Origin of the sequence: Actinokineospora guangxiensis (assembly GCF_042657845.1) — a bacterium.
Classification (GTDB): Bacteria; Actinomycetota; Actinomycetes; order Mycobacteriales; family Pseudonocardiaceae; genus Actinokineospora; species Actinokineospora guangxiensis.
Genome location: NZ_JBHSKF010000018.1, coordinates 1 through 178,789, shown reverse-complemented (window position 1 = coordinate 178,789; position 178,789 = coordinate 1). Strand labels below are relative to the sequence as shown.

Annotated in this window: 190 protein-coding genes, 7 tRNA genes and 1 other RNA gene; 100 read left to right on the top strand and 98 right to left on the bottom strand. The window is 72.2% G+C overall.

The annotated features are described in order from the left end of the window. A partial coding sequence (locus tag ACFPM7_RS27495) for an AMP-binding enzyme (protein WP_417281767.1) occupies window positions 1-272 on the top strand: 272 nt, incomplete at its 5' end. A 48-nt stretch (window positions 273-320) separates the two neighbouring features. On the opposite strand, the gene ACFPM7_RS27490 is transcribed toward ACFPM7_RS27495, so the two are convergent. Continuing rightward, window positions 321-1,031 carry a lysophospholipid acyltransferase family protein gene (locus ACFPM7_RS27490; protein ID WP_378250699.1) on the bottom strand — a complete coding sequence of 237 codons (711 nt, stop codon included), beginning with the start codon at window positions 1,029-1,031 and terminating at the stop codon, window positions 321-323. Between the two features lie 75 nt (window positions 1,032-1,106). Here ACFPM7_RS27490 and ACFPM7_RS27485 point away from each other — a divergent pair, with 75 nt between their 5' ends. From ACFPM7_RS27485 to ACFPM7_RS27470, 4 genes are all read left to right on the top strand, one after another. Continuing rightward, window positions 1,107-1,835: a VIT1/CCC1 transporter family protein gene (locus ACFPM7_RS27485; RefSeq protein ID WP_378250697.1), complete on the top strand. Its 729-nt coding sequence runs from the start codon at window positions 1,107-1,109 to the stop codon at window positions 1,833-1,835. Between the two features lie 69 nt (window positions 1,836-1,904). Then, window positions 1,905-3,092, top strand: coding sequence for a Na+/H+ antiporter NhaA (gene nhaA, locus ACFPM7_RS27480; protein WP_378250696.1), 1,188 nt, complete (start codon window positions 1,905-1,907; stop codon window positions 3,090-3,092). 42 nt (window positions 3,093-3,134) lie between these two features. After that, window positions 3,135-3,620 (top strand): phage holin family protein, encoded by a 486-nt coding sequence (locus tag ACFPM7_RS27475; RefSeq protein WP_378250695.1) that lies wholly within the window; start codon window positions 3,135-3,137, stop codon window positions 3,618-3,620. 2 nt (window positions 3,621-3,622) lie between these two features. Continuing rightward, window positions 3,623-4,558: an alpha/beta fold hydrolase gene (locus ACFPM7_RS27470; protein WP_378250708.1), complete on the top strand. Its 936-nt coding sequence runs from the start codon at window positions 3,623-3,625 to the stop codon at window positions 4,556-4,558. On the opposite strand, the gene ACFPM7_RS27465 is transcribed toward ACFPM7_RS27470, so the two are convergent. Genes ACFPM7_RS27465 through nth form a run of 4 tightly spaced genes read right to left on the bottom strand, consistent with a single transcriptional unit; the run spans window position 4,555 to window position 7,734 of the window. Then, the gene (locus ACFPM7_RS27465) at window positions 4,555-5,742 is read right to left on the bottom strand and encodes a MarP family serine protease (protein WP_378250694.1); all 1,188 of its coding nucleotides are present in this window, start codon (window positions 5,740-5,742) and stop codon (window positions 4,555-4,557) included. The two genes, ACFPM7_RS27470 and ACFPM7_RS27465, sit on opposite strands and share 4 nt — an antisense overlap. After that, a complete protein-coding gene (locus ACFPM7_RS27460; RefSeq protein ID WP_378250693.1) occupies window positions 5,739-6,434 on the bottom strand; it encodes an NUDIX hydrolase in 696 nt (231 codons plus the stop codon). Before ACFPM7_RS27460 ends, ACFPM7_RS27465 begins: the two co-directional genes overlap by 4 nt. Further along, on the bottom strand, window positions 6,431-7,021 hold the full coding sequence (locus tag ACFPM7_RS27455) for a TlpA family protein disulfide reductase (protein WP_378250692.1): 591 nt from the start codon (window positions 7,019-7,021) through the stop codon (window positions 6,431-6,433). Before ACFPM7_RS27455 ends, ACFPM7_RS27460 begins: the two co-directional genes overlap by 4 nt. Then, window positions 7,018-7,734, bottom strand: a complete 717-nt coding sequence (gene nth / locus ACFPM7_RS27450; RefSeq protein WP_378250707.1) for an endonuclease III — start codon at window positions 7,732-7,734, stop codon at window positions 7,018-7,020. The genes ACFPM7_RS27455 and nth overlap by 4 nt, the downstream gene beginning before the upstream one ends. A 248-nt stretch (window positions 7,735-7,982) precedes the next feature. Here nth and ACFPM7_RS27445 point away from each other — a divergent pair, with 248 nt between their 5' ends. The 4 genes from ACFPM7_RS27445 to dnaN all read left to right on the top strand — a co-directional run bounded on the left by ACFPM7_RS27445 (window position 7,983) and on the right by dnaN (window position 11,931). Further along, window positions 7,983-8,234: a hypothetical protein gene (locus ACFPM7_RS27445; RefSeq protein ID WP_378250691.1), complete on the top strand. Its 252-nt coding sequence runs from the start codon at window positions 7,983-7,985 to the stop codon at window positions 8,232-8,234. A 152-nt stretch (window positions 8,235-8,386) separates the two neighbouring features. Beyond that, complete coding sequence (locus ACFPM7_RS27440; RefSeq protein WP_378250690.1) at window positions 8,387-9,061, top strand: Crp/Fnr family transcriptional regulator; 675 nt, start codon at window positions 8,387-8,389, stop codon at window positions 9,059-9,061. A 426-nt stretch (window positions 9,062-9,487) separates the two neighbouring features. Beyond that, entirely contained in the window at window positions 9,488-10,720 is a 1,233-nt protein-coding gene (locus ACFPM7_RS27435; RefSeq protein WP_378250689.1) for an MFS transporter, read from the top strand. Window positions 10,721-10,839: 119 nt separating this feature from the next. Next, window positions 10,840-11,931, top strand: coding sequence for a DNA polymerase III subunit beta (gene dnaN, locus ACFPM7_RS27430; protein WP_378250688.1), 1,092 nt, complete (start codon window positions 10,840-10,842; stop codon window positions 11,929-11,931). Between the two features lie 4 nt (window positions 11,932-11,935). Here the strand turns inward: dnaN and ACFPM7_RS27425 are convergent, their stop codons facing one another. Beyond that, window positions 11,936-12,733, bottom strand: coding sequence for an MBL fold metallo-hydrolase (locus ACFPM7_RS27425; protein WP_378250687.1), 798 nt, complete (start codon window positions 12,731-12,733; stop codon window positions 11,936-11,938). A 154-nt stretch (window positions 12,734-12,887) separates the two neighbouring features. Continuing rightward, entirely contained in the window at window positions 12,888-13,706 is an 819-nt protein-coding gene (locus ACFPM7_RS27420) for an NUDIX hydrolase (RefSeq protein ID WP_378250686.1), read from the bottom strand. Window positions 13,707-13,744: 38 nt separating this feature from the next. Here ACFPM7_RS27420 and ACFPM7_RS27415 point away from each other — a divergent pair, with 38 nt between their 5' ends. Continuing rightward, complete coding sequence (locus tag ACFPM7_RS27415; protein WP_378250685.1) at window positions 13,745-14,617, top strand: Gfo/Idh/MocA family protein; 873 nt, start codon at window positions 13,745-13,747, stop codon at window positions 14,615-14,617. A 31-nt stretch (window positions 14,618-14,648) separates the two neighbouring features. Here the strand turns inward: ACFPM7_RS27415 and ACFPM7_RS27410 are convergent, their stop codons facing one another. The 4 genes from ACFPM7_RS27410 to ACFPM7_RS27395 are packed head-to-tail and all read right to left on the bottom strand — an operon-like array spanning window position 14,649 to window position 16,967. Further along, window positions 14,649-15,707 (bottom strand): hypothetical protein, encoded by a 1,059-nt coding sequence (locus ACFPM7_RS27410; RefSeq protein WP_378250684.1) that lies wholly within the window; start codon window positions 15,705-15,707, stop codon window positions 14,649-14,651. Window positions 15,708-15,754: 47 nt separating this feature from the next. After that, a complete protein-coding gene (locus ACFPM7_RS27405; RefSeq protein ID WP_378250683.1) occupies window positions 15,755-16,357 on the bottom strand; it encodes a hypothetical protein in 603 nt (200 codons plus the stop codon). Continuing rightward, entirely contained in the window at window positions 16,354-16,809 is a 456-nt protein-coding gene (locus tag ACFPM7_RS27400; RefSeq protein ID WP_378250682.1) for a RidA family protein, read from the bottom strand. Before ACFPM7_RS27400 ends, ACFPM7_RS27405 begins: the two co-directional genes overlap by 4 nt. Beyond that, entirely contained in the window at window positions 16,809-16,967 is a 159-nt protein-coding gene (locus ACFPM7_RS27395; protein WP_378250681.1) for a DUF4177 domain-containing protein, read from the bottom strand. Before ACFPM7_RS27395 ends, ACFPM7_RS27400 begins: the two co-directional genes overlap by 1 nt. 49 nt (window positions 16,968-17,016) lie before the next feature. Here ACFPM7_RS27395 and ACFPM7_RS27390 point away from each other — a divergent pair, with 49 nt between their 5' ends. The 3 genes from ACFPM7_RS27390 to bagB are packed head-to-tail and all read left to right on the top strand — an operon-like array spanning window position 17,017 to window position 19,430. Further along, complete coding sequence (locus tag ACFPM7_RS27390; RefSeq protein ID WP_378250680.1) at window positions 17,017-17,265, top strand: hypothetical protein; 249 nt, start codon at window positions 17,017-17,019, stop codon at window positions 17,263-17,265. A gap of 44 nt (window positions 17,266-17,309) precedes the next feature. Next, window positions 17,310-18,314, top strand: coding sequence for an ATPase BagA (gene bagA, locus ACFPM7_RS27385; RefSeq protein WP_378250679.1), 1,005 nt, complete (start codon window positions 17,310-17,312; stop codon window positions 18,312-18,314). Continuing rightward, window positions 18,315-19,430, top strand: a complete 1,116-nt coding sequence (gene bagB, locus ACFPM7_RS27380; RefSeq protein ID WP_378250678.1) for an ATPase BagB — start codon at window positions 18,315-18,317, stop codon at window positions 19,428-19,430. Here the strand turns inward: bagB and ACFPM7_RS27375 are convergent. Then, window positions 19,416-19,727: a WhiB family transcriptional regulator gene (locus ACFPM7_RS27375; protein WP_378250677.1), complete on the bottom strand. Its 312-nt coding sequence runs from the start codon at window positions 19,725-19,727 to the stop codon at window positions 19,416-19,418. The genes bagB and ACFPM7_RS27375 overlap by 15 nt on opposite strands. A gap of 248 nt (window positions 19,728-19,975) precedes the next feature. On the opposite strand from ACFPM7_RS27375, the gene ACFPM7_RS27370 reads away from it, so the two are divergent. Then, entirely contained in the window at window positions 19,976-22,504 is a 2,529-nt protein-coding gene (locus ACFPM7_RS27370) for a transglycosylase domain-containing protein (protein WP_378250676.1), read from the top strand. Between the two features lie 54 nt (window positions 22,505-22,558). On the opposite strand, the gene ACFPM7_RS27365 is transcribed toward ACFPM7_RS27370, so the two are convergent. Then, entirely contained in the window at window positions 22,559-23,029 is a 471-nt protein-coding gene (locus tag ACFPM7_RS27365) for a GatB/YqeY domain-containing protein (protein WP_378250675.1), read from the bottom strand. Between the two features lie 59 nt (window positions 23,030-23,088). Between ACFPM7_RS27365 and ACFPM7_RS27360 the strand changes: the two genes are divergently transcribed. The 3 genes from ACFPM7_RS27360 (at window position 23,089) to ACFPM7_RS27350 (ending at window position 24,656) form a co-directional block, all read left to right on the top strand. Next, on the top strand, window positions 23,089-24,036 hold the full coding sequence (locus tag ACFPM7_RS27360; RefSeq protein ID WP_378250674.1) for a metallophosphoesterase: 948 nt from the start codon (window positions 23,089-23,091) through the stop codon (window positions 24,034-24,036). Between the two features lie 17 nt (window positions 24,037-24,053). Then, window positions 24,054-24,127, top strand: a tRNA-Pro gene (locus tag ACFPM7_RS27355). Between the two features lie 169 nt (window positions 24,128-24,296). After that, window positions 24,297-24,656: a 5-carboxymethyl-2-hydroxymuconate Delta-isomerase gene (locus ACFPM7_RS27350; protein ID WP_378250673.1), complete on the top strand. Its 360-nt coding sequence runs from the start codon at window positions 24,297-24,299 to the stop codon at window positions 24,654-24,656. A 48-nt stretch (window positions 24,657-24,704) separates the two neighbouring features. Here the strand turns inward: ACFPM7_RS27350 and ACFPM7_RS27345 are convergent, their stop codons facing one another. Continuing rightward, entirely contained in the window at window positions 24,705-25,313 is a 609-nt protein-coding gene (locus tag ACFPM7_RS27345; RefSeq protein WP_378250672.1) for a hypothetical protein, read from the bottom strand. 72 nt (window positions 25,314-25,385) lie between these two features. Further along, complete coding sequence (locus ACFPM7_RS27340; RefSeq protein ID WP_378250671.1) at window positions 25,386-25,595, bottom strand: ferredoxin; 210 nt, start codon at window positions 25,593-25,595, stop codon at window positions 25,386-25,388. 70 nt (window positions 25,596-25,665) lie between these two features. Between ACFPM7_RS27340 and ACFPM7_RS27335 the strand changes: the two genes are divergently transcribed. Further along, window positions 25,666-27,504 carry a S9 family peptidase gene (locus ACFPM7_RS27335; protein WP_378250670.1) on the top strand — a complete coding sequence of 613 codons (1,839 nt, stop codon included), beginning with the start codon at window positions 25,666-25,668 and terminating at the stop codon, window positions 27,502-27,504. Between the two features lie 24 nt (window positions 27,505-27,528). On the opposite strand, the gene ACFPM7_RS27330 is transcribed toward ACFPM7_RS27335, so the two are convergent. After that, entirely contained in the window at window positions 27,529-28,092 is a 564-nt protein-coding gene (locus ACFPM7_RS27330) for an NADPH-dependent FMN reductase (RefSeq protein WP_378250669.1), read from the bottom strand. Window positions 28,093-28,201: 109 nt separating this feature from the next. On the opposite strand from ACFPM7_RS27330, the gene ACFPM7_RS27325 reads away from it, so the two are divergent. Both ACFPM7_RS27325 and ACFPM7_RS27320 read left to right on the top strand, forming a co-directional pair. Continuing rightward, window positions 28,202-29,248 carry an alpha/beta hydrolase gene (locus ACFPM7_RS27325; RefSeq protein WP_378250668.1) on the top strand — a complete coding sequence of 349 codons (1,047 nt, stop codon included), beginning with the start codon at window positions 28,202-28,204 and terminating at the stop codon, window positions 29,246-29,248. 65 nt (window positions 29,249-29,313) lie between these two features. Beyond that, window positions 29,314-30,528 carry an MFS transporter gene (locus tag ACFPM7_RS27320; RefSeq protein WP_378250667.1) on the top strand — a complete coding sequence of 405 codons (1,215 nt, stop codon included), beginning with the start codon at window positions 29,314-29,316 and terminating at the stop codon, window positions 30,526-30,528. On the opposite strand, the gene ACFPM7_RS27315 is transcribed toward ACFPM7_RS27320, so the two are convergent. Together ACFPM7_RS27315 and ACFPM7_RS27310 are read right to left on the bottom strand one after the other, a co-directional pair. After that, complete coding sequence (locus tag ACFPM7_RS27315; protein ID WP_378250666.1) at window positions 30,525-31,577, bottom strand: aspartate-semialdehyde dehydrogenase; 1,053 nt, start codon at window positions 31,575-31,577, stop codon at window positions 30,525-30,527. The genes ACFPM7_RS27320 and ACFPM7_RS27315 overlap by 4 nt on opposite strands. Next, window positions 31,577-32,842, bottom strand: a complete 1,266-nt coding sequence (locus ACFPM7_RS27310) for an aspartate kinase (protein ID WP_378250665.1) — start codon at window positions 32,840-32,842, stop codon at window positions 31,577-31,579. Before ACFPM7_RS27310 ends, ACFPM7_RS27315 begins: the two co-directional genes overlap by 1 nt. A 192-nt stretch (window positions 32,843-33,034) precedes the next feature. Between ACFPM7_RS27310 and ACFPM7_RS27305 the strand changes: the two genes are divergently transcribed. Both ACFPM7_RS27305 and ACFPM7_RS27300 read left to right on the top strand, forming a co-directional pair. Beyond that, a complete protein-coding gene (locus ACFPM7_RS27305; protein ID WP_378250664.1) occupies window positions 33,035-34,219 on the top strand; it encodes a hypothetical protein in 1,185 nt (394 codons plus the stop codon). Further along, window positions 34,209-34,817 (top strand): nitroreductase family protein, encoded by a 609-nt coding sequence (locus tag ACFPM7_RS27300; protein ID WP_378250663.1) that lies wholly within the window; start codon window positions 34,209-34,211, stop codon window positions 34,815-34,817. The genes ACFPM7_RS27305 and ACFPM7_RS27300 overlap by 11 nt, the downstream gene beginning before the upstream one ends. Here the strand turns inward: ACFPM7_RS27300 and ACFPM7_RS27295 are convergent. After that, window positions 34,798-35,115, bottom strand: a complete 318-nt coding sequence (locus tag ACFPM7_RS27295; protein ID WP_378250662.1) for a hypothetical protein — start codon at window positions 35,113-35,115, stop codon at window positions 34,798-34,800. The two genes, ACFPM7_RS27300 and ACFPM7_RS27295, sit on opposite strands and share 20 nt — an antisense overlap. A gap of 16 nt (window positions 35,116-35,131) precedes the next feature. Then, the gene (locus tag ACFPM7_RS27290; RefSeq protein ID WP_378250661.1) at window positions 35,132-35,431 is read right to left on the bottom strand and encodes a hypothetical protein; all 300 of its coding nucleotides are present in this window, start codon (window positions 35,429-35,431) and stop codon (window positions 35,132-35,134) included. A 241-nt stretch (window positions 35,432-35,672) separates the two neighbouring features. On the opposite strand from ACFPM7_RS27290, the gene leuA reads away from it, so the two are divergent. Continuing rightward, complete coding sequence (gene leuA / locus ACFPM7_RS27285; RefSeq protein ID WP_378250660.1) at window positions 35,673-37,457, top strand: 2-isopropylmalate synthase; 1,785 nt, start codon at window positions 35,673-35,675, stop codon at window positions 37,455-37,457. A gap of 59 nt (window positions 37,458-37,516) precedes the next feature. On the opposite strand, the gene ACFPM7_RS27280 is transcribed toward leuA, so the two are convergent. From ACFPM7_RS27280 to ACFPM7_RS27245, 8 genes are all read right to left on the bottom strand, one after another. After that, window positions 37,517-38,542 (bottom strand): ABC transporter ATP-binding protein, encoded by a 1,026-nt coding sequence (locus ACFPM7_RS27280; RefSeq protein WP_378250705.1) that lies wholly within the window; start codon window positions 38,540-38,542, stop codon window positions 37,517-37,519. Between the two features lie 23 nt (window positions 38,543-38,565). Further along, window positions 38,566-39,591, bottom strand: coding sequence for an ABC transporter ATP-binding protein (locus tag ACFPM7_RS27275; RefSeq protein WP_378250659.1), 1,026 nt, complete (start codon window positions 39,589-39,591; stop codon window positions 38,566-38,568). Then, window positions 39,588-40,601 carry an ABC transporter permease gene (locus ACFPM7_RS27270; protein ID WP_378250658.1) on the bottom strand — a complete coding sequence of 338 codons (1,014 nt, stop codon included), beginning with the start codon at window positions 40,599-40,601 and terminating at the stop codon, window positions 39,588-39,590. Before ACFPM7_RS27270 ends, ACFPM7_RS27275 begins: the two co-directional genes overlap by 4 nt. A gap of 96 nt (window positions 40,602-40,697) precedes the next feature. Next, entirely contained in the window at window positions 40,698-42,407 is a 1,710-nt protein-coding gene (locus tag ACFPM7_RS27265) for an ABC transporter substrate-binding protein (RefSeq protein ID WP_378250657.1), read from the bottom strand. A 105-nt stretch (window positions 42,408-42,512) separates the two neighbouring features. Beyond that, complete coding sequence (locus ACFPM7_RS27260) at window positions 42,513-43,511, bottom strand: ABC transporter permease (protein WP_378250656.1); 999 nt, start codon at window positions 43,509-43,511, stop codon at window positions 42,513-42,515. Window positions 43,512-43,793: 282 nt separating this feature from the next. Further along, window positions 43,794-44,354 (bottom strand): uridine kinase family protein, encoded by a 561-nt coding sequence (locus tag ACFPM7_RS27255; protein ID WP_378250655.1) that lies wholly within the window; start codon window positions 44,352-44,354, stop codon window positions 43,794-43,796. Next, window positions 44,351-44,947, bottom strand: a complete 597-nt coding sequence (gene recR / locus ACFPM7_RS27250; protein ID WP_378250654.1) for a recombination mediator RecR — start codon at window positions 44,945-44,947, stop codon at window positions 44,351-44,353. The genes ACFPM7_RS27255 and recR overlap by 4 nt, the downstream gene beginning before the upstream one ends. A 2-nt stretch (window positions 44,948-44,949) precedes the next feature. Next, window positions 44,950-45,291, bottom strand: a complete 342-nt coding sequence (locus ACFPM7_RS27245) for a YbaB/EbfC family nucleoid-associated protein (RefSeq protein ID WP_378250653.1) — start codon at window positions 45,289-45,291, stop codon at window positions 44,950-44,952. Window positions 45,292-45,382: 91 nt separating this feature from the next. Between ACFPM7_RS27245 and ACFPM7_RS27240 the strand changes: the two genes are divergently transcribed. After that, window positions 45,383-46,258, top strand: coding sequence for a TolB family protein (locus ACFPM7_RS27240; protein WP_378250652.1), 876 nt, complete (start codon window positions 45,383-45,385; stop codon window positions 46,256-46,258). Here the strand turns inward: ACFPM7_RS27240 and ACFPM7_RS27235 are convergent. Then, the gene (locus ACFPM7_RS27235; protein ID WP_378250651.1) at window positions 46,255-48,357 is read right to left on the bottom strand and encodes a DNA polymerase III subunit gamma and tau; all 2,103 of its coding nucleotides are present in this window, start codon (window positions 48,355-48,357) and stop codon (window positions 46,255-46,257) included. The two genes, ACFPM7_RS27240 and ACFPM7_RS27235, sit on opposite strands and share 4 nt — an antisense overlap. Before the next feature lie 48 nt (window positions 48,358-48,405). Further along, entirely contained in the window at window positions 48,406-49,623 is a 1,218-nt protein-coding gene (locus ACFPM7_RS27230; protein ID WP_378250650.1) for a M20 metallopeptidase family protein, read from the bottom strand. 39 nt (window positions 49,624-49,662) lie between these two features. Between ACFPM7_RS27230 and ACFPM7_RS27225 the strand changes: the two genes are divergently transcribed. The 4 genes from ACFPM7_RS27225 (at window position 49,663) to ACFPM7_RS27210 (ending at window position 51,024) form a co-directional block, all read left to right on the top strand. Further along, entirely contained in the window at window positions 49,663-50,148 is a 486-nt protein-coding gene (locus tag ACFPM7_RS27225) for a tRNA adenosine deaminase-associated protein (RefSeq protein WP_378250648.1), read from the top strand. Continuing rightward, on the top strand, window positions 50,145-50,594 hold the full coding sequence (locus tag ACFPM7_RS27220; protein WP_378250647.1) for a nucleoside deaminase: 450 nt from the start codon (window positions 50,145-50,147) through the stop codon (window positions 50,592-50,594). Before ACFPM7_RS27225 ends, ACFPM7_RS27220 begins: the two co-directional genes overlap by 4 nt. A gap of 85 nt (window positions 50,595-50,679) precedes the next feature. Further along, window positions 50,680-50,889 carry a CsbD family protein gene (locus ACFPM7_RS27215; RefSeq protein WP_378250646.1) on the top strand — a complete coding sequence of 70 codons (210 nt, stop codon included), beginning with the start codon at window positions 50,680-50,682 and terminating at the stop codon, window positions 50,887-50,889. Window positions 50,890-50,933: 44 nt separating this feature from the next. Then, a tRNA-Ser gene (locus ACFPM7_RS27210) sits at window positions 50,934-51,024 on the top strand. Window positions 51,025-51,073: 49 nt separating this feature from the next. Here ACFPM7_RS27210 and ACFPM7_RS27205 read toward each other — a convergent pair. Both ACFPM7_RS27205 and ACFPM7_RS27200 read right to left on the bottom strand, forming a co-directional pair. Then, on the bottom strand, window positions 51,074-51,649 hold the full coding sequence (locus ACFPM7_RS27205; RefSeq protein WP_378250645.1) for a GrpB family protein: 576 nt from the start codon (window positions 51,647-51,649) through the stop codon (window positions 51,074-51,076). Between the two features lie 15 nt (window positions 51,650-51,664). Then, the gene (locus ACFPM7_RS27200) at window positions 51,665-52,147 is read right to left on the bottom strand and encodes an Rv3235 family protein (protein WP_378250644.1); all 483 of its coding nucleotides are present in this window, start codon (window positions 52,145-52,147) and stop codon (window positions 51,665-51,667) included. 172 nt (window positions 52,148-52,319) lie between these two features. Here ACFPM7_RS27200 and ACFPM7_RS27195 point away from each other — a divergent pair, with 172 nt between their 5' ends. The 3 genes from ACFPM7_RS27195 to ACFPM7_RS27185 all read left to right on the top strand — a co-directional run bounded on the left by ACFPM7_RS27195 (window position 52,320) and on the right by ACFPM7_RS27185 (window position 55,197). Continuing rightward, complete coding sequence (locus ACFPM7_RS27195) at window positions 52,320-53,735, top strand: aminopeptidase P family protein (protein ID WP_378250643.1); 1,416 nt, start codon at window positions 52,320-52,322, stop codon at window positions 53,733-53,735. 55 nt (window positions 53,736-53,790) lie between these two features. Continuing rightward, entirely contained in the window at window positions 53,791-53,916 is a 126-nt protein-coding gene (locus ACFPM7_RS27190) for a hypothetical protein (RefSeq protein WP_378250642.1), read from the top strand. Window positions 53,917-54,048: 132 nt separating this feature from the next. Next, on the top strand, window positions 54,049-55,197 hold the full coding sequence (locus ACFPM7_RS27185) for a DUF2786 domain-containing protein (RefSeq protein WP_378250641.1): 1,149 nt from the start codon (window positions 54,049-54,051) through the stop codon (window positions 55,195-55,197). A gap of 39 nt (window positions 55,198-55,236) precedes the next feature. On the opposite strand, the gene ACFPM7_RS27180 is transcribed toward ACFPM7_RS27185, so the two are convergent. Then, a tRNA-Ser gene (locus tag ACFPM7_RS27180) sits at window positions 55,237-55,326 on the bottom strand. Window positions 55,327-55,520: 194 nt separating this feature from the next. On the opposite strand from ACFPM7_RS27180, the gene ACFPM7_RS27175 reads away from it, so the two are divergent. Further along, the gene (locus ACFPM7_RS27175) at window positions 55,521-56,813 is read left to right on the top strand and encodes a cell wall-binding repeat-containing protein (RefSeq protein WP_378250640.1); all 1,293 of its coding nucleotides are present in this window, start codon (window positions 55,521-55,523) and stop codon (window positions 56,811-56,813) included. Window positions 56,814-56,919: 106 nt separating this feature from the next. After that, window positions 56,920-58,053, top strand: coding sequence for a cell wall-binding repeat-containing protein (locus ACFPM7_RS27170; RefSeq protein WP_378250639.1), 1,134 nt, complete (start codon window positions 56,920-56,922; stop codon window positions 58,051-58,053). 13 nt (window positions 58,054-58,066) lie between these two features. On the opposite strand, the gene ACFPM7_RS27165 is transcribed toward ACFPM7_RS27170, so the two are convergent. Together ACFPM7_RS27165 and ACFPM7_RS27160 are read right to left on the bottom strand one after the other, a co-directional pair. Beyond that, entirely contained in the window at window positions 58,067-58,552 is a 486-nt protein-coding gene (locus ACFPM7_RS27165) for an SRPBCC family protein (RefSeq protein WP_378250638.1), read from the bottom strand. Window positions 58,553-58,625: 73 nt separating this feature from the next. Then, window positions 58,626-59,822 (bottom strand): PucR family transcriptional regulator, encoded by a 1,197-nt coding sequence (locus tag ACFPM7_RS27160; protein WP_378250637.1) that lies wholly within the window; start codon window positions 59,820-59,822, stop codon window positions 58,626-58,628. Between the two features lie 94 nt (window positions 59,823-59,916). Between ACFPM7_RS27160 and ACFPM7_RS27155 the strand changes: the two genes are divergently transcribed. From ACFPM7_RS27155 to ffs, 4 genes are all read left to right on the top strand, one after another. Beyond that, window positions 59,917-60,825, top strand: coding sequence for an esterase/lipase family protein (locus ACFPM7_RS27155; protein ID WP_378250636.1), 909 nt, complete (start codon window positions 59,917-59,919; stop codon window positions 60,823-60,825). A gap of 112 nt (window positions 60,826-60,937) precedes the next feature. After that, the gene (locus tag ACFPM7_RS27150) at window positions 60,938-61,675 is read left to right on the top strand and encodes a lysophospholipid acyltransferase family protein (protein WP_378250635.1); all 738 of its coding nucleotides are present in this window, start codon (window positions 60,938-60,940) and stop codon (window positions 61,673-61,675) included. Between the two features lie 226 nt (window positions 61,676-61,901). After that, window positions 61,902-63,281: a glycoside hydrolase family 10 protein gene (locus tag ACFPM7_RS27145; RefSeq protein WP_378250634.1), complete on the top strand. Its 1,380-nt coding sequence runs from the start codon at window positions 61,902-61,904 to the stop codon at window positions 63,279-63,281. Between the two features lie 18 nt (window positions 63,282-63,299). Further along, an RNA gene (ffs, locus tag ACFPM7_RS27140) (signal recognition particle sRNA small type) lies at window positions 63,300-63,394 on the top strand. Window positions 63,395-63,405: 11 nt separating this feature from the next. Here the strand turns inward: ffs and ACFPM7_RS27135 are convergent. Then, the gene (locus tag ACFPM7_RS27135) at window positions 63,406-64,389 is read right to left on the bottom strand and encodes an LLM class flavin-dependent oxidoreductase (protein WP_378250633.1); all 984 of its coding nucleotides are present in this window, start codon (window positions 64,387-64,389) and stop codon (window positions 63,406-63,408) included. Window positions 64,390-64,451: 62 nt separating this feature from the next. Between ACFPM7_RS27135 and ACFPM7_RS27130 the strand changes: the two genes are divergently transcribed. Continuing rightward, complete coding sequence (locus ACFPM7_RS27130; protein ID WP_378250632.1) at window positions 64,452-65,417, top strand: prephenate dehydrogenase; 966 nt, start codon at window positions 64,452-64,454, stop codon at window positions 65,415-65,417. Window positions 65,418-65,484: 67 nt separating this feature from the next. After that, window positions 65,485-67,422: a phage tail protein gene (locus tag ACFPM7_RS27125; RefSeq protein ID WP_378250631.1), complete on the top strand. Its 1,938-nt coding sequence runs from the start codon at window positions 65,485-65,487 to the stop codon at window positions 67,420-67,422. A 19-nt stretch (window positions 67,423-67,441) separates the two neighbouring features. Here ACFPM7_RS27125 and ACFPM7_RS27120 read toward each other — a convergent pair whose 3' ends face one another. From ACFPM7_RS27120 to ACFPM7_RS27105, 4 genes are all read right to left on the bottom strand, one after another. Next, entirely contained in the window at window positions 67,442-68,074 is a 633-nt protein-coding gene (locus tag ACFPM7_RS27120; protein ID WP_378250630.1) for a putative glycolipid-binding domain-containing protein, read from the bottom strand. Next, window positions 68,071-68,328: an antitoxin gene (locus tag ACFPM7_RS27115; protein WP_378250629.1), complete on the bottom strand. Its 258-nt coding sequence runs from the start codon at window positions 68,326-68,328 to the stop codon at window positions 68,071-68,073. Before ACFPM7_RS27115 ends, ACFPM7_RS27120 begins: the two co-directional genes overlap by 4 nt. A gap of 93 nt (window positions 68,329-68,421) precedes the next feature. After that, on the bottom strand, window positions 68,422-70,311 hold the full coding sequence (locus tag ACFPM7_RS27110; RefSeq protein ID WP_378250628.1) for an FUSC family protein: 1,890 nt from the start codon (window positions 70,309-70,311) through the stop codon (window positions 68,422-68,424). Between the two features lie 98 nt (window positions 70,312-70,409). Further along, entirely contained in the window at window positions 70,410-71,594 is a 1,185-nt protein-coding gene (locus ACFPM7_RS27105) for a thioester domain-containing protein (protein ID WP_378250627.1), read from the bottom strand. A gap of 386 nt (window positions 71,595-71,980) precedes the next feature. Here ACFPM7_RS27105 and ACFPM7_RS27100 point away from each other — a divergent pair, with 386 nt between their 5' ends. Beyond that, on the top strand, window positions 71,981-72,682 hold the full coding sequence (locus ACFPM7_RS27100; RefSeq protein WP_378250626.1) for a DUF8017 domain-containing protein: 702 nt from the start codon (window positions 71,981-71,983) through the stop codon (window positions 72,680-72,682). A gap of 3 nt (window positions 72,683-72,685) precedes the next feature. Here the strand turns inward: ACFPM7_RS27100 and ACFPM7_RS27095 are convergent, their stop codons facing one another. Together ACFPM7_RS27095 and ACFPM7_RS27090 are read right to left on the bottom strand one after the other, a co-directional pair. Then, a complete protein-coding gene (locus ACFPM7_RS27095) occupies window positions 72,686-74,341 on the bottom strand; it encodes a DUF885 domain-containing protein (protein ID WP_378250625.1) in 1,656 nt (551 codons plus the stop codon). A gap of 34 nt (window positions 74,342-74,375) precedes the next feature. Beyond that, window positions 74,376-74,846 carry a GbsR/MarR family transcriptional regulator gene (locus ACFPM7_RS27090; protein WP_378250624.1) on the bottom strand — a complete coding sequence of 157 codons (471 nt, stop codon included), beginning with the start codon at window positions 74,844-74,846 and terminating at the stop codon, window positions 74,376-74,378. 75 nt (window positions 74,847-74,921) lie between these two features. Between ACFPM7_RS27090 and ACFPM7_RS27085 the strand changes: the two genes are divergently transcribed. The 5 genes from ACFPM7_RS27085 to ACFPM7_RS27065 all read left to right on the top strand — a co-directional run bounded on the left by ACFPM7_RS27085 (window position 74,922) and on the right by ACFPM7_RS27065 (window position 79,655). After that, a complete protein-coding gene (locus ACFPM7_RS27085) occupies window positions 74,922-75,815 on the top strand; it encodes an ABC transporter ATP-binding protein (protein ID WP_378250623.1) in 894 nt (297 codons plus the stop codon). Then, window positions 75,812-77,389, top strand: coding sequence for an ABC transporter permease (locus tag ACFPM7_RS27080; protein WP_378250622.1), 1,578 nt, complete (start codon window positions 75,812-75,814; stop codon window positions 77,387-77,389). Before ACFPM7_RS27085 ends, ACFPM7_RS27080 begins: the two co-directional genes overlap by 4 nt. Window positions 77,390-77,503: 114 nt before the next feature. Continuing rightward, entirely contained in the window at window positions 77,504-78,739 is a 1,236-nt protein-coding gene (locus tag ACFPM7_RS27075) for an MFS transporter (protein ID WP_378250621.1), read from the top strand. A gap of 147 nt (window positions 78,740-78,886) precedes the next feature. Continuing rightward, window positions 78,887-79,090: a hypothetical protein gene (locus ACFPM7_RS27070; protein ID WP_378250620.1), complete on the top strand. Its 204-nt coding sequence runs from the start codon at window positions 78,887-78,889 to the stop codon at window positions 79,088-79,090. A 73-nt stretch (window positions 79,091-79,163) separates the two neighbouring features. Beyond that, the gene (locus tag ACFPM7_RS27065) at window positions 79,164-79,655 is read left to right on the top strand and encodes a hypothetical protein (protein ID WP_378250619.1); all 492 of its coding nucleotides are present in this window, start codon (window positions 79,164-79,166) and stop codon (window positions 79,653-79,655) included. A 164-nt stretch (window positions 79,656-79,819) separates the two neighbouring features. Here ACFPM7_RS27065 and ACFPM7_RS27060 read toward each other — a convergent pair whose 3' ends face one another. After that, window positions 79,820-80,986, bottom strand: a complete 1,167-nt coding sequence (locus ACFPM7_RS27060) for an LLM class flavin-dependent oxidoreductase (protein ID WP_378250618.1) — start codon at window positions 80,984-80,986, stop codon at window positions 79,820-79,822. Between the two features lie 96 nt (window positions 80,987-81,082). Then, complete coding sequence (locus tag ACFPM7_RS27055) at window positions 81,083-82,270, bottom strand: alpha/beta hydrolase family protein (protein ID WP_378250617.1); 1,188 nt, start codon at window positions 82,268-82,270, stop codon at window positions 81,083-81,085. A gap of 214 nt (window positions 82,271-82,484) precedes the next feature. On the opposite strand from ACFPM7_RS27055, the gene ACFPM7_RS27050 reads away from it, so the two are divergent. Continuing rightward, complete coding sequence (locus ACFPM7_RS27050) at window positions 82,485-83,636, top strand: hypothetical protein (RefSeq protein ID WP_378250616.1); 1,152 nt, start codon at window positions 82,485-82,487, stop codon at window positions 83,634-83,636. A gap of 181 nt (window positions 83,637-83,817) precedes the next feature. Then, complete coding sequence (locus tag ACFPM7_RS27045) at window positions 83,818-84,000, top strand: hypothetical protein (RefSeq protein ID WP_378250615.1); 183 nt, start codon at window positions 83,818-83,820, stop codon at window positions 83,998-84,000. 51 nt (window positions 84,001-84,051) lie between these two features. Here the strand turns inward: ACFPM7_RS27045 and ACFPM7_RS27040 are convergent. After that, window positions 84,052-84,124 (bottom strand) — tRNA-Arg (locus ACFPM7_RS27040). A 35-nt stretch (window positions 84,125-84,159) separates the two neighbouring features. Next, window positions 84,160-84,249: transfer RNA gene (locus ACFPM7_RS27035), tRNA-Ser, on the bottom strand. A 191-nt stretch (window positions 84,250-84,440) separates the two neighbouring features. Between ACFPM7_RS27035 and ACFPM7_RS27030 the strand changes: the two genes are divergently transcribed. Together ACFPM7_RS27030 and ACFPM7_RS27025 are read left to right on the top strand one after the other, a co-directional pair. Continuing rightward, window positions 84,441-85,205 carry a CoA transferase subunit A gene (locus tag ACFPM7_RS27030; protein WP_378250614.1) on the top strand — a complete coding sequence of 255 codons (765 nt, stop codon included), beginning with the start codon at window positions 84,441-84,443 and terminating at the stop codon, window positions 85,203-85,205. A 3-nt stretch (window positions 85,206-85,208) separates the two neighbouring features. Continuing rightward, on the top strand, window positions 85,209-85,862 hold the full coding sequence (locus ACFPM7_RS27025; protein WP_378250613.1) for a CoA transferase subunit B: 654 nt from the start codon (window positions 85,209-85,211) through the stop codon (window positions 85,860-85,862). Window positions 85,863-85,889: 27 nt separating this feature from the next. Here the strand turns inward: ACFPM7_RS27025 and ACFPM7_RS27020 are convergent, their stop codons facing one another. Next, window positions 85,890-86,495, bottom strand: a complete 606-nt coding sequence (locus tag ACFPM7_RS27020) for a dienelactone hydrolase family protein (RefSeq protein ID WP_378250612.1) — start codon at window positions 86,493-86,495, stop codon at window positions 85,890-85,892. 133 nt (window positions 86,496-86,628) lie between these two features. Between ACFPM7_RS27020 and hisC the strand changes: the two genes are divergently transcribed. Then, entirely contained in the window at window positions 86,629-87,690 is a 1,062-nt protein-coding gene (gene hisC, locus ACFPM7_RS27015; RefSeq protein WP_378250611.1) for a histidinol-phosphate transaminase, read from the top strand. Window positions 87,691-87,731: 41 nt separating this feature from the next. On the opposite strand, the gene ACFPM7_RS27010 is transcribed toward hisC, so the two are convergent. After that, window positions 87,732-88,484, bottom strand: coding sequence for a sulfite exporter TauE/SafE family protein (locus tag ACFPM7_RS27010; protein WP_378250610.1), 753 nt, complete (start codon window positions 88,482-88,484; stop codon window positions 87,732-87,734). Window positions 88,485-88,521: 37 nt separating this feature from the next. Beyond that, window positions 88,522-89,190, bottom strand: coding sequence for a GntR family transcriptional regulator (locus ACFPM7_RS27005; RefSeq protein WP_378250609.1), 669 nt, complete (start codon window positions 89,188-89,190; stop codon window positions 88,522-88,524). Window positions 89,191-89,346: 156 nt separating this feature from the next. Here ACFPM7_RS27005 and ACFPM7_RS27000 point away from each other — a divergent pair, with 156 nt between their 5' ends. Genes ACFPM7_RS27000 through ACFPM7_RS26990 form a run of 3 tightly spaced genes read left to right on the top strand, consistent with a single transcriptional unit; the run spans window position 89,347 to window position 91,507 of the window. Further along, a complete protein-coding gene (locus ACFPM7_RS27000; protein ID WP_378250608.1) occupies window positions 89,347-90,597 on the top strand; it encodes an MFS transporter in 1,251 nt (416 codons plus the stop codon). Continuing rightward, complete coding sequence (locus tag ACFPM7_RS26995) at window positions 90,594-91,352, top strand: putative hydro-lyase (protein ID WP_378250607.1); 759 nt, start codon at window positions 90,594-90,596, stop codon at window positions 91,350-91,352. Before ACFPM7_RS27000 ends, ACFPM7_RS26995 begins: the two co-directional genes overlap by 4 nt. After that, window positions 91,349-91,507: a hypothetical protein gene (locus tag ACFPM7_RS26990; RefSeq protein ID WP_378250606.1), complete on the top strand. Its 159-nt coding sequence runs from the start codon at window positions 91,349-91,351 to the stop codon at window positions 91,505-91,507. Before ACFPM7_RS26995 ends, ACFPM7_RS26990 begins: the two co-directional genes overlap by 4 nt. Window positions 91,508-91,541: 34 nt before the next feature. Here the strand turns inward: ACFPM7_RS26990 and ACFPM7_RS26985 are convergent, their stop codons facing one another. The 8 genes from ACFPM7_RS26985 to ACFPM7_RS26950 form a co-directional block, all read right to left on the bottom strand. After that, window positions 91,542-92,387, bottom strand: coding sequence for a WXG100 family type VII secretion target (locus tag ACFPM7_RS26985; protein WP_378250605.1), 846 nt, complete (start codon window positions 92,385-92,387; stop codon window positions 91,542-91,544). Then, window positions 92,387-92,740 (bottom strand): type VII secretion target, encoded by a 354-nt coding sequence (locus ACFPM7_RS26980; protein ID WP_378250604.1) that lies wholly within the window; start codon window positions 92,738-92,740, stop codon window positions 92,387-92,389. Before ACFPM7_RS26980 ends, ACFPM7_RS26985 begins: the two co-directional genes overlap by 1 nt. A gap of 10 nt (window positions 92,741-92,750) precedes the next feature. Continuing rightward, the gene (locus tag ACFPM7_RS26975) at window positions 92,751-93,173 is read right to left on the bottom strand and encodes a YbaB/EbfC family nucleoid-associated protein (RefSeq protein ID WP_378250603.1); all 423 of its coding nucleotides are present in this window, start codon (window positions 93,171-93,173) and stop codon (window positions 92,751-92,753) included. Window positions 93,174-93,213: 40 nt separating this feature from the next. Then, window positions 93,214-94,005 (bottom strand): hypothetical protein, encoded by a 792-nt coding sequence (locus ACFPM7_RS26970; RefSeq protein WP_378250602.1) that lies wholly within the window; start codon window positions 94,003-94,005, stop codon window positions 93,214-93,216. Window positions 94,006-94,068: 63 nt separating this feature from the next. Then, window positions 94,069-95,010, bottom strand: a complete 942-nt coding sequence (locus ACFPM7_RS26965) for an HNH endonuclease (RefSeq protein ID WP_378250601.1) — start codon at window positions 95,008-95,010, stop codon at window positions 94,069-94,071. Window positions 95,011-95,084: 74 nt separating this feature from the next. After that, window positions 95,085-95,182, bottom strand: a tRNA-Ser gene (locus tag ACFPM7_RS26960). A 682-nt stretch (window positions 95,183-95,864) separates the two neighbouring features. Then, complete coding sequence (locus tag ACFPM7_RS26955) at window positions 95,865-96,713, bottom strand: hypothetical protein (protein WP_378250600.1); 849 nt, start codon at window positions 96,711-96,713, stop codon at window positions 95,865-95,867. Between the two features lie 131 nt (window positions 96,714-96,844). After that, window positions 96,845-97,270 (bottom strand): NUDIX hydrolase, encoded by a 426-nt coding sequence (locus tag ACFPM7_RS26950; RefSeq protein ID WP_378250599.1) that lies wholly within the window; start codon window positions 97,268-97,270, stop codon window positions 96,845-96,847. Window positions 97,271-97,338: 68 nt separating this feature from the next. Here ACFPM7_RS26950 and ACFPM7_RS26945 point away from each other — a divergent pair, with 68 nt between their 5' ends. The 11 genes from ACFPM7_RS26945 to ACFPM7_RS26895 all read left to right on the top strand — a co-directional run bounded on the left by ACFPM7_RS26945 (window position 97,339) and on the right by ACFPM7_RS26895 (window position 106,067). Continuing rightward, window positions 97,339-98,118: a GntR family transcriptional regulator gene (locus tag ACFPM7_RS26945; protein ID WP_378250598.1), complete on the top strand. Its 780-nt coding sequence runs from the start codon at window positions 97,339-97,341 to the stop codon at window positions 98,116-98,118. Window positions 98,119-98,240: 122 nt separating this feature from the next. Next, entirely contained in the window at window positions 98,241-98,711 is a 471-nt protein-coding gene (locus ACFPM7_RS26940) for a hypothetical protein (RefSeq protein WP_378250597.1), read from the top strand. Window positions 98,712-98,791: 80 nt separating this feature from the next. Beyond that, complete coding sequence (locus ACFPM7_RS26935; protein ID WP_378250596.1) at window positions 98,792-99,070, top strand: hypothetical protein; 279 nt, start codon at window positions 98,792-98,794, stop codon at window positions 99,068-99,070. Continuing rightward, window positions 99,067-99,369, top strand: coding sequence for an AMED_5909 family protein (locus tag ACFPM7_RS26930; RefSeq protein WP_378250595.1), 303 nt, complete (start codon window positions 99,067-99,069; stop codon window positions 99,367-99,369). The genes ACFPM7_RS26935 and ACFPM7_RS26930 overlap by 4 nt, the downstream gene beginning before the upstream one ends. Further along, entirely contained in the window at window positions 99,363-100,088 is a 726-nt protein-coding gene (locus ACFPM7_RS26925; protein ID WP_378250594.1) for a Scr1 family TA system antitoxin-like transcriptional regulator, read from the top strand. The genes ACFPM7_RS26930 and ACFPM7_RS26925 overlap by 7 nt, the downstream gene beginning before the upstream one ends. A 571-nt stretch (window positions 100,089-100,659) precedes the next feature. Next, a complete protein-coding gene (locus ACFPM7_RS26920) occupies window positions 100,660-101,952 on the top strand; it encodes an FtsK/SpoIIIE domain-containing protein (protein ID WP_378250704.1) in 1,293 nt (430 codons plus the stop codon). Then, window positions 101,949-102,365, top strand: a complete 417-nt coding sequence (locus tag ACFPM7_RS26915; RefSeq protein WP_378250593.1) for a hypothetical protein — start codon at window positions 101,949-101,951, stop codon at window positions 102,363-102,365. Before ACFPM7_RS26920 ends, ACFPM7_RS26915 begins: the two co-directional genes overlap by 4 nt. Beyond that, complete coding sequence (locus tag ACFPM7_RS26910; protein ID WP_378250592.1) at window positions 102,362-103,957, top strand: replication initiator; 1,596 nt, start codon at window positions 102,362-102,364, stop codon at window positions 103,955-103,957. The genes ACFPM7_RS26915 and ACFPM7_RS26910 overlap by 4 nt, the downstream gene beginning before the upstream one ends. Window positions 103,958-103,971: 14 nt before the next feature. After that, window positions 103,972-104,151, top strand: a complete 180-nt coding sequence (locus ACFPM7_RS26905) for a helix-turn-helix domain-containing protein (protein ID WP_378250590.1) — start codon at window positions 103,972-103,974, stop codon at window positions 104,149-104,151. Beyond that, window positions 104,151-105,425: a tyrosine-type recombinase/integrase gene (locus tag ACFPM7_RS26900; protein WP_378250589.1), complete on the top strand. Its 1,275-nt coding sequence runs from the start codon at window positions 104,151-104,153 to the stop codon at window positions 105,423-105,425. The genes ACFPM7_RS26905 and ACFPM7_RS26900 overlap by 1 nt, the downstream gene beginning before the upstream one ends. A gap of 18 nt (window positions 105,426-105,443) precedes the next feature. Continuing rightward, entirely contained in the window at window positions 105,444-106,067 is a 624-nt protein-coding gene (locus ACFPM7_RS26895; RefSeq protein ID WP_378250588.1) for a hypothetical protein, read from the top strand. A gap of 82 nt (window positions 106,068-106,149) precedes the next feature. On the opposite strand, the gene ACFPM7_RS26890 is transcribed toward ACFPM7_RS26895, so the two are convergent. The 3 genes from ACFPM7_RS26890 to ACFPM7_RS26880 all read right to left on the bottom strand — a co-directional run bounded on the left by ACFPM7_RS26890 (window position 106,150) and on the right by ACFPM7_RS26880 (window position 107,236). Next, a tRNA-Ser gene (locus ACFPM7_RS26890) sits at window positions 106,150-106,234 on the bottom strand. 28 nt (window positions 106,235-106,262) lie between these two features. Continuing rightward, on the bottom strand, window positions 106,263-106,733 hold the full coding sequence (locus ACFPM7_RS26885; protein WP_378250587.1) for a MarR family winged helix-turn-helix transcriptional regulator: 471 nt from the start codon (window positions 106,731-106,733) through the stop codon (window positions 106,263-106,265). After that, window positions 106,730-107,236: a MarR family winged helix-turn-helix transcriptional regulator gene (locus tag ACFPM7_RS26880; protein ID WP_378250586.1), complete on the bottom strand. Its 507-nt coding sequence runs from the start codon at window positions 107,234-107,236 to the stop codon at window positions 106,730-106,732. Before ACFPM7_RS26880 ends, ACFPM7_RS26885 begins: the two co-directional genes overlap by 4 nt. An 88-nt stretch (window positions 107,237-107,324) precedes the next feature. On the opposite strand from ACFPM7_RS26880, the gene ACFPM7_RS26875 reads away from it, so the two are divergent. Beyond that, window positions 107,325-108,227 (top strand): EamA family transporter, encoded by a 903-nt coding sequence (locus ACFPM7_RS26875; RefSeq protein WP_378250585.1) that lies wholly within the window; start codon window positions 107,325-107,327, stop codon window positions 108,225-108,227. A 599-nt stretch (window positions 108,228-108,826) separates the two neighbouring features. Here ACFPM7_RS26875 and ypfJ read toward each other — a convergent pair. The 3 genes from ypfJ to ACFPM7_RS26860 all read right to left on the bottom strand — a co-directional run bounded on the left by ypfJ (window position 108,827) and on the right by ACFPM7_RS26860 (window position 113,278). Next, entirely contained in the window at window positions 108,827-109,735 is a 909-nt protein-coding gene (gene ypfJ, locus ACFPM7_RS26870; RefSeq protein ID WP_378250584.1) for a KPN_02809 family neutral zinc metallopeptidase, read from the bottom strand. Between the two features lie 123 nt (window positions 109,736-109,858). Then, the gene (locus ACFPM7_RS26865; RefSeq protein WP_378250583.1) at window positions 109,859-111,475 is read right to left on the bottom strand and encodes a M28 family metallopeptidase; all 1,617 of its coding nucleotides are present in this window, start codon (window positions 111,473-111,475) and stop codon (window positions 109,859-109,861) included. 243 nt (window positions 111,476-111,718) lie between these two features. Beyond that, window positions 111,719-113,278: a M28 family metallopeptidase gene (locus ACFPM7_RS26860; protein ID WP_378250582.1), complete on the bottom strand. Its 1,560-nt coding sequence runs from the start codon at window positions 113,276-113,278 to the stop codon at window positions 111,719-111,721. Between the two features lie 151 nt (window positions 113,279-113,429). Here ACFPM7_RS26860 and ACFPM7_RS26855 point away from each other — a divergent pair, with 151 nt between their 5' ends. Beyond that, window positions 113,430-114,392: an NAD(P)H-quinone oxidoreductase gene (locus tag ACFPM7_RS26855; protein WP_378250581.1), complete on the top strand. Its 963-nt coding sequence runs from the start codon at window positions 113,430-113,432 to the stop codon at window positions 114,390-114,392. Here ACFPM7_RS26855 and ACFPM7_RS26850 read toward each other — a convergent pair. Then, entirely contained in the window at window positions 114,375-115,568 is a 1,194-nt protein-coding gene (locus ACFPM7_RS26850) for a cysteine desulfurase-like protein (RefSeq protein ID WP_378250580.1), read from the bottom strand. The genes ACFPM7_RS26855 and ACFPM7_RS26850 overlap by 18 nt on opposite strands. A gap of 68 nt (window positions 115,569-115,636) precedes the next feature. Here ACFPM7_RS26850 and ACFPM7_RS26845 point away from each other — a divergent pair, with 68 nt between their 5' ends. Further along, entirely contained in the window at window positions 115,637-116,170 is a 534-nt protein-coding gene (locus tag ACFPM7_RS26845) for a bacterial proteasome activator family protein (protein WP_378250579.1), read from the top strand. Window positions 116,171-116,196: 26 nt separating this feature from the next. Here ACFPM7_RS26845 and ACFPM7_RS26840 read toward each other — a convergent pair whose 3' ends face one another. Together ACFPM7_RS26840 and ACFPM7_RS26835 are read right to left on the bottom strand one after the other, a co-directional pair. Next, window positions 116,197-117,495 (bottom strand): GNAT family N-acetyltransferase, encoded by a 1,299-nt coding sequence (locus ACFPM7_RS26840; protein ID WP_378250578.1) that lies wholly within the window; start codon window positions 117,493-117,495, stop codon window positions 116,197-116,199. Then, complete coding sequence (locus tag ACFPM7_RS26835; protein WP_378250577.1) at window positions 117,492-118,211, bottom strand: cytidylyltransferase domain-containing protein; 720 nt, start codon at window positions 118,209-118,211, stop codon at window positions 117,492-117,494. Before ACFPM7_RS26835 ends, ACFPM7_RS26840 begins: the two co-directional genes overlap by 4 nt. 52 nt (window positions 118,212-118,263) lie before the next feature. Between ACFPM7_RS26835 and pseB the strand changes: the two genes are divergently transcribed. The 3 genes from pseB to ACFPM7_RS26820 all read left to right on the top strand — a co-directional run bounded on the left by pseB (window position 118,264) and on the right by ACFPM7_RS26820 (window position 120,580). Next, window positions 118,264-119,241: a UDP-N-acetylglucosamine 4,6-dehydratase (inverting) gene (gene pseB / locus ACFPM7_RS26830; protein WP_378250703.1), complete on the top strand. Its 978-nt coding sequence runs from the start codon at window positions 118,264-118,266 to the stop codon at window positions 119,239-119,241. After that, entirely contained in the window at window positions 119,234-120,355 is a 1,122-nt protein-coding gene (locus tag ACFPM7_RS26825) for a DegT/DnrJ/EryC1/StrS family aminotransferase (protein WP_378250576.1), read from the top strand. The genes pseB and ACFPM7_RS26825 overlap by 8 nt, the downstream gene beginning before the upstream one ends. 72 nt (window positions 120,356-120,427) lie before the next feature. Further along, window positions 120,428-120,580 carry an HD domain-containing protein gene (locus tag ACFPM7_RS26820; protein ID WP_378250575.1) on the top strand — a complete coding sequence of 51 codons (153 nt, stop codon included), beginning with the start codon at window positions 120,428-120,430 and terminating at the stop codon, window positions 120,578-120,580. A gap of 63 nt (window positions 120,581-120,643) precedes the next feature. On the opposite strand, the gene pseI is transcribed toward ACFPM7_RS26820, so the two are convergent. The 3 genes from pseI to ACFPM7_RS26805 are packed head-to-tail and all read right to left on the bottom strand — an operon-like array spanning window position 120,644 to window position 122,809. Continuing rightward, on the bottom strand, window positions 120,644-121,690 hold the full coding sequence (gene pseI / locus ACFPM7_RS26815) for a pseudaminic acid synthase (RefSeq protein ID WP_378250574.1): 1,047 nt from the start codon (window positions 121,688-121,690) through the stop codon (window positions 120,644-120,646). After that, window positions 121,687-122,127, bottom strand: coding sequence for a hypothetical protein (locus tag ACFPM7_RS26810; protein WP_378250573.1), 441 nt, complete (start codon window positions 122,125-122,127; stop codon window positions 121,687-121,689). Before ACFPM7_RS26810 ends, pseI begins: the two co-directional genes overlap by 4 nt. A gap of 22 nt (window positions 122,128-122,149) precedes the next feature. After that, window positions 122,150-122,809, bottom strand: a complete 660-nt coding sequence (locus ACFPM7_RS26805; RefSeq protein ID WP_378250572.1) for a hypothetical protein — start codon at window positions 122,807-122,809, stop codon at window positions 122,150-122,152. A 105-nt stretch (window positions 122,810-122,914) separates the two neighbouring features. Between ACFPM7_RS26805 and wzm the strand changes: the two genes are divergently transcribed. From wzm to ACFPM7_RS26785, 4 genes are all read left to right on the top strand, one after another. After that, entirely contained in the window at window positions 122,915-123,829 is a 915-nt protein-coding gene (gene wzm / locus ACFPM7_RS26800) for a galactan export ABC transporter permease subunit Wzm/RfbD (RefSeq protein ID WP_378250571.1), read from the top strand. 15 nt (window positions 123,830-123,844) lie between these two features. Then, window positions 123,845-124,636: a galactan export ABC transporter ATP-binding subunit Wzt/RfbE gene (gene wzt / locus ACFPM7_RS26795; RefSeq protein WP_378250702.1), complete on the top strand. Its 792-nt coding sequence runs from the start codon at window positions 123,845-123,847 to the stop codon at window positions 124,634-124,636. 20 nt (window positions 124,637-124,656) lie between these two features. Further along, the gene (glfT1, locus tag ACFPM7_RS26790; RefSeq protein ID WP_378250570.1) at window positions 124,657-125,550 is read left to right on the top strand and encodes a galactofuranosyltransferase GlfT1; all 894 of its coding nucleotides are present in this window, start codon (window positions 124,657-124,659) and stop codon (window positions 125,548-125,550) included. 90 nt (window positions 125,551-125,640) lie between these two features. Then, window positions 125,641-125,901, top strand: coding sequence for a hypothetical protein (locus ACFPM7_RS26785; RefSeq protein ID WP_378250569.1), 261 nt, complete (start codon window positions 125,641-125,643; stop codon window positions 125,899-125,901). Between the two features lie 26 nt (window positions 125,902-125,927). Here ACFPM7_RS26785 and ACFPM7_RS26780 read toward each other — a convergent pair whose 3' ends face one another. Beyond that, complete coding sequence (locus ACFPM7_RS26780) at window positions 125,928-126,347, bottom strand: GtrA family protein (protein WP_378250568.1); 420 nt, start codon at window positions 126,345-126,347, stop codon at window positions 125,928-125,930. 60 nt (window positions 126,348-126,407) lie between these two features. Here ACFPM7_RS26780 and ACFPM7_RS26775 point away from each other — a divergent pair, with 60 nt between their 5' ends. The 7 genes from ACFPM7_RS26775 (at window position 126,408) to ACFPM7_RS26745 (ending at window position 134,126) form a co-directional block, all read left to right on the top strand. After that, window positions 126,408-127,775: an FAD-binding protein gene (locus tag ACFPM7_RS26775; RefSeq protein ID WP_378250567.1), complete on the top strand. Its 1,368-nt coding sequence runs from the start codon at window positions 126,408-126,410 to the stop codon at window positions 127,773-127,775. Continuing rightward, window positions 127,772-128,527 (top strand): decaprenylphospho-beta-D-erythro-pentofuranosid-2-ulose 2-reductase, encoded by a 756-nt coding sequence (locus tag ACFPM7_RS26770; RefSeq protein WP_378250566.1) that lies wholly within the window; start codon window positions 127,772-127,774, stop codon window positions 128,525-128,527. Before ACFPM7_RS26775 ends, ACFPM7_RS26770 begins: the two co-directional genes overlap by 4 nt. A 37-nt stretch (window positions 128,528-128,564) precedes the next feature. After that, complete coding sequence (locus ACFPM7_RS26765) at window positions 128,565-129,062, top strand: YbaB/EbfC family nucleoid-associated protein (RefSeq protein WP_378250565.1); 498 nt, start codon at window positions 128,565-128,567, stop codon at window positions 129,060-129,062. Between the two features lie 2 nt (window positions 129,063-129,064). Further along, the gene (locus ACFPM7_RS26760; protein WP_378250564.1) at window positions 129,065-129,757 is read left to right on the top strand and encodes a hypothetical protein; all 693 of its coding nucleotides are present in this window, start codon (window positions 129,065-129,067) and stop codon (window positions 129,755-129,757) included. Then, a complete protein-coding gene (locus ACFPM7_RS26755; RefSeq protein ID WP_378250563.1) occupies window positions 129,748-130,368 on the top strand; it encodes a hypothetical protein in 621 nt (206 codons plus the stop codon). The genes ACFPM7_RS26760 and ACFPM7_RS26755 overlap by 10 nt, the downstream gene beginning before the upstream one ends. Window positions 130,369-130,428: 60 nt before the next feature. Further along, window positions 130,429-133,518, top strand: coding sequence for an AfsR/SARP family transcriptional regulator (locus tag ACFPM7_RS26750; RefSeq protein WP_378250562.1), 3,090 nt, complete (start codon window positions 130,429-130,431; stop codon window positions 133,516-133,518). A gap of 107 nt (window positions 133,519-133,625) precedes the next feature. Beyond that, window positions 133,626-134,126, top strand: coding sequence for an NlpC/P60 family protein (locus ACFPM7_RS26745; protein ID WP_378250561.1), 501 nt, complete (start codon window positions 133,626-133,628; stop codon window positions 134,124-134,126). On the opposite strand, the gene ACFPM7_RS26740 is transcribed toward ACFPM7_RS26745, so the two are convergent. The 4 genes from ACFPM7_RS26740 to ACFPM7_RS26725 all read right to left on the bottom strand — a co-directional run bounded on the left by ACFPM7_RS26740 (window position 134,123) and on the right by ACFPM7_RS26725 (window position 137,912). Continuing rightward, window positions 134,123-135,040, bottom strand: coding sequence for a decaprenyl-phosphate phosphoribosyltransferase (locus ACFPM7_RS26740; protein ID WP_378250560.1), 918 nt, complete (start codon window positions 135,038-135,040; stop codon window positions 134,123-134,125). The genes ACFPM7_RS26745 and ACFPM7_RS26740 overlap by 4 nt on opposite strands. Beyond that, the gene (locus ACFPM7_RS26735) at window positions 135,037-135,537 is read right to left on the bottom strand and encodes a phosphatase PAP2 family protein (protein ID WP_378250559.1); all 501 of its coding nucleotides are present in this window, start codon (window positions 135,535-135,537) and stop codon (window positions 135,037-135,039) included. The genes ACFPM7_RS26740 and ACFPM7_RS26735 overlap by 4 nt, the downstream gene beginning before the upstream one ends. A gap of 35 nt (window positions 135,538-135,572) precedes the next feature. After that, the gene (gene glf / locus ACFPM7_RS26730; RefSeq protein WP_378250558.1) at window positions 135,573-136,787 is read right to left on the bottom strand and encodes a UDP-galactopyranose mutase; all 1,215 of its coding nucleotides are present in this window, start codon (window positions 136,785-136,787) and stop codon (window positions 135,573-135,575) included. A gap of 213 nt (window positions 136,788-137,000) precedes the next feature. Further along, the gene (locus ACFPM7_RS26725; protein ID WP_378250557.1) at window positions 137,001-137,912 is read right to left on the bottom strand and encodes an LLM class flavin-dependent oxidoreductase; all 912 of its coding nucleotides are present in this window, start codon (window positions 137,910-137,912) and stop codon (window positions 137,001-137,003) included. A 42-nt stretch (window positions 137,913-137,954) separates the two neighbouring features. On the opposite strand from ACFPM7_RS26725, the gene ACFPM7_RS26720 reads away from it, so the two are divergent. Together ACFPM7_RS26720 and ACFPM7_RS26715 are read left to right on the top strand one after the other, a co-directional pair. Then, entirely contained in the window at window positions 137,955-138,764 is an 810-nt protein-coding gene (locus ACFPM7_RS26720; RefSeq protein ID WP_378250556.1) for an HAD family hydrolase, read from the top strand. 185 nt (window positions 138,765-138,949) lie between these two features. Next, the gene (locus ACFPM7_RS26715) at window positions 138,950-139,153 is read left to right on the top strand and encodes a cold-shock protein (RefSeq protein WP_378250555.1); all 204 of its coding nucleotides are present in this window, start codon (window positions 138,950-138,952) and stop codon (window positions 139,151-139,153) included. A 101-nt stretch (window positions 139,154-139,254) separates the two neighbouring features. Here ACFPM7_RS26715 and ACFPM7_RS26710 read toward each other — a convergent pair whose 3' ends face one another. Together ACFPM7_RS26710 and ACFPM7_RS26705 are read right to left on the bottom strand one after the other, a co-directional pair. Continuing rightward, complete coding sequence (locus ACFPM7_RS26710; RefSeq protein ID WP_378250554.1) at window positions 139,255-141,123, bottom strand: glycosyltransferase; 1,869 nt, start codon at window positions 141,121-141,123, stop codon at window positions 139,255-139,257. A gap of 50 nt (window positions 141,124-141,173) precedes the next feature. Next, complete coding sequence (locus tag ACFPM7_RS26705; protein WP_378250553.1) at window positions 141,174-143,060, bottom strand: glycosyltransferase; 1,887 nt, start codon at window positions 143,058-143,060, stop codon at window positions 141,174-141,176. 199 nt (window positions 143,061-143,259) lie between these two features. Here ACFPM7_RS26705 and ACFPM7_RS26700 point away from each other — a divergent pair, with 199 nt between their 5' ends. Both ACFPM7_RS26700 and ACFPM7_RS26695 read left to right on the top strand, forming a co-directional pair. Then, entirely contained in the window at window positions 143,260-143,970 is a 711-nt protein-coding gene (locus ACFPM7_RS26700; protein WP_378250552.1) for a glycosyltransferase family 2 protein, read from the top strand. 1 nt (window position 143,971) lies between these two features. Further along, window positions 143,972-144,319 (top strand): DUF2304 domain-containing protein, encoded by a 348-nt coding sequence (locus ACFPM7_RS26695; RefSeq protein WP_378250551.1) that lies wholly within the window; start codon window positions 143,972-143,974, stop codon window positions 144,317-144,319. A 4-nt stretch (window positions 144,320-144,323) separates the two neighbouring features. Here ACFPM7_RS26695 and ACFPM7_RS26690 read toward each other — a convergent pair whose 3' ends face one another. Both ACFPM7_RS26690 and ACFPM7_RS26685 read right to left on the bottom strand, forming a co-directional pair. After that, window positions 144,324-145,256: an NAD-dependent epimerase/dehydratase family protein gene (locus ACFPM7_RS26690; RefSeq protein WP_378250550.1), complete on the bottom strand. Its 933-nt coding sequence runs from the start codon at window positions 145,254-145,256 to the stop codon at window positions 144,324-144,326. Between the two features lie 17 nt (window positions 145,257-145,273). After that, on the bottom strand, window positions 145,274-146,431 hold the full coding sequence (locus ACFPM7_RS26685; protein ID WP_378250549.1) for a hypothetical protein: 1,158 nt from the start codon (window positions 146,429-146,431) through the stop codon (window positions 145,274-145,276). A gap of 153 nt (window positions 146,432-146,584) precedes the next feature. On the opposite strand from ACFPM7_RS26685, the gene lhgO reads away from it, so the two are divergent. Further along, entirely contained in the window at window positions 146,585-147,766 is a 1,182-nt protein-coding gene (lhgO, locus tag ACFPM7_RS26680; RefSeq protein WP_378250548.1) for an L-2-hydroxyglutarate oxidase, read from the top strand. A 1-nt stretch (window position 147,767) separates the two neighbouring features. Here lhgO and serS read toward each other — a convergent pair whose 3' ends face one another. From serS to ACFPM7_RS26660, 4 genes are all read right to left on the bottom strand, one after another. Then, window positions 147,768-149,024, bottom strand: a complete 1,257-nt coding sequence (gene serS / locus ACFPM7_RS26675) for a serine--tRNA ligase (protein WP_378250547.1) — start codon at window positions 149,022-149,024, stop codon at window positions 147,768-147,770. Window positions 149,025-149,108: 84 nt separating this feature from the next. After that, window positions 149,109-149,549 (bottom strand): DUF350 domain-containing protein, encoded by a 441-nt coding sequence (locus ACFPM7_RS26670; protein WP_378250701.1) that lies wholly within the window; start codon window positions 149,547-149,549, stop codon window positions 149,109-149,111. An 81-nt stretch (window positions 149,550-149,630) separates the two neighbouring features. Then, complete coding sequence (locus ACFPM7_RS26665; RefSeq protein WP_378250546.1) at window positions 149,631-150,797, bottom strand: glutathionylspermidine synthase family protein; 1,167 nt, start codon at window positions 150,795-150,797, stop codon at window positions 149,631-149,633. 1 nt (window position 150,798) lies between these two features. Then, on the bottom strand, window positions 150,799-151,404 hold the full coding sequence (locus tag ACFPM7_RS26660; protein ID WP_378250545.1) for a hypothetical protein: 606 nt from the start codon (window positions 151,402-151,404) through the stop codon (window positions 150,799-150,801). A gap of 133 nt (window positions 151,405-151,537) precedes the next feature. Here ACFPM7_RS26660 and ACFPM7_RS26655 point away from each other — a divergent pair, with 133 nt between their 5' ends. The 3 genes from ACFPM7_RS26655 (at window position 151,538) to ACFPM7_RS26645 (ending at window position 154,257) form a co-directional block, all read left to right on the top strand. Continuing rightward, window positions 151,538-152,512, top strand: coding sequence for a septum formation family protein (locus ACFPM7_RS26655; protein ID WP_378250544.1), 975 nt, complete (start codon window positions 151,538-151,540; stop codon window positions 152,510-152,512). Next, window positions 152,512-152,862, top strand: a complete 351-nt coding sequence (locus ACFPM7_RS26650) for a metallopeptidase family protein (protein ID WP_378250543.1) — start codon at window positions 152,512-152,514, stop codon at window positions 152,860-152,862. Before ACFPM7_RS26655 ends, ACFPM7_RS26650 begins: the two co-directional genes overlap by 1 nt. A gap of 123 nt (window positions 152,863-152,985) precedes the next feature. Beyond that, window positions 152,986-154,257 (top strand): restriction endonuclease, encoded by a 1,272-nt coding sequence (locus ACFPM7_RS26645; RefSeq protein WP_378250542.1) that lies wholly within the window; start codon window positions 152,986-152,988, stop codon window positions 154,255-154,257. 65 nt (window positions 154,258-154,322) lie between these two features. On the opposite strand, the gene ACFPM7_RS26640 is transcribed toward ACFPM7_RS26645, so the two are convergent. Continuing rightward, complete coding sequence (locus tag ACFPM7_RS26640) at window positions 154,323-155,501, bottom strand: RtcB family protein (RefSeq protein ID WP_378250541.1); 1,179 nt, start codon at window positions 155,499-155,501, stop codon at window positions 154,323-154,325. Window positions 155,502-155,545: 44 nt separating this feature from the next. Further along, complete coding sequence (locus tag ACFPM7_RS26635) at window positions 155,546-156,442, bottom strand: AurF N-oxygenase family protein (protein WP_378250540.1); 897 nt, start codon at window positions 156,440-156,442, stop codon at window positions 155,546-155,548. Between the two features lie 107 nt (window positions 156,443-156,549). Here ACFPM7_RS26635 and ACFPM7_RS26630 point away from each other — a divergent pair, with 107 nt between their 5' ends. The 4 genes from ACFPM7_RS26630 to shbA all read left to right on the top strand — a co-directional run bounded on the left by ACFPM7_RS26630 (window position 156,550) and on the right by shbA (window position 160,192). After that, entirely contained in the window at window positions 156,550-157,542 is a 993-nt protein-coding gene (locus tag ACFPM7_RS26630) for an SDR family NAD(P)-dependent oxidoreductase (RefSeq protein ID WP_378250539.1), read from the top strand. A 67-nt stretch (window positions 157,543-157,609) separates the two neighbouring features. Continuing rightward, window positions 157,610-158,785, top strand: coding sequence for an endonuclease/exonuclease/phosphatase family protein (locus tag ACFPM7_RS26625; protein WP_378250538.1), 1,176 nt, complete (start codon window positions 157,610-157,612; stop codon window positions 158,783-158,785). Between the two features lie 71 nt (window positions 158,786-158,856). Further along, on the top strand, window positions 158,857-159,453 hold the full coding sequence (locus tag ACFPM7_RS26620; protein WP_378250537.1) for a glucosaminidase domain-containing protein: 597 nt from the start codon (window positions 158,857-158,859) through the stop codon (window positions 159,451-159,453). 133 nt (window positions 159,454-159,586) lie between these two features. Continuing rightward, a complete protein-coding gene (gene shbA / locus ACFPM7_RS26615) occupies window positions 159,587-160,192 on the top strand; it encodes an RNA polymerase sigma factor ShbA (protein WP_378250536.1) in 606 nt (201 codons plus the stop codon). Here shbA and ACFPM7_RS26610 read toward each other — a convergent pair. From ACFPM7_RS26610 to ACFPM7_RS26595, 4 genes are read right to left on the bottom strand one after another with little or no spacing between them, the layout of a single operon-like run. Continuing rightward, complete coding sequence (locus tag ACFPM7_RS26610; RefSeq protein WP_378250535.1) at window positions 160,189-160,539, bottom strand: nucleotide pyrophosphohydrolase; 351 nt, start codon at window positions 160,537-160,539, stop codon at window positions 160,189-160,191. The genes shbA and ACFPM7_RS26610 overlap by 4 nt on opposite strands. Next, a complete protein-coding gene (locus ACFPM7_RS26605) occupies window positions 160,536-160,892 on the bottom strand; it encodes a PASTA domain-containing protein (protein ID WP_378250534.1) in 357 nt (118 codons plus the stop codon). Before ACFPM7_RS26605 ends, ACFPM7_RS26610 begins: the two co-directional genes overlap by 4 nt. Next, window positions 160,889-161,083, bottom strand: a complete 195-nt coding sequence (locus tag ACFPM7_RS26600) for a DUF397 domain-containing protein (RefSeq protein ID WP_378250533.1) — start codon at window positions 161,081-161,083, stop codon at window positions 160,889-160,891. The genes ACFPM7_RS26605 and ACFPM7_RS26600 overlap by 4 nt, the downstream gene beginning before the upstream one ends. Beyond that, the gene (locus ACFPM7_RS26595; protein WP_378250532.1) at window positions 161,080-161,415 is read right to left on the bottom strand and encodes a Scr1 family TA system antitoxin-like transcriptional regulator; all 336 of its coding nucleotides are present in this window, start codon (window positions 161,413-161,415) and stop codon (window positions 161,080-161,082) included. Before ACFPM7_RS26595 ends, ACFPM7_RS26600 begins: the two co-directional genes overlap by 4 nt. A gap of 291 nt (window positions 161,416-161,706) precedes the next feature. Here ACFPM7_RS26595 and ACFPM7_RS26590 point away from each other — a divergent pair, with 291 nt between their 5' ends. Beyond that, the gene (locus ACFPM7_RS26590) at window positions 161,707-161,838 is read left to right on the top strand and encodes a hypothetical protein (RefSeq protein ID WP_378250531.1); all 132 of its coding nucleotides are present in this window, start codon (window positions 161,707-161,709) and stop codon (window positions 161,836-161,838) included. On the opposite strand, the gene ACFPM7_RS26585 is transcribed toward ACFPM7_RS26590, so the two are convergent. Beyond that, a complete protein-coding gene (locus tag ACFPM7_RS26585; RefSeq protein ID WP_378250530.1) occupies window positions 161,828-161,980 on the bottom strand; it encodes a hypothetical protein in 153 nt (50 codons plus the stop codon). The genes ACFPM7_RS26590 and ACFPM7_RS26585 overlap by 11 nt on opposite strands. 192 nt (window positions 161,981-162,172) lie before the next feature. On the opposite strand from ACFPM7_RS26585, the gene ACFPM7_RS26580 reads away from it, so the two are divergent. Next, window positions 162,173-163,837 (top strand): sensor histidine kinase, encoded by a 1,665-nt coding sequence (locus ACFPM7_RS26580; RefSeq protein ID WP_378250529.1) that lies wholly within the window; start codon window positions 162,173-162,175, stop codon window positions 163,835-163,837. Then, entirely contained in the window at window positions 163,834-164,475 is a 642-nt protein-coding gene (locus tag ACFPM7_RS26575) for a response regulator (protein WP_378250528.1), read from the top strand. Before ACFPM7_RS26580 ends, ACFPM7_RS26575 begins: the two co-directional genes overlap by 4 nt. On the opposite strand, the gene ACFPM7_RS26570 is transcribed toward ACFPM7_RS26575, so the two are convergent. Further along, window positions 164,472-165,131: a DUF4232 domain-containing protein gene (locus tag ACFPM7_RS26570; RefSeq protein ID WP_378250527.1), complete on the bottom strand. Its 660-nt coding sequence runs from the start codon at window positions 165,129-165,131 to the stop codon at window positions 164,472-164,474. The genes ACFPM7_RS26575 and ACFPM7_RS26570 overlap by 4 nt on opposite strands. Window positions 165,132-165,358: 227 nt before the next feature. On the opposite strand from ACFPM7_RS26570, the gene ACFPM7_RS26565 reads away from it, so the two are divergent. Beyond that, on the top strand, window positions 165,359-166,594 hold the full coding sequence (locus ACFPM7_RS26565) for an MFS transporter (protein WP_378250526.1): 1,236 nt from the start codon (window positions 165,359-165,361) through the stop codon (window positions 166,592-166,594). Window position 166,595: 1 nt separating this feature from the next. Here ACFPM7_RS26565 and ACFPM7_RS26560 read toward each other — a convergent pair whose 3' ends face one another. From ACFPM7_RS26560 to pheA, 4 genes are read right to left on the bottom strand one after another with little or no spacing between them, the layout of a single operon-like run. Continuing rightward, window positions 166,596-167,402 carry an ABC transporter permease gene (locus ACFPM7_RS26560; protein ID WP_378250525.1) on the bottom strand — a complete coding sequence of 269 codons (807 nt, stop codon included), beginning with the start codon at window positions 167,400-167,402 and terminating at the stop codon, window positions 166,596-166,598. Beyond that, the gene (locus ACFPM7_RS26555) at window positions 167,402-168,382 is read right to left on the bottom strand and encodes an ATP-binding cassette domain-containing protein (RefSeq protein WP_378250524.1); all 981 of its coding nucleotides are present in this window, start codon (window positions 168,380-168,382) and stop codon (window positions 167,402-167,404) included. Before ACFPM7_RS26555 ends, ACFPM7_RS26560 begins: the two co-directional genes overlap by 1 nt. 58 nt (window positions 168,383-168,440) lie before the next feature. Continuing rightward, a complete protein-coding gene (locus ACFPM7_RS26550; RefSeq protein ID WP_378250523.1) occupies window positions 168,441-169,046 on the bottom strand; it encodes a histidine phosphatase family protein in 606 nt (201 codons plus the stop codon). Then, window positions 169,043-169,951, bottom strand: a complete 909-nt coding sequence (pheA, locus tag ACFPM7_RS26545; RefSeq protein WP_378250522.1) for a prephenate dehydratase — start codon at window positions 169,949-169,951, stop codon at window positions 169,043-169,045. The genes ACFPM7_RS26550 and pheA overlap by 4 nt, the downstream gene beginning before the upstream one ends. A 110-nt stretch (window positions 169,952-170,061) precedes the next feature. Here pheA and ACFPM7_RS26540 point away from each other — a divergent pair, with 110 nt between their 5' ends. The 3 genes from ACFPM7_RS26540 to ACFPM7_RS26530 all read left to right on the top strand — a co-directional run bounded on the left by ACFPM7_RS26540 (window position 170,062) and on the right by ACFPM7_RS26530 (window position 172,363). After that, window positions 170,062-170,631, top strand: a complete 570-nt coding sequence (locus ACFPM7_RS26540) for a macro domain-containing protein (protein ID WP_378250521.1) — start codon at window positions 170,062-170,064, stop codon at window positions 170,629-170,631. 141 nt (window positions 170,632-170,772) lie between these two features. Then, window positions 170,773-171,699 carry a type I pantothenate kinase gene (gene coaA, locus ACFPM7_RS26535; protein ID WP_378250520.1) on the top strand — a complete coding sequence of 309 codons (927 nt, stop codon included), beginning with the start codon at window positions 170,773-170,775 and terminating at the stop codon, window positions 171,697-171,699. A gap of 7 nt (window positions 171,700-171,706) precedes the next feature. Then, the gene (locus ACFPM7_RS26530) at window positions 171,707-172,363 is read left to right on the top strand and encodes a response regulator (protein WP_378250700.1); all 657 of its coding nucleotides are present in this window, start codon (window positions 171,707-171,709) and stop codon (window positions 172,361-172,363) included. Here ACFPM7_RS26530 and ACFPM7_RS26525 read toward each other — a convergent pair. The 4 genes from ACFPM7_RS26525 to ACFPM7_RS26510 all read right to left on the bottom strand — a co-directional run. Then, on the bottom strand, window positions 172,319-173,437 hold the full coding sequence (locus ACFPM7_RS26525) for a GAF domain-containing sensor histidine kinase (RefSeq protein ID WP_378250519.1): 1,119 nt from the start codon (window positions 173,435-173,437) through the stop codon (window positions 172,319-172,321). The genes ACFPM7_RS26530 and ACFPM7_RS26525 overlap by 45 nt on opposite strands. Before the next feature lie 13 nt (window positions 173,438-173,450). After that, on the bottom strand, window positions 173,451-176,714 hold the full coding sequence (gene cydD / locus ACFPM7_RS26520; protein WP_378250518.1) for a thiol reductant ABC exporter subunit CydD: 3,264 nt from the start codon (window positions 176,712-176,714) through the stop codon (window positions 173,451-173,453). Continuing rightward, complete coding sequence (cydB, locus tag ACFPM7_RS26515) at window positions 176,711-177,718, bottom strand: cytochrome d ubiquinol oxidase subunit II (RefSeq protein WP_378250517.1); 1,008 nt, start codon at window positions 177,716-177,718, stop codon at window positions 176,711-176,713. Before cydB ends, cydD begins: the two co-directional genes overlap by 4 nt. A gap of 11 nt (window positions 177,719-177,729) precedes the next feature. Further along, the coding region (locus ACFPM7_RS26510) for a cytochrome ubiquinol oxidase subunit I (protein ID WP_378250516.1) at window positions 177,730-178,789 on the bottom strand (1,060 nt) is incomplete at its 5' end.

Here is a 178,789-nt window from a genome sequence, read left to right as displayed (position 1 = left end):
TCATCCCACGCGGGAAAGCCGCCGAGGACCGCGACGAGCACATCAAGACCCTGCGCAACCACGTCGCCAGCGAGATCGGGGCCATCGCCAAACCGCGTCAGATCCTCATCGTTGACGAACTCCCCAAGACCCGATCCGGGAAGATCATGCGCAGGCTCCTGCGCGACATCGCCGAAAACCGCGAACTCGGCGACACCACCACCCTCGCCGACCAAACCGTCATGAACCTCATCACCAACGGCCTCACCAACCAGAAGTCCCAAGAGGACTGATCACACGCGGAAGGGCCCCGGGACACCGTTCCCGGGGCCCTTCGCGCGTCAGCGGACGGGGGGCTGCTCGCCCCTCAGCTCCGCCAGCAGCTCCGTGATCGCGTGCATGATCCGCTTGGTCGCCTCGTCCAGCGTCTCCCGGTCGAACCCGTCGAGGTCCGACAGGTCCACCGGCTCCCCCGCCACGATCCGCACCGTCCGGCGCGGGAACAGCCTCGGGAACCGCGATCCGGCAGGCAGCAGCTCGTGCGTCCCCCAGTTCACCACCGGGACCACCGGCGCGCCCGTCTCCAGCGCCACCCTGGCGACCCCGTTCTTGACCCGCGCCGACGGCCAGTGCGACTCGTCGTCGGAGAAGCCCGCCTCGGGGAAGAACATCACGCACTCCCCGCGCGTCACCGCGTCCACCGCGCCCGTGTAGGCCGAGCGCGCCGCCACGGTGTTGCGCAGCACCGGGATGTGCCCGCCGCCCTTGAGGACCTGCTTCACCACCGGCACGTTCCACAGGCTCGCCTTCGCCAGGTAGCGGGGAACGCGCCCGGCGGCGAGGGTGAAGGCGGTGACGGTCACCGGGTCGGCGTTGGACAGGTGGTTGGACGCCAGCAGCAGACCGCCGTCGCGCGGGAGCTTCCCGGCGAAGCGGAGACGGGCGGCGAGGGCCATCAAGGGCCAGATGAGGTCGATGGCGAGGCTGAACCAGAAGCCCCGGCCGCGCCGGGGCACGCGGAACATCAGGGTGAGAGCCCGCCAGGTGCTCATGGGTCGGTCGCTGTGCACACCCCATCTTCGCCGCACGGCCCCGCGAGGTGTGCCGAATGGCGGGACAATACCCCGATGAGCACGGACAGTGAGCGCACGGGCACGCATCCCGGCGAACCGCACCACGCCGGCCTGGGGGCGCGGCTCAACCGGCTGCGGGCCGGGGTCCTCGGCGCGAACGACGGGATCATCTCCACCGCCGGCCTGGTCGTCGGCGTCGCCGGGGCCACAACCGACCGCACCGCGATCCTGACCGCCGGGGTCGCCGGGCTGGTGGCGGGCGCGCTGTCGATGGCGGGCGGCGAGTACGCGTCGGTGAGCACGCAGCGCGACACCGAACGGGCCGCGCTGCGCAAGGAGGAGCGCGAACTCGCCGAGATGCCCGAGGCCGAGGAGCGCGAGCTGGCGGGCATCTACGAGGAGAAGGGCCTCTCCCCCGCGCTGGCCGCCCAGGTCGCCCACGAGCTGACCGAGGCCGACGCGCTCGCCGCGCACGCCGACGTCGAGCTGCAGATCGACCCGAACAGCCTGACCAGCCCGTGGCAGGCGGCGTGGGTGTCGCTGGTGTCGTTCGCGCTCGGCGCGCTGCTGCCGCTGGTGGCCATCGCGCTGCCTCCGGTCGACTGGCGTGTGTGGACGTGCGTGGCGGCGGTCGTCGTCGGGCTGGTGCTCACCGGGACGGTCGGCGCGCGGCTCGGCGGTGCGCCCGTCGGACGGGCTGTGGCGCGCAATGTGCTGGTCGGGACGCTGGCGATGGCTGTGACGTACTTCGTCGGAGTCCTGTTCGGCGTCACTGTCGGTTAGGGTGGAGCCAGGTGTGCCGGGAAGCCTGGTCGGCGTCCTAGGAGACGTCTACGCCGAGGAGCCCAGCCTGTGACTGAGCGTCGTCCACCCAAGCTGACCGAGTTCGCCCGCTACCTCCGCACGGAGACCACGGGTGGCATGGTGCTGCTGGCGGCCACCGCCATCGCCCTGATCTGGGTCAACTCGCCGGTGGGCGACAGCTACCGTGACCTGCGCGAAGCACGCGTCGGACCGGAGTTCCTCCACCTGAACCTCACCATCGGCGACTGGGCCAAGGACGGTCTGCTCGCGCTCTTCTTCTTCGTCGTCGGCTTGGAGCTGAAGCGCGAACTGGTCATCGGGGAGCTGTCCCGGCTCAAAGCGGCGCTACTGCCGGTGATCGCCGCCTTGGGCGGCATGATCGTGCCCGCCGCGCTGGCCTTCGCCATCGCCGCGGGCGACCCGAGGGCCGGGCAGATCTGGGCGATCCCGGTCGCCACCGACATCGCCTTCGCCCTGGGCGTGCTGGCGCTGACCGCCCGACACATGCCCAGCAGCGCCCGGGTGTTCCTGCTCAGCCTCGCCGTGGTCGACGACCTCGGCGCCATCGCGCTGATCGCGACCCTGTTCACCTCGACCTTCGATGTCATCGCCTTCGCCGCCGCGCTCGCGCTGCTGGCCCTGTACTGGTGGCTCCAGCGCAAGCGGGTCACCTCGGCCTGGCTGTACGTGCCGATCGCGGTCGCGGTGTGGGTGGCGGTGCACTCCAGCGGCATCCACGCCACCATCGCCGGGGTCGCGCTCGGCCTGCTGACCAGGGTCCGCAAGGACCCGCACGAGCGGGAGGCGCCCGCGCTGCGCCTCGAACACCGCCTCCAGCCCTGGTCGGCCGCCGTGGCCGTGCCGGTCTTCGCGCTGTTCGCCGCCGGGGTCCCGGTCAACGCCGACGCGCTCGGCGCGGTGTTCACCGAGCGCGTCGGGCTGGCGATCATGCTCGGGCTGGTGGTGGGCAAGCTGGTCGGCATCGTCGGGTTCTCCCTGGTGGCGGTCCGGTTCAAGATCGCGTCCATGCCGCCGGGGCTGACCTGGCGCGACATGGGCGCGGTCGCCATGCTCGGCGGCGTCGGATTCACCGTCAGCCTGCTCATCGCCGACCTGTCCCTGGACCCGGCCGACGCCGAGCTGGCCAAGGCCGCCGTGCTCATCGCCTCGGCGGTCGCGTCGCTGCTGGCCGCGGCGCTGCTCGTCCGGCGCAGCAAAGCGCACGCCGAGGACTGACCCGGGCAGGTTGCCGGGCCTGGCGGTGGCGGGCATGGCACCATGTCGCAGGTGACCAGCGCACACGGAAACGGACGACGCGACGGCTTGCCCCCAGTGCCGTCCATCCCCCTGGCCGACGACCGGACCATCGCCTCCGGCGAACAGTCCGTCGGGAACCTGGTCAAGGACGCGACCACGCACCTCTCGACGCTGCTGCGCGCCGAGATGGAGCTGGCCAAGTCCGAACTGGCCCGCGAGGTGAAGAAGGCCGTCTTCGGCAGCGTCGCGGCGATCGTCGCGCTGGCGCTGGTGCTCTACGGCTCCTTCTTCATCTTCTTCACCATCGCCGAGGGCCTGGCCGAGTGGTGGTACCGCTGGATCGCCTTCGGCGTGGTGACGCTGTTCATCTTCGTCGTCGCGGGCCTGCTCGCCTGGTTCGGCGTCAAGAAGTTCAAGACGATCAGCGCTCCGAAGCAGACGATCGACTCGGTGAAGGAGACCGCGGCCGCCCTGCGCCACCGCGACTCCGACGAGCACCGGGCCTGAGGCTGAGCCGCGCCCCGGACCCGGCCTCGGTCCGCATCGACGGACCGTGGACGCACCGCGACGTCCACGCCAACGGCATCCGGCTGCACACCGCCGAGACCGGCGACGGTCCGCTGGTGGTCCTGCTGCACGGGTTCGCGGGCTTCTGGTGGACCTGGCGCCACCAGCTCACCGCGCTCGGCGACGCCGGCTTCCGCGCCGTGGCCGTCGATCTGCGCGGCTACGGCGACTCCGACAAACCCCCGCGCGGCTACGACGCCTGGACGCTGGCCGGTGACGTCGCCGGCCTGGTGCGGGCGCTCGGCGCCCCCCGTGCGCACCTGGTCGGGTACGGCTGGGGCGGCCTGCTGGCCTGGTCGGCCGCCGCGCTGCACCCCCGCATCGCGCACACCGTCAGCGCGGTGTCCGCGCCGCACCCCATCGCCCTGCGCGACGAGGTCCGCCGCACCGTCCTGCGCGGACGCGGGCGCAACCAGGCCCGCGCGCTGAGCCCCATGCTGCGCGCCCAGGTGCCGATGGCCCCCGAGCGCTGGCTGCGCCGCGAGGAGACCATGCCCGCGCTGCTGCGCGCCTGGTCGGCGCCGCGCTGGCAGGCCACCCCGGACTTCGACGCCACCGTCGAGCGCTACGCCGAGGCCATGCTGATCCCCGGCGTCGCGCACTCGGCGCTGGAGTACTACCGGTGGGCGGTGCGCTCGCAGCTGCGCAGCGAGGGAAGGCGCTACGCCGAGGCCATGCGGCGGCGCATCCGCACGCCCGTCCTCCAGCTCTACGGGGCCGAGGACCCCTGCGTGCTCCCGCACACCCGCACCGCCTCGCGCCCGTGGCTCACGGGGCCCGCCGAGCACGTCGAGCTGCCCGGCGTCGGCAACCTGCCGCCAGAAGAGGACCCGGCCGCCACGAGCGCGGCGATCACGGCCTTCCTCAAGGCGCACTAGCCAGAGCAGCGGCCCGTCGACACCGGCTCGCTGAGCCCCGGCGCGGAGGCGACCTCGTCGCGCACCTCGGCGCCGGTCAGCGCGAAGCCGGTCTCCGAGTCGTCCACCGCCGCGCCGAAGATCACGCCGATGACGGCGCCGTCGGTGTCCACCAGCGGGCCGCCGGAGTTGCCGCTGAGCACCTTCGCCCGCAGCGTGAACACGTCGCGGTCGACCGGGTTGGGGCTGTCGTAGATGTCCGGGCCGCGCAGGGGGATGCGGTCGCGCACGCGCGCGGACTCGGCGGTGTACGGGCCGTCGAGGGGGTAGCCGAGGACGATGCCGTCCTGGCCGCTCTCGACCTCGTAGTCGGCGAAGCGCAGCGGCTCGGCGGCCAGGTTCGGCACGGCCAGCACGGCCAGGTCGGCGCGCGGGTCGTAGAGCACGACCTCGGCGGGCAGCGTCCTGTCGCCGGACTCGACGCTGACCTCCTCGGCGCCCGCGACGACGTGCGCGTTGGTCATCACCCGGAACGGCGAGATCACGAACCCGCTGCCCTCCAGCGCCCGCTCGCACGCGGTCGCCCTGGCGTTGATCTTCAGCACGCTGGGCCGCACCCGCTGCACGACCGCGCTGGCCTGCAAAGCCGGGTCCGGCGGGGCCACCTCGCGGTTGGGGGTGCGGTTGAACGGGTCGACCGCGGCCGGGAAGCCGGAGACGTCCAGCAGCTCGCGCAGCTCGTTGGGCAGCCCGCGCGCGGCCTGCGGCATGACCTCGTCCACGCCGCCGAGCACGACCGAGTTGTTGATCGCCGACGCCAGGCCCGGCAGGCCGCCGACGGTGGTCAGCGGCAGCGCGATCAGCCACGACACCAGGAACACGACCGCGCCCTGCACGACCGCCCCGAGGGCGCTGTCCACCCCGGCGAGCTTCGGCGAGTTGATCCGCTGGCGCAGCGTGCGCCCGGCCCACACACCGAGCGTCTCGCCCAGCGCCACCAGCAGCACGAAGATCGCCACGGCGAAGGCGACCCTGGTCGGCGTCGCGGAGATCCCGGCCACCACCAGCGGCGCCACCTTGATCCCCAGGATCGCCCCGACCAGCACGCCGAGGAAGGCGGGCAGCGCGGTGATCACGCCCTGGCGGGCGCCGGAGACGGCCGCGAGCACGGCCAGTGCGAGCACCAGCACGTCGACCCAGTTCACGCACGGACCTCCGGACCCTGTGGACGGACGGAGCGCCACGCTACGTCAAGATCGCGGACGTCGCCGGTGTCCCAGTCCCGGTGCCACCCGCCCGCGCCGATGATCATCGACAGCAGTCCGGCGGTGAAGCCCCAGATCAGCATGCCGGGCGCGGCGAAGGCGGGGCCGACGAAGCCGCTGAAGTGCCGGATCTGGAAGCGGTTCGCCGGGTCGGACAGGTGCGCGAGCGGCACCCTGGCCACCGCCTGGGACTCGCTCTGCGACACCGCCCATACCCGGCTCGGCCGCTCCCAGTGGGCCAGGACCGGGGTCACGTCGAAGCGCGAGACCGGGATGTGCAGGCCGGGCAGCAGCGCCACCGGCCGCACCCCGGACGGGTCGACGCCGGTCTCCTCCACCGCCTCGCGCAGCGCGGTGTCCACCGGACCGCGGTCCTGCGGCTCGACCGATCCGCCCGGGAAGCCGACCTGGTCGGCGTGCGCGTCACCGGTCGCGGCGCGCAGCTGCAACAGCACGTCGGGGCCGTGCTCGTCGTCCTCGCCGAAGAGGACCAGCACCGCGGCTTCGCGCGAGTCGCCGCCGACCGCGGCGAAGCGGGTGAACATGCCCGCCTCGATCGTCGCGGTCGCCTCGACCAGCCGCCGCAGCCAGCCGGGCACGGTCTCGGGGTCGACCAGCGGTCCGTGCGTCATGCGAGCCCCTCGGCGACGGCGGTGCGGATGTCCGCCACGGTCCGGAACAGCCTCGGCTCGCCAATGAACGACACCGTCCCGTCGGCCTTGAGCAGGTACGACGCGGGCAGCGCGTTGGGCACGCGCAGCGCGGCGGCGACCGAGCCGTCCTCATCGATCAGGGACTCCAGCCGCACGCCGAGCGCTCGCAGCAGGACCAGCGCGTCGCCCTGCCCGCTCTGCACGGCCAGGGTGACCACGTCGATCCCCTCGCCCGCGTCGTACTCGGCGAGCAGGGGCAGCTCCTCCTTGCACGGCTGGCACCAGGTCGCCCAGACGTTGAGCAGCACGTCGCGCCCGCCGAGCGCGGCGGCGGCGTCGACCGGACCGCCGGTGCCCAGGCAGGTCGTGGTGACCCCGCGCAGCTGCTGCGGGCCCTCCGCGGCGTCGGCGCAGCCGGGAAGTCCGGCCGCGGCGCGCGCGGCGGCGACGTCCGGGCCGGGCGGCGGGGTGCGCGGGGCGGGCTCGTCGCCGCGCGGCCACAGGGCGACGGCCGCGGCCAGCCCCAGGACCGCGACGACCACCAGCCAGCGCACCCTCGGGATCACCCGGCCGACCGTCCCGGCTTGTACCCGGCGGCGACCTTCTGGGCCAGCTCCAGCAGGTGCTCGGCCTCCTCGCCCTTGACCAGCTTCGCCGCGGCCTCGTACTCGGTCGGGCCGGTGCCGTAGGACGGGCAGTCCTTGGCCATGAAGCACGCGCCGCAGGCGGGTTTCTTGGCGTGGCAGACGCGCCTGCCGAGGAAGATCACATAGTGCGACAGCATCGTCCAGTCCTTGCGCGGGACGAGTGCGCCGATGGCGTGCTCGACCTTGACCGGGTCCTCCAGCTCGGTCCAGCCGAAGCGGCGCACGAGCCTGCCGAAGTGCGTGTCGACGGTGATGCCGGGGATGTCGAAGGCATTGCCGAGGATGACGTTCGCCGTCTTGCGGCCGATGCCGGGCAGGGTGACCAGGTCGTCGAGGGTGTTGGGCAGCACGCCGTCGAAGCGCTCGACCAGCTCCGCGCCCAGGCCCATCAGCGAGGTCGCCTTGTTGCGGTAGAAGCCGGTGGAGCGGATCAGCTCCTCCAGCTCGGCGCGGTCGGCTCCCGCGTAGTCCTGCGCCGTCTTGTAGCGGGCGAACACGGCGGGCGTGGTCAGGTTGACCCGCACGTCGGTGGACTGGGCGGACAGGATCGTGGCGACCGCCAGCTCCAGCGGGGTGGTGAAGTCCAGCTCGCAGTGCGCGTCCGGGAAACCCTCGGCGAGCGCCCTGGACATCCGGCGCACGCGGCGGGTCAGGGAGAGGCTGGATTCGCCGTCGGCCGCGGCGGCTGCCTGGGGCGGGCGTCGGGTGGTCTGCGGCACGCCGATAGCCTACGGGCCGACGAACAACCCGAGATGTGCCCCAGACGTCTTCCGGTGGTACGCCCTCAGGGACAGGGCGCACAGCCGGGGCAGAACTAAGCCGGGACAAGCACTGAAAGCCGGACCGGGCGGGTCGGGCTGGGAGCGAGGATCGACGACACATGGCTGTCTGGTTCGTGTTCGCGGTACCACTGGTGATCATGTTCTTCGCGCTCTTCATGGAGCGGGTGGAGACGCGCATCCGGCACGTAGCCGTGCAGGAGACCGACGTCGAGGAGTTCCTGGAGCAGGCCAGGCCCGACGAGGTCCGCGCCCTCTACGGCCACGGGATCGGCCGCGCGCTGGAGTTGTTCCGGCTGCGCAGGTTGGGTGGCCGCGCGGCCAAACTGCGCGGTCGCAGGACCCGTGACTAGGGGTTATGGTTCGGCGGTTCAGCCTCGTTGAAGGATCCACAACGGACCCGGACGGCGCGGCGTGCGGGTGTGGGGTGACCAGGCCCTACACTGTGATGCGGTGATCGGCCGCACAGCGTCTGTGCGGTTCGGGGTGGAAACGGAGGACCGAGGTGGATGAGACCCTCGCCCGCGCGGGCATTTTCCAAGGGGTCGAGCCGGCCGCGGCGGAGGCGCTCGCGCAGACGCTTGAGTCGCAGGAGTTCCCGCGAGGGCACGTGATCTTCGCGGAGGGTGAGCCCGGCGATCGGCTGTACATCATCCTGTCGGGCAAGGTGAAGCTGGGCCGCAAGTCCCCGGACGGCCGGGAGAACCTGCTGGGGATCTTCGGGCCGTCGGACATGTTCGGCGAGCTGTCGATCTTCGACCCGGGGCCGCGCACGTCCACCGCGACGACCGTCACCGAGGTCCGCGTGGTCACGATGGACCGGCCCGCGCTGCGCCAGTGGATCAACAACCGCCCGGAGATCGCCGAGCAGCTGCTGCGGGTGATCGCCCGCAGACTGCGCCGGACCAACGGCATGCTGGCCGACCTGATCTTCACCGACGTGCCCGGCCGCGTGGCCAAGGCGCTGCTGCAGCTCGCGCAGCGCTTCGGCAGCCAGGAGGCCGGTCTGCTGCGCGTCACCCACGACCTCACCCAGGAGGAGATCGCCCAGTACGTCGGCGCCTCCCGGGAGACGGTCAACAAGGCCCTCGCCGACTTCGCCCACCGCGGCTGGCTGCGCCTGGAGGGCAAGAGCGTGCTGATCCTGGACCCGGAGCGGCTCGCCCGCCGCGCGCGGTAACCACCTGATCTGCGATAAGAAGGCCCGGTCCTGGTGGACCGGGCCTTCTCGTCCTTACGCAACGGAAGACCGGGCGCCGCCCCCGACGCGGCGCACCGGCCTTCCGCCTGCGCGGACCATCCCCCGACGGACCGCGCTCCCCGCCCTCCGGCCGCAGGCCCCGACCCGTTCGCCGGAGGGAGCTTTGTACCTACATCGCACTCGGCCACCCAGGTGTGTCGGCCGACAGGGAAACCATCGCACGGAACCCCACCCGGATAACAAGCGCATTCACCCTCAAGGACTCGCAACCGCAGCTCACGTTGCGCGCCTTTACCGTGAATCCCACATTCCGTTATCCGACCGATACATACCACCGGGTGACGTGGGCGAAACCACCCCCTAATTAGTGGTACGGCCGTACCAGAGTGAGCCATACTGATACCCATGTCCCACTCTGCCCGCCTCTCCGACTACCGCACTGCCCTCACCGCCCCCGGCGCGCGCGGACCGGTCCTCGCCTCCCTCGTCGGCAGGCTCCCGATCGCCATGGTCGGCCTGTCGCTGCTGCTGTACGTGCAGCGCACGACCGGCTCCTTCGCCGTCGCGGGCTTGGTCTCGGCGGGCACGCTGGTGGGCGTGGCGATCGGCTCGGTCGCGCAGGGCAGGCTGATGGACCGGGTCGGCCCGTCACGGCCGCTGCTGAGCGTCGTCGGGCTGTTCGCGGTGTTCGTGACCCTGGGCATCGTCGCCGTCGAGTCCGGCGCCCCGACCCCGCTGCTCATCCTCCTCGGCCTGCTGATCGGCCTCACCGAGCCGATGATCGGCTCGGCCTCGCGCGCGATGTGGACCCGGCTGCTGCCGCCCGGCCCGGCGCGCACCGCCGCGTACTCCTACGAGGCGATCAGCATGGAGGTCTTCTTCATCGTCGGCCCCGCGCTCTCCGGCGTGCTGGTCGCGGCCCCGTGGGCGGGCACCGGCGTGGTCATCGGCGCGGCGTTCATGATCATCGGAGGCATCGCCTTCGCGCTGATGCCGACCATCCGCGAGCACCGGCCGACCGGCACCACCCGCGGCGGCGGCAGCCTGCTCGGCCCGCTGTCCTCGCCGGGCATGAAGACGGTGGCGATCGCCGCGTTCGGCTTCGGCGTGACCATCGGCTTCGTCGAGGTCGCGGTCCCGGCCGCGGCGACGAACGCGGGCCACGCTCCTGTCGGCGGTCTGCTGCTCGGGCTCTGGTCGGTCAGCTCGGTGATCTTCGGCGTCTACTACGGCACCCGGCCGTGGCCGCGGCCGATGCACCTGCGGCTGCCGGTGCTGCTGGCGGGCTTCGCCGTGCTGCTGGCGCTGCTGGCGATCCCGACGTCGCTGTTCGGCCTGGCGATCGCGCTGCTGGTGGTCGGCACCCTGGTCACCCCGCAGGCGACCGCGCACTCCGCCGCGTTGGAGACCGTCGCCCCGCCGGGCACCATCACCGAGGCGTTCGGCTGGGTGATCACCTCGGTGACGCTGGGGCTGGCGCTCGGGCAGTCGCTGAGCGGACAGCTGGTGGAGCACGTCGGCGTGTGGTCGTCCTACCTCGCCGCGTCGGCGGCCGGCCTGCTGATCGCGCTGGTCGTGTACCTGCGCAGGAACACGGTGAAGGCGACCACGCCGGGGCCGGTCGCCGCGCTCGTGTAGCACGTCGGACGGGTTGTCCACAGCACCTGTGCACAGACTTGTGGATAGAGCTGTGGGCAACCTGACGGCCTGTGGACAACTTTCCCGGCTTGTCGGCTCGCCCGGCTAGCGTCGCGGGCATGGACATCACCGCCTCCACCGCCGCCCTGGCCGCCGCGGCAGCCGACGTCGTGCGCCTCGTCCCCACCCGGCTCACCGACCCGCTGCTCAGCGGCATGCTGCTGCGCGCGGGCCCGGAGGGCGTGGTCCTCGCCGCCGGCGACAGGGAGCGCACGGCCCGCGTCACCTGCGACGCGGTCGCCCACACCGACGGTGCGGTGCTCGTGCCCGGGAAACCGCTGGCCGAGACGCTGCGCGCGCTCACCGTCGACACGGTCCGCCTGGTCGTGGAGGGCAGCAGGCTCGCCATCCGGGCCGACGGGGCGCGCTTCGCCCTCCCGCTGCTGGACGTCGCGCTGCACCCGGGTGTGCCGGAGCCGCCACCCGCGCGCGGGACGGTCCCCGGGCACCTGTTCGCCACCGCGCTGTCCACGGTGGCGGCCACGGCCTCGCGCGACGACACCCTGCCGGTCTTCGCCGGGGTCCGGCTGCGCGCCGAGGACGGCGGCCTGGTCCTGCGCGCGACGGACCGCTACCGCATGGCCATCGCGCGCGTCCCCGGCGAGGTGGCCGACCTCGACGTCCTGGTGCCCGCGCAGCTGCTGGCCGAGGTGGGCAAGCAGGTCGGCGCGGGCGAGGTGGTGCTGGGCATGGACGCCAACCGCTTCGCCCTGTCCTGGGGCTCGACAGCGGTGACCACGGCCGTGCTCGACGGCGTCTTCCTCTCCGAGTCGAGCCTGGTCCTCGACACCGCCGACACCTTCGTCGACCTCGACGCCGACGCCCTGACCGGCGCGGCCCGCCGCGTCGCGCTCTACACCGACGCCCGCGGCGTCCTGCAGATCGATGTCGGCGACCACGAGGTCCGCCTGCGCGGCGCCGACCCCCAGGCGGGCGAGGCGGAGGAGGCAGTCAAGGCGACCGTCGACGGCGGCCGCACCAGCCCGGCCGTCCAGTCCCGCTACCTGGTCGACGCGCTGCGCCCCTTCGCGGGCAAGCGCGTCCGCCTGGCGATCCAGCCCGGCATGCGCGCCACCGCGATCACCTCGCTCGATCCGGAGGAGATGGCGGTCAAGTACCTGATGATGCCGATGCTCCCGCCGAAGCAGTAACCGCTCACACCGATTCGCGCAGGTAGTCCAGCTGCGCCCGCACCGACCACTCCGCGGCCTCCCAGAGCGACCGGTCGACGTCGGCGTAGACGAGTTCGACCACCTGCCGGGCGGTGGCGTCCGCGCCGAGCCGGGCCAGCGCCGTGCGGATCTGGTCGAGGCGCTGGTGGCGGTGGGCCAGGTACCCGGCCGCGGTCTCCCGCAGGTCGGGCAGATCAGGGCCGTGACCGGGCAGCACGACCGTGCGCGGCTCGGCCTCGGCGAGCAGGCGCAGCGAGTCGAGGTACTGCCCGAGCCTGCCGTCCGGCGGAGCGATGACGGTTGTGCCCCGGCCGAGCACCGTGTCGCCGGTGAGCACGGCGGTGCGGCCGTCGTGCTCGGCGGTGAGGCAGATGGAGTCGGCGGTGTGCCCTGGGGTGTGCCGCACCAGCAGCTCCAGCCCCGCCGCGGCGACGACCTCGCCGTCGCGCAGCGGACCGGGTCCGCCCGCCGAGCACAGCGCCGGGTCGAACGCGCGGATCGGCGCGTCCGCGGCCTCGGCCAGCCAGGGCGCGCCTTGGACGTGGTCGTGGTGGTGGTGCGTGAGGAGGATGGCGGCGACCCGGCCCGCGGCGGCGAGCACCCGCCGCAGGTGCGGTTCGTCCTGCTCACCGGGGTCGACCACGACGCAGTCCTCGGCCCCGGGCGCGCGCAGCAGCCAGGTGTTGGTCCCCTCCAGGGACATGACTCCCGGGTTGTCCTCCAAGAGCACGGCGGCGAACGGTGTGACGGCGCGGACTTCGCCGTAGGCGGGGTGGGTCATGCGGAGCCTTCCTCCCGGGTCACGGCTCGACGGGTGGCCGGACCCGGTCGCGGCGCCGCACGGACCTCGCGGTGCGGTGCGCCGGGATCGCGGCGGAGCGCGGATCGGCGGGCGGGCTGCCGCGGCAGGAGCCGTCCCGAGGCCGTCGGCGCGGTCATCGGCTCTCCTCGTCGGGGAGGACGACACGCAGGGCGTCGCCGTCGCGGACGATCTTGGGGAGGATCTTGGCGAAGTGCGGGTCGGCGGCCATGGCGTCGGCGACGGTGGCGTGTTCGGCCAGGTCGGAGAGCATGACCCAGGTGGGGGGCATGAGCGCGCACCCGCCGCCGCGCCAGTCCGCCAGCGCGGCGGAGGGGCGCTGCCAGCTGGTCCGGTCGGCTTCGGTGGTCTCGCCGTCGGCGTGCTGACCGGTCGGCAGGGCGGCGAGGAAGAAGCGGGTGTCGAAGCGGCGCGGCTCAGGGGCGGGGGTGACCCAGTTGGCCCACGGGCGCAGCAGGTCGGCGCGCAGCACCAGACCCGCGTCGGCGAGGAACCCCGCGAAGGACACCTCGCGGGCCACCAGCGCGGCCCGCGCCGCGTGGTAGGGGCGCGCGTCGGCGACGACCGACCCGGCGGCCGACCCGGCGAGCAGCACCCCCGACTCCTCGAAGGTCTCCCGCACCGCCGCGCACACCAGCGCCCTGGCCAGCGCGGGCGAGCAGCCGAAGCGGTGCGCCCACCAGTCCGGGTCCGGTCCGTGCCAGGCGACGGTGGCGTCCACGTCGCGCTGGTCGACGCTGCCGCCGGGGAACACCGTCATCCCCCCGGCGAAGGGCATGCCGGAGACCCGGCGCTGCAGGAACACCTCCATCCCCACCGCGGAGTCGCGCACCAGCATCACCGTCGCCGCGTCCTTGGGGACGGCGGGCGGGCCGGGCGGGGCGTCGGGCACAGCGCCTGCGGGCAGGACCAGTTCAGCGGGCAGCTCACGCACACCGCGACCCTACGCAGCGGCCCGCTTTAATGTCGGCCATGGGTGACGCGCTGCGCTTCGGCCTGGTCGGCGCCGGACCGTGGGCGCGCCGCGTCCACGTCCCCGGTCTGCTCGACCATCCCGCCATCGACCTGGTCGGCGTCTGGACCCGCCGCCCCGAGGCCGCCGCCGACCTGCCCGTCCCCCACATCCCCGACTACCGCGACCTGCTGTCCCAGGTGGACGCCGTGGCCTTCGCCGTCCCCCCGGCCGCCCAGGCCGACCTGGCCGCCACCGCCGCCGCGGCGGGCAAGCACGTCCTGCTGGAAAAGCCCATCGCCGACACCCCGGCCCGAGCCCGGCACCTCACCGACGCCGTGGAAGCCGCGGGCGTGATCTCCCTGGTCAACCTGGTCCGCCGCTTCGCCCCGGAAACCGTCGCCTGGCTGGCCGAGCTCCACCGCGCGGGCACCTGGGCGGGCGCCTCGGCCCGCTGGCTCTCCGGCGCCCTCCTGGGCGGCGACTACGCCACCTCCACCTGGCGCCACGAAGGCGGCGCCTTGGCCGACATCGGCCCGCACGTCCTGGACCTGCTCGACGCCGCACTGGGCCCCGTCGACAAGGTCCTCTCCGCCCACCACCACACCCCCGACCTCTGGCACCTGGTCCTCGGCCACCACTCCGGCGCGACCAGCACAGCCACCCTCTCCATGCACCTGCCGATGCGCCCCACCATCACCGAGATCTCCGTCTACGGCACCCCCGGCTACCGCGAACTCACCGGCCGGGCCACCGCGCCCACCGACGCCTTCACCACGGCCCTGGACCTGTTCACCGCCCTCGTGGCCGAGAACACCCCAGCCCACCCCCTGGACGCACGCCGGGGCCTCATGCTCAGCCACCTGACCGCGGCCGTCCTCGCCGCCACCTGACCCACGCGCCGGTCAGGTGGCGGGGACGGGACTACGGGCGCTGGTCCGGCGGCTGAAGGGGCACGCCGTTGACCATGGTGTTGGCTTCGTGCCAGTCGAAGGGGTGGTTGGCGCCGGGGAGGTCGCCTTGCCAGGTGGTGGGCTGGGCGGTGCCGTCGGCTTCCTGTTCGCGGCGGGCCAGTTCTTCCTGGAGTTGGCGGAGCAGGTCGAGTTCGTGGTCGTTCAGGGAGTCGGGCGGGGGCTGGGAGGCGGCGGCCTCCTCCATCCACGACGGGCCTGCGGGGAGGTCCTCGTCGGCGGCCGGGGGTGGGGGCACCTCGGCGAGCGGGGTCGCATGGGAGGTGGGCGTCGAGCGCGGCTCAGTGATCGCGTGCGACGCGGAGGCCGAGTGCGACGGGGGCGTCGAGTGGGAGAGGACGCTCGACTGGGGAAGCGCGCTCGACGGGGAGAGCGCGGCGGCGTCGGTGTAGACCTCGGTGGCGTAGCGGACCGCCGTGTGGTGGTAGTCGCTGTGGTCGGCGCCCTCGCGGAGGACTTCCACCGAGGCGGTCAGGCCGGCGCGGCGCAGAGAGTGCTGGACGCGGTAGGCGGTGGCGGGGGCGAAGCCCGCCGGGCCGACGCCGATGAGCACGACGCGGTGCGGGACCGGGCCGGAGACGGCGCCCGCGGGAGTGGTGCGCCAGACGGCCCACACGGCGCGGATGTCCGGCAGGACGTCCAGCACCCTGGCCGCGGCCTCGCCGACGCCCTCGTCGGGGGCGACGCCGTCGACACGGCCCGCGACGAAGCGGTGGTGGGCGCCCGCAGTCTCCGAGACCGGCAGGCGGGCGGCGACGGCCGGGTCGCAGTGGGCGGCGACGAGCAGGTCGCTCAGTTCGGCGCGCTCGGCCGAGGTGACCTGGATCGGGCCCGCGACGAGGCAGCCGACGGTGAGTTCCAAGGCGCGGTCGACCTCGGTCGCGGCCAGGAGTTCCCGCGCCTGGGCCAGGGCGTCGTCGTCAAGCCTGCCCGCGAGCGCGAGCAGGATGTCGTGGACGCGGACCGGCAGCGCGGTGCGCTCCGACCCCTTGCCCGCCGTTGCCTGTGTCACCGTCGTCCTCCCTCACGTCGGACCGGGTCCGCGGGCCTGCCGCGGTGCTAGCTGTGGACCATGGCGAAGAGCGGCTCGGACGCGGCCGCCGCCTCGCGGTGGTACCGGGTCACGTCCCGGCCGCGGACGAGCACCTCGACCGCGGGTTCGTCGCTGCCCAGCGCGCGCAGCACCCGCTGCAGCTCGCCGGTCAGGCGGACCGCCGCGTCACCGCCGTCCTCGGCGACGGTGACCAGCACGATCCGGACGTCGCCGGAGCGCCCGCGGCGCCAGCTGGAGCGGGCCTCGACGACCTCGGGCCGCCCGCGCAGCAGCGCGCCCAGCACCACGGCCACCGAATCGCCGCCCCGGCTCACCCATTCAGGTGACTCCGGGGTGAATGTGTAGTCGAGATCGGGGACGTCGTCCACCCACGGGACCGCGTTGAGCCGCTCGGCGTCCGCCCCTGCGGGCACGAGCACGGCGCTCAGCAGGCGCGACTCCTCCGGGGTGATGCCGACGCGCTCGCGCAGCAGCATCAGCGGCAGCGCCCTGGCGACGGCGTCGACGGCCCCCGCCGAGACCCAGTCGCGCAGCCGCCACAGGTCGCGGTCGCCGATGCGGCCCGCGAAGCGCAGCAGCAGCTCGTGGCAGTCCTGCGGGGTGCTCATGCCACCTCCACGACCAGTTCGACCTCGACCGGCACGCCCAGGGGCAGCTCGGCGACGCCGACGGCGGAGCGGGCGTGCCTGCCCGCCTCGCCGAACACCTCGGCGAGGAAGTCCGAGGCGCCGTTGAGCACCGCGGGCTGCCCGGTGAAGCCGGGCGCCGAGGCGACGAACCCGACGACCTTGACCACCCGAACCACCGAGTCGATGCCGACGAGCGCATCGACGGCCGCCAGGGCGTTGAGCGCGCAGGTCCTGGCCAGCGCCGCCGCGTCCTCGGCGCTCACCTCGGCCCCGACCTTGCCGGTGGCGACGACCTTGCCGTCGACCAGCGGGATCTGGCCCGCGGTGTAGACGAGCGAGCCCGTCCGCACGGCGGGCAGGTAGGAGCCCGCGGGCGGGGCCACCGACGGCAGCTCGACGCCCAGCTCGCTCAGCCGCGCACGGGTGGACATCAGGCGGCCTTCGGGCGCTTCAGGTACGCGACGTGCTGCTCGCCGGTCGGGTTCGGCAGCACTGTGACCAGCTCCCACCCGTCCTCGCCCCACTGGTCGAGGATCTGCTTGGTGGCGTGGATGAGCAGCGGGATGGTGGCGTACTCCCAACGAGTCATGCGGGCAGCCTAGGGCAGCCGCGCGCGCCGCCGGCGCTACGGTGTCGACATGGAGGGCTGGCGGATCTTGGCCACCGCGCTGCTCGGCGCGGGCGGCCTGCTGCTCGTGCTGCTGACGATGGCGAAGGTGCGCGACCGCGCGGGCCGCTCCGGTCCGGTGGCGATGGCGGGCGCGGTGTCGGTCACGGTCCTGGCGCTGCTGTGCCTGTTCACGGCCACCGTGCTGGCCGCGCCGGTCGCCTGGGGCGCGGTCGTGGTGGTCTGCGGCGCGGCCGTCGTGCTCGCGCTCGTAGGGTGAAGCACACAGGGCGCGACCATTAACCGGGCATTTACCCTGGAATGGTGACCACTCCCGTCGTCGGCTGGACCGATGAGATCGCCCGGTCCCGCCTGCACGTGGTCAGCGGCAAGGGCGGCACCGGCAAGACCACCGTCGCCGCGGCGCTGGCGCTCGCGCTCGCCCACGGCGGGCGCAAGGTGCTGCTCGTGGAGGTGGAGGGCCGCCAGGGCGTCGCCCAGGTCTTCGACACCCAGCCGCTGCCGTACTCCGAGGAGAAGGTGGCCATCGCCCCCGGCGGCGGCGAGGTCAGGGCGCTGCACATCGACGTCGAGGCCGCGCTGATGGAGTACCTGGCGATGTTCTACAACCTGGGCTTCGCGGGCCGCACCCTGCGGCGCATGGGCGCTGTGGAGTTCGCCACCACGCTGGCCCCCGGTCTGCGCGACGTGCTGCTCACCGGCAAGATCAAGGAGTGCGTCCGGCGCACCGGCGACCGGGGCAGGCACGTCTACGACGCGGTGGTGGTCGACGCTCCGCCGACCGGCCGCATCGTCAAGTTCCTCGACGTCACCCGGGCCATGGCCGACCTGGCGAAGGTCGGGCCCATCCGCGGCCAGAGCGAGGGCGTGGTGAAGCTGCTGCACTCCGGGGACACCGCGGTGCACCTGGTGACGCTGCTGGAGGAGATGCCCGTGCGCGAGACCGTCGAGGCGGTCGCCGAACTGGACGGCGCCGACCTGCGGCCGGGGGCGATCCTGCTCAACCGGGTCCGCCCGCCGCGGCTGCCCGCCCGCTCGGTCACCCCCGCCGCCGACGGCCGCGTCGACGCCGGGCGCGTCCGCGACGGCCTGGCCGCCGCCGGGCTCGCCCTGGCCGACGACGTGCTGGACGGGCTGGTCGAGGAGACGGTGGAGCACGCGGTGCGGGTGCAGGCCGAGCAGCGGGCGCGCGCCGCGCTGGCCGAGGTCGACCTGCCCGCCGTCGAGCTGCCCGACCTGGTCGACGGCGTCGACACCGCGGCGCTCTACGAGCTGGCCGAGCTCCTCATCGAGCAGGGGGTGCGCTAGGTGCTCGACATCGACGCGCTGATAGACGACCCGGCGACCAGGGTGATCGTGTGCTGCGGCTCCGGCGGCGTCGGCAAGACGACGACGGCGGCGGCCATCGCGGTGCGCGCGGCCGAGCACGGCCGCAAGGCCGTCGTGCTGACCATCGACCCGGCGCGCAGGCTGGCCCAGTCGCTGGGCCTGCGCGAGCTGGACAACACCCCGCGCCAGGTCGAGGTGGACGGCTTCGAGCCCGCGGGCGAGCTCAGCGCCATGATGCTGGACATGCGCCGCACCTTCGACGACATGGTGCTGGCGCACGCCGGTGAGGAGCGGGCCGCCGAGATCCTGGCCAACCCGTTCTACAAGACGATCTCCACGTCGTTCTCCGGCACGCAGGAGTACATGGCGATGGAGAAGCTGGGCCAGCTGGCCGCCGAGGGCGCCTACGACCTGATCGTGGTCGACACCCCGCCCTCGCGCTCGGCCCTGGACTTCCTCGACGCCCCGCAGCGGCTCTCCACCGCCCTCGACGGCCGGATGATCAAGCTGCTGATGGGTTCGGCGCGGGCGGGCGGGCGTGGCCTGCGCAAGGTGGTCAGCGCCGGGTTCTCGCTGTTCGCCAAGGCCGTGTCGACGGTGCTGGGCGGTCAGCTGCTCAACGACGCCTCGGCGTTCGTGCAGGCCTTCGACGGCATGTTCGGCGGCTTCCGCGAGCGCGCCCGGCGGACCGCGGAGCTGCTGCGCTCCTCGGGCACGGCGTTCCTCGTCGTGGCCGCCCCGGAGCCCGACGCGCTGCGCGAGGCGAGCTACTTCGTGGAGCGGCTGGAGGCCGAGTCCATGCCGCTGGCCGGGCTGGTCGTCAACCGGACCCACCCGGTGCTGGCCAACCTGCCCGCGACCAAGGCGCTGGCCGCCGCCGAACAGCTGGAGGCGACGGGCCACGCGCCGCTGGCCGCGGCCGTGCTGCGCCTGCACGCCGACCGAGTCGCCCTCGACCAGCGCGAGCGCAGGCTCGTCGCCCGCTTCAGCAAGGCGCACCCGGGCGTCGCGCAGGCCGAGGTGCCAGCCATGCCCGCCGACGTGCACGACCTCGACGGGCTGCGGCTGATCGGCGAGCGGCTAGCCGACCTGTAGTTCTTCCTCGACGTCCTGGCGGGCGTCGCGGCGGGCGCTGTCGAGCAGCTCGCGCCAGGAGTCCACGTCGGGCCTCCTGCGCAGCAGCGCCCGGCGCTCCCGCTCGGTCATCCCGCCCCAGACCCCGAACTCGATCCGGTTGTCCAGAGCCTCGGCCAGGCACTCGGTGCGCACTGGACACGCCACGCACACCAGCTTGGCCTTGCGCTGCTCGGCACCGCGGACGAACAGCCCGTCCGGGTCCTCGTCGCGGCACGTAGCGCGAACCCGCCAGTCGACCTGTGCTTCGAGATACATGTATCCCCCACCCCTGTCGTCGTCGCGACCCATCAACCCGATACCCCCCGGTATCAGGTGCTTCCTGACCCTCCGCAGATACACGGAGCGACGAAGAAGCGCTGTCGTGAGACGTTGACGGACTCTAGCGACCTTCGGTTCCATCGAAAACACCCAGGCACACATGTGTTACCGAATGTCAATATCAACTGCGTAGTCACGGATGATCCATCCGGGTGACACCCACCGTGGCGCGTAGGCTGGCCCCCGTGCGTGTTGGAGACAGCCTGCTGAAGCTGATCGGCCTTTGCCTGCTCGCGGGCGTCCTCGTGGCGGGGATGCTCTTCCCCCTCGTGGGCGCGCTGGGGGTGATGTCCAACCGGGCCAGCGACACGATCGACAGCGTGTCCGCCGACCTGGTGGCCACCGACCCACCGCTGGTGACGAGGATCACCGACGCGCAGGGCAAGCAGATCGCGACGATCTACGACCAGTACCGGCTGCCGGTCGCCGCCGAGCAGATCTCGCCGACCATGACCGCCGCCCTGGTCGCCATCGAGGACCGCCGGTTCTACGAGCACCACGGCGTGGACTGGAAGGGCACCATCCGGGCCGCGATCTCCAACCAGACCGGCGGCGACGTGCAGGGCGCCTCGACGCTGACCCAGCAGTACGTCAAGAACTACCTGATCAACGTGGTCAACCGGGGCAACAAGAACGAGCAGAACAAGGCGCAGGAGCAGACCATCGCGCGCAAGCTGCGCGAGGCCCGCATCGCCATCCAGCTTGAGCAGAAGATGTCCAAGGAGGAGATCCTCACCGGGTACCTCAACGTGGTCGAGTTCGCCTACGAGGTCTACGGCATCGGCGCGGCGGCCAGCGCGTACTTCGGCACCACCCCGGCCAAGCTGACCGTCGCCCAGTCGGCGCTGCTGGCGGGCGCGGTGAACAACCCGGTCCTCTACAACCCGTGGCGCAACCCCGCGGGCACGCTGGCCAGGCGCAACCTGGTGCTCGACAAGATGGCCGAGACGCAGAAGCTCTCCCCCGAGGCGGCCGAGGAGGCCAAGAAGGCCCCGCTCGGCATCCTGCCCGAGGTGAAGAAGCCCCCGGCCAACTGCGTCGGCGCGGGTCCGGAGATCGGCTTCTTCTGCCAGTACGTGTGGGTCTACCTGCAGGAGATCGGCTTCACCCCGGACCAGATCACCACCGGCGGCTACACGATCAAGACCACCCTCGACCGGCGCGCCACCCAGCTGGCCAAGGACGCCGCCGAGGCCCAGGTCCCCAAGTCGACCCCCGGCGTGGCGAACACGATGGCCATCGTGCGGCCGGGCAAGAAGCGCCACGAGGTGGTCGCGCTCGTCTCCAACCGCGACTACGGCCTCAACGGCGACAAGGGCCAGACGACGATCCCCTACCCGTACGGGATCGAGAACAAGTTCGGCGCGGGCTCGGTCTACAAGATCTTCACGGCCGCCGGCTACCTGGAGAAGGGCGGCGGGATCAACAACCGGATCAAGACGCCCACGACCTACGTATCGAACAAGTTCACCGGCGGCAGCGAGAACACCTGCCCGCGCACCCCTAACCCGAACGATGGCAATACCCGGTGGTACTGCCTGAGCAACGCCACCAAGAACTACCCGGGCGAGATGACCCTTCAGGACGCGTTGGCGACGTCGCCGAACACTGGGTTCGTCATCCTGGAGGAGCGCGTCGGCATGGACACCGTGGTGGACATGGCGCAGCGGTTGGGCATGCGCAAGACCCTGGCGAGCAACACCAGTGGCCGGGCGCCGGACCCGAAGGCCAAGGGTGAGGCCAGCCAGTCGCAGGCGCAGTTCTACAAGCCGTCGGAGAGCAGCCCGTTCGGAAAGGCTTCGTTCACCCTGAGCCCGTCGCCGGTCAGCACGCTGGAGCTGGCCAACGTGGGCGCGACGATCATGAGCGGCGGTGTCTGGTGCCCGCCGACCCCGCTGGTCGAGGTCAAGGACCGCAACGGCAAGAAGCTCAACTACAACGAGCAGCCGTGCGAACAGGCCGTCGACCCGAAGCTGGCCAACACGCTCGCCCACGGCCTGAGCAAGGACGCCCACGGCAGCGGCACCGCGGCTGGCGCGGCCAGCCGCTACGGCTGGAACCGCAATTCCATCGGCAAGACCGGCACCACCCAGGCGTTCAAGTCCGCGGCCTTCCTCGGCGGCACCGCGCAGCTCACCGCCGCGGTCGTCGTCTCCAACGACAGCCCGCGCCCGCAGGGCATCTGCGACTACGGGCCGGGCCAGGTCCGGCTCTGCGGGGGCGGCGGCGAGATCTACGGCGGCCGCTCACCCGCGCGGACGTTCTTCCAGGCGATGGGCAAGATCCTGGAGGGCAAGCCCAACGTGCCCCTGCCCCCGGCTGACGAGCGCTATCTGGAAGGCGGCGATGACGTCCGGGTGCCGAACGTCATCGGCATGTCGCGTGAGCAGGCCACCGATCGCCTCAAGCAGGCCGGCTACGAGGTCAACGCCGTCGACCGCAACGACTCACGCGCCCGCGGCACCATCGTCAGCCAGTCCCCGCGCGGCGCCGCCCTCAAGGGCGAGACGGTGACGATCTACGTCAGCACCGGCTACGTCCCGCCCCCGCGCACCACCGAGCCGAGCAAGCCCCCGGGCGGCCCCGGCGACGGCGATCCCGGCGACGGCAACCCGGGCGGCCCCGGCAACGGCGGACCCGGCAACGGCGGACCCGGCAACGGCCGCCCCGGGGACGACGATCCGCCGATCACCATCGATCCGGTCGACCCATGACGCAGAGGAGCCGCGGTCCACGGACCGCGGCTCCTCTTGGTCTCGCGCCGGTGTTCAGCCCGTCAGGCGGGCTTTCACGGCTGCGGAGAGGCGCTTGCCGTCGGCGCGGCCCGCGGCCTTCGCGGTGGCGGCCTTCATGACCTGGCCCATCTGGCGGGGGCCGGGGGCCTCGCCCAGCTCGGCGGTCACCTCGGCGACGGCGGCGTCGACCAGGGTGGCGATCCCGGCGTCGTCGAGCTGCTTGGGCAGGTAGTCGGCGAGGACGTCGGCCTCGGCCAGTTCCAGGGCGGCCTGCTCGGCGCGGCCGGCGCCCGCGAAGGCCTCGGCGGCCTCCTTGCGCTTCTTGACCTCGCGGGTGAGGACCTTCTCGACCTCGGCGTCGGACAGCTCGCGGGCCGCCTCGCCCGCGACCTCCTCGGTGGTCACGGCGGCCAGCGCCATGCGGATGGTGCCCGTCCTGGTCTTGTCCCTGTCCTTCATCGCGGTGGTCAGGTCGGCCTGCAACCGCGCCTTGAGCTGTGCCATGTCACCAACGGTAGCGCCTGGTGCCCAGCGGATTACCCCGGCGACGTACCCTCGAAGGCGTGAGCCACCCCGTTCGGTCCCTCGTCCTCGGCACCGCCGCACTCGGCGCCGCCACCGTCGCCTACGCAGCCGGGTACGAGCGCACCCGGTGGACGCTGCGCGAGGCCACCATCCCGGTGCTGGCCGAGGGCGCCCGTCCGCTGCGCGTGCTGCACATCAGCGACCTGCACATGATGCCCGGGCAGAAGTCGAAGCAGAAGTGGGTCGCCGAGCTCGACCGGCTCGACCCCGACCTGGTGGTCAACACCGGCGACAACCTCGCCCACAAGCAGGCCGTGCCCGCGGTGGTGCGCGCGCTGGAGCCGCTGCTCAACCGCCCCGGCGTGTTCGTCTTCGGCAGCAACGACTACTTCGCCCCGCGCCCGAAGAACCCGCTGCGCTACCTGTTCCCCAGCGAGAAGCGCGTGCACGGCATCTCCCTGCCCTGGCGCGACCTGCGGGCGGCCTTCATCGAGCGCGGCTGGCACGACCTCACCCACACCCGCAGCCTGCTCACCGTCGACGGCCGCCCGATCGCCTTCGCCGGGGTCGACGACCCCCACCTGCGCCGCGACCGCTACAGCGACATCGCGGGCAAGCCCGACCGCAACGCCTCCCTGCGCATGGGCGTGACCCACTCCCCCGAGCCGCGCGTCCTCGACGCCTTCGCCGAGGACGGCTACGACCTCGTCCTGGCGGGCCACACCCACGGCGGCCAGCTGCGCATCCCCGGCTACGGCGCCATCGTCACCAACTGCGACCTCGACCGCGCCCGCGCCCGCGGCGCCTCCCGCTGGGGCGCCCACATGTGGCTGCACGTCTCCGCGGGCCTGGGCACCTCCCCCTACGCCCCGGTCCGCTTCGCCTGCCCGCCCGAGGCCAGCCTGCTGACCCTCGTCCCGCGGACGACGAGCAGCTCACGGGCATCGAGGGGTGCCCGATTCGGAGCCCGTGCGAGCGTCCGCTAGACTTCCTGACGTTCCACCGGGGTGTGGCGCAGTTTGGTAGCGTGCTTCGTTCGGGACGAAGAGGTCGCAGGTTCAAATCCTGTCACCCCGACACAGGTCAGGCCCTGTCCATTGAGGACAGGGCCTGACTCGTTCCTGCGGGTGCCTGACCAGCTGCCTGCCTAAGCCGGCGAGCCGGGGAAGATGCGCAGGCAGCGGCCGGCGAGAACGGCCCAAGAGGCCGTGGACACCAGTGTCGATCAACGGCCTAGGGTTGGGCCATGCCGCAGATCACCGTCGAGTACTCCGCCGAGATCGCCGATTCCTTCGACCGCAGGGGTTTCGCGCTCGCGCTGCACCCGGTGCTCGCCGAGGTGGCCGGGACGGGGGTCGCGGGGTTCAAGACGCGGTTCGTGCCGTTGGACGACGTGGTGATCGGGGACGGTGCGCCGGGGGTGGCGATGGTGCACGTCCGGATCGGGCTGCTGTCGGGGCGGACCGGGGAGACCAAGAAGGCGGTGAGCGACGTGGCGCAGGTGGTGTTGGGCAAGCACCTGTCGCCTGCGTCCGCCGTGCAGGTGTCGGTGGAGATCGTGGACATGGACAGCGGGAGCTACACCAAGCGGGTTGTCGGGGGATGAGGAATGGCCCTGTCCTCAGTGGACAGGGCCATCGGGTCGGGCGTCGGGTCAGGGGGCGGTGGCCTGGTGCTGGACGTAGGCGGCGGCCTGGGAGGCCAGCCAGGCGTCGAGTTTCACCAGGTTGGTCTGGGGCGGGATGCGGTAGGCCTTCGCGCGGCGGGCGTCCACCACGACCGGGGTGGCGCCGGGGAGCAGGTCGAGCAGGCAGACCTGCATGAGGCGGGCGGCGGCGACGGCGGCGTCGCGGGTCAGCTCGGCCTCCTTGAGGTGGAAGAGGGCCACCTCGGTGCCCGTCCGCGTGCGGTAGCCCAGGTGCGGGGTGACGTCGACGCGCAGGCCGCCGGTCTCCAGGACCGAGTCGCCGACCGGGACGATCTCGCCGCGGGCTCGGCGCCACCAGGTGAGCAGGCCCGCGCTGGCCTCGGCGTAGGCGCGCTCCTGGCCGCTGAGCTCCAGGCCCTGCGCGGCCACGGTCAGCACCGCGGCCGGGTCGCCCGAGCCGAGGGCGACCGGGATCGCCGCCAGCAGGGGCGCGTAGTACTGGGCGCCGACGTACTCGTCGACGGGTACGCGACGGGACGTGACGATCTCCCCGCGCCTGCTCCGCGAGCCGGTCGCGTACTCGGCGAAAGTGAGCGCACCCAACGTGGCCGTCATGCTCGTTCTCCCCTCGGAATTACCCGTTCACCTGGGGAAACACTATCGCCGGGGTACGACAGAAACTGATCGCTACGCCAGCAGGTCGCGGCCGTCCTCGGTGACGGTGATGGCCAGCGCCGGGCACGATTCGGCGGCTTCGAGGATCTCCTCGTCGGGTTCGACCTCGGTGGCGGTGGCGGTGGCGGCGTAGCCGTCGAGCACGAAGTGGTCAGGGGCGGTGGCGACGCACAGGCCCGAGGCCATGCAGCGGCCCGCGCTCACATCGATCTTCCAAGTCACCGTCCCACCGTACGGCGCTCGGGCGCACACGTCATCCGCCGCGGGGCCGACTCCTGGCAGGATCGCGGGTGTGACGCACACTCATCCCGCCGCCGAGGTCCCCGACCGGCTCTTCGCCGACGACGCCGCCGACGCCCGCTGGCGGGCCCGGTTCCACGCCGCCCGTGTGACGCTGCCGGAGTGGGCGCGCGGGGCCCCCGACCGCACGGTGTACGTCTCCAACGCCAGCGGCGTGTGGGAGGTCTACGCCTGGGACCGCTCGACCGACACCCACCGCCAGGTCACCGACCGGCCCAACGGCACCCTGCACGCCGTGGTCTCCCCCGACGGCGAGCACGTGTGGTGGTTCGACGACACCGACGGCGACGAGTTCGGCGCCTGGCGCCGCGAGCCGTTCGCCGGGCGGGCGGCGGGCACCGAGGCCTCGATCGGCCTGCCGGGGGTGCCGCGGGGCTACCCGGCGGGCCTGTCGCTGGGCTCGGAGGTCCGCGCGGCGGGCGTCTCCGACGACGACGGCACCACCGTCTACCTCGTGCGCGGCGACGGCGAGGCCGAGGTGGTCTACCGCGACGAGCACGACGGCGGCGTCGCTGCGCTCTCGGAGGACGAGACGCTGCTGGCGATCGCGCACTCCGAGCACGGCGACAACCGGCACCCGGCGCTGCGCGTGCTGTCGGTGGCCGACGCCTCGACCGTGGCCGAGAAGTGGGACGGCAAGGGCAAGGGGCTCGACGGGATCGCCTTCAGCCCGGTCGCGGGCGACCAGCGGCTGCTGGTGGCCCACGAGCGCCGCGGCCGCGAGGAGCTGCTGATCTGGGACGTCGCCGCCGACACCGAGACCGAGCTGGTCATCGACCTGCCGGGAGAGGTCTCGGCGGACTGGTACCTCGACGGCACCGCCCTGCTCATCGCGCACACCCACCAGGCCCGCAACACCCTGCACCGCTACGACATCGCCGCGGGCTCACTGACCACCCTGGACACTCCACCCGGGACGATCGGCGGGGCGCACACGCGACCCGACGACACCGTCGAGTACTCCTGGTCCTCCAGCGAGGAGGCCAGCGTCGTCCGTGCCCTGTTCACCGACGCCACCGACCGCGTCCTGCTCACCCCGCCGGGCGAGCGCGCGCCCCGCTCGCTGCCGCTGGCCGACCAGTTCGTCGACACCCCGCACGGCCGGGTGCACGCCCTCGTCGCCCGCCCCGAGGGCGACGGGCCGTTCCCGACCGTGTTCAGCCTGCACGGCGGCCCGCACGCCGCCGACGAGGACCGCTTCTCGGCCTACCGGGCGATGTGGCTGGACGCCGGTTTCGCGGTCGTGCACGTGAACTACCGCGGCTCGACCGGCTACGGCAGCGCCTGGCGCGACGCCATCGAGGGCAGGCCGGGCCTGACCGAGCTGGAGGACGTCGCCGCCGTCCACGACTGGGCGGTCTCCTCGGGCCTGGCCGACCCGGCCAAGTGCGTGGTCAACGGCGCCTCCTGGGGCGGCTACCTGACGCTGCTGGCCCTCGGCACCCAGCCCGAGCGCTGGGCCGCGGGCGTCGCCGGCGTCCCCGTGGCCGACTACCTGGCCGCCTACGAGGACGAGATGGAGCCCCTGCGCGCCTTCGACCGCGCCCTCTTCGGCGGCTCCCCCGACGACGTGCACGACCGCTACGTCGAGTGCTCCCCGCTGACCTACGTCGACAAGGTCAGCGCGCCCGTGCTGGTGCTGGCGGGCGAGAACGACCCGCGCTGCCCGATCCGCCAGATCGACAACTACCTGGACCGGCTGGCCGAGCGCGGTGTGCCTTACGAGATGTACCGCTACGACGCCGGGCACGGGTCGCTGGTGGTGGCCGAGACGATCAAGCAGTCGCTGATCGAGGTCCACTTCGCGCTGCGCGCGCTGGGCCTGCGGTAGGTGCGGTAGGGCGGCCTTCGCCCGTCAGGGGCCCTGGCGGGCGAAGGCGAACTCGGCGACCTGCGCGCCGATGGTGCGCAGCGCGGCGGTGACGTGGGGGTCCGAGCAGCCGCCCGCGGCGTCGAAGGCGACCTCGGCGCTGTTGATGGACGAGCCCAGCGGGGTCGGCCAGCCGCGCAGGGCGTGCACGATCGAGCGCAGCGCGGTGAGGGTGGTGACGCTGGCCTGCCAGCCCGCGGCGGTGGAGACGCAGCCGACGGCGCGGCCGTCGAGGTACGGGCGGGGATCGGCGCGCAGGTCCTCGACGTAGTCCAGGGCGTTCTTGACCAGGCCCGACACCGTGCCGTGGTAGCCGGGCGAGACCAGGATGACGCCGTCGGCGTCGCGCAGCTCGGCGACCAGGCGGCGGGCGGTGTCGGTGCGGTCGGGGAGCTTGGGGTCGTAGAAGGGCAGGACGAGGTCTTCGCCGGAGAGGACCGTCGTCTTCGCGCCGAGGTCCGCCGCGCCCGCGAGGGCGATGCGCAGCGCTCGTTCGGACTGGGAGTCCACGCGCAGGGACCCGCCGATGCCGACCACCGATACCGTCACCCGTCCATCCTTCCACCGGTCCCCCGCACCGTACGACCTCCACCACGGTGGAGGTCCAGTCGTGTGAGACGGCTTACCGGGGGTGCTACCTGCGGGTAGCGTGCGGGGCATGTCGACGCTGATGAGCCGTGTTCCCCTCCCTGTTCAGGCGGCGTTCGCGCGCGCGGTGTTCGGGCTGCCCGCGCCGGTGAAGCGGCTGATCGCGGGCAAGCCGGTGCGCCTCGACGGGCAGGAGCTGGCGCTGGACGCGCAGCTGCTGCTGGCCCTGGACCGCCTGGCCGACCACCAGCTGGTCAAGGGGACGCCGGAGCAGGCGCGGGCGAACCTGGCGCGGGCCAAGCAGCTGGTGGCCGGCGAGCCGATCGAGCCGGTGGCGGTGCGCGAGGTCGACCTCGGGGGCGTCCCGGCGCGGTTCTACGCCCCGGAGGAGGAGACCGACGCGCTGCTCGTCTACTACCACGGCGGCGGGTGGGTGCTGGGCACTCCGGACAGCCACGACGGGACCTGCCGCTACCTGGCCCGCGAGGCCGGGGTGAAGGTGCTCTCCGTCGACTACCGCCTGGCTCCCGAGCACCGCTTCCCGGCGGCGGTGGACGACGCGGTGGCCGCCTTCCGCCACGCCCACGCCAAGGCAGCGGACTTCGGCGTCGACCCGGCGCGCATCGCCGTCGGCGGCGACAGCGCGGGCGGCAACCTGGCGGCGGTGACCTCGCTGCTGACCACCCGCGACGGCGGCCCGGCCCCGGTGTTCCAGCTGCTGTTCTACCCGGGCACCGACAACACCGTCCGCCGCCCGTCGCGCGAGCTGTTCAAGACCGGTTTCTTCCTTACCAGCGCCGACATCGACTGGTTCTGTGACCACTACGTCCCCGACGTCGCGCAGCGCGCGGACCCGCGCTTCTCGGTGCTGCTCGCCGAGGACCTGAGCGGCCTGCCGCCCGCCTACGTGGCCACCGCGGGCTTCGACCCGCTGCGCGACGAGGGCGAGGCCTTCGGCGCGAAGCTGGCCGAGGCCGGGGTGCCCGTCACCGTCCGCCGCCACCGCGACCTGATCCACGGCTACGCGACCTTCCTCGGCATCGGCACCCGCTTCCGCGAGGCCACCGCCGAGGCCGCCGGGGCGCTGCGCACCGGGCTGGCCCTGGCCCGCCGGTAACCCCCGGGAGCACATCGGGCCGAAATCGGTTGCCACGGACCGGTGGCGCGGGGTGTCATCGGGGCATGCGGCAGTACCGGGCGATGCTTGCCCTCCCCGGCGTCCGCACCCTGATGGTGCTCATGTTCTTCGCGCGCCTGCCGATGACGGCGGGACCGATGGTGCTGACGCTGCACGTGGTCGAGGGTCTCGGCCGCGGCTACGGCGCCGCGGGCCTGGTCTGGTCGGCGGCCACGATCGGCATCGCCGTGGGTGCGCCGGTGATGGGCCGCGTCGTCGACCGCTGGGGGCTGCGGCCGATGCTGGTCGTGGTCACCGCGGGCGAGGTGCTGTTCTGGCTGACGGCCCGCTACCTGCCCTTCCCCGGCATGGTCGTGGCCGCGTTCGTCGGCGGGCTGGTCACGGTGCCGGTGCAGTCGATCGGGCGGCAGGCGATCGCCGCGCTCGTGCGGCGCGAGGACCTGCGCCGCAGCGCGTACTCGGTGGACTCCATCGCCGTCGAGCTGACCTACATGATCGGGCCCGCGGCGGCGGTGGCCGTGGTGACGCAGGTGTCGCCGTCGGCGGCCATGACCGCGCTCGCCGTCGGCATCGGCGCGGTCGGGCTCGCGCTGTTCGCGGCCAACCCGAGGACCCGCGCCGAGGACGAGGAGAATCTGCCCAAGGTGCCGCGGCGGCAGTGGCTCACCGGGCCGATGCTGGGCGTGCTGGCCATCGCGGGCGGCGCGGTGTTCGTGCTCGCGGGCACCGAGGTCACCGCGCTGGCGTGGCTGCGCGAGACCGGCCAGCTGGGGTGGACCGGCGCGGTCTACGCGGCCATCTGCCTGGCCTCGGCGATCGGCGGGCTGGTGCACGGCGCGGTCAGGCGGTCGCTGTCGCAGGTCACGCTGATGGTGCTGCTCAGCGCGCTGGTGATCCCGGCCGGTCTGCTCGCCGACACGTGGTGGGTGCTGGCCCTGGCCCTGGTGCCGACCAGCCTGGCGTGCGCGCCGACGATCGCCGCGACCGGCGAGGTGGTCGCCCGCCTCGCCCCGCCCGGCAGCCGCGGCGAGGCCACCGGGTTGCAGTCCTCGGCGTTCACCCTGGGCGCGGCGGCGGGTGCGCCGGTCGCCGGGTTCGCCGTCGACCAGGCCTCGCCCGCGATGGGCTTCGCCGTGTCCGGGCTCGGCGGGCTGCTGATCGCCTTGGTCGCCTACCTGCTGACGCGGGCGAAGACGAGCGCGGGCGCCCCCGTCGTGGGGACGCCCGCGAAAGCCGCGAAAACCGTCGTTCCGGACTAGCCGACCAGCGCCTCGGCGATCTCGTAGGTGTTCAGCGCCGCACCCTTGCGGAGGTTGTCGCCGCACACGAAGAAGTCGAGGGTGTTCGGGAAGTCCAGCGCCTGGCGGACCCGGCCGACATAGGTCGGGTCCGCGCCGACGACGTCCGCCGGCGTCGGGAACCGGCCCGCCGCCGGGTCGTCCACCAGGACCACCGACGGCTCGGCCTCGAAGATCTTGTGCGCCTCGGCCACCGTCACCGGCCGCTCGAAGGTCGCGTGCACCGTCAGCGAGTGGGTGGTGACCACGGGGACGCGCACGCAGGTCGCGGACACCTTCAGGTCCGGGATGCCCAGGATCTTGCGGGACTCGTTGCGGACCTTGAGCTCCTCGCTGGCCCAGCCGTCCTCCTTGAGCGAGCCCGCCCACGGCACGACGTTGAACACCAGCGGAGCCGGGAACGGCGAGTCCTCGCCCAGCCCGGCCGCGGTGATCGCCTGGCGGACGTCGCCTGCCACCTCGCCGACGGCCTTGCCCGCCACCGCGGCGGCCTCGGCGTAGAGCCGGTCGACGCCTTCCTGGCCCGCGCCGGAGGCCGCCTGGTAGGAGGCGACGACCAGCTCGCGCAGGCCGTACTGGTGGTGCAGGGCGCCGAGCGCGGCCATCATCGACAGCGTCGTGCAGTTCGGGTTGGCGATGATGCCGCGCGGCCGCTCGGCGATCTTGTCCCGGTTGACCTCGGGCACCACCAGCGGCACGTCGTCGTCCATCCGGAACGCGCCGGAGTTGTCGACGGCGACCGCGCCGCGCGCGGCGGCGATCGGGGCCCACTCGGCCGAGACTGCGTCGGGGACGTCGAACATCGCCACGTCCACCCCGTCGAAGACCTCGGGGGCCAGCGCGAGCACGGTCAGCTCCTCGCCGCGCACGGTGATCTTCTTGCCCGCCGAGCGCGGCGAGGCGATCAGCCGGACCTCGCCCCACGGCCAGGTCTCGCGGCTGTTCATGATGTCGACCATGACCGTGCCCACGGCGCCGGTCGCGCCCACCAGGGCCAGCGTGGGGGCCATCAGCGACCACTCCCCGCGTACACCACGGCCTCTTCGTCGCCACCGAGGTCGAAGGCGGTGTGGATCGCCTTCACCGCGTCGTCGAGCTGGGTGTCGCGGATCAGCACCGAGATGCGGATCTCCGAGGTGTTGATGATCTCGATGTTGACCCCGGCCTCGGCCAGCGCCTCGCAGAAGGTGGCCGTGACGCCCGGGTGCGAGCGCATGCCCGCCCCGACCAGCGACACCTTGCCGACGTGGTCGTCGTAGAGCACCGGGCCGAAGCCCAGCCCGCCGCGGATCTTCTCCAGCGAGGCGACGGCCGCCGGGCCGTTGCTCTTGGAGAGGGTGAAGGTGATGTCGGTCTTGCCGGAGTCGGTGCTGGAGACGTTCTGCAGCACCATGTCGATGTCGATCTCCGCGTCCGCGATGGTGCGGAAGATCCGCGCCGCCACGCCCGCCTGGTCGGGCACGCCCGTCACCGTGACCTTGGCCTCCGACCGGTCGTGCGCGACGCCGGTGATCATCGCCTGTTCCACGTTCAAGTCCTCCACTGAGCCGGACACGATGGTCCCTGGCTTGGTGCTGTACGACGAGCGGACGTGGATGCGCACGCCGTAGCGGCGGCCGTACTCCACGCAGCGCAGCATGAGCACCTTGGCCCCGCTGGCCGCCATCTCCAGCATCTCCTCGTAGGTGACGGCGTCGAGCTTGCGCGCGTCGGGCACGATCCGCGGATCGGCCGAGTAGACGCCGTCGACGTCGGTGTAGATCTCGCACACGTCGGCCTTGAGGGCCGCGGCCAGGGCCACCGCGGTGGTGTCCGAGCCGCCCCTGCCGAGCGTGGTGATGTCCTTGGTGTCCTGGCTGACGCCCTGGAACCCGGCGACGAGGACGATCTTGCCCTCGTCGAGGGCGGTCCGGACCCGGCCGGGCGTGACGTCGATGATGCGCGCGTTGCCGTGCGCCGACGTGGTGATCACGCCCGCCTGCGAGCCGGAGAACGACCGTGCCTCGGCGCCGAGCGCGCTGATCGCCATCGCCACCAGCGAATTGGAGATGCGCTCGCCGGCGGTGAGCAGCATGTCCATCTCGCGCTCGGGGGGAACCGGGTTGACCTGCTTGGCCAGGTCGAGCAGCTCGTCGGTCGTGTCGCCCATGGCGGAGCAGACGACGACGACGTCGTGCCCCGCTTTCCGGGTCGCCACGATCCGCTCGGCCACCCGTTTGATCCGATCGGCGTTCTCCAGCGAGGAACCACCGTACTTCTGGACGACGAGCGCCACTGGCTGCAACCTCCTCAAGCCGCGCGGGGCGGGAGGCAGCACGGTCCACGTGCGGGACGGCCGCCGTCCCTATCGAGGCAGAAGCGTACCGGTCACCGCGTCCGGCACCGCCGCGCTCTGTGGTGTCCGCCACTGCGTGAACTGCGATGATCGGAGCCACTAGGCTCAATGGCCGATCCAGGGAAGGGGCCCATGACCGCGACCGAGGTGGCACCGGCGCCGTCCGTCACCGCGGCGGAGGAGGCGCCGAGCCGCAGACGCCGGGTGCTGCGCGCGCTGCTGCCTGCCGCGCTGTTCCTCGGCGTGCGCCAGGTCGGGATCATCGTGCTGAACCTGATGGCCGCGACCAACGACACCACCGCGGGCGCGGCGCTGCGCTCCTGGGACGGGCAGTGGTTCCTGGCGATCGCCGCGGGCGGCTACGACGGTGTCCCGCCCGGACTGGTCGACGCCTTCGGCAACCGCACGGCCGAGACCCCGCTGGCGTTCTTCCCCGGCTACCCGACGGTCGTCGGCTGGCTCTACGACCTGGGCTTCCCGCTGGTCGCCTCGGCGATCGCGGTCACGATCGGGTGCGGTGTGCTGTGCTCCTACGGGCTGGTGCGCCTCGGCGCGCTGGTGCGCGGCGGGTCGCGGCGGACCGGGCTGGTGCTGGTGGTGCTCTTCGCCGCGGCGCCGATGTCGGTGGTGCTGTCCATGGCGTACTCGGAGGCGATGTTCTGCGCCGCGGCGGTGTGGGCGCTGGTGTTCGTGCTGGAGCGCGACTGGGTGGCCGCGGGCCTGGCCACGGCCGCGGCGGGCCTGGTCCGGCCGACGGCGGTGGCGCTGGTGCTGGCTGTCGGGCTGGCCGCGCTGGTCGCGGTGCTGAGCCGCCGCGACGGATGGCGGCCGTGGGTGGGCGGCGCGCTCGCCCCGGTCGGGCTCTTGGGCTACCTGGCCTGGGTGGGGTCGCGCACCGGCGAGTGGAACGGCTGGTTCACCCTGCAGAGCGAGGGCTGGGACTCGGAGTTCGACGGCGGCGCGGCCACCGTGAGGTTCAGCCTCCAGGTGCTCGGCGACGCCCGCTCGGTGCTGGAGGTGACCACCGTCGGGCTCATCCTCGGGGCGCTGGCGCTGCTGGTCGTGGCGTGGCGGCGGCGGCTGGAGTGGCCGCTGCTGGTGTACGCGGTCGGGGTGCTGGCGATGGACCTGTTCTCCAACGGGCTGATGAACTCCAAGGCCCGGCTCATGGTGCCCGCGATGACACTGCTGGTCCCGGTGGCCATCGCGCTGGCCCGCCGCAAGACCTCTACGGTGGTCGTCGTCCTCTGCGGACTCGCCCTGTTCAGCTCCTGGTTCGGGGCCTACTCGATCACTGCGTGGGGTTATGCGATCTGATCAGCCCGATCTTGCTTCCACCATCCCGCACCCGCTCATCGCCGAGCGGTGGAGCCCGCGGGCCTTCGACCCGGACGGCGCCGTCACCCCCGACGCGCTCGCCCGGATGGTGGAGGCCGCGCGCTGGGCTCCGTCCTACGGCAACACCCAGCCCGCCCGCTACCTCGTCGGCCCGCGCGGCACCGACACCTTCGACCGCGTCCTGGACCGGCTCAACGCCGGGAACCGGGTGTGGGCGCACCGGGCCGGTGCGCTGCTGGTGGCCTGCGCGCAGACCCGCAACGACAAGGGCGAGGTCCCCTACGCCGAGTACGGCGTCGGGCTGGCGACGGAGAACCTGGTGCTCCAGGCCGTCGCCGAAGGCCTGGTCGCCCACCAGATGGCCGGGTTCGACCGGGACGGGGTCAGCGCCGAGTTCGGGCTGCCGGAGAGCGTGCGTCCCCTGGTGGCCATCGCCGTCGGCGTGCTCGGCTCGCCGGAGCTGCTGGAGCCGGAGAAGCGCGAGCGGGAAACCGCGCCGAGGCGGCGGATCGCGGCCGAGGAGCTGGCCTTCACCGGGACCTGGGGGACGCCGTACCTCAGCCCAGGCGGCGGATGAGCTTCGCGGCCACAGAGGACACCACGAGCCAGAAGACGGCGGCGATGCTGTAGTTGATGAGCACCCCGAGCTTGACGTCCTCGGGGGTGAACAGGCTCTTGAACGCCAGCGACAGCGGCTCGGCCGCGCCGCGGAAGAACGCCGTGATCGCGTTGTCCGGGTTGGCGTTGCCCATGTAGAGCACCACGTGCACGACGAGCACGAGCGCGATGAGCAGGCCTACCCAGCGGACGATCCCGGCCAGGACGCCGACAGCGCGTGCGCGGACGGCATCCTGGCCGGAGTCGGTTCGAGCCATGCCCGAGAGTGTGTCACTAGCGGACAAGGCGCGCGATGAGGCCGGTGACCACGAGCCAGAACACCGCGGCCAGGCCGTAGTTGACCAGGACGTTCAGGCTGTCGTTGGCGATGGGGAAGAGACCGGGGAAGAACAGGGCGAGTGGCTTCGCGAGGGACGCCACGAACTGCACGAACGCGTTGCCGGCGTTCGCACCGAGGATGACCAGCAGGATGTAGACGACCTCGATCAGAGCGAAGAGGGCTCCGACGCCGGTGATGATCCGGGCGGCGGACGACCCTCGGCTCCGCGAGGCATACCAGCGAGTAGTAGCCATGCCGGGAAAGTGCCCCCGACCTGCGAAAGCCTAACTGCTCCGAACGGCGCAACCTTGATCGCGGGCCCACCATGTGGACGGCGTTTGGTGTTACCCGCGGGAACGTGGCTACCCTTGCGCCGTGGTTCGCACTCTCCTGCTTCGCTGCCGCGACGGGGCCTGACCCAGGCCGGCTCCCCGTCGCGGAGTTCGGCGTCGCCGCCGGTCGCCGTCCGTTGACCGACCGCAGGAGCCACCCCGAATGAGTGACAGCTTCACCCCCGCCACGAGCCGCATCCGCAAGCCCGCCAGGGTCGCGCCCGCCGATCAGGCCGCGTGGAACCGCCAGCGCGGCAGCGCGATGCCCCACCACCGCTACAAGCCCTTCCACGAGCTGGTGGAACCGGTATCCCTGCCTGACCGCACGTGGCCGGACAACCGCATCACCCGCGCGCCCCTGTGGTGCGCGGTGGACCTGCGCGACGGCAACCAGGCGCTGATCGACCCCATGTCGCCCGCCCGCAAGCGCCGCATGTTCGAGCTGCTGGTGCGCATGGGCTACAAGGAGATCGAGGTCGGCTTCCCCGCGGCCAGCCAGACCGACTTCGACTTCGTCCGCGAGATCATCACCGAGGACGCCGTCCCCGAGGACGTGCGCGTGCAGGTGCTGACCCAGGCCCGCCCCGAGCTGATCGAGCGGACCTTCGAGGCGCTGGAGGGCGCCCACAGCGCCGTCGTGCACCTCTACAACTCGACGTCGATCCTGCAGCGGCGGGTGGTGTTCCGCCAGGACCGCGCGGGCATCAAGAAGATCGCCACCGACGGCGCCGAGACCGTGCTGGCCTTCGCCGAGAAGCACGGCGACACCGACTTCCGCTTCGAGTACTCCCCCGAGTCCTACACCGGCACCGAGCTGTCCTACGCCGCCGAGGTGTGCAACGCCGTCACCGGCATCTGGAGCGCGTCAGCCGACCGGCCGGTGATCATCAACCTGCCCGCGACGGTCGAGATGGCCACGCCGAACGTCTACGCCGACTCCATCGAGTGGATGAGCCGCAACCTCGACAACCGCGAGGCCGTCATCCTGTCGCTGCACCCGCACAACGACCGCGGCACCGGCGTGGCCGCCGCCGAGCTGGGCTACCAGGCGGGCGCCGACCGCATCGAGGGCTGCCTGTTCGGCAACGGCGAGCGCACCGGCAACGTCGACCTGGTCACCCTGGGCATGAACCTGTTCAGCCAGGGCATCGACCCGCAGATCGACTTCTCCGACATCGACGAGATCCGCCGCACGGTCGAGTACTGCAACCAGCTGCCGGTCGCCGAGCGCCACCCGTGGGGCGGCGACCTGGTGTTCACCGCGTTCTCCGGCAGCCACCAGGACGCCATCAACAAGGGCTTCGACGCCCTGCGCGCCGCCGCGGCCGAGGCCGACGTGCCGGTGGACGAGTTCCCCTGGGAGGTCCCGTACCTGCCCATCGACCCCAAGGACGTCGGGCGCACCTACGAGGCCGTCATCCGGGTCAACTCGCAGTCCGGCAAGGGCGGCGTGGCCTACGTGATGAAGACCGAGCACCAGCTGGCCCTGCCGCGCCGGCTGCAGATCGAGTTCTCCCAGGTCGTGCAGGCGGTGACCGACAGCGAGGGCGGCGAGATCTCGCCGAAGGAGATGTGGGACATCTTCTCCGGCGAGTACCTCGACCGGGTGACCCCGCTGCGCCTGCGCCGCAACCGCGTCTCCGACGACGGCGAGGGCGTCGACCAGATCACCGCCCACGTCGACGTCGAGGGCGACCCGCACGAGGTCGTCGGCAGCGGCAACGGCCCGATCGCGGCGTTCGTGGACGGCCTGGCCAGCGTCGGCTACGACGTCCGCGTCCTGGACTACTCCGAGCACGCCCTCACCTCCGGCGACGACGCCCGCGCCGCGGCCTACGTCGAGTGCGCCATCGGCAACCAGATCCTGTGGGGGGTCGGCGTGGACAGCTCCATCGTCACCGCCTCCCTGCGGGCGGTGGTCTCCGCGGTGAACCGCGCGCACAAGTAACCCGGAACGCGAGAAGGCCCGGACCAGCTCGTGGTCCGGGCCTTCTCGCGGGCTGGGGCTCAGTCCACCGAGGACGCCGTGCCGGTGACGTCGATGGTGAGCTTGTCCTTGTTCTCCGGGAAGTGGCAGGCCGCCTGGTGGCCGGGGGCCAGCTCGGCGAGCGGGGGCTCCTCGGTCTTGCAGATGTCCTGCGCCTTCCAGCAGCGGGTGTGGAAGCGGCAGCCCTTGGGCGGGTTGATCGGCGAGGGCACGTCGCCCTGCAGGCGGATGCGCTCGCGCTTGCCCTTGCGGGCGGTGTCCGGGATGGGGACGGCCGAGAGGAGGGCGACGGTGTACGGGTGCATGGGGCGCTCGTACAGGGCGTTGCGGTCGGCGATCTCCATGATCTTGCCCAGGTACATCACCGCGACGCGGTCGGAGACGTGGCGCACGACCGAGAGGTCGTGGGCGATCATCACGTAGGTCAGGTCCAGCTCGTTCTGCAGGTCTTCGAGCAGGTTGATGACCTGGGCCTGGATGGAGACGTCCAGGGCGGACACCGGCTCGTCGGCCACGATCAGCTTCGGCTTGAGCGCCAGGGTCCTGGCGATGCCGATGCGCTGGCGCTGGCCGCCGGAGAACTCGTGCGGGTAGCGGTTGTAGTGCTCGGGGTTGAGGCCCACCAGCTCCAGCAGGTCCTGCACGGCCTTCTTGACGCCGTTGGGGGTCTGCACGTTCTGCAGCTTGAACGGCGCGCCGACGATGGTGCCGACGGTGTGGCGCGGGTTCAGCGACGAGTACGGGTCCTGGAAGATCATCTGGATGTCGCGGCGCAGCGGGCGCATCTTGGCGCCGGAGAGGTGCGTGACGTCGCGGCCCTCGAACACGATCTTGCCGGCGGTGGGCTCCAGGAGCCGGGTCAGCAGGCGGCCGGTCGTGGTCTTGCCGCAGCCGGACTCGCCGACCAGCGACAGGGTCTCGCCCCTGGTCACCGAGAAGCTCAGCCCGTCGACGGCCTGCACGGCGCCGACCTGGCGCTGGATGAGGCCGCGGCGGATCGGGAAGTGCTTCTGCAGGTCCGTGACGGACAGCAGCTCCTCGCCCATCGCGGGCACGGTCACGTCTTCAGTCACAGCTTCGGCCTGATCTCTTCCGACCAGATGCGGTTCCGGTCCTCTGCGGGCAGGTGGCAGGCGATGTGGTGGCCGCCGCCGATGTCGCGGAACTCCGGGCGCTCGGTGAAGCTGAGGTCGCCGTTGGTCCCGGCATAGGCGCAGCGCGGGTTGAACGGGCAGCCGTCGGGCACGTTGATGAGGCTGGGCGGTGTGCCCTTGATCGGCTGCAGCCGCTCGGAGCGCTCGCGGTCCAGGCGCGGCATCGAGCCGAGCAGGCCCCAGGTGTAGGGGTGCTGCGGGGAGTTGAAGATGTCGTCGGCCGTGGAGTACTCCACCGCGCGCCCGGCGTACATCACCATGATGTCGTCGGCCAGCTCGGCCACCACGCCGAGGTCGTGGGTGATGATGACGACCGCGGAGTTGAACTCCTCCTGCAGGTCCCTGATCAGGTCGAGGATCTGCGCCTGCACGGTCACGTCGAGCGCGGTGGTCGGCTCGTCGGCGATGAGCAGCTCGGGGTCGCAGGACAGCGCCATGGCGATCATCGCGCGCTGGCGCATGCCGCCGGAGAACTGGTGCGGGTAGTCGTCCACCCTGGACTTCGGGTTGGGGATGCCGACCCGGTCCAGCATGTCCACGGCGTGCTTGCGGGCGACCTGCTTGGAGACCGGGTTGTGCACCCGGTAGGCCTCCACGATCTGGTGGCCGACCGTGTAGTACGGGTGCATCGCCGACAGCGGGTCCTGGAAGATCATCGCCATCCGCTTGCCGCGCAGCTTGCGCACGTCCTCGGGGTCGGCGCCGACGAGGTTCTTGCCGTCGAGCAGGATCTCGCCGCTGATGTTCGCGGTGCCGCGCTTGTGCAGGCCCATGACCGACAGGCTCGTCACGCTCTTGCCCGAGCCGGACTCCCCGACGATGCCGAGGGTCTTGCCCCGGTCGACGGCGAAGCTCAGGTCGTCGACGGACTTGACCACACCGTCGTCGGTGGGGAAGTGCACGCGCAGGTTGCGCACCGTGAGGAACGATTCGCTGATCACTTCAGGCGCACCCTCGGGTCGACGACGGCGTACAGCAGGTCAACGATCAGATTGGCGATGACCACGAAGGTCGCGGCGACGAGCACCACGCCCATGACCTTGGGCAGGTCGTAGTTCTTGATGCCGTCGATCGCGTACTCGCCGAGGCCCTTGAGGGAGAAGGCGCTCTCGGTCAGCACCGCGCCGCCGAGCAGCAGGCCCACGTCCAAGCCGAAGATCGTCAGGATCGGGGTGAGCGCGCCGCGCAGGCCGTGCTTGACGACGACCGTGCGCTCCGGCAGGCCCTTGGCGCGCGCGGTGCGGATGAAGTCCTCGTTCATCGTCTCCAGCATGCCCGCGCGGGTGTGCCGCGCGTACTGGGCGGAGAAGAGGAACGCCAGGGTGATCCACGGCAGCAGCAGCGAGTAGGCCCATTCCAGCGGGTTCTCCGCGAAGGGCACGAACCGTCCACCCGGGACTGTCCAGCCGAGGGAGTAGCTGAAGATCGACAGCGACAGCAGGCCGGTGAAGAAGATGGGCAGGGACACGCCCGCCAGCGCGACGGTCATCGCCGCGCGGTCGAAGATCGTGCCCTTGCGCAGCGCGGAGATGGTGCCGACCAGGACGCCGCCGACCAGCCACAGGATCGCCGCACCGATGGCCAGCGACAGGGTGACCGGGATGCGGGTCAGCAGTTCCGGCCACACCGGCTGCTGGCTGCGGAAGGAGTAGCCCAGGCACGGGGCCGGGCAGTCGGCCAGGCGGGCGCCGGTGTCGTACTTGGCGCCGACGAAGATGCCGCGCACCCAGTCGAAGTACTGGGTGATGATCGGGTCGTAGAAGCCCAGCCGGTCGGCGACGAGCTTGACCGTCTCCGGGGTGGCCGTGCGGCCCGCGTAGCGCGTCGCCAGGGTCTCCGGGGTGGCCCCGAGGATCTTGGGGAACAGGAAGAAGATCGCGAACGTCACCGCGCTCACGATGAACAGCAGCAGGACTGCCGCGAGCAGCCGCCGGATGATGTATGTGATCACAGTGGCCGGCATCCGGCGGCGGGCCGGGGGATCACCCCGACCCGCCGCCGTCCTGCCTTCACCTGCCTATCGTGGTGGGAGCGGTGGAGGAACTGACTACTGGACGCCCATGGCGAGGTAGTCGTACATGCCGAACGCCTCGGAGACGAAGACGTTCGTCAGGCCCTTGCCGCGCAGGAGCAGGCTCTTGCCGTACACGCCCGGGAAGATGACCGCCTCCTCCATGACCTTCTTGTCGATCTGGCCCCAGATCGCCTCGCGCTTGGTGGCGTCGGTCTCGGCCAGCGCGGAGTCCAGCATCTGGTCGACCTCGGGGATGCGCACGGAGGTGTTGGAGGAACCACCGGTCTCGCGGATGACCCGCGAGTCCACGATCTGCGACAGGAAGCCGAAGCCGTCGTTCCAGTCCGCGCCCCAGCCGTTGATGACCAGGCCGAGGTTGTTCTGCACGACGTAGGGCGGGTTGCCCGCGAACTGCGAGAAGTAGTCGCCCTGCGGGAACGCCTTCAGGGTCAGCTTGATGCCGACGCGGCCCAGCGACTGCTGCAGCGACTCGGCGATCGCCTTCTCCTTCGGCCGCTCGGCGCGGTAGGAGATGTTGGTGGTGAAGCCGTCGGGCTGCCCGCAGGCCGCCAGGGCCTCCTTGGCCTTGTTCACGTCGCCCTTGTTGTCCGGGCCCGCCGGGTACAGGTCGAACTGCTGGTAGCCGGGGATGGCCGGGGGCAGCACCGTGCTGGCGATGTCGCCACCGGCGAACGCGCCGCCCATGGCGGTCTGGTAGCCGGTGCGGTCGATCGCGTAGTGCACGGCCTTGCGGCACTCGACGTTGTCGAACGGCTTCACCGTCGGGTTGACCGAGGTGTACCAGAGCCGGGCGATGGTCGGGTTGTCCGCCTGGTCCTTCAGCGCCGGGTCGCCCAGGATGCGGGCCAGCGAGTTCGGCTGCACACCGGTGCCCGCGATGTCGATGTGGACGTCACCGGAGATCAGCTGGTTGTCGATGTCGTCGGCGTTGACGTTCATCGTGACCTCGTACCGGTCCGGCAGCGCCTTGCGGATCGGGTCGGTGGCCTGGTCCCACTGGTCGTTGCGGACCAGCGCGAAGCTCTTGTCGGGCTGCAGGCCCTCGAACTTGTAGGGGCCGGTGGAGAGCACGGTGTTGCGGTACTCGGCGCCGGTGTCCTTGGCCTCGGGGACCGGGACGGTCTGCGGCAGCGTCGCCATGTAGTCGAAGCCGCCGAAGGGCTGCTTGAGCTTGAAGACGATCGTCTTGTCGTCCGGCGTCTCGATCGCCTGGTCGGTGTTGACGCCCTTGGACTTGTACGGGCCCTTGTAGTCCGCGGGCAGGTTCAGGAAGCCCTCGAAGTACGCCGGGCCGTTCGGGAACGTCGCCTTGTCGGTCGAGCGCAGGACGGCGTGCTTGACGTCCTTGGACGTGACGGGGGTGCCGTCCTCGTACTTGATGCCGTCGCGGATCTTGTAGGTCCAGACCTTGCCGCCCTCGCTGGGCGTGCCCAGGCCCTCGGCCAGGTCGGGCACCAGCTCGTTGCTGGCCTTGCCCGGAGCGGGCTTGAACATCACCAGCGAGCGGCCGTAGAGGCGCAGGAAGTTCCAGGAGTAGCCGTAGTACGTCTCGCCCGGGTCGAGCGAGTCCCAGGTGCCGCTGTTGGCGACCTTGATCGTCCCGCCCTTCTTGTCCGAGGCGTTGAAGACGTCGGTCAGCCCGGCGTTGAACGCGGGGGTCGAGCCGCCTCCGCCACCACCGTTGCCGTCGGTGGACGTGCCACCGCAGGCAGACAGCGCCATGACAGCCGCGGCTCCCGCGGCCACCAAAGGCACCAAGCGCTTGCTTTTCATCTTGGAGTGCACCCCTTCTTTCCAGGAGCAGATGGGACGGAAGCCGCCGACGGGCTACCGGGAACGCGGGTCCAACGCGTCCCGCAGGCCGTCGCCGAACAGGTTGAACGCCAGGACCGCGACGAAGATGAAGAGGCCCGGCCACAGCATGAAGTGCGGCTGTGAGTAGATCCTGGACGCCTCGGAGAGCATGCCGCCCCAGGTGGCGGTGGGCGCGTTGATGCCCACCCCGAGGAACGACAGCGCCGACTCGAACAGGATGTTCGTGGGGATGAGCAGCGTCGAGTACACCAGGATCGGTGCCACGAGGTTGGGCAGGATCTCCTTGAACAGGATGTACGGCCCGCGCGCGCCCATGCTGCGCGCCGCGTCGACGAACTCGCGCTCGCGCAGCGAGAGCGTCTGGCCGCGGACGATCCGGCCGATGTAGGGCCAGTTGAAGAACCCGATGATGAAGATCAGCATCGCGATCCGGGTGGCCTCGCCGGACAGGCCGAACGCCGAGTCCGGGATGACGCCCACCAGGGCCATGGCGAAGACCAGCAGCGGGAAGGCCAGGAAGACGTCCATGGCCCGGCTGATGATCGTGTCGGCCCAGCCGCCGAAGAACCCGGCGACGATGCCCAGCACGGTGCCGATCACCACCGAGAGCACGGTGGCGAGGAAGGCGATCAGCAGCGAGATCCAGGCGCCCGCGAAGACCCTGGCGAAGATGTCGCGGCCGTTGACCGGCTCGATGCCGAGCGGGTGCTCCCAGCTCATGCCGCCGAAGAAGCCCTTCGGGGCGAGGGTGCCGAACTCGGTGTCGATGAGGTCCTGGTGGAACTCGTTGGGCCCGACGACGTTGAGGAACCGGTCGAGGACGAGGCCCGCGACGGCGAAGAGGATCAGCAGGACGACGACGATGCCGCCGACCATGGCCACCTTGTCGCGCTTGAGGCGGGTCCAGGCGATCTTGCCGAGGGACTTGCCCTCGATCGCCTTCTTGGGCGCTCCCGCGACCACCGCCTCAGGAGTCGGGCCCGCACCGGCTGCCTGGGGTGGGGCGGTCATTCCGCCGACCACCCGGTTCCGGGCGCCCGCTCACCACGTCGATCCGCGCCCGGTAGGGCGCGGTGACAAGGCGGCGCGGATCGCTGGTGAGCCATCACGCACTCCTCGAAGTCTGTCCGGGATCACACCGTGTGGTGGCCGACCATAGCCGTTTCACTCGGCATCCCTGAACGACGTGAGGTCACGATCCGGCCAACTGACATACACGGAATTGGCGGTGCGCGACGAGCTCGCGACTGACGGTGAGTTAATCGCCATCAGTGTCCGACTACCGGACGATGCTCACCCGGACGGCGGTCGATGCGTCGATCGCTCGGCCGTGCGGTCGACGGCGTACCAGCCGGTTTCGACGTTCTGCCAGGTGACGAGCGCCGGGCGCGATGACTCCCCGTCGCGGGCCACGGCGCGCTCCAGCCGCTCGCCGGCGGGACACTCGACCCACAGCGAAGCGGACAAAAGATGACATACAGAACGCCGGCCCGCGGACACGCCTTCAACGATCAGAACCTCGGGTGTGGCGATGGTCACCCACGATCCGGGGTGGGGCTCGCCGCCGGTCCACTCGGTGCGCCGGTACCCGCCGGGGCGGCCGCGGGCCAGCGGCGCCAGCACGCCCTCGCGCAGCCGCGGCCACCACGCGAAGGGGTCGTCCCAGGTGGCGAAGTCGTCGGTGCTGACGAGCGCCACCGACGCGCCCGCCGCGGCGAACGCCTCGACCAGGGCGGCGGCGAGGGTGGACTTGCCCGAGCCCGACGGCCCGTCGACGGCCACCAGGCGCACCGCGCCCAGCCGCGGCGGCGCGGCGAGCACGTCGCGGGTCACGGCGGCGGCGAAGCCGCTCACATGGCGCGGCGGCCCGACAGCGCCCTGCCGAGGGTCAGCTCGTCGGCGAACTCCAGGTCCCCGCCCATCGGCAGGCCGGACGCCAGCCGGGTGACGGTGAGGCCGGGGAAGTCGCGCAGCATGCGGACCAGGTAGGTCGCGGTGGCCTCGCCCTCGGTGTTGGGGTCCATCGCGAGGATCACCTCGGTGATCTCCTCGCCGCCGATGCGGGTGAGCAGCTGGCGGATGCGCAGCTGGTCGGGCCCCACCCCCGACAGCGGGTCCAGCGCGCCGCCGAGCACGTGGTAGCGGCCCTTGAACTCGCGCGTGCGCTCGACGGCCAGGACGTCCTTGGGCTCCTCGACCACGCACACCACGCTCGGGTCGCGGCGCGCGTCGCGGCAGATGCGGCAGGTCTGCTCGGCGGAGACGTTGCCGCAGACGTCGCAGAAGACCACGCCCTCCTTGACCTTCTGCAGCGCCTCCTGCAGGCGGGTCACGTCGGCGGGCTCGGCGGCCAGCAGGTGGAAGGCGATGCGCTGCGCGCTCTTGGGACCGACGCCGGGCAGCCGCCCCAGCTCGTCGATCAGGTCCTGGACCGGGCCCTCGTACACCCCTACATCCCGGGCAGGCCGAGACCGCCGCCCAGGCCGCCGGTCAGCGGGCCCATGGTCTGCTCGGCCAGCCGCTGGGCGTTGGCGCCCGCGTCGCGCACCGCGGCGACCACGAGGTCGGAGAGGGTCTCCACGTCGTCGGGGTCGACCACCTTCGGGTCGATGGCCAGCGCCTTGAGCTCACCGGAGCCGGAGACCACCGCTTTGACGAGACCGCCGCCCGCGCTGCCCTCGACCTCGGCGTCGGCGAGCTGCTGCTGAGCGGCCAGGAGCTGCTCCTGCATCTTCTGCGCCTGCTGGAGGATCGCCTGCATGTCGGGGGCTCCGCCACCACCTGGGAACACTGCGACCCCTTCCAGGTCGGGAGCTGCTTGTGCGCCCAGCTTAGTCGGGCCGTACGCGGGACGTCGCGGGCGCTGTGACAGGGTGGAGATCATGTCCGGGAACCGGGTACTCGACGCCGCCGATCGCGTCCTCGTCGGCACCGACGGCGGCCTGATCGAGCTGGACGCGGCGGGCGCGGCGACGCCGCTGACCCCGGCCACCGGCGAGGCGCGCTACCTGCCCGGGACCACCGACGTCGTGCACCAGGACGGCGACGGCATCACCGTGCTCTCCCGGGGGTCGGGCCGCGGCTGGTCGCGCGGATCGGCCAAGGCGAAGTCCAGGCCGCTGCTGCGCGCCGACCACGCCGTGCAGTTGCTCGGCGTGCTGCCCGGCCGCGTCGTGTACCGGGCCAACCCCCGCCACCGCCTGCTGTGGGACGTGGTGATCCGCAACGTGTTCGTCGGCGAGGAACAGGCCGTCTACGACCGCGGCGGCGACGTCCGCGCCGCGGCGGTCAGCCCGAACAGCCGCTACATCGCGATCCGCCTGCCCCGCAAGCTCATCCTGGTCGACACCATGCCCCTCACCGAGGACGACCACGTCCGCCTGATCGGCCCCGAACCCGCCGACGGCGGCCACCGGCACCTGTCCTGGCTGCCGGACTCGGTCCGCCTGGTCGCCACGGCCGACGGGGCGGTCTCCCGCTACGACGTCGAGCGCGGCTCCTGGGAGCCCCTGGTCTCCGGCCTGGGTCCGAACGCCGTCGGCGTCATCGCGCCGGACGGGCGTCGACTGGCGATTGTGGACGGTGGTCGCGTCGCGTTCCACCACGCGGGCACCGGGGACTTCCTGCGCGCGGCCGAGATCGACGCGCACGGCTCTCCGGTGTGGACACCCGACTCGGCGACGGTGGCCGTGGCCACGGCGGACGGGGTCGCCACCGTGGTGGCGCAGTCGGCGTTCGTGAAGGCGGTCGCGCTCTAGCCCGTGCGGCCCTGCTGTTCGACGGGCTTGGCGCCCAGTTTGTCGGCGAGCAGTTGCAGCATCGCCTCTTCCGGGTCCGTGCGCGGGCCGCTGTCGGCGCCCTGGGTGCGGGCGGCCTCGGCGAGCAGTTCTTCCTCGTCCTCGGGCTCCGGGGGCAGGTCCGGCTCGGGTGGGGGCTCGGGGGGAAGGTCGGCGGCGGGGACGTAGCGGCGCTGCGGCGGGTCGGGGGTCGGGCGGGCGGGTGGGGTGGGCGCGGGGCGCGCGGGTGGGGGGGCGGCGGCCGGGGCGCCGCCCGCGGCGGCGTGCACGAGCCGGACCTGCCAGGAGCCGCCGACGACGGCGCCGATGGCCTGGGCGATGGCCTCGGCGTTGCGGGGTTCGGACAGGCGCACGGCCAGTGGGGCGGCGGGGTGGGCGACGGTGACGGTGGTGCCGTCGACCGAGTGCACGGTGGCGGGCAGCAGCATGGCGTGCGTGCTGCGGCTGGTCGCCGTCGTGCGCACGGCGGTCAGGACCTCCGGCCAGATGCGGCGGAAGGCGGCGGCGTCCATCGCGCCGGGAGGCTCGGGGGCGGCGGGCGAGGCGTCCGCGGTTCCCGGTGCGGGGGCGGCGGGTGCGGGGGCGGCGGCGCCGGAAGCCGGGGCGCCGGAGCGGGCCTCGGAGGTGGAGCGTGCGTCCGAGGCGGGGCGCGCCTCCGGGGCGGGGTGGGGGGTCGCCTGCCGGGGCGGGGACTGCTGGTGGGCGGGCTCGGCGGCGCGCTCGGACGGGCGGGTGAAGCGGGACGCCTGCTGCGGGCGGGCGGCCTGCCCAGAGGGACCGGCCTGCCCGGACCGCGCTGCCGGTTCCGCCGGGCGCGGGGCCGGCTCGGCCTGGCGCTGCGGGCGGGTGGCCTGCGTCGCGGGCGGGGCGGGTGCGCCGGTCTGGCCCGCGGCGACCCTGGTCTCCAGCTGCTCAAGGCGCTGGAGCACGGCGGCGTCGGCGACCGCGTCGGTCGGGACGGCGCCGGGCAGGAGCATGCGGGCGCACAGCAGTTCCAGCAGCAGCCGGGGCGCGGTCGCGCCGCGCATCTCGATCAGGCCGGTGTGGACGATCTCGGCGAAGCGGGTCAGCGCCGCGCCGCCGAGGCGCTCGGCCTGGCCGGCCATCTTCTCCAGCTGGTCGCCCGGCGCGCTGACCAGGCCGCGGCCGACGGCGTCGGGCACCGCCTTGATCAGGACCAGGTCGCGCAGGCGGTCGAGCAGGTCGGCGGCGAAGCGGCGGGGGTCGTGGCCCGCCTCGACCAAGGCGTCGACCGTGCCGTAGACGGCGGCGGCGTCGCCGGCGGCCAGCGCGTCGACCATCTCATCGATCAGGGCGGCGTCGGTGACGCCGAGCAGCGACACCGCGCGGTCGTAGGTCACGCCCTCGGGGCCCGCGCCCGCCATCAGCTGGTCCAGCACCGACTGGGTGTCGCGCGCCGAGCCGCCGCCCGCCCTGATGACCAGCGGCAGCACCGCGGGCTCCACGATCGCGCCCTCGGCCTCGCAGTTGCGCTCCAGCAGCTCGCGCATCGCGCCCGGCGGGATGAGGCGGAACGGGTAGTGGTGCGTGCGCGAGCGGATCGTCGGCAGCACCTTCTCCGGCTCGGTGGTGGCGAAGATGAAGACCAGGTGCTCCGGCGGCTCCTCCACGATCTTCAGCAGGGCGTTGAAGCCCTGCGTGGTGACCATGTGCGCCTCGTCGACGATGAACACCCGGTAGCGCGACTGCGCGGGCGCGTAGAACGCCCGGTCGCGCAGCTCGCGGGCGTCGTCCACACCGCCGTGGCTGGCCGCGTCCAGCTCCACGACGTCGACGTTGCCCGGCCCGTTGGGGGCCAGCGACACGCACGAGTCGCAGGTGCCGCACGGTTCGTCGGTCGGGCCCTGCTCGCAGTTGAGCGAGCGCGCCAGGATGCGCGCGCTGGAGGTCTTGCCGCAGCCGCGGGGGCCGGAGAACAGGTAGGCGTGGTTCACCCGGCCAGCCGCCAGCGCGGTGCGCAGCGGGACGGTCACGTGCTCCTGCCCGACGACCTCGGCGAAGGTCGCGGGCCGGTACTTGCGGTAGAGGGCGAGCGCCACGCCTGCGACCCTACCGGCCTGCGCGGGCCTCCGGCCCCCGGCTGGTGCTCAGCGCAGGGCGTCCAGGGCGAAGGCGGCGTACACCGCCACCCCGTTCGGGAAGGCGGCCTCGTCGAAGACCACCCGGTTGGAGTGGTTGGGGGCGGCGTCGGCCGGGGTCGTGCCCGGGGCGCACGCGCCGAGGAAGGCCATCGCGCCCGGCACCCGCTGCAGCACGTAGGACCAGTCCTCGGCGCCCATGATCGGGTTGGGCATCACCGAGGTGTGCTTGGGGCCCAGCACCGCCGAGGAGAGGTCGAGCACGCGGTCGGCGACGTCGTCGTCGTTGACCGTCACCGGGTAGCCGGGGGTGAAGTCGAAGGCGACCGTGCACCCGTGCGCGGCGCCGACGTGCTCGCAGACCCTGCGGATCTCCTCCAGCATCGTCTTGCGGGTCTCCTCCGACAGCGCCCGCAGCGTGCCCTCCAGCTCGGCGGTCTCCGGGATGATGTTGGAGGTCGTGCCCGCGGTGATCCTGGCGATGGTGAGCACCGCCGGCTCGAAGACGCTGATGCGCCGGGTCACCGCGGTCTGCAGCGCGCCGACCATGGCCGCGGCGGCGGGCACCGGGTCGCAGGCGTCCGATGGCATCGAGGCGTGCCCGCCGCGGCCGGTCACGGTGATGGTGAACATGTTCGCGCTGGCCATGATCGGCCCGCGGCGGCAGCGCAGGACCCCGGACTCCTCCTTGGAGGTGATGTGCAGGGCCAGCGCCTTCTCCACCGGCGCGTCCGCGGCCTCCAGCAGCCCCTCCTCCAGCATGAACCTGGCGCCGTGGTGGCCCTCCTCGCCTGGCTGGAACATGAAGACGACCTGCCCGGCCAGCTCGGCGCGGCGCTCGTGCAGCAGCCGGGCGGCCGAGGCCAGCATCGCGGTGTGCGTGTCGTGCCCGCACGCGTGCATGGTTCCGTCCACTTCGGAGGCGAACGCCAGGTCGGTGTCCTCCTGCAGCGGGAGCGCGTCCATGTCCCCGCGCAGCAGCACCGCGGGGCCGGGCTTGCCGCCGTCGAGCACGGCGACCACCGAGCCCAGCTCGCGGCCGGTGGTGATCCGCAGGTCGAGCCCGGCGAGGGCGTCGAGCACCGCGCGCTGGGTGCGCGGCAGCGCCAGGCCCTGCTCGGGGTGGCGGTGCAGGAGCCTGCGCAGCGCCACGGTGTTGGGCTGCAGGGCGTGGGCGGCTTCGCGCAGGCCGGTGAACCTGGGATCATCCGTCAGCGAGGTGGTCATCCCCCGATACTGGCACCGAACCCCCGGCCGGAATACCGTATGGGCATGGCCGAGCAGGTGTCGGGGTTCGGGGTGGCCGTGGTCCGCGAGGACGGCCGCTGGCGCTGCGCGGCGATGGACCCCGCCGCGCTCGGTGAGCTGGACGCGGCGATCACCGAGCTGCGCGGGACGAGGTCGACCGGGGCGGTGTTCGGGCTGCTCGCGGTGGACGACGAGTTCTTCGTCGTGCTGCGGCCCAGCCCCGGCGGGATCGCGCTGCTGCTCTCCGACGCCGCTGCCGCGCTGGACTACGACATCGCCGCCGACGCCCTCGACGTGCTGCGGGTCGAGCCGCCCGAGGACGTCGACGACGTGTGGCCGGAGGGCTCGCTCGACCTGCTCGCCGACCTGGGCCTGCCCGCGGCCGAGCTGCAGGTGATCGTGGACGAGGTCGACCTGTACCCGGACGAGCAGCTGCAGATGATCGCCCAGCGGCTCGGCTTCGCCGACGAGTACACCAAGCACCTCGACACGATCCTGCGGTGACCCCCGAGCAGCTGATCGAACTGGCCCTGGTCGCCGCGCGCCGAGCGCCGGAGACCGGCGACGTGCCGATCGGCGCGGTCGTGGTCGCCCCCGACGGCCGCGTCCTGGCCAGCGCCTGCAACGCCCGCGAGGCCACCGGCGACCCGACCGCGCACGCCGAGGTCCTGGCCCTGCGCGCCGCCGCGGCCGCCCATGGCGACGGCTGGCGGCTCGGCGGCTGCACCCTGGCGGTCACCGTCGAGCCGTGCACGATGTGCGCCGGGGCGATCGTGCTGTCCCGGGTCTCCCGGGTCGTCTTCGGCGCGTGGGAGCCCAAGACCGGCGCCGCGGGCTCGCTGTGGGACGTGGTCAGGGACCGCAGGCTGACCCACCGGCCCGAGGTCCAGGGCGGGGTCTTGGCCGAGCGGTGCGCGGCCCTGATGGTGGACTTCTTCGATGTGATCTGAGTCACTTTGACGGATGACTGGGCCGCTCGCCGGACACTCCTCTACTGCGAGGGGAGTAGCACCACACGCAGGGAGGAACGTCCAGATGAGCATGCTTGACAAGGCCAAGGACAAGGCGGAGCAGCTGGTCGGCCAGGCCAAGGAGAAGCTGGGCCAGGCCACCGACAACAAGGACCTGGAGAACTCCGGCAAGGCCGACCAGACCCGCGGCGAGGTCAAGGAGGCCGGCCACGACGTCCGCGACCGCGCGCAGGGCGCCGTCCAGGACATCAAGGACAAGTTCGACCGCCGGTAGACCCACCCCCCGGCCCCGGCACGCCGCTCTGTATTCTTCTTCGCGGTGGCGTGTCCGAGCGGCCGAAGGAGCGCGCCTCGAAAGCGCGTGACGGGCAACCCCCGTCCGTGGGTTCAAATCCCACCGCCACCGCCAGACCGAGAGAGCCGGTCGTCCCGCCAGGGGCGACCGGCTCTCTTCGTCTCTAGAGCATTCCGGCCGCGCGGAAGAGCCGGTCGTAGATCTCGCGGATGACGCCCTCTTTGGACTGGTTGTAGCCCGCGCCGCCCGCCGCGGCGGCCCGCTTGGCGTCCTCGTAGCGAGCGCGGTCGTCGGGATGGGCGCGCAGCCAGTCGCGGAACATGCGGTGGCGGATCACCTCGGGGCAGTCGGGGCCGAACACGTGCAGGTTGACCCTGGGGACCTCCAGCCGCAGGCACCGGTGCTCGTGCCAGGAGGGCTCGCGGATGTGCAGCACGTAGCCCAGGGGCGTGAGGGCCGGGACGTAGGCGTCCTCATCGCGCGGGTCGGCGACGACCAGGTCGATGTCGATGACGTCCTTGGCCGCCAGGCCCGCGACGGCGGTGGAGCCGACGTGCTCGATCTCCAGGACGGCGTCGCCGAGGACCGACCCGATCGCCTCGGCGAGAGCGGCGTAGCGGGCGGGCCAGCCCGGGTCGGCCGGGACCAGGACGGCGGCCTCCTTGATGGGGCCGACCACCCAGGGGTCGTCGTCGGGGTCCACGTCGTGGTGGCGGGTGATCTCCTCGAAGCTGGGCATGGGGAGCGACGGTAGCTAGCGGCCCACGACGTGCACAGCGGTTAGCCGCCAGCCCGCGGCGGTGTGCTCGGCGCGGGCGGCCAGGGCCTTGGCCCGCGGGCCCGCGGTGACGGTGGCGGCGATCTCGACGGTCCTGCGGTCCACTTGGCACAGGTGCACCGAGCGCACGCGCAGGTCGCGCGGCTGGCGCGGGAGCACGCGCAGGGCGTTCTGGACCGGGTAGGTCAGCAGCGGGGCGAGCTGGGCGTGCGGGCGGCGGCCGGCGAGGGCCTCGGCGAGCAGGACGACAAGGCGGGCGAGCTGGCGGCGGCCGGGGGTGCTGGTGGCGGGGAGCGGGGTGACGGGCGCGGAGTGGGCCGGGGTCGGCGCGGCCGTGGCCGTCGGGGTGGCTCGGGTCGGCGAGGTGGGGGGTGGGGTGGTCGGGGTCGGTGGTGCGGGGTGGGGCGTCGCGGGCTGCCGTGCGGCGGGGAACGGGGTGCTGGGCAGTGCGGCGGTCACGGGTCCTCCCTGGTGGAAACGGTTCGGGGAGGAAGGGCGGTTCGCCGGGCCAGCGGGGGCGGGTGAGGCACGATCCGGGGACAGGTGCGCGTTTGGCCCCGGTCGCGGGGCGGGTGGTGTACGGGGAGCGGACGCCTAGGCTGGTGGGGCACATCGAGGTGAAGGAGTGGGGATGAGCGACCGCCCGGCTCGGCGCGATCCGTCGAATTTGGTGGCAGCGCAGGGGTTCAGGGACTTCGTGCGCGAGGACTGGGGACCGGCCGACCGCGCGGTGCGCGTGGTCGACGGGGCGGCGGCGGCCGCGGCCGCACACCGCGATCGGCTGTCCAGGGCGTTCCCCGGCAAGCGGATCGCGATCGCGTCCGGTCTGGCCCCGGTGCGCTCCAACGACACCGACTACACCTTCCGCGCCGACAGCGACTTCGCCTGGCTGACCGGCTGCTACGCCGAGGGCGCTGTGCTGGTCATGCACCCGGCGGGCGACGGCCACGACGCCGTCCTGCACCTGCGCGAGCCCGCGGGCCCGGACGAGCCGGACTTCTTCGCCAACGCCCGCGACGGCGAGCTGTGGATCGGGCCTGCCCCGGGCCTGGGCGAGTGGTCGGCGGCGCTGGGCCTGGTGTGCCTGCCGCTGGAGGGCCTGGCCCGCTCGCTGCGCGGGCGGCTGCCGGAGGTGCTGGCCGTCAAGGGCGTCGACCCGTACCTCGACGCGCACGTCGGCGCGCACAGCGCCGAGCTGCGCACCGTGCTCGCCGAGCTGCGCCGCATCAAGGACGACTGGGAGATCGCCCAGCTCAAGGCGGCCGTCGACGCGACCGTCCTGGGCTTCGCCGACGTCGCGCGCGAGCTGGACACCGCGGTGCGCGGCGGCGGTGAGCGCTGGCTGCAGGGCACCTTCGACCGGCGGGCGCGCACGGCGGGCAACGGCCCCGGCTACGCCTCGATCGTCGCCGCCGGCCCGCACGCCCCGGTGCTGCACTGGACGCGCTGCGACGGTCAGGTCCCCGAGGACGGCCTGCTGCTGCTGGACGCGGGCGTCGAACTGGACACCCTCTACACCGCCGACGTGACCCGCACCTTCCCCGTCGGCGGCGAGTTCTCCCCCGCCCAGCGCAAGGTCTACGACCTCGTCCACGACGCCCATGTCCAGGCGATGGCCGAGGTCCGCCCCGGCGCGGACTACCGCGCCTTCCACAACACGGCGATGCGCGTGCTGGCCGAGGGCCTGCACGACTGGGGTCTGCTGCCCGGCTCGGTGGACAAGGCCCTGGACCCCGACGGCCAGCACCACCGCCGCTACATCGTCTGCGGCGTCGGCCACTTCCTCGGCCTGGACGTGCACGACTGCGCGTCCTCGCGCGCCGAGGCCTACCACGAGGCGAAGCTGGAACCGGGCATGGCCCTGACCGTCGAGCCCGGCCTCTACTTCCACCCCAACGACCTCACGGTCCCGCCGGAGCTGCGCGGCATCGGCGTCCGCATCGAGGACGACCTCGTCGTCACCGCCGACGGCCACGACGTGATCTCGGACGCACTTCCCATCACCCACGAGGGAATCAGCGATTGGGTCCGCACCCATCGCGGGTAGCCTCCGGCTGACCGGGCTCGGGGGAGCCCCGGCAGGAGTGTGTGGAGGAACGAAGGTGTCTGACGAGAAGCCCCAGGGCGGCAAACACCGCGCCCCCGAAGGCGCGGACGTGCACCCGCTGATCGACCTGTCCCGCGACCCCAACCCGGGCAAGCCGGACCACGCGGCCGACGAGGACTGACCCCCGGCGACGGCCCCGCCGCCCACCCGGGCGGCGGGGCCGTCGCCGTGTCACCAGCCGACCCGCCACCGAGCGGCACTTCCCTCGAACAGGTGGTCGAGAAACGTCGCCCCGCCCAGGCATGATGTCCGCATGCGAACACATGATCGAGCGGACCGGGTCTCCGCGGCGCTGCTGGCCGCCCGCCTGACCGAATCCGCCCAGGTCAGAGCCCGCGGTGGCGCACCCGACACCGCCGCACTAGCTGAGCACGGACCAACCGTGGTCGGCGCGGCGGCGACCGCCGCCCTGACCAGGGCCCTCGCCGATCTGTGGAACCGCGGCTGGACCCCGGCCGACGTCACCGCCGCCATCCCGAAGGCACTGGCCGACCTCGCCGCCGACGCGATCGCCGCCGACACCGCCCGCCACCCCGCGGCACACCTGCACCCGCGGTGGCAGGCGCAGGCGCGGGCAGCGGGCCCGGTGTGGTGGCGGCGCGGGGAGCCGCACCTGCCGCAGTGGGCGAACCGCGCCGGGGTGCCGCTGGCGGTCGCCGTCGAGCGCCTGATCGACGTGCTCGCCGAGTTTGCGGCCCTGCCCGCCCTGCCCGCGCTGCTCCCGCCACCGGGACGACCGGGGCCGATCCGCGAGCGCACTGTGGACGGCCGGGTCGTCGCCAGGGTGAAGGCGCTGCTGGCCAAGGCCGAGTCGACGGCGTTCCCGCAGGAAGCCGAGGCGCTCTCGGCCAAGGCGCAGGAGCTGATGGCCCGGCACGCCTTCGCCGAGGCCGCCGACGACACCGGGCCGCCGCGGGCCGCCGCCGACCGGATCTGGCTGGAGCAGCCGTACGTGCAGTCCAAGGCGCAACTGGTCGACGCGGTCGCCGAGGCCAACCGCTGCCGGGCGGTGTTCTACCCGAGGCTCGGCTGCGTCGTCCTGGTCGGCCACGAGCCGGACCTGGAGCTGGTCGCCCTGCTGTCGCGCTCGCTCGGCGTGCAGGCGACCCGGGCGCTGGCCGCGGCCCCCGGCCGCACCCGCGCCTACCGCAACGCTTTCCTCGCCGGGTACGCCCACCGCGTGCGCGGCCGCCTCGCCCTGGCCACCGCCGCGGCCACCGACGCCCGCGCGCTGCCGGTGCTGGCCCGCCGCGACCGCGTGGTCGAGCAGACCTGCGCCGCGCTGTTCCCCGACCTGCGCGCCCGCCGCGGCACCGTCAGCAGCCCGACCGGCTGGGGCGCGGGCCAAGCCGCCGCCGAACAGGCCGACCTGCTCCCGTCCCGCCGCCGCGTCGCGGGCTGACACGCGCGAAGGCGCCGGTCTGCTCGACCGGCGCCTTCGTGGCGGAGGATGCGGGATTTGAACCCGCGAGGGCTTTAACACCCAACACGATTTCCAATCGTGCGCACTAGGCCACTATGCGAATCCTCCGCCGGAGAGGCTACCGGACGCCCCGACACCCATCGGCGACGGGTCGGCGGGTCACGACTCGGCCAGGCAACGCCTGGATTTTCCGAATCCGCTTCTCTTCGGCCGCCCCGTCTTGCAGACTGGCCCCGGCTTTCACGGGGCGAGCGGACGGGGGCTGCTCGATCGCCCGTGAATCGACCTGGGGAAAGGAACCAGTGCACATCACCATCACCCGTCGGTCCCGCCTGCGCGCGAGCGCGCGTCTCGGGATCGCCGTGCTGACCGCCGCCGTCGCGACCGCCGGACTGGCCGCCGCGCCCGCCGCCGCCGACGAGACGCCGCGGGCCATCGCCAAGGCGAGCGCGGCCGAGGACTTCGCCACCGCGGTCCGCCCGTACGCCGACGCGCGCATCCAGAAGATCAACGCCCGGGCCGCCGTCGCCGCCGTCGACCCCACCTGCATGACCGGGAGGCAGAGCACCTCGGTGCTCATGACCCGGTTCGCGGGCGGGAACCGCTACCAGACCGCGGTGTGCAGCTCGCTCGGCGCGTGGGCCGACCACGACTCCACCGACCCGTCGGCGATGAAGGCCAAGGCCGTCGTCCTCGCCAGGGGCGACGAGTTCCCCGACGCCCTCGCGGGCGGCCCGCTGGCGGGCTACGTCGACGGTCCGCTGCTGCTGAGCCCCTCGAACGCGCTGCCCGCCGAGGTGCGCGCCGAGATCGACCGCGTGCTCGGCGGCTCCGGCACCGTGTACCTGCTGGGCGGGACGCTGTCCTCGTCGATCAACAACGCGCTGCGCTCGGCCGGGTACCAGACCAAGCGGCTCGCGGGCGCCAACCGATTCGACACCGCGATCGCCATCGCGCGCGAGATGCGCTCGACCAACCTGTTCTTCGTCACCACCGGCATGGACTACCCGGACGCGCTGGCGGCGGGCGCCTTCGCGGCCTCCTACACCAGCTGGGCGACCTGGCACCCGGACGCCGCCGACGACCGGCGCCCGTACGCGCTGCTGTTCACCAACAACGCCAGGATGCCCTCGGCCACCGCCAACTTCATCGTCGAGCGGGCCAATCAGTTCCCCGAGCCGGGCACCGGCTACCCCACCGTGCTGCTGAGCACGGCGGGTGCGCAGGGCGACCGCGCGGTGCGCTCGGCCTTCAACCCCGAGGTGATCGACTCCTACGTCGGCGCCAACCGCTTCGCCACCGCGACGATCATCGCCGACCAGCTGTTCACCTCCGGCGGTGAGCTGACCGGCGCGGGCGTCGGCCTGGCCAACGGGATGAACTTCCCCGACGCGCTGGCGGGCACCAGCACGCTGATGAACTTCGGCCAGCCGCTGCTGCTGACCACCCCGACCACCCTGCAGACGACGACCCGCTCGTTCCTGGTCTCCCACCGCGGCGACGTGCCGGACCAGGCGTGGCTGGACCTGTTCGGCGGCACCGGGGTCATCTCCACCCCGGTTGCCAACGCGGCGTTCACCGCGTTCGGCGGCTGAGTAACCGGATCGGGCCCAGGTCCGATCAGCAGTACGGAAAGACGTTCGCGAGGGGCGGGCCGCTTCGGCCCGCCCCTCGCGACCACCGAGAGGAACGACGCACACCATGACCCGACGCTCCCGGGGCGCGGCCGCGCTCGCGGCGTTCGCCATCGCCATCGGCACCCTGCTCACCGGCGCGGGTGCCGCGGCGGCGCAGACCGACAGCTGCCGGGTCGACGGCAAGGGCGATCCCGTGCAGTGGCTGCGCTACCCGGGAAGCGACCGCTACCAGACGGCGATGTGCGTCTCCGCCACGACGTGGGCCGACCACGGCGCGGACGAGAAGCCCGAGTTCAAGGCCGCCGCCGTCGTGCTCGCCAGGGGCGACGAGTTCCCCGACGCGCTCGCGGGCGGTCCGCTGGCCGCCCACCTCGGCGCGCCGCTGCTGCTGACCACCCCGACGACGCTGCGCCCCGAGGTCCGCCTGGAGCTGCAGCGGGTGCTGGCCACCGGCCGGACCGTGTACCTGCTCGGCGGCACCGGTTCGCTGTCGGCGGGCGTGGAGAGCCAGGTCAGGGCGCTGGGCTACCAGACCAAGCGGCTCGCCGGGGCCAACCGGTTCGACACCGCCATCAAGGTCGCCGAGGAACTGCCTGCCACCAGCAAGTTCTTCGTCACCACCGGGATGGACTTCCCCGATGCGCTCGCCGCGGGCAACGCCGCCGCGATGCTCAACCGCGGCGGGGAGACCTGGGCGCTGATGTTCACCAACAACGGCACCATGCCCGCGGCGACGTCCGCCTTCATCCGGCAGCGCCGCGCCCAGTTCGGCGGGCAGGGCTCGCTGGTGACCACCGGCCTGGCCGACCGGGCCGCCGCGTCGGCCTTCGGCGCGGCCAACCTCACCCACCGCTTCGTCGGCCGCAACCGCTACGAGACCGCGACGCTGATCGCCGCGGAGTACTTCGTCGCCGAGGACGGCTCGCTGATCGGCGAGGGCGTCGGCCTGTCGGCGGGCAACACCTTCCCCGACGCGCTGGCGGGCACCGCGAAGCTGGCCCTCTACGGCGAGCCGCTGCTGCTCACCGGCCCGTCCCTGCCCGCCGAGACCCGGCAGTTCCTGCAGGGCGTCGCGGGCAAGGTCCCCGGCGAGGACGGCGACCCGGCCACCGCGACCGTCGACGTCTTCGGCGGCACCGGCGTGGTCTCCGACGCCGTCACCCAGGCCGCGGTGCGGGCGCTGGCCCCGGCGTCCTGATTCCCGAACGCACTCAGGCGGCGGCCCGCGCCTCGGCGTGGGCCTTCACCGCGGCGAGGGTGTGCTCGATGGACTTGGCGTTGAATCCGGGCCGGTCGGCCTGCCCGGTGACCTGCGGTCCCATGACCGTGCGGATGAACCGGTTGCCGACCCGGTACCAGTGCTCGGCCAGCAGGCAGCCCTCGGCGGTCGGGGTGACCTCGTAGGCCCAGCGCGAGACCCGCATGCCGAACGGGGTGCGCGCGTCGAAGGCGAAGCGGCCCGGCGAGCCGCGGCCGGGCGGGGCGAACTCCACCACCCGCACCCGCGTCCACCACTCGCGCTCGCCGTTGCGGTTGGTGCCGCGGAAGCGCGCGCCGAGCGCCGGGCCACCGTCGAGCCACACGCCGCCGACGTTCTCCGGGCTGAACCGCGCCATCCCGGGCAGGTCGGTGACCAGCGACCAGACCAGGTCGGCGTCGGCGGCCACCGGGGTGGCGCGGGTGATCGTCGGGTCCACCCGGCAACGGTCCCCCGCCGAGGCCGCACCGGCAACTCCCAGCGCGTCGTGCCGCACGGTGGGAGAAGCCGGCCTAGCCGGTCAGCGCCAGCGCCGCGGTGATCAGCGCGAGGTGCGACGGCGTCGACGGGTCGAGTCCGGTGAGGGCGGCGACCCGGCGCAGCCGGTTGTCCACGGTGTTCGGGTGCACGTGCAGCAGACCGGCGGTGCGCCTGCGGTTGAGCTCGGTGGACAGGTGCGCGCGCAGGGTGCGGATCAGCTCGCCGTCGAGCGGGGCCAGCAGGCCCGCCAGTTCCCGGGTGGCCGGGGTGTCCCTGGTGAGCTGGTAGTCCAGCAGCACGTCGCGCAGCCGGTAGAGGCCGGGCGGGCGCCCGGTCCGCCGGACGACGCCCAGCACTTCCCGCGCCTGCTCGGCGGCGCCCGCCACGCCGTCGGGTCCGGCGTGCGCCGCCGCCGCGGTCACCGCCACCCCCGCCGCCCTGCCCAGCGCCGCCACCAGGTCCTCGGCGTCCCGGCAGTGCCCGGAGTCGCCGGTGTCCGCGGGCAGCAGCACCGTCCCGCCCGCGGTGTCCACCATGGACAGAGCGCGGCCGTGCCTGGTGAGTTCGGCGCGCATCCTGCGCACCTTGCGCCTTCCGGCCACCACCGGGTCGACACCGGAGGTCTCCTCGTCCGGGTGCGGCTCGACGTGCAGCACCAGCACCGTGAACGCGGCGGGCAGGCGCACCCCGGCCCGGCGCGCGGCGTCCTCGGCCGACGCCCCGCCCAGCAGCGCCGCCAGCAGCGAGTGCCGCTCGCTCTGCTCGTGCCCGGACAGGGTTCTCAGTTCGTCCACATAGGCCGAGGACACCGTGGACACCACGGCCCGCAGGTACTCGATCAGCAGGTCGGTGGTGGCCCGCACGGACGCGAAGTCGTCCGGCCCGGCCACTCCCGTCACCGTCTTCCACGCCGTGTGCGCGCCGATGTGGTAGGCGCTGAGCACCGACTCCAGCGGCACCCCCTCCTCGGCCCGCCGCCGCGCGGAGGCCCCCAGCCTGGCCAGGTCCGGCATCCGACGCTCGCGCAGCATCGCGGCCACCATCCGCAGGTTCTCCTCCACGACGGCGGTGATCTCGCCGCCGATCTCCTCATCGGGCAGCGACCGGTAGATGCCCACCTCGGCCAGGACCGCCCTGATCACCTCGGCCACCAGCTCGGGCATCCGGGAGGCGAGCAGCCCGGACAGCGGGATGCCGCCGACAGCGAGGACGTCGGTGTGATCGGTCACAACCAGGCAGGGTAAACACTGGGTCAACTCCCAGCTCATCTGGATCGGTCGCGTTGCCAACATGTGAACGAGACCAAGACAAGGATGGTGGGACATGCGTCGGTGGATTGCGGTTCTCGCGGCGGCCGCTGGGCTGGTCGCCGTGCCGGGCGTGGCACAGGCCGAGTTGCCGGTGCCGTACTCGCTGGTCGGCGGCTTCTTCGCCAACCCGGCGGCGGCCATCGACCCGAACAAGGCCCCGCCCGGCGCCAACCGCTGGTCGTGCGAGCCCGACGCGGCCCACCCGCGCCCGGTGGTGCTGCTGCACGGCCTGGGCGCCAACCAGGGCCTCAACTGGTCCACGATGTCGCCGGTGCTGGCCAACGCGGGCCACTGCGTCTTCTCCCTGACCTACGGCGCGCAGTGGTGGCTGCCGTCGGTGGGCGGCATGCGCCCGATGAAGGAGAGCGCCGCCACCCTCTCCCGCTTCGTCGACCGCGTGCTGGCCGAGACCGGCGCCGCCGAGGTCGATCTGGTCGGCCACTCCGAGGGCTCGACCGTCGCCGCCTACTACCTCAAGCGCCTCGGCGGCGCGGACAAGGTCGGCACGCTGGTGGGCCTGTCCCCCAACTACGCGGGCACCTCCCTCTACGGCCTGACCTTCCTCGCCGACAACCTGCCCCCGCTGCTCAGCGCCGTGCTGACAAGCGTCTGCGCCGCGCGCAAGGACTTCTACCCCGGCTCGGCGTTCATGAAGGACCTCAACGCGGGCGGGTCGGCGGCCGTGCCCGGCGTCCGCTACGTCAACGTGCAGGGCGCGCTGGAGCAGGTGGTCCTGCCCAACTCCAGCGGCACCCTCCCCGGCGCGGAGAACGTCCGGGTCAACACCGGCTGCGCCCAGGACCTCAGCGACCACATCTCCATCGTCTCCAGCAGGCGCGCCGCGCAGATGATGCTCAACGCCCTCACCCCTGCCGAGGCCAAGCCGCTGCCCTGCGCGTTCAACCCGCCGTTCCTGTCCTGACCCGCCGCGACGCGCCGCGACGTGGCGGGGCGGGGTGATGACGCCCCCCACGTTGCGGCCCGGTGATGACCTGGTGGACAGTTCGGACACAGCCGACCCGAGTGGAGTGCCCGTGGCCGAACTGGTCTACCCGCCCATCGTCTTCGCCACCAAGACCGCGTTCCGCCTCCTGGACCTCAAGCTCGACGTGCGCGGCGCGGAGAACATCCCCGCCACCGGGGGCGCGGTGATCGCCTGCAACCACGTCAGCTACCTGGACTTCATGTTCTGCGGTTTCGGCGCGCAGCCCGCCAAGCGCCTGGTGCGGTTCATGGCCAAGCGGCAGATCTTCGACAACCGGATCGCCGGTCCGCTCATGCGGGGCATGCACCACATCTCCGTCGACCGGGCGGCGGGGGCGCAGTCCTACCAGGCGGCGCTGGACGCGCTGCGGGCGGGCGAGATCGTCGGGGTGTTCCCCGAGGCCACGATCAGCCGGTCGTTCACCGTCAAGGAGATCAAGTCCGGCGCGGTGCGGATGGCCGCCGAGGCCGGGGTGCCGCTGATCCCGATGGCGCTGTGGGGGACCCAGCGGCTCTGGACCAAGGGGCGCAAGCGCGACCTGCTCCAGCGGCACGTGCCGGTCACGATCCTGACCGGCGAGCCGACCCGGCCGGGCCCGGACGACGACGTCGACAAGCTCACCGGCGAGCTGCGCACCACGATGGCCGGCCTGCTCGACACCATCCAGCGCGACTACCCCGACCAGCCCGCGTCCGAGGCCGAGCGGTGGTGGCTGCCCGCGCACCTCGGCGGGTCAGCGCCCACCCCGCAGGCCGCCGCCGAAGCCGACCGGCGGGCCCCCGAGTAACCGCCCGACCGCATTCGCGCCCCCCCCGCCCGCGCTTGTCGACCGCTTCCGGTAGCGCTCCCAGTCCGTTATTATCCCGATGGTTTCGACAATTCGAGCAGAGTTATCGAAACTGTGGGATGGGACCAGCCGACCAGGGCGATGGGCGGCTCCACGCTCCGCTGACAATGTCGTTCGTGCGGAACAGGAGAAACCTGTGGCTCTTCGCAAGTTATTCGACAGGCGCGTGGCGGTCGGGGCGGGCGTGCTCAGCATCGCCGCCGCGGCCACGCTGGCCGTGACCGCGCCGGGCACCAGCTCAGCGGCCTCTGGCCTGGGCGGCGTCGCCGAGGCGTCCGGCCGGTACGTCGGCACCGCCGTCGACCCCGGCCGGGTCAACGACGGCAGCTACGGCACCATTCTCGACACCGAATTCAACTCGGTGACCGCCGAGAACGCGATGAAGTGGGACGCGCTCCAGCCCTCGCAGGGCCAGTACAACTGGACCAATGCCGACACGGTAATGCGCCGCGCGGAAGCGAACGGCCAAATGGTGCGCGGGCACACGCTGGTCTGGCACAGCCAGACCCCGCAATGGGTGCAGAACCTCAGCACGACCCAGCTCCGTCAGGCCATGGTCGACCACATCACCACGGTCATGACCCGCTACAAGGGCCGCATCGCGCACTGGGACGTCGTCAACGAGGCGTTCAACGACGACGGGTCGCGCAGGCAGTCCTTCTGGCAGCAGAAGCTCGGCGACTCCTACATCGCCGACGCCTTCCGCGCCGCCCGCGCCGCCGACCCGAGCGCCAAGCTCTACATCAACGACTACAGCACCGACGCGATCAACTCCAAGAGCACCGCGATCTACAACCTGGTCAGCCAGTTCAAGCAGCAGGGCGTGCCGATCGACGGCGTCGGCTTCCAGGCGCACCTGATCATCAACCAGGTGCCGTCGAACTTCCAGCAGAACCTGCAGCGCTTCGCCGACCTCGGCCTCGACGTGGCGATCACCGAGCTGGACATCCGCATGCAGACGCCGCCGGACGCCGCGAAGCTGGCCACCCAGAAGAGCGACTACCAGAAGTCCTTCGCCGCGTGCTGGGCCGTCACCCGCTGCAAGGGCGTGACGATCTGGGGCATCACCGACAAGTTCTCCTGGATTCCCGACGTCTTCCCCGGCCAGGGCGCGGCGCTGCTGTGGAACGAGAGCTACCAGAAGAAGTCCGCCTACGACGGCTCGGTCGCAGGCATGGGCGGCACCGTCCCGCCGCCCACCACCACGACCACCACAACCACGACCACCACCAGCGGCAATCCCCCGGTCCCCGGCGCCTGTGCGGCCACCTACCGGGTGACCAACCAGTGGCAGGGCGGCTTCCAGGCCGAGGTTCGGGTCACCGCGGGCTCCAGCGCGATCACCGGCTGGGCGGTCAGCTGGACCTTCGGCAACGGCGAGCGGATCACCCAGATTTGGAACGCCACCGCGGCCTCCACCTCCGGCGCGGTCACCGCCCGCAACGCGGCCTACAACGGCAGGCTGGGCGCCGGCGCGAGCACCACGTTCGGCTTCACCGGCTCCGGCACACCGGGCACGCCGACCGCCACCTGCGCCACCGCGTAGCGAGCCCGGTACACTTGAGGCGGACCCCGCGCGGTGCGCATCCCATGAACCTCCCCAGGGCCGGAAGGCAGCAAGGATAAGTGGGCTCTGGCAGGTGCGCGGGGTCCCCTTTCGTCTCCGGGCCCTAGAGGCCCGCGACCAGCTCGTAGCTGCGCAGCCGGTCCTTCGGGTCGAACACGTTCGTGGTGATCATCAGCTCGTCCGCGGCCGTGCGCTCCAGCAGCTCGGCGATGCCCGCGCGGACGGTGTCCGGCGCGCCGATGATCTGGGTGGACATCCGGTCGTCGAGGAAGGCGCGGTCGATGTCGGTGTACGGGTACGCCGCGGTCTCGGCCGGGGTGGGGACCCGGCCCGGCGCGCCCTTGCGCAGCTGGAGGAACTGCAGGGCGGCCGGCCGGGCCAGCTCGGCGGCGGTCGCGTCGTCGTCGGCGCACAGCACGGACGCCGCGACCATGGCGTAGGGCCGCGCCAGCACCGACGACGGCCGGAAGCTCTGCCGGTAGAGGGCCAGCGCGGGCAGCGTGTTCTCGGCGCTGAAGTGGTGGGCGAAGGCGAACGGCAGCCCCAGCAGGCCCGCGACCTGCGCGCTGTAGCCGCTGGAGCCCAGCAGCCACACCGCGGGCTGGTTGCCGCGCGCCGGGACGGCGACGATGTCGGCTGCGCCGGTGAAGTAGTCGACCAGCTCGCGCAGCTGGTCGGGGAAGTCGTCGGCCGACAGCGGGCCGGTGGTGCGGCGCAGGGCGCGGGCGGTCTTCTGGTCGGTGCCGGGCGCCCGCCCGATGCCCAGGTCGACGCGGCCGGGGTGCAGCGCCTCCAGCATCCCGAACTGCTCGGCGACGACCAGCGGCGCGTGGTTCGGCAGCATCACGCCACCCGAGCCGATCCGCAGCGTCGAGGTGGCCATCGCGATGTGCGCCAGCAGCACCGCGGGCGCGGAACTGGCGATCCCCGGCATGTTGTGGTGCTCGGCCACCCAGTAGCGGTGGTAGCCCAGCTCCTCGGTCCGCCTGGCCAGCTCCAGGCTGGCGCGCAGCGCCACGGTCTCGGAGGAGCCGCTGGCGACGGGGGCGAGGTCGAGCACGGACAGGGGGATGTCGAAGGAGGCCACGTCAGGGTCAACGCCACGGGGTCGGGCATCCTTCCCGCGCGCGGGTGCGGGAAGATCCAGTGATGCGCGCGGTGTGTGTGGTCGGGCTCGGGCTCATCGGCGGATCGCTGCTGCGGGCGGCGGCGGCGAGCGGGCGGCGGGTGTGGGGGACGACGTCCTCGGCCGCCGACGCCGCGGCGGCCGCCGAGGACGGGTTCGCCACCGCCGATCTGGACGCGGCGCTGCGCCAGGCCGCCGACGAGAACGCCCTCATCGTGCTGGCGGTGCCGCTGCCCGCCGTCGAGCCGGTCGTCAGGAAGATCGCCGAGCTGGCCCCCGGCTGCCCGCTCACCGACGTGACCAGCGTCAAGGGCCCGGTCGCCGAGACCGTCGCCCAGCACGCGCCGAACCCGTTCGTCGGCGGGCACCCGATGGCGGGCCGCTCGGCGTCGGGCTGGTCGGCCGGCGACGCCGAGCTGTTCCGGGGCGCGGCCTGGGTCGTCACCGCCGACGACGGCACCGACCCCGCGCTGTGGCGCGAGGTCGCCGAGCTGGCGCTGGACTGCGGCGCGCACGTCGTGCCGACCAGCGCCGCCGCCCACGACGACGCCGTCGCGCGGATCTCGCACCTGCCGCACCTGCTGGCCGCCGTGCTCGCCGCCTGCGGCGCCGACGGCGGGCCGCTGGCCATGGCGCTGGCCGCGGGCAGCTTCACCGACGGCACCAGGGTGGCGGGCACCCGCCCCGAGCTGGTGCTGGCGATGTGCGAGGGCAACCGGGCGGCGCTGCTCGACGCCGTCGACGACGCGCTGGGCCGCCTCGGCGCCGCCCGCGGCGCGCTCGCCTCCACCGGCGGCCTGCGCGCCACCGTCACCGCCGGGCACGCCGGGCGCGCGGGCCTCGACGCCCACCGCGCCCACCCCACCTGCCCGGTCACCGTCGACCTCGCCGACGACGAGGCGCTCGCCGACCTGCGCGACCTCGGCGGCGCGGGCGGGCGGATCACCCGTGTCGATGCGGGCGCCGCATACGGCGAAATGCCCGACTGAGCACCGCACAGATTGCGGCTCGGCAACGAAACCGTGACCTAAGCCGCACGGCATTTACCTTGGCCCGGTGGATCTCCCGCCGTCCCCGCCCGGGCCCAGCCCGGTCCGGCGCGCCGCGATCGCCGCCGCCTCGCTGGTGGCCATCGGCGCGGCGGTGGTGGTGCTGCGCGAGCCGCAGAGCGCCGACAGCGGCCCACGGCCGGTGCCACCGCCGCAGACCACGGTCGCCGAGTACGCGGGCGAGGGCGTCGTCGTGCCCGCCCCGGCAGGCATCCCGCCGCAGCCCGGCCGCATCGATGTCGTGGCGGGCCCCGGCAGGCTGGCGCTGACCTGGCCGCCCGTCGCCGAGGCCGCCGGGTACGAGGTGCGGTGGGGCGAGAACCGGACGCGGCTGGTCGCCCAGCCCGCTGTGCAGCTCGACGGGCTCGCCGACGGGCAGCCCACCGGGGTCGAGGTGCGCAGCGTCGGCACCCGGGGCGAGCGCTCCCCCGCCGCGGCCGCGGTCGGCACGCCCGCCCCGTCGGCCGATGCTGGCTGGTCCTTCGCCGAGGAGTTCGACGGCCCGCTGGACCCGGCCCGCTGGCGCTTCAGCAGCACCGGCTCCTGCGGAGCGGCGGGCCCCGGCATGGCCGACGACGCCCGAAGGCTGGTCGTCACCGCCCAGTGCGGCAGCGAGCCCGTGGCCCTGTCCTCCCGGACGCCGCTGCGCCTGGCCGACGGCCCCGAGCTGGGCCGCGTGGTCGTCGACACCGATCAGCCCGGACTCACCGGCGACCTGCTCATCGACCTCGTCCCGGGCGTCGCCGCGCAGATCGGCGCCAACCCGGGCGCGGTCAAGGCGGGCAACCCCGGTGTCGCCATCGAGGACCCGGCGCTGCCGCCGGGCGCGATCCGGGTCCGGGTGGCCGCCCGGCCGGGCGCGCCCACCGCGGCGCGGGTGCTCGTCGCTCCCGGCACCCCGCGCCGGGGCAGCGGCGCCGCGGTGTCCCCCGTCCCCTCGGCGGCGATCGGGGTGACCGTGCGCTGGGAGGTCGTGCTGCGCGCCGACGGCGTGCGCGTGCTGCGCGACGGCGTCGTGGTGGCCGCGGGCGACGTGGTGCCCGACTGGCGGGAGGCGACCGCGGTCATCGGCCTCGCCGGAGGCCGCACGGGCGTGCGCGCCGCGGTGGACTTCGCCGGGTTCCGCGGCGCGCCCACCCGGACCCCGCCGCTGGCGCCCGCGCCGCCGCTGGACCCCGGCCAGGTCGTGACCACCCAGGGCGGGGCCGCGCGGACCCCGTCCGGCGGGGCCAGGGTCACCGGCGTCGAGCGGGCCGTGCTGCTGCTGACGCTGCTGCCGCAGAACGGCGATCCCGAGCCCGCCGACACCTTCAGCGTGGAGATCGGCGGCAAGCGCTTCCCGGCCAAGCCCGCGGTCGCGGGACAGCCGATGCGCCGCGGCGTGCGCTACCCGGTCGCCGCCGAGGTGGCCCCCGACGCGCTGGTGCTGCGCGCCGACGGCAAGACGCTGCCGCTGCTCGTGCACGGGCCGGCGCACCAGGGCCGCGCCCAGACCAGGGTCGCGGCGGCGCACCTGGAGCTGACCCCGCGCGATGGCGCCCCGCCGCCGCCGGTCTACCAGGAGCTGCCCGGCCCCCAGGAGCGCACCCGGCCCGCGCTGGCCAGGCCGGGCGCTGTCCTGCTGGACGCCTCGGGCCGGGCGCTGACCGAGGGCGGCCGGGCCCCGCGCGGGCGGCTGGTGCTGGAGCTGAGCGCCGACGCGCTCGGCGGGCAGCAGCTCGGCGGCGAGCTGGCCGGGCTGGCGGGCCTGGAGGTGCGGCTGGACCGCACCAAGCTCGCGGGCATCCCCACGGTCGTGGACGGGCCCGGCGTCGGCGGCACCTGGCGGATCGCGATCGACACCTCAGGGCTGCCGCCGGGCAGGCACAGCGTCGAGGTGCGCGCGGTCGGCGTGGACACCCGCTCGGCCTTCGCCGTGGCCTACGCGCCGTTCGTGCTGGAGTAGGGCCCCGGCTGGAGCCGGACTAGAGCTTGGTCACCACGCCGGGGAAGTCCACGACCACGCCGTCGCGGTCCACCCGCAGCGTCAGGGTGGCCCCGCCCCTGGTCAGCTCGATCGTCGCGCCCTCGTCGTGCAGGTCGACGGTGCGGTAGGTGTGCCGGACGAGGGTGATGGCCAGGTCGGGCAGCGACACCGACACGACCGGGATCTCGTGCTCGCCCGCGACCCGGTGCAGGTCGAGGTGGCGCACCGCCAGCGAGGTGAAGGTGACCCCGCCGACGACGTCGACCACGACCGCGCCGTCGAAGTTCGCGCGCTCGGAGTCGTCGCCGCGGTCGACCAGCCAGACGCCCTCCTCGCTGCGGTTGATGGCCACTTGGCGCTCGTCCTCGGCGGTGGTGGTGCGCAGCAGCACGTGGCCTTCCTTGGCCACCGAGTCGAACCCTGCCTCGAAGGAGACGCTGTAGGGCTCGCTGCCGACCTGCGGGTCGGCGACGGCGATGAGCCTGCCGGAGGCCCGGAAGCGGGTCTCGTTGACCAGCACGCGCACGGATTCCAGCCGGGCGGGGTCGGTGCCCTGCCAGGTGTGGACGGCGGGTTTGCGGGAACGGGCGGCCTCGGCCGCCCGTTCCACCGCGACGGGGTCGGAGGTCACGCCTGGTTGCCCGGCTGTGTGCCCGGCTGCGCGCCGGGCTGGGTCTCGGGGGTCGCCTGCGGCTGGACGCCCGGCTGCGGCTTGTCCGGGATCATGTCCTGGATCTTGTCGACGACCTGGTCGACCTTGTCCGCGTGGCCGAACTTGCCCTTGACGAACTCGCCCGCCTTCTCGACGCCGTCCTCGATCTTGTCGCCGTGCTGCTCGACGATGCCTTCGGCCTTCTTCTTCAGCTCGTTGAAGTCAATGCCCATCGATAACTCCTCCGCACTCCGGCGAACCCCTGGGCAGGGTACCCAACGGATCTCGCCTCCCACAGCCGCGATCACGGCCGAGTGCACCATTCCTCACTCGCCCGCCGCGCGCGAGTCGGACAGGCCGGGCCCGCGCAGCACCCCGCGCACCGCCGCGACCTCGGCCGACACCCGTTCGAGCGGCGCGTCGGCGGGCAGGGCGAGTTCCCGCGGGGCCCGTCCGGCGCGCACGGCGCCCGCGGTGTCGCGGACGGCGGCGGCGAGCGCGGCGACGTCCTCGGCGGTCGCCGGGCCGACCCTGGCCTGGGCCAGCACGGCGCCGGTGATCGCGTCGGTGAGCCGTTCCATGGTCATGATGACCGGCCACCACGCGGCGGCCTGCCTGCCCGCGCGGAAGGGCTCGACCAGCGAGCGCTGGAACGAGGTGCGCAGGTCGGTGAGCGCGCGGTAGGCCGACCTGCGCAGATCCGAGCGGCGGTCGGGCGCGGGGCCGAGCGCGTCGGCGAGGTAGTCGGCGAGCAGGTCGATGGTGTCGGCCAGCTCGGCGCCGACCCTGGGCCCGCGCGCGCCGGGCCACAGCGCGAAGCCGAACACCAGGACGATGGCGCAGCCGATGGCGGTGTCCAGCAGGCGCACGCCGACCAGCGACCAGTCGCCCGCGTTGGCCAGGTCCAGCTGGATGATGACCAGCGGGGTGACGAAGGTGCTGAGCATGCCGTAGTTGCGCACCTGCCCGATCGGCACGAGCAGCGCCACCGCGGCGACCAGCACCACCAGCAGCCACGGCCGGGGGTCGACGGCGAGCACGGCCGCGCCGAGCAGCACGCCCGCCGCGGTGCCGAGCCCGCGCAGCACGGCCCGGCCGAACACCGATCCGAAGTCCGGTTTGAGGACGATCGCGACGGTCAGCGCCACCCAGTAGGGCTGCTCCAGGTCCAGCAGTTCGCCCGCGAGCACCGCCAAGCCGACGCAGAACGCCAGCCGCGCCACGTGCCCCCAGGTGAGCGCGCCGAGGGCCACCTCGTCCCACCACCCGCGCAGCCGCTGCCCCAGCGGCGGCTCGTCCTCGCGGCGGTCGGTGCTGGAGACCCCCTGCCGGAAGTCGGCGACCGAGCGCAGCGCGGCGTGCATCTGCCGCAGCGCGGGGCCCGCGTCCTCCGGCGGTTCGGGCACCTCGGCCAGCGGGGAGCGCAGCCGGATGCGCAGCGCGGCGTCGAACAGGTAGGTGACCGTGGCGGGCGGTGCGGGCCTGCCCGCGTTGACCAGCGCGACGGCGGCCTCCACGACCGGCGTGGTCTCGGTGAGCACCACGAACAGCCTGCGGTAGGACCAGTCGCGGCCCGCCAGGCGCGAGCGGGCCTGCAACAGCGCGTCGTAGGCCCGGTTCATCGACGCGGTGAGCCTGCGCCGGGCCTCGCGGGCCTGGTCGCTGCCGCTGGCGGCCAGCATCGCCGCCAGGTCCTCGTAGACCTCGGCGACGGCCGCCCGCTCGACCGCGGCCCCCCGCACCGGCCAGGCCGCCAGCGCGAGCACGACGGCCAGCAGCGCGCCCCCGGCGAAGCAGACCGTGGCCAGCCAGGGCTCGGCGGTCTGCCCGGTGCCCACGCACGCGAACACGAGCATCTGGAGCCCGGCCATGGAGACGGTGCTGCCGGTGGCGCTGATGAACGCCGAGAGGGCCGCGACGAGCACCAGCCAGCCGGGGTGCACGAGCGTGCCGACGCAGTAGCCCGCGGTGCCCAGCAGCGCGGCCAGGCCCATCCGCTCGGCGCGCTGGGCGTAGGGCCCGTCGGTGTCGGCGAAGGTGACGCACAGCGCGCCGATCGAGACCAGCATGCCGATGTCGCCGCGGCCGAGGGCCAGACCGACGGCGATGGGCCCGGCGAGCGCGAGCGCCGAGCGCGCGGCGCGCTTGTAGGGGATCGGGACCGGGTTCTGGCTCAGCAGCTCCCTGAGCCAGTGCGGTGCGGGCACGTCGGTCACGGGTGAACCGTAGGACACCGGCGCCGCGGGGCCGCCGAACGCGACATCCCCGCCCCGGGAAAGTCCCGGGGCGGGGATGTCGGTGGTTCGGAGCGGTGTTAGGCGGTCTTGCGGCGGCGCTGCCAGATCAGCGCGCCCGCGCCCGCGCCCAGCAGGCCGAGGCCCACGAGGACGGGGACCAGGATGTTGGCGCCGGTGTCGGGCAGGTCGTCACCGGGGGCCGGGGGCGTGGTGGCGGGCGGCGTGGTCGGCACCGGGGCGGTGGTCGTCGTGGTCTCGACCGGCGGCGCGGTGGTGGTCGTGGTGACCGGCGGGGTGGTCACCGGCGTGGTCCAGGTGCCCTTGGCGCCCGCCTCGGCCTTGGTCTCGTTCGACTCGGCGACGATCAGCGACTGGGCCGGGCCCTGGTGCTTGCCGTTGTCGTGGTAGCCGTCGACCACGAACAGGCGGCCGATGTCCACCTTCGCCACGGTGCGCAGGGCGAACTCGACGGTGGCGGGCTCGGTGCCCGCGGCGACGTTCAGGAACAGCTTGGTGCCGTCGGCGATCTCCTCGGCGGAGAGGGCCTTCTTGTTCTCGTCGACCAGCTCGACGCCCTCGGGCAGCTCGGCGACGACCTCGGTGATCTTGCCGTTGGTCTTGACGGTGAACGGCCCGAGCAGGCCGCCGGACTCGCCGGTGACCTCGGCGGGGTTGATCTCCAGGACGGGCTTGGGCTGCTCGGCCAGGTCCTGGGCGTTCTTCACCAGGTGGTTGTAGAGCGCCTTGATGTCCTGGTTGGCGTCCTCGCGGTCGGAGGCGTTGTCCTGGTTGAGGTTCACGCCGTCGCTGAAGTGCCAGATCGCGGCCTGGGTGGCCGAGATCGCCTCGTGCTGCTCCAGGCCGTCGGCGGCGTAGCCCAGCTCAAGGGCGTTGAGGTCGGCGAGGGACTTGAACGGGAAGCCGTTGTGCAGCACCCAGTTGATCTTGCCGCGGTTCTGGTGGAACGGGGACTCCGCGTTCGGGTACTCGTCCCACGGGTTCTCGACCATGTCGCGCTTCTCGGTCGCGCCGACCTTGATCTCGACGCAGTAGACCTTCAGCAGCGCGCCGCTGTCGAGCTTCAGGTGCAGCAGCGACGCCTGGTAGGTCTTGTCGCTGCCGACCATCCGCACGCCGACACCCTCGTCCTTGGCGCCGGTCAGCCGCCCGCGGGCGGCTTCGGCGGCCGCGGGGAGCGCGGCGGTGCCAACGAGGACCGCGGTGACCGCGAACGCGGCTCCGACCCGACCCAGCTTGCCCATGAACTGTCCTCTCGGTGCTCGGAACGCCGATCGACCCGCCTTTGTGATCAACTCACCCGATAGGGGAATGATCAGCCAATCTGGCGATGGCGCACTCTACTGAGCGAAGAAATCGCGGGTTCCTGGGGGGAGGCTTTGCACAGAATACGATCTCGATGGTCACTCATTCGGACTACAAGACATCAGGGGTGCACTTTGCGCCACACCCCGCCGACCTGCGTCTGTCCGGATAGGGTGCGCGGGTGGACCCCTGGCAGCAGGAGCCGGAACCGCCCGCCTGGCACCAAGAAGCGGACGCGCGGGATCGAGACCGAACCGTGACGGAAAGGCCGTCCCGGCTTCCCGCCGCCCTGAGCATCGCGACCATAGTCGCGGTGGTCGCGGCCGTGATCGCCATTTCCGTCCTCTATGGCGGCGGCGGTGGTGCCGTCAAAGGGGAGGCAGTTCCCGCGCCCGGACAGCCCACGACGTCCGGCCAACCGGCCACCACGACGACCACGACCGGGGCCGCGCCGACCACCACGGGCGCGCCGGACCCCGATTCCGTCGAGATCGCCAACCCCGACGCGCCGCTGACCTACCGCGTGCCGCGCACCTGGGCGCCCGACCCGGCCGCGCGGACGGAGGTGCTCGGCGTCGAGTTCGCCGGGGCCGCCACCTTCGCGCAGTACGAGTGCGGCGGCGAGCGCTACAGCCGGGCCTTCGCCGTCAGCGCCGCCGTGCAGAGCACCGGCGAGGAGGACCTCGACCCCAAGGCCACCGCGGAGAAGTTCGCCGCCGAGTTCGGTGCCCGCTACTTCGCGGGCGGCGAAGCGGGCGAGCCCCAGGCGGGCGAGGCCGAGGTGGCCGGGCGCGCGGCCGTCCTGGTCGTCGCGCCGGTCGCCGTCACCGGCCAGGACCCGGAGTGCCTGGCCACCGCGGGCATCGTGACCGTGCTCGCCGTCGACCTCGACAACGGCGCGGGGACCGGCAAGCGCGGGGTCGCCCTGCTGGTGATCGTCGCCGACGTGCGGGGCGGGCCCACCGAGCCCGCCCCACCGTCGCAGCAGGACCTGCGCGAGGTCATCGCAGGCGTGCGGATCAAGTAGCCCTCAGGGCGTCCAGGCCCGGACGACCTCGTCCAGGATCGACAGCGGCAGCGCGCCGTTGCCCAGCACGACGTCGTGGAAGCCGCGGATGTCGAAGCGCCCGCCGAGGCGCTGCTCGGCCGCGGTCCTGATCCGCTGGATCTCCAGGCGCCCCACCATGTAGGACAGCGCCTGCCCTGGATAGGCGATGTAGCGGTCGACCTCGGAGGTGATGTCGACGGTGGACAGCGGCGTGTTCTCCCGCATGTAGGCCAGCGCCCGCTCGCGGCTCCAGCCCTTGGCGTGCACGCCGGTGTCGACCACGAGCCTGCTCGCGCGCAGCGAGTCCATGGCGAGCATGCCGAGGCGGGCCACGTCGTCGGTGTAGAGGCCCATCTCCTCGGCGAGCCGCTCGGTGTAGAGGCCCCAGCCCTCTGAGTAGGCGTTGACGTCGGCGATGCGGCGCAGCAGCGGCAGGTCCAGCTCCTGGGCGATGGTGAGCTGGAAGTGGTGGCCGGGCACGGCCTCGTGGAACGCGGTCACCTGGGAGAGGAACCGGTCGCGCTTGTGCGCCTCGTGGGTGTTGGCGAAGTAGACGCCCGGCCGCAGCCCGTCCAGCGAGGGCTGCATGTAGTACGCCGCGGGCGCGCCCGCGGCCTCGGTGGCGGGCACCGGCTCGACCTGGCAGCGCTGGCCCGGCAGCCTGCCGAACCAGTCGGGGGCGACGGCCTCGGCGCGCTCGATGCAGGCGCGGGCGTCGCCCAGCAGCTCCTCGGCGTCGCGCCAGCGCATGGCCGGGTCCTCGATCAGCCTGGCGAACACCTCGGCCTGGTCGCGGGTGCCGAAGACCCGCTCCCCCAGCTCGGCGTACTCCTCGCGCAGCGAATCGATGACGTCCAGGCCGGTCTGGTGCAGTTCCTCGGGCGTGCGGTCGGTGGTGGTGTGCACCCGCGAGACCCGGGCGTAGGCGTCCTCGCCCTCGGGCAACGCGCACAGCCCGGAGTGCTCGTCGTCGCGGCCGTGCTGGGCGATCTCCTCGGCGAGCACCTGGCGGTAGCGGGCGAAGGCGGGGCGCACGATCTCGGCGACGACGCGCTCGCGCTCGGCGGCGAAGCCGTCATCTTCGCCCGCGAGCGCCGGGGACAGCAGCGGGTCGGCCTCGCTCGCGAGGTAGCGGTCCAGGTGCGCGACCGCGTTGTCCACCCCGCGGCGCACCGGGACGCGGCCCGCGGCGACGCCGTCGCGGTGGCGCTGGGCGTAGGCCTGCAGGTGCTCGGGGATCGCGCGCAGCCTGGCCAGGTAGGAGGTGGCGCGCTCGGCGTCGGGCAGCACGATCATCGGCAGGAACGACAGCACGCTCGCCGCGGGCCCGACGAACAGGTCGGTGACGGTGTGCTCGGTCAGCCGCGCGTCGATCTGGTCGATCACCGACTCCGCCTGCTGGGCGACGACCTTGACGGTGACGGCGTCCTGGCCGCTCGCGCCGGTCACGGCGGCGGCCCGCTTGGCGATGTCGAGCGCGGCGGCGCGCACCCGGGCCTCGCCCTCGGCGGAGGGGTCGCCCAGCCGCTCGTCGTGCCCGGGGACGCCGAGGAGGGTGGCGAACACCGGGGAGTTCTCGAACAGGAGGGTGGTCAGCTCGTCGGCCAGGGTGGCGGCCGAGTCCGCGGGGGTGGTCATGTCCGCGACCCTACGTAACCGGGCGTCACAGGGTCTACCGGTTGGCCTCGTGGGCACGCCAGCGCTCCATCATGCCCTCCAGCTCCCCCTGCACGAAGTGGAAGAAGCGCCGGGTCGAGTCCAGCCGCGCGGCGGCGGGAGTGCCGGGGCCGAGCGCGTCGATGCCCTCGGTGAGCGCGGCCGTCCAGTTCTCCAGGAGCTTGTCGCGGTTGGTGAACGCCTCGATCCAGGCCGCGTCGGAGACGGTGTAGTGGTCGCGGCGCTCGCCCGGCTCACGGCCCTTGGAGATCAGGGTGACCTGGAGCAGGTAGCGCACCGCGCCGGAGATCGCCGCCGGGCTGACCCGCAGCGCCTCGGCGAGCTCGGGGGCGGTGAGGCTGCCGGTGTCGGTCGCCATCAGGCAGGCGAAGACGCGCGCGGGCATCCTCGGCACGCCACCCTCGGCCAGCAGCAGGCCGAACCGCTCGACGAAGCGGGCCACGGCCTGCGGGTCCTTCTCGGTCACCGAACACCTCCGGCGGAGATCGTAGCGCGTTCCTAACGTTCACAACTTAGTGAAAGTAGAGTATGTTCTGAAGGCATGAGTACGGCAATCTCGGTGTCCGGCCTGGTGAAGACCTTCGGCCGCACCCGCGCGCTCGACGGGCTCTACCTGGAGGTGGCGACCGGGGAGGTGCACGGCTTCCTCGGCCCGAACGGCTCCGGCAAGTCCACGACCATCCGCGTGCTGCTCGGGCTGCTGCGCGCCGACTCCGGACGCGCCGTCCTGCTCGGCGGCGACCCGTGGCGCGACGCGACGGACCTGCACCGCAGGCTGGCCTACGTGCCTGGCGACGTGTCGCTGTGGCCGACCCTCTCCGGCGGCGAGGTCATCGATCTGCTCGGCCGCCTGCGCGGCGGCCTCGACAAGACCCGCCGCGACGAGCTGCTGGAGCGCTTCGACCTGGACCCGCGCAAGAAGGGGCGCACCTACTCCAAGGGCAACCGGCAGAAGGTGGCGCTGGTCGCCGCGCTGGCCTCCGACGTCGAGCTGCTGGTCATGGACGAGCCGACCTCCGGGCTGGACCCGCTGATGGAGGCGGTGTTCCAGGAGTGCGTCGCCGAGGAGCGCGACCGCGGGCGCACGGTGCTGCTGTCCAGCCACATCCTCGCCGAGGTCGAGACCCTGTGCGACCGAGTGAGCATCATCCGCCAGGGCCGCACGGTGGAGACCGGCACGCTCGCCGACCTGCGGCACCTGACCAGGACCACTATCAGCGCCGAGCTGACCGCGCCGCCGGACGGGCTGGCCGAGCTGGCGGGCGTGCACGACCTGCTGGTCCGCGGCACGCACGTCTCCTTCGATGTCGACACCGCCGAGCTGGACGGCGCCCTGCGCGCGCTGACCCGCACCGGCGTCCGCTCGCTGACCAGCCAGCCGCCCACGCTGGAGGAGCTGTTCCTGCGCCACTACCAGGACGGGGTGGCCCGGTGACCGGCACGTGGGCGCTGGTCCGCCTGGCGCTGCGCCGCGACCGGGTCATCCTGCCGCTGTGGCTGCTGCTGCTCGGGTTCCTGCCCGCGGCGGGCATCCCGGCCTACGAGGAGCTGTTCCCGGACGCGGCCTCGCGCGCCGCGCTGGCGGCCGGGGCGGGCAGCAACCCCTCGATCGCCGTCCTCTTCGGACCGGCCTACGACCTCTCGACCGCGGGCGGGTTCACCGCGTGGCGCTTCGGCATGTTCACCGCGCTGTTCACCGCGCTCATGGCGGTCTTCACCGTCACCCGCCACACCAGGGCCGAGGAGGACAGCGGCAGGCTGGAGCTGCTGGGCTCGGCGGTCGTCGGCAGGCACGCGGCGCTCGCGGCCGGGGTGATCACGGCCGGGGCGACGTCGGTCGGCGCGGGGCTGCTGATCGCGGCGGCGCTGCTGGGGATGGGTCTGGCGGGCGGCGGGGCACTGCTGTTCGGGCTGGCGATCGCGGGCACCGGCCTGGTGTTCACCGCGGTCGCGGCGACGACGGCCCAGCTGACCGAGTACTCCCGCTCGGCCAACGGCATGGCGACCGCGGTCATCGGCCTGACCTTCCTGCTGCGCGGGGTCGGCGACTCGACGGCGACGGCGACCTGGCTGTCATGGCTGTCCCCGCTGGCCTGGCCGCAGCTGGCCAAGCCGTTCCTGCAGGACCGGTGGTGGGTGCTGCTGCTGCCGCTGGGCGCGGCGCTGGCGATCGGCGCGCTCGCCTTCTTCCTCGCCCCCCGGCGCGACCTCGGCGCGGGCTTCCTGCCGCAACGGCCCGGCCCGGCCGACGCGGCACCGTCGCTGGCGGGTCCGCGCGGGCTGGCCTGGCGGCTGCAGCGCGGCGCGCTGATCGGCTGGGCCGCCGGGTTCGGCGTCGTCGGCGCGATCTTCGGGTCGCTGGCCGACGGGGTGGCCGACCTGTTCGGCTCCAGCGTCGAGATGACCGAGATCCTGACCCGCATGGGCGGGGCCAACGCGCTGGTCGACGCCTTCCTGACCTCGATGGCAGGCCTGTTCGGCATGCTCGCGGCCGTCTACGGCGTGCAGGCGGTGCTGCGCACGCGCGCCGAGGAGTCCGCCGGGCGGGCCGAACCGGTGCTGACCGCCGGGGCGGGCAGGCTCGCCTGGCTGGGCGCGGGCCTGGCGTACGCGCTGGCCGGACCGGCCGTGCTGCTGCTGGTCTCCGGACTCGCGATGGGCGCCGGGCACGGGCTGCGCACCGGCGACCTCGGCGGGGCGAGCGGGCAGGCGCTGGAGATCTCGCTGGCACAGCTGCCCGCGGTGTGGGTCGTCGCGGGCGCGGCGGCGCTGCTGTTCGGGCTGCTGCCGCGGCTGGCGGTGGCGGGCTCGTGGGCGGTGGTCGCGGTCGTGGTGCTGGTGACGCTGTTCGGGCCGGTCGTGCGGGTGGAGCAGTGGGTCATGAACGTCTCGCCGTTCAGCCACGTGCACGGCGACTTCGCGGCCGGGCCGCTGCTGGCGCTGGCCGGGATCGCCGCGGCGCTGCTGGCCGCCGGGCTGGCGGGATTCCGGCGGCGCGACATCGGATAGGGCCCAGGAATGTTCGGTGGACGACGACGGTTGACCCGATCGGGTGGTCGCGGCTTATAGTTAGCGCAGCTAATGATGTCGTCGTCGGGGGGCCTCCGGGTGAGCGTGTCCGCTATGTCCAAATCGGAGACGCTGCCTCGCGAAGTCTGGGTCATCATCGCCGCCAACTTCGTCATCGCCATCGGGTTCGGCCTCGTCGCCCCCGCCCTGCCCACCTTCGCCCGCGGCTTCGACGTCAGCGTGACGGCGGCCTCGATCATCATCAGCGCTTTCGCCGTCGCGCGGCTGGTCTTCGCGCCCGTCGCGGGCAAGCTGGTGACCAGGCTCGGCGAGCGCTGGGTCTACCTGGTCGGCCTGCTCATCGTCGCCGTGTCCACCGGCGCGTGCGCCTTCGTCGGCGAGTACTGGCAGCTGCTGGCGCTGCGCACGGTGGCGGGCATCGGCTCGACGATGTTCACCGTCTCCGGCATCGCGCTGATGGTCCGGCTGACCCCGCCGCTGCTGCGCGGGCGCGCCTCGGGCCTGTGGGGCACCAGCTTCCTGCTCGGCAACGTCGCGGGCCCGCTCGTCGGCGGCGGGCTGATCGCGATCTCGCTGCGCGCGCCGTTCCTGGTCTACGCCGCCTCGCTGCTGCTGGCGGTGTTCCTGGTGTGGTTCTCGCTGCGCCACTCGGTGCTGATGGCGCCCGCCAAGGACAGCTCGGTGCGCGAGATGCCGCTGCGGGAGGCGCTGCGCGACAGCGGCTACCGCGCGGCCCTGGGCGCGAGCTTCGCCAACGGCTGGGCGGTCTTCGGCGTGCGCACCGCGCTGATCCCGCTGTTCATCACCGAGGTCCTGCGCCGCGACGAGTCCTTCGCCGGGACCGCGCTGGCGCTGTTCGCGGCGGGCAACGTGGTGATGCTGATGGTGTCCGGGCGGCTCTCCGACCGGATCGGCCGCAGGCCCCTGCTCATCGTCGGGCTGTTCGTCGCGGGCGCGGCGACGGCGTGGGTGGGCTTCGCCGACTCGGTGCTGGAGTTCATCGTCGTCACGATCGTCGCCGGGCTCGGGACCGGCGTGTACGCGCCGTCGCAGCAGGCGGCGGTGGCCGACGTGCTCGGCGGCGCGCGCGGCGGGCAGGTCCTCGCGGTGTTCCAGATGTCGGCCGACGTCGGCGCGATCCTCGGGCCGATCGTCACCGGCCTGCTGGCCGACAAGCTGTCCTTCGGCGCGGCCTTCGGCGTGACCGGCGCGCTGCTGCTCGTCGCCGCGCTGGTGTGGCTCCCGGCCAGGGAGACCCTGCCCCGGCCGTCGGATGGTCCGCACCCGGCCCCGGGGCGGGCCGAGATGTCAGTCAAGCCTGCTGAATAGCACTCTCGGTGCAATGCATTAGGCCATTCGTGCATTCACGGAGGCAACATCGGGTTACTGCGCAAGAAATGGCTGCGGCGCGGTGAATGGAATGAGAACCTTCGTGGTACCTGCATGGGACGGCAGCGTGCGTAGGTGGTGACTCGGATGACGAGCACGGTGTTCTGGATAGCGGCGGCGGCCATCGTGGTGCTGTTCGCCGCGTGGCGGCTTCGCCGTGCCAACCACACGCTCACCACCATCCTGCGCGAAGAGCGCGACCACACCGATCTGGAGCCTGCCCCAGGCGCCTACGACACCGCGGACGAGCCCGTTTCCCACAAACCCGGTCGGCACCGCAAGCGCCACTGACCCGGCTGTGGATGAATCCAGGGCCTGTGGACAACTTCCGCGCCCGCGGCCCGCGCGCTTCTAGCGTGGTGTCATGGCATTCACCTTGGAACACAGCGCGACCCACCGGAGCGCCACCTACACCCTCAGCCTCACCGCCCACGACGACGGCCAGGTCACCCTGGACCTGCGCGGCCGGTCAGCCGATGGCGCCGTCGAGGCCGACGGGGCACTGCGCGTCCCGCAGGCCGCCGCCGCCGAGGTCGCCCGCCTGCTCACCCGCGCGCTGACAGCGGCGGGCGCGCTCGGCGGAGCCGCCCGCAGGCGCGGCGCCGCGCCGAACTCGCACGCTCCCTGGACATCGGAGCTGGACTCGGCGCTGCGCGCGCAATGGCTGGCCCTGGGCGAAAGCACGCCCGCGGGCGCCGCCATCCGCGAGCTGGCCGCGGCACGGCAGCGATCACCGGGGTCGATCCGGGCGCGGCTGTCCAGGATCGGCTGCGACCCCGACGTTCCCGGGCGGTCGCTGAGCGCCGAGACGGCGGAGCTGATCGGCAAACCGCTGACAGCGGAGAAGGCCGCCTGAGGAGTTGTCCCCAGGTGATCCACAGGAACCTGTGGATCACCTGGGGACAGCGGGCTTACTGCACCCATTGGGAGGAAGGAGAACTCACAGCACCACTAACCAGCCGGCGCCGCTGTCACACGTCCGGCGGTTGACGGTCCTCTGTAGACGAGTCTGCCGCCGGGTCAGGACCGGTCGAACTCCGGGATCAGCTCGCCGGTCAGCCGGATGCTGGTCATGACCTCCTCGTGGCCGAGGCCGCCGATCTGCTGCAGGCACATGAGGCGGTCGATGCCCAGGTCGGCGTAGGCGCGCAGCTTCTTGCGGCAGGTCTCCGGCGAGCCCACGATCAGCGACTGCTGCTCGCTGAGGATGGCGAACAGCTCGTCGTCGGGGATGTCCTCGCCCTGCAGGATGCGGCCGATCAGCAGCTGGCCCGGGGTGGGGCCCGCGCCCTCCTCGGCGCGGTGGAACTCACCCGCGAGCCCGCCGCCGTCGGACTGCGCCATCAGCTCCTTCTGGCGCTCCAGGCCGTTGACGAAGTCCTGGCCGGCCTCGAAGAAGTTGAGCGCGGTCACCGTGTACCAGGCGGCGGCCGCGGCGGCGCCGTTGCGCATGGCCTGCTCGTCGGTCTCGGCGCAGTGCACGAAGGTGAAGAAGCCGACCTGGTCGTTGACGAAGCGGCCGACCGGCTCGGTGCACGCGGCGGCGGCCTCGCGGTAGAGGCGCACCATCCGCTCGACGCGCTCGATCGACTCCCAGAAGGTCGTGCCGAGCACACCGACGCCGCGGCGGCCCGCCTCCTCGAAGGAGGCCGGGCTGGCCGCGGCCTGCCACAGCGGCGGGTGCGGGCCCTGCACGGGCTTGGGCACGGCGCTGACGCCGTCGAGGCGGTAGGTGTCGCTGTCGTGGGTGACGGAGTCCTCGGTCCACAGCCTCGGCACCAGCTCGAACGCCTCGGCGGTCTGCGGGCGCACGTCGGCGGGGTCGATGTTGAACAGCCGCCACTCGGGGATGGTGGAGCGGGTCATGCCCAGCTCGACCCGCCCGCCGCTGAGGTGGTCGAGGGTGGCGGCGCGCTCGGCCACCCGCACGGCGTGGTTGAACCGCGCAGGCGCGAGCACCGCGGCGTGCCCGAGCCGGATGCGCGAGGTGACCTGCGAGAGCGCGGCCAGGAACAGCTCGGGAGCCGACGAGAGGCTGAACTCGCCCGCGCCGTGGTGCTCGACCTGCCACCAGCAGCCGTAGCCGAGTTCGTCGGCGAGCTTGGCCTGCTCCAGCGCCTGCGCGAAGCGCGGCCCGGCGGGCCCGCCCCCGCGGTTCTGGATCTCGTTGAACACGTCGATCTTCATCCAGCGTCCCGTCACCCGGTTGACCCGGGCTCTCCGGATCAACCGGGAGGTCACCCTGGGTGCCGTCGGCGTTACACGGCAACCGGATGAAACCCGTCAGGGGATGAAGCGCACGTCCGGGTAGCGGTGCGGGTCGCGGTCGAACAGGCCGCGGTCGCGGCCTTTGAGGTGCAGGTCGAAGAAGCCGGCCAGGAAGTCGTGCTGGGCGGCCAGCGACTGCCGGGGCTCGATCGTGCCGACGACCAAGGCGTACTGCTCCGGGGTCAGCAGCCCGCGCAGCCTCGGCACGGCGAACTGCAGGTCGGTGAAGGCGTAGTGGGTGCCGCCGTGCACGTGCAGGTCGCGCTTCCAGCCGCGCTGGTTCCGCCAGAACCGCGCCCACGTCGGGTCCAGCGCGGTGTCGCGGTGCGAGTGCTCCAGGACGGCCCCGGTGCCCGGGTCCACGAAGTCGGCTCCGACCAGCAGGAACGGCCGGTCCAGGCCGTGCTCGACCGCGCCGCTGGGGACCCCGGGCGCGCCCATCGCCCCGTCGAGGTTGATCCCGGCGGCGAAGCGGCGGTCGAGGTGCATCGCCTCGGCGGCGGTGAACCCGCCGTAGGAGTGCCCGGCGATGCCGACCCTGCCGGTGTCCAGCGCCCGGCGCAGCCCGCGCGGCAGCGGCAGGTCCCCGCCGGTCAGCGCGCTCAGGGCGAAGCGGCTGTCGGCGACGCGGACGTCGATGGCGGTCCGGCGCTCGGCCGGGTCGGCCATGTCCGAGACCGCGGTCGCCACCCGGCCGTCGGGGAACTCGACCGCGGTGGCCTCGTGGGTGTGCGAGAGCGACAGCACCACGTAGCCGCGGCTGGCGAGGTCGTCGACCAGCCCGGCGGTGACCTCCCGCAGCGACCCGAGCCCGTGGGAGAACACCACCACCGGCCACTTCCCGAACGCCGGCGCCGCCGTGCGCGCGTGCCGCCGGGTCTGCGCCCAGGCGACCGACCCCGCCGGGATGCCCAGCTCACCGGGCCCGGCGACCCGGTCGACCACGTCGGCCACCCCGTCGCCCATCCAGCCCGCGCGCTCGCCGACCGGCGACGCCGGGTAGCTCACCGTGGCCATCAGCTCCCGCGCTCCCCCGACCCACGGGTCGGCCCGGCCGCGGTCGATCAGGTGCACCTCCGCGGTCCCCACCGGGTAGGGCCCGGACAGCACGGGCATCGCGATCCGGACCGGCGCGTCGGCCGCCGCCGGAACGATCAGCCCGGCCGTGAGCGCGCTCACGGCCAGCACGGTCTTGGTGATCACCGCATCTCCCCCTCACCATCTCCCTGCGCAGGTCTCCCCCTCGGAAACCGTTGTCCCCCCGATGGTGTCGGTCCGCGTGCCGCCCGTGCGTCCTCCCGCGGACTGACCCGCGGCTCCCCCCGCCGGTGGACCGCGCCCGCGTCGTTCCGCGCCCCGGCACGGTGGCTGTGCGATGCTGTTCGCCATTCCGTGGCCGCTGAGCACGAGCGAAGACATGACGACGACCGATCTCGCGCCCCGGGCCCCCGACGACGCAGGCCCCCCGCCGCCCCGCACCTGGCTGACCCAGACCGCCGCCGCTGCGGTCGCGGGCTATCTGCTGGTCAGGGTCATCGGCGTGCTGTTCCTGTGGCTGTGGGCCGACGACCAGGGCCAGAACGTCCTGACGCTGCTGGGCTACAAGTACGACTCTGTGCACTACCTCGACATCGTCGAGAACGGCTACGACCGCGCCGAGGCGCCCAAGAGCACCATGGCGTTCTTCCCGCTCTACCCGATGCTGGTGGCGGGCTTGGCCGCCATCACCCCGCTGTCGGCGATGGGCGCGGGCATCGCCGTCGCGTGGCTGGCAGGCGTCGCCGCGGCCTGGGGCGTCTACACCGTCGGCAGGCACCTGCGCGACCACCGCACCGGCGTCCTGCTCGCCGTGCTCTGGGGCGTCCTCCCGCACGCGATCGTCGAGTCGATGGCGTACACGGAAAGCCTCTTCACCGCCCTCGCCGCCTGGTCGCTGTACGCCGTGCTCACCCAGCGCTGGCTGACCGCGGGCGTCCTGTGCCTGTTCGCCGGCCTGACCCGCCCCACCGCCACCGCCCTGATCGCCGCCGTCGGCCTGGCCGCCCTCATCACGGTCTTCCAACGCCCCACGAACTGGCGCGCCTGGCTGGCAGGCCTACTGGCCCCCCTCGGCTGGCTCGGCTACCTCACCTGGGTCGCGATCCGCACCGGCCGCCCCGACGGCTGGTTCTGGATCGAGCACGAGGGCTGGTTCACCGGCTGGGACGGCGGCACCTACACCTGGCGCTTCGTGACCAAGGTCCTCTCCACCCCGTCGCACGTGACGTTCTACGTGGTCACCCTGGTCATGCTGATCTCCCTGGCCCTCTTCACCCACACCGTGGCCGACCGCCTCCCCTGGCCCCTCCTGCTGTTCTCCGCCATCCTCCTGATCACCACCATCGGCGGCGACGGCATGTACAACGCCAAAGCCCGCTTCCTCTTGGTCGCCTTTCCACTCCTGATACCGATAGCCGTCGCCCTGGCCCGAGCCCGCCCGACGAACACCTGGATCACCCTCACCACCCTGACCACGGTCTCCGCCTACTTCGGCGGCCACCTGCTCATGGTCTGGCACATCTCCCCGTAATCACGCTTACGGGTAAACCTCCCTACCCGCAGCTGAAATCCCCCACCCCACACCCGCGCCCCCTCATAGCCTCACCACACCAACACCACCGAACCACGTCACCCACAAACGTCCCGCCCACCAACTTCCCGCCACCAACCCGCCGCCGCCCCCACCGGCCCGCGCCCTCGGAAAGGCCCCCGTGAGGCAAGACCCACCCCACACGACAACCTTCCCGGCCTTCCTGGCCCACGCCATCAGCTCCTGGGGAACAACCACCCGCCTCATCGCGGTCCTGATCGTCTGCACCACCCTCCTCCTCGGCGGCGCCCACCTCCTCGACCTCACCGTCACCGCGGGCCCCGTCGAAGTGGCTCCCCGCTAATCACCACAAAACAAAACCGCAGCGGATGACATCCGCTGCGGTTTCGCATTGCGCGCCCGAAGGGATTCGAACCCCTAACCTTCTGATCCGTAGTCAGATGCTCTATCCGTTGAGCTACGGGCGCATGTTCAGTTGTCACCTGGCGGGCCAGGTGTCCAGCGGAGGCTCCGGGATTTGAACCCGGGAGGGGCTTTGAACCCCAACCGCATTAGCAGTGCGGCGCCATAGACCAGACTAGGCGAAGCCTCCCGGGGCCCCAGGCCGCTGCGGCAAGACTACACAGGCCCCCTCCCGAGGAGCAAAACGCCCCCCTCCTTCGTGCAACGCCGCAGGTGGTGGCCCATATGAGGCGGCTGGGTGTTATGGGGATGACGAACACCCCGACAACCCCTCCGACGGCACTAGAGTCGCGACTGCCACACCCAGAAGGAGGGGCATCGATGGACAAAGTCGTCCGCAGCGCCGCTGATGCGGTCGCCGACGTCGGGGACAACGCGAGCCTGGCGGTCGGTGGGTTCGGGTTGTGCGGGATACCCAGTGTGCTGATCCAGGCGCTGCTCGACAAAGGGGTCAGCGGGTTGGACGTGACGTCCAACAACTGCGGGGTCGACGAGTGGGGGCTGGGGTTGCTCCTGCGCGAGCGGCGGATCACCCGGATGACCTCGTCCTACGTCGGGGAGAACAAGGAGTTCGCGCGGCAGTACCTCTCCGGGGAGCTGGAGGTCGAGCTGACGCCGCAGGGGACGCTGGCCGAGCGGCTGCGGGCGGGCGGGACCGGCATCCCGGCGTTCTTCACCAGGACCGGCGTGGGCACGCAGGTGGCCGACGGCGGGGTGCCGTGGAAGTACGACGCCGAGGGGAACGTGGCGGTCGCCTCGCCGCCGAAGGAGGTGCGCGAGTTCGACGGGCTGGACTACGTCCTGGAGCGGGCGATCGTGTGCGACTTCGGGCTGGTGCGGGCGTGGAAGGGCGACCGGCACGGCAACCTCGTGTTCCGGGAGTCGGCGCGCAACTTCAACCCGCTGTGCGCGATGTCGGGGCGGGTCACCGTCGCCGAGGTCGAGGAGCTGGTGGAGCCCGGTGACCTCGCGCCGGACGAGGTGCACCTGCCGGGGATCTTCGTGCAGCGGGTGGTCCCGCTGACGGCCGAGCAGGCAGCCGACAAGCGCATCGAGCGGCGGACCGTCCGCCAGAAGGGGGCCTGAGCCGTGGCGCTGACCCGCGAGGAGATGGCGGCCCGCGCCGCCAGGGAGCTGCACGACGGCTCCTACGTCAACCTCGGCATCGGCCTGCCGACGCTGGTCCCCAACTACGTGCCCGACGACGTGGAGATCGTCCTGCAGTCCGAGAACGGCATCCTGGGCGTGGGCGCCTACCCGTGGGACGGCGAGGAGAAGGCCGACCTGATCAACGCGGGCAAGGAGACCGTCACCGTGCGCCGCGGCGCGTCGTTCTTCGACTCCGCCCTGTCCTTCGCGATGATCCGCGGCGGCAAGGTGGACGCGGCGATCCTGGGCGCCATGCAGGTGTCCAAGGACGGCGACATCGCCAACTGGATGATCCCCGGAAAGATGATCAAGGGGATGGGCGGCGCCATGGACCTGGTGCATGGCGCGAAGAAGGTCATCGTGCTGATGGAGCACGTCGCCAAGGACGGCTCGTACAAGATCGTCGACGAGTGCTCGCTGCCCTACACCGGCAAGCGGGTGGCGCAGCGGATCATCACCGACCTCGCTGTGATCGACATCACCGACGCCGGGCTGGTGCTGCGCGAGCTGGCCCCCGGGGTCACCGAGGACGAGGTGCGGGCGAAGACCGAGCCCGCGCTGGTCACCGAGGGCGCGGTCGCGTCCATGGTCTGACGGGAGGGGGCGGGCCCGGCCCGCCCCTCACCGCAGGTGCGCGTCGAACCAGTTGAGCGCGCGCTGCCACGCCTCGGAGGTGCCCGCCTCGTAGCGGACCAGGTCGGTGGCGACCGGGGCCGAGCCCGCGGCGTCGCGCAGCTTCTCGACCTCCTCGGCCGTCGGGTTCTCCGCCCGATAGAGCCCCAGCCACGGCACGCGCAGCTCGGCGGCGATCTCGACCAGGGCGGGCAGCCCGTCGACGGCGGGCTCCAGGATGCCGACCCCGGCCACGGTCACCGCGGCGCCGATGTCGCGCCGCGCACCGACGACCAGGGCGACCGACCCGCCCAGCCCCACCCCGACGACGCCGATCCGGTCGACCGACACCGTGCGGGCGGCCAGCCAGGCGAACCCGATGTCGGTGGCGGCCAGCGCGGAGGCCTCGGTCAGCTCGGCGGGCAGGTGCGGGACGACGACCAGCCAGCCCTCCCCCGCCAGGCCGCGGACGACCTCGGACACCGCCTCGGTGATCCCCGCAGCCTCGTGCAGCACGACCAGCCCGCCGCGCACGACCCCGTCGGGCTCGGCGTGGGACAGCCGCAGCTCCCGGCCGTCGGCGAGCCGGAAGTCAGCCGTCTGGATCTCAACCATGCCCCACCTTCCCACGGTGTGGTGAACAGCAGTCAACGTGATCGCCCGCTCACCTGGGGTCGAGTACTAGGTTGCGGGGTGTGGCGCCACCACGATGAACACCATCGCGCCGCACACCGAAGGAGCTGACGCAATGAGCGTGCGAACCCGCGCTGACTTGGCCGCGCTGCCGGGCTACGTGCCCGGCCGCACCGTGCCCGGGGCGGTCAAACTGGCCAGCAACGAGGTCTCGCTCGGCCCGCTGCCCAGCGTCGTGGCCGCCGTCGCCGAAGCGGCGGGCCGCATCAACCGCTACCCCGACAGCGGGGCGGGCGAGCTGGTCGCGCGGCTGGCGGCGAAGCTGGGCGTGTCCGAGGCGCAGGTCTCCACCGGGTGCGGCTCGGTGACCCTGTGCCAGCAGCTGGTGCAGGCGACCTGCACCGCAGAGGACGAGGTCCTCTTCCCCTGGCGGTCCTTCGAGGCCTACCCGATCATCACCCAGGTCGTCGGCGCGAGCCAGACCCGCGTCCCGCTGACCCCCGGCCAGGCCCTCGACCTGGACGCGATGGTCGCGGCCGTGACCGACCGGACCCGCCTGGCCTTCGTCTGCACCCCGAACAACCCGACCGGCACCGCGCTGACCAAGCCGCAGCTGGACGGCTTCATCGACGCCCTCCCCGACGACGTCCTCGTGGTCATCGACGAGGCGTACCGGGAGTTCGTCGACGACCCGTCGGTGCCCGACGGCGTCGAGGTCGCCAAGGAGCAGTGGGCCCGCGGGCGCGACAACGTCGCGGTCCTGCGCACCTTCTCCAAGGCCTACGGCCTGGCGGGCCTGCGCGTGGGCTACCTGGTCGCCCCGGAGGCGGTGACCGAGGCCGTCCGCAAGGTCTTCATCCCGTTCGGGGTGAACGCGCTGGCCCAGGTGGCGGCCCTGGCGTCGCTGGACGCCGAGGACGAACTCCTGGCCCGCTGCCGCGACATCGTCGCCGAGCGCGCCCGCGTCCGCGCCGCCCTGCTGGAGGCGGGCTTCACCGTGCCGGAGTCGCAGGCGAACTTCGTGTGGCTGCCCTTGGGCGAGCGCACGGACGCCTTCAACGAGCACTGCCTGGCGCACAAGGTCGTCGTCCGCGCCTTCTCCGGCGACGGCGCCCGAGTCACCATCGGCACCCCCGAGGAGAACGACCTCTTCCTCACCGCCGCCCGCTCGTTCTGACCACGGGTGGGCGCGTCCTGTGTGGACGCGCCCACCCGCGCTCAGGCCAGCAGTTGGACGATCGCGACGACGCCGACCACGACGATCACCCCGCGCAGCACCGTCGGCGACAGCTTGCGCCCGACGCGGGCGCCGATGAGGCCGCCGACGACGGCGCCCACCGCGATCAGGCCGACGGCGAGCCAGTCCACTTCGGCCACGAAGATGAAGACGATGCCCGAGGCCGCGTTCACGATCGCGGCGAGCACGTTCTTGATGGCGTTGACGCGCTGCAGGCTCTCGTTGAGCAGGATGCCCATGAAGCCCATCAGCAGGATTCCCTGGGCCGCGCCGAAGTAGCCGCCGTAGACGCCGGTGGCGAAGATCGCGGCGAAGACGCCGACGGTGCCGTGCATCGAGCCCTCGGTGCGCCGGGCGCCGAGCTTGCGCGAGAGCCACGGTTGCAGGACGACGAGCACGAGGGCCAGGGCGATGAGGACGGGCACGATCGTCTCGAACGCCTCGGCGGGCAGCACGAGCAGCAGGAACGCGCCGCCGATGCCGCCCAGCAGCGAGGCGATGCCGAAGCGGATGAGCCGGTCGCGCTGGCCGACGAGTTCGTCGCGGTAGCCGATGGCGCCGGTGATCGATCCGGGCACCAGGCCGAGGGAGTTCGACACGTTCGCCACCACCGGCGGGTAGCCCACCGCCAGCAGCACGGGGAAGGTGACCAGGGTGCCGGAGCCGACGACGGTGTTGATGCCGCCCGCGAACACCCCGGCGAGGACGACGGCGACCGCTTCCCAGCCCGTCACGGGTTTCGTCCGATCATCGGGGCGATGCTAGGCGCGCTCAGCGGCCCATGGCCCGGAACGCGACGAGCATCTCTTCCTCGGCGTCGTCGAGGTAGGCGCGGAGCTGGCGGTCGGCCTCGTCGGGCTCGTCGCGGGTGAGGGCGTTGACGATCTCGCCGTTGCGGCCGAGGTAGGGCATGTGGAAGTCGCGCGGGTTGCCCATCTCCAGGAAGCCCAGACGCAGCTCGGCGACGACCTGGCGCATCAGCTCGTCCATGCGCGCGCTGCCTGCCTGGGCGACGATCGCCTGGTGGAAGCGGATGTTGGCGGTGCCGACGTCGGCCCAGTCGCCCTGCTCGGCCGCGGCGAGGCCGGTCTGCACGGCGCGGTCCATCAGCTCGACGCCCTCGGCGGTGGCGCGGGAGAGCGCTGAGCACTCGATGACGCGGCGTACGCGGAAAAGGTCGGCGACGTCGTCCACCGACAGGGTGCGCACGAAGACGCCGCGGTTGAGCCGGTGGACCAGGAGCTTCTCGTGGTGCAGCAGGCGGAACGCCTCGCGCAGGGTGTTGCGGGAGACGTCGAGCACGCCGATGAAGTCGGACTCGTTGACGCGCGCGCCCGGCCTCAGCCTGCCGGTCATGATCAGCTCCCGGAGCGCGCCCGCGGTCGCCTCGGCGGCGCTCTCCCGCTCCGGCAGCCGCACCAGCTCAGCCAGATCCTTCACCACTGGGCCTCCCCGTCGAGTGCCGCGTCACGAGCGGCGGTGTGCCGCCCAGCCTAATCGTCTGATTGAGGGATTGTCATATTGGTGACTTGTAGAATCGTTGAACGATCGGCCATGCTGTGAGCGACAGCACACCAGGCTCAATCGAATGGGGTGATGGTGATGAGCACGCAGACCACGGCGGGGTTCGCCTGGTACCGGGAGCTGCCCGCGCGGGGGCGCCGGGCGTTCGCGGGGGCGTTCGGCGGGTACGGCCTCGACTCCTACGACTACTGGGTCCTGCCGCTGAGCCTCGGCGCGGTGGCCGCGACGTTCGGCCTGAGCAAGGCCGAGACCGGGCTGCTGTCGACCACCACCCTCGTCGCCTCCGCCGTCGGCGGCGTCCTGGCCGGGGTGCTGGCCGACCGCATCGGCCGGGTGCGCACCCTGATGATCACCGTGCTGGTCTACGCCGTGTTCACCGCGCTGTGCGGCATCGCGCCGAACTACGAGACGCTGCTGGTCTTCCGCGGTCTGCAGGGGCTCGGCTTCGGCGGTGAGTGGGCGACGGGGGCGATCCTGGTGGCCGAGTACTGCTCGGCGCGCCACCGCGGGCGGGTCATCGCGGTGGTCCAGAGTTCGTGGGCGGTCGGCATGGCGCTGGCCGTCGCGGTCTACGGGATCGTGTTCACCGTCTTCGACGAGCAGTGGGCCTGGCGCGTGCTGTTCCTGACCGGCGCGCTGCCCGCGGTGCTCGTGGTGTGGGTGCGCAAGCGGGTCGAGGACGCGCCGGTGTTCACCGGGCTGCGGGAGCGCTCGCGCAACTCCCTGGGCGAGATCTTCACGCCCGGCCTGCTGCGCACGACGCTGTTCGCCTCGCTGCTGGCGACCGGCTGCCAGGGCGGCTACTACACGCTGGCCACCTGGCTGCCCTCATACCTGAAGGAGGACCGCGGACTGACCGTCGTCGGCACGGCCGGGTACCTGGCGGTGTTCGCCGCGGGTGCGTTCGCCGGCTACCTGACGGCCGGGGTGTTCGTGGACAAGCTGGGCCGCAAGAACACCTTCCGGCTGTTCGCGGCGCTGAGCGCGGCGCTGATCCTGCTCTACACACTGGTCCCCGCCGACTCCGGCGCGCTGGTGCTGTGGCTGACCGCGCCACTGGGCTTCTGCTCATCGGCCATCTTCAGCGGCTTCGGCGCCTACCTCGCCGAGCTGTACCCGACGCGGGTGCGCGGCGCGGGCCCCGGCTTCACCTACAACTTCGGCCGTGGCGTCGGCGCCCTCTTCCCCGCCGCGATCGGCTTCCTGGCCGCCCAGTACGGGCTCGGCGGCGCGCTGGCCTTCGGCGCGGCGGCCTACGGCCTGGCCTTCGTGGCGCTGTTCGGCCTGCCGGAGACCCGCGACGTCGAACTGGTGGACCGGTGACCCCCGCGCAGGCCCGCGCGGCCTTCCGCGCCGGACGCGTCATGACGACCTCCGGCGTCGCCCCCGGGTACGCCCAGGCGAACCTGATCGCCGTCCCCCGCGCCGACGCCTACGACGTGCTCCTCTTCGCCCAGCGCAACCCGAAGCCCTGCCCGGTGCTCGACGTGACCGACCCGGGCTCCTGGACCACCCGGCTCGCCGCCGGCGATCTGCGCACCGACCTGCCGAAGTACCGGATCTGGGAGCACGGTGAGCTGGTGGCCGAGCCGACATCGGCGCAGCGGTGGTGGCGCCCCGACCTCGTCGCGTTCCTCATCGGGTGCAGCTTCACCTTCGAGCACGCCCTGGCCGGGGCGGGGATCCCGCTGCGGCACGTCGAGCTGGGCACGACGGTGCCGATGTACCGGACCTCACGCGCCTGCCGCCCGGCGGGACCGCTGTCGGGGCCGCTGGTGGTGACCATGCGCCCGGTGCCCGCCGACCTGGTCGCCACGGCCGTCAAGGTCACCGCCGCGGTGCCCGCGGTGCACGGCGCGCCGGTCCACATCGGAGCACCCGAGGCACTGGGGGTGGACCTCGACAAGCCCGACTGGGGCGACCCGGTCGAGGTCCGGCCGGGCGAGGTCCCGGTGTTCTGGGCGTGCGGGGTCACCCCGCAGGCCGCCCTCTCCGCCCTGCCGTTCGCCATCACCCACGCGCCGGGCCACATGCTGATCACCGATGTCCCGGAGTCGACGTACCGGTCGGAGGGATGACCATGCACCCGCACGCGATCGCCCTGCTCGTCCTCGCCGCCAGCCTCCTGGCGATCTGGGCGCTCAGCCGGGCCGAACTGGTCGGCCCCACGGCCGTCGTCGGCTTCGTCCTCGGCGCGACGTCGGCGGTCTCCGTCGTCGCGCTGATCTCCTGAGGCGACCCCAGCTGTCCACTGCGGACAGCTGGGTTCAGCCGCCGCGCAGGGCGTTCTGCTGGCGGATCAGTCCGTCGAGGATGTCGCGGATGGCGACCAGGAGGGTGATCGCCGCGCTGAGGGCGGTCTCCAGCTTGAACAGGATCTGGGCGACCTTGCTGAGCACCCTGGCGATCGCCGCGCTGGCCTGGGCGGCGACCAGCGGCGCGGCCGTGCCCAGCGACGCCGCGAGCTCGATGGCCCAGCTGACCAGCGAACCCGCGATCGCGGCGAGGATGTCGCGCACGGCGGTGCGCACGCCGTTGACGACCTCGGCCATGCCGAGGGTGAGCGTGGCGATGCCGTGCGCGGCGCCCGCCACCCCACCGCAGATCCCGGCGATCTCGGCGGCGCGGTCGCGGTAGGCAGTGGCGGCCTGGCCCGTCCACGAGGGGGCCTCGGACCGCGCGGCGGCGCCGAACTCCTGGCTGACGGCGAGCATCTCCTGCTCGATGTTGGTCCAGGACTGCGCGTACGCCTTCACCATGTCGGGGTTGCCGGACAGGGCGTGCAGCGCGGCCCTGGCGGGCTCGATGTGCTCCAGCATCCAGGAGAACAGCTGGCCCGCCACGTAGGCGATGGGGTCGAGCGCGGCGCCCGCGACGTCGAGGCCGCCGGCGATGAGCCCGCTGACGGCGAGCTTCCAGTCGCCCTTGTCGATGCCCTCGGCGATCGCCCAGCCCGCCTCGAAGGCGGTGATGCCCGCCATGAACCCCGGCCCGCCGTCGGCGCTGGGCGCGCCCATGTTCTCGAACGGGTTGAGGTCTTGGGCGTAGTTGTTGCGCAGGTCGGTGCCGTCTTCGACCAGCGGGTTGTCGGTCTTGTTGTCGATGTCGACCATCAGCGGCCACCCACCGTCGGGATGCCGCGCGCGGCCAGGTCGAGCTGCTTGGCCAGCGCCTCCAGCACAGCGGCGATCTTCTCCTCCACCTGCTCGTAGGCCTCGGCCGAGGCGGTGAGCTGCTGGGAGAGCTGGTGCAGCCCGTCGGCCGAGCCGCGCAGCGCGTCGGTGCCGCGCTGCTGCGGCTCGACCAGCATCTCGCCGAAGCTCTGGCAGAGCAGGCCGTAGGCGTCGTTGAGCGAGGTCAGGTGCGCGCCCGCCTGGGTGGCGACGTCGGCACGGCCGGCGAAGCCCTCGGTGGCGCCTGCGTGGTCGCGGACCTCACGGGGGTCCACGGTGAATCCGTCGGGCATGGGTGTCCCCTCAGTCGTCGAACTCGGTGAAGCGGTAGCCTGGCTGCCTGCCCGGCGGCGGCGCGGCGGGCTCGGGGTCGGGGAAGCGCTGCGCGTACTGCGCGAGGATCGCCGCACCCGCCTCGTCGTCGCCGACGGACTCCCTGGTCGCCGCCTCCACCCGAGCCCGCAGCTCGGCCTGGGCGCGGCGCAGGGTGGCCATCAGCTCAGCGGAGAGCCGCTCGGGGTCCATGCCCCGGCTGCGCTCGGTGAGGGTCAGCTCGGTCGGCAGCCCGTTGCCGTCGACGGCCACCCGCACCGCCCCGTCGGCCGACGTCTCGGTCACCACCAGCGCGGACATGGCGGTGTGCAGCTCGGTGAACCGCCGCGACCGCTCCTGCATGCGCTCGGCCATCTGCTGCATCTGCCGTGCGGCCTTGCCCGGATTGTCCACAGTCCGTACCTCCCTGACGTTGCTACGTTCGTACCAGAGTTCACCGCGCGGTATGGGCGAAACGGACACGCCGGTGCAGCAGCTCGGCGAGGACGGTGGCGTCGTCGGTCGGGATCAGGAGGTCCCCGTGCGGTCCCTCGACGGCGACGGCGGGGCCTGGGGTGGTGAGCAGGTCGGTGCCGTCGGAGAGGGTGAACCAGGGGCCGGAGCTGTGCAGCAGCACGACCCGCACGGCCCGGACGGCGGTCAGGGGGATCGACATCTGCCCCTGGGTGAGGCCCCGCCCCAGCGGTGCGTGCCTTCGGGCGTGGACGGTCAGGTGCTGCCCGCCGACGGTCACCCCGAGCACGATCGAATCCGCGGTGCGCACGGCGTAGCGGGCTCCCACGCGGATCTCCAGGGGCGTGTCACCGAGCGCGGGGATCAGCGGTGTTCCAAGCGTGCGATAGGCACTGTGCGCCAGACCGATCCCCACGGCGAACACCACCCAGAACAGACCGAACAACAGCGGAACGACCCCGTCCCCGCCTCCCACCGCGTAGGAGGGCAACACCCCGAGCAGGAACTGCCCGGCCCCCAGCGCCACCACCGCCCCCACCCACCGCGGCGGCGACACCGCGACGAGACCCCCCACCACCACCGGCCCGAGCGCCCCCAGGACAGGCAGCCCCACCCACCACTCGAACCGCCCGCCGACCGCGACCATGCCCGCGCAGAGCACGGCGACGAATCCCGGCAGACCGATGAGCGCCCAACCCAGCCTGACCCTCGCGCGCCGCCAGCGTTGGCCCAGCGCCGGGTCGACCACGGTGACGGCGGGAAGCGAACGCACGAGACCCCCAGATGTCCGGTTCGCCCCGACCCTAGCCGTCCGCCGCGGGTGGCGCGGTTGATCCTATGTGGATGGTCCGCGGTAGGTGTCCCAGTGCTTGCGCAGCCAGGAGCGGTGCTGGGGCCTCAGCTTGCCTTGTGAGACTCGCACCTGCTGACCGTGCAGGGCGGCATAGTCGGGGTACCGCCGGATTTCGGACCTCACGTCGATGAGCATGCTGTCCGGGTTCACCGCGATGTGACCGAGATCGAAGAGGCGGTGGATGTCCCGGCGCATCATCAGCCCGCCGTTGTCGTGGTGCCTGCCGTCCGCGGCGTAGCTGTAGAGGTGCGCGCCTTCCAGGACGTCCCGCGGAGCAGGCCCGGTGAAGGCACAAACATCCCCAAACTCCTGCAACAGGCGCTTCCGGAAAGCCGCCTGCCCGATGCGCGCGAGCACGAACGCCTGCCGGTGCCCGCCCATCACCGAGGCCATCGCCGCCTCGATCGGGGTCGCGGGCAGCACCCCGCCAGCGGTCATGGCCAGGTGGAAGCGGTCGAGGTCCAGCACCCTGATGCTGTTCTGCGACTTCTCCTTCACGCACATCTTGTTCACCTCTTTCGCGGTGAGCAGCGCATGCATGTCGACCCAGGCGACGTCGTGCTTGGACCGGTAGGTGCGAACAGAGATCGTCTCTGCGATGGGCTCTACGAACGTGCCCTTGCAGTTCTTGTTCTGACAGACGTAGGGCGGAAGCTTCTTTCTCCGGCGTTTGATACTGGCGTGGTTGCAGGACGGGCATCGCCAGCGCTGCTTGGTCGCCGCACCGGTCTCGATCGCACCGATCACCGAGGCGCCGAGGAGGTGCTCGGTGTCCCGAAGCACGATCACGTCGCCGACCTGCGGCTTTGCGCAGTTGGGAACGGTGCTGTCCCAGCTGTAGTGCTCCGACGGCAGGTCGTCGTACCCGTCGTTGCCTGCGTGCTCCCGGTTGTCCCCCGCCGCGAGCATCAGCCATGCCGCCACCGGCTCCCCTTTCACCCAGTGAAAGGGGACTCTGCCAGATCTGGGTACCGCCAGGGTGGATCTTGATCGAACTGTGCGGAGGCGGAGGGATTTGAACCCCCGGACGGTTGCCCGTCTTCCGCTTTCAAGGCTGCGCTGACCAGCGTGTTCGGGTTCGCGGTAGTACGTCCGCGCTGGTTGGCGGGCCGAACGGGTCCGGTGACGTCCAGGGTCGTTGCTACACCGGTAGCTACACCTCGGCGGCGGCCCATGAGCGTGTCCGCCACCCGGCGCGGCCGGACCTTCGGCGGCCTGGTCGAGCGGGCGCGACGGGGCTTCGCGGGCTCCTCGTAGGTGCTCCGGACCTCGGTGAGGATGTACCTGGTCCAGATCACCAGTTGGTTCGGGTCTGGGTGCTGATCGCGCCGACGCATAGCGGACTCCCAACGTGAGCCGACCGGTTGAGGTGCGAACCGCGGGGCTTGCTCTCCCCCGCTTCTTCGCACAGGCCGCTCCTAGCGCTGGGAGTGCGGTGTCAAGGGTGGCGTCAGCCATCGCGTAGCGACGCCGCAGGCGCTCTTGATGCCGTGCTCACGGCGTTAGACGATCGCGGCGACGTGGAAGCGCCTCACCTGCTGTACGGCTCGTGCACCGTGTCGCCTGCGCGGTGCGGCGCGCCCGGGACCGGGCACGCAGGCCGTGCCGCGCGTCCGCGCGGGCGGAGCGAAGCGGGAGCCCGCGCCGTGGCGCGATGGATACGGACCACGCTGCCAACGGGACAGGCCCACCGCGCCGCGCCGCGCAGGCGGCACGGCCTTGATCCCATAGAGCTAAGTTCGGCAGCTATCACCATTGCCGCTGAGGTCGGCCCGTTACTAGTCAACGTCGCCATCCCGCCCCTTAATCGCCCCCCGAAGTCTCCCCGATCGTAAACGCACCCCAAAGGCACTGCTTAGAACGATTCCCAACGTACGCAGGAGCTCATGAATTGTCTCAAAGTTCTCCTTGTTCGGCTCCCGCTCCGCTACACTTAGCCTGCGACGAACCTCGTGCAGAAGGAATTCAATCTCTCGACTGTCGACCACATCCACACGACTAGCCAAGAGTCCGATCTCGCGGAGATAGTCCCTCGGGAGCAGCACTTCAGGCCTAGAGATCAACTTTTGTTGCGACCGCACCAACTCAAGCACTTCGTCAAGCACATCCTCCACAGACCGCTTATCTTCTGCCTCTGTTGATGCTACCGTCGCCGTGAGTGTCGACTTGAGCCGCTCCTCCAATCGTGGCCACCAAACCTCGAAAACCATTTCGAGGCGACTAGGCTCGAGCGGCGCATCAGAAGTCGCATTGATGGATCGAATCAGCTTCAGTATGTCGTCGTGCTCGAAGACGGTCGACTGAAACTGAAGCAATGGCCCTGTCACGTCAGGACGATCGACCCCAAACAAGAATGGCGATACACGACTAGTCTCGAACAGTTTCGAGAGCGCACCCGCCTCAAAGTTCAACCAAGGAGCCGAAAGATTGTCTTTCGTAACACAGAGGATTCCGAAGTTTGAACCCTCTAGTTCGCTTGCAATGTCGGAACTCCATCGAGCACCCTTATCGATGTCCTCAGAAGACACATAGGGGTCGACAGATTGAAGTACCGACGGTATCCATTCGCGGAGAATCTCGGCAACTTTCCTACTAAGACTCCCTGACCAACTGATAAAGACCTTCATTGCGACCCACTCCGCATCTAGTCCGCAGCGCTGTGAGTAGGTAGTCGCGCTCAGGCACCGTCCTGTTACACAGCGCAGCACCCTAGTTGGGCCTCAGCCCTTCCCGTGGAGACCATGCGACTTTGTATCGTCTACGCCCCAAGGACGTTGATGCCGTCATGGACGCGCACGTTGACCCCTGGGGTTAGCGCATCAGTAATGCGCACATGGTATGCAGGTGCCATAACGGCACGGGCCTGCTCTACGGTCATCCATTGGACCTGAACGGCCTCAGAGGTAACGGGCGCAGGCTTATTGCCACCTCGGCAGTAAAACACAAGCGCCACAATTCCCCGCTCCATGTTCTTGTAGACACCGGTCAGTCGATCAACTGTGACCGCGACGCCAGTCTCCTCGTAGACTTCACGGCGAACGCCATCCTCGAAGGCCTCGCTCAGCTCTAGCACACCACCCGGCGGTTCCCAGTGGCGATTGTCGCGCCGTTGAATAAGGAGCACACGGCCATCCTCGTTAACAACGATCCCGGCAACGCTTACGGAATGTTTGGGTGTGGACATCTTGGACTTTCGTTCCGGCGGCGGGTGTGTAAGGATGAAACTCCTCTAGTCGTCTACAGGAGTGGCCCATGCTTGACCTAGGTTCGATCGACAGGGCCGACGACAGGCCACCTTATCGCCAGATCGCGGCGTCGTTGCGACGGCTCATCTCGACCGGGCGGCTGCCTCCCGGGGAGAAGTTGCCCTCGGAGGCGGAGTTGATCGCGCACTACGGCGTAGCCCGGATGACGGTCCGCCAAGCGCTTCAGGAGCTGCGGGGCGAAGGTCTGGTGGTAGCCGAGCACGGCAAGGGTGTCTTCGTGCGGTCCACTCCCCCGGTGCGGCGGCTGGCGTCGGATCGGTTTGCTCGGGCGCATCGGAAGCAAGGTAAGGCGGCGTTCCTGGCTGAGGCTGAGGTCAGCGGGCACAAGCCGGGGGTAGACCAGATCTCGGTGACGACGGAGCAGGCCCCGGCGGAGATCGCTGAGCGGCTTCGGTTGCCGGAGGGGGCGCGGGTGGTCATGCGGTCCCGGCGCTACTTGGCCAACGGCACCCCGGTGGAGACGGCCGTCTCGTACATCCCCGAGTCGATCGCGGCGGGGACCGCGATCGTCAGCACCGACACCGGCCCTGGTGGCATCTATGCGCGGATCGAGGAGCAGGGGCACCAGCTCGGCCGGTTCACCGAGCAGGTCACGGCTCGGATGCCAACGCCTGAGGAGCGGCGGGCCTTGCAGATCGGGGCTGGGGTTCCGGTGATCACGCTGACCCGGACTGCGTTTGACCTGGATGACCTGCCGGTTGAGGTGTGCGAGACGGTCAAGGTCTCGCATGCGTTCGTGCTTGAGTACGACTTCCCCGCACGCTAGGAAGCTTCGCTAAAGCGAAGGATCATGTTGCTCGATTGAACTCCTCTAGACGACTATGTAGCTTCGAACTTGTCTAGAGGAGATGATGGCTCGGTGGAGCCACGACACGGAGAGGCACACAAGTGGCGATCAGCAAGGGACACCGGTTCCCGATCAACTTCGATGAGGCGTTCCCGCATGGGCTGGTGATGACGGGTGAGGTCATGCCGGACACGGAGTTTCAGAGCAGGGAGGACAAGGCGCGCAACCGGCCGGTGCGGCAGCGGATGGATGAGGCCACGGGGCTGCGGCAGTGGAAGGCGGTGATGACTGACCCGGGTGAGCCGAACGCCAAGCGGGCCTCGTTCGAGGTGACGTTCTTGGCTGAGGTTCAGCCGGTGCCGACCACGGTGGAGGCGTTGCCGGGTATGCGGCCGGTCGAGCTGGACGGGCTGACGGCTGAGCCGCGCATCGCCGGGAACGGCGAGTTCAAGTACCTGACGTACGTCTTCCGCGCGACGGGGTTCCGGGCGGCGGTCTCGACGGCTGGTGGTGGGTCGCCTCGTCGGGGCGGCGGGGACAAGGTCGACAACTCCGAGAAGACGGCGGCGTAGGCCGTGGTCGTGATGGTGGGCGGGGACTCGTCTGGCCGCTGGGTCTGGGCGGGTTCTCGCCTGCCCGAAAGGGGGCGGCCGTGATTCCGCTGGATGCTCAACGCGCGTGGGAGTCGGCCTACCGGCTGTACGCCGAAGCGAGCGAGACGGCTCGGGGGGCGGACGTGGACCCGCTGCATGTGGGCCAGATGATTGCCTCGACGTCGTGGGAGGTCGCCGAGTCGTGGCGGGCGATGGCGACCACGGCGGGGCTGCCCTGGTGTGTGGTGGCGGCGCTGCACGCGGCTGCGGCGGCGTTCGAGGACCAGGCGCATGAGTGGAGCAGGGTTGACCGGTACCGGGGTGGTGGTCCGCGGTGACCAAGCAGCGGACGACGAAGCTGCCAGCGCTGGCCGTCGGCACCGGCAAAGATGAGATCGCCACGCTCGCGCAGGCGCATGACGCGCTGACGCGGGTCCGGCCGTCATCGGGAGCCTCGGCGGCGCAGTGGGAGGCGTTCCACCGCCTGGCCGCGCAGGTCTACGAAGCGGTCTCGGACGTCGATCGCGGGCACCACCACGAAGCGCGCGGCTACTGGGCTGTGCGGGAGCGTCGCCGTGCCGAGCACATCGCGGCGACCGGGGAAGTTCCTAGCTCGTCGTGGGAGGCGTCGTGGTGACGTCGGTGCGGCCGTGGCTGACTCCGACAGTTGCTCGTCGGCTGCTCTCCTATGAGCTGACTCGGATGGTGTCGGCGGCCGGGATCACGCACGCAGCGATGGGTGAGCGCCTGCAAGTGTCGCGGGCTTCGTTCAGTCAGCTCCTCGCGGGCAAGAGCCTGCCCAGTCGGGCTGTGCTGGAAGTGGTGCTCGGCCACCTGGATGCGCTGTCGGAGCTTCCGCGTCTGGCTGACCTGCTCCGGCTGGCGCGGTCCGGCCCGCAGACGCCTTCGCTCGGCGATCGTGACCTGTTGTGCGGTCTGGAGTCCTACGCGCACCGGATCGAGGTCTATGACCCGCTGATGATCTCGCCTCTGTTCGGCGGTGGGCGTCGTGGGCTTCTGCTCGACGCCGAGCAGGCACCTGCGGTGACGTGGGTGGTGGAGGAACACGCGCTGCGTCGGAGTCAGTCCGGCGCACATGGCGAACGGCTGCGCGCCCTGCGGGACACCGTGACAGTGCAGGTGCTTCCGTGGTCGCGGGGCGCTCATGCCGGGCTGCGCGGCGGGTTCGAGGTGGTGCACGGCGCTAGTCACACCGTCGTGTGCGAGGAAACCCGACGGGTGAACCTCTACCACGATCACCCGGCCGTCGTCGCCGAATACACGAGGCTGTTCGCCACGCTCCGAGAACTCGCGCTCGACCCGGAAAGGTCAAAGGTGATGCTCGCCAAGCGATAGCCCGACAACCACATAGGACAGTCAAACAGGATCACGTGAGACGCGCGTGCTCTCGTCATCCTGTGCGCCCGAAAGTCTTGTAATAAAACAGAAGTAGGTGGGAGCGGCCGGGATTGGTTGGTCGCCGGTTGGCCGCTCCGCCTGCCCGATCCGGAAGTGAATCAGACATGGCCAGCGTAGGACACAAGGGGGTGCGCTCCGCAAGTGGGGCCGCCCGATCAGGAAACACCCGCTGTGCGCAATGCAAGCGGTTCGCTCGACTGCTCCCAGGTGACGACACCTGCGCGCGCTGCTCGGGCGCTCTGGGACTGGAGTTCGGCACGATCGCCACGCCATCGGACTCGACAGTTCGGGATGGTTGGTGATGGGCGCGGCGAAGCCGAGCCGGTGGGTCGACCCGGCCCCGCTTGAGGTGGCACGGCCGCGTCTCCCGTGGTGGACGCTGCTGCCGTGGAAGGCCAAGCTGCTGCTCTCCCCCGTCGCGTTGGCCTGGGTGCTCGTCTGGGCGACGGGCAAGGCGGTGCGGTTGGCCTGGTACTACCCGACCTCGACAGTGCTGGGCGTGATCCTGATGCTCGTCGGAATCCCGCTTCACGGCCTCGGCGGGTGGTGGCTGGTCGGCGGCCTGACGCTCGCCGTCGTCGTGGTCGGGTTCTGGCTGTGGCGGCGTGACCCCGAAGTCTTCCTTACTCGGGTCCGCTGGTCCCGCACCGAGCTGCGACGGGCCTACGTGTACGCGGGCCACTGGCGCACCGTGACCCGGCTGTCCGGGCTGAGCGGCGACGCCAAGGGCCGCGAGTACCGGCCCAAGCTCATGCGCACCCGGTCGGAATGGTGGCGCGACCGGGTGCGGGTGAAGATGATCCCCGGGCAGGCACCGGAGCAGTGGGAGCTGCGCGCTTCGGGCCTGGCGCACTCGTTCGGGGCGCGGTCGTGCCGGGTGCGGGTGGTCAAGCCGAGCGTGATCGAGCTGGACTTCGTGCACGCTGACCCGCTGGCCCGGCCGCTGCCGGTCCCGGAAATGGCCGCTCCCGGCCCGTCGGTGAACCTGAAGCGAGTCCAGATCGGGCGCACGGAGACAGGCAAGCCCTGGACGCTCAAGCTCCTCGGCGGCCAGTACCTCGCCGTCGGTGTGCAGGGCGCGGGCAAGGCGTCCATTCTCTGGGCGGTCCTGCGGGCACTCGCCCCGGCGCTGCGCTCGGGCCTCGTGCGGGTCTACGGCATCGATCCCAAGGGCGGCATGGAACTCGGGCAGGCACCTGAGCTGTTCGAGGGCGGTCCGGTCTACTCCAACGGCGCGGAAGCGGTCGAGTTGCTCGAATCGCTGGCCAACGAGGTGCGGGAGCGGTCCGCTCGGTTCCGGGGCATCCTTCGGGGCTGGTCACCGCAGTGCGGGGAACCGTTCCTGCTCCTGGTGGTGGATGAACTCGCGGACGTCATCGCCTATCAGACGGACAAGCGGCTTAAGGAACGCGCCACGGCCGCGCTCCAGACGATCACGTCGCAAGGCCGTGCGCCCGGCGTCGCTGTCTTGGGCCTGGTGCAGGACCCGCGTAAGGAGATCGTGCCGTTTCGGAACCTGTTCACCACGCGCATCGCGATGCGGCTGGATGAGGCGATCCAGGTGGACATGGTGCTCGGGGACGGTGTGCGGGCTCGCGGCGGGAACGCGCACGAGATTCCGGAGAGCACACCGGGCGTGGCCTGGGTCAAGGAGGACGGCAAGCGCGATCCGGTCCGGGCTCGGGCGTTCCACGTGACCGACACCAACATCACCGAACTCCAGCACTACGTGACCGGCACCTCGGCAACCGTCTTCGCGTTCCCGGAAACCACGATCACGAACGGAGACACGGCAGCATGACCACCACTGACGCGATGAACGCCACCGCGCTCTCCGGCCTGGTGGACATTCTCGACTCGGTTCGGGAGCACCTGAGCGTCTTCGGCGGCTTGGCTGTGCCGGTTCAGGTGTCGCTGGCACCGAAGACGCTGGGCACGGTCGTCTCAGCTCAACTGAGCGGCGGCGGTGAGCTGACACGGCTGGCGGCGCTGCTGCTCGACTGGGCCGACACGCTCACCGACGTCACGGTCCGGGCCTGGTACCCCTCGGCGGGCACCCTGCACGTCTACGTGCTCGGACGACTCACCGACGGCCTGCCGGTCCAGGTCTGGGGCGGCGCGGACCTGGCCGACGGGCAGCGTCCGGTGACGGGCTGCGAGACCTGGCGCGATGAGATCGACCCCGGGCACCTGCTGCGGTGGGCGGTGGCATGACCACGGCATCCCGAACCACGAAGGTGCGCGCTCCGCTCGCGCTGGAAGTCGTCACCGCGACCGCCGAGAAGCACGGCGTCTGCGTCCGGCCGTTCACGATGGAAGTCGGTGACCCCGACACCGGAGAGCTGCGGCACGTCGGCGTCCCCTGCGGCTCCACGGTCGAGAGCGTCTGCGGCCCCTGCGCGCGCAAAGTCAGGGCGCTGCGTATGGCCCAGTGCCGCGAAGGCTGGCACATGACGGAGGAACCGGCCGACACCCGCCGAGCACCCTCGGCCGACGAGACGGCCCTGCTCGAACTCCGGGCCGACCTCGTCGCGGCCTACCGACGGGCCGACGCTGCCGGCGACGTGGAAGCCGACCAACTGCGAGACGACATCCGCGCCGTAGATGAGGAGCTGCGGGCCTCAGGCGTGGCGGGCAGACTCCCCAACCCCGACGGTCCAGGACGCAAAGCAGCACCCGCACGCTCCACTCGACGGCGGCAAGACGCCCCGAACCTCCCTCGGCGGCGGGTGGAGAAGCGCACCGTCGGACGGGAGTACGCGGGCGGCTACCGGCCCTCCATGTTCATCACCCTCACCTGCGACACCTACGGCCCAGTCCTGCCCGACGGCACACCTCGCGACCCCGACGCCTACGACTACCGGAGAGCTGCCCGCGACGCGGTGCACTTCGCCTCGCTGGTGGACCGGTGGTGGCAGAACCTGCGCCGCGTCGTCGGCTGGGACGTGCAGTACTTCGCCACGGTCGAACCGCAGAAGCGAACGGCACCTCACCTGCACGCGGCAATCCGCGGTTCCATCCCGCACGAGCTGCTGCGACAGGTCACCGCGGCTACCTACCTCCAGGTCTGGTGGCCCGAGCACGACCATCCCGTCTACAGCGACGACACGCTCCCGGTCTGGGCCGACGGCGGCTTCGTAGACCCAGACACCAGGCGCCCACTGACGGCCTGGGCTGACGCGCTCGCACAGGTCGAACACCCCGCACACGTGGCCACCTTCGGACCGCAGGTCCACTCCAAGGGCATCCTCGGCGGCTCCGAAGATGCCGGGCGGCACATCGGCTACCTGACCAAGTACCTCACCAAGTCCACGGGCGAAGTCGTCACCGCCGACACCCACCGCCAACGAGACCACCACGACCGGCTCCATGCCGAGCTCGCCAAGACGCCCTGCTCGCCCCGCTGCGCGGTCTGGCTCCTCTACGGCGTCCAACCCCAGGGAGCCACCTCGAAGACCACCCCAGGACGGTGCAAGGGCCGCGCCCACCGGCGCTCCACCCTCGGCCTGCCTGGGCGGCGGGTTCTGGTCTCCCGCAAGTGGTCCGGCAAGACGCTCGCCGAACACAAAGCCGATCGACGCGCCTTCGTCCTCGGCCTGCTCGCTGACGTCGGCATCACCCCGCCCGAGCGGGACAGCTCACCCCTGATCTGGCGCAAGCTCGCCCCCGGCGACACCAACGCACCACCCCGCGCCCACCTGCTCCTACACGCCATCTCCGAACGCATCCGATGGCGGGCCGAGTACGACAGAGCGCTACTCGCGGCTGGTCCAGATGTTTCAGCAATCCAACCACTAGCGGCTTGAACTGGGGGAATGTGATGAGCAGCGAACTGTACCGAGTCGAAGAGGTCGCCCGAATCCTCCGGATCGGTCGTACCAAGGTCTTCGATCTGATGCGTTCCGGGGCGTTGGCGTCGGTGAAGATCGGCGGCAGTCGGCGGGTTCCGGCACGGTCGGTGGCCGAGTACGTTTCGCGTCTCCTTGGGGAGGCTGCCTGATGGCTCGAAGCAAGCGCGCCAACGGAGAAGGCTCCGTTTATCAGCGGTCGGATGGCCTGTGGGTCGGAGCGGCGTACGTGTTGACCACGACCGGGCACCGGAAGCGGATCACGGTCTCGGCGAAGGATCAAGAGACGGCGGCCAATCGTCTGCGGCGCAAGATGGCGGACTCAGACGCGGGTATCCCGGTGGCTGCCGAGTCCTGGACGGTGGGTCGGTTCCTGCGGTACTGGCTTACGCACGTAGCCCGGGAGAAGCAGCCGCGCACAGTGGAGGGCTATGCCGTCGTGGTGAACCGTCACTTGGTGCCCGCGCTCGGTCAGAAGAAGCTGGACCGGCTGTCGGCGGCGGACGTCCGCACGTTCATGCAACAGGTGCGCAACCGGTGCCGGTGCTGCTCGGATGGCCTCGACGCTAAGCGGCCGGAGAAGGCTCGACGGTGTTGCGCGGTCGGCAAGTGCTGCGGTCGGACACCGACGGATCGGACAGTGCAACAGATTCACGCGGTTCTGCGGAACGCGCTTCAACACGCGATGCGGGAGGAGCTGATTCCTCGGAACGTGGCGAAGCTGGTGCAGATTCGGACGCCTCGCTACGGGGTGAACCGTGGTCTGTCCTTCGAGCAGTCGCGGACGCTGCTTGAAGCCGCTGAGGGTGACCGGTTGAGCGCCTTGTACGTGCTGGCGCTCTACATGGGTCTTCGGCGCGGTGAGCTGCTGGGCCTGCGGTGGTCGGATATTGACTGGGACGGCTGGGATAAGCCCTGCCCTGACCACGCTGAGGACTTCTGCGAGGACTGCAGCGACCGGTTCTCGCCGAGCTTTCAGATTCGCCAGACCCTTCAGCGGGTAGGTGCCGAGCTGCGGTTCCTGCCGCCGAAGACGGAGCGCTCGGAGCGGGTCTATCCGTTGATCCGGGTGTGCGCGGAAGCGCTGCTCGACCACTGGGACGCGCAGGACGACGAACGCGACGCGGCCGAGCACTGGGGGGACTCCGGGTTGGTGTTCACCACGCCGACAGGCGGACCACTCGACCCGTCGAACCTGCGATCGAGCTGGCACCCACTGCGCAAGCGGGCGGGCCTCGATGGCGTCCGGCTGCACGACCTGCGGCACTCGTGCGTGACGCTGCTCCTGCGACTAGGCGTGCCGCCACACATCGTGCGGGACATCGTCGGGCACTCCGACATCGACGTGACCATGACCATCTATGCTTCCGTCTCCCTTGATGACAAGAGGCAAGCGCTCTCCCGGCTGGCCAAGGAACTCGGTTAGCGAGGAACCATGTGGCAAGTGATCCTCGACCTCGTGAAGAGCCTCGGCCTAGGCTCACTCATCGGCGTGTTCATTGGTTCACGAATAACGGCAAGACAGAGGAGCGGCGAGCTACTTCGAAACATCGAATCCGCCAATTACCGGGAAACTGTGGGCGCATACAGGGAGCTACGCGAAACTCTCCAAAAAGTGCGTAGCCTGGCGAGCACTATCAGCGTCTACGCCTCCGCCTTGCAGCACACCGACAAAGAGGTAGACCCCAGGATTGAAAGCTACCTAAAGAGCGACATCAAGGACGCTTTGACCGAACTGCGAGAGCTGCACAAGAACGCACTTTCACGGCAGGTAGCCGACTTCGGCCTGCACTTCGACGGCCGCGTTCAGCGCAATGCAATGTTCATCGAAGTGGCAGCGCGAATGATAATCGTGAACGGCGAGATTCACCTCAGCGATCCGAACCTCGTTCCCATCGATATCATCGCCTCGGATGCAGCTAAGCTGGATGAAGCAATCAAAGCACTTTCGACAATATGGGGACAATGGAAGAAGGAGATGGAGCCAAAGCTCGCAGGGGTAGTCAATCGACCTCGTGTTTGGCGACGCATCGCCTTCGGTCGCACCGCGAACGGGAAGCAGGCCTAGGTTGCTGGCCGTTGCTACACCCGTAGCTACACCAGAGGGGTGTCAATCCTCCACAGTGGATGATTGACACCCCTTTGACCTGCGGAGGCGGAGGGATTTGAACCCCCGGACGGTTGCCCGTCTTCCGCTTTCAAGGCGGATGCATTCGGCCGCTCTGCCACGCCTCCCGGTGCCCGCCCAGCCTAGAGGGCCGGGTCAGGTCAGGTCGAGGTGGGAGATCACGCGTTCGAAGAGGGCGGCGACGACTAGCTGTTCGTCTTCGGTCATGAGTTCGACCAGGTGTTCTCGGACGCCTTCGACGTGGGTCGGGGCGGCGGCGCGGAGGGTTTCCTGGCCGCGGGGGGTGATCTCGGCGATGACGCCCCGGGCGTCGTCGGGGCAGTTCTCGCGGGTGACGAGGCCCGCCTTCTCCATGCGGGCGATCTGGTGGGAGAGGCGACTCTTGGAGGAGGCGACCTGGCCCGCCAGGTGGCTCATGCGCATGCTGCCGCCGGGGCTCTCGGACAGGCGGACCAGGACCTCGTAGTCGGCGAGGGCGATCTGGTGGCGGTCCTGGAGTTCGCGGTTGAGCTGTTGGCGGAGGAGTTCGCTGCCGATCACGTAGGCGCGCCAGGCTCGCATCTCGGTCGGGGTCAGCCAGCGCGGCTCGGTGCTCACGGAGGTCACCGGACCAGGTTACGTGCTCGGGAGACCGAGACGAGGAGTTCGCGCAGGAGGTCGGCGAGGGCGTCGCGGCGGTCGGGGGGCAGGTCGGCCAGGAGGGCGTGTTCCAGGGCGACGTGGGTGGGGACGGCTTCGTCGACGAGGGTGCGGCCTGCGGGGGTGAGCTGGACCAGGACGCCGCGGCGGTCGGCGGGGTCGGGGGTTCGGATGACGAAGCCCTGCTGTTCGAGGCGGTCGACGCGGTGGGTGGTGGTGCCCGAGCTGATCATCATGGTGGCCTGGAGGCGTCCGACGGTGAGCGTGAACGGCGGGCCTGATCTGCGCAGGGTGGCGAGGACGTCGAAGTCGGGGCGGGTGAGGCCGTGGCGGGCGAAGTTGGCCTCCAGCTCCTTGGAGATCAGGGCGGTGACGCGGGAGAGCCTGCCGATGACGCCCATGGGGCTGGGGTCGAGGTCGGGGCGTTCGCGGCGCCACTGGTCGAGGATGTCGTCCACCTGGTCTCGCATCCGACCAGTGTGCCATTTCACTTGACGTCGAGATACCCGCCGCTGTTATCTTGATGTCGAGCTACTTCACGTCAAGGGGGATGCGGTCATGGTGTTCAGGACAGCTCTGGCCCCGCTGCTGTGGGGCACGACCTACCTCGTCACGACCGAGTTCCTGCCGCCCTCGCCCCTGTGGATCGCCGCGCTGCGGGCACTGCCCGCCGGGCTGCTGCTGCTGGCGGTGCGGCCGGGCGTGCCGGGGCGGGCGTGGGCCGGGCGGCTGCTGGTGCTGGGCACCCTCAACATCGGGGCGTTCTTCGCGCTGCTGTTCATCGCCGCGACCCGGCTGCCGGGCGGGGTCGCGGCGACGCTCGGGGCGACGCAGGTCGTGGTGGTGCTCGGGCTGGCCGCGCTGCTGCTCGGTGAGCGGATCACCGCGCGCTCGGCCGCCGTGGCCGCGGCGGGGGTGACCGGGGTCGCGCTGCTGGTGCTGCGGGGGGCCACCGCGCTCGACCCGGTCGGGGTGCTGGCCGGGCTGGGCACGTCGGTCTCCCTCGGCCTCGGCCTCGTGCTGACCCGCCGGTGGGGCGCCCCGACCTCGGCCGACGGCACTGCGCTGCCGGCGCTGACGGCCACCGCCTGGCAGTTGCTCGGCGGGTCCGCGCTGCTGCTGCCGCTCGCCGTCATCACCGAGGGTGCGCCCCCGTCGCTCGACTGGGCGTCGCTCGCCGGGTTCGTCTGGCTGACCGGGGTCGGCACGGCACTGGCCTACGTGCTGTGGTTCGCGGGGCTGCGCGCGCTGCCCGCGACCCAGGTGTCACTGCTGGGGCTGGCGAGCCCGGTGACCGCCGCGCTGGTCGGATGGGTCGCGCTCGGGGAATCGCTGACGCCGGGGCAGCTGGCGGGAGCGGCGCTGGTGCTGGCATCCGTTGTCATCGGGCAACGAAAGCCGTCCACTCCAGACGGTAGCCGCGAGGTTCACCGGTTCAGGACGCCGCAAAGGGTTGTGTGATCAGGATTACAGGCGCACTATAGGTAGTGGCTGGCCGGAGTGGACACGAGCGCACCAGCTGCGAGCGCCCACCCGCCTGGACCAGCCGAGAGAGGTCAGGTGGTGCCGTGCCGGATCGAGAGACACACCTTTGAGTAGTGGCACATCGGCCGCTGCCATCCCGCGGGCGGAACGAACCGCATCGGGCCGACCGCGATCGCGAGCAGCGGACGAACCGGTCGTCAGGACGACGCCCCGCGTGTGGCTGCGCGAGGCCCGCCCACCCGACGCCGTTGAGCCTGGTACGTCCGAGGCGACCTCCGCGCCGTCCGGCCAGGGCTCCGCGCCAGACCGGCGAGCTGCCACTGCGTGATTGTGGGAAACCTGGGCGCGATCCCCCCGACGGCGGGGATCGCGCCCAGACTCGTGTCACGGCTGGGACATCCGGCCCCCCGCCGCCAGGTTATCGAGGTGGCGGGAGGTGTGGACAGGGTGCGTTTGCCGGCTGTGGACAGCTGGAGGCCGGTGATCGGGCGGGCAAGGCGGGAGCCGCCGGTGGGGTGCTGGGTGCAGAGGGGGTACCTGGAACTTGGGTGGGCGGAAGCTGGGTGTGGGGTGGGTCAGCCGAGGTCGCGGGCGGCGAAGGTGTCGCACTGGGTGGGCTGGCCGGTGTTGATGCCGGCGAGGAACCACTTCTCCCGCTGGGCCGATGACCCGTGGCTGAACTTGGACTCGTCGACCTGGCCGCCGCCCAGGTTCTCCTGGATGAAGTCGTCGCCGATGCGTTCGGCGACGTCGACGGCGCGGTTGATGTCGTCCTGGGTGATGTTCTTGATCAGGGGCTGCCCGCCGGGGCCCGCGGTGGTGGTGGCGTGGTTGGCCCAGACGCCGGCGTAGCAGTCGGCTTGGAGTTCCAGGCGGACGCTGCCGGAGGTGGGGCCGGTCTCGCGGCCGACGCGGGAGGAGGTGCCCAGCAGGTTCTGCACGTGGTGGCCGTACTCGTGGGCCAGCACGTAGGCCTCGGCGAAGGTGCCGCCCTGGGCGCCGAAGCGGGTCTTGAGCTCCTCGAAGAACGTCAGGTCGACGTAGATGCCCTGGTCGGCGGGGCAGTAGAACGGCCCGACGTCGGAGGAGGCGCTGCCGCAGGCGGTGTTGACGCCGCCGCGGAAGAAGGTGGTGTCGGCGGGCTGGTAGGTGCTGCCGGAGCGGGCGAACTCGTCGGCCCAGTAGGCCTGGATGGAGTTGATGATGGCCACCCTGGCGCAGTCGGGCTTGGTGTTGGCGTCGCGGCCGGTGCGGCACTCGTTCTGCAGGTCGGTGTTGTCGACCGACTGGCCCGCCCCGACGTCGCCGGTGCTCAGCGGGATGTTGGCGGGGACGCCTCCCAGCTGGGAGAGGACGAAATAGATCAGCACGCCGACGATGCCGAGGCCGCCGCCGCCGAGGGCGACCCGGCCGCCGACGCCGCCGCTCCCCCTGGCGTCCTGCACCTGCGAGGTGTCGAGCGATGCGTCGTCGTTGAACTCCACGGTCCACTCCGAATGGGGCGTCGGTCCAGGTGATCGAACCTTAGCCGCCGCGCTGGTCGCACGCGGATCAGGACAGCCGGGAGCCCCCGCGGAACAGCGTCCGCGGGGGCTCCCGGGTGACTGCTAGGCGATGTCCTGGTTGGCGTGGATGCAGCCGACGCCTGCGTTGCCCGCGGCGGCGGAGATCCGAGCGTCGTCCTGGGCCATCTGCACGCGCATGGTCTTCTCCTGCGCGACGCGGGCGTTGGCCTGCTTGGCCTTCGCCGTGCTCAGCTGCTTGGCGTTGGTCTTGGCCGGGATGCCGTTGATGTCCTCGGTGCTGATGCCGTAGGACGCGGTCACCCACGCCATGGCATCGGCGTTGCGGTCCAGGGCGACGCGGTCGACGTTGCCCAGGTTGTCGCACTTCAGGTGGTAGCACGGGTCGTAGGCCACGCCCGCCTGGCCGCCCCACTTGTCGGCCTGGGCCTGGGTCTTGATGCCCTCCGCGCCGGTGAACAGGCCGCCTGCCGGGATGCCCTGGGCGATGAACTCGCCGTAGTCCGAGCGCCCGGTGAAGTCCGAGCCCTCGGTGGGCGTGCCGGTGGTCTCCAGGAAGTCCACGAACGCCGCCTCGATCTGACCCGAGCCGTACGGGCCGGGGCCCGCCCCGACCGCGTCGGAGTCGTCGCCGTCGTAGACGAAGTGCGCGGCGTTCGGCGAGCCGATCATGTCGAAGTTCAGGTACAGCGCGATGTCGAGCTGCTGCTCGAACGACAGCGACCGCACGTAGTGCGTCGAGCCGACCAGGCCGAACTCCTCAGCACCCCACCACGCGAAGCGGACGGCGTTGTTGACCTTCGGGGAGCCGCCCAGCTGCAGCGCGGTCTCCAGCAGCGCGGCGCTGCCGGTGCCGTTGTCGTTGATGCCGGGACCCGCGGTGACGCTGTCGAGGTGCGCGCCCGCCATCACGACGTTGTTCTTGCGGCCGGTGGTGGTCTCGGCGAAGAGGTTCCAGGTGGTGCGGTCCTCGCGCAGCGCGCGCAGCTCCACGGTCACCGTGCCGCCCGCGGCGGCCAGCGCGCGGCCGTCGGCCTGGGTGATGCCACCGGTCGGGACGCGGCCGGCAGCCGGGTCGCCGAGGGTGCCGTTGACCGGTCCGTCGGCGTTGTTGTAGACGATCACGGCCACGGCGCCCGCGTCCGCGGCGACCTGGTTCTTCACCGCGAAGGTGCAGGAGCCGCGCGAGACGACGGCGATCTTGCCCGTGACGTCGAGGCCGGCGTAGTCGGCGGCCTCGCAGCCCGGGGTCGCGTCCTCGGGAACCCCCACGACCGGGGCGGTGATGCCGCCGACCGGGGTGGACGGGCTGTAGGTCATGATCGTGATCGGGATCGAGGTCGACCCCTTCTTCAGCGTCTGCGCCAGGGTCTGGGTGAAGGTGAACGGGAACTCCTCCCGCGTCACCTCGAACCCGGCCGCCGCCAGGTGGCTCTGGACGTAGTCGACCGACGCGCCGTAGCCGGGGTTGCCGGAGGCGCGGTTGCCCCCGTTGCGGTCGGCGATGCGCTGCAGGGCGATCAGGTGGCGGTTGATCCCCGACACCGTGACCTTCTTGACCAGGTTCCTCGCCAGGGCGGGGCCATCCGGCAGCGCGGCGGTCGCGGTCGGCGCCGCCACGGACGGAATGGTGGAGAACGCGAGCGCGCCAGCGGCGACGATCACGGCCGCGCTGACGCGAAGCGTCTGGGGTTTGGGCATGCAGAGTCCCCTATCTGAGATGAATGCCTTCCGGTGACCGCCCCGACGCAGCCCGTTGTCCGGCGAAGGCCACCCTCATGCCTCGGTGATCGCCGGTCAAGAGGCAGCTATTACCAGCTGCGGGCCCGAGGCACTCCCCGCCGCCGATACCGGCAGCGACGAGGAACTCCGCGCCGCCGGGGTGGCGACGCGGAGTCCTGGTCTGCTATCGCGCGCGGGTGACCGGCGCTGGACGCGGGGTGCTTACTTCACCGCGGCGTGCGAGTGCCCGCCGTCGTGGTTGTGCGCCTCGCTCTTGATCACCGCGAGCCGCATGGCGGCGCGGGTGTCGGTGGCCGCCTTGGCCTGCTTGGCGTTCTTCGGCGGGACACCGTTGATGTCCTCGGTGCTGATGCCGTAGGACGCGGTCACCCACGCCATGGCATCGGCGTTGCGGTCCATGGCGACGCGGTCGACGTTGCCCAGGTTGTCGCAGCGGGTGTGGTAGCAGGGGTCGTAGGCCTGCCCCGCCACGCCACCCCACTTCGCGGCCTGCGCCTCGGTCTTGACACCCTCGGCCCCGGTGAACAGGCCACCGGCCGGGATGCCCTGGGCGATGAACTCGCCGTAGTCGGAACGGCCGGAGAAGTCGGTGCCCTCGGTCGGGGTGCCGGTGGTCTCCAGGAAGTCGACGAACGCGGCCTCGATCTGCGCCGAGCCGTACGGGCCCTCGCCCGCGCCCTCGCCGTCGGAGTCGTCGCCGTCGTAGACGAAGTACGCCGCGTTCGGCGAGCCGATCATGTCGAAGTTCAGGTACAGCGCAATGTCGAGCTGCTGCTCGAAGGTCAGGCTCTGGACGTACTTGGTCGAACCGATCAGGCCCAGCTCCTCAGCGCCCCACCAGGCGAAGCGGACCGCGTTGTTGACCTTCGGCGAGCCGCCCATCTGCAGCGCGGTCTCCAGCAGCGCCGCGCTGCCGGTGCCGTTGTCGTTGATACCCGCGCCGGTCTCGGTGCTGTCGAGGTGCGCACCGGCCATGACGACGTTGTTCTTCCGGCCGGTCTTGGTCTCGGCGATGATGTTGACCGAGGGGCGCTCCTCGATGTGGAAGCGCATGTCCACCGTCGCGGTCTGGCCCTCCAGGGCGAACAGCGCGGTGCCGTCGGCCTGGCTGATGCCGCCGGTCGGGACGACGCCGTCGGTCACCGTGACATTGGTCAGCGGACCGGCGGTGTTGTTGGCGATCAGCACGCCGACCGCGCCCGCGGCATGGGCGTTCTTCGCCTTGGACTCGAAGGTGCAGGAGCCACGGCGGATGAGCGCGATCGCCCCGGTGAAGTCCTTGCCCGCGAAGTCGGATGCCTCGCAGCCCGGGGTCGCGTCCCCAGGGGCGTCGGCGGTGGTCACCAGCTTGCCGGTGACGCCCCCGACGGGGGTCTGCGGCGACTCCTCCATCGGGATGGCCTCGACGGACGTCGAGCCGACCGTCGCGGTCTTGGCGTCGTAGACCTGCACCGGGTAGGTGAACTCAGGAGTGGAGACGTCGTAACCCGCGTTGCGCAGCAGACCCGCCACGTACTGCACGCTGGCGTCGTAGCCGGGGGTGCCTGCCGCCCGGTTGCCGCCATTGCGGTCGGCCAGGCGCTGGAAGGCGATGAGGTGGCGGTTGATGCCGCTGACAGTGACCTTCTTGACCAGGTTGCGCGCGAGCGCGGGCCCGTCGGGCAGCTGGGTCTGCGCGGTCGCCGGGACCGTGCTGAGCCCCAGGCCGACGCAGGCCGCGAGCAGGGCGACGCCCGCTCTGACCGGAGTCCGGGTGGACATAGCTGAACTTCCCTTCGTGGGGGTGGATCACGCCGGTCGCGTCCCCGAAGCGCGGCAATTCCGGCGAGCGTGACTCTCGCTTGTCAACCCGCCCGGGTCAAGTGTTCATCTGCGACTGTGACACGACTGCTTTCCGATTACGGTGGTCGTTATGCAGGCGATAATCGTTACCGAGCCCGGCGGTCCCGATGCGCTGGTCCCCTCGGCGGTCCCCGATCCGGCACCCGGCCCCGGCGAGGTGCTGGTGCGGGTCGCAGCCACCGCGGTCAACCGGGCCGACCTCTTGCAGCGGAAGGGTTTCTACCCCCCGCCCGGGGGAGCCAGCGGCATCGTCGGCCTGGAGTGCTCGGGCACGGTGGCGGAACTGGGCGACGGCGTCACAGGGTGGTCCGTCGGTGACCCGGTGTGCGCGCTGCTCGCCGGCGGCGGATACGCCGAGCTGGTGGCGGTCCCGGCCGCGCAGCTCATGCCCGTACCGTCCGGTGTGGACCTGGTGACCGCGGCGGCGCTGCCGGAGGTGGCGTGCACGGTCTGGTCCAACGTGGTCATGACAGCGCGGCTCGGCGTCGGCGAGACGCTGCTGGTGCACGGCGGCGCGGGCGGGGTGGGCACGCACGCCATCCAGGTGGGCAAGGCGCTGGGGGCGACGGTGGCCGTCACCGCCGGTTCTGCCGAACGGCTCACGCGCTGCGCCGAATTGGGGGCCGACGTCACGCTGGATTACCGCACGGCGGAATTCGAGAAAGAGATCTCCGCCGACGTCATCCTCGACAACATGGGCGCGAAATACCTCGCCCGCAACATCGCCGCGCTGGCCCGCGGCGGGCGGCTCGTGGTGATCGGAATGCAGGGCGGAACACGCGCCGAGCTGGACATCGGCGCGGTGCTGGCCAAGAACGCGACGGTCACCGCGACCGGCCTGCGATACCGGCCGGTCGAGGAGAAGGGCGCGATCTGCGCCGCGGTCGCCGAGCACGTGTGGCCGCTGGTCGCCGACGGCGCGGTGCGCCCGGTCGTGCACGAGGTGCTGCCGCTGGCGCGCGCCGCCGACGCCCACCGGATGCTGGAGGCGGGCGGGGTGTTCGGGAAGCTGGTGCTAGCGGTCGAGGGCTGAGACGAGCTGGTCGACCTCGACGGCGGTCGTGTAGTGGGCCAGGCCCACGCGCACCGCGCCGCCGACCTCGCCGACGCCCAGGGTGGCGAACACGCCGCTGGGGGTGTCGTCGGCGAAGGCGCAGATGCCGTGCTCGGCGAGGTGCTCGACCACCTCGGCCGCCTTGCGGTCGGCGACGGTGAAGGCGAGCGCGGGGACGCGGCGCATCGCGTCGCCGATGACCATGACGTGGCGCAGCAGCCGCAGGTCGCCGATCAGCCGGGAGAGCAGCCCGGCCTGGTAGCTCTTGGCCGAGCTGATCGAGACCGCGAGGCGCTCGCGGCGGGTGCCCGCGGCGGCGTCGTCGAGGTCGGCGAGGTAGTCCACCGAGGCGACCAGGCCCGCCAGCAGCGGGTAGGCGTGCCCGCCCAGCTCCAGCCTGCGCGGGCCGACCGCCCTCGGGTCCAGCGAGCTGGCCGGGAGCCGGTCGAGCGCGGCCGGGTCGGCGAAGGCGAGCGCGGCGACCGCGGGGCCGCCCCACGCGCTCGCCGACACCGCGACGACGTCGGCGCCGAGCGCGGCGATGTCCAGCGGCACCGACGGCGCGGCAGCGCACGCGTCGACCACGACGAACGCACCGTGCGCCTTCGCCTGGGCGACGATCTTGGCGAGGTCGGGCCGGGTGCCGACGGCCCCGGAGGCCGCGGTCACCGCGACGACCTTGGTCCGGTGCGAGATCAGGTTCTCGTACTGCCAGGCGGGCAGCTCGCAGGTCTCGATGTCGATCTCGGCCCAGCGCACGGTCACGCCCGCCCGCTGCGCCACCCGCAGCCAGGGCGCGGTGTTGGCCTGGTGGTCCAGCCGGGAGAGCACCACCTCGTCGCCCGCGAGCCAGCGCTCGCCGACCGCCTCGGCCAGCCGGTCGAGCAGCACCGCGGGGTTGGGCCCGAGCACCACCCCGGCGGCGTCGGCGCCCACCAGGTCGGCGACGGCGCGGCGGGCGGCGTCCTCGATCGCCTCGGCGCGCTGGGAGGCCGGGAAGGAGCCGCCGGGACCGGAGACCGGCGCGCGCAGGGCCGTCGACACCGCTGTGGCCACCTGTTCGGGGACTTGCATGCCCGCCGGGGTGTCCAGGTGCACCCAGCCATCACCCAGCGCGGGGAAGAGCCCGCGAATTCGAGCGACGTCGAAGGCCATGCGCCACACCGTACGCACGCCCGAGATCGATCGTTTCGCGGGTCCGCGCGGCGGCTACCCTCGCAGTCATGAGCGACCCGGAGAGCCAGGACCAGTCCCAGCACGTGATGGTGGTGGGCCCCGACGGCACCCCGCTGGGCGCCGCCCGCATCGGCGACGACGGCGCCGAGAGCGAGTCCGTCGGCGACATGGTCGAGCAGCCCGCCAAGGTCATGCGCATCGGCACCATGATCAAGCAGCTGCTGGAGGAGGTGCGCGCCGCTCCCCTGGACGAGGCCAGCCGCAACCGCTTGCGCGAGATCCACACCCGCTCCATCAAGGAGCTGGAGGACGGCCTCGCCCCCGAGCTGCGCGAGGAGCTGGAGCGGCTGTCGCTGCCCTTCACCGAGGAGAACGCGCCCTCGGACGCGGAGCTGCGGATCGCGCAGGCGCAGCTGGTCGGGTGGCTGGAGGGCCTTTTCCACGGCATCCAGACGGCGCTGTTCGCCCAGCAGATGGCGGCGCGCGTGCAGCTGGAGCAGATGCGGCGCGGGCTGCCCGCCGGGCAGGGGCCCGCGATGCCGGAGGGTCCGCACATCCGCGGCACCGGGCAGTACCTGTAGTCCGCACCGGGCAGTACCTGTAGTCCTCAGGGCTCCCGGACGGTGACCTCGAAGGGGCCGTCCGGGGGCAGGCCCGCCGGGCGGTAGCCGGCGGCGGCGAAGAGGCGGCGGGACACGTGGTTGTCCCGGTGGATCAGGGCCAGGAACCGGACGCCGGGGAGTTCGTCGTGGGCCGCCTCCAGGACCGGCCTGGCCAGGGAGCGGCCTCGGGCGGTGGGGGCGAGGGTGATGCTGACCTCGGCTTCGCCCGGGGCTCGGGGGTCGAAGCGGACGGTGCCGACGGGGGTGCCGCGCTCCTCGGCGACGAGCAGGACCCGGTCGGTGAGGGCTTTCGCCAGCCAGCGGCGGTGGTCCTCGACGGGGACGGGGTCCTGGGTGAGCGACCAGCGGCGGGTCGTCGGGTCGTTGCGCCAGGTGAGCAGCAGGTCGGAGTCGGCGGGGGTGGCCCGGCGCAGGGTGATGCCCGCGACGGCGTTGAGGAGGCGGCGGGCGCCGTGGCCGTCGACGGCGCGGCGGGCGGCGGCGGCCGTGCGGGCGCGGGCGGCGGGGTCGGCGAGCAGGGCGGGCAGGTCGGGGAGGCCGACGGCGACGCCTCGGTCCAGGGCGGCGGTGTAGCCGGGGCGCTGGTTCTCGGCGATGACCACCAGGGCCGTGGGGACGCCGATGCAGCACAGCTCCAGCAGCGTGACGCCCGCGGCGCTCACCACCAGGTCGGCGTCGGCGAGCAGGGCGGGCAGGTCGGTGCGGGGGCCGGAGTACTCCACGCCGGGCCGGGCGGAGATGGCCTGGGCGGAGATGGCGAGGACGTCGGCGGGGACGCCGGTCGAGAGGATCGCGGCCACCGCGGCCTCGACGTGCTCGGCCGCCGCGCCGCCGCCCATCGACACGACCACCCTGGGCCGCTCGCGCGCGGGCCTGGGCAGGCCGCGCGCGGCGCGGACCGCCGAGCGCAGCGGCGCGTACACCGGGCCGCGCAGGACGAGCGGGGTGCCGTCGTCCGGGCGGTCCGACCGGGCCAGGTTGGCGTCGACGGCGATGTCGGCGCGGCGGCGGCCGAACGGCCCGTCCTCCATCGACACCACCAGCGAGGGCGATGGGGTGATCTCGCCGTAGTGGTCGATGTGGACCACGTCGGCGGGCGCCCAGTCGGGGCGGACCTCGACGCCGGGCAGCTGGGCGAGCAGCCAGTCCGCGCCGGTGAACGTCCCGGCGAGGGTGACGTCCCAGCCGCGGGCGAGCGCCTCCTCGGCGACGGCGGCGCAGCGCGCCAGGTGGCCGACGCCGACGCCCGGTCCCGCGTCGGCGCGCAGCAGCAGCGAGGTCACGGGCGCACCTGCTCGACCTCGGCGTTGAGCGCCGCCAGCTCGGGGTGGGCCCGCAGGTGGGCGACGACCTCGCGCCAGCCCGCGCGCCCGATGGCGGCGACCACGCCCGCGATGACGGCGGCGTCCTGCTCGGTGTCGAGGGTCACGCGCAGGTCGTCGGCGGGCGGGGCGGCGACCACGCCGGCGCAGCGGTGCGCCGGGTCGGTGTAGACCCCGGAGGTGACGTGCTCGCGGTGCGGGCCGCGCGGCACGCGGGCCTGCTCGCGCAGCACGTCGGTGCGCACGACCTCGGCGTCGTAGCCGCGCGGCAGCGTGCGCACCAGCGTCGTGCTCGCGTAGTGCAGCGCCGGGTCGGCCAGCCACAGGCCGACGACCTGGTCCAGGAGCACGGGGTCGTGCAGGGGGCAGTCGGCGGTGATCCTCAGCACGGCGTCGCACGGGTGGGCGTCCACGGCGAGCAGGAAGCGGGCCAGCACGTCGTCGAGAGGGCCGCGCACGACGTGCGCGCCGAAGCCCGCGGCGGCCTCGGCGACCGGGTCGTCGGAGGCGTCGTCCGAGGTGGCGACGACGACCTCGCCGACCGAGGCCGCCTCGCGCACGGCCCGCACGACCCAGCCCAGCACCGGCAGGCCGCCCAGGTCGCGCAGGACCTTGCCGGGCAGGCGGGTCGAGGACATCCGAGCCTGGATGACGGCGTTCACGCGCACGGGTGCCATGATGGCCCACCGCGCCGGGTGCACCGGCAGTGCGTACGAGCGGGAGGGCGCGATGCTCAAGGGGTCCAGCATTCTGCTGACCGGGGGGACCGGCTCCTTCGGCAAGGCGTTCATCAGCCACGCCCTCGCCGAGCTGGACCCCGCGAAGGTGATCGTGCTCAGCCGCGACGAGCTGAAGCAGTACGAGGCGCGCAAGGAGTTCGGCGACGACCCGCGGCTGCGCTGGTTCATCGGCGACATCCGCGACCGGCGCAGGCTGGAGCGCGCGATGCGCGGGGTGGACTACGTCGTGCACGCCGCGGCGCTCAAGCAGGTCGACACGGGCGAGTACAACGCCTTCGAGTTCGTGCAGACCAACGTGCACGGCTCGCAGAACGTCATCGAGGCCGCCATCGACTGCGGGGTCAAGCGCGTGGTCGCGCTGTCCACCGACAAGGCGTCGAGCCCGATCAACCTCTACGGCGCGACCAAGCTGTGCGCCGACCGGATGTTCATCAGCGCCAACCACTACGCCGCCGGGCACCCGACCCGCTTCTGCGTGGTGCGCTACGGCAATGTGATGGGCTCGCGCGGCAGCGTCATCCCGTTCTTCCGGGCGCTGGCCGAGCGCGGCGAGGCGCTGCCGATCACCGACATGCGGATGACCCGGTTCTGGATCACGCTGCCGCAGGCGGTGCGGTTCGTGGTGGACAGCTTCGAGCAGATGAACGGCGGCGAGCTGTACGTGCCGCGCATCCCCAGCATGCGGCTGGTCGATCTGGCCAGGGTGATCGCGCCGGGCAGCCCGATGAAGGAGATCGGCGTGCGGCCGGGCGAGAAGCTGCACGAGGAGATGATCGCCCCCGACGACGCGCGCCGGACCCTGCTGCACGGCGACCGCTACATCGTCATGCCGCACATCGCGGGCTGGGGCTACGAGCCGCCCGCCGAGGGCGTCGCGGTGCCCGAGGGCTTCGCCTACCGCTCCGACACCAACGACCTGTGGCTGAACGACGAGGACCTGCGCGCCCTGGTCGAACAGCATGGGTGAGGCGCTGCCCTACGGCCGCCAGTCGGTCGACGAGTCCGACATCGCCGCCGTCGCGGCCGTGCTGCGCGGGGACTGGCTGACCACCGGCCCCGCGGTGACCCGGTTCGAGGCGGACCTCGCCGCGTGGGCGGGCGCGCCCGCGGTGGCCGTCACCTCGGGCACGGCGGCGCTGCATGTGGCCTACGCGGCCGCGGGCGTCGGACCGGGCGACGAGGTGGTGTGCGCGCCGATGACGTTCGTGGCGACCGCGGCGACGGCGGCGCTGCACGGCGCCACCGTGGTCTTTGCCGACGTCGAGGACGAGCACCTGACCCTGGACCCGGCCGCCGCTGCCGCCGCCGTCACCTCCCGCACGAGGGTGGTCTCGGCGGTCGACTACGCCGGCCACCCCGCCGACTACGACGCCTTGCGCCCCGCCGACGCCCTGCTGCTGGCCGACGCCGCGCACTCCGTCGGCGGGACCTGGCGCGGCCGCCCGGTCGGCTCCCTGGCCGACGTGACCACGTTCTCCTTCTTCCCCACCAAGAACCTCACCACCGGCGAGGGCGGCGCGGTCACCGCCGCCGACCCCGCCCTGCTGGAGCGCGCCCGCCGCTTCCGCAACCACGGCCTGGTCCGCGACCGCGCCGAGCAGCGGCACCCGGACGAGGGCGGCTGGCACCAGGAGGTCCACGAGTTCGGCCTCAACTACCGCCTGCCGGACGTGCTGTGCGCGCTCGGCAGCAGCCAACTGGCCCGCCTCGCCGCCTTCAAGTCCCGCCGCGCCGCGATCGTCGCGCGCTACGGCGACGGCCTCGCCGACATCGCGGGCCTGCGTCTGCCGACCCGCCACCCCGACGCCGACCCGATGTGGCACCTGTACGCGGTGCGCGTGCTGGAGGGGCGCAGGCGGGCGCTGTACGAGCACCTGCGGGCTTCGGGGGTGCTGGTGCAGGTCAACTACATCCCGGCGTACTGGCACCCGGTGTTCGAGGACCTGGGCTACCAGCGCGGCCAGTGCCCGGTGGCCGAGCGCTTCTACGCCGAGCAGCTCTCCCTGCCCCTGTTCCCGGACATGTCCGACGCCGACACCGACCGCGTCATCGCGGCCACGCGGGCGTTCTTCGGGGTCTGAGGAAGTTCGAGGCACCCGAGTTCGGTCGCGACCAGCACTCCTCCGCATCCGCGGGCGGCCTGTTGATCCGCGGTGGGAACCAGCATCGACCATTTCCACGAGAAGCTGCTACTGCTCAGGGACCGCGTGAACACCGACCACGGTCGCAGGCTGGCCGAGGCGAGGCACCAGGTCATGGTCGGCTTCCTGCGCCAGTTCGACGCGGAATGCGACGGATCGGCCTGAATGCCATCCCGGGATTCCGCACTCGTGCCGGTCTCGCGGCCCAGGCCGAAGTCCTAGGTCCTCTCAGACCAGGTCCCAGCTCATCGGTGTGCCCTTGGCCGCGTCCGCGCGGAAGGTGCGGCCGAGGAGGTCCTCCAGCATCGCCGTGGGCAGGCCGCCCGCCGGGCGGATCGAGCGGACGTTCTCCCTGGTCACCGGGTCGCCCTGGTGGACGTCGGCGACGACGTACAGGGAGCGGCGCAGGCGCAGGCCCTCGCGTTCGCTGGGCTTGGCGCCGATGCGGGCCTGGCCGAGGGCCGACCACGCGCGCTCGCTCTCCACGACCAGCGACGCCAGTTCGGCGGGCTCCAGGGAGAAGGCGCTGTCGACGCCACCGTCCTCACGCGACAGCGTGACGTGCTTCTCGATGACGCACGCGCCGAGGGCCACCGCGGCCAGCGGGGCGCCGATGCCCGGGGTGTGGTCGGACAGGCCGACCAGGGTGCCGGTCGCGCCCGCCAGCAGGGGCAGGCCGCGCAGGTCGCTCTCGGCGGGGTCGGCGGGGTAGGAGGCCGTGCAGCCGAGCACGACGATCTGGTCGTTGCCCGCGGCGCGGGCGGTGTCCACCGCGGCGGTGATCTCCGACACCGAGCCCATGCCGGTGGAGATGATCAGCGGCTTGCCGGTGCGGGCGCAGCGCTCGACCAGGGGCAGGTCGACCAGCTCCGATGAGGCGATCTTGTACGCCGGGGCGCCGAGCAGCTCCAGCAGTTCCACCGCGGTCGGGTCGAACGGGCTGGAGAAGGCCACCAGGCCGTGCGAGCGGGCCCGCTCGAAGATCGGTTCGTGCCAGCCCCAGGGGGTGTGGGCGCGCTGGTAGAGCGAGTACAGCGTCTCCCCGCCCCACAGCTCGTGGCCGTCGGAGACGCGGAAGGCCGGGGTGTCGACGTCGATGGTGATCGTGTCGGGGGTGTAGGTCTGCAGCTTGAGCGCCTGCGCGCCCGACGCCGCGACCGCGTCCACGATCTCCAGGGCGCGGTCGAGGGAGCCGTTGTGGTTGCCCGACATCTCCGCGATGACGAACGGGCGGTGCTCGGGTCCGATCGCGTGCCCGCCGATGCGCACGCTCACGCCTGCCTCTCCTCCAGCCTGCCGAGCCGCTCCTCGTACTGGGCGACGCCGGTCAGCCGGACCCGGATCTGGGCGTGCTCGCGGCGGATCTCCTCGATGAGCGAGCGGGCCTGGGCGACCTGCTCGGCGTCGCCCGCGGGCACGGCGGCCAGCAGGTCCTCGATCGCGGCGAGGCGGGTCTCGAAGCTGGCGACCTGCGGGATCACCCGCTCCAGCTCGTTGGCGCTCCACTCCTGCAGCCGCTGGGTGTGCTCCAGGCGGTGGCCGTGCTCGTCCACCCGGCCGCCGATGTCGCCGAGCCTGCGGTCGTGGTCGGCCAGGCGGTGCTCGGTGGCCAGGCCGATCCGGAAGTCGATGAGCCGGGCGACACGGTCGCTGAGCTTGCCGCGCAGACCGGCGACGGCGGCGTTGACATTGTCTCGGACGGTGTCTCGCACGGTGTCTCGCATTGTTCCCACTTCAGCGAAGCAGCCGGGTGCGGCTGGTCTTGGTCCACGAGTCGAGCAGCCGCCCCTCCGCGGCGATGCGGTGCTCTGGCCCCACGATGCACGAGTCACCGGACGCGTGCTCCCACGAGGTCTGGTGGGGATCATCGATGAAGGAGAACCCGGTGAGCAAGAGCTCGGCCTCGGGGAAGCAGGTGCGCGCGATCCAGGCGGCCATCGTGCCGGTGGTCGACCACGCCGCGTCCTCGCGCGAGTTGATGCCGACGGCGTCGGACAGCGGCAGCGTCACGTCGCGGTTGGAGACCGGCACCAGGCCCAGGTCCGGCGGCCACCAGCCGGGCAGCAGGTCCGGCTCCCAGTGCAGCCTGCCGGGCTCGACCATCAGGTAGAGCCTGCGCCGGTAGTCCCGGAACAGCCACGGGGTGGCGCGCACGGCCCGGTTGAACACCACGACGTGGCAGCGGGTGCCGACGGCGGGCGGGGCGCCCGGCTCGTCCTGCACGAAACCGTTGACCCGGATCACCAGGTCGCAGGCGTCGACGGCTTTGGCCCGGTCGGCATCGGGCTCCAACGGCATGTTGCCGACGACCGCGACCGAGCGCGGGCCGGGGTGTTCTGCGTAGGCGTCGAGCAGCTGCTTGAGCAGGCTCGGCCCACCGGTGACGGGGACCACAGGCGGACGCTACCCCACTGGACAAGCCGCCCTTCGGAGTACAACCACGGCTCGCGGACCCCACCCGCACATGTGGGTGACATCCCGCCGGTAGTCTCGTCCCCCGTGCAAGCAACCAGCGTGGTGGAGGAGCCGCCGGTGACCGTGGTCCACGCCGGGCGCAACTTCCCGGCGGCACTCTCCGACATCCGGCGCGGGTTCGCCCAGCGCGAGCTGTGGGCCTATCTGGGCTGGCAGGACATCAAGCAGCGCTACCGCAGGTCGGTGATCGGCCCGCTGTGGATCACGCTGAGCATGGCCGTCACCGCGGCGGGCCTCGGCCTGCTCTACTCGCAGCTGTTCCAGATCCCGGTCGGCACGTTCCTGCCGTACCTGACGGTCGGGTTCATCGTCTGGAACTTCATGCTCGGCTGCATGGTCGAGGGCTCGGACACGTTCATCTCGAACGAGGGCCTGATCAAGCACCTGCCCGCCCCGTTGACGGTCTACGCGCTGCGCACGGTGTGGCGGCTCACCCTGATGTTCGCCCACAACCTGCTCGTCTACCTGGTCGTGGTGGCCATCTTCTTCGGCGACCTCACCCAGGACGGCTACGCGCTGACCCCCGGCGGAGCCCCCCAGCCCGGACTGGACTGGACCTTTGTGCTGGCCTTCCCGGCGTTCGCGCTGATCGCCGTCAACGGCACCTGGGTGGCGCTGCTGTTCGGCATCATCAGCACCCGCTACCGCGACATCCCGCAGGTCATCTCCGCGCTGACGCAGCTGCTGTTCTTCGTCACGCCGATCGTCTGGCCGGTCGACATCCTGACCCAGAAGTTCGAGCAGACCGGCAGCTGGCAGGTGCTCGTGGCCGAGCTGAACCCGCTCTACCACTTCATCCAGATCCTGCGCGCGCCGCTGATCGGCAGCGAGCAGAGCTGGCACCACTGGGCGGTCGTGCTCGGCATCACCGTCGTGGGCTGGGCACTGGCGCTGCTCGCGATGCGGAACTACCGTGCCCGTGTTTCCTACTGGGTCTGAGTGAGGCTCCCCGACATGGTCAACATCGAGGTCGCCAACGCCTCAGTGGACTTCCCGATCTTCGACGCCAAGACGCGGTCGCTGAAGAAGGCCGTCCTGGGCAAGGTCGGCGGCAAGATCGGCACCGAGGCCAAGGTCCCGATCATCGAGGCCCTGCACGACATCAGCCTGACCCTCAAGGAGGGCGACCGGGTCGCCCTGGTCGGCCACAACGGCGCGGGCAAGTCCACGCTGCTGCGGCTGCTCTCGGGCATCTACGAGCCCACCAGGGGCACCGCCAGGATCAACGGCAAGATCGCGCCGGTGTTCGACCTCGCGGTCGGCATGGACCCGGAGATCTCCGGCCTGGAGAACATCATGATCCGGGGCCTGTTCCTGGGCATGAACCGCAAGGAGATGGAGGCGCGGGTCGAGGACATCTCCCAGTTCACCGAGCTGGGCGACTACCTGCACCTGCCGCTGCGCACCTACTCCACCGGCATGCGGGTGCGCCTGGCGCTGGGCGTGGTCACCTCCATCGACCCGGAGATCCTGCTGCTGGACGAGGGCATCGGCGCCGTCGACGCGGCGTTCATGGCCAAGGCCAGGGACCGCCTCGTCGACCTCGTGCGCCGCTCCGGCATGCTGGTGTTCGCCTCGCATTCCGACGACCTGCTGTTCGAGCTGTGCGACAGCGCCATCTGGATGGACGAGGGCCGGATCAAGATGCACGGCTCGCTGCGCGAGGTGCTCACGGCCTACAAGGGCCGCGACCCCTTCGAGCACATGAGCGCGGAGACCCTGGAAAGGCTCGGCCACACCGGATGAACAGCGCCAGTGGTGCGGATGTGCGGCTCCCGGCCGGTTCGGTCGTGGCCGTCGTGGTCACCAGGCACCGGCGGGCGCTGCTCGCGGAGTCGCTGAAGATGGTGGCCGCCCAGACCCGGCCGCCGGAGCACCTCATCGTGGTCGACAACGGCCCCGACGACCCGGCCCGCGACATCGTGGAGTCGTGCGGGGTGCCCGCCACCTACCTGGCCTCGCACCGCAACCTGGGGGGCGCGGGCGGCTTCGCCCTGGGCATGCTGCACGCGCTGGCCATGGGCGCGGAGTGGGTGTGGCTGGCCGACGACGACGGCCGCCCCGCCGACGACTCGGTGCTCAAGGTGCTGCTGGAGGTCGCCGAGAGGCGCGGCCTGGCCGCGGTCTCGCCGGTGGTGACCAACATCGACACCCCGGAGAAGCTGGCCTTCCCGCTGCGCCGGGGCCTGACCTGGAAGCGCACGACCGGCGAGCTGGGCGCGGACTTCCTGCCCGGGATCGCCTCGCTGTTCAACGGCGCGCTGTTCCGGGCGAGCACGCTGGACGTGGTCGGCGTGCCCGACTACCGGCTGTTCTTCCGCGGCGACGAGGTCGAGGTGCACCGGCGGCTGGTGCGCTCCGGGCTGCCGTTCGGCACCTGCCTGAAGGTCGCCTACCTGCACCCGGACGGCTCGGATGAGTTCAAGCCGATGCTGTTCGGCAAGCTGCACGCCCAAGACCCGGAGAACGAGGTCAAGCGGTACTACACCTACCGCAACCGCGGCTACCTGATGGCGCAGCCGGGCATGCGCAAGATCGGGCTGCTGGAGGTCGTCCGCTTCGGGCTATACTTCATCGGCACCAAGCGCGACCCGAAGGCGTTCCTCGACTGGCTGAAGCTGGTCCGCAAGGGGCGCAAGGAGCAGTTCTTCCGCATCTGACCCGTCACCGCCGCGGGTTCCGCCGTCGGCTGATCCGCTCACGGCTGAACCGCCTTGCCGCGCGCGGGCGGGCGTGGTCGAGTCGTGTCCATGAGCAACCACGCGCTGATCCTGCACCTGGCCGGCCGCGCCGAGCCGCTGGTGTTCGCCCTGTCCGAGAAGTCCGCCAAGAGCCTGGTGTCCCGTCTGCCCGTCCTTATGGGGTCGGCGGGCGTGGACAGCCCCGAACTGGCCGACGGCCGCACCGTGGCCATCAACTTCGGGCAGGTGGCCACCGCCCACATCGACGAGCTGCCCCGCAACCACGACGCGTACGGCATCCCCCGGCGCGGGACCGGCTTCGGCGGCTAGCGGCTCTGCGAGCCGGGCCTTGAAAACTAGGCCTTGAAAACGACAGTGCGCAGCATCACGAAGTTGATCGCGGTCGCCAGGCCCTGGGCGACGGCCCAGGCGACGGCGTACTCCAGGGTGAACTCCGGGAGCAGGGCCAGCATCAGCGCGTTCGTGCCCACGTTCACGAAGAATGTGGTCGTGTAGAGGATCGCGAACCCGCCGACCTGGGTGGCCCGGCCGGTGCTCGCGTCGGTGAAGGTGAAGCGGCGGTTGAGGAAGTACGCCGTGGTGGTGCCCGCGATGAAGCTCACCGCCTTGGCCGCGTGCACCCACAGGCCGGTCTCCAGCAGCAGCCAGTAGATGCCGAAGTCCACCAGGGCGCAGAACCCGCCGACCAGGACGAATCGGACGAGCTGCTGGACGAGACCGGGTTTCGCGTGGACCCCGCCCACTTCTGCCGCCACCGTGGCCCCCTCTCCGACGCGGCCCCAGTGTAGGCGGGGGCCTTGGCTACCCTTGGGGCGGTGGACAGCTTCGAGACCCGCACGCTGACCGGCTGGGGGCGCACGGCGCCCTCGGCGTCGCTGGTGGCCGCGCCCACGACCGCGGAGGCAGTGGTCGCCGCCGTCACCGCCGCCGCCCGCGCCGACGGCCGCGGTGTCATCGCCCGCGGGCTCGGCCGCTCCTACGGCGACCCGGCACAGAACGCGGGCGGCCTGGTGGTCGACATGACGGGCCTGCGCCGCATCCACTCCATCGACGCCGACACCGGCCTGGCCGTGCTGGACGCCGGCGTCGACCTCGACCAGCTGATGCGCGCCGCGCTGCCCTTCGGGCTGTGGGTGCCGGTGCTGCCGGGCACCCGGCAGGTCACCGTCGGCGGGGCGATCGGCAGCGACATCCACGGCAAGAACCACCACTCCACGGGCAGCTTCGGCAACCACGTCGCCGCGATGGACCTGCTCACCGCCGACGGGCGGGTGCGCACGCTGACCCCGGACAGCGAGCCGGAGCTGTTCTGGGCGACCGTCGGCGGCATGGGCCTGACCGGGATCATCCTGCGCGCGACGCTGCACCTGAAGCGGGTCGAGAGCGCCTACTTCGTGGTCGACACCGACCGCACGTCCGATTTGGACGAGACGCTGGCGCTGTTCAGCGACGGCTCGGACAACGACTACGACTACTCGATGGCCTGGTTCGACTCCATCTCCACCGACGGGCGCCTTGGCCGCGCGGTGTTCTCCAGGGGATCGCTGGCCACTGTGGACCAGCTGCCCGCGAAGAAGCGCCGGGCGCCGCTGCGCTTCGACGCCCCGCAGCTGCTCACCCTGCCCGACGTGTTCCCCAACGGCCTGGCCAACAAGCTCACCTTCCGCACCCTCGGCGAGCTCTGGTACCGCAAGGCCCCGAGGAAGGGCCGCGGCCAGATCCAGAACCTGACGGCCTTCTACCACCCGCTGGACATGTTCGGCGAGTGGAACCGCGCCTACGGCTCGCACGGCTTCCTGCAGTACCAGTTCATCATCCCGTTCGCCGAGCACGCCGCGCTGCGCGCGATCATCCGCCGGATCGCCGAGTCCGGGCACGTGTCGTTCCTCAATGTGCTCAAGCGCATGGGCGATGCCAACCCGGCCCCGCTGTCCTTCCCGCGTCCCGGGTGGACGATCACCGTCGACTTCCCCATCAAGGCCGGGCTGCGGGAGTTCTGCGACGAGCTGGACCAGGAGGTGCTGCGCGTCGGCGGGCGGCTCTACCTGGCCAAGGAGTCGCGCACCGCGCCGGAGACCTTCCACAGCATGTACCCGCGGCTCGACGAGTGGCGCAAGGTCCGCGCCGCCGTTGACCCCGACGGCCTCTTCACCTCCGACCAATCGCGAAGGCTGGGACTTTGATCAACGCAGTGGGCACCCCGCAGTCGATGCTGCTGCTCGGCGGCACCTCCGAGATCGGTCTGGCGATCGCGAAGCGCTACCTGGCCGACGCGCCGCTGACGGTCGTGCTGGCGGCGCGGCCGTCCGCGCGGCTGGACGCCGCCGCCGACGAGCTGCGCGGCCTGGGCGCGACGGTGCGCACCGTCGCCTTCGACGCGCTCGACACCGCCGCGCACCCGAAGGTGATCGACGAGGCGTTCGCCGACGGGGACATCGACCTCACGGTGGTCGCCTTCGGCCTGCTCGGCGACCCGGAGAAGGCCTGGCAGGACCACGCCACCGGCGTCGAGCTGGCCACGGTGAACTACACCGCGCCGGTCTCGGTCGGCATCGCGCTGGCCGAGCGGCTCTCGAAGCAGGGACACGGCGCGGTCGTGGCGCTGTCGTCGGTGGCGGGCGAGCGGGTGCGCCGCTCGAACTTCGTCTACGGCTCCACCAAGGCCGGCTTCGACGGCTTCTACCTGGGCCTCGGCGAGGCGCTGCGCCCGCACGGGGTCACCGTGACCGTGGTCCGGCCCGGGTTCGTGCACTCCAAGATGACCGAGGGCCTCAAGCCCGCGCCGATGGCGACCACGCCGGACAAGGTCGCCGAGGTCGTCGCCGCCGCCGTCCGCGGGCGCAAGGACCTGGTGTGGGCCCCGGCACCCTGGCGGGTGGTCATGTCGGCGCTGCGGCATGTTCCCCGCCCGATCTTCCGCAAGCTGCCCATCTGACTGGCTAGCATCCGAGCCGACGGGGAAGGGAGCCACGATGGCCGCTGAGGAAGCGCTCAACCGCATGATGCGCCGCTTCGAGGAGCAGGCGGCGCGCGCCTCGGCGCTGCGCGAGAACATCGCCAACCTCAAGGGCAGCGCCCGCAACCCCGACGGCTCGGTGACGGTGACCGTCGCGCCCTCCGGCGCGGTGCTCGGCCTGAACCTGACGCCCGCCGCGGTGAACAAGTCCCACACGCAGCTGGCCCAGGAGATCCTGGCCACCATCCGGGCGGCCACCCAGCAGGCCGCGCAGGCGATGGAGGACACCGTCCGGCCCGCGCTCGGCGAGCAGCAGTACCAGCAGTTCCAGGACGCGCTGCGGGCCCACGCCCCGCAGGTCGACGGCCTCGGCCCGACCACCCCGCCGCCCTCGTCGGCGCTGCCGCAGCCGGGCAACCCGGCCACCGAGCGCCCGGCGGCCCCGCCGCGGCGGCCCGCGCCCGCCGAGGACCCCGGCGACGACGACTTCGGCGGCTCCATCTACCGGCGCTAGCCGTGCTGATCGCCCAGCAGGCCGGACCGCTCGCGCACGCCCGCCGCGCGCTCGGCGGCGAGCCGGTGCTGTGGGCGGCCTTCGCCGCCTCCCTCGTCCACGACCGGCGCGGACTCGGCGAGCGCGCCAAGGACATGGCCGTGGGCGCGCTGGACACCGTCGTCGACGCGATCGCCGACTCCGGGCCCGGGCAGGACGGTCCGCGCGGCCCCGGCAAGCCCGACGTCGTGGTGTGGGGGCGCGGCGGCGCCGCGCACCGGATCGCCGCCGCCCTGCCCCCGCCCGGCGACACCGGCCCGTACCTGTGGGCGCTCACCCCGCACCGGGTGCACATCGCCCAGCGGCTCGACACCGAGACACCACCGCAGGACCCGGCAGGCGCCGGTGGTTCGGGTGGCGCGGTGGGCAAGGCGGGCGGCCTGCTGCGCGGCATCGCGGGGGCGTTCGCGGGCCAGGAGCGCAGGCCCGTCGAGCTGCGAGCGCTGCGACCGGTGCTGGACATCGCGCGCGCCCAGATCGCCGGGTTCTCCCCCGCCGTCCGCGGCGAGCAGTCCTGCCTGCGCCTGGCGCTGACCGACGGCACCGGCTTCGACCTGCTGTTCCTCGGCTCGGCCCGGTTCGGCGCCGACGGCGAGGCCGACCAGTACGAGCGGCTGGCCGCGCTGAGCGCCGGGAGGGCCGACCCGTGGGTCTGACCGAGTGGCTGCGGCCCGGCGAGCTGCCGCGGATCGCCGTCCACGCCCGGCTGCGCGAGGTCGGCTCCCGCGTCGGCGGGCTGGTGCGGGTGCCGCATCCCGCGCCGCCGGACGCGCCCGCCACCGTCGACATCAAGCAGGACCGCTGCCCGCTGCCCGCGCCGTGGACGGCGGCCGGGGAGTTCGCCGGGTTCGACTGGGTCGAGGACGACGCGGTCGGCTGGTGGGCCGAGGCGGCCGACCCCCGCCAGGCCGCGGTGCGCATGGCCGACTTCCTGACCGTCGGCAGAGGCCAGGCCGGGGTCTTCGGCAGCGACCGTCGCCTCGCGGTGGTGCTGCCGAAGAAGCTGCTCTCGACCGGCGCCCCGCGCAAGGGCCTGCTCGGCAAGGTCGGCGGCCTGCTGGAGAACACGAACTGGGAGTTGGCCGACGAGGTCGTGACCCTGTGGGAGACCGACGTGCGGGCGCTGCGCGGTGTCGCGGTGGTGCTGGCGGGCCGGGGCTTCCCGTTCGCCAGGCTCGTGCGCTTCGATTTCGCCGACGGCTCCGTGCTCCTGGGCCGGACCCTGGTCGGCGACATCCTCCCCCGACGCCCCGCCGGTAGCGTCTGACCTGCGACTATCGTCCGCGACACACCGCGGCGGGGCTCGCCGGTGTGAAAGAATCGCGGCGTGCAGATCCTGGTGCTCGGGCCGCTGGCGGTGCTCGCCGACGGGACCGAGGCCAACCTCGGCGGGCCCAAGCCGAAGGCCCTGCTGGCCGCGCTGCTGCAGCACGCCGGCCGGGTCGTGCCCACCGCGGGCATCATCGACCTGATCTGGGACGACGCGCCGCCGCAGTCGGCCACCGCGCTGGTGCACACCTACGTCTCGCTGCTGCGCCGCGGCCTGGCCTCGGCCGGGCGCTCCGAGGCGCTCGTCACCCGCGCGCCGGGCTACGCGCTGCGCGTCGAGCCCGCCGACAGCGACCTCGGCCGCTTCGAGCAGCTGCTCGGCGACGCCCGCGACGCCGAGCGCGAGGGCGCTGCCGAGACCGCCGAGCGCACCTACGGCGCGGCCCTGGCGCTCTGGCGCGGACCGGCGTTCGGCGGGGTGGAGGCCGGGTTCGCCGAGCGCTGGCGGCGCTCGCTGGCCGACGACCGGCTCAGCGCCGAGGACGGCCTAGCCCGCTCGCTGCTGGCGCTGGGCCGCGCCGACGAGGCCGCCGCCCGGCTGGGCAGGCTGGTGGCCGCGCACCCGCTGCGCGAGGACACCAGGGCCCTGCTGATGCGGGCGCTGGCCGAGTCCGGCAGGCAGGCCGACGCGCTGGAGGTCTACCGGGCCGGGCGCAGGCTGCTGCTGGACGAGCTGGGCATCGAGCCCGGCGAGCGGCTGCGCGCTCTGCACGCGGCGATCCTGGACGGCTCGCGGGCCGGTCCCGCCCCCGCGTCGGTCCCGGCTGCTGGGCGGGCCGCCGTGCCGAGGATGCTGCCGCCGGACATCGGCGACTTCACCGGCCGCGCCGAGTCGCTGGCCACCGTGCTCGCACTGGCCGGGCGCGGCGGCGGCACCGCCCCGCCGACGGCCGTGGTGTCCGGCTTCGGCGGGGCGGGCAAGTCGGCGCTGGCCGTGCACGCCGCGCACCTGCTGCGCAAGCGCTACCCCGACGGCCAGCTCTTCGCCGACCTGCGCGGCGCCGAGCGCGACCTGGACGCCTTCGAGGTGCTGGGCCGCTTCCTCACCGCGCTCGGGGCCGCGGAGTCCCCCGCCGACCTGCCGACGGCCCTGGACGAGCGGGTCGAGCGCTACCGGCAGCTGGTGGCCGGGCGGCGGCTGGTCGTCGTGCTCGACAACGCCCGGGGCGAGCACCAGGTACGGCCGCTGCTGCCCGGCGCCCCCGAGTGCCTGGTGCTGATCACCAGCCGCTCGCGGCTCTCCGGACTCGGCGCGAGCACCGCGATCGAGCTGGACTTCCTCGACGCGGGCAGCGCGGTGGAGATGCTCGGCAAGGTCGTCGGGCCCGCGCGGGTGGCCGCGCAGCCGGAGCAGGCGGCGCGGATCGCGGCGCTGTGCGGGGGCGTGCCGCTGGCCATCCGGGCCGCCGGGGCCAAGCTGGCCGCCCGGCCGCACTGGCCGCTGAAGTCGCTGGCCGACCGGCTCTCCGACGAGCGGCGCAGGCTCGACGAGCTCTCCGTCGGCGACCTGGCGATCCGCTCGTCGCTGGCGGTGAACTACGCCGACCTCGACCCCCTGGCCCGCCGCGCCTACCACCTGCTGTGCCTGCTGGACCTGCCCGAGTTCGGCTGGTGGGTGGCGGCCCCGCTGCTGGGCGTCGACCCCGACGACGCCGAGGACGTGGTCGAGCGGCTGGTCGACCTGCGGCTGCTGGACGTGGCGGGCGTGGACGCGATCGGCCGGGTCCGCTACCGCTTCCACGACCTCGTGCAGCTCTACGGCGCCGAGCAGGCCGCCCAGGAGCCGCGCGCCGTGGTGGCCGAGGCGCTCACCAGGACGCTGAGCACGTGGATGGCGCTGATCGAGGCGGGCGCGCGCAAGCTGCCCAGGGTGACCCTGGGCCTGCGCCCGCCGGGCACCGGCGCGCGGATCGCCGTGGACCCCCGGCTCATCGCCGAGGCCGAGGAGAACCCCGGCGAGTGGCTCAAGTCCGAGACCGCCGCGGTGGTGCGCTCGGTCGAGCGCGGCCACGAGCTGGGCATCGACGGGGTGACCACGCTGCTGATCACCTCGCTGCTGTCCTCGCCGTTCGCCGTGCGCAACGAGTTCGACGGCTGGCAGCGCACCCACGAGGTCGCGCTGAGCGCGGCCCGCGCGGGCGGGGACCGCCGCGCCGAGGCGGTCGTGCTGACCGGCCTCGGGCAGCTGCACTACGAGAAGGACGAGTTCGCCGCCGCGCAGGCGCACTTCCGGATGGCGCACGAACGGGCCACCGCCATCGGCGACGACCCGGTCACCGCGGTCTCGCTGGTCGGGCTCGGCACGGTCGCCCGCGACACCGGCGACTTCGCCGCCGCCAAGGCCGACCTGGAGGCCGCCGTCGCCCTCGGCGGCAGAGCCGACTGCGGGGCCGACTGCGGGGCCGACTGCGGGGCCGACTGCGGGGCCGACGACGGGGTGGTGGCCGCCGCCCGCTACGGGCTCGGCGCCATCGAGCGCGACCACGGCGACATGGCGGCCTCGGTCGAGCACTTCGCCGCGGCGGCCGAGCGCTACCGCGCCACCGGCGACCAGCGCGGCGAGGCGCTGGCGCTGCGCGGGCTGAGCCTGTGCCACCGCGCGCTGGGCGAGCACGCCCCGGCCGCGGCGCTGAGCGCGGACGCCGCGGCGATCCTGCTCGCCGCAGGCGACGACCTCGGCGCGACCTACGCCCACCAGTCGTGGGCGAAGGCGAGCACCCGCCTGGGCGTGGTGGACGGCGTCGCCGAGGCGCTGGCGGGCTGCCTGGAGGTGTGCGCCCGCCGCCGGGACCGCTTCGGCATGGCGCTGATGACCCGCACGCTCGGCGAGTACCACCTGGCCACCGGCGACCTGGCCACCGCCCGCGGCCTGCTCGTCGACGCGCTGGCCCGCTGGAGCGAGCTGGGCCTGCGGCTCTGGCAGGCCCGCACGCTGCGCGACCTCGCCGCCGCCGACCCGGACGCCGCCGACGGGCACTGGTCGCGGGCGACCGAGCTGTTCACCGCGACGCCCACCCGCGAGCTGGCCGAGCTGGCGGCGACGAGCCCGGCGGACTGGCGTGCCGCCGTGCAGGCTCCCTACGCCTGAGCTGCCCTTATAGGCGGTCTATAGGTGTGGGCCGCAGGCTTGGAGGGCCGCTGTAGCGCGACCCGGCACTGTGGGACCTGTCAGGGAGGAACAGGGAGGTGCGGGGGATGTCCGCTCAGCGCCCCGACCTCGGCCCGGAGATCAGCCGGGGCGAGATCGTGGAGCGGGCGGAGAGCTGGCTCCGACCGTCGGTGCCCTTCGGGTGCCACCGGTTCCACCAGAACGAGTACGGGATCTACCGGACCGACTGCTCGGGCTATGTCTCGATGGCGTGGGGCCTGCCGGGAGTGCCGCCTTCCCGGCACGGCGGGCTCGACACCGCGGGGTTGGCCGAGGTCAGCGTCCCGATCGCCAAGGGGGAGCTGCGCGCGGGGGACGCGCTGCTCGCGGTCGGCGGCGCGGGCTCGGTCATCTTCCACGAGTGGGCGGATGTCGAGCGGGAACGCTACTGGGGGTTCGAGCAGTCGGCCGGGGGGACGGCGCACCGGGTGGTCCCGTACTCGGGGGAGGGGTTCCGGCCGAGCCGCTACATCCGGCTCGTCACCCCGCGGGGGTGCGGGGAGGGCCTGCTCGGGGCAGGCCCTCCCCGCACCGACCAGCGTGATTAGAGGAAGACCGACAGCGCCAGGCAGCCGACCCAGCTGACGCCGAGCACCTGCAGGACCCGGTCCTTGAGCGCGATCTCCTCCGGCTCGCCCGCGTTGCCCTGGTCGACGTCGACGGCGTAGCGCAGCACCGCGATGACGAACGGCACGATCGAGATGACCGCCCACACCGAGTTGGACTCGCTGCCCGCGCGCAGCTCGAAGGCCCACAGCGAGTACGCGGTGATCATGATGGCGGCCGAGGTGGCCCACACGAACCGCAGGTAGCTGGCGCTGTACTTGCGCAGCGACGCGCGGATCTCCGCGCCGGTCTTCTCGAACAGCTCGACCTCGGCGTAGCGCTTGCCCGCCACCATGAACAGCGAGCCGAACGCGGCCACGAGCAGGAACCACTGCGAGAGCCGGATGTCGGCGGCGACACCGCCTGCCATCGCCCGCAGCAGGAAGCCGGAGGCGACGATGCACAGGTCGATCACCGGCTGGTGCTTGAGGCCGAAGCAGTAGCCCAGCTGCACCGCGGCGTAGACGCCGAGCACGACCAGCAGCTGCCAGCCCGCCAGCAGCCCCACGCCGAGCGAGGCCAGGAACAGCACCGCGGCGCCGGCGTAGGCCACCGGCACCGGCACGATCCCGGCGGCGATGGGCCGCCTGCGCTTGGTCGGGTGCGCCCGGTCGGCCTCGACGTCGATGGCGTCGTTGACCAGGTACACCGCCGAGGACACCAGGCAGAACGCGGCGAAGGCGATGGCCGCGTCGATGAGCACGGCGCTCTCGAAGATCCGGCCCGCGGCGAACGGGGCGGCCAGCACCAGGACGTTCTTGACCCACTGCCGAGGCCGCGCCGTCTTGACCAGGCCGCCGACGAGCCCGCCGCGCACGGTCACCGCGGGCGGGTTCGCCGGGCCCGCCGCGCTCACCGCCTGCCCCGCAGCCGCCGCCGCACCACGCCGCCGATCGCCGCGCCCAGCGCCGAGCCGACGAGGACGTCGCTGGGGTAGTGCACGCCCAGCACGAGGCGGGAGACGAGCATCGGCGGCACCAGCACGGGGACCAGCGGCTTGCCGGTCAGCCCCGAGTAGAGCACCGCCGCCGCCGTGGTCGACGTGGCGTGCGACGACGGGAAGCTGAGCCTGCTCGGCGTGTCCACCAGCACCCTGACCCTCGGGTCCTCCGGCCGCCGCCTGCGCACGACGCGCTTGACGGCGATGGAGGCGGCGTGCGCGCCGACCACGGCGGCCGACGCGGTCAGCCAGTCGCGGCGGCGATCGCGGTCCAGCGCCGCCCCGACCAGCCCCAGGGCGAACCAGCCCGCGCTGTGCTCGCCGAAGTGGGACAGGCCGCGGGCGGCCTTGACCACGGCCGGGCGCGCGATGGCGCCCTGCACGCGGCTCAGCGCCGCGGTCTCGCGGGACACGCTGCCTCCTGGAGGGGTGCGGTGCGCCCTGGGGTCTAGTCCAGGGAGCCGTCGAGGGGGGCGCCCCCGGTCAGGTGCGGGGCGACCTTGTTGTCGAAGACCGACAGCGCCGAGCCGATCGCCATGTGCATGTCCAGGTACTGGTAGGTGCCGAGGCGACCGCCGAAGAGCACGTTGCGCTCGGCGGCCTCCTTCTTCGCCAGTTCCCGGTAGCGGGCGACCTTGTCGCGGTCCTCGGGGGTGTTGATCGGGTAGTACGGCTCGTCGCCGGACTCCGCCGAGCGCGAGAACTCGCGCACGATGACCGTCTTGTCGCTCGGGTAGTTCGTGCGCTCGGGGTGGAAGTGCCGGAACTCGTGGATGCGGGTGAAGGGCACGTCCTGGTCGTTGTAGTTCATCACCGAGGTGCCCTGGAAGTCCCCGGTCGCCACGACCTCCATCTCGAAGTCCAGCGTGCGCCAGCCCAGCTCGCCCTCGCTGTAGTCGAAGTAGCGGTCCAGCGGTCCGGTGTAGACGGTCGGGGTGCCCTCCGGGATGCGGTCGCGCACGTCGAAGTAGTCGACGTCGAGCCGGACGTCGATGTTCGGGTGGTCGGCCATCTTCTCCAGCCACGCGGTGTAGCCCTCGACGGGCAGGCCCTCGTAGGTGTCGTTGAAGTACCGGTTGTCGAAGGTGTAGCGCACGGGCAGGCGGGTGATGATCGCCGCGCCCAGCTCCTTCGGGTCGGTCTGCCACTGCTTGGCCGTGTAGCCCTTGATGAACGCCTCGTAGAGGGGGCGCCCGACCAGCGAGATCGCCTTCTCCTCCAGGTTCTGGGCGTTCGCGGTGTCGATCTCGGAGGCCTGCTCGGCGATGAGCGCGCGCGCCTCGTCCGGGGAGTGCGACTTGCCGAAGAACTGGTTGATCAGGCCCAGGTTCATCGGGAACGAGTAGACCTGGTCCTGCACGCGGGCGAACACCCGGTGCTGGTAGCCGGTGAACTCGGTGAACTGGGTGACGTAGTCCCACACCCGCTTGTTGGAGGTGTGGAAGAGGTGCGCGCCGTACTTGTGGACCTCGATGCCGGTCTCGGGCTCGGGCTCGGAGTAGGCGTTGCCGCCGATGTGGGAGCGCCGTTCCAGGATGAGCACCCGCTTGTCCAGCTGGCTCGCGGTGCGCTCGGCGATCGTCAGGCCGAAGAATCCGGAGCCGACGATGACCAGGTCGTAGCCGTCGTAGGAAGTGCTGTCAGAGCTGTTCGTGTCTGCCACCGCGTTCACGGTGGGTCAGGCTACCGGCGGCGGCGGCAGGCCCTGGCGGAGGGCTATGGCGGAGGGCTCTGACGAAGGGCTCTGCCTCGGGCCGGACGCGAAGCGGGCCCGGAGATCGCTCCCCCGCGATCGTCCGGGCCCGTGTCCCCCTCGGTTCCCCTCCGGCATCTCTGCCGTCACCCTCCAAGACGTACGACCGCGGCGGGGGTTGCGCTATTCCCCGCTCTTTTTCCCGGCCCGCCCGCCGAGCGCCGGGAGCACCTCGGCGGCGACCCGCTCCAGCACCGTCTCCCGACCCGCGTACACACCCTCCGACCTGGGCCAATGGGTCACGACGTCGGTGAAGCCCAGCTCGGCGGCGCGGCCCACCTGGTCGGTGAAGGCGGCGACGCCGCTCATCGAGTACAGCGGCGCGGAGTCCAGGCTGAGGTAGCGGTCGACGGTGGCCCGGTCGCGGCCGGAGGCCGCGAGCACCTCGTCGAAGCGGGCCGCGAGCGCCGCGACGCCGCGCCACCACTCGGCGAGGTCGTCGGCGGCGGGCCCGGTGGTCACCCAGCCCTGGCCGAAGCGGGCGGCGACCCGCATCGTCCGCGGGCCGTTGGCGGCGACCAGGAACGGCACCCTCGGGCGCTGCACGCAGCCGGGGGCGCTGCGCGCGGCCACGGCGGTGTAGTACTGCCCGGCGAAGTCGGTCTTCGGGCGCACCAGCAGCGCGTCGGTCAGCTCCACGAACTCGGCGAAGCGGTCGGCGGTCTGGCGCGGGGTCAGCGCGGTCGCGCCGGTGACGGCCACGTCGTAGGCGCCCGGCGTCACCGTGCCCGCGCCGAGGCCCAGGCAGAACCGGCCGTCGGAGATGTCGTCCACGGCCAGCACCTGGCGGGCGAAAGGCACCGGCTGCCGCACGTGCGGCGAGGCCACCAGCGTGCCGATCCGCAGCTCGGTGGTCACCCCCGCGGCCGCGGTCAGGGTGGTCATCGCGTCGAACCACGGGCCGTCGACCAGGCTGCGCCAGCCGGTGTGGTCGTAGGTCCAGGCGTGGTCGAAGCCGTACTCCTCGGCCGCCCGCCACTTCGGCTCAGCGGCCCACCAGCGGTATTCGGGCAGGATCACAATGCCAACGCGCACTCACCCGAGACTACCCACAGGGCGCTCGGGGAGGATGGGCGTGTGGACAAGCCCCAGCTCATCGCCTCCGACGTCGACGGGACCCTGCTCGACCCGCGCGAGCGCGTCACCGACCGCACTGCGGCCGTGATCGGCCGCGTGCTGGCACAGGACATCCCGTTCGTGCTGGTCAGCGGCCGACCGCCGCGCTGGATACCGCCGGTGGCCGAGATGGCCGGGCTGACCGGGTACGCGGTGTGCGCCAACGGCGCGGTGGTCTACGACATCGCCACCCAGCGCGTGCTCTCGGTCCTCGGCCTCGACCCGGTGACCCTGTCGGACGCCACCCACGCGCTGGAGAAGGCCGTGCCCGGGATCAGGGTCGCCACCGAGCGCGCCGAGGTGGGCCCCGACCTGGGCGAGCTGGCCTTCGCCGTCGAGCCGGGCTACTCCAACCCGTGGGGCGACGCGGAGAACATCGTCCGCCCCCGCGCCGAGGTGCTCGGCCACCCGGCCATCAAGCTGCTGGTCCGCCACCAGGGCATGACCAGCGCCGAACTGGCCCTGGCCGCCACCGAGCTGCTCGGCGACGCCGTCGACGTGACCTTCTCCACCAACCGGGGCCTCATCGAGATCTCCGCCCCCGGCGTCACCAAGGCCGTCGGCCTCGCCGACGTGGCCGCGCGGGTGGGCGCCGAGCAGGGCCGCGTCGTGGCCTTCGGGGACATGCCCAATGACATCGAGATGCTGCGCTGGGCAGGCCACGGCGTGGCGATGGCCAATGCCCACGACGAGGTCATCGCCGCCGCCGACGAGGTCACCGCGCCCAACTCCGAGGACGGCGTCGCGCTGGTTCTCGACCGGTGGTTCTAAAGCGGCGGACCCTCCCTCTCAACCGCTTGGTGTGGTTGACTTACGGGCGGTCGCAGTTTCTTGAGTACGTGTTTCACACGCTCGCAAGAGAGTGTTGCGGGCGCGCGGTATCCCCGGCGTCTGGAACCCGGCCAGGGTGTACGCGCCCCGCGTGCGCCCTAGTAGTACGTGTCGAGGAGAACGACGTGGCACAGGGCACAGTGAAGTGGTTCAACTCCGAGAAGGGTTACGGGTTCATCACCCCGGACGGCAGCTCGTCCGACCTTTTCGTGCACTACTCGGAGATCCAGACCAACGGCTTCCGGACGCTGGAGGAGAACCAGCGCGTGGAGTTCGAGGTCGGCCAGGGCCAGAAGGGCCCGCAGGCCACCGCGGTCCGCGTGGTCTGACCCCCAGGCCGGAACGACAGCCTGGATAGCACCGAGAAGGCCCGCCCCCGTGCCGGGGGGCGGGCCTTCTCGCTGTCTGCGTTCCTGCCGGTCTCGGGCGCCTACTGGGCCTCGAAGACCTTGCGCCAGGACTCCGTCGAGGTCAGGTCCGGGAAGGCGGCCCGGTACTGCTCCTTGAGGCGGGGCCACTCGGCGATCAGGCGCTTGTAGGTGGCCGCGGCCTGCTTGGACAGGGCGCGGAACTGGGCCGGGTCGCGGCGGCGGAAGGCGACGCCGCTGCCGTCGGGGTTGGAGACGGTGGCGCTGTCGAGGTTGCCCAGCAGGAACCACAGCGCCTTGCCCGCGGGCACGTTGACCTGCGGGCGCTCGGCGGCGTCGGAGGCCGGGGGGCGCATGTTGTGCAGCAGCGCCTTGGACGCCTGGGCGGCGATCTTCACCGGGTGCACCGGGGGCTGGAGCATCCCCTCGGCGCGGATGGCGTCCAGGGTGGGCGGCGGGAAGGCGCTGGCCGATGGCTCGGTGCGGGCGTCGGCGTAGCGCTTGCGCAGGGCCTGGATCTCCGGGAGCGTCGTGGCGAGGCTCTCGAAGAGGCGGTCGGGCCCGGCGATGAAGTCCTCGACGGCCTTGAGCTCGACGGCGACGGTGGAGTACTCCATCGACAGCAGCCTGCGGATGGTGGCGCGCAGGCCCTGCTTGAGCAGCGTCTTGCGCAGGTCGTGGTCGGTGTAGAGCGCGGCGACCACGAGCCGGTTGCGCAGGTGGTAGTACGCCGTCCAGTCCGAGGTGTCGTTCTTGTCCGTCCACGGCATGTGCCAGACGCCGGAGCCGGGCAGGGTGACCGTCGGGATGCCCTTGTCCAGGGCGCGCATCGAGTACTCGGCGTCGTCCCACTTGATGAACAGCGGCAGCGGCAGGCCGTTGCGCTCGATCACCTCGCGCGGGAACAGGCACATCCACCAGCCGTTGTAGGAGGACTCGATGCGCCGGTGCAGGTCGCGGGTCTCGCGCAGGGACTCGGCGCCGAAGTCGTGGTCGGTGCGCGCGCCGGGCGCGGCCCGCCAGACGACCGCGCCGCGGTCGATGACCTCGCCCATGCTGTGCAGCCGGGCCTTGGCCTGCAGGTTGAGCATCTGGCTGCCGACGATGAGCGGGTTGGCCGCGGCGGCGGCGAAGGCGCTGGCCCGCAGGATCGAGTCCGGCTCCAGGGCGATGTCGTCGTCCATGAGCATGATCTGGTCGACGTCGGTGTTCTCCAGCGACTCGAACATGCCGCGGCTGAACCCGCCGGAGCCGCCCAGGTTGCCCTGCTCGATCAGCTCCAGGCGCCCGCCGAGCACCCGCTTGGCCTCGGCGAAGCGCGGGTGGTCCTTGACCCGCTTGGTCCCCTGGTCGGCGACGAAGACCTTGGCGACCAGGTCGAGCACCTTCTGGTCCTCGGCGAGGGCGAACAGCGAGGCGACCAGGTCGTCGACCCGGTTGAAGGTGGTGGTGCCGATGGAGAGCGTGCGCTCGGGCAGGGCCAGCCCGGTGGTCCACGCCGCGTCGGCGATCTCCAGCGCGGTGTCGTCGGTGAAGGCGTCGAACCAGATCCAGCCGCCGTCCTCGAACGGGGCGAGGTCGACCGGCAGCGCCAGCTCCACCCACTCCGAGCCGGAGCGCACCGACTCGCCGCGCACGTGCACCTGGTCGCCGTTGGGCTTGGAGCGGTACACGTCCACCCGGCCGCCGCCGCGCACCCGCAGCCGCAGGCTGACCTCGGTGACCTTGGTCCAGCGCTTCCAGTAGCTGGCCGGGAAGGCGTTGAAGTAGCTGGCGAAGGACACCCGCGCCGAGGCGGGCACGGTGACCGCGAACCGGGACTCGACGTGGCTGTGCACGTTGTTCGGCTCGTCCAGGTACAGCGGGCGCACGTCGAGCGGGTCGGTGTCCCTGGGCATGATCACCCGCTGCAGCACGCTGTGCTGGTCCATTAGTGCTCTTCCTCCGGGGGCGGGCTGTCAGTCGGGTGGGCGGGCCGTCGCTACAGGCCGTAGAGCCTGCGCCAGTTCTCGCGGCTGGTGACCTCGGGCACGGCGGCGCGGTAGCGGGCGCGCAGGGCCGGGGTCTCCCGGACCAGCGCCTTGGCCACCTTCGCCGCGCGCTTGGCCAGCGCGATCGTCATGGCGCGGTCGCGGGTGCGCACGCGCACGCCCTCCTGGGAGGCGTCGGTGACGACGACCTTGTCGAACTGCGAGGTGTGCCACCACGCCGAGTCCGCGGCCGGGACGATGCCCTCGGCGTAGGCGCTGCGGCCCAGCGCCAGGTGCACCAGGCGCTTGACCAGCACGAGCCTGGTCATGCTGGGCGAGCCCGCCGAGCGGATCATCGGCAGGGTGCCCGCGACGTCAGCGGGCTTGTGCAGGACCGTGTCCGGGTACTCGGCGCGCTCCTTGCGGATGGCCGCCGCGGCCGCCGCGCCGCCGTCGGCGAAGATCTCCGGGCCGCGCAGGAAGTCCTCGGCGCCGCGGATGACCGTCGCGGCCAGGCCGTACTGCATGCCCACCAGGTAGCGCACGACCCTGGCGATCAGGGTGCGGGCGACGACCTTGGGGTCGGTCTCGGAGTGCAGCGAGGACACGACCATGGCGTTGCGGACGGCGAAGTACTCGTTCCACTTGTCCGCGTCCTTCCAGTCGAAGTCCGCGTGCCACACCGCCGCGCCGGGCAGGGTGACCGTGGGGATGCCCGCCGCCCTGGCCCGGTAGCCGAACTCGACGTCGTCCCACTGGAAGAACAGCGGCAGCGGCAGGCCGAGGCGGCGCACGACCTCAGCCGGGATCAGGCACGACCACCAGGCGTTGTAGTCGGCGTCGACGCGGACGTCGCCGCGGTTGGGCTTGCCCAGCGGCAGGCCGTCCTCGTCCTCGGCCTCGGCGAGCAGGTCGACGTCGTCCAGTCCGTCCTTGACGACCTGGCCGGGGACCAGGCCGGCGAAGTCGGCGTACTCGGCGCCCGCGAGCAGCCGGGTCGGGTGCAGCAGGCGCAGCATCTGCCCGCCGACGATGGTGGGCGAGGCGGTGCGGGCGGCGAAGGCCGTCATCCGCACCACGATCTCCGGCTCGCACAGGATGTCGTCGTCCATCAGGAAGACGTTGGCCTCGGAGCCGGATTCGGTGATCTCGTACATGCCGCGGCCGAAGCCGCCCGCGCCGCCCAGGTTCGGCTGGCGCAGGTAGCGCAGCCGTCCGTCGAGCGCCTTCTCGATGTCGGCGAACTGCGGGCGGGACTCGACGGTGTCGGTGCCCTGGTCGACGACGTAGACGTTCTCCAGGTGGTCCAGCGCCGCCTGGTCCGAGGCCAGCGCGCCGAGGGTGGCCACGCAGTCGTCGGCGCGGTTGAACGTGCAGATCACGATGGAGGTCAGCGGCACGCTCGCGGGCGCGGCGACGGTCCAGTTCAGCTCGTCCACGGCCAGCGTGGCGTCCTCGGTGGCCAGGTCGACCCAGAGGAAGCCGCCGTCGAGGAACGCGGTGAGCTTGCCGACCAGGCGCACGGTCTCGCCGTCGGCGCCGGTGACGACCTCGGCGGCCACGGTGCGGGTCTGCCCGTCCATGTCGGAGGCGACCAGCGACACCTTGCCCGAGCCGGTGACGCGCAGCTCGGCGACGACCTCGTCCACCACGCTCCAGCGCTGCCAGTAGCTGGCCGGGAAGCGCCCGAAGTAGGAGTCGGTGGTGGCCTGCGAGTGCGGGCTCAGCGTGAGCCGGGTCCGCGACCGGGCGGCCGAACCGGCGACGACCTCGGCGTAGAGCTCGTCGGGCACCACCGCCGACGGTCCGCCGAACAGGCCGCGCTGGGCGGTCAGCCTGCCCGCCTTGGCCTTCTTCTCCGCGGTCTCGCTGGTGGCTGCCGAGGGGCTAACGGGCATGGAATTCACAGTCCTCCGCCGAATCACGAGTGGCCAGAACAGGCTACCCGTCGGTCCCACCGGCCGCCGCCTGCCCGGGACGGGCAGGCGAATCCGCAGGTCGCGCCCAGGCGAGGGCCCCGCGGCCGGTGCGGTTACCCTCAACCGGAGAAGTCCGGCCGCCGAAGCCCTGGTGCGGCCACCACCACGCGGAGGAATCGTGACCGACTGGTCCGACGTCTGGCTGGTCGTCCCCGTCTACAACGAGGGGCAGGTCATCGCCGACGTCGTGCGGCACGCCCAGCAGACGTTCCCGAACGTCGTGTGCGTGGACGACGGCAGCGCCGACGACTCCGCGGCCCGCATCCGCACGACCGGCGCGCACCTGGTGCGCCACCCGGTCAACCTCGGCCAGGGCGCGGCGATCCAGACCGGCGTCGAGTACGCCAGGGCGCAGCCGGGCGCGGAGTACTTCGTCACCTTCGACGCCGACGGCCAGCACCAGGTCGAGGACGTGGTCCGGATGCTCGAGCGGCTGCGATCGGAGGAGGTGGGCGGCCGGCGGATCGACATCGTCGTCGGGACGCGGTTCAAGACCGGCGCCGACACCAGCCACATCCCGTGGATCAAGCGGCTGGTGCTCAAGACCGTCGTCATGCTCAGCCCGCGCACCCGCCGCCTGGGCCTGTCCGACGCGCACAACGGGCTGCGGGCGTTCAACCGCACCGTCGCCGAGCAGATGAGCATCAAGCTCAACGGGATGGGCCACGCCTCGGAGATCGTCGAGATGATCGACCGCTGGAAGTGGCGGGTCGCCGAGGAGCCGGTGACCATTCTCTACACCGAGTACTCCATGTCGAAGGGCCAGTCGCTGATCAACGGCGTCAACATCCTCTTCGACTCCGCACTCCGCACCGGTTCGAGGCGCTGACATGGTCATCCAGATCCTGCTCATCGTGGCCGTCATCGGCCTGCTGCTGAGCTTCCTGCGCCACCACGGCAAGAGCCGCACCGCGGCCAGCGTGAAGATCGGCTTCGCGCTGTTCATGGTGTTCGGCGTGCTCGCGGTGCTGGTGCCCTCGGCGACCAGCGCCCTGGCGAACTTCGTGGGCGTCGGCCGAGGCACCGACCTGCTGCTCTACGGCACGGTGGTGGCCTTCGGCTTCGCCACCATCAACACCTACCTGCGCTTCAAGGAGCTGGAGCACCGCTACGCCAAGCTGGTGCGGGCGATGGCGATCCAGAGCGTCGAGCGGCCGGAGGACCGGCCCGCGGCCTGAGCCGCTAGCCGCGGAAGTACTCGACGGTCCTGCGCACGCCCTCGGCGATGTCGACCTCGGGCTTCCAGCCCAGCTCGCGGCGCGCGGCCGAGGAGTCCAGCGCGGAGGCGCGCAGGTCGCCCAGGCGCGCCGGGGCGTGCTCGGGGGTGTCGGGGGCGCCCGCCGCCCGCGCGACCAGGGTGTGCAGCTCGCGGTCGGAGACCTGCACGCCGGTGCCGATGTTGTAGCGGGTCGCCCCGCCCGCCTCGCCGGCGGCGGCCAGGAAGGCGGCCACCACGTCGTCCACGTAGACGTAGTCGCGGGTGTTGCCGCCGTCGCCGAAGACCCTCGTCGCCCCGCCCGCGAGCAGCGCCTTGGCGAAGATCGCCACCACGCCCGCCTCGCCGTCGGGGTCCTGGCGGGGGCCGTAGACGTTGGCCAGCGCCAGGTGGGTGCAGTCCATGCCGTAGAGCTGGCGGTAGGTGTTGAGGAAGATCTCGCCGCTGACCTTGCTGGCCGCGTACGGCGACTTCGGGTTGACCGGCACGTCCTCGGCGACCGGCAGCACGTCCGGGGTGCCGTAGATGGAGCCGCCGGAGGAGGCGAAGACCACCTTGCGCACCCCGGCGGAGCGGGCGGCTTCGGCGAGGTTGACCGTGCCCAGCACGTTCTGCGTGACGTCGAGCACGGGCTCGGCGACGCTGACCCGCACGTCGATCTGCGCGGCGAGGTGGAAGACCACCTCGGGGGCGGTTTCGGCGAGCACGGCGGCCAGCTCGGGGGAGGTCACGTCGGTCTCGTGCACGGTGACGCGCCCACCGGCCAGCGCGCCCGCCAGGTTCTCCCGGCGGCCCCTGGCGAAGGTGTCGACCACGGCGACCTCGTGGCCGTCGGCGACGAGCCGGTCGACCAGGGTGGACCCGATGAAGCCGGCACCGCCGGTCACGAGAGCGCGCATGCGCCCATCTTGCCCGCTCAGGCCCCCGAGCCCCGGAAGTACCCCAGCAGGTCCACGGCGACGTGGGTGCGCCCGGCGCTGTTGTAGACGGTGACCAGGTCAGCGGGGCGCACGCCGAGGGCGAGGGTGCCCGAGACCGTGCGCCCGGTGGGCGCGCTCAGCGCGATCACGTCGGGGCGGGGCGCGCGGGCGTCGGCCCAGAGGGTGAGGGCGGTGTGGTCGGTGGGGGCGATGGCGGTGACGCCCAGCACCACGCCGGTGGCGTCGGCGGGGATCGAGCCAGCGACCGAGAACGCCGCCCGCGAGCGCGGCGGGATGGGCAGGCCGGGCAGGCCGCTGGGGTAGTCGTCGCGGCTGTCGTACTCGCGGAGCGGGGTGCGCGCCACGTAGGCCGACCCGCCCGCGGCGGTGTAGAAGCCGACGATGTCCACCACGGCGTCGACGGTGCCGGTGTGCTGGTAGAGCGAGACAGATCGGTCGGCGCCGAGTCCGACGACGGCGAAGTGGGTCCTCGGCTCGTCCGCCGACAGCGGCAGGCCGCCGATGCTCGGCCGGGCCGCGCCCTTGGGGAAGGCGGTCAGGTGGGTGGCCGCGGTGCCCTCCGCGGTGATCGACACCGCGACCGCGACCGCGTCGGGGGGCACGTGCTCGGCGAAGCCGACATGGCGGGTGCCCTTGGCGGGGATCGTGGTGCTCGCGGCCCGCACGGGGGTGATCCCGTGGAAGCCCGCGCCGGTGTCCGGCTGGTAGTAGCCCGCGAGGTCGGCGATGACGTTGACCTGGCCCGCGCTGTTGTGCACGTCGACCGCCCGCGTCCCGGCGAGGCCGATGGTGACCTGGGCGGAGCGGCCCTCGCCCGCGCGCAGGTGCAGCTGCGGGCCGGAGCGGGGGGTGCCCACCGCGTACGGGGTGACGGTGGTGCCGGTGCCCGCGCTGACGGTCAGGGTGAGGACGACGGCGGTCGCGTCGGCGGGCACCCGGTCGCCGAGGACGATCCGGGTGGTGGCGCCGGGGCCGACCGGGGTGGCCGAGCGGGTGTCGTGCAGGCGGACCGGGGTCGCCGCGGTGAAGCGGCCCGGCCGGTACTCCGGCCCGGTGGCCGCGGCGGCGGTCACCGGGAGCGCCCCGGCCACCACCACCGCGGTGACAGCGATTCCGCAGGTCAGTGCGCGCATGTGGCTAGCTCCTGTGACCGGGCCGGCGAGTGCGTGAACGATATCCCGGCGTCCACTGTTCGGGAACCGTTTCGGCGCATTCGGGCTCACCCCGGGGCCAGTAGCATCGCCGGTGGCCGCGGATCGCCCGCGGGGGGAACGGCGGTGGGGCGCGTGGCGCGGGTCGTGGTGGTCGGCGGCGGCATCCTGGGGCTGGCGACGGCCTGGGAGCTGACCTCGCGGGGGCACCGGGTGACGGTGCTGGAGAAGGAGACCGGCTGGGCGCGGCACCAGACCGGCCACAACTCCAACGTCGTGCACGCTGGCCTGTACTACAAGCCGGGCTCGTTCAAGGCCAGGATGTCGGTGGCGGGCAACCGGTCCATTGTGGAGTTCGCGGAGGCCAACGGCGTCCCGGTGTCGGTGTGCGGCAAGCTGGTCGTGGCGACCTCGGAGGACGAACTGCCGGGCCTGCGCGAGCTGGCCGCGCGCGCCGAGGCCAACGGCGTCCCCGCGAAGATGATCTCCCCCGAGGAGGCCCGCGAGCACGAGCCCGAGGTGGCGTGCGTGGCAGCGCTGCGGGTGCGGAGCACCGGGATCATCTCCTTCCCCGGCGTGTGCGCGGCGCTGGTCCGGCTGCTCACCGAGGCGGGCGCCGAGCTGCTGCTGGGCACCGAGGTGCTGGGCATCCGGCAGGCGGGTGCCGGGGTCGAGGTGGCCACCGGCTCGGCGGTGCTGCGCGCGGACGCGCTGGTCAACTGCGCCGGGCTGCACAGCGACCGGGTCGCGCGGCTGGCGGGGCTGCGCCCGGCGGCCAGGATCGTGCCGTTCCGCGGGGAGTACTACGAGCTGCGCCCGTCGGCGGCGGGCCTGGTGCGCGGGCTGATCTACCCGGTGCCGGACCCGACGCTGCCGTTCCTGGGCGTGCACCTGACCCGCATGCTCGACGGCTCGGTGCACGCCGGTCCGAACGCGGTGCTGGCGCTGAGCCGCGAGGGCTACCGCTGGCGCGACGTCTCCGCCCGGGACCTGGCCGAGGTGCTGGGCTTCCCGGGGACGTGGAAGCTCGCGCGCGAGTACGCCTTCCCCGTCGGCTATGACGAGGTGCGCCGCTCGCTGAGCCGCAAGCGCTTCGCCGCGAGCCTGGCCAAGCTGGTCCCCGCGGTCACCGCCGAGGACATCGTCGCGGCGGGCTCGGGCGTGCGGGCGCAGGCGATGCTGCCCGACGGCACCCTGCTGCAGGACTTCCTGATCGAGTCCGCGCCGCACCAGGTGCACGTGCTCAACGCGCCGTCCCCGGCGGCCACGTGCGCCCTGGAGATCGGGCGGCACGTGGCCGACCAGGTCGGCGTGTAGGTCAGACCGGGCGCAGGACTTCCAGGCCGAGGAACGGGCGCAGCGCCTCGGGCACCACGACCGAGCCGTCGGCCTGCTGGTGGTTCTCCAGGATCGCCACGATCCAGCGGGTCGTGGCCAGCGTGCCGTTGAGGGTGGCGGCGACCTGCGGCTTGTTGTTCTCGTCGCGGTAGCGCACCGACAGGCGGCGGGCCTGGAAGGTCGTGCAGTTCGATGTGGACGTCAGCTCGCGGTAGGCGCCCTGCGTCGGCACCCAGGCCTCGCAGTCGAACTTGCGCGCCGCGCTGGAGCCGAGGTCGCCGGTCGCGGTGTCGATGATCCGGTACGGCACGTCGATCTTGGCGAGCATCTCCTTCTCCCAGTCCAGCAGCCGCTGGTGCTCGGCCTCGGCGTCCTCGGGCCTGCAGTAGGAGAACATCTCGATCTTGTCGAACTGGTGCACGCGGATGATGCCGCGGGTGTCCTTGCCGTAGGAGCCCGCCTCGCGGCGGAAGCAGGTCGACCAGCCCGCGTAGCGCTTGGGCTCGCGCAGGTCGATGATCTCGTCGGCGTGGTAGCCGGCGAGCGCGACCTCGGAGGTGCCGACCAGGTAGAGGTCGTCCTCCTCCAGCCGGTAGATCTCGCTGGCGTGCGCGCCGAGGAAGCCGGTGCCCGCCATGATCTCCGGGCGCACCAGCACCGGCGGCACCATGAGCGTGAAGCCCGCCGCGGTCGCCTGGGCGGCGGCCATGTTCAGCAGCGCGAGCTGTAGCTGCGCGCCGACCCCGGTGAGGAAGTAGAACCGCGAGCCCGACACCTTCGCGCCGCGCTCCATGTCGAGCGCGCCGAGGCGCAGACCGAGGTCGAGGTGGTCCAGCGGGGTGAAGTCGAACTCCCGCGGCTGCCCGACCGTCTCCAGCACGGTGTAGTCGTCCTCGCCGCCGACGGGCGCGGCCGGGTGCACGACGTTGGACAGGGCGCGGTGGCCCGCCTCGAACGCCGTCTCGGCCTCGCCCTGCTCGGCCTCGGCGGCCTTGACCTCGGCGGCCAGTTCCTTGCCCTTGACGATGAGCGCCTCGCGCTCCTCGCCCCTGGCCTTGCCGACGAGCTTGCCGAACTGGCGCTGCTCGGCCCGCAGGGTGTCCGCGCGGGAGATCGCGGAGCGGCGCCGCTCGTCGGCCGACAGCAGGGCGTCGACGGCCGCCGGGTCGTCGCCGCGGGCGCGCTGCGAGGCGCGCACGGTCTCCGGGTCTTCGCGCAGAACCTTGAGGTCAATCACAGTGGGTGAGGGTAGTCCCCTGTGCTGACAGCTGTCCTACGAGATAGCCGTCCTACGAGATAGGCGTCCTGTGGGGGCCGGCGTCTAGGAGATGGCGACCGCGACGATCAGACCGAGCGCGATGTGCACGGCGGCGACCACGACGCTGGCCGGGGCGAAGCGGTCGTCCTCCATGGTGCTGCCGACGTCGAGCTTGGTCACCCACTCCAGGGTCCGCACGGCCAGCACCTGCACGATGATGCCCAGCAGGCCGAAGACGACCGAGGTGATCAGGCCCGCGGTGAGGTCGCTGGCCGAGAAGAAGATCGCCACGACGATGATCAGCGCCATGCTGACCATGCCGGAGGCGGTCACGATCACCGCGTTCGGCTTGCCGGAGCGCACCAGCTCGGACAGCTTGCCCGGGGTGGTCCAGTCGATGGCGTAGAAGCCGATCAGCATGAGGACCAGGCCGACGATGGCGTACAGCACGATCGCGCCGATGCCGCGGGCCAGGTCCGCGCCGAAGTTCTCGGGCAGCGCCATCACGGTCGCCGCGGCGAGGTTGCTGGTCACAGGGGTCCTCCGTGCTACTCGGGTACTACAGGGTTCGCGGGGAAGCGGGGTCTAGCCGCTGGTGATTCTGTGCGGGACGAAGGCCGCGCCGTCGTCGGTGACCAGGCCGGCGGTCTCCCGGATGCCCAGACCCGCGGCGTGGTCGCCGACAATCCACGCCCCCAGCGCGGGGCGGTAGCCGTCGAACTCGGGCAGCGGGTCGAAGGCCTGGTAGATGAAGCCCTCCTCGCCGTAGACACCGCCCGTGCTGGTCTCGTAGCCCGGGGCGACGATCTGCACGTTGGCGCCCTCGCGGCCGAGCTTGGGCTTGCGGACGTACTCGGTGAGGATGCCCGGCTGGTCGAGGAAGGCGGGCAGCAGATTCGGGTGGCCGGGGTACATCTCCCACAGCACGGCCAGGATCGCCTTGTTGGACAGCAGCATCTTCCACAGCGGCTCGACCCACAGCGTCGCGGGCAGCGACTCGACCACCTTGCGGCCGAAGTCGTCGCCGACGGCCCACTCCCACGGGTAGAGCTTGACCACGGTGGACATCATCGAGTCGGACAGGTCGACGAAGCGCTCCAGCTCGGTGTCCCAGCCGATCTCCTCGATGGCCAGGCCGATGGTGTCCAGGCCCGCCTCGGCGGCGGTCTCCTGCAGGTAGGCGGTGGTGATGTGGTCCTCGCCGCTGGGGTCGGCGCCCGACCAGGTGAAGTGCACCTCGCGGGAGGCCAGCTGACCGGCCACCTCGGTCCAGCGCTCGACCAGCTTCTCGTGCAGCGAGTTCCACTGGTCGTCGTCGGGGAAGACCTCGGTCTTCCAGAACCACTGCACGACCGCGGCCTCCAGCAGCGAGGTCGGCGTGTCGGCGTTGTACTCCAGCAGCTTGGCCGGGCCGGAGCCGTCGTAGCGCAGGTCGAAGCGGCCGTAGACGTGCGGGTCGTGGCGCTTCCACGACTCGGCGATGTGCGGCCAGGCCCACTCGGGGATGCCGAAGTCGCGGTAGCGCTCCATCAGGATGACGTTCTCGACGGCGTCCAGGCACATCGAGTGCAGCAGCTCCACATCGGCCTCGATGGACAGGATCTCGTCCATCTCGAACACATAGTGGACGGACTCGTCCCAGTACGGCCGCGAGCCGCCGTCGCCGTAGCGCGCGGGCAGGCCGAAGACCAGCCCCTGCGACTCGACCTTGGCGCGCCAGTCCGGCCTGGGCCGGGACCGCTCACGACGCACGTCAGCTGCCCCCGCTCTTCCCGCTGCCGCCGACGCCTAGCCCGCCGCGCTGGACGGTCTTGCCGCTGTTGGTCTTGACGGTGGTGTCCGAGGACGGCTTGGCGTAGGAGCCGCCGCTCACCCGCTGGCCGACGGTGCCGGAGCCGCCGTAGTTGTAGCGGTAGGACGTCCCGCCGATGAAGATGAAGCCGCCGCTGGTGTAGCCGCCGTTGCTGCGCGCGTAGCTGTCGTCGCAGTAGTCGTCGTCAACGATCACGCCGCTCTCGTCGACGCACTGGGCTGTGACTTCGTCGGGCTGCGATGCGGCGTACATCACGGCGATGAGAGCCACCACACCGACGGTGACGCCGGTGCCGATGAGGATGCGCTTGCGCTTCTTGGCCTTCTCCTCGGCCTCGGCGGCGGCGCGGTACTCGGCGTCGCGGGCCCGGCGCTGGGCCTCCTGCCGGGCCCGGCGCTCGGCCAGGCTCGGCTCGCGGCGGGCCGTGGAGCTGGGGTCCTGGTAGTTGATGGACCCCGGCCTGCGGGCAGGCGCGTCGGCGGGCGGGCTGTTGCCGTCGTCGGGCTCGGGCGCCTGGTACGGCGGCGGCCTGTCGTTGTCAGTCATGAACCACTCCCAAGCGCGCACACTAGTCGAGACCAGCACCGACGTCGCGGGATTGGCCCGATCGCAATCAACGTGGCGACCATTTCACTCCCGCGGGCCGCTGCCCGTCGCCGGACACGGCATCATGGAGTAGATGTCTGGACGCGGTGGCTGGTTTCGCCTGGCCGAGAAAATGCGCACCCGGCTGCTGATGATCGCAGTCTGCGCCGGGGCGGTCTTCGTGCTGCTCACCAGCATGGCGCTGTCCTGGCCGGTGACCCCCGGCGGCGGCCGGGCCGAAGCCGGCCCCACCCCGGATGACCTGCGCGAACAGGCTCTGGACTCACCCGCGGGCAGCTGCCTGACCTGGACGGCCCCGGACGGCTCGGACATGCGCAGGGTGGACTGCGCCGAGCCGCACCTGTTCGAGGTCACCAGCAACATCGACATCACCGCCGAGTTCGGCGAGGACGCCCCGCCGCCCGAGGTCGCCCGCTGGCAGGAACTCGCCGTGCAGAAGTGCACACCCGGCGTCACCGACTACCTCGGCGGCACCCTCGACCCGCACGGCCGCTACAAGGCCAACGCCCTCAAACCGAGTCCCGCCCAGTGGGAGGACGGCGACCGCAAGCTCCGCTGCGGCGTGCAGACGGCCAGCCGCAGCGGCGCGCTGCTGCCCACCACCGGCTCGGCCGCGGGCCAGGACCAGTCCGGCATCCACGAGCCCGGCACCTGCCTGGCCCTGGACGGCCAGACCATCGGCGACCCCGTCCCCTGCGAGGAGCCGCACGCGGTCGAGATCGTCGGCAACGTCGACCTGGCCAAGGCCTTCCCCGGCGACTTCCCCGCCGAGGACAAGCAGATCGAGAAGGCCATCGAACTCTGCGAAGCGGTCACCAAGGAGTACACCAACGGCGTCGACCTCTCCAAGAAGGGCCTGATCCCCTACCCGGACGCCCTCAAGGAGGAGAGCTGGGCGGCGGGCTCCCGCAAGGTCGACTGCAAGGTGGCCGCCAAGCTCAAGGACGACACCGGCCTGGCCCCGGTCACCGGCAGCGTCCGCGGCAACAAGCCCACCACCACCAAGCCCTCCCCCACCGCACCCCCCACCACCACACCGAGCCGCTGATGCCGGTCGAGATGACCAAGACCCGCTTCGAGGAACTGGTCGCCGACGCCCTCGACCTGATCCCGGAGACCTTCCAGACCGCGATGGACAACGTCGTCGTCCTGGTCGAGGACCGCGACCCCGAGGAACCGACCCTGCTCGGCCTCTACCACGGCACCGCCCTGACCGAGCGGACGTGGGAGTACGGCGGCGACCTGCCGGACCGCATCTTCATCTACCGCGAGGCGATCCTGGACATCTGCGAGTCCGAAGAGGATGTGGTGGACGAGGTCGCCATCACCGTCGTCCACGAGATCGCCCACCACTTCGGCATCGACGACGACCGCCTGCACGAACTCGGCTGGGGCTGACCCGGCCAGCGCAGTTCACTGCAGTTCCACACGACCCTATTCTTGACCCTGAGTGTCGTCGGCCTCTGTCATCATACTTTCGTGGGTACTTCTCCTCGGCGACATCTGGCCATGTTGTCAACTATGCGTAATGCCTACGGCGCATCAGCTGACGAACCCGTGGTTGACGGATATCCGAATGTCCACCACCTGTTGGCCGCGCAGGACGGGGTTCGCATCTCGCTGTCCAGCGGCATCAATCTGACCAAGAAGGTAGGCGCCACTGACGGCCCCCGCCGTCCCGTCCTAGTGCTGCGGTCCAGCCCATGGAAAGCCGGCCAGGAATCCACTCCCTGGCACGACGTATACGACCTGGACAACGGTTACGTGCGCTACTACGGGGACCACAAGGTCGATGATGGCCTGGCGTTCGGCAGTTCTCGAGGCAATGCAGCTCTGGCTGAGACTCGCACCGCCCACGGCGGGGTGACACCAGACGAACGACTCCAGGCAGTTCCATTGCTACTGCTGCGATCGGTGACGGTCGGCAAGGTCGTCAAAGGGCACGTGGAATTCTGCGGGCTCGCCGTCATGGAACGTCTTGAGTACGTCGTCCAGCGTGATCCGAGGAGCAGCCGGTCCTTCGCGAACTTTGCGTTCGACCTGGCCGTTCTGAACTTGGCCGAAGATGGCGACCAGCTTGATCTCCGATGGTTGGACGATCGCCGCGACACCTCCCTGTCGAGTGCGGAGACCCTGCGGTTCGCGCCGAAGGCGTGGCGAGAATGGATTGAGTTGGGGGAACCTGCCTTACCTCGGCTTCGCCGACGCGTCGCGACGAGCAAAGTGCGCACGGCTGCCGAACAACGACCGACGCCCGGGTCAGCCGAAGATCGTCTGCTCGGGAAGATCTACCAGCACTTCGACCGCAACAAGCACCAGTTCGAACTCCTGGCCTCGCAGGTGGCCGGCAGCCTGCTGCGCAGCAGGGGTGGTGTCTACCACGAAGGATGGGTGACCCGGGGGTCCGGCGACGGTGGTGCCGACTTCGTCGGCAGGCTCGATGCCGGTGGTGGTGATGCGATGGTCCGTCTCGTCGTCCTCGGCCAAGCCAAGTGCATACTCCCCACGAACTCGGTCAGCGCGGAGCAGATCGCGCGAGTGGTGGCACGCCTGCGCCGGGGCTGGATCGGTGTCTACGTCACCACTGGCGTCTTCAGCCGCGCAGCTCAGTTGGAAATCATCGAGGACCAGTACCCGATCCTGCTCATCGATGGCAGGCACCTCAGCGACGAGGTGCGCCGGATGTCCTTCATCAGCCATGGCGGTGACGTGGACGCCCTTCTGGACGACATCAGCGCGACCTACGCGTCCAAGATCAGCGCTCGACGCCCTGAGGAGATCGTGATGATGTGAGCGTGCAGCCCCGGCAGCATGGAGCTGCCGGGGCTGCACGTCTTGCGCGCGAACCGCTGCGCGGCTCAGCCCTTGACGCAGACGACCTGCTTGAGCTTCGCGACGACCTCGACCAGGTCGGACTGGTCGCGGATCACCTCATCGATGTCCTTGTACGCCGCCGGGATCTCGTCCACGACGCCGGAGTCCTTACGGCACTCGACGCCCTGGGTCTGGGCGGCGAGGTCGCGGGCGGAGAACTGCTTGCGGGCCTTGGTGCGGGACATGCGCCGGCCCGCGCCGTGGGAGGCGGACTCGAAGGAGTCCGGGTTGCCGAGGCCGCGGACGATGTAGGAGCCGGTGCCCATCGAGCCCGGGATGATGCCCAGGTCGCCGAGGCCGGCGCGGATGGCGCCCTTGCGGGTGACCAGGACCTCCTCTCCGAAGTGGACTTCCTCGGCCACGTAGTTGTGGTGCACCGAGATCGGCTCGTCGAACGTGGTGGTCGGGAAGTGCGTGAGCAGTGCGTCGCTGACCAGGCGGAGCATGACGGCGCGGTTGCGGCGGGCGTAGTCCTGGGCCCAGAACAGGTCGCGGCGGTAGGCGGTCATCTCGGCGGTGCCCGCGAGGAAGACGGCGAGGTCGCGGTCGGGGAGTTCGGCGTTGTGGGTCAGGTCGCGGGCGACGGCGATGTGGTGCTGGGCGAGGATGTTGCCGACGCCGCGCGAGCCCGAGTGCAGCATCAGCCAGACCTGGCCGGTCGTGTCCAGGCAGACTTCGACGAAGTGGTTTCCGCCGCCGAGCGTGCCCATCTGGTTGACCGCGCGCGAGCGGTCGAGCTTGGTGGTGTCGGTCAGGCCGTCGAAGCTCTTCCAGAACGCGCCCCAGTCGCCCGCGTCGCGGCCGTCGAAGGCCGCGTCGCGGTGCATGGCGAAGCCGACCGGCACCGCCGCCTCGATGGCGGCGCGCAGCGGGGCCAGGCTGGCGGGCAGGTCCTCGGCGGTCAGCGACGTGCGCACCGCTGTCATGCCGCAGCCGATGTCGACGCCGACCGCGGCCGGGGACACAGCCTCGCGCATGGCGATGACCGAGCCGACCGTGGCGCCCTTGCCGTAGTGCACGTCCGGCATGACGGCGACGTGCTTGAAGGTCCACGGCAGCGCAGCGATGTTGTGCAGCTGCCGCATCGCCTGGTCTTCGACCGAGTCCGGTCGGGTCCACAGGCGGATGTCGACGTGCTGCCCCGGGATCGTGGTTGCTGCCATGCCCGGAACAGTAAGCGGGACAAGGGGTTTCAGTCGACCGGTTATCAGATCAGGTGCGCGGCCTTGAGCACCCGCTTGGACGGCCCGCCGACGAGTCCGGCCTCGGCGAGGAAGCCGGTGACCTTCTCGGTCATCCAGCGGCGGGTCTCGCGGTGGTGGGGGTTGGCCAGCGCGGCGGCGCGGCCCTGGCGGGGGTCGATGCCGACGCAGCGGTAGACCCTGGGGTTGACCAGGGCGTCCATCACGCCGAAGGCGGTCAGGGCCAGCAGCCAGCGGTGGGCCTCCAGCTGGGCGCGGTTGAGCTTGGGGACCTCGCGCAGGACCTCCTCGCGGGCGAAGCGGACGTGGCGGGCCTCCTCCACGACGTGGATGCGGTTGACCATGCGGATCAGCGGCTGCATGTCGGGGTCGTCCATGGTGGCGCGCTGGAGGCGGTCGGTGGCCTCCTCGGCGACGAGGACCGCGCCGAACATCGACGGGCCGCCCGCGAGCGCGCCGTAGACCTTGCCCGCGGTGTGGATGGGCTTCACCGGGCCGTAGGCGGGGGCACCGAAGCGGGTGATGGCCTTGGCGAACATGATCGAGTGGCGGGTCTCGTCGCCGATCTCGGTGAGGGCGTACTGGGCGTGCGCCGAGCGCGGGTCCAGGTCGTAGACGTAGCGCACGAGCAGCTGCATCAGCACGATCTCGAACCACAGGCCGACGCTGGCGATGCTGGCGATCTCGTGCTTGGACAGCTCGATGCGCTGCTCCTGGGAGAGCCCGCGCCACAAGTCGGTGCCGTAGAGGGAGACCCGTTCCAGCGGCATGTACGCCTTGCCGTCCTCCAGCGGGGCCGACCAGTCGATGTCGATGTGCGGGTCGTAGCTGCCGCGCGCGGACGCGTCGAGGAGTCGGGACGCGACCAGCTCGGCGTCCTTCGGCTGCAGGGTTCGCGCCATCGCGACCCACCTCCCTGTTACTAGCGGTAACACCTACCCTCGCGTGACGCGGGCCACTTGTCAAGAGCGTCGGGCGGGACCGCGCCGCCGCGGTTAGCGTTTCCGGCATGGCAGGGGACTTCCTCGACACGAGGATCGGCAAGGGGATCGGCAGGATCGTCGACACGGTCATGGACCGGACGATCGTGCCGGGGTACACGAAGATCGGCTTTGCGGTGCGCAGCCGCTTCTGGCCCGCCGACCCGCCGCCGGATGCGCTGGAGGGCTGCACGGCGGTCGTCACGGGTGCGAACTCCGGTCTCGGCAAGGCCGCCGTCGGCGGGCTCGCCGCCTTGGGCGCGACGGTGCACATGGTGGTCCGCGACGCGGCGAAGGGGGCCGCCGCCCGCGACGAGGTCCTCGCCGAGCACCCCGACGCGCACCTGGAGGTCCAGGAGTGCGACGTCTCCGACCTGACCTCGGTGCGCGCGTTCGCCGAGAAGTTCGCCGCCGAGCACGGCAGCCTCGACGTCCTCGTGCACAACGCCGGGACGCTGCCGCCCGAGCGGGCCGAGACCGCCGACGGCAACGAGATCACCCTCGCCACGCACGTGCTCGGACCGTTCCTGCTCACCGCGCTGCTGCGCCCGGCGCTGGCCGCCGCGCGCGGCCGGGTCGTGTTCGTGACCTCGGGCGGCATGTACACCTCCGGCCTGCGCACCGACGACCCGCAGTACGCCGACGGCGAGTACTCGGGCGCGCGCGCCTACGCCAGGACCAAGCGCATGCAGGTCGTGCTGGCCCAGGAGTGGGCCCGGCGGCTCGGCCCGGACGGCGTCGTCGCCCACAGCACCCACCCCGGCTGGGCCGACACCCCCGGGGTCACCGCGTCGCTGCCCGGGTTCAACAAGGTGATGGGCCCGCTGCTGCGCACCCCGGAGCAGGGCGCCGACACCGTCGTCTGGCTGGCCGCGGCGCCGGAGGCGACCCGGCTGACCGGCCGGTTCTGGCACGACCGCAGGCCGCGCCCGACGCACTTCGGGCCGTGGACGAAGGAGACCGCCGACCAGCGCGCGGCGCTGTGGGACCTGTGCGTGGCCAGGACCGGCGTCGAACCGTAAGGTTCCGCTCACCCGGGCGTCCCCCGAGGATGCGAAGGTGACCCGCCGCCCATCCTGGAGGACGCTCGTGAGGAACCTGCTTCTCGCCCCGGTGTTAGCCCTGGTCGCCGGGGCGGTCGTCGCCGCCCCCGCCCAGGCGCACCCGCACCGCGACCCAGTGCGCTTCGCCACCTTCAACGCCTCGCTGAACCGCGCGGCCGAAGGCCAGCTCGTCACCGACCTCTCGACACCGGACAACCCCCAGGCGCGCGAGGTCGCCGAGGTGATCCAGCGGGTCCGCCCGGACGTGCTGCTGATCAACGAGTTCGACCACGCCCCCGCCGCCGTCGACCTCTTCCGCGACAACTACCTGGAGCGCGGCCAGAACGGCGCCCTCCCGATCCACTACCCGTACTCCTTCATCGCGCCGTCGAACACGGGCGTGCCCAGCGGCTTCGACCTCAACCGCGACGGCCGCACCGGCACCGCCGACGACGCGTTCGGCTTCGGCTTCTTCCCCGGCCAGTACGGGATGCTGGTGCTGTCCAAGCACCCCATCGGCACGGCCAGGACCTTCCAGAACTTCCGCTGGAAGGACATGCCCGGCGCGCTGCTGCCCGACGACCCGGCCACCGCCGCCCCGCGCGACTGGTACTCCCCGGAGATCCTCTCGACCTTCCGCCTGTCCTCGAAGTCGCACTGGGACCTGCCGATCCGCATCGGCCGCGACACCGTGCACTTCCTGGTCTCGCACCCGACCCCGCCGGTCTTCGACGGCCCCGAGGACCGCAACGGCACCCGCAACCACGACGAGATCCGCTTCTGGGCCGACTACCTGCACCCGGGCAAGAGCCGCTACATCTACGACGACAAGGGCAGGCGCGGCGGCCTGACCCCGGGCGCGAGGTTCGTCGTCGCGGGCGACCAGAACTCCGACGAGCGCGACGGCGACAGCGTCCCCGGCGCCATCCAGCAGCTGCTCACCGCTCCGCGCGTGCACGACGTGCGCCCGTCCTCGGCGGGCGGCACGGAGGCCGCGGCCCGCCAGGGCGGCGCGAACCTGACCCACAGGAGCGACCCGCGCTTCGACACCGGCGACTTCAACGACGTCACCCCCGGCAACCTGCGCGCCGACTACGTCCTGCCCTCCCGCGGCCTGCGCCCGAACGGCTCCGGCGTCTTCTGGCCGCTGCCCGGCACCCCCTACGACCGCCTCAACGACGCCACCGACCACAAGCTGGTCTGGGTCGATCTGCGGGTGTAGCTGAACCGGGTGACCCCGGTTGCGGGACCGCCGACGCCGACCGACGCTCGAAAAGACGAGCGGAGGTCACATTGAAGCGATGGTGGACCACAACCGGGGTCATCTGCGTGTTCTTGGCCGCGACGGCCATCCCCGCCCAGGCTGCCGAAGAGGTGGCCACCCAGGACGCCGTCCGGGAGGCCGCGCTGGAGCCGGGGGCGGTGGACCCGGAGTACCTGGCCGCCGTCGAGCCCGTGGCGCAGGCCGTGGCCGAGGAGTACGGCATCCCGGCTTCGGTCACGGCCGCGCAGTCGATCCTGGAGTCCGGGTGGGGCGAGAGCAGGCTGGCCGTCGCGCACCGCAACTTCTTCGGGTTCAAGTGCGTGGCAGGCAGGCCGGGGCCGATCGCGTCGGGCTGCCACGAGTACCCGACGACCGAGTGCACCCCCGAGTGCCAGCCCGCGACCGCCGCCTTCCGGGTCTACCCGTCGATGAAGGACTCCTTCCGCGACTACGGGCGGCTGATCAGCACCAGCAAGTACTACGCCCACGCGCTGCCCTTCGCCGACGACGCGAAGGTGTTCATCCGCGAGGTCGCCAAGAGCTACGCGACCGACCCGAAGTACGCGGGCAAGGTGATCCGCCTAATGGACCAGCACGACCTCTACCGGCTCGACAGCCCGGAGTAACCGGGCGGTGCCCTGCGGTGTCCGTACCGAGAAAGACGGGCCATCGGGGCACAAATCTCCGGCAACCGGTATTTCGTGCCGCCCTCCTCGCTCTGTTAGGGGTGAAGTCGCCCTTCTGGCGTAGGAGGAACGGATGTCCTGCACGGTGGTGGAGCCCGCGAGACTCCCACTTCCCCGGATCTCGCGCGAGAACGTCGACGCGTATGTGAGCGCGGCGGGCACCGGCGACGGACGCGCCGTCGACGCGCTGCTGCTGTTCCTGCGCCCGCTGGTGGTGCGCTACTGCCGCAACAAGCTCGGCCGGCTGCCGCGCTCGTTCAGCACCGCCGACGACGTCGCCCAGGAGGTGTGCGTCGCGGTCTACCGGGCGCTGCCGACCTACCAGCAGATGGGCAGGCCGTTCCTGTCGTTCGTCTACGGCATCGCCGCGCACAAGATCGCCGACGTGCACCGGGCCAACGCCCGCGACAAGTCCGACCCGATCGCCGACACCCCCGACCGCGTCAGCGACGACGACGGCCCCGAGGCGCTGACCCTGCGCCGCGAACTGGCCGACCAGACCGCCACGATGCTGTCGATCCTGACCCCGCGCCAGCGCGACATCCTGCAGATGCGCATCGTGATGGGCCTGTCCGCGCACGAGACCGCCCTGGCGCTGGACACCACGGCCGAGGCCATCCGGGTCGCCCAGCACCGGGCGCTGAACCGGCTGCGCAAGACGGCCGTCCGGCCCGGCTAGCCGGGTGCCGGCCGGTACTGGTCGGTGAGCGGGTGCGGCTTGGGGAAGCGGTGCTCGTTGCGGTCGATCTTGGCGTTCGCGGCGGCGAGGAGATCGGCGCCGAGGACGTCGGCCAGGCGGACGAGGTAGAGCAGGACGTCGGCCAGCTCGTCGTCGATGCGGGCGCGGGTGTCCGGGTCGGCGTAGGCGCGGGCGGCTTCCTCGGGGGTGAGCCACTGGAAGATCTCGGTCAGCTCGCCGACCTCGCCGGACAGGGCCATGGCCAGGTTCTTGGGGGTGTGCCAGCGCTGCCACTCGCGGGCGTCGGAGAAGGCGCGCTGGCGGGCGGTGAGGTCGTCCAGGGTCACGGGTCCGTCTTCTTCTTGGAGCGCAGCAGGATCTTGTCCGACTGCGGGACGGCCGTCCCGGCGGACGGCACCTGCTCGACCACGACCCAGTTGCGGTCGGACACCAGCATCCTGCCCTGGCCGGTGGAGTCCTCCTCGGTGAGGTAGTAGAAGCCCGCCGCCTGCAGGGTGTCCTGCGCCTTCTGGTGCTCCATGCCGACGACGTCGGGGATCTCCAGCACTTTGACCGCGTCGCTGGGCGGGGCGAGCGTCGGCACCTCAGGCACGCTCACCGGAGCGCCGGGGCCTGCCGGACTCGAACAGCCCGCGACCGCCAGCACCGCCAGCGCCAGGACCAGCTTCCGGGCGATCACGCGTCGAGGCACGAGACGAAGGCGCGGACGGCGTCGGCGGAGAAGCACAGGACCGGACCGCGTCCACCCTGCTTGCTGTCCCGGATCGCGGTCCACGCACGGCCGTCCGTGGCGAGTTCAACGCAGTTGGACTGGCCGTTGCTGCGACTGCTCTTGCGCCACACGACACCGGTCAGCTTGTCATCGCTCATGGGTACAGCTCCTTCGCTGCCTGTTCGAGACGTGCGGCGCTCTTGCCCTCATTCAAGGCTACAGCCCGGATATCGTGGAAAGCGCGGTCGTAACGGTCGATCTCGTGGGGCTTGTCCAGGTACAGGTCCCCGGTGAATCCATCGACGTAGACGGTGGGCGGCTCGGAGTCGCGCCCGTCGCCGTTGGTCGGGAAGCGCATGATCACGAACGGACCGGACATCACACCGAGGTGCAGCCCGCAGGAGAAGGGGACGACCTGAACGGTGACGTTGGGCAGCTCAGTCAGCTCCCGCGGGCGCGGCACGGTTGAGCCCGTTGTCACGTCCGACACCAGGGTCACCTCGTTTCGACAGTGCCTTGCACCCGATCTGAAAGACTTGGGTGGCTTGTTCCGCAGCGCGAGACTTGATCGCGCAACGTAACGTTGATAGTACCGCCCAGGTGGTTGCAGGTCGGAGCCGACCAAGGTCCACTCTTTTGTGGCAAAGGAATCCCCTCTTGCCACCTACAAATCAGCGAGGGACGGGACATGAACACCACTACCGTGAGTGTCAGCACGTGGGCTCAGGTCGGTGACAGCTGTTAGATCAACTACCGCGTTGTCGACGGCGATGAACTGGAAATGCAGTTCGGCCACTACACCGAGTGCTTCGAGGTCTCCTTCTCCGGCAAGGCGCTCGAACGGCTTGCCGACGCCGCCGCGAACGCGCTGCGGGAGCTTCGGGCGAAAGCGGCCGAGGAGGCTAGTGGTTGAGGCGGACGCCCGCGGCGCGGCGTTGCTGCTTGCGCTCGTAGAGCTTGCTGTCGATCTGGACGATGGCCGGGCCCAGCGCCATGGTGAGCAGCAGGACGAGGGCCAGGACGACGCCGATCCAGACGAGCACTGCGGTGATCATTTCCTACCTCCGTGGGTTCGTTTTCGCTGATCACAGCTTCTCCCGGCGGACCACTCCGGCGGATCGGTCGCGCGGGTGGCGGGGTTCGGCCGTCCGGTCATCGCGGGCGGCGCCGACCCTGGCCGATCGGCCGATGCGCGCGCGCCGGACGGACGAGGCGGACGGGGGCCTGCCGCAATAGCGTGTGCTGCCATGGACACCGTTGCGACTGTGCGCCGCTGGATGGCGGGGCTGCTGGCTGTCGCGTACCTGTTCGACCTGGCGACCAACACCGGGCACGGCGCGCCGACCCTGCTGCTCCCGCTGCCGCTGGTCGCGGCCGTGTTCCTCGCGCTGTACCAGCCGGTGCTGGGCGCGCTGGCCGGCGCGGGCGCGGTGGTGGCGACCTCGGCGGCGCTGTGGTGGCTGGGGGTCAGCGGGTTCGGGTCGGCCACGCTGATGGGGTTCTCGGCCGCCGAGGCGCTGGCCGGGATGGCGCTGATCGCGGTGGTGGTCTGGCGCGCGTCGCGGGTGGTGGCGGTGCTGGGGGTGATCGTGCTGCTGGGCGCGGCCGCGCTGTCGGTGCTGCTGCGGTCGTCGTCCTGGTACTTGGAGGCGGACTGGCTGCCCGTCGGTCTGGTGGTGTCCATCGGGACCGGGGCGGCGCTGCGGCTGGGGCGCGGGGACTCGCCGCTGCGGCAGTTCCTGCGCGCGCAGTGGCCGGTGGCGCTGGCCTTGGCGCTGACCATGATGGTCGACGCCGGGACCACGGTGGACATCGAGGATCTGCGCCTGTACGCGGCGCTGCCGCTGCTGGCCGCCGCGGCGACGGCGCTGTGCGCGGTGCTGGGCCCGCGCGACCCGGTGCGCTGGACGCTGACGGCGGCGGGCATCGTGCTGATGGCCGCGGCCGCGGTCGTGCTGCTCGCCCAGGTCGTCGAGGTCAGGCCGATCTACTGGCAGCCGCCCTTCACGATCATCGGCGCGCACATGGTGCTGGTCGCCTACGTCGTGCGCTACGCCGACCGCACCCGCGCCACGGTCAGCGTGGTCGCCCTCGTCGGGGCCGACCTGCTCGCCGTGATCGCCCTCATGACCGGCACCCGCGGCATGCCCGACCGCGACCTGCTGCTCACCGCGCTGCTCCTGCTGCTGGTCGCCGTCGCCACCGGGCAGTACTTCGGCTCGCGCGACCGGGCCCGCAACCAGTCCGTGCGCGTCGCGGTCACCGGGGCGCAGCAGGCCGAGCGGATGGCGCTGGCCCGCGAGCTGCACGACGTCGTCGCCCACCACGTGACCGGGATCGTCGTGCAGGCCCAGGCCGCGCAGCTGGTCGCCGACCCGGTGAGGACAGCCGAGGCACTGGGGCGCATCGAGCGCAGCGGCACCGAGGCGCTGGCGGCGATGCGGATGCTCGTCGGCAGCATGCGCGGCGCGCAGGCCGGGGACTCCGGCGCCGCCGACGCCGCGACCGCCGACCTGGAAGCCGACCTGCGCGCCGTGGTCGAGGGCTACACCGGCCCGGAAGTCCACTTGCAACTGTCCTTGCCGGACACGCTGCCACCGGAGGCCGGGCGCACCGTGCTGCGCATCGTGCAGGAGGCGCTGACCAACGTGACCAAGCACGCCGCCGACGCCGAGCGGGTGCTCGTGAGCATCGAGCCGGTCGGCGGCGAGACCGGCGGCGAACTGCGCGTGCGGGTGAGCGACGACGCGGCCGCGGCCAGGGTCCGACCGCCGGGCGGCTCCGGCGGCTACGGTCTCGTGGGCATGCGCGAACGCGTCGAACTGCTGGGCGGCACGTTCAGCGCGGGCCCGGGTGACCACGCGGGCTGGACAGTCGACGCCCGATTCCCCCTCAGGAAGGACCGCCTGTGATCCGCGTGCTGATCGCCGACGACCAGGAGATGGTGCGCGCCGGGTTCCGGATGATCCTGGAGACCCAGGACGACATGGAGGTCGTCGCCGACGTGCCCGACGGGGTCTCGGCCGTGGCCAGGGCCCGCGAGCTGCGCCCGGACGTGTGCCTGCTCGACATCCGCATGCCCGGCATGGACGGGCTGGCGGTGACCAGGACCCTGGCCGGGCCCGACGTCGCCGACCCGCTGCGGGTGGTCGTGGTGACCACCTTCGACCTCGACGAGTACGTGCACACGGCGCTGGCCAACGGCGCGTCCGGCTTCCTGCTCAAGGACGCGGGCCCGGCGCTGCTGCTGGAGGCGATCCGCGCGGCCGTGCGCGGCGACGCCCTGGTCTCCCCGCAGATCACCGTGCGGCTGCTGCGCCACTTCTCCGGGCCGAGGGCCACCGACCCGGCGGCGGGCGAGCTGACCGACCGGGAGAACGACGTGGTCAAGGCCGCCGCGCGCGGGCTGACCAACACCGAGATCGGCGCGGAGCTGTTCATGTCGCTCTCGACGGTGAAGACGCACTTGGCCGCCGTCCAGGGCAAGATCGGCGCGCGCAACCGCGTCGAGGTCGCCGCGTGGGCCTGGCGCAACGGCCTGATGAACTAGCCCTTGATGACGGTCTTCACGACCAGCTGGTTGCCGGGCGGGTTGCCCGCGCAGCCCAGGCCCGTGACCGCGACGAACATCGACGCCGTGTCGTGCGGCGGGTAGACCCGCAGGCCGCGCACCTCGGTCGGCTTGCACACCGCCGAGTCGTAGTTGCGGACGTTGACGAACCCGACGGGCGCGACCGCCGCGCCACCCGGCTTGAGGGTCACCGCCGCGCCCTTGGTGCCGTCGCGGTAGGCGGCGGGGCCAACCTGGTGCCCGTCGTCGCCTGCGACGTAGGACACACCCGGGAAGCCCTGCATGGTGCAGGTGCGCTTGCCCTTGTTGGTGAAGACGAGGTTGCGGTAGACGGTGCCCGCCGCCCCGGACTCGTCCTTCACCGCCAGTGACAGCTCCGCGGCTTTGCAGTCGGTGGGCGCCGCGGCCTCCGTCGGGTCACCGGTGGCGGTGGGCGCGGGCGAGGTCTCGGCGGTGGGCGATGAGTTCTGCGCGCTCGTCGCGGGTGGTTCCGCGCTGGTCGCGGTCGGGTTCGCGGTCGGGTTCGCGGTGGTGTTGGCGCTCGGGGTGGACCCCGCTTCCTGGACCGGCGGCGACCCCCCGCAGGCCGCGGCCAGGCTCAGCAGGCCGATGATCCCGATCAACCGCACCCGCATGGCACCCTCCCCGATTCGTTGCCGCTTTTCTTCCCCGCTCCACAATGCGACAACGATCAACGTCGCGCCACCGGAGCGGCGTACCCCGATTCACACTCATCTTTGGTTGTTGTGAAGAATTGCCGCCCGTTCGGGGGTGGTGACGCCCCATGTGCAGACAGTAGCGTCCGCAATCATGGCGGGCGCTGGGGAAGCACGATTACCTTTCGTGCTCACGGGGTGAGGTAGTGGCAAAGGACAACCGGCTGGTCTGGCTGCTCGGATCGAGCGCCTTGTCCAACCTGGGGGACGGGATCGGCAAGGTCGCCTTCCCGCTGCTCGCCGTGAGCGTCACCCGTGACCCCGTCCTCATCGCCGGCCTGTCCGCGACCGCCTTCCTGCCCTGGCTGCTGTTCTCCCTGATCACCGGCGTCCTCCTGGACCGCGTCGACCGGCGCAAGGCCATGCTGCTGGCCAACGCCGCGCGCGCGGTGATCGTCGGCGGGCTCGCCGTGCTCGTCCTCGCCGACGCCACGACCATCTGGCTGCTCTACGCGTTCGCGCTCGTTCTCGGCACCGTCGAGACGGTCGCGGACAGTGCCGCCCAAGCACTCATTCCGGCCGTCGTGGAACGCAACGGGCTGGAATCTGCAAACGGCAAGTTGCAGAGCGTAGAGATCGTGGGGCAGACATTCCTCGGCGGACCGCTGGGCAGCCTCACCTTCGCGGTGTTCGCCGCGCTGCCGTTCCTGCTCAACTCCGCCGGGTTCGCCATCGCCGCGGTGCTGTTGGTGCTGCTGCACGGCCGCTACAAGCCCAAGGCCGCCATCGACGCCGCGGCGGCCCCGCTGCGCGTGCAACTGACCGAGGGCCTGCGCTGGCTGCGCGGCAACGCGCTGATGGTGCGGCTGGTGATCATCGCCGCGTCCGTGGCGCTCACCTCCGAGCTGGCCCAGGCGCTGCTGGTGCTCTACGCCGTGGAGGACCTCGGGCTGACCCCGGCCGCGTTCGGCCTCTTCGCCCTCGTCGGCGGCGTCGGCGGGCTCCTGGGCGCGTGGCTGGCGCCGCGGCTGACCAGGCGGATCTCCCGGCGCACCGTGCTCACCCTGGCCACCGGGTTCTGCGGCCTGGGCTTCGGCCTGATGTCGATCGTGCGCGACCCGATCCTCGCCAGCGGCCTGTTCGGCCTGTTCGCCGCCGCCGTCGTGGTGATCAACGTGATCCTGGGTGCGCTGCGCGGCGCGCTCGTCCCCGAGCACCTGTTCGGCCGGGTGCTGGGCGTGTGGCGCACCGTGGTGTGGGGCGCGATCCCGGTCGGCGCGCTGCTCGGCGGCCTGCTGGCCGACTGGCTCGGCACCCGCGCGGTGTTCGGCGTCTCCGGCGCGTTGCAGATCCTGCTGGGCGGCTTCGTCTGGATCGCGCTGGACCGGCACGCCGCCGAGGTCGATTCCCTCAACGGCGAGCCGGTCAGCGAGACCGCCTGAGCTATTTGCTGGCGACCTTGCGGTACTTCGCCACCGACAGCGGCACGAAGATCGCCAGGATCAGCGCGCACGAGATCAGCGACCACAGCACCGGGTTCTGGGCGGGCCAGGCGTCGGACACGGCCAGGTTGCCCGGCCGCGCGTTGCCGAAGAGCCGGCGCGCGGCGTCGGCCACCGCGGTCATCGGGTTCCACTCCGCGATGTTCTTCAGGATGCCGGGCATCGAGGACGCGGAGACGAACGCCGAGGAGATGAAGGCGAACGGGAACATCCAGATCAGACCCGCGCTCTGCGCCACCTGCAGGTTTCCCGAGATCATCCCCACCCACGCCCCGATCCACGACATGGCGAAGGCGAACAGCAGGATCAGGCCGAAGCCGATCAGCGCGTCGAGGACGCTGCCGCGGATGCGCCAGCCGACGATGAACCCGCACGCCGTCATCACGACCAGGCCGATGACCGACACCCCGAGGTCGGCCACCGTGCGGCCCATCAGCACCGCCGAGCGCGACATCGGCAGCGAGCGGAAGCGGTCGATCACGCCCTTGGACAGGTCCGACGCCATGCCGATGGTGGTGAACGCGGCGTTGAAGGCGACCGTCTGGGCGAAGATGCCGCCCATCAGGAACTCCCGGTAGGCCGCCGGGTCGGGGCCGATGCTGCCGCTGAACACGTAGGCGAACAGCAGCACGAACATGATCGGCTGGATCGTGGCGCTGAGCAGCAGGTCGGGCTGGCGGCGCACGTTCATCAGGTTGCGCCAGGTGACGACTCCGCCGTCGCGGAAGCTGGTGGTCAGCACGGCCATCAGCCCTTCCCCCTCTTCTTCTCGGCGGGCTCGGCCTCTTCGGCGGTGTGGCCGGTCAGGGCGAGGAAGACGTCGTCCAGGGTCGGGCGGTGCAGGCCGACGTCGAGCACGCCGACGCTGTCGCGGTCGAGCGCGCGCAGCGCCTCGATCAGCGCCTTGGGCCCGGCCTCGACCTTCACCGACACGCGGCGCTGGTGCTCGTCCACCACGGGCTCCCCGACGCCGACCGCGGTGAGCGCGGCCCGCGCGGCGGCCAGGTGCGCGGCGTCGGCCACGACGATGTCCAGCCGCTCCCCGCCGACCCCGGCCTTGAGCTGGTCGGCCGAGCCCTGGGCGATGACCTTGCCCCGGTCGACCACCAGGATCTCGTCGGCGAGCTGGTCGGCCTCCTCCAGGTACTGGGTGGTCAGCAGCACTGTCGCGCCGTCGGAGACCAGCTCGCCGATCACCTCCCAGGTGTCCATGCGCCCGCGCGGGTCCAGACCGGTGGTCGGCTCGTCCAGCACGACCACCAGCGGCTCGGCGACCAGCGCGCCCGCGAGGTCCAGCCTGCGGCGCATGCCGCCGGAGTAGGTGCGCGAGGGGCGGTCGGCGGCGTCGGTCAGCCGGAAGCGCCCGATCAGCTCCTTCGCCCGCGCCTGCGCGTCGGCGCGGTTGAGGCCGTACAGCCTGCCGACCATGTACAGGTTCTCCGTGCCCGTCAGGTTCTCGTCGACGGCCGCGTACTGGCCGGACAGCCCGATGGACCGGCGCACCGCCTGCGGGTCGGCGACGACGTCGTGCCCGGCGACGAACGCCCGGCCCGCGTCGGGGCGCAGAAGTGTGGTCAGAATCCGTACCGCTGTCGTCTTGCCCGCCCCGTTCGGGCCCAACAACCCCAGCACGGTCCCGGTGGGAATCTCCAGGTCGACGCCGTCGAGCGCCCGTGTCGACCCGAAGGTCTTCACCAGCCCCTCGGCGCGAACCGCTACCGATGACATGCCGGGCAGGGTAGACCCGCCGCCCGACAGCCCGCCTGCCATTTCCCCCGGCGCGGACCTACAGGCGGACGCCGGTCCACTCCAGACAGTGCCACCCGCGCCCGGTGCTCTCCAGCAGGATGTGGCCGGTGTTCGGGATCAGCCCGGCGTTGGCCAGCTGCGGGCCGACGTTGTCGGCCAGCACCTCGGCGCCCAGGCGCATCAGCCCGCCGTGGGAGACGACCGCGACCAGCTCGTCCGGGTGGCTCTCGCGCAGGTGGTCGATGTCGGCGGTGAAGCGCTCCAGGATGGCCGCGCCGGTCTCGCCGCCGGGCATGGCCACGTGCAGCGCGCCCTCGGTCCAGCCCCGGTAGACCTCGACGAAGGCGGCCAGCGCCTCGGGGTCGTTGCGGCCTTCCAGGTCTCCGGCCTGCACCTCGTGGATGCCGCCGAGGACGGTGACGCCGAGGTTCCTGCGCCGGGCCATCGGGGTGGCCGTCTCCTGCGCGCGGGTGGCGACGCTGGCGTAGACGGCGCTGATGGGGTCCTCGGCGGTGCGCTCGGCCAGCAGGTCGGCCTGCTCGCGGCCCAACGCGGTGAGCGAGGGACCGGGCGGGGCCGAGTCCAGGATGTGCTTGACGTTGGACGGGGTCTGGCCGTGGCGGACCAGCAGCAGCCGGGTCACTCCGCGCCGCCGGAGCGCAGCGAGGCCAGCCAGGCCGCGGACGAGTGGTGGTCCTCGGCGCGGTGGCCCGCGGGGGCGGCCGAGGACGCGGCGTCCGCCTTCGGGTAGGAGCCGAGGAAGCGGACCTGCTGGCTGCGCCGGTGCAGGGCGGCCAAGGCGTCGCCGACGCGGGGTTCGGCGATGTGGCCGTCGAAGTCGAGGTAGAAGCGGTACTCCCCGAAGCGACCGCGCAGCGGGCGGGACTCGATGCGGGAGAGGTTGATGCCGCGCAGGGCGAGTTCGGCCAGCAGGTTCTGCAGCTCGCCGGGCTGGTGGGCGACGACGGCCAGCACGCTGGTGCGGTCGGCGCCGGTCGGCTCGGGGGCCTGGGTGAGCCTGCTCAGCAGCAGGAAGCGGGTGACGGCGTCGCGCTCGTCGGCGATGTCGGAGGCCAGTTCGGCCAGCGGGTAGTGCGCGGCGGCGACGGGCGCGGTGACGGCGGCGTCGTAGCGGCCCTCAAGGACGCCCACCGCGGCCGCCGCGGTCGAGTTCGCGGCGAGCTGGGCCGCGCCCGGCAGGTGCTCGGCCAGCCAGCCCTGGACCTGGGCGAGGGCGTGCGGGTGGCTGGCGACGGTGGCGACCTCGGTCGTGCCGGGGCGGGTCAGCACGGTGAAGCGGATCGGCAGGACGTGCTCGGCGACGGCCACGACCGGCTCGTCCACGGCGAGCGCGTCCATCGTCGCCGAGACCGCGCCCTCCACCGAGTTCTCCACCGGGACGCAGGCGAAGTCGGCCTCGCCCGCGCGCACGGCGGCGACGGCGAGCGGGATGGTCGGGTGCGGCACCAATTCGGCCTGGGCGTCGAACGCGCGGGCGGCTTGCTCGGTGAAGGTGCCCTGGGGTCCGAAGTAGGCGATGCGCGGCACCCGCCCACCCTATCGGTCGCCCGGCGGAGACCCGTTCGTGTCGTGGTGGACACCAGCACGTTGCCGAACAGCGGTTACCACCCGACTGGTGGTGGTGACATGCTGGCGGCGTGACCGGGACGGCGCGCGCGCAGGCTGACACGCTCGACCTGGTGCTGTGCGCGGTCGACGAGCCCCTCGCCTCGGCGTGGGAGTCGGTGTCGCGGCCGAGGGTGCGGGTGCACCGCGGCTCGGTGCTCGACGTCGACGCCCAGGCCGTGGTCTCCCCCGCCAACTCCTACGGCTGGATGCGCGGCGGCATCGACGGCGTCTACGCCCGCTCCTTCCCCCGCGTCGAGGAGTCCGTGCGCAGCGCGGTCCTGGCCTTCCACGGCGGCGAGCTGCCGGTCGGCGAGGCGCTGGTCGTGGCGACCGGGGCGGCGAGCCCGCGCTGGCTCATCAGCGCGCCGACCATGCGCGAGCCCTCGACCGTGCTGCCCCCGGACACCGTGCACCCGTTCCTGGCCGCGCGCGCGGTGTTCCGCCTGTGGCGCGACGGGGTCTTCGACAGCGGGACCCCCATTCGCGACGGCGTGCGCACGCTGGCCATGCCAGGCCTGGGCACCGGGGTCGGCGGGGTGTCGGCGAGCACCTGCGCGCGGCAGGTCGCCGCCGCGTGGGACGAGACGTTCGGGGACTAGTTCCCCGGGACTACCGCCTTCTCGATCCTCGCGTCCACGTTGCGTGCGCCACACTCGAACGGTGTATTCCGTCACACCACAAACCCCGGTGGAGCGCCTACCTTGACGCGGTACGCAGACAAACCGCCCGCGAGGAGTGACATGGCACGGGTCCGCGAGCTGAGCCCGTACGTCGAACTCCGCCGCGAACAGTGGCGTGAGCTGCGCAAGAACACCCCGCTGCCGCTGACGCTGGAGGAGCTCGTCCGGCTGCGCGGCCTCGGCGACCCGGTCGACCTGGCCGAGGTGGTCGACGTCTACCTGCCGCTCTCGCGCCTGATCTCCCTGCAGGTCGAGGCCCGCCAGCGGCTGCACGAGACCACCACGGCGTTCCTCGGCGAGCCCGGCTCCAAGGTCCCGTTCATCATCGGCATCGCGGGCAGCGTGGCCGTCGGCAAGTCGACCACCGCGCGCCTGCTGCGCACGCTGCTGGCCCGCTGGCCCGACCACCCGCACGTCGACCTGGTCACCACCGACGGCTTCCTCTACCCGCGCGCCGAACTGCTGCGCCGCGGGCTGATGAGCCGCAAGGGCTTCCCGGAGAGCTACGACCGGCGCGGGCTGCTGCGCTTCGTCTCCGAGGTCAAGTCCGGCGCCGAGGAGGTCCGCGCGCCGGTCTACTCGCACCTGGCCTACGACATCCTGCCCGACGAGGAGCAGGTGGTGCGCAGGCCGGACATCCTGATCGTGGAGGGCCTCAACGTCCTGCAGCCGGGCCCGCGGCTGGCGGTGTCGGACCTGTTCGACTTCTCCGTCTACGTCGACGCCCACACCGAGGACATCGAGCGCTGGTACATCGAGCGGTTCCTGGCGCTGCGGACCACCGCCTTCGCCGACCCGACCTCGCACTTCCACCACTACGCCGCCCTCTCCGACGGCGAGGCCCGCGACGAGGCCGAGGCGCTGTGGAAGCGGATCAACGAGCCCAACCTGGTCTCCAACATCCTGCCGACGCGGCCGAGGGCGACGCTGGTGCTGCGCAAGGGCTCCGACCACCGGATCTCGCGCGTGCGGCTCCGTAAGCTCTAGAACCGTGATCCGGGTGCTGCTGGTCGACGACCACGAGGTGGTGCGGCGCGGGCTGCGCGACCTGCTCGACGGCGAGCCGGGCATCGAGGTCGTCGCGCAGGCGGGCTCGGTCGCCGAGGCGCTGGTCAGGGCGAACGCCGAGACTCCCGACGTCGCGGTGGTCGACGTACGCCTGCCCGACGGCGACGGGGTGTCGCTGTGCCGGTCGCTGCGCTCGCTGCCGACACCGCCGCACTGCCTGGTGCTGACCGCCTTCGACGACGAGAACGCCCTGGTCGAGGCCATCATGGCGGGCGCGGCCGGGTACCTACTCAAGCAGGTCAGGGGCCAGGACCTGATCACCGCGGTGCGCGAGGTGGCCGCGGGCCGCTCGCTGCTGGACCCGGTGACGACCGCGCGGGTGCTGGAGCGGATGCGCCGCTCGGCCGCCGACGAGCTGGGCTCGATGACCGAGCGCGAGCGCGAGGTGCTGGAGCTGATGGGCGAGGGCCTGTCGAACCGGCAGATCGCCGAGCGGCTGTTCCTGGCCGAGAAGACGGTCAAGAACTACGTGACCTCGGTGCTGGCGAAGCTGGGCATGCAGCGCAGGACCCAGGCGGTGGCCTGGTTCGCCCGCCGCTCAGACGGGAACCTCCCAGGTCACGGTGGTCCCGGAGCGCGGTGAGGAGCGCACGGCGCAGCGCCCGCCCAGCTTCTCCGCGCGGTCGGTCAGATTGCGCAGGCCGCGGCGGCTGACGCCCTGCGGGATGCCGCAGCCGTCGTCGGCCACGGTCAGCCGCAGCCGCCCGGGGTCGCGGCGCAGGTGCACGGTGACCCGCATGGCCCCGGCGTGCCGCACGACGTTGGACAGCGCCTCGCGCAGGGCGGCGCGGGCGTTGTCGGCGATCCCGGCGGGCAGGTCGCGGATGTCGCCGACGATGTCCAGCGACGGGGTGAACCCCAGCAGCTCGCGCGCGGTGGCGACCTCGGCGGCGACGGACTCGGCCAGGTCGGCGGCGGGCTCCTCCGGATCGGGGCTGCGCAGCGTGCGCACAACGGCGCGGACGTCGGCGATGGCGGTGTCGAGCTGGTCGATGACCTCGGCGACGCGGGCGGCGTCGGCCTTGGCGAGCCTGCGGGCCGGGCGGCGGGTGAGCAGGTCCAGCTGCATCCCGGCGGCGTAGAGCCGCTGCACGATGACGTCGTGCAGGTCGCGGGCGATGCGCTCGCGCTCCTCGTAGACCCCGACGCGCCTGCGGGCGGTCGCGCCCTCGGCCAGCACCAGCACCAGCCCGGCCTGCGCGGCGAAGGCGGTCAGCACCTCCACCTCCGCCGGGGAGAACGGCGTGGCGCCGCGCCTGCGGTAGACCGTCAGCGCGCCGAGGCGCCGCTCGCGGGTGCCGAAGGGGGCGGCGGCGAACGGGCCGTAGCCCTGGAGTTCGCGGGGGACGTACGGGGAGGTGCGCGGGTCGGTGGTGACGTCGTCGGCCACGATCGGCACCCCGCCGCGGGCCACCCGCGCCGCCGAGGAGCGCGCCGAGAGCACCAGCCCCAGCGGGATCTGCGCGCCGTGCGCGGCCTCGACGGTCATCAGCCCGTCCTCGCCGAGCGCCATGACCAGGCCGAGGTCGGCCCCGACGAGCGCGGCGGCGCTGCGCACGACCAGCCCGATGACCGCGTCCGGGTCGTCGCCCGCCAGCGCGGCGGTGGCGATCTCGGTGGACGCGGTGAGGGTGCGGGCGGCCAGCGTGGGGTCCATGGTCGGCACCAGGCTAGGCCCTCCCCGCCACCGAGCCGGTTGTCCGAACGGTGCCGTCCCTCACCTCGCCGTCCCTCACCTCGCCGTCCGTCACCTCGCCGTCTTTCACCTCGCCGTCTTTCACCTCAATGACCACGTCGGCGGTCGCGGCCTCGGCCGGGCGGTGGGTCACCAGGACGGTGACGCGGCCCGCCAGCCGCTCGCCGAGGCGGGCCAGCAGCGCCTCGGCCGTCGGCTCGTCCAGGTGCGCGGTGGGTTCGTCCAGGACGACCAGGTCGGCGTCGGCGAGCAGGGCGCGGGCGACGGCGATGCGCTGCGCCTCGCCGCCGGAGACCGCGGTGGCCAGGGCGTCGAGGTCGAAGTCGGGCAGGCAGGCGTCGGCGAGGGCGGCGCGCAGGCGGTCGTCGTCGGCGTGCGGGTCGGCCATGCGCAGGTTCTCCCGGACCGAGGTGGACACCAGGACGGGGTCCTGCGGGGCCCAGGCGACGGTGGCCGGGCGGGCCAGGACCTGGGCGGGCAGGAAGCCGAGGAGCGCGGCGACCAGCGTCGACTTGCCCGAGCCCGACGGCCCGACGACGGCGACCCTGGCGCCCGGCGGGACGCGCAGGTCCACCCCGCGCAGCGCGGGCGCGGTGCTGCTGGGCCAGCGCAGCTCGGGCGCGACGAGCCGCACCCCGGTGCACGCCTGCGGCGGCGGCACCGGCTCCGGCGGTGCGGCGCGCAGGGCGGCGACGCGGGTGTGCGCGGCGCGCAGCGGGGCCAGGTGGGTGGCGGCGGTGGTCAGCGGCGTCAGCGCCTCGGCGACGGCCAGCGGGACCAGGGCGACGATCGGCACGAAGACGGGATCGATGGCCCCGGCGGCCAGCCCGGTCGAGACCGCGGCGGCGATCCCGAGGGCGAGGGTGACCAGCGCCTGGCCGAGCCCCGCGCCGAACGCCTGCCCGCGGGCGCGGGCGGTCAGCTCGGCGTCGAGGCGGGCCAGTTCGACGCGGCGGCCGGTGTCGCGGCCGTGGGCGATGAGGTCGGCGCTGCCCTCCAGCAGGGACAGGACGCGGTCGGCGACGGCGCGGCGGGACTCGGCGAGCGCGGCGCTGGCCCGGCGCTCGGCCAGCAGCGTGGCCAGCGGCGCGAGGAGCCCGGCGACGAGCACGGCGGCGGCGAGGACGGCCCCGGCGGCCGGGACCATCGCGGTCTGCACGGCGAGCGCGGCGAGCACGACGCCCGCGGCGACGACCGGCGGGGCGAGCACGCGCGGCGCGAGGTCGCGCACGGTGTCGACGTCGTCGACGATCCGGCGCAGCCCCTCGCCGGAGCGCAGCGCCCTGGCGGGTCCGCGCCGCACGAGCGCGGCCCAGAGATCGGCGCGCAGGGCGGTGGCGGTGCGCAGGGCGGCGTCGTGGCTGACCAGGCGCTCCAGGTAGCGCAGCACGGCGCGCGCCAAGCCGAAGGTGCGCACGCCGACGATCGCCACCGACAGCACCAGCAGCGCGGGCTGCTGCGAGGCGCGGGCGATCAGCCAGGCCGACAGCGCCGTCAGCGCCACCCCGCTGGCCAGCGCGACGGCCCCGAGCAGGGCTCCGCCGACCGCGCGCGGGGTCAGCAGCTCGCGCAGCCTGCCCGGCGCCTCCCCCGCGCTCGGCAGCTCCTCGACGGCGACCGCCGCGCCGACCTCCCCCGCCCCCACGGCGGTGGTGTGCGCGGCGATGAGCACCGCCACGCCGCGCCCGGCCAGGCGGGACACCGCGCGCATGACCAGCGCGGCGGTCGCCCGGTCCAGGTGGGCGGTGGGCTCGTCCAGCAGCAGCAGCCGCACGTCGCGGCGGACCAGCGCCCGCAGCACGGCCACGCGCTGGCGCTCGCCCGCGGAGAGGCTGTCCACGCGCCGCTCCAGCAGGTGCTCCGCGGCGATGGAGCGGGCCGCGACCAGCAGCTCGCCGCGCGGCAGCGGGCCGATCTCATCGGCGACCACGGCGCAGGCGAACACCGGCTTCTGCGGCACCCACGCCACCAGCCGACGCCACGCCGCCGGGTCCAGCTCCGCCAGCGGCACCCCGTCGACCAGCACCCGGCCGCGGTCGGGCCGGACGAACCCGAGCAGCACCCCGAACAGCGTCGACTTGCCCGCCCCGCTGGGCGAGTCCAGCCGGACGACCTCGCCGGGCCGCAACGTGAACGACGCGTCCTCCGGCGCCCACCCGTCGCGCCTGCGCACCCCCACGCCCTCGACGGCCACCTCGGCGAAGGTGTCCACCTGGACGGTCCCGCCCGGTCGGGCCACGGGCAGCGCGGCGACGCGGCGCACGGCCTCCAGACCGTCCTCCGAGGCGTGGTAGGCCGCGCCAGCGGCGCGCAGCGGCAGGTAGCACTCGGGCACGACGATGAGCACGAACAGCCCGACCAGCAGCGTCAGGTCCCCGGAGACCAGGCGCAGTCCGATGACCACGGCCACCAGCGCGACCGACAGCGTGGCGATCAGCTCCAGGGCCAGTGCCGAGGAGAACGCGACCCGCAGCACGCCGACGGTGCTCCTGCGGTGCGCCTCGGACACCGCGCGCACGGTCCGCTCCTGGGCGCGGTCGCGACCAAAGGCGGCCAGCACGGGCAGCGCGCGCACCAGTTCCAGCAGCCGCCCGGAGAGCCGCTCGGAGGCCTCGGCGGAGTCGGCGGCGCGGTCGGCGGTGTGCTTGCCGATGAGGATGGCGAACAGCGGGATCAGCGGCACGGTCAGCGCGACGACGACCGCCGAGGGCCAGTCCACGAGCAGGATCACCGCGCCGACGCCCAGCGGCGTGGCCACCGCGGTCACCAGCGACGGGAGGAAGGTGCCGAAGTAGGCGTCGAGGGCGTCGAGGCCGCGGGTGGCCAGCGCGGTCAGCTCGGCGGGCCCGCGCCGCCCGACCCACTCCGGGCCCGCGGCCAGCGAGCGGTCCAGCAGCACCGCGCGCAGCTCGGCCTTGGCGCCCGCCGCCGCGCGGGCGGACACGACCTGCGTCGCCCACCCGAGCAGCGACCGGGCGGCGACCGCGACCCCCACCGCGATCAGCCACCCGGCGGGCGCCCCCGCGCCCGCCACGACCGAGGCCAGCGCCGATGCCAGGGCCCACGCCTGAGCGACCAGCGCGCCCGCCGTCAGCACGGCGAGCACGCCGCTGAGGGTCAGCGCCCGGCGCGCCGACGGAGACAACTCCGGCAGCGCGCCGAGCGGACCCCTGCCCCGGGGGTGATCGGCGGGATTGACAGGTACCCGGGGCCGGTCTGTCGCCGGTGCGGCGCTCATGGCACGTGCACCGGCGGGATCTGGGCCGCGCTCACGCGGCGGCGGAACACCCAGTAGGTCCAGCCCTGGTAGATCAGCACGGCGGGGGTGCCGAACAGGGCCACCCAGCTCATGACCTCCAGGGCGTAGGGACTGGCGGCGGCGCCCGCCACCGTCAGCGACCAGGCGGGGTCCAGTGTGGAGGGAAGGACGTCGGGGTAGAGCGCGCCGAACAGCGCGGCCACCGACAGCGCGATCACCGCGCCCAGCGCGGCGAACGCCTGCCCCTCCCGGCCGGCCCGCAGCCGGGCGAAGGCCACGGCGGCGGCGACGGCGACCAGCGCGGCCAGCGCCCACGTCCACGCCTCGCCGGACTCCCACTGCACGAGCGCCAGCAGCCCGCCCAGCGGCAGCAGCGCGAACGGCCCCCGGCGCAGCGCCAGCGCGCGGGCCCGATAGCGGATCGGGCCGTCGGTCTTCAGCGCCAGGAACGCCGCGCCGTGCACCAGCGAGAACCCGGCGATCGCCAGCGCGCCCAGCAGCGAGGCGGGCGTGAGCGCCGCGAACGGCGAGCCGACGCGCTGGCCGCCGGAGTCCAGCGGCAGCCCGAGGAACGTGGTGGTGAGCACCAGGCCGAAGCCGAGCGCGGGCAGCCACGAGCCGATGACGATGACCCGGTCCCAGGCGGCGCGCCAGCGGTCGGAGTCGACCTTGCCCCGGTACTCGAAGGCAACCCCGCGCCCGATCAGGCCGAGCAGCACCAGCAGCAGCGGCAGGTAGGCGGCGCTGAGCAGCGAGGCGTACCAGCCGGGGAAGGCGGCGAAGGTCGCCCCGACGGCGACGATCACCCACACCTCGTTGCCGTCCCACACCGGCCCGATCGTGTTGATCATGACTCGGCGGTCGGTGTTGTCGCGCCCCAGCACCGGGAGCAGCATGCCGACGCCGAAGTCGAAGCCCTCCAGGAACAGGTAGCCCAGCCACAGCAGGGCGATCACGACGAACCAGATCAGCGCGAGGTCCACGGCTCCCCTTCTCAGTAGGCGAACGCGAGCGCGTCGGTGTCTTCGTCTTTGCCCTTGTCCGGTTTCGGCGGCATCACCCCGGCCACCCCGCCGCGCACGTACTTGGCGATGAGGAAGACCTCCACGGCGGCCAGCACCGCGTAGACCAGGGTCAGGGCGATCAGCGAGGCCAGCACCTCGCCCACCGACAGCCCGGAGACCGCTCTGGCGGTGTACATCCAGACACCGTCCACACCGGTCGGATTCGGCACGACGACGAACGGCTGCCTGCCCATCTCGGTGAAGATCCAGCCGAAGCTGTTGGCCGCGAACGGCAGCGCGATCGCGCCCAGCGCCAGCCGGGGGAACCACCGGCCCGCCGGGATGCGGCCACGCCGGGTCACCCAGAGCGCGAAGACCGCGACGGCGGTGCCCAGCGCGCCGAGGCCGATCATCAGGCGGAAGCCCCAGTAGGTGACCGGCAGGTTGGGCACGTAGTCGATGGGCTGCCCGGACAGCTCGCCGAGGCGCTCGTCGACCGGATAGAACTCGCCGTACTTCTGCTGGTACTCCACGACCAGGTCCTCGATGCCGCGCACCTCGGTGGTGAAGTCGCCGTGCGCCAGGAAGGACAGCAGCGCGGGCACGGTGACGGACTTGACGTTCTCGCAGTCGGGCCGGGTCACGTCGCCGATGGCGAAGACGGAGAACGCGGCGGGCGACTCGGTGTGGCACAGCGCCTCGGCGGCGGCCATCTTCATCGGCTGCTGCTCGAACATCAGCTTGCCCTGGATGTCGCCGGTCACCGCCAGCACCGCGAAGGCGACCGCCGAGACCCACCCGCCGAACTTCAGCGACGAGCGCCAGACCGGCCGGTCCTCGTCCTCGGTCTCGCGCTTGCGCCACAGGTGCCACGCCGCGATGCCGACCAGGAACGACCCGGCGACGGCGAAGGTGCCCGCGACGGTGTGCGGGATCGCCGCCAGCGCGGTGTTGTTGGTCAGCACCGCCCAGATCGAGGTCAGCACCGGCTTCCCGTCGACCAGCGCCACCCCGACCGGGTGCTGCATCCACGAGTTCGCGGCCAGGATG

Bases quoted from the DNA above. Each gene is read 5' to 3' on its own strand.
- ACFPM7_RS27365 (WP_378250675.1), bottom strand. From the start codon at position 23,029: ATGGCACAGCTCAAGGCGCGGTTGCAGGCCGACCTGACCACCGCGATG.
- ACFPM7_RS27205 (WP_378250645.1), bottom strand. From the start codon at position 51,649: ATGCCCAGCTTCGAGGAGATCACCCGCCACCACGACGTGGACCCCGAC.
- ACFPM7_RS27395 (WP_378250681.1), bottom strand. From the start codon at position 16,967: ATGACTCGTTGGGAGTACGCCACCATCCCGCTGCTCATCCACGCCACC.
- ACFPM7_RS26745 (WP_378250561.1), top strand. From the start codon at position 133,626: ATGTCCGCTCAGCGCCCCGACCTCGGCCCGGAGATCAGCCGGGGCGAG.
- ACFPM7_RS27000 (WP_378250608.1), top strand. From the start codon at position 89,347: ATGGTGATGAGCACGCAGACCACGGCGGGGTTCGCCTGGTACCGGGAG.
- ACFPM7_RS26645 (WP_378250542.1), top strand. From the start codon at position 152,986: ATGCGTAATGCCTACGGCGCATCAGCTGACGAACCCGTGGTTGACGGA.
- ACFPM7_RS27195 (WP_378250643.1), top strand. From the start codon at position 52,320: ATGAGCGACCGCCCGGCTCGGCGCGATCCGTCGAATTTGGTGGCAGCG.
- ACFPM7_RS26985 (WP_378250605.1), bottom strand. From the start codon at position 92,387: ATGGTCGACATCGACAACAAGACCGACAACCCGCTGGTCGAAGACGGC.
- ACFPM7_RS26850 (WP_378250580.1), bottom strand. From the start codon at position 115,568: ATGGCCTTCGACGTCGCTCGAATTCGCGGGCTCTTCCCCGCGCTGGGT.
- ACFPM7_RS26875 (WP_378250585.1), top strand. From the start codon at position 107,325: ATGGTGTTCAGGACAGCTCTGGCCCCGCTGCTGTGGGGCACGACCTAC.
- ACFPM7_RS27485 (WP_378250697.1), top strand. From the start codon at position 1,107: ATGAGCACGGACAGTGAGCGCACGGGCACGCATCCCGGCGAACCGCAC.
- ACFPM7_RS26765 (WP_378250565.1), top strand. From the start codon at position 128,565: ATGGCCGCTGAGGAAGCGCTCAACCGCATGATGCGCCGCTTCGAGGAG.
- ACFPM7_RS27130 (WP_378250632.1), top strand. From the start codon at position 64,452: ATGCGCGCGGTGTGTGTGGTCGGGCTCGGGCTCATCGGCGGATCGCTG.
- ACFPM7_RS27290 (WP_378250661.1), bottom strand. From the start codon at position 35,431: ATGGCTACTACTCGCTGGTATGCCTCGCGGAGCCGAGGGTCGTCCGCC.
- ACFPM7_RS26660 (WP_378250545.1), bottom strand. From the start codon at position 151,404: ATGACTGACAACGACAGGCCGCCGCCGTACCAGGCGCCCGAGCCCGAC.
- ACFPM7_RS26845 (WP_378250579.1), top strand. From the start codon at position 115,637: ATGAGCGACCCGGAGAGCCAGGACCAGTCCCAGCACGTGATGGTGGTG.
- ACFPM7_RS26555 (WP_378250524.1), bottom strand. From the start codon at position 168,382: ATGTCATCGGTAGCGGTTCGCGCCGAGGGGCTGGTGAAGACCTTCGGG.
- ACFPM7_RS26705 (WP_378250553.1), bottom strand. From the start codon at position 143,060: ATGCCCGTTAGCCCCTCGGCAGCCACCAGCGAGACCGCGGAGAAGAAG.
- ACFPM7_RS26690 (WP_378250550.1), bottom strand. From the start codon at position 145,256: ATGCGCGCTCTCGTGACCGGCGGTGCCGGCTTCATCGGGTCCACCCTG.
- ACFPM7_RS27490 (WP_378250699.1), bottom strand. From the start codon at position 1,031: ATGAGCACCTGGCGGGCTCTCACCCTGATGTTCCGCGTGCCCCGGCGC.
- ACFPM7_RS26905 (WP_378250590.1), top strand. From the start codon at position 103,972: ATGAGCAGCGAACTGTACCGAGTCGAAGAGGTCGCCCGAATCCTCCGG.
- ACFPM7_RS27215 (WP_378250646.1), top strand. From the start codon at position 50,680: ATGAGCATGCTTGACAAGGCCAAGGACAAGGCGGAGCAGCTGGTCGGC.
- ACFPM7_RS26900 (WP_378250589.1), top strand. From the start codon at position 104,151: ATGGCTCGAAGCAAGCGCGCCAACGGAGAAGGCTCCGTTTATCAGCGG.
- ACFPM7_RS26860 (WP_378250582.1), bottom strand. From the start codon at position 113,278: ATGTCCACCCGGACTCCGGTCAGAGCGGGCGTCGCCCTGCTCGCGGCC.
- ACFPM7_RS27030 (WP_378250614.1), top strand. From the start codon at position 84,441: ATGGACAAAGTCGTCCGCAGCGCCGCTGATGCGGTCGCCGACGTCGGG.
- hisC (WP_378250611.1), top strand. From the start codon at position 86,629: ATGAGCGTGCGAACCCGCGCTGACTTGGCCGCGCTGCCGGGCTACGTG.
- ACFPM7_RS27115 (WP_378250629.1), bottom strand. From the start codon at position 68,328: ATGGGCATTGACTTCAACGAGCTGAAGAAGAAGGCCGAAGGCATCGTC.
- ACFPM7_RS27405 (WP_378250683.1), bottom strand. From the start codon at position 16,357: ATGAGCACCCCGCAGGACTGCCACGAGCTGCTGCTGCGCTTCGCGGGC.
- ACFPM7_RS27280 (WP_378250705.1), bottom strand. From the start codon at position 38,542: ATGGGCGAGGAGCTGCTGTCCGTCACGGACCTGCAGAAGCACTTCCCG.
- ACFPM7_RS26655 (WP_378250544.1), top strand. From the start codon at position 151,538: ATGTCTGGACGCGGTGGCTGGTTTCGCCTGGCCGAGAAAATGCGCACC.
- ACFPM7_RS27315 (WP_378250666.1), bottom strand. From the start codon at position 31,577: ATGGCCCCCACGCTGGCCCTGGTGGGCGCGACCGGCGCCGTGGGCACG.
- ACFPM7_RS27300 (WP_378250663.1), top strand. From the start codon at position 34,209: ATGCGATCTGATCAGCCCGATCTTGCTTCCACCATCCCGCACCCGCTC.
- ACFPM7_RS26560 (WP_378250525.1), bottom strand. From the start codon at position 167,402: ATGGCCGTGCTGACCACCAGCTTCCGCGACGGCGGAGTCGTCACCTGG.
- ACFPM7_RS26955 (WP_378250600.1), bottom strand. From the start codon at position 96,713: ATGAAGGTCTTTATCAGTTGGTCAGGGAGTCTTAGTAGGAAAGTTGCC.
- ACFPM7_RS26570 (WP_378250527.1), bottom strand. From the start codon at position 165,131: ATGCGGGTGCGGTTGATCGGGATCATCGGCCTGCTGAGCCTGGCCGCG.
- ACFPM7_RS26920 (WP_378250704.1), top strand. From the start codon at position 100,660: ATGCTCGTCGGAATCCCGCTTCACGGCCTCGGCGGGTGGTGGCTGGTC.
- leuA (WP_378250660.1), top strand. From the start codon at position 35,673: ATGAGTGACAGCTTCACCCCCGCCACGAGCCGCATCCGCAAGCCCGCC.
- ACFPM7_RS27170 (WP_378250639.1), top strand. From the start codon at position 56,920: ATGACCCGACGCTCCCGGGGCGCGGCCGCGCTCGCGGCGTTCGCCATC.
- ACFPM7_RS27375 (WP_378250677.1), bottom strand. From the start codon at position 19,727: ATGTATCTCGAAGCACAGGTCGACTGGCGGGTTCGCGCTACGTGCCGC.
- ACFPM7_RS27020 (WP_378250612.1), bottom strand. From the start codon at position 86,495: ATGGTTGAGATCCAGACGGCTGACTTCCGGCTCGCCGACGGCCGGGAG.
- ACFPM7_RS26980 (WP_378250604.1), bottom strand. From the start codon at position 92,740: ATGCCCGACGGATTCACCGTGGACCCCCGTGAGGTCCGCGACCACGCA.
- ACFPM7_RS27265 (WP_378250657.1), bottom strand. From the start codon at position 42,407: ATGGCGCTGTCTGCCTGCGGTGGCACGTCCACCGACGGCAACGGTGGT.
- ACFPM7_RS27415 (WP_378250685.1), top strand. From the start codon at position 13,745: ATGGGTGACGCGCTGCGCTTCGGCCTGGTCGGCGCCGGACCGTGGGCG.
- ACFPM7_RS26580 (WP_378250529.1), top strand. From the start codon at position 162,173: ATGGACACCGTTGCGACTGTGCGCCGCTGGATGGCGGGGCTGCTGGCT.
- shbA (WP_378250536.1), top strand. From the start codon at position 159,587: ATGTCCTGCACGGTGGTGGAGCCCGCGAGACTCCCACTTCCCCGGATC.
- ACFPM7_RS26635 (WP_378250540.1), bottom strand. From the start codon at position 156,442: ATGGCGCGAACCCTGCAGCCGAAGGACGCCGAGCTGGTCGCGTCCCGA.
- ACFPM7_RS26835 (WP_378250577.1), bottom strand. From the start codon at position 118,211: ATGGCACCCGTGCGCGTGAACGCCGTCATCCAGGCTCGGATGTCCTCG.
- ACFPM7_RS26590 (WP_378250531.1), top strand. From the start codon at position 161,707: ATGCAGTTCGGCCACTACACCGAGTGCTTCGAGGTCTCCTTCTCCGGC.
- ACFPM7_RS27435 (WP_378250689.1), top strand. From the start codon at position 9,488: ATGTCCCACTCTGCCCGCCTCTCCGACTACCGCACTGCCCTCACCGCC.
- ACFPM7_RS27075 (WP_378250621.1), top strand. From the start codon at position 77,504: ATGTCCAAATCGGAGACGCTGCCTCGCGAAGTCTGGGTCATCATCGCC.
- ACFPM7_RS26600 (WP_378250533.1), bottom strand. From the start codon at position 161,083: ATGAGCGATGACAAGCTGACCGGTGTCGTGTGGCGCAAGAGCAGTCGC.
- ACFPM7_RS26865 (WP_378250583.1), bottom strand. From the start codon at position 111,475: ATGCCCAAACCCCAGACGCTTCGCGTCAGCGCGGCCGTGATCGTCGCC.
- ACFPM7_RS27400 (WP_378250682.1), bottom strand. From the start codon at position 16,809: ATGTCCACCCGTGCGCGGCTGAGCGAGCTGGGCGTCGAGCTGCCGTCG.
- ACFPM7_RS27085 (WP_378250623.1), top strand. From the start codon at position 74,922: ATGAGTACGGCAATCTCGGTGTCCGGCCTGGTGAAGACCTTCGGCCGC.
- coaA (WP_378250520.1), top strand. From the start codon at position 170,773: ATGGCACGGGTCCGCGAGCTGAGCCCGTACGTCGAACTCCGCCGCGAA.
- ACFPM7_RS26990 (WP_378250606.1), top strand. From the start codon at position 91,349: ATGACCATGCACCCGCACGCGATCGCCCTGCTCGTCCTCGCCGCCAGC.
- ACFPM7_RS26945 (WP_378250598.1), top strand. From the start codon at position 97,339: ATGCTTGACCTAGGTTCGATCGACAGGGCCGACGACAGGCCACCTTAT.
- ACFPM7_RS27295 (WP_378250662.1), bottom strand. From the start codon at position 35,115: ATGGCTCGAACCGACTCCGGCCAGGATGCCGTCCGCGCACGCGCTGTC.
- pseB (WP_378250703.1), top strand. From the start codon at position 118,264: ATGCTCAAGGGGTCCAGCATTCTGCTGACCGGGGGGACCGGCTCCTTC.
- ACFPM7_RS26710 (WP_378250554.1), bottom strand. From the start codon at position 141,123: ATGGACCAGCACAGCGTGCTGCAGCGGGTGATCATGCCCAGGGACACC.
- ACFPM7_RS27425 (WP_378250687.1), bottom strand. From the start codon at position 12,733: ATGACCCACCCCGCCTACGGCGAAGTCCGCGCCGTCACACCGTTCGCC.
- ACFPM7_RS27050 (WP_378250616.1), top strand. From the start codon at position 82,485: ATGACGACGACCGATCTCGCGCCCCGGGCCCCCGACGACGCAGGCCCC.
- ACFPM7_RS27460 (WP_378250693.1), bottom strand. From the start codon at position 6,434: ATGACGCACGGACCGCTGGTCGACCCCGAGACCGTGCCCGGCTGGCTG.
- ACFPM7_RS27305 (WP_378250664.1), top strand. From the start codon at position 33,035: ATGACCGCGACCGAGGTGGCACCGGCGCCGTCCGTCACCGCGGCGGAG.
- ACFPM7_RS27475 (WP_378250695.1), top strand. From the start codon at position 3,135: ATGTCGCAGGTGACCAGCGCACACGGAAACGGACGACGCGACGGCTTG.
- ACFPM7_RS27105 (WP_378250627.1), bottom strand. From the start codon at position 71,594: ATGGGCAAGCTGGGTCGGGTCGGAGCCGCGTTCGCGGTCACCGCGGTC.
- ACFPM7_RS26880 (WP_378250586.1), bottom strand. From the start codon at position 107,236: ATGCGAGACCAGGTGGACGACATCCTCGACCAGTGGCGCCGCGAACGC.
- ACFPM7_RS26525 (WP_378250519.1), bottom strand. From the start codon at position 173,437: ATGGACCCCACGCTGGCCGCCCGCACCCTCACCGCGTCCACCGAGATC.
- wzt (WP_378250702.1), top strand. From the start codon at position 123,845: ATGGTCAACATCGAGGTCGCCAACGCCTCAGTGGACTTCCCGATCTTC.
- ACFPM7_RS27345 (WP_378250672.1), bottom strand. From the start codon at position 25,313: ATGACGGCCACGTTGGGTGCGCTCACTTTCGCCGAGTACGCGACCGGC.
- ACFPM7_RS26630 (WP_378250539.1), top strand. From the start codon at position 156,550: ATGGCAGGGGACTTCCTCGACACGAGGATCGGCAAGGGGATCGGCAGG.
- ACFPM7_RS27155 (WP_378250636.1), top strand. From the start codon at position 59,917: ATGCGTCGGTGGATTGCGGTTCTCGCGGCGGCCGCTGGGCTGGTCGCC.
- ACFPM7_RS27390 (WP_378250680.1), top strand. From the start codon at position 17,017: ATGGAGGGCTGGCGGATCTTGGCCACCGCGCTGCTCGGCGCGGGCGGC.
- ACFPM7_RS27225 (WP_378250648.1), top strand. From the start codon at position 49,663: ATGGGCATGGCCGAGCAGGTGTCGGGGTTCGGGGTGGCCGTGGTCCGC.
- ACFPM7_RS26915 (WP_378250593.1), top strand. From the start codon at position 101,949: ATGACCACCACTGACGCGATGAACGCCACCGCGCTCTCCGGCCTGGTG.
- ACFPM7_RS26855 (WP_378250581.1), top strand. From the start codon at position 113,430: ATGCAGGCGATAATCGTTACCGAGCCCGGCGGTCCCGATGCGCTGGTC.
- ACFPM7_RS26825 (WP_378250576.1), top strand. From the start codon at position 119,234: ATGGGTGAGGCGCTGCCCTACGGCCGCCAGTCGGTCGACGAGTCCGAC.
- ACFPM7_RS26950 (WP_378250599.1), bottom strand. From the start codon at position 97,270: ATGTCCACACCCAAACATTCCGTAAGCGTTGCCGGGATCGTTGTTAAC.
- ACFPM7_RS26585 (WP_378250530.1), bottom strand. From the start codon at position 161,980: ATGATCACCGCAGTGCTCGTCTGGATCGGCGTCGTCCTGGCCCTCGTC.
- ACFPM7_RS27060 (WP_378250618.1), bottom strand. From the start codon at position 80,986: ATGAAGATCGACGTGTTCAACGAGATCCAGAACCGCGGGGGCGGGCCC.
- dnaN (WP_378250688.1), top strand. From the start codon at position 10,840: ATGGACATCACCGCCTCCACCGCCGCCCTGGCCGCCGCGGCAGCCGAC.
- ACFPM7_RS27445 (WP_378250691.1), top strand. From the start codon at position 7,983: ATGGCTGTCTGGTTCGTGTTCGCGGTACCACTGGTGATCATGTTCTTC.
- ACFPM7_RS26910 (WP_378250592.1), top strand. From the start codon at position 102,362: ATGACCACGGCATCCCGAACCACGAAGGTGCGCGCTCCGCTCGCGCTG.
- ACFPM7_RS27260 (WP_378250656.1), bottom strand. From the start codon at position 43,511: ATGACCGCCCCACCCCAGGCAGCCGGTGCGGGCCCGACTCCTGAGGCG.
- ACFPM7_RS26785 (WP_378250569.1), top strand. From the start codon at position 125,641: ATGAGCAACCACGCGCTGATCCTGCACCTGGCCGGCCGCGCCGAGCCG.
- ACFPM7_RS26640 (WP_378250541.1), bottom strand. From the start codon at position 155,501: ATGGCAGCAACCACGATCCCGGGGCAGCACGTCGACATCCGCCTGTGG.
- ACFPM7_RS26695 (WP_378250551.1), top strand. From the start codon at position 143,972: ATGGTCATCCAGATCCTGCTCATCGTGGCCGTCATCGGCCTGCTGCTG.
- ACFPM7_RS27230 (WP_378250650.1), bottom strand. From the start codon at position 49,623: ATGACCACCTCGCTGACGGATGATCCCAGGTTCACCGGCCTGCGCGAA.
- ACFPM7_RS27095 (WP_378250625.1), bottom strand. From the start codon at position 74,341: ATGACCACCCCCGCGGACTCGGCCGCCACCCTGGCCGACGAGCTGACC.
- ACFPM7_RS27320 (WP_378250667.1), top strand. From the start codon at position 29,314: ATGCGGCAGTACCGGGCGATGCTTGCCCTCCCCGGCGTCCGCACCCTG.
- ACFPM7_RS26670 (WP_378250701.1), bottom strand. From the start codon at position 149,549: ATGGCGCTGCCCGAGAACTTCGGCGCGGACCTGGCCCGCGGCATCGGC.
- ACFPM7_RS27325 (WP_378250668.1), top strand. From the start codon at position 28,202: ATGTCGACGCTGATGAGCCGTGTTCCCCTCCCTGTTCAGGCGGCGTTC.
- ACFPM7_RS27065 (WP_378250619.1), top strand. From the start codon at position 79,164: ATGGCATTCACCTTGGAACACAGCGCGACCCACCGGAGCGCCACCTAC.
- ACFPM7_RS27070 (WP_378250620.1), top strand. From the start codon at position 78,887: ATGACGAGCACGGTGTTCTGGATAGCGGCGGCGGCCATCGTGGTGCTG.
- cydD (WP_378250518.1), bottom strand. From the start codon at position 176,714: ATGAGCGCCGCACCGGCGACAGACCGGCCCCGGGTACCTGTCAATCCC.
- ACFPM7_RS27185 (WP_378250641.1), top strand. From the start codon at position 54,049: ATGCGAACACATGATCGAGCGGACCGGGTCTCCGCGGCGCTGCTGGCC.
- ACFPM7_RS27350 (WP_378250673.1), top strand. From the start codon at position 24,297: ATGCCGCAGATCACCGTCGAGTACTCCGCCGAGATCGCCGATTCCTTC.
- ACFPM7_RS27240 (WP_378250652.1), top strand. From the start codon at position 45,383: ATGTCCGGGAACCGGGTACTCGACGCCGCCGATCGCGTCCTCGTCGGC.
- nth (WP_378250707.1), bottom strand. From the start codon at position 7,734: ATGTCCAGGGCGCTCGCCGAGGGTTTCCCGGACGCGCACTGCGAGCTG.
- ACFPM7_RS26685 (WP_378250549.1), bottom strand. From the start codon at position 146,431: ATGCGCGCACTGACCTGCGGAATCGCTGTCACCGCGGTGGTGGTGGCC.
- ACFPM7_RS26650 (WP_378250543.1), top strand. From the start codon at position 152,512: ATGCCGGTCGAGATGACCAAGACCCGCTTCGAGGAACTGGTCGCCGAC.